This is a genomic window from Sphingomonas sp. Leaf37, from assembly GCF_920939475.1.
Classification (GTDB): Bacteria; Pseudomonadota; Alphaproteobacteria; order Sphingomonadales; family Sphingomonadaceae; genus Sphingomonas.
In genome coordinates, this window is record NZ_CAKLAX010000002.1 from 619118 (window position 1) to 849803 (window position 230686).

The window sequence follows — 230686 nt, forward strand, 5'->3', positions numbered from 1 at the left end:
GTCAGCACGATCACACCACGCCCGACATCGACCGCGGCGATGGCAGCGGCGATATCGGCGCGCCGCTCCTCCATGTCGTCGTCGGGACCTATCGCGATCGTCGCCACACGGTCCTGCGGGCCGACGACGTGGACCATCGCGGTCACAAATTCTTCGGCGAGCCGCCCGTGCGTCACCAGAACGAGGCCAATCATCTCAGATACGTTACTCATGTGCTGGCCGGCGGCCCCTCGAGCGAGTCCTGCGGTGCGGCCTCCAGGTCGCGATGCGTGATGGTGGGCGAAAAACCTGCCGCGCGCAACCGGGCAGCGAGGTGCTCGGCGACATGGACCGACCGATGTCTCCCTCCGGTACATCCGATCGCGACGCTCAAGTAGGATTTACCCTCGGCTCGATAGCGGGGAATCAGCAGTTCGAGCAGTGCACCAATCTGTTCCATAGCCAGTGGATAGGCGGGGTCTTCGGCGACATACCCCGCCACCTTCGGGTCCAGCCCGGTCCCGGGCCGCAGTTCGGGGTTCCAGTGCGGGTTGCGCAGGAACCGCATGTCGAACACCAGATCGGCATTGCGTGGCAATCCGCGCGCGAAGCCGAACGACTGGACCGACAGCACGGGCGCGTCGTTGCCGCGATCGGCAAAGGTCGCGCGAACCTGCTGCGCCAAGCTATGGGCGGTAAGATCCGTGGTGTCGATCAGTCGGTTCGCCCAATCGCGCAGCGGCCGCAGCAATTCACGCTCGCGCGCGATCCCGTCGCCCGCCGGCCGGTCGGGGGCCAGCGGATGCCGCCGGCGAGTCTCTGAATAGCGCCGTTCCAGTTCCGATCCCGAACAGTCAAGGAACAGCATGCCGACATCGAGGGCATGAACATCGCGCAGGACGCGAATGCGCTCGACGATCCGCACCGGATCGAAATCCCGCGTCTGCGTGCCAATCCCGATCGCCAGCGGATGACCGTCGTCGGTGTGCCCGGCCGCCAACGGGGCTTCCAGCAGTCGGTCGAGCAAGACCAGCGGCAGGTTGTCGACGACCTCCCAGCCCAAATCTTCCAATGTCTTGAGTACCGTCGATTTACCGGCTCCCGACAGGCCGGTGACGAGCAGGATATCCTTGGTCATGCGGGAGTTGCCTCCGGCTGGCGGAGCGTCCATTCGATCTTGATCGGGGTCGACGCGTGAAAGGCCTCGAAGGCGACCTCACGCACAATTACGCCGGCGATACGCCGCTGGCGTCGCTCAGGCATTCGCATGGGTTCGACGCCAAGTCGTACGATAAGGTTCACCGGTATGTCCTCGACGTGCTCCATCGTCACGATGCCAATGCCGCGCACCTCCATCCGGCCGCGGATCGTGCCGGGCGCGCGTGCCAGCAGGTCCTTGCCCTTACGCACCAGCAGCGTCTGGTCGTCGCTGATCAGCATGGCACCACGGTCGATCAGGCGCAGTGCGAGGTCGGACTTGCCTGTGCCCGATACGCCCTCCAGCAATACGGCGCGTCCGTCGATCGCAATGCTGGTCGCATGCAAGATTTCCGATGACAGAATGGCCATGGCTCCGTTCGATGTTGCCTATCGTTCGTCAGCGAGCGGCAAGCGGACGACAAAACGGGCGCCACTCAACCGATCCTCGCGTGATTCGACGGCGATGTCGCCCTGATGCGCTTCGACGATGGTTCGTGCAATGGCGAGGCCGAGGCCCGAATGCTGTCCGAACTCCTCCCCCTCCGGCCGGATCGACTGGAAGCGTCGGAAAATCGACTCACGCGCTTCGTCCGGCACGCCCGGTCCCTCGTCCTCGATCCGGACCACCAGATCACTTCCATCGCGCACCGCCGCAATCGCGATCAGCCCGCCGTCCGGCGAAAAGGACACGGCGTTATCAATGAGGTTGTCGAACACGCGCTCCAGCCGCGCGCCCTCGCCAAGTGTGATTAGCGCTCCCCCTTGATGATCGAAGCGCAATCGCACGCCACGCTCCACGTCGCGGGCGATCCGCTGGTCGACCAGCGCGCGCAGCATGGCCGCGATATCCAACGGCTCGAACTTGGCGCGGCTCAATTGCGCATCCAGCCGCGAGGCTTCCGAGATATCGGTAATCAATCGATTTAGGCGGTGGACGTCGTCTCTGACTATTTTTAGCAGGCGGGCCTGTAAGTCGGGATCCTTCACCGCGCCCAGCCCCTCGACAGCGGATCGCAGCGAGGCGAGGGGGTTCTTCATTTCGTGCGTGACATCCGCGGCGAACGCCTCGGTCGCGTCGATGCGGACACGCAGCGCCAGGCTCATGTCCGACAGGGCGCGAGCCAGGCTGCCGATCTCATCCCGCCGCGACGGCAGCCGCGGGACCACCACCTCGCGCGCGCGCCCCAGCCGAACCCGCACCGCCGCCCGCGCGAGCCGCCTGAGCGGCCGCACAATCGTCCGGGCGAGGAACAGCGACAACAGCACCGATACGATCGTCACCACCAGCAGGACGAGGCTCAGACGAAATCGCTCGATCCGGACCGTCTGCGTGATGTCGCGCGCATTGACCGTCGTCATGACGATCGGGCCACCCGGCACGGGTGCCGCGGCCGTGACCACCGGCGTCCGATCGGGCGCGCGCCACACACTGGCCGACGCGACTTTCCCACGACGGATCGCCCGGACGTCCGGCCATTCGCGCCCGTCGGCGCGCTCGCGATAGAGGGGAGGGCGGGCGGCACTCACCACCGTATCGATCCCGGCGTCGAGAAACCGCGCGATCGTCTGGTCCCATGCCTGCTTGTCGGGATCGAGCAGGGTCACATTGCGCACGCCGAGATCGCGGCTGTCGGCCACCGTCTGCCCGGCGCCATCGATCAACCGCAATCGCGCACCGGTATCCCGCGCGAGCCGGATCATCAGCGCATTGCGCTGATCCGTCCCGACCATCGCCAGCGCCTCCCCGATCAACCGTGCCTCGCGGCTTGCCTGCGCGACGCGACCGTCGACGATGCGGCTGCGATACGAGTCGAGGTAGAAGAAGCCACCCGCGAGCAGCAGCAATGCGAAGATGTTGACCGCCAGAATACGCCGGGTGAGCGAAATCTGCCCCGACCAGCGCAGCGCGAGATCGCCACCTTCCGGCCGCAGATCACTCCTCGGAGAATCGGTAGCCGGCGCCATACAATGTCTCGATCGCGTCGAAGGTCGGATCGACCTGCCGGAATTTACGGCGCAGACGCTTGATGTGGCTGTCGATGGTGCGATCGTCGACATAGATATCGTCGTGATAGGCGGCATCCATCAGCTGGTTGCGCGTCTTCACGATGCCGGGCCGCTGTGCCAGCGTCTCAAGAATCAGAAACTCGGTGACGGTCAGCGTCACGGGCTCGTTGCCCCACGTCGTCCGATGCCGGGCGGGGTCCATCGACAGGCGTCCGCGGACCAGCGGTCCGGCCCCCGTCGCCGCATCCTCCTCGATCGGGGATGTCGCCAGTTCGGTGCGACGCAGGATCGCCCGGATGCGCGCGATCAGCAGCCGCTGGCTGAAGGGCTTGGCGATATAATCGTCCGCACCCATTGCCAGGCCCAGCGCCTCGTCCAGCTCGTCGTCCTTGCTGGTGAGGAAGATCACCGGGATGTGGCTCTTCTCGCGGAGACGGCGGAGCAGTTCCAGTCCGTCCATCCGCGGCATCTTGATGTCGAAGATGGCGAGATCCGGCGGATTGTCGGTCAGCGCCTTCAATGCGGTCTCGCCATCCGAATAGACGCGGGTCAGGAACCCCTCTGTCTGGAGGGCGATCGACACCGACGTCAGGATATTGCGGTCGTCGTCGACCAGCGCGATCGTCGCCGTCATGCGGAAAGGAACCTCGGGGCCATCGACCCGCGGTACGGCAAAGCGCGACCGCGCTCAACCACATGCCGCCGACCCGTGAACGGACGGACGGCCGCGTGCCGTTTGACCGCCTGCCACGCGCCGCTTATGCGAAGCGCATAGACCAGCACGCGCACAGCCCCTCCCCAGGATGCGCGCGCAGGTGGCGACGAATGGGAGGATGATTGTGAACGAGCGCATTCCGCACGCGGGCCTTGCCGCGCAGGGTATCGAGACCCGTGCCGATATTCATTGGAACCTGGTGACGGCGCGCCTGATCGAAACGTCGGTGGCACGCAGCGAAGGTCGACTGAGTGCCGACGGCCCGCTGGTCGTCGAAACCGGACGCCACACCGGCCGCTCGGCGCAGGACAAGTTCATCGTACGCGATGCGGAGACGGAGACCAGCGTCTGGTGGGGCAAATCGAACAAGGGCATGACACCGGCCCATTTCGCAGCACTCAAGGCGGATTTCTTCGCCGCATTGCGTGAAAAGGAGCATTTGTTCGTTCAGGACCTGTACGGCGGATCGCAGCCCGAGAACCGTGTCCGCGTCCGCGTCGTCAATGAGCTCGCATGGCACAATCTGTTCATCCGCACGATGCTCGTCCGTCCGCAGGAGCATGAGCTGAAGCAGTTCGAAGCGGAATATACGATCATCGACCTGCCGAGCTTTCGCGCCGATCCGGCCCGGCACGGCACCCGCAGCGAAACGGTGATTGCGGTGAACTTCACCGAAAAGCTGATCCTGATCGGCGGCACGAAATACGCCGGCGAAATGAAGAAGTCGGTGTTCGGTCTGCTCAACTATCTGCTGCCGACGAGCGGCGTGATGCCGATGCATTGCTCCGCCAATATGGGCGCCGACGGATCGACCGCGGTGTTCTTCGGCCTTTCCGGCACCGGCAAGACCACGCTGAGCGCCGATGCCAGCCGCACGCTGATCGGCGACGACGAGCATGGCTGGTCGGACACGGCCGTCTTCAATTTCGAGGGCGGCTGCTACGCCAAGATGATCCGCCTGTCGCGCGATGCCGAGCCGGAGATCTTCGCGACCACCAAGCGGTTCGGCACCGTGCTGGAAAACGTGGTGATGGATCCGATCACGCGTCAGCTCGACCTCGACGACAACAGCCTCGCCGAGAACAGTCGCGGGGCCTATCCGATCGATTTCATTCCGAACGCGTCCGCCGACAATATGGGCGGGGTACCGAAGAACATCGTGATGTTGACCGCGGACGCCTATGGCATCCTGCCACCGATCGCGAAGCTGACGCCGGATCAGGCGATGTACCATTTCCTGTCCGGCTATACCGCGCGGGTCGCCGGTACGGAGATCGGCGTCACCGAACCGGATGCGACGTTTTCGACCTGCTTTGGGGCACCGTTCATGCCGCGGCACCCGTCGGTATACGGCAATCTGCTGAAAGAGCGGATCGCAAGGGGCGAAGTCGATTGCTGGCTGGTCAACACCGGCTGGACCGGCGGCAAATACGGGGTCGGCCATCGCATGCCGATCAAGGCGACCCGTGCCTTGCTCAACGCCGCGCTCGACGGCAGCCTGAAGGATGCCGAATTCCGGGTCGATCCGAACTTCGGTTTCGCCGTGCCGGTCGCGGTGCCGGGCGTCGACGCGACGATCCTCGACCCGCGCGGGACATGGGCGAACCCGGCGGAATATGACGCCGCCGCGGCCAAGCTGATCGATCTGTTCGTGGAAAACTTCGCGCAATTCGCCGAGCACGTCGACGAAGGCGTTCGCCAGTCCGCTCCTCGCGTGAAAGCACCGGAACCCGCCTGACCGATGGGGGGGGGTGGGCAATCGAAGGCTCGCCCCCTTCACCCCCGGATCGGGTCCGGGGGGCATGCCCTCACCACGAGACGACAAGGCGCTTCGGGCTATTCGCTATGCCGCCTGGTGAACACCGGACCAGGTCCGGGGTAACGGTGTGTTCAAGGCGATACTCCTGCCGCTTTCGCCGCGCTCCGAGCGACCTAGCGTTCGACGAGCCCCGTCGCCGGCATCGGCCCATCGCCGCGTTGAAAGAATTGTTCGACGATGTCGCGCGCCAGCCGGGCAGGCTTCAGCGTTTCTGCGTCGAGGCAGCACCAGCTCGACTTCACCTCGGCAAGTACGTCTTCGCCGCGGCGGATCACCGTTTCGTAGAAGGCGCGTGCGCCCTGAACCTTTTCGAGCAGCACGGTGGCGATCACGTCGTCGCCGAGAAAGGTCGGCTTGCGATAGGTGATCTCGTGCTTCAGCGCGACCCAGAGGTGCGCGGCCACCGCTTCGGCCGGTGCCAGCTTCTGCCAATGGCTGACGACCGCATCCTGCACCCACTTCAGATAGCTCGCGTTGTTGACGTGGCCCATGAAGTCGATGTCGGTCGGATCGATGCCGATCGGGTAAAGGTGGGGAATGCTCTGCGTCACCCGTCTTATATAGCAGATCAGCGGTGAACTGACAGCTACCAAGCGGCGGGCGCGACGAATTAAACGTCGAGCGGCTCGACGATGACGAGGCCGCCGCGCACCTCGGCGATACGGACGCGCGTGCCGGCCGCGGCGGGGGTGCCGCGCGCGGGCCAGGAACCGTCGCCGATGTGGACGCGGCCGCCGTCGGCGTCGATTGGCACCTCTACCACCACCGTCTGGCCGATCATCCGCGCGGCACGATCGTTCAGTTGCGGATCGCTGCTGGCGACCGGGAAATCCACGTACCAGCGCTTGCCGATCAGCACCGTGACCACGCTCCAGACCGCGAAGGCGGCGATCTGCGCCTCTAGCGGCAGCGGCAGCGCGAGGGTGGCGACGCCGACGATGCCCGCGGCGATCGCGAGGAAGATCGCGAAGACGCCGGGGATGAGCAATTCGGCGAGCCCGAGCAGCAGCGCGGCAATCAGCCATGCACCGCCGGCGCCGCCGATCGAATCGAGGGTCATTGCCTGGGCAGTTCGAACGGCCCGCGCTTCGGTTCGGGTTTGGGCGATGCCTGGGTGGACGAAAGCGCTTCCTTGGCGAGTTCGCCGATCCCGCCGAGCGTCCCCATCAGCTGCGTCGCTTCGACCGGGAACAGGATCGTCTTGGCATTGGGGCTGGTGGCGAATTTGCCGATCGCCTCGACGTATTTCTGGGCGACGAAATAGTTGATCGCCTGCGTGCCGCCCTGTTCGATCGCCTCGGAGACGACGCGGGTCGCCTTGGCCTCCGCCTCGGCGGCGCGTTCGCGGGCCTCGGAGTCCCGGTAGGCCGATTCCTTGCGGCCTTCCGATTCGAGAATGCGGGCCTGTTTCTGGCCCTCGGCGCGGAGGATTTCCGAGGCGCGGGTGCCTTCGGCTTCGAGGATGTTGGCGCGCTTTTCGCGTTCGGCCTTCATCTGGCGGCCCATCGCGGTGACGATATCGGCGGGCGGGCGGATGTCCTTGATCTCGACGCGGGTGATCTTGACGCCCCATGGCACCGTCGCGTGATCGACCACGGACAGCAGGCGCGCGTTGATCTCGTCGCGCTTCGACAGCGTCTCGTCTAGGTCCATCGAACCCATCACCGTGCGCAGGTTGGTCGTCGTCAGCTGGAGCAGCGCGACGTACAGGTCCGACACCTCATAGGCCGCCTTTGGCGCATCGAGCACCTGAAAGAAGACGACGCCGTCGGTCGAGACGATCGCATTGTCCTTGGTGATGATCTCCTGACCGGGGATCTCGATCACCTGCTCCATCATGTTCACCTTGCGACCGACGCGATAGAAAAAGGCGGGGTAGAAGTTGAAGCCGGGGCTGGCGGTGTTGGTGTAGCGGCCGAAATGTTCGATCGTATATTGATAGCCCTGGCGGACGATCTTGATGCTGGTGAAGAGATAGAAGAGCACGAGGACCAGTGCGAACGCGGCGATCGATAAACCCATGACATCCCTCCCGGCGGTGCGACTCCCGCGCGCCGTGGTGCGTTGATAGCACAGTCGCGAGCTCTACAAAGGTCACCATGCAGCGTATCCTCTTCGGCAATCATCCGACGCAGATGCCGGCGATCGCGCGGTACATCGATCATGCGCGATACGAGGCGAGCTTCGCGCTGCTGGATGCGGTGGATGTCGCGCGGTTCGATCTGGTCGTTCCGCTGCGGGTGGAGCAGATCGAGGCGGCGCGGCCGGCGGTGGCGCGGGGGCGGGCGGTGCTGCCGACGCCCGAGCTGGTGGCGCTGTGCGACGACAAGCTGGCGCTGAACCTCTGGCTGATCGAGCGGGGATTCGGCGACGTGGTACCGGAGCTGCTGGGGCGGGAGCCGGGCGTCTATCCCTATATCCGCAAGAAGCGGCGGGGGGATTTCGGGATCGGGTGCCGGATGATCCACGGTCCCGGCGAGGACGACGGGAGCGACGATCCCGACGTGTTCCGCCAGCGCGCGGTTCCGGGGGCGCACGAATATGTGCTGCACCTGCTGCGGATCGGCGGGGGTATCCGCTTCCATGTCGGCTATCGCTACGACATGGGGCAGCCGCTGGGGGTGCGCGGGGAGGTCGATCGGCCGGCGAGCATCGAGCCGGTCGATCCGGGCGACGCGCTTGGCGCGTGTGCCGATATCCTCGACGCCATGGGCTATGAGGGGACGTGCTGCTTCAACTACAAGCTGGAGGATGGCGCCTTGCGCCTGTTGGAGGTGAACCCGCGGTTCGGCGGGTCGCTGGTCGGCGTCGTCACCGATTACGTGAGCGCCCATCTCGCCGCCCTCTAGCGCGAATGCCGCACTGCGGTTACATGGCCCGCCACTTCTCCCCTCCCGCGAGGAACGGCATCTTGAACATCCGGCTCGGCCTCACCTTCGACGACGTGCTGCTCGTACCGGCTGAGTCGGACATCCTGCCGAGCACCGCCGACACGCGGACGCAGTTGACGCGCGGCATCGCGCTCAACATCCCGATCCTGTCGTCGGCGATGGACACGGTGACCGAGGCGGACATGGCGATCGTCATGGCCCAGCTAGGCGGCATCGGCGTGCTCCACCGCAACCTGTCGATCGAGGAACAGGTGGCGGCGGTGCGACAGGTCAAGCGGTTCGAATCGGGGATGGTGGTCAACCCGATCACGATCGCGCCGACCGCGACGCTGGCCGAGGCGCAGGCGCTGATGGCGCATCACAAGATCAGCGGCATTCCGGTGGTGGAGCGCGACGGCAAGCTGGTCGGCATCCTCACCAACCGCGACGTGCGCTTCGCGGGCAATCCGAAGCAGCCGGTCGCCGAGCTGATGACGCACGAGAACCTCGCCACCGTCACCACCGACGTCGGGCAGGAGGAAGCGCGCGTGCTGCTGCACCAGCGGCGGATCGAGAAGCTGCTGGTGGTGGACGAGGCGTATCGCTGCGTCGGGCTGATCACGGTGAAGGATATCGAGAAGGCGGTGACCTATCCGACCGCGACCAAGGATGCGGCGGGACGGTTGCGGGTCGCGTCGGCGACGACGGTCGGCGACAAGGGGTTCGAGCGGACCGAGGCGCTGGTCGACGCCGAATGCGACCTGATCGTGATCGACACCGCGCACGGCCACAATCGCGACGTCGCGCGCGCGGTCGAGCGGGTGAAGAAGCTCAGCAATTCGGTGCAGGTGGTGGCGGGCAACGTCGCGACCGGCGCGGCGACGCGTGCGTTGATCGATGCGGGTGCTGACGGGATCAAGGTCGGCATCGGGCCGGGGTCGATCTGCACCACGCGCGTCGTCGCGGGCGTCGGCGTGCCGCAGCTGACCGCGGTGATGGATTGCGCGGAGGCAGCCGCCAAGCATGGCGTGCCGATCATTGCCGATGGCGGGCTGCGTACGTCGGGCGACCTCGCCAAGGCGTTGGCGGCGGGGGCATCGACGTGCATGGTCGGATCGCTGCTCGCCGGCACCGAAGAGGCGCCGGGCGAGACGTTCCTGTACCAGGGGCGGGCATACAAGTCGTACCGCGGAATGGGGTCGGTCGGCGCCATGGGACGCGGATCGGCGGATCGGTATTTCCAGGGCGATATCAAGGACCAGATGAAGCTGGTGCCCGAGGGTATCGAGGGGCAGGTCGCCTATAAGGGACCGGCCCGGGACGTGATCCACCAGCTCGTCGGCGGCATCAAGGCGGCGATGGGCTATACCGGATCGGCGACGATCCCCGATCTCCAAAAGCGGGCCGAGTTCGTCCAGATCACCGGTGCGGGGCTGAAGGAAAGCCACGTGCACGACGTGACGATCACGCGGGAAGCGCCGAATTATCCGACGCGCTGATCCGGACACGCGCTGCCGCCTTGCGTCCGTGCATGCCGGGCCAGTCGAAGCCCATTGAGCCTCACGCCCTGCGCAGCGCCCGGGGCGAACGATCGAATTGGATCAACTGCATGTCGTCGTCCGCCCAGTGACCCCCGCCGCCCGCACACAGGCCGCCATCGAATTGCTAGATGAGGTGATCGCCGCCGCACGGGGCGGCGGTGCCGCAGCGGATACCCTGATATCCCGCTATTTCGCCACGCGCCGCTATGCCGGGTCGAAGGATCGCCGCGCGGTGCGCGAGCTGGTCTACGCTGCGATCCGACGAGCCGGCGAGGTGCCGGCATCGGGACGCGCGGCGATGCTGGCGGTTGCGATGGATGATGAGGCCGTCGCAGTGACGTTCGATGGCTCGACGCACGGACCGGCGCCGATCGACGCTGGCGAACAGGCGGCGGCGAGCGGGATCATGCCGGGCTGGCTGGCCGATGCACTGGCGGAATCCGGCGTATCGACGCAGCAGCAGGCGGCGTTGATCGCGCGCGCGCCGCTGGACGTGCGGATCAATCGGCTGACCGCCGATGCGGCGGCCATCGATCAGCTTGGCGGCGAGCCGATCGCCGGACTGCCGGATGCGATGCGGCTGCCCAGCGGGACGAACGTCGATGCGCTGGGCGGTCGGATCGAGGTGCAGGATGCCGGTAGCCAGATCGTCAGTCTGGCGGCGCGTGCGCAGCCCGGGCAGGCGGTGGTGGACCTGTGCGCGGGTGGCGGCGGCAAGACGCTGGCGCTCGCCGCGGCGATGGCGAACGAAGGACGCATACTGGCGACCGATATCGATCGCGGGCGGCTGTCGCGATTGGCTCCGCGGGCCGCGAAGGCGGGCGTGACGATCGTCGAAACCCGGTTGCTCGATCCGAACCGGGAGGTCGAGGCGCTGACCGATTGGTCCGATACCGCGGATTGCGTGCTGATCGATGCGCCGTGTTCGGGCACTGGCACGTGGCGACGCAACCCCGAGGCACGCTGGCGGCTGACGCCGGACCGGCTGGGCAAATTCACCAGCCAGCAGCGGCATGTGATGGAGGTCGGCGCGAGCCTCGTCCGGCCGGGCGGCACGCTGGTCTATATCGTCTGTTCGCTGCTGGACGCCGAGGGTGCAGGGCAGGTCGAGGCATTCCTCGACGATCATCCGGGATGGGCCGCAGAGCCGCTCGATCTCCCGGCGGGCGCAGCACGTGGGAAGGGACTACGGCTCGATCCGGCGAGCGACAACACCGACGGCTTTTTTGTCGCACGGCTGGTCCGCCCCTGCTAATCTCGGGCACAATGCCCCGAGTGGAGACCTTCATGCGCGTTACGTCCGTCGCCCTTGCCGCTGCGTTGACCCTGGTGTGCGTCTCGACATCGCTGAGCGGCCAGCGCCCCGACGACCAGATCGACGCGCGTTCGCTGCAATTGCTGGCCGAAGGTCGTGCGGCGCGCACCGCCGGCAATCTCGACGGGGCGACCGACCTGATCGAAACCGCGCTGGCGGTCGATCCGCGCAATCGTCAGGCGTTCATCGTCCTCGCGGAAGTCGCTGAAACGCGGGGCCTGCCGGGCAAGGCGATCCGCCTGTACCGCGAGGCGCTGACGCTGGAGCCGAACGACATCGCCGCGTTACGCGGGCAGGGCGAGGCGCTGGTGGCCAAGGGGGCGGTAGCGGTCGCGCGGGGCAACCTCGCCAAGATCAAGACCCTGTGCAAGGGCGCCTGCCCGGAGGCGAACCAGCTGGCCGCAGTGATCGCCAAGGGACCTCCGCTGACCACGGCGCAGGTCGAGACCAAAGCGCCGGAGGCCAAGCCGGTCGCCGCTCAGAACTGATGGCGGCTGCACTCCTTTCCTAGAGGGAGGGGCGTGATACTTCCCTCGCCAGCTCGACGAACTCCGCCACGCTGACCGTTTCGGCGCGCCGGGTCGCTTCGACCCCGATCCGCTCCAGCGCGTCGAGAGCACCGGGAACGCCCTTCAGACTTTGGCGAAGCATCTTGCGGCGTTGACCGAAGGCGGCGGCGGTGAGGCGTTCCAGCACCTTCACGTCCACGCCGGCCGGTGCCTCCACGGGTACGAGGTGGACGACGGCGGACATCACCTTCGGCGGCGGGGTGAAGGCGGACCGGTGAACCGGCATCGCAACGCGGGCGGACGAACGCCACTGGCTGAGGACGGCAAGCCGGCCATAGGCGTCGTCGTTCGCGGCAGCGACGATGCGGTCGGCAACCTCTTTCTGGAACATCAAGGTGCAGGATTGCCACCACGGCTGCCACGCCGCGGTGAGCCAGCCGACGAGCAGGGCGGTGCCGACATTGTAGGGCAGGTTCGAAACGATGTGCGGCCGCCCTTCGAACAGCGACGGCGCATCCACGTCCAGCGCATCCCCCTCGATCACGCGGAGCTTTCCCGGCCAGGCTTCGCCGAGTTCGGCAAGCGCGGGGATGCAGCGGCGGTCGCGTTCGATCGCGGTAACCCGCGCACCGGCGGCCAGCAGCGCCCGTGTCAGGCCGCCCGGTCCCGGACCGACCTCCAGCACCTCGGCATCCCGCAGATCGCCGGGCACCGCAGCGATGCGGGCGAGCAGCTGTCCATCGAACAGGAAGTTCTGGCCCAGCGCCTTGCTGGCGTTGAGGCCATATTTGGCGATCACCTCGCGCAGCGGCGGCAGCTTGCCGCCCACAGGTGCCTCGCTCATGCCGCTGCGCGGCGATCCGCCGCCTGTCCTGCCATGGCGATGGCGGCGATCATCGCGCCGGGATGCGCCTGATCGCGGCCGGCGATGCCGAACGCGGTGCCATGATCGGGGGACGTCCGCACGATCGGCAGACCGAGCGTCACGTTGACGCCTTCGTCGAAATGCAGCGTCTTGATCGGCACCAGCGCCTGATCGTGATAGCAGCACAGCACGACATCATAGCCGGTGCGAGCGCGGGCGTGGAACAGCGTATCGGCAGCGAAGGGTCCGGTGGCGTCGATGCCCTCGGCCCGCAGCCGGGCGATCGCGGGTGCGAGCAGGTCGATCTCTTCACGACCGATCGCGCCGCCTTCCCCGGCATGCGGGTTGATCCCGGCAAAGGCGAGCCGCGGTGTGGCGATGCCGAAGTCGCGGGTCAGCCCGGCCGCAGCCGCCCGACCCTTTGCGACAATCAGATCCACCGACAGCAGCGAGGTCACCTGCGCCAGCGGCACATGAACCGTGATCGGCACGACCCGCAGCGAAGGCCCGGCGAGCATCATCACCGCATCGTCGCCGGCGACGCCGCAGCGTTCGGCAACGAATTCGGTCTGGCCGGGATGATTGAAGCCGATGCCGTAAAGCTGCGCCTTCGACACGGGGCCGGTCACCAGCGCGCGGGCATCGGCATTGCGGACGAGCGCGATGGAGCGCTCCAGCGCCTCGAACGCCGCACGGGCACCGGCGATGCTCGGCTCGCCCGGCGTTACCGGTCCGGCATCGGCGACGGCAAGCACCGGCAGCGCCCGATCGAATACCGCCGGTGCATCATCGATCGTGTCGATCGCCTCCACCGGACCGCTCCACACGCGCGCGATCGCCGCCGGATCGCCGATCGCGGCGAACGGAGGCAGGCTACGCAGCGAACGCACCGCCCAGCTTTTCCCGATGATCTCCGGCCCGACCCCGGCGGGATCGCCCATCGCGATGGCGAGGGGGGCCGCAGAGGGAGCGGACGTCATCATGTCAGCGATACTCGATCACCGCATCGCGTCGCAGATCGCGCAGCTTGCTTTGCGCACGCAGGTTTACGCGTTGCTGTTCGAGCTGCCCCTGAATCTGCGCTGCACCCGGTACGACGGACTGCTGCGGATCGTCGCGACCGCATAGAACGAGGGCGCGAACACCTTCGGCGGGTGAACCGAACGGGGGCGTCGCCTGCCCGACCTGAAGCTTGACCATGATGTCCTGCAACGGCGCGGGCAGGTCGCGAATACGGATCGAATCGTTGTCGACCACCTCGGCGTTGATCGTCGCCGCGACCTTTTCGACCGTGCCGCAACCCTGGATCGACTGAACCGTCTTGGCGAAAACAGCGGCGCGCGACTGGGCCTGCGCCTGCGTCGTGCCGGCCGGGAACGAGACGGTCAGCTGCTTCAGGCTCAGCTTGGCGTCGCGCGGGTCCGCCGCGCCGATCGTGCGCTTGTCGGTGAGGTACAGGATCGAGAAGCCGCCCGGCGTCTCGACCGGCCCTGCGACCTGACCGACCTGCATCTGCTGCGTCGCATCGGCCAGCGACTGCGGCAGCGTCACGAGGCGAATCCAGCCCAGATCGCCGCCGACGCCCTTGGTCGACGCTTCGGAATAGTTGCGTGCGAACAGCTCGAACGGCTGCTGCGCCTTCTGGATTTCGGCGATGATCTGCTTGGCCTTGGCGAACACCTCGGCACGGTTGCCGTCGTTCGCGCTCAGATAGATTTCGCGGAGATTGTATTCCTCGGTGCCGCGCGATGCCTCGATACGCTTGCGAATCGCCTCGACCTCTTCGTCACCGACGTTGACGAACGGTTCGATCTTGCGACGCAGATAGCGGTTCCACGCCAGTTCGCCCTCAATCGCCCGGCGCAACGAGCGTTCGGACGATCCCGCCTTGCGCAGTGCCTCGCGAAACTGCGGCTGGGTCATGTTGAACCGCTTCGCCAGACCCGCCTCGCTCTGGTCGAGTTCCGCCGCGGTCACGGTGACCTCGGACGTTTTCGCTTCCTGGATCTGGAGCGTTTCATCGATCAGCTGGCGCAGGATCTGCAGCTTGAATTCGTCGACCTGTTCGGGCGCGGGGCCGCGGCCACCGTTGTTGAAGACGGTGAGCGCCAGTCGCTGGTCGACGTCGGTACCGGTGATGACCGTGTCGTTGACGATCGCGGTCGGCTTGCGGACGTTGGGATCCAGCTTGCCGAAGATCTGCAGATTGGCCGGGATGTTGAGGTTCGTTTCCGGCACCTGGCTGTCCTGCACCGTCTGCGCGACCGCGCCGGTGCCTAACGCCGCCAGCGCGACCCAACCCAAGGTGCGGCCGATCCGCGCGGCCCGTCGATTGTTGTGCGTCACGTTGTTCCGTTACCCCAAAGCTCGGCTGCGCACGACGGCGCAGCTCCTTGTCCCGGTCTTGCCCCGATCCAGCTGAACTGCGGCTTAGCGGCCGAGATTGGTCAACGCCAGCGTCAACAGGAAGCTGTTGCCGGAGCGGGCGTCGCCGGTATCCTGATAATCGCGTCGCCATGTCGCGCCCAGACGCAGACAATCGTCCTCATATTGCACGCCCAGCCGATGACGAATGGGGTCGAAGCCGTCCGAGAACGACTGCGGATCTTCGCGCCGGTCGGTCAGGTCGACGATGGCGGACCCGAATACGGACCAGAACCGCGCGAATTGCACGCGACCGGCGACGCGTGCTTCCTCGCGGTCCTGCAAATCCTCGATCGCGGGCACGATATTGCGGTTGAGCCGCAGATATCCGGCCAGCACGTAGGTCGATCGAGATCCGATCGTCGCATCGACCTCGTTACGCCGAACTGCGAAACCATCCTTGTCGAGGCGATAGCGGTGCGTGAACGACACGAAATCGCGGACACGCACGGTCGTGCGGCCGACGTAATCCGAAAACCGGTCGCTCAGGCCGGTGCCGTCCGGCAGGATCGTCGGTCGCGTCGACAAGCGATAGCTCTGCCCGATCACCGTATTGACGGTGATGCCCGGCAACGCGACGGCCCATTCGGCGCCATAGGTGGCGCGGCTGCTGTCCTCGAAGCGATCGTAGCCGGCGAAGCGATTGAGCGCGAACAGGTTCGAGTCCTCCAGATCGACGGCGCGCGCATCCTCGTTCGGCACGTCGAGGTTCGCCACCTTCGGGGATGCGACGATCTGCAGCCGCGGGGTCAGCCGCTGCGTCCCGCCGAGGAATTCGCCCACGAACGGCCATTTGACGTCGACCGCCAGCGCGCCGATCGCACGGGTCTGGAACCCGTCGACGCCGCGATAACTCACGACGTTCGTCAGCAGCGAATCATTGGTGTTGTAGGCGTCGGCGCGGGCGTAGGCGGTCAGCGTCACCTCCTGACCCCAGTTGGTCAGCCTGCGCAGATCCCATTGCCCGGCGACGAAGGCACGCTGCGTATCCTGCCCTTGCGTCCGGGTGATCGCCAGCGTGTTGGCCTGCAATTGCAGCTTGCCGCCACCGAGGTCGATCCGCTTGCGGAAGTCCAGCTCGGGCAAGGCGATCGGCTGCGACCCTTGCGGGTCGTTGACCCGCAGCGTCTGCACGTACCAGCCGGTCAGCGCAAAATAGGTGTTCGGGTCGATCCGCTCCAGCGATGCCGTGGTTCGCAGCCGGTCGTCGCGCGATATGTCGTACCGGCGCAGGAACGTGCGATCCGTGGTCAGCCGCGCCGACCCCGCAATGCTCCAGTACGGCGACAGCTGATACCGGGCGACGCCATCCAGATAGCCCCGGAACGCCCGTTTCGTATCGGTCGGCGTGCTGGTGTTGAGATCGTCGCTGCGGCGGCTTTCGGTCGCATAGGCCGTGACGCGGAAGGCGCCATGCGTCCCTAGCGCATCATATTGCGCCTGCATCATCGGCAGGACTTCGGTGAAGACGTGCGGCGTCAGTATCAGCCCCTTGTTGGGGGCGAGACGGAAATAATAGGGTGTGACGAACTCGAGCCCGTTGACGCGATCGAGCTGAAAATCGGGCGTCAGGAACCCGCTTTCAGATCCCCCACCGACCGGCATCGAGAAGGCTGGCAGCGGCAGGGCGGGCAGGCCGAACAGGTGGAAGCGACCACCGCCGAAGAACACGCGCTCGCGATCCGGCCGGTATGTGATGCGGATCGCCGTGATCTTCCACGACGGCTCCTTCGGACATCCCTCGGACGTGGTGACCGCGCAGGGCGTGTAGGCGGCCTTGTCGAGCTGCATCGTTCCGTCGGGCAGCCGCGTACCCCGTGCCGCCGCCATGCGGCCGCCCTGTTCGAGGACGACGAGCATATTGTCGACCATACCGTCCTTCAGCGAATCGGTCAGCTCGATCGAATCGCCATAGGCGATGTCGCCCTGCGGATTGGTGATCGCGATGTTGCCGGTGGCGACGACCTTGCCGGTCTTGCGGTTCCACACGACCCGGTCCGCGCGCAGGCGATCGCCCTGCCGGAACATCCGGACCTCGGTCAGGGCCGTGACGACGTCGGAGTTGGTGTCGTATTCGAGGCTGCCCGCGCTGAACTGCACCTGATCGTCGGCGGCGGGTGCGGTGATCGCCGGATCGCTGGCCGGAGGCGGCGCGACGCCGCGGTCCTGCAGATCCTGCGGCGATGGCGCGATCGCCGGCGTGGCGGTCGCCGCCGCCGGAGCGGTGGCGAGAGCCGCGGCTAGGGCACAACCGGCGAGAAGGTCGAAACGCAACACGATGATCCGGACACCCTTTGGCGTGACCGGCGCCGCCCTGAACGACGCCTCGCCCGTGCCTATCGCATCACCGGGGCATCGCTGCAATCGTTGTGCTTCCCGCTCGCCGACCCTAGATCAAGCGCCTGTTTTCAGTGCCAGGAAGTTGCCTTTCATGCAGATCGCGTTTTCCCCCACCGTCACTGCCGCCCCCGCGATCCTCGCGCTGCCGGTGGAAAAGGATATCGCCGGACGCGCCGGTTGGCCGGGCCTCGGCGACGGGCATCAGGTCATCGCCAGCGCGGCGGCGGCGGCGGCGCGCTTCGAGGGCGAGGCAGGCGCGATCGTCGACCTGTTCCTGGCGGAGGGCGATGCGACCCGTCGCGTGCTGTTGCTGGGCGTCGGCGCGGGTGGCGAGGCGGATTGGGAAAAGGCGGGCGGTGCGCTCGTCGCGAAGCTTCTGACCTCCGGCGCGACCGACGTGACGGTCGACCTGTCCGCAGCCGCGCCCACGGCCAAGGCTGCCGCGCGCTTCGCCGGCGGCGCCGCGCAGCGTGCTTGGCGCTACGATCATTATCGCACGCGGCTGAAGGACAAGCAGAAGCCGACACTCGCCACGCTCACGGTCGCGGGTGCGCCGGACGGTACGGATGCCGCATGGGCGGCACAGGATGCTCTGACGAAGGGGCTCGAACTCACCCGTAATCTGGTCGCTGCGCCGCCGAACATCCTGTATCCTGAAAGCTTCGTCGAGCAGGTTCGCAAGGACGTCGAGGGACTTGGGCTCGAGATCATCGTCGTCGACGAGGCGGAGATGGCGGAGCACGGCATGGGCGCGCTGCTCGGCGTCAGCCAGGGTTCGGTGCGCGAGGCCCGCATCCTTGCGTTGAAGTGGAACGGCGCAGGGGAAGGCGACCCCTCGCTGGCGCTGGTCGGCAAGGGCGTCACCTTCGACAGCGGCGGCATTTCGCTGAAGCCGGGTGCCGGCATGGAAGACATGAAGTGGGATATGGGCGGCGCGGGTGCCGTCGCCGGCACGATGAAGGCACTCGCCGCGCGCAAGGCGAAGATCAACGTCGTCGGTGTAATGGGTCTGGTCGAGAACATGCCGGACGCCAACGCGCAGCGGCCCGGTGACGTGGTGACGTCGATGTCGGGCCAGACCATCGAGATCCTCAATACCGATGCCGAGGGGCGACTGGTGCTGGCCGATGCCATCACGTGGACGCAGAAGACGTTCCGGCCGAAGACGATCATCGATCTCGCCACGCTGACGGGTGCGATGATCGTCAGCCTCGGCAACGAATATGGCGGATTGTTCGCGAACGACGATGCGCTGGCGGACAAGCTGCTGGCCGCCGGCATCGCGACCGGCGACAAGCTGTGGCGCTTCCCGCTGTCGGACACATACGACAAGCTGATCGATTCGCCGATCGCCGACATGAAGAACGTCGGGCCGCGCGGCGCAGGATCGATCACCGCGGCGCAGTTCATCCAGCGTTACGTCGACAGCGGGGTGCAATGGGCCCACCTCGACATCGCCGGCATGGTGTGGAGCGACAAGCCCGGTACGACCTATGACAAGGGCGCGACGGGCTATGGCGTCAAGCTGCTCGACCGGGTGATCGCCGACAATTTCGAACGCTGAGCGAACACTGGAGCGGGTGGCGGGCGTGGGATAGGATCGGGCGATGCAGGTCGATTTCTATCATCTCACCGCCACCCCGCTCGACCGCGCCCTGCCGCAGATCGCGGCGAAGGTCGTGGAATCAGGCGCCCGGCTGCTGATCGTCAGTGCCCGAGACGACCAGCGCGCGGACCTCGACCGGCTGCTGTGGACGTATCGCGCCGACAGCTTCCTGCCGCATGGCCAGATCGGCATGGGCGACGACACGCTGCAGCCGATCCTGATCGCGGCCGACGTGAACGCGGCGAATGCGGCTCGCCATATCGCCCTCGTCGATGGCGAATGGCGGGATGACGCGCTCGATTTCGACCGGGCATTTCATTTCTTCGAGGACGCTCACATCCAGCCGGCTCGCAAGGCGTGGCGCGATTTGAACGGACGCGAGGGTGTCGAGCGGCGTTACTGGAAGCAGAACGACGCCGGCCGCTGGGAACAGGCGGCGTGACCTCGCGCGCCTGACCCGTCATCCCGGCGAACGCCGGGACCCCATGGATGCACAGGTTGCGAGGTTGAGCGTCATCGCTGCCTGATTGCTTCCCATTGATCCCTCCGTTCGCCGGGATGACGGCGGGGGCGGACGGTGCGCCGCGGGCCGCCACCATCCGAACCGGTTGCAAACCGGACCACCCCCGACTAGGGCGGCGCCACTTCGAGAATTGCAACAAACCACAGGAGCCCGTGACCATCATGGCCGCGAACCGTACCTTTTCGATCATCAAGCCCGATGCCACCCGCCGCAACCTGACCGGTGCGGTCACCAAGATGCTCGAGGAAGCCGGCCTGCGCGTCGTCGCCTCCAAGCGCATCCAGATGACCCGTGAGCAGGCCGAGGGCTTCTACGACGTGCACCGCGAGCGTCCGTTCTTCAACGACCTCGTCACGTTCATGATCTCCGGTCCGGTCGTCGTGCAGGTTCTGGAAGGCGAGAACGCGATGCAGCGTAATCGCGACATCATGGGCGCGACCAACCCGGCGAACGCCGAGCCCGGCACGATCCGCAAGGAGCTGGCCGAATCGATCGAGGCGAACACCGTCCACGGTTCGGATTCGGACGAGAATGCCGAGATCGAGATCGCCTATTTCTTCCAGCCGAACGAAATCGTCGGCTGATGACCCGGTGGCGGCTGCGGCGTGCGTCCAGCGAGGATGCGCCCGCGGTCGCGCTGGTCGCGGGTGCGAGTTTCCTCGGCACCTTCGCCGGCATATTGGACGGCGCTGACATCGTCGCGCACGTCATGAGGAACAGCTCGGCCGCGAAATTCGCCGCCTGGAGCGATGCCCCTGACAGCATCGTGACGATCGCCGAGCATCCCGACGGCGGCGCGCCGGTCGGCTACACGCTGATGACCATGCCCGATTTCCCGATCGCGACGGGCAGGGACGATATCGAGCTTCGCCGCATCTACACGCTCACGATCGCGCAAGGCACAGGCCTCGGCACCCGGTTGATGACGCAGGCGATTGATGACGCGCGCGCGCTCGGCAAGACGCGGCTGCTGCTCGGCGTTCTCGGAAGGAATACGCATGCGAGGCGGTTCTACGAACGGCGCGGCTTCACGGTCGCGGGACGGCGTCAGTATCAGGTCGGTAATATGCTGTGCGACGACGTCATCTACGCCATGTCGATCTGAAGATCGGGGGCGACGCCGTATCTGACATCGCCCCGTCGACACATCAGCGTGCGGGTGCGAACACCCCGTCGTCGTCCATGACGTGCAGGACGCCGTCCGCAATCGCGAAATAGGCGCCGCGCAGCTTCAGCTTGCCCGCAGCCTCCCGCTCCGTGATGAACGGGAAGGTGCGCAGGTTGGCAAGGCTGACGCGTACCGCCTCATGTTCCATTTCGCGCTTCGCATCCGGGCCGTCGCCGAACTTCGCCTTCACGCGCTCGCTCGCGTCGTCGAGCAGTCCGACCCAGTCGGAGATAAAGCCGCCATGACCGGGTTCGGCGTCCTTGAAGCCGCCGGACAGTGCCGCTGCACAGCCGCCGCACGATCCGTGACCCATCACCACGACCTCCGGCACCTCCAGCTGCGTCACCGCGAACTCGATCGCCGCCGACACACCGTGATAGCCCTGCGTCGTCTCGAACGGCGGCACCAGATTGGCGACGTTGCGCACCGCGAAGATCTCGCCCGGCGCGACATCGAAGATTTGCATGGGATCGACGCGGCTGTCGGAACAGGCGATCACCATGACCTTGGGGCTCTGGCCCCGTCCAAGCTCTTCCCAGCGCTCGCGCTGTTCTACCCACGCCTGCTCGCGAAACCGGCCATAGCCCTCGATCATGTCGCTGAAGTCGGTCATTCTGCCTCCGTAATATGTCCTGTCGTCGGCTATAACGCGCTAAAATGCCGGTTGTCCCACGGCTCGGTCACCCAGCCACAAAGCTTTACAATGGCGCAAAATGCCCATGTGATCGCGCTGCGCCACAAAGGTTGTTCGGGACCGGGTTGATCGCTATCTCGCGGTCATGAACGAGATGACGCCCCTCGCCAAAGCCCCGCTTTCCGGGCCCGAACCCCGTCTGCGCAAGCCCGACTGGATCCGCGTGAAAGCGCCGACCAGCGCCGGCTTTGCCGCGACGCGCGAGCTGATGCGGTCGAAGAGCCTGACGACCGTCTGCGAAGAGGCGGCCTGTCCGAACATCGGCGAATGCTGGTCCAAGAAGCATGCGACCGTCATGATCCTGGGCGACACCTGCACCCGCGCCTGCGCCTTCTGCAACGTCAAGACCGGGATGCCGCGCGCGGTCGACCCGATGGAACCGAACAACGTCGCCGACGCCGCGGCACAGATGGGGCTGGAGCATATCGTCGTCACCTCGGTCGATCGCGACGATCTGCCGGATGGCGGGGCAAAGCAGTTCGTGAAGGTGATCGAGGCGATCCGCCGGTCCAACCCGCGGACGACGATCGAAATCCTGACGCCGGACTTCCGCAACAAGCACGAGGCGGCGGTCGAGGCGATCGTGGCGGCGCGGCCGGACGTCTACAATCACAATCTCGAAACCGTGCCGCGGCTGTATCCGACGATCCGGCCCGGCGCGCGCTACTACGCATCGATCCGGCTGCTGGAGAGCGTCAAGAAGCTCGACCCGTCGATCTTCACCAAGTCCGGTGTGATGCTCGGGCTCGGCGAACAGCGGCTCGAGGTGCATCAGGTGATGGACGACATGCGCTCGGCCGACATCGATTTCCTGACGATGGGTCAGTACCTTCAGCCGACGCCGCGCCATGCCCGGGTCGAGGAATTCGTCACGCCCAAGGCGTTCGACAGCTATGCCGCGATTGCGCGCGCCAAGGGGTTCCTGCTGGTTGCATCGTCGCCGCTGACCCGGTCGAGCTATCATGCCGGGGACGATTTCGCGAAGATGCGCGCGAACCGCGAGGCGAAGTTGGCTGCACGTGCCTAAGCACAGCGAGACACGCCATCTGCCCTACACGCCGGAGCAGATGTTTGACATGGTGGCTGACGTGAAGCGCTATCCGGAGTTTCTGCCCTGGGTCAGCGCGATGCGCGTCCGGCAGGATAGCGACACCGCGACGCTTGCGGACATGATCGTCGGGTTCAAGGGGCTGCGCGAAACCTTCACGTCGAAGGTGGAGAAGACGCGGCCCGAGCACATCCACGTCGAATATATAGATGGACCGCTGAAATACCTGCACAACGACTGGCGCTTCCGTGCCGAGGAGGGCGGCTGCGCGGTCGATTTCACGGTCGATTTCCAGTTCAAGAACCGGATGTTCGAAATGCTGGCGGGGCAGGTGTTCGGGGTCGCGCTGCGCCGGATGATCGGCGCGTTCGAGGATCGCGCGAAGGTGCTTTACGGCAGCAGCAATTCCAGCGCGACCAGCGCCGCCTGAAGGCGGATGCCGCCGCGACCCAGGTCGCCGAACATCTTGCGATCGGCGTGAACGTCGCTGGGATCGCCACCCTTTTCCGCGCGCGCGAATACGACGGTGCCGACCGGCTTCTTCTCCGATCCGCCACCCGGCCCGGCGATACCCGTAATCGCCACGGCGACGTCGGCGCCGCTGTTGGCGAGCGCACCCTGCGCCATGCTCCACGCCACCGCGATCGACACCGCGCCGAACGTCTCCAGCACGTCGGAATTGACCCTCAGCAGCTTCATCTTGGCTTCGTTCGAATAAGTGACGAAGCCGGCACCGAACACATCCGATGACCCGGGGATTTCGGTGATCGCCGAAGCGACGAGTCCGCCGGTGCAGCTTTCGGCGAGCGCGATCGTCCGGCCCGCTGCGCGGTTCGCCTCCACCACGCGTTCCGCGGCGGCGAGCAGCTCCGCAGGCAGCAACGTGTCCGTCATCGCCCGGCCTCCGTGCAGAGCGGCAGGTCGGGAACGTTGATCGCCTTCCCCTTCGCCTTCTCCGCCTTGAAATAGCGCAATGTGGTGACGATCACCCCCGCGGTGTTGGCCGGGGGCAGGGGGGCAAGCTGCGTCACGAACCGGTCGATCGTGCCGCAATCGGCGGGGTTGATCCGGCCGACCAGCACGGGTGCCAGCGCCGCCGTCAGCAGCGGCCGAGCGAATTCGGATTGCAGCAGCGAATCGATCATCGGATCGGACAGCTTGACGATCGCCGCACGGGCGTTCGGCCAGGCGCGATCCGCCGCCTGTCGATATCGATCGAGGAAGTCGCTGTCCGTCCGCCGCACCAGACTGTTCGCGGGCAGGCGGCTGGAACAGACGATCCCGGTTTGCTGGATGATGTCGGGCAAGGCGACGAGCGCCATCGCCTCCGCCTCGGGCGTGGTGATGCAGCGTGTCTGCGCCTCGGCCTGCGAGGCGGACAGGAGCGCGACGATGGCGAGAGCCGCCCTCATCGCGGCAGGCTCACGGTTGCCATAGCCTGTGCCGCGATGCCTTCGCCCCGGCCGGTGAAGCCCAGTCGTTCGGTGGTGGTCGCCTTGATGCTCACCCGATCCTCGCCGAGCCCGAGCAGTGCGGCGATCCGCGCCTGCATCGCTGCCCGGTGCGGCCCGATCTTGGGGGCTTCGCAGATCAATGTCAGGTCGACAAAATCGATCCGCCCGCCCTTGTCGGCGATCAGCTTTGCGGCATGTTGCAGGAATTGAGCCGAGTCCGCACCCTTCCACTGTGGATCGCTGGGTGGGAAATGCGTGCCGATATCGCCCGCTGCAATCGTGCCGAGCAAGGCGTCGGTCAGCGCGTGAAGGCCGACGTCGGCGTCGCTGTGACCCGACAATCCCTTGTCGTGCGGGATCAGCACCCCGCCGAGCCACAATTCCTCGCCAGCCTCCAGCCGGTGAACGTCGAAGCCGGACGCGCTCCGCGTCTCCCATGCCACCCTGGCGTTCGCCGCGGCAAAATCCTCTGGATGCGTGACCTTATCGAGCATGATGTCGCCCTGCACCAAAGCGATGCTCCCGCCAAGTCGTCGTACCATCTGCGCGTCGTCCGTCGCATCCTCGCCTGCGGGCCAGTCCCGGTGGGCGGCACGCAGCGCCTCGACGCGGAAACCCTGCGGCGTCTGCACGCGGGACAGACCGTCGCGGGGTACGACCACGCCGTCCCGCACCAGCGTATCCGCCACCGCGAGAACCGGCATTGCGCCGTCGTGGCTATCGAGTGCGGACAGCACCCGATCGATCGCATCCGCCGGTACGAATGGCCGGGCAGCATCGTGGATGAGGACGCGGTCCGCCTCGATCGCGGCGAGTCCCAACGCCACCGACGTGCGCCGCGACGCGCCGCCGGTCACCGTTCGTACCGGCCCCAGCGCCGCTGCCGCCAGATCCCCGGCATCCGCAGCTATCACCACCAAGACCTCGTCCACCGCCGGATGCCCCACGAAGGCGGCATAGGCGTGCGCGATCAGCGGCTTGCCGGCCACCTTCGCATATTGTTTGGGAATCGCGCCGCCCGCGCGCGAGCCGCTGCCCGCCGCGACGATCAGCGCCACCGTGCGTGGTCGATCCGTCATCGCCGTCGCCTAGCGCACCCACGTCCGCCTTGCCAGAGCGGCCTCGAGACGGTAGATGTTGCCCAATTTTCAGGCAGATCATGGCTCACCTTACGCCCATCCAGATCGGTCCCGTGCGGATCGACAGCCCCGTCGTGCTGGCGCCGATGACCGGCGTCACCGACATGCCGTTCCGGACGCTCGTCCGGCGCTACGGCTCGGGCCTCAACGTCACCGAGATGATCGCGAGCCAGGCGGCGATCCGCGAAACGCGGCAATCGATCCAGAAGGCAGCATGGCACCTATCCGAGGAGCCGGTATCGATGCAGCTCGTCGGCTGCACGCCCTACGAGATGGCGGAAGCGGCAAAGCTTGCCGAGGATCGTGGTGCGGCGATCATCGACATCAATATGGGCTGCCCGGTGCGGAAGGTGACCAACGGCGATGCAGGGTCGGCACTGATGCGCGATTTGAAGCTCGCAGCCCAGTTGGTCGACAGCGTGGTCAAGGCGGTGAAGGCGCCGGTGACGCTCAAGATGCGGATGGGCTGGGATCTCGACAGCCTCAATGCCCCGGAACTCTCCCGCATCGCGCAGGACCTCGGCGTCCGGCTGATCACGGTTCACGGCCGGACCCGCAACCAGATGTACAAGGGGTCGGCCGACTGGCGCTTCATCCGCACCGTGAAGGACGCGGTGACGATCCCGGTGATCGCGAACGGCGATATCTGCACGATCGACGATGCGATCGCGGCTCTCGACCAATCGGGAGCGGACGGCATCATGATAGGCCGCGGTGCCTATGGGCGGCCATGGGTGCTGGGTCAGGTGATGGAGTATCTGGAGAACGGCACCCGCCGGCCCGATCCATCGCTCGACGAACAATATCGCGTCATCATCGAACATTACGACGCGATGCTCGATCATTATGGCGACATCACCGGCGTCAACATGGCGCGCAAGCACATCGGCTGGTACACCAAGGGCCTCAACGGCTCCGCGGAATTCCGCAACGCCGTGAACCAGCAGCCCGACGCGAAGACGGTCAAGCGCATGCTCGCCGACTTCTACGCACCGTTCCGCGACCAGCCACCCGTCCAGCAGGCTGCCTGACGGCATCATGGCCGGTCGTCCGGGGTTTGCCGAGCTGTTCGCCGCGCTCCCCGTGGCCGTCTTGATCGTCGATCCCGACGACCGGATAGCGCACGCCAATGCGCTCGCAGAACAGTTGCTCAACCTGTCCGAACGCGTGATGCGCGGCCAGCCCATCGCGGCGATCCTGCCGCCGCCCGCCGCCGGGGACCGACGCGAAGGGCAGGGGATGGCCTTTTACGATACCGAGATCGCGACCCCTCACGGCCCCCGCATCAGGGTGGATTTCGTCGAGGCGGCAGTCGCCGATCATGCCGGGTGGCGGGCGATCACATTGCATCCCGCTGCCAGTACCCGCGGGCTTGGCCCGAGCGCACGTGGGGCGAGCGCGCGCGCGGCGAGCGGCGCGGCGGCGATGCTGGCGCACGAAATCAAGAACCCGCTGTCTGGCATCCGCGGCGCTGCGCAGTTGCTCGGTGCGGGCGAACTGACGACGCTGATCGTCACCGAGGTCGACCGGATCGCGGCACTGATCGACCGGATGCAGGATTTCAGCGACACCCGCCCGCTGGAGATCGCGGCGGAAAACATCTATCCGCTGATCGGCCACGCCCGCCGGCTCGCGCTCGCCGGCTTCGCGCGCGGCGTCGCGATCGACGAGCGGTTCGACCCGTCGCTCCCCCCGGCGGCGATCAATCGCGACGCATTGTTGCAAATCCTCATAAACCTGTTGAAGAACGCCCACGAAGCGTCTCGTCTGGAACGCAAACCTCGGATCGTCATCACCACCGCCTACCGCCATGGCATGTCCGTCGCGGCGGCGGCCGGCAGGCCGAGGGTGCCTCTGCCGATCGAGATCTGCGTGCTCGACAACGGCCCGGGCGCGCCCGCCGATATCGCCGACAACCTGTTCGATCCATTCGTCTCCGGACGCCCGGAGGGGCAGGGGCTCGGCCTCGCGCTGGTCGACAAGCTGATGCGAGATATGGGCGGCATCGTTCAGTATGCGCGCGAAGGAAGCCCAGAGATGACGACGCTCCGCCTGCTGCTGCCGAGGGCGGCGTCATGACGCGCATCCTGGTCGTCGACGACGACGCCGCGATCCGCACCGTCGTCGCGCAGGCTCTGCGTCGTGCCGGCCATGAAGTGCAGACCGCCGAGACGCTCGCGCAACTCGACCGCATTCTGGCGACGCGCGTGCCTGACGTACTGGTGACGGACGTCATCCTGCCCGATGGCGACGGCATCGAACGGGTCAAGGAAATCGGCCAACGTCTGCCGCAACTACCGATCATCATTCTGTCCGCACAGAACACGCTGACCACGGCGGTGCGCGCAGCGGAGGTCGGCGCCTATGAATATCTGCCGAAGCCCTTCGACCTCGACGATCTGACCCGTGCCGTCACCGGTGCCCTGGCGCGGGGCGCGGTGATGCCGCAGCCGGAGGCGGGAGAGGACCCCACATTGCCGCTGATCGGCCGATCGCCGGCAATGCAGGACGTCTACCGCATCATCGCCCGCGTATTGTCCAACGATCTCACCGTGCTGATCTCCGGCGAATCGGGGACGGGCAAGGAATTGGTCGCCCGTGCGATCCACGATCTCGGCGCGCGCCGCGCAGCCCCGTTCGTCGCCATCAACATGGCGGCGATCCCGCGCGAGCTGATCGAGGCAGAGCTGTTCGGCCACGAACGCGGTGCCTTTACCGGAGCCGCGGTCCGCAACGCCGGCCGTTTCGAACAGGCGGCGGGCGGGACGTTGTTCCTCGACGAGATCGGCGACATGCCGATGGAGGCGCAGACGCGCTTGCTCCGGGTCCTGCAATCGGGCGAGTTCACCACCGTCGGCGGCGCACGCACGATGCGCGCGGACGTTCGCGTCGTCGCCGCCACTAACCGGGACCTGACCCAGCAGGTCGCCTCCGGCCAGTTTCGCGAGGATCTGTTCTACCGCCTCAACGTCGTGCCGGTCACCCTGCCAGCGCTCCGGGACAGGCGGCAGGACATTCCGCTGCTCGCCCGCCATTTCCTGGAAAACGCGGCAGCGCAGGGGCTTCCCCGCCGGCAGCTCGGCGAACAGGCGCAGGCAGCCCTGACGGCACACGACTGGCCCGGCAATGTCCGCGAACTGGAAAACCTCATGCGCCGGCTCGCGGTCCTCGCCCGCGACGAACTGATCGATGCGCCGACGATTCGCGACCTGCTCGGCGCTCCCGGCACACTCGCCGAGGCTGCCGATCCGGGCATCGCCGAGGCTGTGCGCTACCTCGTCGAACGCATCGCCCGCGAACGACCCGACGCGCTGGACGACGGAACGTTGTACGATCGCGTCATCGGCGAGGTGGAACGGCCGTTGATCGAAACCATGCTGGCGCGACATGCCGGCAACCAGCTTCGCGCCGCGCGGGCGCTGGGGCTCAATCGCAATACGTTACGCAAACGCCTCGATACGCTGGGGATCAACGCTCGCGGGGAGGAATAGACCGTCATTCGCCGTCATGCCGTCATCGGCACGTGGTGCCGTCACGATCCGGCTGACTGTCACCACAAACCATCGCCAAACTGAATTATGTGGTTTCCGTGCAACAATCCACGTTGTACGGAGGCCGGGATGGACGCGGCCCTTACGCCCGATCTGATGGACGAGACGCCGGTTCGCCGGTTGCGCATCACGCCCGCCGTCGAGGGGCTGGTGCTGGCGCTGGCCATCGCGATCGCGACTGCGACCTATTTCATCATTGCCGGCAGCAGCACTCCGCAGACGCCACTGTCTCCGCCGACGATCGCATTGTTGCTGGTCGCCAATCTGGTGCCGGGCATCGCCTTGCTGATGCTGCTGGGCCGCCGGATCGCCCGTAAGCGGGCAGCCGCGTCTCTCGTCGGTGGTGAGGGCGTGCTGCACGTTCGGCTGGTCGCCATCTTCTCGATCATCGCGGCGGTTCCGGCGCTGCTCGTCACCATCTTCGCGTCGCTCCTGTTCCAGATCGGCGTCGAATTCTGGTCGTCCGACCGGGCGAGTGGCATGCTCGAGAATGCGCGCACGCTCGTAGGCCAAAATTACCAGCGCGAGGTGGATCGGGTCGTTGCGCAGGTGCAGGCGATGAGTGGCGACCTGTCCGCGGAGTTGAAGACCCACGCGGTCGACAGTCCGTTCTTTCAGCAACTCCTGCTGGTGCAGACCTATCGCCGCGAACAGTCCGAAGGCATGATCATTCGCCGGGGCGAGACCGATCCCCTGATCGTGCTCAACCCCTATGATCGGCCGCTTCAGAACCTCGTTACGCCCGCGATCGAGAAGGCGCTGGATGGCGGCCAGCCGTTCGTTATAGTGCGCAGCGACGACCGGATCGGCGCCGTCGTGCCGATCGACTACGGCAAGGGCGCCTATCTGTATTCGGCCCGGATCTTCGATCCACAACTCGCCAGCCAGATTCGCCGTGGCGATGCGATCGTGCGGGATTACCAGACGCTGCAAAGCCGATCGCGCGCGTTGCAGCTCAAGTTCAACGCAGCGCTGCTTCTGGTTTCGCTGCTGATCGTGGGGATCGCCGTCTGGGCCGCGCTTGCGGTCGCCGACCGTCTCGTGCGCCCCGTGGCGGAACTGGTTGGCGCGGCGCGCAAGGTCGCGACGGGCGACCTCACTGCGCGCGTCGCCGACCCGCGCCGCAAGGATGAGGTCGGAACGCTGGCCAACGCCTTTAACCAGATGACCGGTCGGCTACAGGAGCAGAACAACGCACTGGTCACCGCCAACGATCAGCTCGACAGCCGCCGGGCGCTGATCGAGGCGGTGATGGCCGGCGTGTCCGCCGGCGTACTGGCGACGGCGGACGACGGCACCATCCGGATCGCCAATCGATCGGCCACGGAATTGATCGGGATGGGTGCCGATGGCCTCGTCGGACGGCCGCTTGCCAGCGTGTCGCCCGAACTGTCTGCGCTCGTCGAGGGGCGGGAGCGCGAGGCGATCGTTCAGGTCATTCGCAACGGCGAGACCAAGACGTTGGCGGTACGTATCGCGCGAACCGACTCCGGCCCCATCCTCACCTTCGACGACATCACCCAGCAATTGCTCGACCAGCGCCGCGCCGCATGGTCCGACGTAGCACGGCGGATCGCACATGAGATCAAGAACCCGCTGACTCCGATCCAGCTTGCCGCCGAACGCCTCCAGCGCCGCTACGGCAGCAAGATCGATGCCGAGGATACGACCTTTGCGCGCCTGACGGACACCATCGTGCGACAGGTCGGCGACCTTCGCCGGATGGTCGATGAATTCTCGTCGTTCGCCCGCATGCCTAAGCCGGTGTTCCGCGAGGAATCGCTGGTCGACATTGCCCGTCAGGCCATGTTCCTGCACGAGGTCGCGCATCCCGCCATTCACTTCGAACTCGATCACGGCAGCCCCGCGCCATCGCTGGTCTGCGACCGCAGGCAGCTGGGGCAGGCCTTCACGAACATCGTCAAGAACGCTGTGGAAGCCATTGAGAGCAAAGGCGACGATGGTGGCTCCGTTCTCATCGCGGTCGGCGCCGACGGCGACGTCGTCACCGTAGAGGTGGCGGACACGGGGATCGGCCTGCCGCCGGAACGCGACCGGATCGTCGAACCCTATATGACCACGCGCGCGAGGGGGACCGGACTTGGTCTCGCCATCGTCAAGAAGATCGTCGAGGAGCATCATGGCACCATGACCTTCGCCGATCGCGAGGGCGGTGGCACCATCGTTCGCATCACCTTCGATGCGGCGGCGCTGGCCGCCCTCGATCAGGGCGCAGATGCGCTCGAACCTACCAAAGACGGCCAACTCGCCGCACTCACACGCAATCGGAATTAGACCATGGCGCTCGACATCCTCGTCGTCGACGACGAACACGACATCCGCGAACTCGTCGCCGGCGTCCTCGAAGACGAAGGCTACGAGACGCGTACCGCCGCGGACAGCGATGCGACGCTGGAGGCGATCGCGACGCGGCGGCCGTCGCTGGTGCTGCTCGACGTCTGGCTGCAGGGATCGCGGCTCGACGGACTCGAATTGCTCGACGAGATCAAGCGCCGCGACCCTTCGCTGCCGGTGCTGGTCATATCCGGCCACGGCAACCTCGACACGGCGGTGGCGGCAATCCGCCGGGGTGCGTCCGATTTCATCGAAAAGCCGTTCGAGGCGGAGCGTCTGCTGTTGCTCGTCGAAAGGGCGACGGAGACGGAACGGCTACGCCGCGAAGTGGCGAGCCTGCGCGTCTCGGCCGGTCGCGAGAGCGATCTCACCGGAAGCTCCGGGGCGATCAACGGCGTGCGCGCGACGTTGAAACGTGTTGCCGCTACCGGCAGCCGTGTCCTGATCATGGGCCCGGCCGGTGTCGGGAAGGAGGTTGCCGCGCGGCTGCTGCATGGCTGGAGCAACCGGGCGCAGGCGCCGTTCGTCATCGTCAGCGCGGCGCGGATGACGCCCGAACGCGTCGAGGAGGAATTGTTCGGTGTGGAGGAGGGGGGCGACCTCGTCCGCCCCGGCCTGCTCGAACAGGCGCACGGTGGTACGCTGTTCCTCGACGAGATCGCTGACATGCCGGTGGCGACACAGGCGCGGATATTGCGCGTGCTCACCGACCAGAGCTTCAGCCGGATCGGCGGCACCCGTATCGTCAAGGTCGACGTCCGCGTCGTATCCGCGACATCGCGGGATCTGGCGCATGAGATTACGGAGGGGCGTTTTCGCGAAGACCTGTACTACCGCCTCAACGTCGTGCCCGTGCTGATCCCGGCGCTGTCGGAACGGCGCGAGGATATCCCGGCGCTGGTCGAACATTTCATGGCGCATTATGCTGCCGAGCGGCGCGTTCCCACGCCGGAGATCGCCGCGGACGCGATGGTTGCGCTCCAATCCTACGACTGGCCGGGGAACGTCCGTCAGTTGCGCAACGTGGTCGAGCGGACCATCATTCTCGCCCCGGGCGACCGGATCGGCCGGATCGACCTCGATCTGTTGCCGGCCGAAGTGCTGGGCGATCAAGGCGATATCGGCAGCGGCGGGGGCGGGGCGATCATGGGGGCGCCGCTGCGCGAGGCCCGCGAGACGTTCGAACGCGAATATCTCCGCGTCCAGATCCGGCGCTTTTCCGGCAACATCAGCCGCACCGCTAGCTTTATCGGCATGGAGCGATCGGCACTGCATCGGAAACTGAAGTTGCTGGGCATCACCGACATGCGCGAGGATTGAGCGCTGGACGTTTGCACCCATCGTTCATAGATGTGCATCGCCGAACGATCAGGTCGGCATCCGACGCCGGGAAACGGCGCACTAGCGGGCTAACGGCTCGCCAATAATACGAAAGGCTCATCATGGCCGACAAGCAAGGGTCTCTCCAGGACCTGTTCCTCAACGCTCTCCGCCGCTCCAAGACCCCGGTCACCATGTTTTTGGTGAAGGGCGTCAAGCTGCAGGGCATCGTCACCTGGTTCGACAATTTCTCGGTGCTATTGCGCCGCGACGGCCAGTCGCAGCTGATCTACAAGCACGCCATTTCGACGATCATGCCATCGGGCCCGATGGATGTCGCCGCTATCGTCGATTCGGTCGGTGAAGCGCAGCGCAAGCAGCCGTTGCTGCAGGAAATCTTTTTGAACGCCGTGCGCAAATCCGAGGACTCGGTAACGATGTTCCTGATCAACGGGGTCATGCTGCAGGGTCATATCGCCGGCTTCGACCTGTTCTGCATGCTGCTCCAGCGCGAAGGCATGGCGCAGCTCGTATACAAGCACGCCGTATCGACCATTCAGCCTGCCCGTGCGTTGAACCTCGCCGACGAGGGCGAGACGGAAGAATAAGCGATGAGCACGGGTTTCAACCGCGATCGTGACGAGTTTGCCCGGGGCGGGCGAGCGCTGATCGTCCTGCCGGATCAGGGCGATGCGCATCGTGATGCCGATGCCCGGCTCGACGAAACGGCTGGCCTTGCCGCAGCGATCGGGCTGGTCGTGACGGACAAGGTCGCGGTGCGGGTGCGTGCGCCCAAGCCGGCGACCCTGATCGGCAGCGGACAGGTGGAGCAACTCGCGGTGCAGGTGCGGCAGGACGAAGCGGATCTCGTCGTGTTCGACGCCAGCCTGACGCCGGTGCAGCAGCGCAATCTGGAAACCGCCCTCGAAGCCAAGGTGATCGATCGCACGGGTCTGATCCTCGAAATCTTCGGCGAACGCGCGGCGACCGCCGAAGGGCGATTGCAGGTCGAGTTGGCGCATCTGGATTATCAGGGCGGACGGCTGGTACGCAGCTGGACCCACCTCGAACGCCAGCGGGGCGGCTTCGGCTTTCTTGGCGGCCCAGGCGAAACACAGATCGAGGCCGACCGCAGACTGATCAGGGATCGTATGGCGCGCCTGCGTCGCGAACTGGAGCAGGTCAGCCGCACGCGCGGATTGCATCGCGAGCGGCGGCAGCGCGCACCATGGCCGGTGATCGCGCTGGTCGGCTACACCAATGCAGGCAAATCGACGCTGTTCAACCGGCTGACGGGCGCGGACGTGATGGCGGAAAACCTGCTTTTCGCGACGCTCGATCCGACACTGCGCCAGATTTCACTGCCCGGCATCGACAAGGCGATCCTGTCCGACACGGTTGGCTTCGTATCCGACCTGCCGACACAACTGGTCGCTGCATTCAAGGCGACGCTGGAAGAAGTGGTGTCCGCGGACCTGCTCATTCATGTCCGCGATATCGCACATCCCGATACCGAAGCGCAGCGATCGGACGTCGAAGCGGTGCTGTCGGAAATCGGTGTGTCGGAGATGACACCGCGGTTCGAGGCGTGGAACAAGCTCGACCTGCTCGATACCGAACGCCATGACGTCATGCTTGCCGAAGCCGATCGGCGGGACGACGTGGTGGCGTTGTCGGCGTTGAGCGGGGAAGGGGTGGGCGCCCTGATCGAACAGGTTGCCGCGAAGTTGACCGCTGCACATCGCCGCTACTGGATCACGCTGGAAGCCGGCGACGGAGCGGGCGCGGCATGGCTGCATGCACATGGCGAAGTCCTCGGCCAGATCAGCGAGGGACTTGAGACGCAGTATGAAGTGCGTCTCGCCGAACGGGACTATGAACGCTTTCAGCAGCGGTGAACCAGCGGGTCAGCCCCGCTTCACCTGCTGCCAAAGCGCTTCCTGTTCATCGAGCGCCATCGCCGGAAAGGCATCGCCGGCGGCTTCTTCCATCGCGCGGAAGCGACGTTCAAACTTGGCGTTGCCGGCACGTAACGCGGCTTCGGGATCGATGCCCAGATGGCGGGCCCAGTTTACCACGGCAAAGAGAAGATCGCCGACCTCTTCATGGATCTCGTCTGCGGATGCTGCGACGACCTCATCAATCTCCTCGTGTACCTTCGCTCGGGGACCATCCGTGTCGGGCCAGTCAAACCCGACGCGCGCGGCACGTTTCTGCAATTTGACTGCGCGCATCAGCGCAGGCAGGCCGGCAGCGACACCAGCCAGAGCACTCGTATCGTCCTTTCCGGCCCGCTCGGCAGCCTTCAGTTCCTCCCAGCCGGGACTGGCCGTCGCGGCGCCGAAGATGTGCGGATGCCGGCGTTCCATCTTGTCGCTGATCGACCCAACGACGTCGGCCAGCGTAAACGCGCCAGCTTCTTCGGCAATACGGCTGTGGAAAACGACCTGAAGCAGCAGATCGCCCAGTTCATCCTTCAGGTCGTCGGCGTCGTTGCGCATGATCGCGTCGGCCACTTCATAGGCTTCCTCGATCGTATAGGGAGCGATCGTCGCCCAGGTTTGCGCCGCGTCCCATTCGCAACCGCGCTGTGGATCGCGCAGTCGAGCCATGATCGCGACCAGACGTTCGATCATGAAAACTCCCCTCCGGCCGGCCCATCGATCAGATCGATAATATACATTATGTAAAGTCTTGATGGTAATGCGGTTCGAGGATCAGCGTGTTGCCCTCGACCCGCCACGACTTCAGCTTCGACAGAAAATTCATGCCGAGCACGTCGGTATCGCCGAACGCCGGTGACACCACGACGCCAAGATCCCGTGCGGCGATATCACCCAGCCGCAACTCCCGCACGGTCGCGGTCTGCGCATTGATCTGACCGTTGGCGGTGTTGAGCACCATCGGGATCAAGCTCTCGCGAACGTCGAGCGCCGCAGCCTGCGCGGTTCGGGTCGATAGCGCCGTCACCGTCGCCCCGCTATCCACCAGCATCCGCCTGGAAACGCCATCCAGCGTCACGCGCGCCCAGAAATGTCCGTCCGGCGCCATGCGGATGCGTGTTTCCTTGCCGACGACGTTCTGATCCTCCAGCTTCAACAGCCGGGCGACACGCTGGATGTACGGATCGAACTGTTCGCGTTGGCTTACGACCAGCAACAGCAAGCCGGCGATGATCGCCCAGCTCGCCAGCGAGAACAGCACCCGGAGAATCGGCACACGGCGAGCGATCAGCGCCGAGACCGGCAGCAGAAGCAGCAACAGATAGAGCAGCGCATGGCCGCCCACATCAGGGATCATGGCGTGAATTCCAGTCCATCGTAGCCTGGTTCGACGCCCGGCGGCAGATCCGCCACCAGCGTCGCGTAATCCATACTGTGATCCATGTGTACGAACACTGACCGGCCGGGACGCAGCTGCCCGATCCAGTCGAGGACGGTCGGCACGTCAGGGTGGGTCGGGTGGGGCGCATAGCGCAATGCATCGACGATCCAGACGTCCAGCCCGGTATACAGGTCGCGCATCGCCGGGGTCAGCGCATGAAAATCGGTCGCATAACCGACGGCGGCACCCGCCACCGAAAACCGCAGACCAGCCGAGGTTATGCGTCCGTGCGGCTGATCGACGACGTCGATCGTGATCCCGCCGATGACCAGCCGGTCGGGTAGACATGCCGCATCCACAGTCGGCGGATACCCCTGCCGACCGGCAAAGACGTAGGTGAACCGCTCCTTCAGCGCGTCGAGCGTCGCCCGCCTCGCGAAGCCGGGGACCGGACGGCCAAGGGCGTGGAAAATCTGGCGGACGTCGTCGATGCCGTGACAGTGATCTGCGTGATCGTGGGTCCAGATGATCGCGTCGACCGCGGCCACGTCAGCGGCCAGCAACTGTTCGCGCATGTCAGGGCCGGTATCGATCAGGATGCGCGTGCCGTCATGCTCGACCAGCAACGATGCGCGCGTCCGACGGTTGCGCGGCTCCGCGGGGTCACAGACGCCCCAGTCATTGCCGATCCGCGGCACGCCGGACGATGTGCCGGAGCCGAGAATGCGGACCTTCACCGTGCCGTATCTCGCGCCGCGGTCTTGGACGCTTTGTCGAACAAGGTGAAGAAGTTATACCTGGTCTTTGCAGCGAGTTGCTCGATCGACTCGCCCCGTAGATCGGCGAGGAAGGCAGCGGTGTCGGCGACGAAAGCCGGTTCCCCCTGTTTGCCGCGGTTTGGCACCGGCGCAAGGAATGGCGCATCCGTTTCGATCAACAGGCGATCGATCGGCAATCGCGCCGCGGTATCCTGCAGATCACGTGCGTTCCTGAACGATACGATGCCCGAGATGGAGATGTAGAACCCCAGCGCAAGGGCGGCATCGGCGAAGGCACCACTGGCAGTGAAGCAATGGATTACCCCTTTGTAGGCCCCCTGCTCCATTTCATCGCGCAGGATCGCCAACGTATCGTCTTCCGCATCGCGCGTGTGAACGATCAGCGGTAGTCCGGTTTCGCGGCAGGCAGCGATATGGGTACGGAAACTTGCCTGCTGGCGCGCCCGGTCCGAATGATCGTAATAATAATCGAGGCCGGACTCGCCGATCCCGACGACCCGCGGGTGCGCGGCCCGTTCGACGAGCTTGGCCTTGTCGACATCCTGGTGCTGGTCCGCCTCGTGCGGGTGAATACCGATCGAGGCCCAGACGTCGGGTTCACGCTCCGCCGTGGCCACCACCGCGTCCCATTCGCTCTCGCGGGTCGAGATGTTGAGCATGGCCCCCACCCCACGGGCTCGTGCGCGCGCAAGCACGTCGGCCTGCTGTTCGAACACACCCTTGTAGTTCAGGTGGCAGTGGCTGTCGGCGAACATCACGCCTCCACCACCGCCGGCATGTCGAGCCGCGGGAACACGGGCGACGGCGGAGCGATGACGAAACCGGATGCTGCCTGACGGGCATACCAGTCGTCATCGTCGATCGCGGCGTGATCGCGTTCCTGTGCACCGATCTGGTCGAGAACCTTGGCCGCCGAATCCGGCACCACCGGGATAATCGCAATCGCCAGCATACGGATTGCGCGAACAAGCGTGTTCAGCACTGCGTTCATCCGGTCGGGATCGGTCTTGCGCAACGCCCATGGCGCCTGCGCATCGATATACTGGTTGCAGGCGAAGACGCCGCGCATCCAGGCCTCGATCCCCTGATTGAGCATCAGGTCTCCGAACGCCGATTTGAAGCCGGCGCAGGCGACGACGATCTCCTCGATCAGCATGGCGTCGGCGGGGTCGGACCTGCCGCCCTCCGGAAATGCCCCGCCCAGATTTTTGGCGATGAACGACAGGGTCCGCTGTGCCAGATTGCCGAAGCTGTTGGCGAGTTCGGCGTTGACGCGCGTCACGATCGCCTCGGCCGAATAGCTGCCGTCCTGTCCGAAGCTGACGTCGCGGAGCAGGAAATAGCGTACCGCGTCGACGCCGAATGCGTCGGTCAATTCGTCAGGGCTGACGACATTGCCGACCGACTTCGACATCTTCTCGCCGCGATGGAGCACGAAACCGTGTGCGAACACCTGCTTCGGCAGCGGCAGGTTCGCCGACATCAGGAACGCCGGCCAGTAGACCGTGTGGAACCGGGTGATGTCCTTGCCGATCAGGTGCAGATCAGCCGGCCAGAAACGCGCCATCGCTTCCGCATCGTCGGGATAGCCCGCGCCGGTGAGGTAATTGGTGAGCGCGTCGACCCAGACGTACATGACATGGCCGGGGCTGTCCGGCACCGGAACACCCCAATCGAAACTGGTGCGCGAGACCGACAGGTCGGACAGTCCTCCCTCGACGAAGCGCATCACCTCGTTCCGGCGCGTCTCGGGTCGGATGAAGTCGGGGTTGGCGGCGTATAGATCGAGGAGCGGCTGCTGGTATTTCGACAGGCGGAAGAACCACGTTTCCTCCGCAGTCCATTCCACCGGCGTTCCCTGCGGCGAAAGGCGCTGCCCCCCTTCCCCGTCGACCAGTTCCTTTTCGTCGTAGAAGGCTTCGTCGCGAACCGAATACCAGCCCTCGTACCGATCGAGATACAGGTCGCCCTTGTCGCGCATCGCCTGCCATATGGCTTGACTGGCGGCGTAATGCGCCGGCTCCACGGTGCGGATGAAACGATCATACGAGATGTTGAGTGTGTCGGCCATTCCACTGAAATGGGCGGACATTTCGTCGGCGAATTCGCGTACATCGATCCCGCGGGTACGAGCCGTCTGCGCCATCTTCAGCCCGTGCTCGTCGGTGCCGGTCTGGAAGCGTACTTCACGGCCCGCCTGCCGCTGAAAACGCGCGATCGCGTCGGCGGCGATCATCTCATAGGCGTGGCCGATATGCGGGCGCCCGTTCGGGTAGTGGATCGCGGTCGTGATGTAATAAGGATCGGCCATGGCCGCGTCCTAGTCGATCGATCCCGCGAGGTGAAGCGGGGTCAGCGCAGCGTCGCGACGATCGCCGCCATCTCGAACACCGTCGCCTGCGCATCGAGCGACAGGCCCAGCGCCGCACCGGCGAGATCGCGCGCGGCGACCTGCGCATCCAGCGCTGCCTTCAGCCGTGGGCCGGAACGGGTGCGCGCCTCTCGCGCGATCATCGCAGGCACGCGGTCGAGGAAGACTTCGTAGCGCGCGACATTGCCCTTCCCCGCGAGCGCCCTGGCCAATGCTGCGCGGCGGGCGTTTATCGGGTCTCCGTCGCTCGCGATGCCGGTGATGGCGCTGTCGAGTCCGTCGATGTCGAGCCCGGCGTAACGGATCGCACGCCCGGGGGCGCCCTCCCCGGTCCGGACGAGCGCTGCGACCTCATGGTCGTCGGCATCCGGCAGCGCACCGCGCAAGGCCCTCGCCATGTCGCCGTCGTCGAGCGTGGCGAAGCGCAGGACGCGGCAGCGCGAGCGGATCGTCGGCAGCAGCCGGCCCGGTGCATGACTGACGAGCAGGAAGATCGTGCCGACGGGCGGCTCCTCCAGATTCTTGAGCAGCGCGTTGGCGCCGTTACGCTCAAGATCGTCGGCCGCGTCGATGATGACGACGCGGCGCGCGCCCATCGACGGGGTCGTTGCGAACATCGGCTGCAGCGAGCGGACCTGCGCGATCGTGATGCTGCGGGCGAGGTCCTGATCCGGCTTTTCAGCGTCTTTGGGCAGACGCTGGAGAATGCGCAGGTCGGGGTGCGATCCGGCGTCGACCAGCGACCGCGTGGGGTGGCTATCCGGTACGACGAGAGCGGGTGCGGTGACGCCGGTGGCGCTCGCCTCGGCAAGCATGCGCAGGGCGGCGGTATGCGCGAAGCTCGCTTTGCCGACGCCCTGCGGGCCGACGAGCAACCAGGCGTGATGCAATGCGCCGCTGCGCAGGGCGGCGATGAAGGCTGCCTGCGCATCGGCCTGACCAAACAATTCGGTCATGGGACAGCGTGCAAGAACAAGTCGGACTTGTCCGCTGGCATCACCCGAAGAGCGAGGTCAGCCCGGCCCATGCGCGCCCGAAGAAGCCGGCTTCACCGACATCCTCGGCGGCGACGAGCGGCAGGCGCTGTTCGGGCATCTCTGGCGATTTCACGACCAGATCGGCGATATGCTGACCCGCCTTGATCGGAGCGCGGATCGGACCTTCGTAGACGACCTTTGCGCTCATCTGGGGCACCGCACCGGCAGGAAGCGTGACGGTCAACTGCTTCGGCGCGACGAGGCCGACGCTGCCGGAGCTCCCCATCTGCACCTCGGCGGTCGACACCTGCTTGCCCTGCGCCACGACCGGCTTCGCCTGCCATGCGCGGAAGCCCCAATCCATGAAGCGCACCGATTCCTCGGCGCGGCCGCCGGACGAGGTCAGGCCGGCGACGACCATGACGAGGCGGCGGTTGTTCTGCTCCGCCGATCCGGTGAAGCCGTAGCCGGCCTCTTCGGTATGGCCGGTCTTCAGCCCGTCGGCACCGGCGACGCGGCCCAGCAGCGGATCGCGATTCGCCTGCGTGATGTCGGCACCGGCGCCCAGCGTCTTGCCCCAGGTGAAGCTGCGCAGCGAGTAGAAGCGCTTGTAGAGATCCGGGAAGTCCTTGATCGTCGCGGTTGCCAGATGCGCCAGATCGCGCGCGGTGACGTAAGTGACGCCATTGTCGGGCCAGCCGTTCGATGTGCCGAAGTGGCTGTTGGTCAGCCCCAGCTTCTTTGCCTGCTGGTTCATCCGGTCGGTAAAGGTCTGTTCGGTACCCGAAATTCCTTCCGCCAGCACGACGCAGGCGTCGTTGCCCGACAGCGTGACGATGCCCTTCAGCAGGTTTTCGACGCTCACGTTCTCACCGGTCGACAGGAACATCGTCGATCCGGCCTGCGGACCGTGCCAGCGCTGCCACGTCTCGGGCCGGACGGTGAAATTCTGGTCGAGCTTCAGTTCGCCCTTCCTGATCATGTCGAACGCGACATAGACGGTCATCATCTTCGCCATGGATGCCGGTGGCATCCGGCGATCGGCATCGCGCTGGTACAGCACCGCGCCCGAGGACAGGTCCTCCATGTACGCGATCGGCGCGGTGCCCTGAAACTGCGGAGCCGCGGCAACGGAAGGCATCGCAAGCGCGACGATGGCAAGCGGAGCGGCAATCAGCGTTTTCATGACGGCGTCTTTGACTTTCCGGAACTTGGAACGGGAATGGATGACGGCATAGCGGCAGTCCGTCGCTGCGTCAGCCCTCTACGGCATCCGCGAGCAAACCGACCGACAGCGCATAGAAATTGGAGCAATTGTAATCGAGGATGACGCGGTAATTGCTGGTCAGCAAATAAGCGGTAGTCCCGGGGCCGTCAGGTTCGATCAGCGTCGCTTGCACGGTGTCGGCGGGCCATCCCCTGCCCTGTGGCACCAGCCCCATGCTCCGCCATTCCGCCATCGTCCGCCAGCGGCTGTGCCGCTCGAACACGCGCGGGCAGCGGGGCGACACGAGCCGGTTGGTCAGGGCCGAACGGTTCAGGCCGGCGGGAACGCTGACCGCGATGCCCCACGGCTGACCCGGTCGCCAGCCGGCGTTGGCGAAGTAATTGCCGATCGATGCCAGCGTATCGGCCGGGCTGGTCCAGATGTCGGCGCGGCCGTCGCCGTCGCCATCGCGCGCCAGCCGGAGGTAGACCGAGGGCAAAAATTGAGGGTTACCGGTCGCCCCCGCCCAACTGCCGACCAGACGTTCGCGCGGGATGCCGCGATCGAGGATCTTGAGGCCGGCGATAAATTCACCGGCAAACAGGCTGCGACGGCGGCCCTCGTAGGCAAGACTGGCGAGGCTGCGGAGCAGATCGAAATTGCCAGTGTAGGCGCCGTAGTTGGTCTCATGCCCCCAGATAGCGACCATGATCGATTCGGGCACGCCGGTTTCCCGCTCGACCCGCGACAGACGTGCGCGCTGCGCCTGATAGGTCGCGCGTCCGCGGCCGATCCGTGCGGCGTCGACATGGCTCGCCTTGTACGGCGCGAAAGGGGGTGTCGCGGTGCTGCCGGGATTGCCGGGCTGTGCGCGATCGAGCTGAATCGTGCGTTCGCTGAGCGTCAGCGTCGGGAACACCGCGTCGATCGTCCGCTGCGTTACGCCTTCTGCCTGCGCCTGCTGACGTAGGGTCGCAAGATAGGCCTGAAAACCCGATTCGTCCTGCGCCGCGGCCGGACCGGCGGACGCCAGTGTCAATGTCGTCGCGAGAATGCCGGCCTTCAGCCCGCGTGTCAGTCGTTGCCCCCACATGCCATCGTTGGTGCCACAGGGCGGCCGCGGCGTGAACCTCTTATCGTCGCGGGGCTTGCACGGGCAGCCGCGGTGCGACTATTCGGAGCCGACCACGGAGAGATGGCCGAGTGGTTTAAGGCAGCGGTCTTGAAAACCGCCGTAGGTGGAAGCCTACCGTGGGTTCGAATCCCACTCTCTCCGCCAATTACCAGCGCGGAACGGCTAGCGGTTGAGTTCGACGAGCCGTTCGAACACATCGAGCGGGATCGGTTGCTTGAACTGGCAACCGGCGACGTAATCGTCCGCCCATTTGACGTCGGCGGCGATGGAGCCGGCGTGCGGCAAGGTCAGCCAGATCGTGCTGTCCTTGGTCAGCGCCGAATAGGTTTGCAGACGCGCGCCGTGGACCGAGATGTCGACGACCTTGCAGAGCGTTCGCACGCCCTTGCCGATATGCGCATCCAACGAAACCGGCGCACGCTGTGAGCGGCGCCGGCCGTTGATATCTGCTGGTTCGAATTCCGCGGCGAACATGTCCAACGCCTATCGGGCGATGGTTAAGGCCGCGTAAACGAAACGGATCATCCCTTGCGCAGGGTAAGACCGCCACCGAAACGCTTGTTGAAGCGCGCCACCTGGCCACCGGCATCCAGCATCGTGCCACGGCCGCCGGTCCATGCCGGATGCGCGAGCGGATCGATGTCGAGCGTCATCGTGTCGCCTTCCTTGCCCCAGGTGGAGCGAGTCTCGAACACGGTCCCGTCGGTCATCTGGACCTTGATCATGTGGTAGTCGGGATGGGTTTCTTTCTTCACGTCTGCATGCTCCGGATGCGGCTGGTTCCGACCAGCCTGGAAAGGAAAGGCCGCCTAGCGACCGTTGACGACATTGTCAAAGTTGAGAGCTTCGCGTGACGCCTTTACGCCTTGGGCGGATCGGCAATCATCGCGGTAAAATTGGCCTGAGCAACGACTTGCCCGTCGATCTTCGCAATGCCTTCGAACTTGCAGACGCTGGCGCGTTTCTGGACGAACGTGGCCTCGAGCCGCAGCAGAACGCCGGGCTCGACGGGCTTGCGGAATTTCGCGCCGTCGATCGCCATGAAATAGACGAGTTTGCCGGAGCCGGCGAGGCCTAGGCTTTCGACTGCGAGGATACCTGCCGCCTGCGCCAGCGCCTCGACGATCAGCACGCCCGGCATGATCGGCCGACCGGGAAAATGTCCCTGGAAAAAGCTTTCGTTGATCGTCACCGCCTTGATCGCCGCGATCGACCGGTCGAGAACGAGTTCCTCGACGCGGTCGACCAGCAGCATCGGGTAGCGATGCGGCAGTGCGGCCATGACCCGCCCGATATCAAGCGGGCCCATGGTCACCGGTGTGTCTTCGCTCACCCGATCCGCGCCTTAGCGACCCTGCGGCGTGGCGCGCGGGGTGGTGGCGGGGGCGGCAGCCGCCGGTGCAGTGCCGGCTGCCGGTGCCGGAGCGCCGGCCTGCTGACGACGGGCGGCATTCGCATATACGAGCTGGCGGTACTGCTGGAGCAGCTCGACGGTCTGCTGCTGCGGCTGCCAGTTGGCAGGCGGTGCGATCGGCACAGACGGCGTGGTGCGATCGATCTCGGCGATGATGTCGCGCGTGATGTCGGTCGCGGGCGGCGCGAACTGGATCGCGTTCGGCGCGAGCACGATGCTGATCTTCTTTGCGTTCACCACCGCGCGCAGGGCGGGATCGTACTTTGCGGTGATCTGCTCGAGCGCATAGGCCTGCGCCTTGATCGCGGGCCCCTGCGCGGCTTCGATGCCGGGCTGCGCCTTCTGCTGGGCGGCGCGAACCTGATTGCCGATCGCGTTGTTCGGCGCTTCGGCCGCAGCGGCTTCGGCCTGACTGACCTGACCGTCCTTGTTGGTATCGAGCAGCGTGCGCAGCTGCGTGTTCAGCGCGGTCTGTGCGGCAGCGGCCTGATCGAGCTGTGCCTTGTAGGTCGTCGAGATCTGCTGGTTCGCGGCATCGAACGCCTTGGCGCTGAAGATCGCCGCATCGGCCTGCGCCGTGGCGATCCCTGCCGTCTGGGCCGAAGCCGAGCCGGCGAGCAGCGCGACGGAAGCGCCGGCGAGCATCGCCGCGCAAGTCTTGGTCATGGTCTTCATTAGAACTGCGTCCCTACGTTGAAGGTAATGAGCTTGGGATCGTCGCCCTTCTGGGTGACGAGCGCCTTGGCGAGATCGATACGAAGCGGACCGAACGGCGAATTCCAGTTGACGCCGACGCCGACGCTGATGCGCGGTGTGGCACGGGAGCCGTAATAGGTTTCCTGGAATGCGGGAGTCGAGGTCTGATAGATCGTGTTGGTCGAGCTGCCCGAGCACGCTCCACCGCCCACCGCCGCATAGCCGATGGCGCAGGTCGTGATCGCGCCCGCATTGGTCGTATCGGCCGACGACACCAGATACAGCTGGCGGCCCGCGCTATCGAGAACCGGCGTGGTGAGCGGCAGGACGGTGACGTTGCCGTTCGCATCGGTGATCGTCGGGAACGTCGCCGTTGGCTGCGGTCGCGTCAGGCTGAACAGGCTGCCCGCCTGCACGTAGATCGACGGACGCAGGCCCAGTTCGCGCGCACCGGCGCCGAGCGGGATCTCGAGCTCGGCACGAACCAGGTAATAAGCGTTGCCACCCAGCGCGTCGTCGACGATCTGATCGCGATCGGTGACGGCGATCTGCTTGCCGTTGGCGTCGGTGGTGAACGACGCACGCTGCACGCGCGGACCGATGCCGCGGATGTCGAAGCCGCGGAACTGCGGTTCGCCAAGATAGAAACGATCGGTGATACGCACCGAGTCGACGCCAAGACCACGGCTCTTTTCGAGCGACTTGATATAGCCGCCCTCACCGACGATCGAGCCGATGAAGCCGCTGCCGACGTTCCAGAACTTCGATCCTTCGAGCCGGGTACGGATGTACTTCACGTCACCGCCGAGACCGGCGAAATCCTGACTGAAGCTGAGACGCTGGCCCGCGGTCGGGCGCAGGCGGCTGTTGAGGCTGTCGTAAATGAGTGAATAGCCGATCGACGACGTCCAGCGATTGCCGATCGCCTCGCACAGGTAACGCCCCGCCCTCAACCGGTCGCACTGCCCGTTGGTATAATAGGTGGATTCGTCCAGCCCGACCTGATCGTAGGACAGGCCGTAGCGCCCGGCGAGCGACCAATATTCGGTCAGCGGTACGCCGGTACGAACCTGGAAGCCGGTCGACACCTGCGAATAGGTGGTCTGGCGATCCTGACCGACATAGTTGAACGAGTTGAAGTCGCGGCGGAACACGTCGACGCCGATCGCGACGTTCTTGTCGAAAAGATACGGCTCGGTGAAGCCCAGCTCGATCGACTTCGAATAGGATGAATAGTTGACGCCGGCGCGCAGCACCTGCCCCTTACCGCGGAAGTTGTTCTGCGTGATGTTCGCCTGAACGATGAAACGTTCGAGGCTGGAATAGCCGACGGAGAGCTGCAACTCGCCGGTCGATTTCTCTTCGAGATTGGTTTCGAGGATGATGCGATCGGGCGCGGAACCGGGGTTCTGCTTGATCTCCATCTTGTCCTGGAAGAAGCCCAGCGAGTTGATGCGGTCCTGCGAGCGCTTGACCTGGAAGCTGTTGAACGCGTCGCCTTCGGCGAGGCGGATTTCCCGGCGGACGACCTTGTCCTGCGTCTGGGTGTTACCGTTAATATCGATGCGCTCGATATAGGTGCGCTGCGCCTGCCCGATGTGGAAGTTCATCCCCATCGTCAGCGTTTCGGGATCGCGCTGGAAGTCCGGCGATACGTCGGTGAACGCATAGCCGAACAGACCGGCCGATTCGCTCAGCTGATCGACCGAATCCTCGACCAGCTTGGCGTTGTACCATTCGCCCTTTTTGATCGGCAGCGATGCGGCGAGCTTCTTATTGTCGAAATCGCGGATCTCGCTGTCGACGCTGACGTCGCCGAACTTGTAGCGCTTACCCTCTTCGACGACATAGGTGATGATGAAGTCGCGCTTGTCCGGCGTCAGTTCGGCAACGGCGCTGGTGACGCGGAAGTCGGCATAGCCCTGCGTCAGATAATATTGGCGCAGCTTCTGCTGATCGTAGTTCAGGCGATCCTGATCGTAGGACGTGCTCGACGACAGCAGCCGGAACCAGCGCGATTCCTTCGTCGCCATCTCGCCCCGCAGCTTGCCGTCCTCGAACACCTCGTTGCCGATGATGTTGATCTGGCGAACCTTGGATTTGGGCCCTTCGGTAATCTCGAACACCACGTCGACGCGGTTCTGGTCGAGGCTGACCATCTTGGGACTGATGACGGCGGCAAAGCGGCCCTGGCGGCGGTACAGTTCGATGATCCGCGACACGTCCTGACGGACGGCGGTGCGCGTGAAGATCTGCCGCGGCGCGAGCTTGATCTCCTTGGTGATCTTGTCGCTCTTGAGCGCCTTGTTCCCTTCGAGGATCACGCGGTTGATGATCGGGTTCTCGCGGATACGCAGCACGATATCCCCGGTCTCGACGCCCGAAATCGAGAAATCGACGAACAGGTCCGAGGCCTGAAGATCCTTCAGCGCCTGATCGAGCGTTTCCGCAGTGTACGGAATGCCGACACGCAACTTCGTGTAGGACAGAACCGTCTCCGGCTCGATACGCTGCGATCCCTCGACGCGCAGCGTCTTGATCGTGCGAACCGGCGCGGGCGTAGCGGATTGGCCAGCGGCGGGCGCAGGCGCGACGACGGGCTGGGACGCAGAGGCGGGCGCCGGTGCGGTCTGGGCCATGACGGGCACGCCCGACAGCATGGTGCCGGCGAGCAGCGCGGCGCCCCTGGCCACGAACATGGAACTCTTCATCGCTGTCACTCAACCCACCCCAAATACGTCAGGATACTCATATGCACCGGAAGACGCAGAAAACTGCCCTGCCCCAACCCGGTCAGCCGATCAACCCGGCGAGGCGCTGCCACAGGCCCACGGCGCTCAAATCATTGAAGGTCACGACCAGCATCAGCGTCAGCACCATCGCAAGTCCGCCGCGGAACGCCCATTCCTGTACCCGGGGTTCGAGGGGGCGGCGGCGGATCGCCTCGATCGCATAGAAGAACAAATGGCCGCCATCCAGCATCGGTACTGGCAGCAGGTTGATGAACCCCAGATTGATCGACAGCATCGCGACCAGCCAGACGAAGGCGGAGATACCAAGTGCCATCTGTTCGCCGGAAATCTTGGCGATACGGATCGGTCCGCCGAGTTCGTCGATCGAGCGACGGCCGCTGATGATCTGGCCCAGTGTTTCCAGCGTACCGCTGATGATCTCTCCCGTCATCCGCACACCGGCAAGGGGGGCGGCGAGCAGGCCGACCGGTTCCAGCACGGGATCGCCGCTGCCGATACCGATCCTGCCGATGCGATATTCGTTCCCGAAGCGATCGCGCTGGCGGACCACGCCGATAGCCAGCGGACGGTCGACCTCGCTGCCCGCGCGATCGATGCGCACGGTCGCCTGCGCGCCCGGACGGATCAGCGCATAGCGGGCGACGTCCGAAAAGGTCTCGATCTCGCGGCCGTCGATCGCGACGATCCGGTCACCGGGGCGCAGCCCGGCTTTCGCACCCGGACCACCCTCGATCACCGTTCCGACGACGGCAGGCGTACGATCGACGCCATAAGTGTGGGCGAAGCCAGCCAGAATGAGGACGGCGAGGATCAGGTTGATCGCCGGCCCGGCGGCGACGATGATCGCGCGCTGCCAGAGCGGCTTGGCCTGAAACGTCTGTTCGCGCTCCGCGGCGGGCAACGACAGCCACGCCGCGTCCGGCTGGCTGGCGGGGTTCATGTCCCCCGCGAAGCGGACGTAACCGCCGAGCGGCAGCCAGCCGAACTTCCAGCGGGTGCCGCGGCGATCGGTGACGCCCGCGATCTCCCGCCCGAAGCCGATCGAAAACGCCTCCGCCTTAACCCCGAACAGGCGGCCGGCCAGATAATGGCCCATCTCGTGGATAAAGACGAGCGGACCGATCGCGCAGAGGAACGCGAGGACGGCCATCAGAACGCCGGGGGACTGGATCAAGCTTGGCAATCCTTCACGCGTGGACCTTTACACGCCCCTGAGCACGTCCCTGTACACTCTCGTCCGCCATTCGTCGCGCCTCGCCGTCGATGGCGAGGACCGCCTCCAGCGTATTGGGAGCCGGCGGATCGTACCGCTCCAGCGTATCGGCGACGATTGCGGCAATTTCGAGGAAGCCGATGCGCCGTGCAAGGAACGCTGCGACGGCCACCTCGTTGGCCGCATTGAGGATCGCCGGCCGCGCGCCACCCGCCTCCAGCGCGGCGCGGGCGAGCACCAGTGCGGGAAAGCGAACGGGATCGCAGGCTTCGAAATCGAGGCGGCCGATTTTGACCAGATCCAGCGGCTCCATCGGTGTCGCCATCCGCTCGGGCCAAGCCAGCGTGTGGGCGATCGGCACGCGCATATCGGACGGGCCGAGCTGGGCCAACATCGATCCGTCGACGTAATCGACCATCGAATGGATCACCGACTGGCGGTGCAGCACCACCTCGATCTGATCGTTGGCGACGGGAAACAGCCGGGCGGCCTCGATCAGTTCCAGGCCCTTGTTCATCATCGTCGCACTGTCGATGCTGATCTTAGCGCCCATCGACCAGTTGGGGTGTGCGACCGCCTGTTCGACGGTGACGTCCGCCATCCGCTCCAGCGACCAGTCGCGGAACGGCCCGCCGCTGGCCGTTAGGATGATGCGCCGGACGCCCTCGGGACGCGCGAAGTCGAAGCATTGGTAGATGGCGTTGTGTTCGCTGTCCGCGGGTAGGAGCGTCGCGCCAGAGCGGGCAGCCGCGGCGAGGATCACCTCGCCTGCGGAGACCAAGGGTTCCTTGTTGGCGATGACGACGGTGCCGCCGTGTTCGATCGCCGCCATCACCGGCCTGAGGCCGGCGCAACCGACGATCGCGCCCATCGTCCAGTCCGCGCCCGCAGCGGCGTCGCAGATCGCCTGCGCGCCCCCGGCTGCCTGCGTCGACGTACCGTCAAGGGCATCGCGCAATGCGGGCAGGCAGGATTCGTCGGCGACCACCGCGATCTCCGCGCGGGTGCGGATCGCGGCGGCGGCGAGATTGGCGACATCGCAATTGGCAGTGAGCGCCCGTACCTTGAGGCGGTCCGGCTCCCGCTCGACGAGGTCGAGAGTCGAAGTGCCGACCGAGCCGGTCGCGCCCAGGATGGTGACGGTCTTCATGTCAAAACGCCAGCGGCACGACGACGAGCAGCGCAGCCAGCGGCATCACCGGCACCACACCATCGAGCCGGTCGAGTACGCCACCGTGGCCCGGGATGACGCTGCCCGAATCCTTGACCCCGGCGCGACGCTTGAGCCAGCTTTCGTATAAATCACCGCCCTGTGCGAGGATCGCTAGCAAGGGGCTGGCGATGATGAAACGCAACGGCAGCAGGTAGAAGGCATGCATCAGCAAGGCGACAATTGTAGCAAGGGCGATACCGCCGATCAGCCCGGCCCATGTCTTGTTGGGACTGATCGTCGGGGCGAGCTTGGGCCCGCCGATCGCGCGGCCGGCAAAATAGGCGCCGATATCGGTCGCCCAGACGAGGCTCAGCGCCCAGAGCGCGTTGCGGATGCCGTCGGGCTCATGGCGGATCAATAGCAGGGCATAGACCGGCAGACCGCAATAGAGGACGCCAAGGCCCAGTTGCGGGCGGCGGGTGACGATCGTCAGGAAGAAGAACGCACCGACCAGCAGGCCGAGTGCGAAGAAGTTGGGGCCGGCGGCGATCGGGCACATGATCGCCAGCGGCACGAACAGGACATATTGGCCGAGCCGCTTCGTTTTCGGCTCGGCAAGATGCAACTCGCTCCATTCCGCCATCATGAAGACGCCAGCGACGACCGCGAGCAACCAGAACGGAAAGCCGCCGAAGGCGAGCGCGACGAGCGCCAGCGCGACCATGCCGAGGCCGGCCAGCGTGCGCGTCGCAAGCTCCGACCGGCGCGGGGCCTGAGGCGTGTCGCTCACAAGCCGCCGTAACGCCGCTGGCGCTGACCGAACGCCGCAATCGCATCCGCCAGCGTATCGCCCGTGAAATCGGGCCAGAGCGTGTCGATGAACAGCAATTCGGCATAGGCCGCCTGCCACAGCAGGAAATTGGACAGCCGCTGTTCGCCCGACGAGCGGATGACGAGATCAAGCGGTGGCAGATCGGCGGTGTCGAGCTCCGCCTCGATATGCTCCGGCGTGATCGCTGCGGGATCGATCTCGCCGGCAGCGGCGCGGGCGGCGAGGCGCTGCGTCGCGGCGACCAGTTCGGCCTGCGAGCCATAGTTGAGTGCGATCACGAGGATCGGTCCCGTGTTGCCCGCAGTCTTCGCCACCGCATCGTCGACCAGCGCGACGAGATCGGGGGCGAAGCGGCGGTAGTCGCCGATCACGCGAAGGCGAACGTTCTCCGCCACCAGTTCGGCGAGGTCGCTGCGGATGAACAGCCGCAGCAGGCCCATCAGCGCGCCGACCTCATCCTCGGGACGTCGCCAGTTCTCGCTGGAAAAGGCATAGAGTGTCAGCGCCTCGACCCCGAGGGCACGGGCAGCACGGGTGACGCGGCGAACCGCCTCGACCCCGGCCTTGTGCCCGGCGACGCGCGGCAGCATCCGCGCCTTCGCCCAGCGGCCGTTGCCGTCCATGATGATGGCGACATGCCGGGGAACCAGCGCGGATTGCGGTACCGCGGAAAGGATCGGTGCGGAGCTCATAGTCCAGCATCCCGAGGAGTGGCGGGCCGCCCATGCCCCCGGCATGAGCCAAACAGCATGCGCTGCCTTCCCGTCACTTGCCGAGAATTTCCTTTTCCTTCGCCGCGGCGGCCGCGTCGAGCTCGGCGATGGTGGCGTCGGTCAGCTTCTGCACCTCGGTTTCGTGGCGCTTGCGCTCGTCCTCGGCGATGATGCCCTTCTTTTCGTCGGTCTTCAGGCTGTCCATGCCGTCGCGGCGGACGTTGCGCACCGCGATACGCGACGCCTCAGCGTATTTGCCGGCGAGCTTGGCGAGTTCCTTGCGGCGCTCCTCGGTCAGATCGGGGATGGGCAGGCGCAGCGTCTGGCCGTCGTTGATCGGGTTGAGGCCGAGACCGGCCGAACGGATCGCCTTTTCGACGGGGCCGACGTTCGACTTGTCCCAGACCTGCACCGACAGCATGCGCGGTTCGGGCACCGAGACGGTCGCGACCTGGGTCAGCGGCATGTGGCTACCATAGACTTCGACCGTCACCGGGTCGAGCAATGCGGTCGAGGCGCGGCCGGTGCGCAGGCCGTTGAGGTCGTGCTTCAGCGATTCGACGGCGCCGGCCATGCGGCGTTCGAGGTCGGCCTTGTCATAGGCTGCCATGATCTACTCCTGTTCGTTCTGGACGATCGTCGAGACGCCATCACCGCCGAGGACTGCGGCGAAATTGCCGTGTTCGCGGATGTTGAAGACGACGATCGGGATGTTGTTGTCTCGGCACAATGCGATTGCGCTGGCGTCCATGACCTTGAGGTCGTCGGACAGCACCCGCGAATAGCTGACGGTGTCGTAGCGGGTCGCGGTCGGCACCTTCTTCGGATCGGCATCGTAGACGCCGTCGACCGAGGTACCCTTGAACAGCGCATCGCACTTCATCTCGGCAGCGCGGAGCGCGGCACCGGAATCGGTGGTGAAGAACGGGCTGCCGACGCCGGCGGCGAAGATCACGACGCGACCCTTTTCGAGGTGGCGTTCGGCGCGGCGGCGGATGAAGGGTTCGCACACCGACTGCATCGGGATCGCGGATTGCACACGGGTGTCAACGCCGATCTGTTCGAGCGCGTTCTGCACCGCGAGCGCGTTCATGACGGTCGCGAGCATTCCCATGTAATCGGCGGTGGCGCGTTCGATGCCCTTGGCGGCGGCGGACAGGCCGCGGAAGATATTGCCGCCCCCGACGACGATGCACAGCTCGTAACCCTGTCCGCGAACGTCAGCGATTTCCTGCGCAACGCGGGCGGTGACGGTGGGATCGATCGCGAGACCGCCCTCCCCCATCAGCACTTCGCCGGAGAGTTTGAGCAGGATACGTTTGAAGCGGGGGCCGGAAGTCATGGGGTCCTGACGATAAGGGAAAGCGGCGCGGACCTTAGGCGGGGTGCGCAGGAGGGGCAACCTCGGCTGGGCGCGTTGCGTAAGGTGCATAGGAATTTGTTGGCGAGTGCATGAGAGGTGCATCGGGAGGAATGCATTCGACCCCACACATGCGTCACCCCGGACTCGTTCCGGGGTCCACCTGCCGGCCAAGGGAAAAGCTGGAGGCTCCTGCGATTCCGGTGCCGCCCGGTGGACCCCGGAACGAGTCCGGGGTGACGGAGGACGTGAGGAAAGCGGTCGCCCGCCCTCCCCTAGCATTACTTCTGCGCGACGCCCGAAGCGGCAGCGACTTCAGCGGCGAAGTCCGACGCTTCCTTCTCGATGCCTTCGCCGAGCTGGAAGCGGACATAGTCGACCAGCTTGATCTCCGTGCCGGCGTCCTTGGCGGCCTTGGCCACCACGTCGCTGATCTTGGTCTTGCCGTCCATCACGAACAGCTGGCTGACCAGCGCATGCTCCTTGCGGTACTTGGCAATGCTGCCTTCGACCATCTTGGCGATGATGTCGGCGGGCTTGCCCGATTCGCCCGCCTTTTCGGTGGCGATAGCGCGCTCGCGCTCGATCTCGCCCTCGTCGAGGTCGTTCTCGTTCAGCGCCTTCGGGAAGGCGGCGGCGATGTGCATCGCCAGCTGTTTGCCAAGACCCTGGAGCACCTCGTCCGAAGCCTCCGATTCGAGCGCGACGAGCACGCCGATCTTGCCGAGGCCGGGCGATGCCTGGTTGTGGACATAGGACACAACCGCGCCCTTGCTCACTTCGAGGCGCCTGGCGCGGCGCAGCGACTGGTTCTCACCGATCGTCGCGATGTTGTTGGTCAGCACTTCCGACACGGTCGTGCCCGACGGCATCGCCTCGGCCTTCAGCGCCTCGACATCGCCACCGGTGGCGAGTGCGATCTGCGTGACTTCGCGGACGAACTGCTGGAACTGGTCGTTCTTGGCGACGAAGTCGGTTTCCGAATTCACCTCGACCGCGGCACCCTTGGTGCCGCCCGTGGCGACGCCGACGAGGCCCTCGGCTGCGGTACGGCTGGACTTCTTCTGTGCGGCGGCGAGGCCCTTGGTGCGCAACCAGTCCAGCGCGGCGTCCATATCGCCGGCGGTCTCGTTCAGCGCCTTCTTGCAATCCATCATGCCCGCGCCGCTCTTCTCGCGCAGGTCCTTGACCATCGCTGCGGTAACTTCAGCCATGTGCGTAATCCTTATACTCGAATGTGGTTGCGGGCGAGGCAAGGCATCGCCCTACCCCGCCCGCATGACGTTTCAACGACGGGCGTTACGCGTCGATCTGGCGCTCGGTCTCGGTGCCGGCGCCTTCGACGGTCGTGGCGGCCTCCGCTTCCGGCTCGGCAACCTTGGCTTCCGGCTCGGCGGGCGCCTGCACGTCTTCCGGCTGCGCCGCGGGGGTCGGCACGGTCAGCGCCTCCTCGGTCGGGGCGACATCCTGCGCGCCCAGATCGACGCCGCGGCGCGACTGCTGCTCCTGATTGCCACGGGTCGCCGCGATGGCGATCGCTTCGCAATACAGGCGGATGGCACGGCTGGCGTCGTCGTTCGCGGGAACCGGGAAGGCGATGCCGTCGGGCGACACGTTCGAATCGAGGATCGCGACGACGGGAATGCCGAGCGTGTTGGCTTCCTTGATCGCCAGCTCTTCCTTGTTCGCATCGATCACGAACATGACGTCGGGCACGCCGCCCATGTCACGGATGCCGCCCAGCGAAAGCTCCAGCTTCTCCTTCTTGCGGGTGAGCTGCAGCACTTCTTTCTTGGTCAGGCCGTGCGTATCGCCCGAGAGCTGCTCCTCAAGCGACTTCAGCTGGCTGATCGACTTGGAGATCGTCTTCCAGTTGGTGAGCATGCCGCCCAGCCAGCGGTGGTTGACGAAATGCTGGCCCGAACGGCGCGCCGCATCGGCGACGGCATCCTGCGCCTGGCGCTTGGTGCCGACGAACAGGACCTTGCCACCACCGGCGACCGACGACGAGACGAACTCGAGCGCGCGCGCGAAGAGGGGAACGGTCTGCGACAGGTCGAGGATGTGGACGCCGTTACGATCGCCGAAGATGTAAGGCTTCATCTTCGGATTCCAGCGATGCGTCTGGTGGCCGAAGTGCGCACCAGTCTCGATGAGCTGCTGCATGGTGACGACGGGTGCCGCCATAGGATAATTCCTTCCGGTTGAGCCTCTGGGAAGCGGATGACGTCAGCGTTGCGGCCGACGCACCGGGCTATGATGCCTCCCATGCGGGGTTGAGGGGGGCGCCACTAGTCGATCGGACAGCAAGATGCAAGATACACGTTCCCACTTGACACTTGGAACGTAGGTGGAACATAAAGCGACCAGACAGTGGACATGAATGCTCCGATCCCGGTTAAGACCCTGCAAAGTGTCCGAAACGGAAGAATCTGGTTCAGCCATGGAACTTGCTGACAAATCACTGGTTTAGCGAGTTATCCACAGGTTGCTCGCAGACCTGACCGGGAGTTGGTTCGATGGTTGCAGTGCTTGGTATTGTCGTGTTCGCAGGTGCGTTTCTCACGGCCGTTGGCGTCATCGCTGCGACGGTTGCGCCGCAATGGCGGCGGATCGTCAGCTTGGCGTCGGGCAATGTGGAACCGGCCTTTGCACCCTTGTCTCAGCTTGCTTCGGCAGAGCGCCGGATAGCCGTCAGGCGCTGGGCTTCCGCGCCGCTTCCCGCTGGCGTCAACCCGTTGCGCGTAGCCGCCTGACGCGCGTGTAGCTCGCGATGCTGAACGGGATCGTCAGCAGATAGCATACGCAGATCACACTGAGCGTGTGCCATGGGGCGGAGACCAGAGCGGCCCCAAGCAGAACAACCCCCGCAATTGCCTCGAAGCGCACCGTGCGGCGTAGCTTCAACGACGTCCATGAGAAGGTAGCGACGCTCGATACCATGAGCATGGCGACGAGCGCGACCCAGGGGGCAACGAGCCACGGCGATGCAAATATCGGCTGATCTGTCCAAAACCAGAAGTACATAGGCAGCATGGCGAGACCTGCACCGGCGGGCGCGGGCACCCCGGTCAGGAACCCTGCGGATTTGTGGGGCTGGTCCGTTTCGTCGATCTTGGCGTTGAAGCGCGCTAGCCTGAGTGCGCAGAACACGGCAAGAATAAGGGCGCTGATCCAGCCGAGCCGTGGCAATGCCGCAAGCGACCAAAGATAGAGGATCAGGGCCGGCGCGACGCCAAAGGAAATGGCATCGGACAGGGAATCGAGTTCGGCACCAAAGCGGCTTTCACCATGGAGTAGCCGGGCGATGCGGCCGTCGAGCCCATCCAGTACGCCCGCAACCATGATCATCGCCACTGCACTCTGCCATTCGCCACCAATAGCGAAACGGACGCCGCTGAGGCCGGAACACAGCGCCAATGCGGTGACCGCATTTGGTGCGACGGCGCGAAGCGGCAGACCACGCGGACGGCGCGGCAGACGACGGCGGGGCGGAACAGCCGGGTCGCGCTGGTCCATCACTGGGCAATACCGGTGATCGGCGTGCCGCCGACGCGGCCGATGACGGTTTCACCGGCGATCGAACGCTGGCCGAGCGTCACCTGCGGAATAATGCCATCGGGCAGGAACACGTCGACGCGGCTGCCGAAGCGGATCAAACCGATCCGCTGGCCGGTAGCGACCATGTCGCCTGGCTTGACGAACGGGACGATGCGGCGCGCAACAAGGCCGGCGATCTGGGTGAAGCCGATCCGGCGGCCGTCACGACCTTCCACGACGATGTGCTGGCGTTCGTTCTCATCCGACGCCTTGTCGAGATCGGCGTTGAGGAACTTGCCGCTGATGTAAACAACTTGACGGATCGTGCCTGCGATCGGCGTGCGGTTAATATGAACATCGAACACCGACATGAAGATCGATACGCGGATCAGCGACGCATCCCCCAAGTCGCCGACGAGTTCGCGCGGCACCGGCACCCGTTGGATCATGGTGACCAGCCCATCCGCCGGCGCGATGATGAGGCCTTCGCCAACCGGGGTGGTCCGGATCGGATCGCGGAAGAAAGTGAGCACCCAGACCACAACGGCGAGCAGCGGCCAGAACAGCACCTTCGTAACGATCGTGGCGAGCAGGGTGATGCCCAGCGCGATGGCCGCATATTTGTGACCTTCGGGATGTACCGACGGGAAGCGCCACTTGACGGTCGTGGTGGGCAACGGCGTGTGGGGAGGCTTTTCGAGCGATGGCATATCCATGGGGTGTACCCGTGTCGTTCATGCAACACAACGCTCCGGCGGCTCGGACTATCTCCAATGGTTGATCCCCTGCCCGCTTGTGCCTAGACGCATCGGCAAATTCCCCTCCCATAGGACGTGAAAATGGCCAAGATTCAGGTGAAGAACCCGATCGTCGAGATCGACGGCGACGAGATGACGCGGATCATCTGGGAATGGATCCGCGAGCGCCTGATCAAGCCGTACCTCGACATCGAGCTCGACTATTACGACCTCGGTATCGAGCATCGCGATGCGACTGAAGATCGCGTGACGGTCGAGGCGGCCAAGGCGACGCAGAAGCATGGGGTCGCGGTCAAGTGCGCGACGATCACCCCCGACGAGCAGCGCGTCGAGGAGTTCGGCCTGAAGAAGATGTGGAAGTCGCCGAACGGCACGATCCGCAACATCCTGGGCGGCGTCGTCTTCCGCGAACCGATTGTGATCAAGAACGTCCCCCGCCTGATCCCGGGCTGGACGCACCCGATCGTCGTCGGCCGTCACGCGTTCGGCGACCAGTATAAGGCAACCGATTTCCGCGTACCGGGTCCGGGCAAGCTGCGCCTCGTGTTCGAGGGCGACGACGGCACGCTGATCGACGAGGAGGTGTTCCAGTTCCCCTCGTCGGGCGTCGCGATGGGCATGTACAACCTCGATGATTCGATCCGCGACTTCGCCCGCGCGTCGATGCACTATGGTCTCAATCTTAAGTGGCCGGTGTACCTGTCGACCAAGAACACGATCCTCAAGGCCTATGACGGCCGCTTCAAAGACCTGTTCGCCGAGGTGTTCGAGGCCGAGTTCAAGGACAAGTTCAAGGAAGCGGGCATCGTCTACGAACACCGCCTGATCGACGACATGGTCGCATCGGCGCTGAAGTGGAACGGCGAGTTCGTCTGGGCCTGCAAGAACTACGACGGCGACGTGCAGTCGGATCAGGTCGCACAGGGCTTCGGAAGCCTCGGCCTGATGACCTCGGTGCTGCTAACGCCGGACGGCAAGACGGTCGAGGCCGAGGCGGCGCACGGCACCGTCACGCGCCACTTCCGCCAGCACGAGCAGGGCAAGGCGACGTCGACCAACCCGATCGCGTCGATCTTCGCATGGACCGGCGGCCTGAAGTATCGCGGCAAGTTCGACGAGACGCCCGAAGTGGTGAAATTCGCCGAGACGCTGGAGCGTTGCTGCATCGAGTGCGTCGAGAACGGCCAGATGACCAAGGATCTCGCGATCCTGATCGGTCCGGACCAGCCGTGGATGACCACCGAGCAGTTCTTCGAGGCGGTGCGTGCCAATCTCGAAGGCAAGATGGCGAACTGGGGCTAAAGACCTCTCGCCAGTTCGGAAAAGGGGCTCGGGAGCATCGCTTCCGGGCCCCTTTTTGTTTCGCGCTTGCACAATGGCCCCTGTTCGGTTCAGCTTGGCGCATGGCCGAAGCCGAACCGATCCTTCGCATGGGCGCCGACGAGAGCCGCGCCGTGACCCTGCCCGCCCGGCCGGAGGCGCTGCGGCTCGATCCGGCGGAAACGGCAGTGGTCGTAATAGACATGCAGAACGCCTATGCCACCGAGGGCGGCTATGTGGACCTCGCCGGGTTCGACATCGCCGGATCTGCAGGGGTGATCGACCGGATCACGACGGTGCTCGCCACGGCGCGGGCGGCGGGGATGGCAGTCGTGTTCCTGCAGAACGGCTGGGATCCCGACTATGTCGAGGCGGGTGGGCCGGGTTCGCCCAACTGGCACAAGTCCAACGCACTCAAGACGATGCGCGCGCGGCCCGAACTGGCCGGCAAGTTCCTGGCGCGCGGCGGCTGGGATTACGAGCTGGTCGATGCGTTGCAGCCGCAGCCCAATGATATCCGCGTTCACAAGACACGCTATTCCGCCTTCTTCAATTCGGAGCTCGACAGCGTGTTGCGCAGTCGTGGCATCCGCAACATCGTCTTCGTCGGGATTGCCAGCAACGTGTGTGTCGAATCGACGCTGCGCGACGGCTTCCACCTCGAATATTTCGGGGTGATGCTGGAGGATGCAACGCATCATCTCGGGCCGCCGATCATGCAGGAAGCGACCATCTACAATGTCGAGAAGTTCTTCGGCTGGGTGAGCAACGTCGCGGATTTCTGCGGCAGCTTCGGCCAGCGGCAGACCGGTCCATCGGGGGAATGAACATGCCGTTCGAAGCGATCAATCCGCCGCAATTCCCGACGCCGATCGCGCCCTATTCGGCCGGCGCGAAGGCCGGGAATACGGTCTATGTCTCGGGCGTGCTCGCGCTCGGCGAAGGCGGTGTGGTGCTGCACGTCGGCGATGCGGCAGCGCAGACCCGCGCGGTGCTCGACACGATCCGCATCACGCTGGAGGCGGCGGGCGCGACGATGGCCGACGTGGCGATGAACCACATCTTCCTCAAGGACTTCGCCGATTATGCCGCGTTCAACGCAGTGTATGCCGAGTATTTTCCTGGTGCGAAGCCTGCGCGTTATTGCGTCAAGGCCGATCTGGTGAAGCCCGACTGCCTCGTCGAGATCGCCAGCGTGGCGCATCTCGCCTGATGCCGCAGGCGGCGGGGCTCCATTACGAGGTGCATGGCGACGCAGGTGCGCCGACGGTATTGCTGTCCCCCGGATTGGGCGGATCGGCGAACTATTGGGCTCCGAACATCGCCGCCCTCGCCCAGCGCCACCGCGTCATTGTCTACGACCATCGGGGCACCGGCCGATCCGCGCGCGAGGTGCCGGGCGACCTGACACTGGAGGCGATCGGGCAGGATATGGTCAGGCTGATGGACGCGCTGGACATCCCGAAAACCACCCTCATCGGCCACGCGATCGGCGGCATGGCCGGGCTGGCGATCGCACTGGGGCGGCCGGAGCGGCTGGAACGGCTGGTCGTCATCAACGGCTGGGCCAAGCTCGATCCACATAGCGCACGCTGCTTCGACACGCGGCTGGCATTGCTGCGCGACAGCGGCCCGCGCGCGTTCCTGCATGCACAGCCGCTGTTCCTGTATCCGGCGCAATGGATTTCGGATCATCACGATACGTTGCAGGCGGAGGAGGAGGCGATGCTTGCCCATTTTCCCGGCGCGGAGATGGTGCAGCGACGGATCGCGGCGGCACGACGATTCGATATCGCGAACCGCCTGCCGACGATCCACGTGCCGACGCTGATCGTCGTCAGCGAGGACGATATGCTGGTGCCGCCAGCGCAATCCGAGCGGCTGGCGGCGGACATTCCCGACGCGCAACTGGCGCGGATGGCGACAGGTGGACACGCCTGCAACGTCACCCGCGCCGAGCATTTCAACATGTGGCTGCTCGACTGGCTCGACGGCTGAGACGGGAGATCAGGGCATGCAGGTCGGCGTTTTCGTACCCATCAACAACAATGGCTGGCTGATCAGCGAGAACGCACCGCAGTACAAGCCGAGCTTCGACCTGAACAAGGCGATCGCGCTGAGGGCGGAGGAGCACGGCCTCGATTTCCTGCTGTCGATGATCAAGCTACGCGGGTTCGGAGGCAAGACCGAATTCTGGGAATACGGGCTGGAGAGCTTCACGCTGATGGCGGGCTTGGCGGCGGTGACTGAGCGGATCAAGATCTATGCGACCTGCCCCACTCTGGTGATCCCGCCCGCCTTCGCGGCGCGCATGTGCAACACGATCGATTCGATCAGCCACGGACGGTTCGGCCTCAATCTCATCACCGGATGGCAGCCGCCCGAATATACGCAGATGGGAATGTGGCCTGGCGACGAGCATTTTCGCAATCGATACAAGATGCTGGACGAATATGCCCACATCCTGCGCGAGTTGTGGGCTGAGGGTGTTTCCGACTTCAAGGGCGATTACTACCGGATGGAGGATTGCCGGGTGCGGCCGCAGCCGACCGGTGACATGCGCATCATCTGTGCCGGATCGTCGGACGAGGGCCTCGCGTTTTCGGCGAAATGGGCGGATTATGCCTTTTGCCTTGGCAAGGGCGTAAACACGCCGACCGCGTTCGCCTCGAACAACGCCCGGCTGGCGCAGGCGACGGCGAAGACCGGACGGAACGTGTCGGTATTCGTGCTGGTGATGATCATCGCCGCCGAGACCGACGATGCGGCGATGACGAAATGGCGGCATTACAACGCCGGCGTCGATATCGACGCGATCGCGTGGCTTGCCGATCAGGGGGCAAAGGACACCGTCAACACCAGCACCAACGTGCGCCAGCTCGCCGCGCCCGAAGGCGCGGTGAACATCAACATGGGAACGCTGGTGGGCAGCTATGCCAGTGTCGCACGGATGCTGGACGAGATGGCCGCCGTACCGAACACCGGCGGCGTGTTGCTGACGTTCGACGATTTCCTGCAAGGAGTGGAGGATTTCGGAACACGCATCCAGCCGCTGATGACGAGCCGGCGGGACATCCCGTTATAGATCATGTGGCATCATGGGCCATGTGGCGGGAGACCGACATTCGCCTTTCCCCCGCCGGTATGGGTCGTCGTCAGCGTTGCTGACCCCCATCGCCGTGGTTGCCGTAACCGGCACCGGATTCTTCGGCTTCGTCTGCCGGATTCTGTTCGACGTTCTCGTCTTCCGCCGGTTCGGTCGGGTCGGCCATGATCGTCTCCTGCTGCACCACGCCCCGTGGATCGAGGCTTCAGTCAGAACGGTCGCGACCGACCGGATATCCCCGGCCGGCCGCAAAGATAGGGTCGATCAATGGCTGGCGGTTTCGCCGGCGGCGCGTAGCCCGGCATATTTGCGGGTCAGCGCAGGGATATTCTCGATGACCCAGGCCGCCATACGCTGCTCTTCCGACAACGATTCGCGTAGCAACGCTTGTTGGTTGGTGTACCCGCCGAGGTCGGCGAGCGTCAGCAAGCCGGTATAACTGGCAATCTCGAAATTCTCGAACGCGTAATTGGCGAAGCTGTTCTTGAGGATCTCATCCGGGGCGAAAACGTGCGCGAGCGCGGCCATGTTACCTGACAGGCTGAGGCCCAGGTCCTTGAGCGCCGACGGCCTGGCGTCGAAGCCGGACAGGATTTCATCGATACGACTGATCTGCTGTTCGGTTTCGTTCCGGTGCATGCGCAACTGCTCCGAAACCTCCGGGTAATTGGCGAGGTGATCGAGCTGGCGGTCGATCAACGCAAGCGCCTGATGCTCTACACCGTGCGCGTTCTTGAGGCCGGTGACGAACAGTTCCTGCGCGACGTCCTGATTGGGCGCGGTGGTGGCCATGATCGATGCTCCTGCTGCGTGAGGTTCGCCGACTCAACGGATCGGGTCGCGCAGGGATGCAAGAAAACGTCCTGATTTTCGTTAGTTGACCCGGCGATACACGGTCACGCCGAGGTCACTGGCGATCGGGCGATAATGATCGGCAAGCGCGCGGGCGACGCGCTGCACGGACGGACGGGCCCGATTGCGACGGATGTCGCCGACGGCGATCACCGGTGGCCCGGCGCCGAGGACGCGGGCGACCTCGGCATCCTGATCGACTCCGATCGCACCTGCCTCGCTCGCCTCGACGAGGTGATAGGGGAAGGGATAGCGCGTCGGCAGGCATGATCCGGTGGTGGAATAGAGCGCGGGCGGGGCCTGGAAGACGAACAAGCAACCCTGCCCTCGCGCGCGATCGATCACAGCGGAGAGCCCGGCGAGGCGATGACGGGAATCGGTGCGGTCGCCCCAATGTGGATAGCCGCTGAGCAGCAACAGACCGGCCCCGACTAAACCCGCGACGATCCGCAACGGGCGGCGATCCAGCGCGGCGGCACTGGCGACGGCGAACGGTACGAGCAGCGGCAGCGCGTAATGGTTGAAATAGGGCGGCACCAGCAGCCAGCCGATCGTCGCGGCGATCAGCCAGCCGCACAGAAGCATACGCGTGCGGCCACGCTGCAGCATGGCGCCGCGGATCGCGAGAAGCGCCGGGATGGACAGCACGGCCATGACGCCCACCAGACGGCTCAGGGTCGGATCGTCGGGCGTCATGCGGCGGAGAAAGATGGAGTCGACGTTGGCGAACCACCATGCATCGGCGTGGCCGATCGCGGCGTAGGTCGCATAGGCAATGGCGGTCGGGACCAGCGCTATGGCGACGCAAACGGCGCCGGTGGTGGCTAGGTCGACGATGCTACGACGCCGGTACCATGACGCGGTCAGGATCGTGACGCCGAAGAATACGCCCTCGAACACGATCGTCGGTTTAATCTGAAGCCCGATGCCGGCAAACAGCATCGCCAGCGGCGCGGCGCGGCGTCGGCCGTCGATCGCCTGCGTCGTCAATCCGGCTGCGACGACCATCGCCAGATTGTAGAAGACCGGCGACTGCCCGCCTCGACCGCCGAGCAGTTCGAGCCAGACCAGATAGAGGATACCGGCAGCGAGTGCGCCCGCCGGGGTCGCGATACGACGGGCGAGGCGAGCGATCAGCCCGGCGGTGGCGAACGCGGCGGCAAGTGCGAGCAGGTGACAGGCGACCACCGGATCACCGGGCAGCACGCCGCTGGCGATATAGATCAGGAACAACCCGATCGGCTTGCGGTCCCAGATATCGACGTATGGGACGGCCCCGTCCCACATCCTTTGCGCGACGAGCAGGTACATCTGCTCGTCGACGTCGACCAGCGGGTTGCCGACGTCGGGCAACCGCAGCGCGCATGCGACGAGAAACAGGATCAGCCAGATACGCCGCGGGGTCATGCACGCCCCTCATGCCGCAAGATGGTTAGCGATGCGATAAGATCAGAACAGTTCGCCCTGCGCGCCGGCGGGCGGGCGGAACAGATCCGTGCGAAGGGGTGGCGGCCGGTGAACGAGGCCGTGCTTGCGCGTGGCGATCCGGAAGCGGGTTCGCAGCAGGTCCGCCCATGGCCCCGATCCGCGCATGCGGGTAAAGAATTCCGGGTCGTTGTCCTTGCCGCCTCGGAGGGAGGCGATCGTGGCCATGACCTTGCCGGCGCGATCCGGAAAGTGGGTGTCGAGCCACTCACGGAACAGCGGCGCGACTTCATGCGGCAGGCGGACGGGGATGAAGAAGCAGGCGCGCGCGCCCGCCCCGGCCGCGCGCGCGACGAGATGCTCCAGTTCGTGATCAGTGATCGCCGGGATGATCGGCGCAATAGAGACATAGACGGGAACGCCGGCGTCGGCGAGCGCGCGCACCGCCTTCAGCCGGCGTTCGGGGTGAGGCGCGCGCGGTTCGATGGTGCTGGCGATCTTCGGATCGAGCGAGGTGATCGACATGGCGACGCCGGCGAGGCCTTTCGCCGCCATGTCGGCCAGCAGGTCGATATCGCGCACGACGCGGTCGGATTTGGTGGTGATAGTGAGCGGATGGTCGGTCGCGTGCAGCACCTCGATGATGCTGCGGGTGATCCGCCAGTCGCTTTCGATCGGCTGATAGGGATCGGTATTGGTGCCCAGCGCGATCGGCGCGACGGTGTAGCCGGGCTTTCGCAACTCGGCACGGAGCAGATCGGCGGCTTCCGGCTTGGCGAACAGGCGCGATTCGAAGTCGAGGCCGGGGGAGAGATCGTGGAACGCATGCGTGGGACGCGCGAAGCAGTAGATGCAGCCGTGCTCGCAACCACGATATGGATTGATCGAGCGATCGAAGCCGATGTCGGGCGAGGTGTTGCGACTGATGATCGTGCGAGGATGTTCGACCGTGACGGTGGTGCGCAGGCGTGCCGGGGCGCCATCGACGTCACCGCGCGCGTCCAGCCAGTCGCCGTCCGCCTCCGTCTGCGGCAGGTTGAAGCGGCGGCTATCCGTGTTGACGGTCGCACCGCGGATCGGGCGTTTGGCATGGGCCATTGCGTATCGCTAGGCGGCGATATAGAACATAGCAAGAACTTTGCTGGAAGGACGCAGGCGATGGCACGGATGAACTATCTCGAGCTGCCGGTGGCGGATACGGCGCGGGCGAAGGCCTTCTACGGCGCCGCGTTTGGTTGGGCGTTCAGCGACTTCGGGCCGACCTATGCCGCCACGGTGACGGGCGATACCGACGTGGGATTTCAGGCGGATGACGCACAGAAGACCGCAGCGGCGTTGCCGGTGATCGAGGTCGAGGATGTCGATGCGGCGCTAGCTGCGGTGGAAGCGGCCGGTGGGCAGGTGACGGTCGCTACCTTCGCATTTCCGGGCGGGCGGCGGTTCCACTTCGCCGATCCGGACGGGCACGAACTGGCTGTGATGCAGGTCGCCTGAACTCAGCGCTCCGTCAGGCGGGGCATCAGCTCGACGAAGTTGCAGGGGCGGTGGCGGCTGTCGAGCTGGTCGGCGAGGATGCCGTCCCAGCCGTCCTTCACCGCGCCGGTGGAGCCGGGAAGCGCGAAGATGTAGGTGCCGCGGGCAACGCAGGCGCAGGCGCGGGACTGAACGGTCGACGTGCCGATCTTGGCGTAGCTAAGATAGCGGAACAGTTCGCCGAAGCCGGGGATCATCTTGGTGGCGACGCGCTCGATCGCCTCGGGCGTGACGTCGCGACCGGTGACCCCGGTGCCGCCGGTGGTGATGACGCAATCGACCGTCTCGTCGTCGACCCAGCGGTGAAGCCGGGTGACGATCGCGTCGGTGTCGTCGCGCAGGATGTCGCGGTCCACCAGAACGTGGCCGGCGGTGGTCAGGCGTTCGACCAGCGTGTCGCCGGAGCGATCCTCGGCAAGGCTGCGGGTGTCGCTGACCGTGAGGACGGCGATGTTGACCGGACGGAACGGGAGGCTGGTGTCGATCGGCATGAACTTCGGCTTTCGTACGTCAGGCATCCGGGCAGCGGATGCCGTCTACCCCACGGATCGAAGCTGCGACGCTACCCGGTCGAGCGCGACGTTCGTCACACCGGGGATCGTCTGGATCGCCTCGACCAGCTCCATGTCGAGCAGGAAATCGCGACCGAGCAGAACCACGGCCTCGCCATCGCCGACCGGGATGCGCGCCCTCACCTCGCCGCGGGCGCCGCGGTGCTGGGCGAGCAGTCTGGATAGCGCCTCGAAACCGGCGGCATGCGCGACCTTCGCCTCGATGGTGAAGCGGGCGATCGAGGCGAGCGTCTCGAACGGCTGGATGCGCTTGATCGAGACGCGGGGGGTTTCCTCGCCCGGGCGGCGATCAAGTTCGACGGTGATGAGGCCGCAGCCCGCCGCGCGGGCGGCGTCCTCCAGCTCGGCGGCGACCGAATCGTCGAAGCAGGTCGCGATGAACTGGCCGCTGGCGTCCGACACGGTCGCCATCATGTAGCGCTTGCCGCGCGCCGAGGTGCGCCAGCGCGCATCCTCGACCAGCACCGCCATCGTCGCGCCGGCGCGGGTGCCGTCCTCCGGGATGCGCAATTCGGTGAGCGCGACGTATTGGCGGGCGCCGTGCATCTTGGCGAGATGGGCGTGGCGATCGACCGGGTGGGCGGAGAAGTAGAAGCCGAACGCCTCCTTTTCCTGCTCCATTGCATCGGCCATCGTCCAGCGTGCCGATGCGGGCAGCTTGATCGCGTCGCCGGCGACGTCCTCGGCACCGAACAGGCCGTGCTGGCCGCTGGTCTTGCCCGCGTGCGTGCGGGCGGCGACGGCAAGGATCGTCTCGGCGACCGCGTGGATGCCGGCGCGGTTGGTGTCGAAACAGTCGAACGTGCCGCTGGCGGCGAGCGTTTCGAGCTGGCGCTTGTTGATGAGGCGCGGGTCGACGCGGGTGGCGAGGTCGTCGATGCTCTTGAACGGGCCGTTGGTGGAGCGTTCGACGACGAGGCGTTCCATCGCGCCTTCGCCGACCGATTTCAGCGCGGCGAGGGCGTAGCGGACGGCGAGGCCGTCGGGTGTCTCCTCGACGTCGAATTCAGCGTCCGACTTGTTGATATCAGGGCCGCAGATCGTCACGCCGAGGCGCCGCATGTCGTCGACGAATATGCAGAGCTTGTCAGTCTGCGCCATGTCGTAGCACATAGACGCGGCGTAGAATTCGTGCGGGTGGTGCGCCTTGAGCCACGCGGTCTGGTAGGCGAGCAGTGCGTAGGCGGCGGCGTGGCTCTTGTTGAAGCCGTAGCCGGCGAACTTGTCGATCAAGTCGAACAGCTCGTTGGCCTTCGCCTTCGGGATCTGGTTCACCTTGGCGCAGCCTTCGACGAAGATCGCGCGCTGCGCGTCCATCTCGGCCTTGATCTTCTTGCCCATCGCGCGGCGCAGCAGATCGGCACCGCCGAGCGAGAAGCCCGCCAGGATCTGCGCGGCCTGCATCACCTGTTCCTGGTAGACGAAGATGCCGTACGTCTCGGCGAGGATCGGCTCGAGCGCGGGGTGCGGGTAGACGATCGGCTCCGTCCCCTGCTTGCGGCGGCCGAAGCTCGGGATGTTGTCCATCGGGCCGGGGCGGTAGAGCGATACGAGGGCGATGATGTCGCCGAAGTTGGTCGGGCGAACGGCCGACAGCGTGCGGCGCATGCCTTCCGATTCCAGCTGGAAGACGCCGACGGTGTCGCCCTTCTGGAGCAATTTGTAGACCGCCTCGTCGTCCCACAGCAGCGCATCGAGATCGACGGTGATGCCGCGCTTGGCGAGCAGCTGCACCGCCTTCTTGAGGACCGACAGCGTCTTCAGGCCGAGGAAGTCGAACTTCACCAGCCCTGCGCCCTCGACGTATTTCATGTCGAACTGGGTGACCGGCATGTCCGAGCGGGGATCGCGGTAGAGCGGGACCAGCTGGGCGAGCGGACGGTCGCCGATCACCACGCCGGCGGCGTGCGTCGACGAATGGCGCGGCAGGCCTTCGAGCTTGGTGGCGAGGTCGAGCAGGCGGCGGACCTGATTGTCGTTCGAATATTCCTTGGCGAGCTCCGGCACGCCGTTGAGCGCGCGCTTGAGGTCCCACGGATCGGTCGGGTGGTTGGGCACCAGCTTGGCGAGGCGATCGACCTGGCCGTAGCTCATCTGGAGCACGCGACCGGTGTCCTTGAGCACCGCGCGCGCCTTCAGCTTACCGAAGGTGATGATCTGCGCGACCTGATCGCGGCCGTATTTCTCCTGGACGTAGCGGATCACCTCGCCGCGGCGGGTTTCGCAGAAGTCGATGTCGAAGTCGGGCATCGACACGCGTTCCGGGTTGAGGAAGCGTTCGAACAGCAGGCCGAGCTTCATCGGATCGAGGTCGGTGATCGTCAGCGCCCAGGCGACAACCGATCCTGCGCCCGAGCCACGCCCCGGACCCACCGGAATGTCGTGATCCTTCGCCCATTTGATGAAGTCGCCGACGATCAGGAAATAGCCGGGGAAGCCCATCTGGACGATGACGTCGACCTCGAACGCCAGCCGCTTGCGATAGACGTCGCGCCAGTCCGGATCGTCGGCAGGCTGCGTGCCGAGTTGTTCGATCCGGTCGAGCCGCGCCTCCAGTCCCGCCTCCGCCTCGGAACGCAGCATCGCCGCCTCGCCATCACGATCGCCGGCGAGGCTGGGCAGGATCGGCTTGCGGTACGGCGCCATCACTGCGCAGCGTTGCGCAACCACCAGCGTGTTCTCGATCGCCTCGGGCAAATCGGAGAACAGCTGCTTCATCGTCTCGGCGGGTTTCAGCCACGCGTCGGGACAGGAGCGGATGCGGTCCTCGCTTTCGACATAGGTCGAATGCGCAATGCAGAGCATGGCGTCGTGCGCGTCGAGAAAGGCGCTGTCCGAGAAGCAGCAGGGGTTGGTCGCGACCAGCGGCAGATTGCGGTCGTAGGCGAGATCGATCAGCGCCTGTTCGGCCGCGTCCTCGATCGCATCGCCGCGTCTGGCAAGCTCGATATAGAGCCGGTCGGGGAACAGCGCCTGAAGGCGGTCGATATAGTCGGTCGCGCGGGCTGGCTGGTCCTCGTGGTACAGACGGGCAAGTGCCCCCTCACCGCCCGCCGTCAATGCGATCAGGCCATCGGTGCGCCCTTCGAGCGCGGCGAAATCGACGTGCGCCGGCAGTTCGATCGGGCGATCGAGGTGCGCACGGCTGACGAGCGCGCAAAGGTTGTCGTAGCCGGTCATGTCCTGCGCATAGAGCGCGATCCAGTCGAGCGGTGCGACGACGCCGTCGGGCATGCCGGGCCGGGCGACGCACAGCATCGTGCCGATCACCGGCTGTACGCCGTCTTTCTTCGCGGCATCGGAGAACGCCATCGCCGCATAGAGCCCGTTCCGATCGGTCAGGCCGGCGGCGGGAAAGTGCATCGCCTTCGCCTGCTTGGCGATCGCCTTGGGCTCGATCGCCCCGTCGAGCATCGTGTAGGACGAGAATATGCGGAGCGGCACGAAACCGGAATGGGCCATGGAAGCGCGTTAGCCGACGCCGCGTGATTCGAACAGGCGGCGGGAGGAACCGGCGGTGGATAACTCCGTTGGCCCGGTGAACGGAGACACCTGCCATGACCGACACGCACGCCGCCACCGACCCGTTGAACCCGCCCGCTGTCGGTGCCGGCTGGGGCTGGATACTGGCCTATGGCGTGCTGTCGATCGTGCTGGGCGTGCTGGCGTTCCTCAATCCCTTCGCCGCGACATACGCGGCGACGCTGGTGATCGGGGCATTCTTCATCGCCGCAGGGCTGGTGTCGATCGCGGCGGGGTTCGCCGGCAAGGGGCATGAGGGACGCGGCTATGCGATCGGATTCGGTCTGCTGTCGCTGGTGGTCGGGTTGCTGATGGCGTTCTTTCCGCTGTCGGGAGCGCTCTCGCTGACGTTGATGGTTGCGGTCTGGCTCGGGCTTCGCGGCGCGATGGAGATCGGGCTGGGTGCGCGGTTCCGGCGCGGGCGCGGACTGATGATTGCGCTGGGCGTGGTGAACCTCCTGCTGGCGGTGTACGTGCTGGCGACGCTGCCGTGGTCGGCCCTGACCCTGCCGGGGTTCGTATTGGGCATCAGCTTCGTGTTCGGAGGCGTGGCATCGGTGGCGTCGGCGCTAAACCACAAGACCGGCGCAGCGGCCTTTGCCGCTCCAGCCGTGTAACTCCCTTCATGCTCCGGAACGGGTCTGTTTTATAACAGGGCCTCGATGTCCGCGGCGAGCTGCTCCGGCTTCGTCGCCGGGGCGTAGCGGTGGACCACCTCGCCGGCGCGGTTCACCAGGAATTTGGTGAAGTTCCACTTGATCGCCTTCGATCCCAGCACGCCCGGCGCGTCACGCTTCAGCCGATCGAATAGCGGGTCGGCCCCTGCCCCGTTGACGTCGACCTTGGCGAACACCGGAAAGGTCACGTTATAGGTCAGCGAACAGAAGCGCGAGATCTCTGCCGCGTCGCCGGGTTCCTGCGCGCCGAACTGGTTGCAGGGGAAGCCCAGCACCTCGAAGCCGCGATCGGAATAGCGGCGGTGGAGCGCCTCCAGCCCCTCATATTGCGGGGTGAAGCCGCATTTGGAGGCGGTGTTGACGATCAGCAGCACCTGCCCGGCATAACGATCGAGCGGCACGGCGCTCCCATCGGCAGACTGCACGGTGAAATTGGTGATCATGCGTGCCTCGCGAGCAGGAAGCACAGGTTCTGGCGAACGCCCGGCCATTCGCGGTCGAGGATCGAGTAGACGACGCTGTCGCGGAGGCGTCCATCGACGATCTGGTGGCCGCGGAGGATGCCGTCGCGTTTGGCACCAAGCCGCTCGATTGCCGTCTGGCTGCGTTGATTCAGCGCGTCGGTGCGGATCTGCACGCATTGGCAGTCCAGCGCCTCGAACGCATGCGTGAGCAGCAGCAGCTTCGCCTCGGTGTTGACGCCCGTGCGCTGCACCGTCTTCGCATAGAAGGTGCCGCCGAGTTCGAGCCGCCGATGACCTTCGCTCATCCGCATGAAGCGGGTCGTGCCGACCACCTGCCCCGCCGAATCGCAAACGGCGAACAGCCGGGCGCGCCCGAACTCCTGCTGCTGAAAGGCGGCGTCGAACCAGCGATCGGCGTCCTTTAGCTGCGACACATTGGCGTAGAAGGTGTCCCAGAGGTTGCCGGCCGCGGCGACGGCGACCAACGCGTCCCGGTCAGCGCGCTCCAGCGGGCGGAGCGTCACGTGAGCGCCGGTGAGCGTCAACGTCTCGCCCCACCGGCTCACGACAACACGCCTTCGTGCAGCCGGACGACGCGGTCCATCTTCTGCGCGAGCCGTTCATTGTGTGTGGCGATCAGCGCCGCAGAACCCTCGCCGCGGACCAGCCGCAGGAATTCGGCGAGCACGATGTCGGCGGTATGTTCGTCGAGGTTGCCGGTCGGTTCGTCCGCCAGCACCAGCGACGGGCGGTTGGCGAGCGCACGGGCGACGGCGACGCGCTGCTGCTCGCCGCCGGACAATTGGCTGGGCCGATGCGTCAGGCGATGGCCGAGGCCAAGCGCGGTCAGCAACGCCGCAGACCGGTCGTCCGCGGTCTTGCGATCGGCACCGTGGACGAGTTGCGGCAGGACGACGTTCTCGGTTGCGTTGAAATCCGGCAACAGGTGATGGAACTGGTAGACGAAGCCGAGGTGATCGCGGCGCATCACGGTGCGGCCATGCGCGTCGAGCTTCGCCGCCTCGGTGCCGGCGATGCGGATCGATCCCTGGAAGCCGCCTTCGAGCAGGCCGACCGCCTGCAACAGCGTGGACTTGCCCGACCCGGAAGGGCCGACCAGCGCGACGATCTCTCCCGGCGCGACCGACAGGTCGACCCCGCGCAGGACATGGATCGTCTCGCCGCCCTGGGTGAAGCTGCGGGTCAGGCCGGTGGTCTGGAGCACCGCGACCTCTTCGACCGGCGCGGGGCCGCGCCGGATCATGCCGCCGGCGCCGTTCGCGTCGAACTCACTCATAACGCAACACCTGTACCGGATCGGTGCTCGCCGCCTTCCACGCCGGGTACAGCGTGGCGAGGAAGCTGAACACCAGCGCCATCAGCGCGATGATGATGATCTCGACCGGGTCGGTCTTCGATGGCAGCTCGGTCAGATAGCGGATCGAGGGGTCCCACAAATTCTGGCCGGTGATCAGCTGGACGAGGTTTACCACCGCCTGTCGATAGAACAGGAAGATGAAGCCCAGTACCAGCCCGGCGAGCGTGCCGAGAGCGCCGATCGTGGTGCCGACCACCATGAAGATGCGCATCAGCCCGCCGCGCGTCGCGCCCATCGTCCGCAGGATCGCGATGTCGCGCGTCTTGGCGCGGACCAGCATGATCAGCGACGAGAGGATGTTGAACACCGCGACGAGGATGATGATCGACAGCACGGTGAACATGGCGACGCGTTCGACCTCCAGCGCCTGGAACAGCTGGGCGTTCATGCTGCGCCAATCGGCGATCACCGCATTGCCGCCGAGCTTGTCGGCGAGCGGCGCAAGAATCGGCCCGACCTTGTCCGCGTCCACCGTCTGCAATTCGATCATGCCGACATTGTCGCCGAGCAGCAGCAATGTCTGCGCATCCTCGATCGGCATGAGGACATAGGCCTTGTCGTAATCGTACAGGCCGATCTCGAAGATCGCACCGACCTTGTAGCTGACGATGCGGGGTACCGTCCCGAACGGCGTCGTCTGCCCCTGCGGGCTGAACAGCGACACCTCGCTGCCGACCTGCGCACCCAGCGCCTCTGCGAGCCGCGAGCCGAGCGCGATCTGGCCGTTGCCGGGACGGATGCCCGACAGCGAGCCCATGATGAGCTTGCCGCCGATCATGCGACGGACGTCGGCGGTGCCGAGACCGCGGACCAGTACCGCCTCGGCACGGCCGTTATAGGTCGCGGCGAGCGGCTGCTCGACCATCGGCACCGCCGACGTGACGCCCGGCGTCCGCCGCGCCTCCGCGACGATGTCGCGCCAGTCGGGCAGCCGGCCACCGACGCCCTGCACCACCGCATGGCCGTTCAGGCCGACGATCTTGTCGAACAGCTCGGCACGGAAGCCGTTCATGACGCTCATGACGATGACCAGCGCGGCGACGCCGAGCATCACCGCGACGAGGCTGATCGAGGCGACGAGGAAGATGAACGCCTCTCCCTTGCCCGGAAGCAGGTAGCGCCGGGCGATCATCCGTTCGTAGGTGGAGAGAAGCATGGGTCGAGGCTCTAGGTGACGCCGGCGGGGGGTGCAACAAATGTTGCGGATTCGACACAGGGTCCAGCCAATCGGTTCACCGGCCGCACATAGGCGGTGACAAAGCCCGCCCGGGTGCCTAGCAAAAACTCATCTGAGACACAGGCAACGGCCGTGGTTCGGGGAATAGCCGATCGGAAGCGCAGCGAAAAACGCGCGCTCCAGGAGGCGACCTAAGGGGGCTGACGGGTTTCTCGTCACGCAGGCGCCCGGATCGGAAACGGTCCGGGCGTTTGCCGTTTCCGGGCTGTGCGCTCACCTCGAAAAAGCGCCGGGCAGAGGGAGGGAGCTTCCAATTCGCGCCCCCTGTCCGGCATCGATGGTTATCGCAGATCAATCCTGAACGGCGTTATAACGGCGGCCAATTCCGTCGAGACTCCCAACCCGCTCAAAAGCTTTTCGACAGGGTCAGGCCATAGGTGCGCGGATCGCCCGGCTGGCCGACGATCAGGCCGGTGCTGCCGCTCTGGGTTGCGAGTACCTCGTAATAGTCGGTGTCGAACGCGTTCCGTAGCCAGCCGAAGACGTTCCAGTCGCCATCCTTGCGATAGCCGACGCGAAAGTTGGTGAGGGCATAGCCGGCGATGTCGGTGTAGCGCGAGCGCGACGGGTTCGACGAGAATTTCGAACGATAGCTGCCGTCCACGCCGGCATAGAGCTGGCCGTCGGTGCCGAACAGCTGAAGCGGCAGGTTATACTCCGCACCGTAGGAAAACGCCCATTTCGAAACGCCGGGCAGGATCTGGCCGGAGATGTCGCAATTGTCCGGGCTTATTCCTGATACGCCAGCTGCCGCGGGCGTCTGCCCCGCGGCCAGCGCCGTGCCGCCCGACAGCTCGGGCGGGCACGGAGCATCGACGAACCGGACGTATTTCGCATCGGTTAAAGCGGCGTTGCCGTAGATGTTGAGCCGCGCGGTCGGACGAAATGCGCTGTCCAGTTCGAACCCGCGGGTACGCACCTTGCCGGCGTTGGCGAGATAGCCGCGCAGGACGCCGACCTGATTGTTCGTCACGGTCGCCTGATAGTCCTCGATCTCCGTCCAGAACGCCGCGAGGTTCACCGTCGCCCGGCGGTCGGCGAACTGGGTCTTCAGGCCGAGCTCGAAATGATTGACCTTCTCCGGGCGGATCGTCGCCGATGAGAGGATCGGGTTGTTGTTGCGATCGAGCGGCAGCCCGGACAGGTTGATCCCGCCCGATTTGTAGCTGCGCGCATAGGTCGCGTAATAATGCACCGTATCGCTGACATCGTAGGCGACGGTGAGGTCGCCCGAGACGTTCCAGTCGTCGAAGTCGGGCTGATAGCTTTGCGGCGCAAGCACGCCGCGCTGGTCGGCGGTCAGATCGCTGCTGCCCGTGCCGGTGGTCACCAGCGAGACGTACGACCCCTCCTTCTTATCGTAATTGACGCGCAGGCCCGGCGAAATCGATAGCTGCTCGGTCGGGTGCCACGTCAGCTTGCCGAACAGCGCCGCCGACGTATTCTTGAACCCGATCGTGTTGCGTGAGGTCAGGCCATTCAGCGTCGACGGGTCCCGGCTGGCGGCGCTGGCCGGATTGAGCAGGAACGCGCTCGCGGCTGGCCCCTGGACCTGCAACCCCTGGGTATCGATCGTCTGGTAGAAATAGAACAGGCCGGCGACGTAATCGAGCGAGCGTACGCCGTTCGATGATATGCGAAGCTCCTGACTCGCCTGGCTTTGCTGCGACGGATTGGCGGAGACGGTGGTGATCGGCAGCCCGATGAAGTCGCGGTCGTTCGACGGGTTCCAGTGCCAGAACCGCCATGCCGAGACCGACGTGAGCGTCGCACCGCCAAGATCGAGATTGCCGACCAGCGACAGTCCGCCGAGTTCCTGCTTCGCACGAAGATCGGTGTCGACGTCGGTTACGCGGTCGAAGGCGTCGGTTGATGGCACGACATAGCCCTGCGCTGCCGCCAGCGCCGCATATTGCCGGGTGACCGGCCGCTGCGTCGCGCCGGTGCGAGCGTAATATTGCACGCAGCAATTGGGGTTCTGGCGGTTATAGTCGCCGTAAAGCGTCCAATCGAGCGTATCGGTCGCTTTCCAGTAGATTTGCGAACGCAGCGACTGGTTGTCCTGGCTGTTCTGCCATTCGTTCTGGCGCGTGTTGTAGATCGTGCCGCGTCGCGTGGTGATCGACGTGGACAGACGGATCGCGACCTTGTCGTCGACCAGCGGGCCGGATACCGATGCCTTGCCCTGAAAGAAGTCGAGGTTGCCACCGGTCAACTCGATCCGCGCTTCCGGCGTGAAGCTCGGCTTGCGAGTGGTGACGTTGATCGCGCCGGCGGTCGTGTTCTTGCCGTAAAGCGTGCCCTGCGGTCCGCGCAGCACCTCGATCCGCTCGGTGTCGGTAAAATCGAACGTCGCCGATGCGATACGGCTGTAATAGACCTGATCGACGTAGATGCCGACGCCTTGCTCAATGCCGTCGTTGGTCAGCCCGAACGGCGCGCCCAATCCGCGGACGTTGGCTGCGGAATTGCGCGGATTGGTCGAGTAGAATTGCAGCGAAGGTTGCAGCTGCGTCAGCCGGTTGACGTTATACGTACCCGTCTCCGCCAACGCGGTGCCCCCGATCACCGACATCGCGATCGGTACACGCTGCACCGATTCGGCACGGCGGCGGGCGGTGACGAGAATGTCGCCGCCCGCATTGCTTGCCGCGGGACCGGTACGGCCGGTCGCCTCCTGCTCATCCGCCACGGGCGCTGCCGCAGTCCCGGCCTGTGGATCGGGCGCTGGTACGTCCGCAGGTGGAACGGCGATCTGGCCGGCCAGCAGAATGGCGAGGGTCAACGACATGGCAAGCTCCCTGAAGGTTCTTTGTCGTCAAACTCTATCGTTTCGGGGGATATTCAAAGATGGAGAAGCTTGGGCGGGACAAAGCCATGCTTCGGCATCAACGGACGGGCCGATTTTTTTTGGTGTGCGCCCCTCTTGAAGCCGCATGACAGCGAACCAGATAGGTACGGCACGGTGCCAATGACGGGCCGTGCACCGGCATCGCACCATTGTGGATGCCGTCGTGCAACTCGCTTCCTGTGGAGGATTTGACATGCGACTCGACCTGACCCCCTATCGCCGCTCGACCATCGGTTTCGACCGGCTGTTCGATATGCTGGAAAGCAACGCCCGCTCGGCTACGGCAGAGAATTATCCCCCCTTCAATCTCGAACGCCTTGCCGAGGATCGTTACCGCATCACGCTCGCGGTGGCCGGTTTCGCGCGCGACGAGATCGAGATCACCGCACAGCAGAACCTGCTGCTGGTCGCTGGCAAGAAAGACGACAAGGCGGCGAATGCCAATTTCCTGCATGTCGGCATCGCCAACCGCAGCTTCGAGCGCCGCTTCGAACTCGCGGACTTCGTGTTCGTCGAGGATGCCCGTCTGAACGACGGTCTGCTCGTCATCGACTTGGTGCGCGAAGTTCCCGAAGCGATGAAGCCGAAGACCATCGCGATCAAGTCTGGCGCGCCGCTGGCCGCAGTCGAAGATGCGAACACGCACGACGAAAAGGCCCGCGCGGCCTAAGCCGACTGCATCGTTCTGTCGGCCTGCCGCCCCCCCTTGGGAGCCGGCAGGCCGATGTATCATCCGTCGAGCAGTTCGGCTGTCGGTACGTGAAGATCGACCTCGACCCCGGTTGCCGGGTACCGGCGGCTGACGCGGCCCCTGCCCAGCCCTCGGTCGATCAATCGCGATCCGAACCCGGTACGTGCCGGCGCCGTGCAAACCGGGCCGTCGCGTTCACGCCAGAACAGCGCCAGTTCGCCATCATGGATACGCCAGTCGAGAGTCACGTGCCCGTCCGACACCGACAGCGCGCCGTATTTCGCCGCGTTCGTGGCGAGTTCGTGCAGCATCAGCGACAGGCCCAGGACCGCGCGGGGTCCCAGCGTTACCGGTGGCCCGTGCAGCGTGAAACGATCGCCAGGATCGTGTGGCGCGAGTACGGTGGCTGCAACGACGCGCAGGTCGGCCGCCGCCCAGTTCGATGCCAGCAACACGTCGTGCGCATGACCCATCGCCGCCACGCGTTCCATCAGCGCAGCCACCGCGCCCCGGTCCGGAACGTCGCGCAGCGTCTGGAGCACCAGCGATTGCATCATCGCAACCGTGTTCTTGAGCCGGTGCCCGAGTTCGTGGTTCAGCACCTCCGCCTGGATGCGCGCGCGGACGCTTGCCGTCGTTTCCATCACCGTATCGATCATGCCGACGATGGTGCCGTCGGACAGGCGTAGCGGCGAATAGCTGAAGGTGAAGAAGGCTTCTTCGGCGGCCCCGTTCCGGTTGATGGTCAGGGGAAAATCCGAGATGAACGTACTCTGCCCCGCATAGGCTCGCCGGGCGATCGGCGCGATCGTGTCCCACGCCTCCGCCCAGATGCGATCGAACCCCTGCCCCAGACAGGCGTGTTTGTTGCCCAGCAGCGGACGAAAGGCATCGTTGTAGATCGTCGTGAACTGCGGTCCCCAGACGATCGCCGCGGGAAAGTCCGATGCCAGGATCGTGCCCACCGTCGTCTTGAGCTCGACAGGCCAGTCCGCTGCCGCGCCCAGCGGCGTCGCTGCCCAGTCAAGGCTGCGGACGCGCTCGATCATCTCCCCGTCCCCGCACAGGAACGGCAGAGAATTCTCGCATTGATTCAGATCAAGTTTCCGCCCCACTTCAGCAAGTTACTGCCTGATCGCGCAACCTGCCAGTGTTTCTTGGCCCGTTCTGTTCAGGAACCGCCAAGCGTCACGCTGCGTATGCTCTGCCGCCGTCCGACTCACCGGGCGGGCTTGAGGAACATCCCGATGTTCAGATCCTGTCTCTTTGCCGCCGCCGCCCTGACCCTGTCTGCCGGATCGCCCGTTTTTGCGCAGTCCGCCAGTGACGACGCGCGCTTCGCCGCCGCCCAGCAGCGGTTCGATGCCGAGCTTGCCCGCTATCGAGCGGAGTTCGATCGGTATCGCGCCGGCCGGGGGAACGCCGGGTCGGGCGGATATCGCACCGCACCGCTCCCGGGCAATTACGACGAACCGCGCGTCGCCGACCCCCGCTATCAGGACGAGGATTACTCTGCCGAAGACGACCGGTACGAAAACGGATACGATCCATCCCGTTATTACCGTTCGGGTTCGAACTATCGCGAACGTACGCTGAGCGCGGACGAACGCGTCTATGCCGGCAACGACGGCCGTTATTATTGCAAGCGGAACGACGGCACGACCGGACTGATCGCCGGCGGCGCAGCCGGCGGAATCCTCGGCAACGTCATCGACGGCGGACGCAGCCGCACGGTCGGCACGTTGCTGGGTGGTGCGGTGGGTGCGCTTGCCGGGCGTTCGATCGAGCAGAACCAGTCGCAGGTTCGCTGTCGCTGAATGTCCTTGGGGTCGGGCGGGCGATCAGCGCCGCTCGACCGCCATCAGCGTTTCGCCGACATATTTCTCGGCTGCCGGTTCGAACAGCGTGCTTGGCGTAAAGGCCTTGTCGGTCAATGTCGGTTCGCCGAGCCCGTCGAGCTTGAACGTGCCGAGCTTCTCCTCACGCGGCGGCTTTCCGTCCCGTTCGACGGTGACGGCGTCGACGTAGATCTCGCCGTGCCGCGTGTAGAGGATATGCGGAGCGATCGTCACCGATCCCCGGTTGTAGGTGGCGGTCACGGCAAGCTGGCGGACGATCGCTTCGAACATCGTCGGCACCGGCCCGGTCGGCGCTGCCGTCGCGGCTTGGGTCTGGGTCATCGCGATTACCCTATACGGTCGTGCTGCATCGCAGCAATAGTGCATTCGTATACGTAAGACTCACTGGCTCCGTCGCAAGGTGACGTTTCGTGAAAAGGATGCGCCGCGATCCGGCGCCGGAGTGTCAGATACCCTCCGGCGTGGGTCACGCTATTTCGCCGCGGTCTGACTCCCTGCGGCCGGCCCCATCAGCTTTTGTGCGAAGTACGTCATCTGCAGCGCCTGCAACCGCGCGCCCTGTTCGATGTCGGCATCGCCCGAATGGCCGCCGGCGGTGTCCTCGTAGAACAGATACGGCAGGTTATATTCCTTCAGCCGCGCGGCGAACTTGCGCGCGTGCTGCGGGCCGACGCGGTCGTCCTTGGTCGTCGTCCAGATGTACGGCTCCGGATAGGCGACGCCCTTCTTGATGTTCTGGTAGGGCGAGATCGTCTGGAGAAACGCCTTCTCCTCCGGCACCGTCACCGAACCATATTCGTCGACCCAGGACGCGCCCGCGGCGATCTGTTCGTAGCGGATCATGTCGAGCAGCGGCACCTGGATCGTCACGGCCTTCCACAGGTCGGGATGCTGGTTGAACTCGACGCCCATCAGCAGGCCGCCGTTCGACCCGCCATAGATGCCGAGCGTCTGCGGGCTGGTCAGCTTGCGGCTGAACAGGTCCTTCGCGACGCTGGCGAAATCGTCGTAGATCACCTGCCGCTTGGTCTTGCGACCGGCGTCATGCCACTTCGGCCCGAACTCGCCGCCGCCGCGGATATTGGCGAGGACGAAGCTGCCGCCGCGCTCCAGCCACAGCTTGCCGGTCGAGGCGTTGTAGCTGGGCAGCATCGGCAGCTCGAACCCGCCGTATGCCGTCATGATCGTCGGCGTCGTGCCGTCCAGCGCCACGCCCTTTTTGTGGACGATGAAATACGGCACCTTGGTGCCGTCGGTCGAGGTCGCCTCATGCTGCTCGACGACCAGATTGGCGGCATCGAACTTGGCGGGCAGCGTCTTGACCGGCGTGGCGGCGGTGGCCGCCGCGGCATCGAGCGGCAGCAAGGTCGTCGGCGTCAGGAAGCCGGTGACGGTCAGATAGGCATGGTCGCTCTTGTCGTCGGCGCTGGCGACGCCGAGCGACGCATTGTCGGGCAGCGCCACCGGCTTCGACGTCCAGCCGCTCTTGCCCGGCGTGTAGATCGCCGCACGACCACGCACGTTGTCGTTGTAGATCAGCACGACGTTGTTCTTCGTCGTCACCACCTCGTCGACCGACTGGCGCGGCGTCGGCGAGAACACCAGCACCGGCTTGATCGCATTGGCCTGCACCTCGGCGACCGGCGCGGACGCCAGCGCGCCGGCCGGGATCGCACCCCAGGGATCGCTGGTCTGGAACAGCACCTGCCCAGCGACCATGCCGGCGGGCGAGGTGCGCGCCGGGATATCGAGCTTCTTGGTGCCCTGCGGCGTCCAGACATGCGTCTCGCCACCGAAGAAGGTCGTACGCCGCTGGATCGCGACCAGCCTGTTGCCCTGTCCGTCGGTGATCACGCCGGCATAGGTGCCGAGCTGGTCGGTCGGTTGCCCGCGGAAGATTTCCTGCGCCTGCTCCAGCGGCTGGCCGCGCTTCACCATCTTGACCACGAACGGGTAGCTCGACGCGGTCATCGTCCCCTGCCCCCAGTCGCGGCTGACCAGCAAAGTATCCTTGTCGAGCCACGACGCACCCTGCTTCGACTTGGACAGCGCAAAGCCATTGGCGACGAACTGCCCGGTCTGGAGATCGAACTCGCGATAGCTGATCGCATCCTCGCCGCCCTCGGACAGCGCGACCAGACACAGCCGTTCGTCGGGCTGGAGGCAGGACGCGCCCTTCCACACCCACTTCTTGCCCTCGGCCTGCGACAGCGCGTCGAGGTCGAGCACCGTCGTCCATTGCGGCTGCGCGGCGGCGTAACCCGCCTCCGTCGTCCACCGCCAGATGCCCTGCGGATGATCGGCGTCGCGCCAGAAGTTGTAGATGCGGCCGAACAACTGGTTCGGCATCGGGATGCGATCCTTAGCCGACGCGATCGCCAGCGCCTCGGCATAGAAGGTCTTGTAGCGCGGATCGTTCTGCAACCGCGGCAGCGTCTTGGCATTCTCCGCCTCGACCCAGGCAAGCGGCTTCGCGCCGTCCTTGTCCTCGAGCCAGATGTACGGATCGGTCGCGGTGGTGGTATCGGTCATCGGCTTCACTTGGGCGAGCGCAGGGGCCGCGGCAAGAAGGGTAGAGGCGAGCAGCAGGCTACGGAGGATCATCGGTTGCGTAACTCCCATGGATGCGGCGGTTCTGCCGACCAAAGCGTTGCCGCGCAATCCGCTACGCTTCCGACGAGAGAACGATGACCGACGGCTTGGCTCTGCCCCGCCGCTATGTCGCGATCGGCGCGATCTCCGCCGGCACCGCGCTCGTGATCATCGACGGCGGCATCGCGACCGTGGCGCTCCCGACGATCGCGCGCGACCTGCACGTCGGCAACAGCGCGGTGGTGGCGGTCGTGACCGTCTACCAGCTCATCCTTGCGATGATGATCCTGCCCTTCGCCGGGCTGGGCGACAAGTTCGGCCTCAAGCGCACCTACCAGTTCGGCCAGCTCGTCTTCACCGTCGCGACGATGCTCTGCTTCTTCGCCAAGAGCCTGCCGTTCCTGCTCGTCGTTCGCGCCGCGCAGGCGCTCGGCGCGGCGGCGGCGTTGAGCGTGTCGTCGGCGCTGATCCGCTCGATCTATCCCTCGACGCAACTGGGCCGAGGCCTCGGCATCAATTCGGTGGTGGTGTCGAGTTCGGCCGCCCTCGCCCCGACGCTCGGCGGCCTCGTCCTCGGCGTCGCGCCCTGGCCCTGGGTGTTCGCCAGCGCCGTGCCTTTCGCGATCCTCAGCCTGGTGCTCGGCCGCGCCCTCCCCGCGCCGCAGCCGCGCGACGAGAAGTTCGACGTGCTCGGCGCAGTGATGTGCGCCAGTATGATCGGCCTCGTCATCTCCGGCGCGGAGAGCGCGGTGCACGGCGACAGCCCGGTGGTGTCGGCGGCGATCGTCGCAGTCGGCGCCGGCATCGGCTGGTTCTTCATTCGCCGCGAACGGCACGAGGCGAAGCCGATCCTGCCCATCGACCTGCTCGCCAAGCCGGTCATCGCACTATCGGCCGTCGGTGCCTACACCGCCTTCACCGCATCGATGACGCTGCTGCTGTCGACGCCGTTCCGCCTGACCCACGGCTATGGCTTCACCCCGGCGGAGGTCGGCGCGGCGATCGCGCCCTGGCCGCTCACCAATATGATTGTTGCGCCGCTGGCCGGCTGGCTGTCGGACCGGGTGCCGGCGGGCATCCTCGGCGGCATCGGCATGGCCGTATCGATCGCCGCGCTGCTGCTGATCGCGACGCTGCCGCCGGACGCAGCCTATTTCGATATCGCGTGGCGCATGGCGCTGTGCGGCTCCGGCTTCGGCCTGTTCCTGCCACCCAACGCCCGCCTCATCATCGGCTCCGCCCCCCGCGAGCGCGCCGCAGCGGCAGGCGGCCTCGTCGGCACGGTCCGGCTGGTCGGCCAAACCACGGGCGCGACCTTGGTAGCGGCACTACTGGCGGCGGGCGTTGGCGGCGGCATGACCCCGCCACTCGTCGCCGCCGGCCTAGCGCTGGTAGCGGGCCTGTGCAGCCTCGCCCGCCTGCGCCCCTCGATCCGCAACCCCCGCAGCGACGAAGCGGAAGACGAACAGCCGGGCACGCAGGTCTCGAGATAGAAGAAAGTTGGTTCACGCGGAGGCGCGGAGACGCGGAGGTGTCCCGCCTGCCGCGCCAGCGGCCCTCATCCATCAACCGTTCGGCAAATCCGACGCTCGGATCATCAGGATAAAGCTGCCGCGGGCGAGCCCCCTCCGCGCCTCCGCGCGAACAATCCTTCTAAAACACCGTCTTGGCCTCAGCCTCCCCCATCATCCGCTGCCGGACCAACGGAATCGCCGGCCCGCCGTAACTCAGGAACTGATCGTGGAACGCCTTCCAAGCCTTCCGCCCGCCACGGCTCGCCACCCAGTCGTCGCGCAGCTTGCGGATCAGCAGCTTGCCCATCGTATAGTTCAGATACGCCGGATCGTACGTCCCCCGCGCCGCCTGCTGCCGCGAATTGCCCTCGTCCTGATAGCATTGCTCGCGGAACATCGTCAGGCTCTGCGCCTGCGTCATCCCCCGCGCATGCAGCCCGATCGCCGACAGGAAGCGGCAATCGCGCAGCAGCGCATTGCTGATCTGCCCGATATGCGTCTCGGCATCGCCCTTGTTCAGGCCCGCCTCCCACATCATCTCCTCGGCATAATGCGCCCAGCCCTCGGCAAAGGCATACCCCACGAAGATCCGCCCAAACATCGACTTCGACCGGTTGGCATGCAGGAACTGGAGGAAATGCCCCGGCATCACCTCGTGCACCGACGTGAACAGCAGATCCTTCTTCCCCGGTACGAAGGCATCGCGCGTCTTCTGGTCCCACGCCGGATCGGGCGGAGAGATATAATAGACCGACGGGATGTTCTTCTCATACGGCCCGGCGGGATCGATATAGGCCGAATTCTGCCGGTTGTACGGCGGGCTTTCCTCGACCTTCGCCTCCTCGGTGCCGGGGATCGTGACGAGGTCGTTCTTTTCAACGAACGCGCGCAGCACCGGGATCTGGCGCCGCGCCTCCGCCACCGGACCATCGGCCGCCTTGTCGGCGTTCATCTTGTCGATGCATTCGGGGATCGTCTTGCCCCTGGCGAACAGCTTGCACGCGGCCGCCAGCGCATCCTGATTGCGCTTCAGGTCCGCGCGGCCTGCCGCCTCCAGCGTATCGAGCGAGGTGTCGACCCCTTCCGTCGCCCGCACCATCCGCTGGAATCGATCCGCGCCCAGCGCGAAATCGTCCGTCGCCGTGGCACGCTGGCCGTTCAGCCACGTGCCGAGGTCACGCATCGCGTCACTGGCCGCCGTGGCGGCCTGCGTCAGCTGATCCTGCATCGCGGGATCGGCGACATCGGCGAACGCCTTCCGGGCATCACCGACGTAATAATCCGCGAACCCGTTGAAACCCGCCACGCCGTAATCGATGAACGATCGCGGCATCGGCGTCTTCAGATTGGCGCGGATGTTCCCCGCCGCCGCCGGCACGCGTTGCAGAAAGGCGATCAGCGCCTTCATCCGCGTCGGCGCATCGGCATAGGGTCGCGCGATATAGACGTTGGGGTCGAGCCCGCCGCCGACATAATAAGCCGGATTGCTGTGCGGCTGGTCGGCATCGTCGAGCCAGAACAGCTTCCCCTCGGCGACGCGGATCAGATAATCCCGCTCGAACGCCTCGTCCGGCGTGAGGTCGGCGTCGCCGAAGGCACGGGCGCGATCGATCGCCTGATGCAGGAATTCCGACTGCCGCTTCAGCCCCGCCGCACTCCAGTCGGGCAACTGCCCGTCGAAGTCGTGCCGCCCCTGATAGACCGCATTGGCCGGATCGAGCTTGAACCAGCTCTCGACGAAAGCGTCCCGGAACTGCGCCCAGTTGCTCGGCTTCGCGGGGGTCGCCGCCGGTGCCGCCGCATTCTGGTCGGACGCCGCCGGCTTGCTCGGCGAACAGCCCGATACGGCGATGGCCAGCAGCGATGCCGCCAGGATGATACGCATGTCCTACTCCTCGATTCGCGCTTTGCACCGATGCTGACAGCCGCGCCGCCGGAATGCCACCCCGTGAGGAACGGCCATCCGCCGCCATCGTTGACCGCCGGCAAACGCCTGAAAGGACTTCGCATCATGCCTTACGTCAAAACCCGCGACGGCACCGACATCTACGTCAAGGATTGGGGATCGGGCCGTCCGGTGATCCTGCTGCACGGCTGGCCGCTGTCCGCCGACAGTTGGGACCCGCAGATGATGGCGCTGGCCGATGCGGGCTTCCGCGCCATCGCCTACGACCGGCGCGGGTTCGGGCGGTCGGGCCAGCCGTGGAGCGGATATGACTACGACACGCTGGCGGACGATCTCGCCGACGTCATGGCCGCCACGGGCGCGGAGAACGATGCCGCGGTGATCGGCTTTTCGATGGGCGGCGGCGAGGTCGCGCGCTACATGAGCCGGCACGGCGGCAAGGGCGTGATCGCCGCCGGGCTGGTCGCTTCCGTCGTCCCCTACATGCTGAAAACCGAGGACAATCCGCACGGTACGCCGGAAGAGAAGCTGGCCGAGATCGGCGCCAGCATCCAGAAGGATCGCGCGCATTTCTTCCGCGACACCTTCTTCAAGCAGTTCTTCGGCGTCGGCGTCATCAGCCACCCGGTCAGCGACGACGTGCTCGACTGGGCAACCGCGACGGCGATGCAGGCGGGCCTCAAGCCGACGCTCGCCTGTGCGCAGGCGTTCGGCCACACCGACTTCCGTCCCGACCTGTCCGCGTTTCGCGTGCCGACCCTCATCATCCACGGCACGGCGGATGCGACGGTGCCGATCGACGCCGCCGGCCGCGCCGCATCGGTCGGCATCGCGAACAGCCAGCTGGTCGAATATGACGGCGCGCCGCACGGCCTGTTCGCCACCCACGGCGACCGCCTGACCAGCGACCTGCTCACCTTCCTCGGTCGATAGGCAAAGGCGGCTGGCATCTTGCCGGCCGCCTGACTAGTCAATGCCACGGGTGCCGCCAGAGCATCCGTGGTTCCTAGCCGAGGGTGCGTGATGACCGATCCAGAAATCTATCCGATCAGCGGCGATTGGACCAACGCCAGCCTCAACCCCAAGCTGTACGAAGAACTGTACGAGGCCGCGGCGAGCAATCCCGGCAGCTTCTGGCTCGATCAGGCGACCAAGCGGCTCGACTGGATCAAGGAACCGACGATCGCCGGCGACTGGTCGTTCGCCAAGGCCGATTTCCACATCAAATGGTTTGCCGACGGCAAGCTCAACGTCGCCGCCAACTGCCTCGACCGGCACCTCGCCAAGCACGGCGACACCGTCGCGATCATCTGGGAACCCGACGAGCCCGGCGAGGATGCGCGCCACATCACCTATCGCGAACTCCACGCCGAGGTCTGCCGCTTCGCCAACGTCCTGAAGGCGCAGGGCGTCGCCAAGGGCGACCGCGTCACGCTCTACATGCCGATGATCCCGGAGGCGGCCTATGCCGCGCTCGCCTGCGCCCGGATCGGCGCGATCCATTCGGTGGTGTTCGGCGGCTTCTCGGCGGACGCGCTCGCAGGCCGGATCGAGGATTGCGGATCCAAAATCGTCATCACCGCCGACGAAGGCCGCCGCGGCGGCAAGCGCATCAAGCTCAAGGCGTGCGTCGACGAGGCCGCCACCCGCGCGCCCGGCCTCGAGAAGGTCATCGTCGTGAAAGCCACCGGCGCGGACGTGCCGATGGGCGCACGCGACATCTGGTATCACGAAGCCGCCGCCGCGGTCGGCACCGACTGCGCGCCAGAACCGATGGCGGCGGAGGACCCGCTGTTCATCCTCTACACCAGCGGATCGACCGGCAAGCCGAAGGGCGTGCTGCACACCTCGGCCGGCTATCTGCTCTGGGCCGACTACACCTTCAAGATCGCCTTCGACTATAAGCCGGGCCAGGTGTTCTGGTGCGCCGCCGACATCGGCTGGGTGACGGGGCACACCTACATTCTCTACGGCCCGCTTTCGAACGGCGCGACGACGCTCATGTTCGAAGGGCTGCCGACCTGGCCCGACGCCAGCCGCATCTGGCAGGTGGTCGACCGGCACAAGGTCCACACGCTCTTCACCGCACCCACGGCGCTCCGCGCGCTGATGAAGGAGGGCGACGATTACGTCCGCAAGACCGACCGATCCTCGCTGAAGCTGTTGGGCTCGGTCGGCGAACCGATCAACCCGGAGGCATGGCGCTGGTATCACGACGTCGTCGGCGGCGGGCGTGCGCCGATCGTCGATGCGTGGTGGCAGACCGAAACCGGCGGCATCATGATCGCCCCCCTGCCCGGCGCGGTGCCGATGAAGCCCGGCTCCGCATCGAAACCGCTACCCGGCGTCCAACCGCAGCTGGTCGACGACAAGGGCACGCCGCTGATGGGTGCTGCGCAGGGCAACCTCGTCATCACGCAAAGCTGGCCGGGCCAGATGCGCGGCGTCTGGGGCGATGAGGACCGGTTCTTCCAGACCTATTTCACCACGTACGAAGGCAAATACACCACCGGCGACGGCTGCCGCCGCGACGCCGACGGCTATTACTGGATCACCGGGCGGACTGACGACGTCATCAACGTCTCAGGCCATCGCATGGGCACCGCCGAGGTCGAAAGCGCGCTGGTGCTGCACGAGGCGGTGGCGGAAGCCGCGGTCGTCGGCATGCCGCACGACGTCAAGGGCCAGGGCATCTACGCCTATGTCACCCTCAACGCCGGCCGCGACGGCGACGAGGATTTGCGCAAGGCGCTGGTCGCCTGGGTCCGCCAGGAGATCGGCCCGATCGCCACCCCCGACAAACTCCAGTTCGCCCCCGCGCTGCCCAAGACCCGGTCAGGCAAGATCATGCGCCGCATCCTCCGCAAGATCGCCGAGGGCGACACGTCGAGCCTTGGCGACACCTCCACCCTCGCCGACCCGGCCGTGGTCGACGATCTGGTCGCGAACAGGGTAGCCTAGCCCTCTCCTCCTCCCCTCCCTGCAAGGGAGGGGTCGGGGGTGGGTGGATGCCTGACGATACGGCGCCGCAAGCCATCGGTCGTACATATCGCCAAGACGCCACCCACCCCCAGCCCCTCCCTTCCAGGGAGGGGAGCTACTGCACCCCCTCATCTACATCCGGCTCCTCGTCCGCCGACACCCCCTGCTCCAACGCAGCCTCATCCCGCGCCAGCCCCTCCGCATCCTCCGCGAAAATCCCGAACCGCGCCGCCACATCCGGCGCGAACCGCAGCAGGTCCGGCCGCAGCTTCAGCAGGCTGACGTCCTTCGCCTTCCCCTCCATCATCACGTCGAACACCAGCCCTTCCGCCATCCGCATGAAGGTCGCGAATTCGAACGGGTTGGTGAAGTCGGCATGCCCCGTCCAGATCGGCGGGCGCAGCACCGTCTTGACGCGCGCATTGGCCTTGACCGGCGCCTTGGTCACTTCGCCCTTCTTGGTCACCTTCCCGCTCGCGCGATCCTTGGCGGTGACCTTCTGCTTGATCTCCCGCATCTCCGTCCGCGGCGACGAAAAGTGAATTTTCGGTCGCACGCCATCCGGCCACGTCCCGAGAAACCGCTTCAGCGTCGCCCGCATGTCGAGCCCCTCCGGATTGAGACACCAGAAATGCTGATAGTCGAAGATCAGCCGCACCCCCGTCCGCTCGTGCAGCCACAAGGCATCCGCGGCGGAAAAGCGGATATCGTCATTCTCCAGCACCAGCCGCCGCCGGACATGCTCGGGGCAGGCGTTCCACCCCTCGATCCACCGTGCCCGGCTCGCCTCGTGATCGCCGTAGACGCCGCCGACGTGCGTCACCATCACTGCCTCGTCGTCCAGCTCCATCCGGTCGAGCATTTCGGCTTGGCTCGACAGGTCCCAGATGCTCTTGGCGGTCAGGTCGGAATCGGGGCTGTTGAGCAGCACATATTGCGACGGATGGAACGACAAACGGACGTCGTATTCACGCGCTTTCGCCCCGAATGCCCGTAATTCGGCATCACTTTCGGCCACCATTCGATGAAATTGGGGCATATTCGGGTGCGTTGCGTACGGCGCTAGGTCCGACGACAGCCGGTACATGTTCAGATCGTGCGCCTTCAGATGGTCGAGAACCCGGTCGACCTCCTCCAGCGAGCATTTCAGATGCGGGCCTTTCTGCCAGCGTCGGGTGTCGTTGCTCTTGAGGCCGGGCTTGCCCATCACCTTGACGGGAAAGCCTAATCTGAGCGGTCGTGCGGCATCGGTCATGTCGCTATCAACGACCGCGACCACCACCGGTTGCCCGCTCCGGCCACGGCGGTTAGGCAGGTCCACAACGGTTAAACGGGGGAGACGCGCGTTGGGCATCGCAAGCAGGATCGGCTGGATCGTCCTCGCCCTGATCGGCGCCGGAGCGCTCGCCGTCATCGCCACCGCGCGCGGCGAAGCGGTGAACGCGGTGTGGATCGTCGTCGCCGCGGTCTCGGTCTACCTGATCGCCTATCGCTTCTACTCGCTCTACCTTGCCAAGGTGGTGGTCGGGCTCGATCCCTCGCGGCCGACGCCGGCGGTGCGTCACCCCGATGGCCTCGATTTCGTGCCGACCGATCGGCGGGTGCTGTTCGGGCATCACTTCGCCGCGATCGCCGGCGCGGGGCCGCTGGTCGGCCCGGTGCTCGCCGCGCAGATGGGCTATCTGCCGGGGATGCTGTGGATTCTGGCGGGCGTCGTGCTGGCGGGCGCGGTGCAGGACTTCATGGTGCTGTTCCTGTCGATGCGGCGCGACGGGCGGTCGCTCGGCGAGCTGATTCGGATGGAAATGGGCGCGGTGCCGGGGACGATTGCGCTGTTCGGCGCGTTCATGATCATGGTCATCATCCTCGCGGTGCTGGCGTTGATCGTGGTGCGGGCGCTGGCGGACAGCCCGTGGGGGATGTTCACCGTCGCCGCGACGATCCCGCTGGCGCTGCTGATGGGCGTCTACACGCGCTGGATCAGGCCGGGCCGGATCGGCGAGGTGTCGCTGCTCGGCCTCGTCGGGCTGATACTCGCGATCGTCTACGGACAGGATATCGCGGCGTCGGCGACATGGGCGCCGTGGTTCACCTATACGCCGGTGCAGCTCTGCTGGATCCTGATCGGCTATGGCGCGATCGCGTCGCTGCTGCCGGTGTGGCTGCTGCTCGCGCCGCGCGATTACCTGTCGACCTTCCTCAAGATCGGCGCGATCGCAGCATTGGCGATCGGCATCGTCGTGGTGGCGCCACCGATGCGCATGCCGGCACTGACCCAGTTCATCGACGGCAGCGGACCGGTGTGGTCCGGGTCGCTGTTCCCGTTCCTGTTCATCACCATCGCCTGCGGTGCCGTTTCCGGCTTCCACGCGCTGATCGCCAGCGGAACCACCCCCAAGCTGATCGCGAGCGAGGGCGATGCGCGCTTCATCGGCTATGGCGCGATGCTGATGGAAAGCTTCGTCGCGATCATGGCGCTGGTCGGCGCGTCGATCATCGATCCGGGCGTCTATTTCGCGATGAACAGCCCGGCGGCGGTGGTCGGCACCGACGCCGCCAGCGCCGCGGTCGCAGTGACCGCGATGGGCTTTCCGATCAGCGCGGAGACGATCGCATCGACCGCGCGGGATGTCGGCGAAACGACGATCATCAGCCGCGCAGGCGGCGCGCCGACATTGGCGGTCGGCATGGCGCACATCTTCAGCAACCTCATCGGCGGACGCGCGATGATGGCCTTCTGGTATCATTTCGCGATCCTGTTCGAGGCTTTGTTCATCCTGACCGCCGTCGATGCCGGCACCCGTGCGGGACGGTTCATGCTGCAGGACCTGATCGGGCTGGCGGTGCCGAGCTTCCGCAATTCGACGTCGTTCGTGCCGGGGCTGATCGGCACCGGGTTATGCGTCACGGCGTGGGGGTTCTTCCTGTATCAGGGCGTCACCGATCCGCTGGGCGGCGTGAACACGCTGTGGCCGCTGTTCGGCATATCGAACCAGATGCTTGCGGCGGTCGCGCTGGTGCTGGCGACGGTGGTGCTGTTCCGGATGAAGCGCGAACGCTACGCCTGGGTGACGATCCTGCCCGCGACATGGCTGGTTCTGTGTACCGTCACCGCCAGCCTGATGAAGCTGTTCTCCGCCGATCCCCGCGTCGGCTTCCTCGCGCACGCCAGCCGCTTCTCCGAAGCCGCCGCGCGCGGCGAGGTGCTCGCCCCCGCCAAGTCGCTCGCCGAGATGAGCCGAGTAGTAATGAACGACCGCATCGACGCCGCGCTGTGCGCGCTGTTCCTGGCGGTGGTGGTGTCGATCATCGGCTACGGTATTCGCACCTGCCTGATCGCGCGGCGCCTGGATGCGCCGAGCACCAGCGAAGCTCCTGCCCATGCGGTGGCGGCGGAATGAGCGCCGCAGGGCTATGGCGAGGGCTTGCCGATGCGGGCCGGTTGATGGTCGGCGTCCCGTCCTACCGCACCTATGTCGAGCATATGGCGGCCACGCATCCCGACCGGCCGGTGATGACGGAGGCGGCGTTCTTCCGTGACCGTCAGGAGGCACGATACGGCGGGCGCAATGGCGGCAAATGCTGCTGACGGATCGCCGCCCCCCAACTCTTCACCCCAACAGAACGAACGTCACCGCGCAGATCGACAGCGCCGCACCGCTGGCGGCGCAGAGCATCCCGAAACCACATTGGCACAAGGTCGGCTGATACCGGTCCATGACACCTCTCCTCTGCCGTTCTGACGACGGCAATACGAAGGCTAACACAGCCCGGATCGGTTGCAATAGCCAAGGTTAGCTGCGGTGCAGCGCCTCCTGCGCGTCGACCGCGGCAAGCATCCGGCCGAGCATGTCCTCGAGTTGCGCCTGTTCCCCGACGCTGAGCACGCCGAACACATCGTCGATCAGCGCCTGCCGCATCGGCTCGGTCTCACCGATCACGCGGCGGCCGGAATCGGTGATCGACACCTGCTTCACCCGTCGATCGCGCGTGTCGGGGGTGCGGACCACCAACCCGTCGCGTTCCAGCCCGTCGATCGCCTCGGTCACCGTTCGCGGCGCATTGTCGAAGAATTCGGCGATGTCCGCCGCGCGCGCCGGTCCTCGCTTGGCGAGGAACAGCAGCAGCTTGGTGCGCGCCAGCGACGCGCCCTGATCGGCCATGCGGCGGTTCATCAGACGATGCATGCGCAGGAACAGGCTGAACAGGCTGGATGCGAGGGGTTCGGATGCTGACATATGTGAGGACCCTCATTAAATGGTCTTGCACTATGCTGCAAGTGCGAGCATCTAAGGCTCGCATTCCTGACCCATAAAGATGAAGCGCATGGCCGAACACGAGCAACAGCCGGATGACAGCAGCGAATCGCACGACCAGAGCGCGGAGGACGCCCCCGCCAGGCCGTCGCCGCTCAAAAGTCCGAAAGTCCGCATCATCCTGCTGCTGGTGCTCGCCGCGGCGGTGATCGGCGGCGTGCTGTGGTATGTTCGCTACCAGAGCGTCGGCAAGTTCATGCAGGGCACCGACGACGCCTATATCCAGGCGGACGCGGTCACGATCTCGCCCAAGGTGTCCGGCTATGTCGACAAGGTGTTCGTCGCCGACAACCAGCAGGTGAAGGCCGGCGATCCCCTGCTGCGGATCGACGCGCGCGACTATCGCGCGCAGGCCGCGCAGGTCGAGGCGCAGATCGACGTCGCCCGCGCCAATGCCGAGGGCGTCCGCGCACAGATCCGCGAGCAACAGGCGGCGATCGACAAGGCGCGATCGGACCTTGCCGCCGCACGCAGCGACGCCGCCTTCGCGCATGCCGAGGTCGTCCGCTACCAGCCGCTCGCCGCGTCGGGCGCCGAAACGCGCGAGAAGCTGTCGCAACTGATCAATCAGGCGCGTCAGGCCGACGCACAGGTCGCCGCCGCCAACGCAGCCCTGGTCAGCGCCACCCGTCGCGTCGGGACGTTGCAGGCGCAGGTCCAGCAGGCGCAGGCGCAGGGTCAGGCGAGTCGCGCCCAGCTGGAGGCCGCCAACGTCAACGTCGGCGCCACGATCATCCGCGCCAGCATCGACGGCCGTGTCGGCGACAAGACGGTGCGGATCGGCCAGTTCGTCCAGGCCGGTACGCGGCTGATGTCCGTCGTCCCCGTGCAGCAATTGTACGTAGAGGCGAACTTCAAGGAGACGCAGCTCGGCCTGATGCGTGTCGGCCAGCCGGTGACGCTGGAAGTCGACGCGCTGCCCGGCGTCGAGATCCGCGGCCATGTCGAGAGTGTGTCGCCCGGCACCGGTGCGCAATTCTCGCTGCTGCCGCCACAGAATGCGACCGGCAATTTCACCAAGATCGTCCAGCGCATTCCGGTCCGCATCGCGATCGACGCCGGTCAGGAAACCCGCCAGCTGCTGGTGCCGGGCATGTCGGCGGACGTCACGGTCGATACCCGCTCCGCCAAGGGCACCGTCCAGCGCATCAAGGACGAGCAGGAACGGCATAACGAGCGGCGCGCGCGATGAGCAGCGCCGCCGCTCCGGCCGGGCGCGCGCTCGCCAGCGGGGGTGCCGGCACGCCTGAAAAGGCGGATCTCGGCGCGTGGCTGGCGGTGGCGGCGGGCAGCCTCGGCGCGCTGATGGCGACGCTTGACATCTCGATCGTCAACTCGGCGTTGCCGGTGATCCAGGGCGAGATTGGAGCCAGCGGCACCGAAGGCACGTGGATCGCGACCTCCTATCTGGTCGCCGAGATCATCATCATTCCGCTGGCCGCGTGGCTGGAGCGGGTGCTGGGCCTGCGCACCTTCCTGCTCATCGCCTCGGTCCTGTTCACCGCTTTCTCGGTGGTGTGTGGCCTCTCGACCTCGCTGACGATGATGATCGTCGGGCGCGCAGGCCAGGGCATCACCGGCGGCGCGCTGATCCCGACCGCGATGACGATCATCGCGACCCGGTTGCCACGCTCGCAGCAGCCGATCGGCACCGCCCTGTTCGGCGTCACCGCCATCCTCGGTCCGGTGCTCGGCCCCCTGATCGGCGGCTACCTGACCGAAAACGTCAGCTGGCATTACGCCTTCTTCCTCAACATCCCCGTCGGCGTGCTCCTGCTCGTGCTGCTGCTGGTCGGCCTGCCGCATCAAAAGGCCCACCTCGGCGAATTGCTGAAGGCCGACTGGCTCGGCATCGCCGGTCTGGCGCTCGGCCTCGGCGGACTGACCGTGGTGCTCGAAGAGGGGCAACGCGAACAATGGTTCCAGTCGGCGCTGATCATCAAGCTCACCGCGCTTACCGTGTTAGGGCTGGTGATGCTGTTCGCCGGGCAGTTCATCTCGCAGAAGCCGGTGGTGAAGCTGCGGCTGCTGCTCGACCGCCAGTTCGGCAGCGTCGCGACGATGGGCCTGGTGCTCGGCATGGTGCTGTACGGCAGCAGCTACGTCATTCCGCAGTTCCTGGCGGCGATTGCCGACTATAACGCTCTGCAATCAGGCAAGGTGGTGCTGCTCAGCGGCATCCCAAGCCTGTTGATGATGCCGCTGGTGCCGATCATGATTCGCCGCCTCGACATCCGGCTCGCGGTGGCGACCGGGTTGTTGCTGATGGCGCTGAGCTGTTACCTCGACACGACGCTGACCGCGGACTCGGTGGGCAGCGCCTTCACCGACTCGCAGCTGCTGCGCGGCGTCGGCACCATCTTGGGTTTCGTCTTCCTCAATCAGGCCGCGATTGCTTCGGTTCGTCCGGAGGAAGCGGGCGACGCTGCCGGTCTGTTCAGCGCCGCGCGCAACATCGGCGGGTCGTTCGCGCTCGCCGGCATCGCGACCTTGCAGGACCAGCGCAGCTACCTGCACAGCCGCCGCATCGACGAGACGCTGAACGCCAATTCGGTCGCCCTGCAGGATTACCTCGCGGGGACGGCCCGGTCGCTCGGCGATGCCGCCACAGCGATCCAGTCGCTGGGTGGCACGATCCAGCGCGAGGCGCTGGTGATGACCTACAACGACCTGTTCTGGCTGCTATCGGTCGGCATCTGCTGTGTCGTGCCGCTGGTCCTGTTCCTCCGCCCGCTGCCGCATGGCAAAGTCGCGGCGATGCATTGAGGCGATGATGCGTACCCTCCCCCTTCTTGCCCTCGCTCTGACGCTGGGTGCCTGCACCGTCGGACCGAACTACGCCGGCCCGCCGAAGACGCTGTCCGACACGTCGGGCAGTACCGGATTCAGGCGGGGTGGCCAGAGCGCCAGCCCCGCTGCGCCCGCTATCGCCGCATGGTGGACGCAGCTCAACGATGCGACGCTGACCGATCTCGAACGCCGCGCACTTGCGGCAAACCCCAATATCGCGGTCGCGCAGGCCCGGCTGCGGCAGGCGCGTGCGTCGCTTCGACTGGAGCGCGCCAATCAGGCACCCAACGCCAACGTTTCGGCGACCTATCTCCACGCCCGCGTTCCCGGAATCGATCTCGGCGATGCGACCGGCGGCGGTGCGGGGGGTGGAAGCGGCAGCGATACCGGCGCCAGTGCGGTCGATGTCTACAACCTCGGTTTCGACGCCAGCTGGGAAGTCGACCTGTTCGGCGGTCGCCGCCGCTCGGTCGAGGCGGCACGGGCGCAGGCACAGGCGGCGGAGGCGAACGTCGCCGATGCGCAGGTCAGCCTGACCGCCGATGTGGCACAGGCCTATGTCAATCTGCGCGACCGGCAGCGGCGTATCGTGTTGGCGCAGCAATCGGCGCGGATGCAGCAGCAGATGCTCGCGCTCACGCGGCAGCGGTTCGATCGCGGTGCCGCCTCCGCGCTCGACGTCGAGCGGCTGAGCGGGCAGGTCGAGGCGACCAATGGCCAGATCGTGCCGTTGCAGGCCGAGCTCGAAAGCTACCTCAACGCGCTCGCGGTGCTGACCGGGCAGGAGCCGGGCGCACTCGATGCGATGCTGACGCAGCCCGCACCGGTGCCGCTGCCGCCGGCGCAGGTCGCGGTCGGCGACGCCACCGCCTTGCTGCAACGCCGCCCCGATATCCGCGCCGCCGAACGCCAGCTGGCGCAACGCACGGCGCAGATCGGCATCGCCGATGCGGCGCGCTTCCCGCGGCTCAATATCCTGGGGCTGATCGGCCTCGGCGGCACTCAGCTGTCGGACATCAGCCCGGACAAGCTGCTCGGCATCGCCGCGCCGATGCTGCAATGGAATGTGCTCGACTTCGGCCGCAACCGTGCGCGCATCAATCAGGCCGAGGGGCAGCGTGACGAAGCGGAGGCGCAATATCGCGGTGCCGTGCTGACGGCATTGCGCGACGCCGAGGATTCGCTGTCGCGCTTCGGCCATCGGCGGGAAACGGTCGCCAGCCTGATGCGCAGCAAGGCGAGCGCAGACCGTGCGGCCGACCTGATGCAGCAACGCTTCCGCGCCGGCACTGCGACGCTGATCGATACGCTCGACGCCGAACGCAGCCGCGTGGCGGCGGATCAGAACCTGTCCGCCGGCGTCGCCAGCCTGACCGGCGATTTCGTATCGCTGCAAAAGGCATTGGGTTTGGGCTGGACCGACCCGGCGGCATAAAATCTATCCTGATCAGCGTGATACCGACAGCGACTGTTGCCTGACCGGGCGTCGGGGGCCTAAGGGTCGGTCATGATCCCCGTCGAAACGCCGACCGCGATCCCGGTGGACGATCCGCATGGGTCCGTACCGCAGCGATATCTGTCCTTGCTGGCCGATGTCGCCGAACGACTGCTGTCGGCGGGCAGCCCGGCGGCGATGGTCGACGAGCTGTTCGCGCTGATCCGCCGCGAACTCCGGCTCGACATCTTCTTCAACTATCGGCTGGAAGACGATCGGCTGGTCCTCGAAGCGCATGGCGGCATGACCGCGGCGGAGGCGCGCGACGGCGCCGAACTGCGGCTCGGTCAGGCGGTCTGTGGTTGCGTGGCACGGGATCGGCGACCGATTCATGCGACAGACGTGCAATCGTCGGACGACCCCCTGCACGCATTCGTCAAGAACCTGGGGCTGGACGCCTATGTCTGCACGCCGTTGCTGCACGGCGACCGGCTGCTGGGTACGCTCGGTTTCGGGCGGCGCTGGGCAAATTGTTTCACCGCCGACGAGATCAGCTTCCTGCACACCGTCTGTCACTACGTCGCGCTCGCGAAGTATCGGTTGCAGACGGAGGCGGAACTGCGTGACGGGGTCGAGGCCCGCGAACGATTGCTCGCCGAACTGAATCATCGCGTCCGCAATGCATTGCAGGTGGCGGTCGGGCTGGTGGCGGTCGAACTCGCCGATGCGGACGAGGACGCGCGGGCACCGCTGGCACGCGCCGTCGATCGCCTGCAAGTGCTCGCGCTCGCGCATCGTCCGCTCTACGCCGGCGAAACCCCCGACGCGATCGATCTGGGCAAATTGCTGACCGGGGTGGTTGAAGGGCGCGGCGACGGTGTCGCGCTTGGCCGGATCCATGCGGCACCGCCGGTTCCGGTCGAGATGGCGACCGCGCTGGCATTGCTGATCCACACGTTACTCGACGGTCGCAAAGCCGACGATCCCGTCGCGATCGCGATAGCCGTCGACGCGGGCCGCTTGCATGTCACGTTCGCCAATCTGGCACCGCGGGACGATCGGCAGGGTGCTGCCGCCCGCATGAAGACGGCGTTGCTGCGGCAGTTGCGCGGGACGATCGCGGTCGGCACCGAAGGCACAACGCTCAGCATTCCACTGGATCACCGATGATGGAAGCCATCCCGCGCTCGCTCAAACTGCTCGTCGTCGAGGACGAGGCGCTGGTCGCGATGCTGGTGGAGGACGCGCTGACGCTGCACGGTCATCGGGTCGTCGGCATTGCGGATACGCTGGCCTCCGCGCTGGAGACGGCGGATCGCGAGTGTCCCGATATGGCTCTATGCGACGTGAAGCTGGCCCTGGGCGACAATGGCATCGCCGTCGCGCAGGCACTTGCCGGGCGGGGCATTCCCAGCATCTTCCTCAGCGGCAATTGTCCGGCTGGTGCGGGCCACCCCCTGATCCTCGGCTGTATCGCCAAGCCGTTCCATAACGCCACGCTGGGCGATGCCGTGAACGCCGCTTATGCGATCACCCGCGGCGAAACGCCGGCACGGATGCCGTCGATGCTGACGCTCTACTGATGCCGCGTCAGCGGACCAGATAGGGGAACGACACCGAAAATCCGCTCGACGGATTCAATGCACCACGCGGCCTGAACCGTAGATGCGTGACGTTGGCCTCGGACGTCCGGTTGCCCGCGACCGGCGCATAGGCCCATGTCGCGCCGTTGTCGGTGGAAAAATCGACATCGTCGGTCGTGCTGCCGGGCGTATAATTGAACGCGATGCCGGATGACGGCTGGCCATCCGCAAAGCCGATCACGGGGGCGTTCGTCCCGTCGCCGTCCAGCGCGACGCTGGTCCGGTTCGGAACCTTGTAGATCAACACGACGCCTTCCAGCGGCACGAGATCGGGATTGTCCACCCGCAGCGTCGTCCGCCCCTTGGCGCCGGGAAAGTCCAGCGGCGCCGCCGTGCCCTTCACCGGGTCCCACGTCGTGACGGACGTCAGCGCCATCGTCATCGTCACCGCCTGAACGTCGAGCGTGACGGTGATCACGCTTTTGACCGGCACCGGCGGCGTCTCGTACCCGCCGATACAGATCAGCGCGGAGATACCTCGGCAGATCCGCCAGTCCCACGTGATCGTGATGACGTCCTTGTACTGGCCGACCGGTGGCTGCGCACCGCTCGGTATGGTCAGGTACAGCGGCATCGTCCCGTTGTTCGCGCCCAGCAGGCCCAACGCGTTGATCACGTTGTTCTGCATGTATTCGGTCGTCTTGTCCTGCGTCAGCGCGACCGTACCGCCGGGATCGGCCGCGGCGGTGTAGGCGATATCCGTCGACGCCCCCTTCAGCTTCAACCCGTTCAGGCTGGAAAAGGTCGCGCGGACCGAATTGCTGCCAAGGATCACCAGCAGGCTCGCATCGCAGGTCAGGCCGGCGGACCCGACGATCGCAGGCACCTTGCCGGCCTGCACCGCTGCGGGCGAATAGGGCCCCGCATTCCTGGTCGCGGCGGCACTCGCATTGCACAGCGCCGCCGCTGCCGGCGTGGCGCAACAGGCCGCCGCCATCGCCGCGAACAGACCGATCCAACGAAAACGCGACATCAAACCCCCGGCGCCGATCATCTGTCGCCGACATGCGGATCGGCCGGTAAACGACCTGTTACGAAATCGAATTGGATGTTTTTCCGGCCGCCCGGCGACGGCTGTCCGACGATCCGCCGGATGAAATGGTCGGGGCGACAGGATTCGAACCTGCGACCCCCACACCCCCAGTGTGATGCGCTACCAGGCTGCGCTACGCCCCGACCGACGGGACCGATCGCCACAAGGCCGTCGATCCCGGAGCGGGGCCTGTAGGCGGGTCGGTGCGGCGATGCAAGCCGCCTTTGCGCGACACACCCGCCACCGCAACCTCGCCACGTCCCGCCGTTGCGCAGAACCCCAAGCGATGCTAGCGCGCGGCGCTTCAGGTGCGGGGGGATTTCTCCTGCCGATCAGCCATGCACGGATCAGATGTTCATCTCCCCAGCTTATGCCCAGACCGCCGGCGGCGCCGCTGAATCCGGCGGGTTCGCCTCGCTCATCAGCTTCGCACCGCTGCTGCTCATCTTCATCGTCTTCTATTTCCTGATGATTCGCCCGCAGCAGACCCGCATGAAGGCGTTGCAGGCCGCCGTCGCCGCGGTGAAGAAGGGTGACAGCGTCGTCACCGCCGGCGGCATCATCGGCCGCGTGACCAGGGTCGAGGACACGATCGTCGAGGTAGAGGTCGCCCCCAACACCCGCATCCGCGTGGTCAAGGCGACCATCGCCGAGGTGACCGGCCTCAACTCGAAGCCGGCGAACGACTGATGCTCGACTTCCCGCGTTGGAAGGTGGTGTCGATCTGGGCCGTGCTGGCGTTGCTGTGCGCGCTGGCGATCCCGACGTTCCTGCCTGAATCGACCACGGCCAACTGGCCGTTCGCGCCGCGCGTCAACAAGGGCCTCGACCTTGCCGGCGGCAGCTACCTGATGCTGGAAGCGGATACGCAGGATCTCGCGAACACGCGGATCGAGGCGTTGCGCGAACAGATCCAGGGCACGATGCGCAACGGCACGCCGCGGATCCAGATCGGCGACATTTCGACGCGCAACAACCAGATCAGCTTCATGCTGCGCGATCCCAGCCAGGTCGACGCGGCCCGCGAACGCCTGCTCGGTATCACCGGCGGCGGCGCAGGCATGACCGGCCAGCGCGAATGGGACATCCAGGTCGTCGATTCGAGCCGTTTCGTGCTCAGCCCGACGCAGGCCGGGATGAACGAGGCGATCAAGACCGCGATGGAGGACGCGACCGACGTCGTCCGCCGCCGCATCGACGAACTCGGCACCCGCGAACCGACCATCGTCCGCCAGGGCGACAACCGCATCCTCGTACAGGTGCCGGGCCTCGGGAATCCGCAGGCGTTGAAGGACCTGCTGGGCAAGACCGCACGCCTCGAATTCAAGCTCGTCGATACGACCGCCAACGATCCGGCGCAGCTCGCCAAGGGCATCGCGCCGATCGGCAGCCAGGTGCTCCCCTATCCCGGCAACCCGTCGGGCATTCCGTTCATCGCGGTCAAGCGCTCGGTCATCATCTCGGGCGACCAGCTCGCTGATTCGCGTCAGGCGTTCGACCAGCAGACCAACCAGCCGAACGTCCAGATCACGTTCAACGCGGTCGGCGGCAACCGCTTCGCCCGCGTGACGCAGCAGAACACCGGCAAGCCGTTCGCGATGATCGTCGACAACAAGGTGATCTCCGCACCGAACATCAACGAACCGATCCTCGGCGGCAATGCGGTCATCAACGGTGGCTTCACCGTCGAAAGCGCCAACGAACTCGCCATCGCGCTGCGTTCGGGCAAGTTGCCCGTCGCCCTCAAGGTCATCGAGGAATCGACCGTCGGACCCGATCTCGGCGCCGATTCGATCCGCGCCGGCATCCTCGCCTGCTCGGTCGCGGTCGCGCTCGTCGTCGTCTTCATGTTCCTGACCTATGGCCGCTTCGGCCTCTATGCGAACCTCGCGGTCGTCATCAACGTGTTCGTCATCCTCGGCGTCCTCGCGATGCTGAAGGGGACGCTGACCCTGCCGGGCATCGCCGGCTTCGTGCTGACGATCGGTACGGCGGTCGACGCCAACGTGCTGATCAACGAACGCATCCGCGAGGAACGCCGTCGTGGGCGATCCGTCGTCCAGGCGGTCGAACTCGGCTACAAGGAAGCCAGCCGCACCATCTTCGAAGCCAACATGACGCATGCCATCTCGGGCATCATCATGTTCATCCTGGGCTCCGGCCCGGTGAAGGGCTTCGCCGTCGTGCTGCTGATCGGCATCGTCACCTCGGTCTTCACCGCCGTCACGTTCACGCGCATGCTCGTCGTGCTGTGGATCCGGCGCGAGAAGCCCAAGACGATCAACATCTGAGGCGAAAGGCCAAGACATGCGCCTCCTGAAAATCGTACCCGATCACACCAACATCGATTTCGTCTCGTTACGCGGCTGGGCGTTCGGGCTGACCCTGCTGCTCAGCATCCTCGCGGTCGGCCTCACCGGCGTGAAGGGCCTGAATTTCGGCGTCGACTTCGCCGGCGGCCTGATGATCGAGGAGAAGTTCCCGACTCCGCCCGATCAGGACAAGGTCCGCACGGTCGTCGACAATCTCGGCGTCGGCGATGCCGCGCTGCAGCAGTTCGGCGATCCGCGCACGCTGGTCATCCGTCTGCCCGTGCAGGACGGTGCCGATGAAGGCGCCACCAACGCCGTGGTCAAGAAAGTGGAGACGGCGCTCGGGCAGGGGTTTCCCGGCGCGACGTTCAGCCGCTATTCGACCGTGTCCAGCAAGGTCTCGGGCGAGCTGATCCGCAATGGCGTACTCGCCGTCGTCCTTGCGGTGCTCGGCATCGGCCTGTTCGCGATCGTCCGCTTCGAATGGCAGTTCGGCGTCTCGACCATCGTCGCGATCGTCCACGATCTGCTGATGACGGTCGGTTTCTTCGCGTTGAGCCAGTTCGAATTCGACCTCAACATCGTCGCGGCGGTCCTCACCATCATCGGCTATTCGATCAACGACAAGATCGTCATCGATGATCGCATCCGCGAGAACATGCGCCGCTATCGCAAGATGGAGATGCGCGAGATCGTCAATCTGTCGGTCAACGAAACGCTGCCCCGCACCGTCATGACCTCGGTCACGATCCTGCTCGCGCTGGTCGCGATGCTGGCGCTCGGCGGCCACGTGCTGCGCGGCTTCACCGCCGCGATGATCCTCGGTATCGTGGTCGGCACCTATTCGTCGATCTACGTGTCGTCGTCGCTGCTCATCACGCTCGGCCTGCGCGCCGAGCCGGACACGACGGAGCGCCCCGATCGCCGCAGCATGGACAACGCCGAGCGGGTCGCCCCGCGGGAGCGTTGATGCGATGCGAATGGAGCGGGAACAGCAGGCCGGCGGACCGATCGTCCGCGGCTTTGCCGGCAGCGGCTTTCGCGTCGATGACGAAACGGTCTATCGCGCGCTGCTGCTGACGCCGGAAACGGCGGCGGAATGGACGCCGCCGCCGCTCGACCTGCTGGACGACTCGGCGTTGCAGCCGCTGATCGATCTGGCTCCCGAATTCATCCTGATCGGTACGGGCGGCACGCTGGTCCGGCCGCCGGTCGGGCTGGTCCGCGCGCTCGAGGATCGCGAGATCGGGGTCGAGGCGATGGATAGCCGCGCCGCTGCCCGCGCCTGGGGTGTGCTGCGCGGTGAAGGCCGGGTCATCGGCGCCGCGCTCTACCCTCTCGACGCCTGACGCTGCCGCGGCGTCCGCCGCCGACCCCGCGCCACCAGGGTGGCGAGATGCGCCACCAGCGCGGCGCGATTGGCTTCCCATGTGAAATCGGTTGCAGCAGCGCGCACGGCGTCCGGCTCGGGCGGATGCGCCAGCACGTCGGCGATGCCAACCGCGATATTGGCGGGGTTGCCGGCGACGATCCGCCCGGCATCGCGCGTCCGCACAACCTCACGCGCGCCGCCGGCATCGGAAATCACGATCGGCGTTCCGCACGCGAGCGCCTCCAGCCACGCATTGGCCAACCCTTCGGATGTCGAGGCCAACGCCATGACGTCTGCCGCACCGATGATCGCCGGCAGGTCAGCATGCGCGATCCCGCCGAGCAGTCGCACGCGATCCGCCACGCCCAGTTCCGCCGCCAGGGCCTTCAACCGGCCGTGCTCCGGCCCCTGACCGGCGATCGCCAGCGTTACCCCGGGCAAAACGGCGATCGCGTGCAGCACCAGGTGATGCCCCTTGCGCGGGATGAGCGCGCCGAGCGACAGCACCAGCGGGCCGTCCACGCCCAGTGCCGCTTTGGCGTTCCTGCGATCGATCGGACGAAAGCGGTCCAGATCGACGCCGGTATGATGAACCCTGACGCGCTCGCCCGGAATCCCGATGCCGGCCATGTCGGCGCGCATCGCCGCACTGACCGCCAGCAGCCCGTCGGCCGCCTGCCCCGCCGCTACGACCTGTGCGGCGGTCGCTCCGCTCGTCCCCCAGTGATGGATGTCGGCGCCCCGCGCCTTGATCGATACGGGCACGCCATAGCGTTCGCCCAGCGCCACCGCCGCGGGGCCATCGGGAAAGAAGAACGACGCATCGATCACGTCGAACGGAAAATCGTGCCGAATCCTGTCCAGCAGCGGCTCCAGCGCGCGCAGAAGATGGTGCGCGTGCCAGCGCCCGCCCACTGCCGGGATACTGGTGAAGCGCGGTCTGTACACGTCGATCCGGCGCCACATCTCGCGTTCCGGTAGCGACAGCTTGTCGGCATGCTGGATCAGCGCCAGCGGCCCCGGTGGCAGGCCGATCGGCGCGACCACCTTCACCTCGACACCGTCCGTCGCCGCCAGTCCGGCTGTCTGCCGCTCGACGAAAATGCCGAAATTTGGTCGCGTCGCGTCCGGGAACAGGGTGGAGAGTGTCAGGACCCGAAGCATAGGGCGCCACGCTAATGCTTCGGGGTTAACGCTTTCCGTCAGATACGCGTCGTGCCTGGATAGGCGAACAACAGGTCGGCGTCGGCGCTGGTCGTGATCGTCTCGGCGCCGGTGACGGTCACGCACTCACCCGCCTTGAAGGCGACGCCCGCGACTGCGCCCGATCCGGTGATCGGCACCAGCCAGCCGGTCTGACCCTCCGCCAGCGCGACGTCGCGCGTTCCGCCGGTCCAGCGCTCCAGCACGAACTTCGGCCCTTCGACCAGAATGTCGCGTCCCGCGCCGGCCGCGCCGGGCGACGTGATGGGCCGATACGGCGTCAGGTGCGACACCGCGACACCGTCATCCAGATGCAATTCGCGATCGCTGCCGTAATCGTACAGGCGATACGTCGTCTCGCTGTTCTGTTGCACTTCGATCAGCGTCAGTCCGGCGCCGATCGCATGGATCGTTCCCGATGGCGCATAATAGAAATCGTCGACCTTGATCGGCACCCAGTCGAGATCGTCCTCGATCGACCCGTCCTGCGCGTCGGCCCGTAACTGCTCCGCCGTCATCGGTGCCTTCGGTCCCAGCGCGATCGTCGAATCGGGTTTGGCCGCCAGGATCGTCCAGCATTCGTCCTTGCCGCGCGGCAGGCCGCGGGCATGTGCCTGCTCGTCGTCGGGATGGACCTGCACGGACAGCTTCTGTCCGGTAAACAGATATTTGATCAGCAGGTCGGGCGTGGTGTCGCCCGGTTCCTGGAACCAGATTTCGCCCACCGGCGCGCCGTCCTTCGGCGCGTCCTCGAACCCGAAGCCCAGATCGTGCCGGCCCCACGGCTTTTCGACGCGATGGGTATGGAGCAACGTAGCGGGCATGCGGGTCCTTTCGTGATCGAAACCAGTGAGCGCAACGTGCGACGGAAGGGATTGTTCGCGAGGCCGCGCTTACGCTAAGAGCCTTAGCCGATGCGTACCCCACAGTCCAAGGCGCTTGCCGCAGCGCTGATCGCCGTCCTCGCGCTTCCCATCGCGGGCTGCGCCCGCAATCGTGCGAAGTCCGACCTGCCCTATGTCGCCCGCGACGTCGGCACGCTCTACTCGACCGCGCGCAAGCGGCTCGATCAGGGGCGCTACAAGGAAGCGGCAGTGCTGTTCGACGAGGTCGAGCGCCAGCACCCCTATTCGGTGTGGGCCCGCCGCGCGCAGCTGATGAGCGCGTTCAGCTATTATCTCAATCGCGACTATACCGAGAGCATCCAGTCGGCGCAGCGCTTCCTGTCCGTCCACCCCGGCAACCGCGATGCGCCTTATGCCTATTACCTCGTCGCGCTCAGCTATTACGAACAGATCCGCGACGTCACCCGCGATCAGAAGATCACGCTGCAGGCGCTGAACGCGCTGGGCGAATTGACGCGCCGCTATCCCAACTCCCGTTACGCGTCCGACGCCCGTTTGAAGATCGACCTCGTCAACGATCACCTCGCCGGCAAGGAGATGGAGATCGGGCGCTTCTACGAAACGCGTGGCCAGTGGCTTGCGGCAACGCTACGCTTCCGCACCGTCATCGACAAATACCAGACGACGACCCACACGCCGGAAGCGTTGATGCGCCTGACGGAGAGCTATCTCGCCGTCGGACTGCCCGACGAGGCGCAGAAGGCGACGGCCGTATTGGGAGCGAACTACCCCGGCAGCGACTGGTATGGTCAGGCCTACAAGCTGATGCAGAAGCATCCGCCGCAGGCCGTGGCCGCCGTCGCGCCCGGGCAGCCGGTTGTCCCGGTCGGGACACCGGGATCGCAGAATATGTCGCTGCCCGGCGAATCCGGCACCACGACTCCCAAGGCGGAAGCACCCGCTCCGCCGACGCCGGTCGCGCCGAGCGGCGGGACGAACGGCGCGCCGGTCCCGACGACGGAAACGCCGACGACGTAAGGGGAAGGAGCCGGAACGTCCGGCTCTTTCTCACTTTCCTGCGGGAACGGAACATTTAAGGATCAACATCGCCGCAACGCACGCTATATCGGCGGCGATGCTGACTGCGCTGTCCATTCGCGATGTGGTACTGATCGAGGCGCTCGATCTGGAATTCCAGTCCGGGCTCGATGTGCTGACCGGCGAAACCGGTGCGGGCAAGTCGATCCTGCTCGATGCCCTCGGCCTGGCGCTCGGCGGTCGCGGCGAAACCGGCCTCGTCCGCCACGGCGCGGCCCAGGCGGTGGTCACCGCCACGTTCGATCCGCCCGCCGGGGCGCTCGCCGCATTGCTCGACGACAATGGCGTGGAGGTCGAACCCGGCGAACCGCTGTTGATCCGCCGCATCGTCAAGGCCGACGGTGGCAGCCGTGGTTTCGTCAACAATCAGCCCGCCGGCGCCGCCCTGCTGCGCGAAATGGCACCCCTGCTCGTAGAAATACATGGCCAGCACGACGACCGCGGCCTCCTCAACCCACGTGGCCATCGGGTTCTGCTCGATGCCTTCGGCAGGGTCGATCCCGATGATACCGCACGCGCCTGGGCAACGTTCCGGGCTGCGGAGGCGAAGCTTGCTGACGCGCGCGCGGAGATCGAGACGGCCGCGCGCGACCGTGAATGGCTGGAGCATGCCGTCGGCGAATTGACCGCTCTGGCCGCCGAACCCGGCGAAGAGGAATCGCTCGCCGATAAACGCCGGGGAATGCAGCGTGCCGAAAAGGTCGCCGACGATCTCGCTGCGATCGATTCGTATCTGGAGGGGTCGGACGGCGGACTCGCCCGATTACGACAGGCGGCGCGCGTTCTCGAACGGATTGCCGGCGATCATGCCGCGCTCGGCGAAGCACTCGCCGCGATCGACCGCGCGGTGATCGAGGCGTCGACGGCCGAGGAACAATTGGTCGAGGCCCGCCGCGATCTCGCGTTCGACCCGCGTGCGCTTGAGGACGACGAAGCGCGACTGTTCGAATTACGCGGCATGGCGCGTAAACATCGCGTGCAACCCGACGAGCTCGCCGCACTCACCGAAGAACTGGGCACGAAGCTGGAGCGGCTTGATGCGGGCGAAGACGGCATCGCCCTGCTCGAAACTGCTGTCGCCGCCGCACGGACGGATTATGACGCTGCTGCCGATATCCTGTCGCAGCGCCGCCATGCCGCCGCCGAACGGCTCGACGCCGCCGTTGCCGGCGAGCTTGCTCCGCTAAAGCTCGACGCCGCGCGGTTCCGCACCGTCGTCGTCACCTCGTCGCAGGACGGCTGGTCGTCGCACGGCAAGGATCGGGTGGAGTTCGAAATCGCGACCAATCCCGGCGCCCCCTTCGCACCACTCGCAAAGGTCGCATCGGGCGGGGAACTGTCCCGCTTCATCCTGGCGCTGAAGGTTGCGCTTGCGGAGGAAGGGGGCGCGGCGACGATGATCTTCGATGAGATAGATCGCGGGGTCGGCGGGGCGGTGGCGAGCGCAATCGGCGAACGCCTTGCGCGGCTCGCCGAACGCACACAGCTGCTGGTCGTTACCCATTCGCCGCAAGTTGCCGCGCGCGGTGCCGAGCATTTCCTGATCGCCAAGAGCCACGACGGCATCGTCACCCGCACCGGGGTTCGAAGCCTCGGCGAGGACGAACGTCGTGAGGAGATCGCACGCATGCTGTCCGGCGCGGTCGTCACCGACGAAGCCCGCGCGCAAGCGAAGCGGTTGCTGGAGACGGCCTGAGCCGCCTCCAAGGCTCAGATCGCGCCGGTGCCGCCGTTTGCGCCGAACACGCTGCCAGTGGTGAAGCTGATCATCGGATCGGCCAGCGTCACGTATAGCCCGGCGAGTTCGACCGGCTGCCCCGCACGGCCGAGCGGCGTATCCTGCCCAAATTCTCCGAGCTTACCCGGCAGTTGCCCTCCGGCGACCTGCAACGGCGTCCACACCGGCCCCGGCGCCACCGCGTTGACACGAATGCCTTGTTTGGCGACCTGTTTCGCCAGTCCCTTGGTGAAGATCAGTATGCCCCCCTTCGTCGTGGCGTAGTCGAGCAGTTCCTCGCCGGGGTCGACCGAATTGACTGACGCGGTGTTAATGATCGCCGCACCCGGCTTCATCAGCGGTAGCGCCGCCTTGGACAGGTGGAACATCGCGTAAAGGTTGGTCTTCATCGTGCGGTCGAATTGATCGGCCGTAATCTCCGCGATCGAGGCCTTGGACTGCTGGTATGCTGCGTTGTTCACCAGAATATCCAGCCCGCCAAGCTCGCGATGGGCGCGTGCGATCAGATCGCGGCAGAACTTTTCGTCGGTCAGATCGCCCGGGATCAGCACCACCTTTCGGCCCTCGGCGCGGAGCAGCTTCGCGACATCCTGAGCGTCGGGTTCTTCGGTAGGGTAGTAATTGATCGCGATGTCCGCACCTTCCCGTGCGAAGGCGATCGCGGCAGCGCGACCGATCCCCGAATCGCCACCTGTAACCAGCGCCTTTCGGCCGGTCAGTCGCCCCGATCCGCGGTAGCTCGCCTCACCGCAGTCCGGCACCGGCCGCATCTCGCGCTGGAGCGCCGGCCACTTCTGGCGCTGTTCGGGAAATGGCTGGCTGGTGTATTTCGTTTGCGGGTCAGATGGCGGTGCGGCTTGCGCGAAAGCGGGACCTGCCGCTGCGGCGACGCCTGCGACGGCGGCACCCTTGAACAGATCGCGGCGATTGGTCTGGTCGGTCATGGCGGAAGCTCCCGGTACGTTCGTGACAGAATCGCGTGCCGACCCGGTTGGTTCATCGCAGGTTCGAAATTAACTCAACCACTTGCCAGAAAGACGCCGGGCGTCGAGGAAGCCGCCCATGCGCGGCAGGGACATGGAATCGCGGATCGCGCTGGCGATGCTGCCGCTGGGCGCCATCATGATGCTCGCGGCGGCGCTCGGCTTCGTCGCCGTCGCAGCGCTCGCCATCGATCTCGCGTGGCGACAGCCGCCGCATGCCGGCCTGTGGCTGTTGTGGTGCCTCGCGGCCCTGACGGTCGCTGCCGTTAACCTGCGCCAGGGCATCGAGACGATGGCGACGTTCGACTGGCATGTCGCCGTCGTTCCGCTGCTGCTGTCGACCGTCATCACCACCATCTGTCCCGCATTCTGGCTGTGACTGCTTGCGAGACGGGCCATCGATCCCCTACCCCGCTGCCATGACCGACCTGCCCGAAACCGCGCAACAGGCCGCCACCGAACTGGAGGCGCTCGCCGCTACGATCGCGCATCACAATCGTGCCTATCACACGCATGATGCGCCGGAGATCGCCGACGCGGCATATGATGCTCTGGTGCGCCGCAATGCCGCGATCGAAGCCGCCTTCCCCGATCTGATCCGCGCCGATACACCCAGTCGTCAGGTCGGCGCCGCGCCTGCCGGGCATCTCTCCAAAGTCGCGCATGCCCGTCCGATGATGAGCCTCGACAACGCGTTCGACGACAATGAGGTGCGGGAATTCGTCGCCCGCGTCCGCCGCTTCCTGCGCCTCGCCGAAGATGAGGCCGTGGCCCTGACTGCAGAAACCAAGATCGACGGATTGTCGTGTTCGCTGCGCTACGAAGCGGGCGTGCTGGTACAGGCGCTCACCCGTGGCGACGGCACGACGGGCGAAGACGTCACAGCCAACGTTCGTACGATCGACGACATTCCGCAGCACCTGCACGGCGACGCACCCGCGGTGTTCGAAATCCGCGGCGAAATCTATATGGCGAAGGCAAATTTCGCCGCCCTCAACAACCGTTTGCTCGCCGAAGCAGTCGATCCCGCCAAAGCGCGCCAATTCGCCAATCCGCGCAACGCCGCCGCAGGCTCGCTTCGACAGAAGGACGCCGGCGTCACCGCAAGCCGCCCGCTCAAATTCTTTGCGCACGGATGGGGAGAAGTGTCCGCACTGCCCGCAGATACACAATCGGGCGTGGTCGATGCGATCCGCAATTGGGGCCTTAAGATCGCCGAGGGCTTCACCCGCGTCGATACGGTCGAACAGGCACTCGCCGCCTACCGCACGATCGAGGCTAGGCGCGCCGACCTGCCCTTCGACATCGACGGCGTCGTCTACAAGGTGGATCGCCTCGACTGGCAGCAGCGGCTCGGACAGGTCGCCAAGTCCCCCCGTTGGGCGATCGCACACAAATTCCCGGCGGAACGCGCGCAGACGATACTCAATGCCATCGATATCCAGGTCGGGCGCACCGGCAAGCTGACCCCCGTCGCGCGACTGGAACCGGTCACCGTCGGGGGGGTCGTCGTCACCAACGCTACGCTGCACAACGCCGACGAAGTCGGGCGGCTGGGCGTGCATCCGGGCGATCGCGTCGTCCTGCAACGCGCGGGCGATGTCATCCCGCAGATCGTAGAGAACCTGTCGCGCGACGACGCGCGCGCGAGTTGGCCGTTTCCGACGCATTGTCCGGAATGCGGATCGACCGCCGAACGCGAACCCGACGAGGTCGATTTTCGCTGCACCGGCGGCCTTATCTGCCCGGCCCAGCGCGTCGAGCGCCTGCGCCACTTCGCCTCCCGCCACGCCCTGGATATCGAGGGTTTGGGGATCACCAACATTGAAAGCTTCTTCCGCGATGGTCTGATCGGCACGCCAGCCGATATCTACCGTCTGACTGAGGACACCCTGCTTGCCCGTGAACGGTGGGCGATGGTGTCCGCCCGCAATCTGATCGCGGCGATCGATGCTAAGCGACGCCCCTCGCTCGATCGCTTCCTGTTCGCGCTGGGTATCCGTCACGTCGGCGAAGTCACCGCGCGCGACCTCGCCCGCCGTTGGACGAGTTGGACCGGACTGATGGAGATGGTCGCGCGCGCCATCGCCGAACGCAACGCCACCCCGCCCGCGATCGGCGAAGCCGACGACAAGCATCGCGCCCGCGTGGCCAAGGCGCTGGCGACGGTGGTCGATACCAAGCAGGTCGGGCCGGAGGTCGCACTGGCGCTCGTCGACTTCTTCGCCGAACCGCACAACCGCGAAGCGGTCGCCGACCTGCTGACGCAGGTCACGCCCGCCGATCTCGTCTGGGAGACCCGCGCCTCGCCGGTCAGCGGCAAGACGCTGGTGTTCACCGGCAAACTCGAAACGCTCAGTCGCGACGAGGCCAAGGCGCAGGCGGAAGCGCTCGGCGCCCGCGTATCCGGCTCGGTATCGGTCAAGACCGACCTCGTGATCGCCGGCACGGATGCCGGTTCGAAACTCAAGAAAGCCGCCGATCTCGGCGTAGAGGTGATCACCGAGTCGCAATGGGCCGAGATCGTGGCGAACTCCGGCTGACCCTGCCACCGTCGAAGGTTCCGTAACGAACCTAAAACCGCTGAAACCGTGGCGTTTTTGCAACGCACAATAAACGAAGATTGCCGTCCCCCGTTCGAGACTCGCCATTGTCACAAACCCGCAATATTCAACCGACATTGGCGGCGGCAACGGCGATGAAACGTGCCGCGGTGTTCGAGCGTGATGCTCAAAGGGGACTAGACCAGATGCGTAACAACCTTTTCTTGGGCGTGGCTGCGGTCGCGCTGATTGTTCCGGCTGCCGCATCGGCACAGGAAACGACCTCGACGATCCGCGGCAGCGTTACCGCAAACGGCGCGCCGGTCGCCGGCGCTACTATCGTAGTCACCAACGTGCCCTCGAACACCCGCGCCGAAACGACCACCGGTGCCGACGGTTCCTTTACCCAGTCCGGCCTCCGCGTTGGTGGCCCTTTCACGGTCGAAGTGACAAGCCCGCAGGGCAACACGACCGTGACGGACATCTTCACCGTCGCACAGCAGCCCTTCGAGCTTCCGGTGGAACTCGCATCGTCGGCTGACTCCGCGGGCGAGGACATCGTCGTGACGGCGCGGTCCATCGCGGGCGCCGGCACGGTCGGCAGCGGCCTTCGTACGGTGCTGACGCAAGCCGACATCCGCAAGGTCGCGTCGGTCAATCGTGACATCCGCGATCTGGAACGTCGCGACCCACTCGCCACGCTCGACCTCTCGAACTCACGCGCCGTCAGCTTCGCCGGCGTCAATCCGCGCTTCAACCGCTTCACCATCAATGGTGTGCAGGTCGGCGACAATTTCGGCCTGAACTCCGATGCGAACCCCACCGGACGTGGTCCCATCCCGTTCGATGCGATCAGCCAGTTCTCGGTTTCGGTAGCGCCGACCGACATTCGTCAGGGCAATTTCCAGGGCGGCGCCATCGACACCGTGTTGCTGTCGGGAACCAACACGTTCCACGGCACCGGATTCTATTCGCAGAGCCGTGACGACATCCAAGGCAAGCGGATCGGCTCCAACGTCTTCGTGACACCCAAGTACAAGTCCGAAACCTATGGCGCGACGCTGTCGGGTCCGCTGATCCCCGATACGTTGTTCTTTATGGTTTCGGGTGAGCGTAACACGGATCCCCGGCCGCTTACGCCCAGCACGATCGGCCAAATCCCCGGCCTCAGCCAGACCCAGGTCGATCAGATCACGGGCATCGCGAAGTCCGTGTACAACTACGACACCGGCGGCGTGGTATCGATCAACAATCAGAAGGACGAAAAGATCGTCGGCCGGATTGATTGGAACATCACCACCGGTCAGCGTCTATCGCTTTCCTACATCAATGCCTACGAATCGAGCACCGTCGCGCAGGGCAGCAGCACGTCGACCGCGACCCCCGGCCTTGGCCTTGCATCGGACTATTATCAGCGCAGCGTCCTGTTGCGCGCGGGCATCGCGCAGCTGAACTCGGACTGGACGGACAACTTCTCGACCGAAGCCCGGTTCATCTACAAGTCGAACGAGGTGGGTTCCAACCCGCTGCTCGGCAACAATTTTGCCCAGTTCACCGTCTGCACCGCACCGACGAGCATCGTTCAGGCGACCGGCAACCTCGTCAATTCGTGCGGCACGGGTAACCCGACCGTCGTGTTCGGACCCGATATCAGCCGTCAGGCGAACGAACTGTTCTTCGATACGTGGGGTGGCTCGTTCGAGGCGCGTTACACCGCTGGCGGCCATGAAGTGAAGGCACTGGCGGAGGTGAACGCCAATCGGACGTTCAATTACTTCCTCCAGCGCGTAAACGGAGCATATTACTTCGACTCGATCGCCGACTTCCAGAACCGTGCCGCATCGCAATTCGACTATTCGAATGCGGTGTCGCTCAACTCCCGCGATGCGGCGGCAGACTTCCGTTACCAACAGTACACGTTCGGCCTTCAGGATACCTGGAGCATCAGCGATGCTCTGACGCTGACCTACGGCGCCCGTTACGACGTATATGCGATGCGCTCGCAGGTTGCGCCTAACGACAGCTTCTTCGCCCGCTACGGCTTCTACAACACCAAGACGTATAAGGGTCTGGACAACTTCCAGCCGCGCATCCAGGCGGAGTGGAAGCCGGTCACCAACCTGCGACTGCGTGCCGGTGCCGCGGTGTTCGGTGGTGGATCGCCCGATATCTATCTGTCGAACAGCTTCTCCAACACTGGCGTACTCACCAACCGCATCTCGACGGTGACCCGTGCTACGGCGGCTGCCGGGGTCACCGCCACCTGCGCGTCGCCGTACAACACGGTCGCGTTGAACGGCGTGTGCACGGCGGCGCTGAATGGCGTCACCGGCACGTCGATCCCCGCATCGGTGAACAACTATCTGGCGACGGCAACGGCTTCGCTTCGCACCGCGCCGACGAATGCGATCGCTCAGGACTTCCGCCTGCCGTCGGTCACCAAGCTGACGTTGTCGGCCGACTACAAGCTGTTCGGCTTCAACGTGGCTGCCAACTATCTGTACACCAAGACCAACGATGCTGTGACTTTCACTGATCTGCGGTCGGTACGGACCGGCACGCTGCCGGATGGCCGTCCGCGCTACAACTTCCTGGCGACGCCGGGCGTTGCCGGACAGACTGCCGACACCAATTCGGACATTCTGCTGTTCAACACCGGCAAGGGCCGCAGCCACATCGCGGTCGTCAGCTTTGACAAGACGTTTGACTGGGGCCTGTCCTTCGGCGGAAGCTACACCTACCAGGATATCAAGGACGTAAGCCCAGCTTCATCGTCGACTGCGACATCCAACTATGCCAACACCGCGATGTCGGACCCGAATAACGCGCCCTATGGTATCTCGGCAGACCAGACCAAGTGGGCGTTCAAGTACAATCTCGGATTCGACCACGCCTTCTTCGGTGACTACAAGACGACGGTCCAGCTGTTCGGCGAGACGCGTGCGGGACGTCCGTTCAGCTACACCATGCAGAGCACCGGCAACCGTTCGCCGGTCTTCGGTACGCTTGGGACGGGCCTCGGAACGAACGGGGACTCGCGCTTCCTGTTCTACGTACCGACCGGCACGACCGATCCGATCATCAGCTATGACACCGCCGATACACAGAATGCCGTGGAAAGTCTGATCAACAGCACGAACCTGAGCAAGTATCGGGGTAAGATTGCACCGCGGAATATCGCCCGTAACCGGGCATTCACCCGCATCGATCTTCACCTGGAGCAAGAGCTTCCCACGTTCCTCGGCAAATCGCGTATTTCGATCTTCGGGGATATCGAAAACCTGCCCAATCTGTTGAACAAGGATTGGGGTGGCCTTCGTCAGCTCGGCTTCCCGCAGTATGCGCCGTTGGTGCAGGTTGCCTGCCTCAGCGTTGCTACGCCGACGGGAACCACGCCCGGTGCCGGCGTCGTCAACACGGCGCCGACGCAGACCTGCGCGCAGTATCGGTATACGTCGTTCCGTACCCCGAACACCGGGGCGGCAAGCGTCGCCAACTCGCTGTACCTGATCCGCATCGGCGCGCGCTTCTCGTTTTAACGGCCGCGTAAAGCCTTAATTGCCGGGCCGCCGCTCCCTCGGGAACGGCGGCCCTTCTTTTTTGCACCCTGCCCCACTGCCGTGTAGAGACCGCGGCGACATGGCGACCCTTCCCGCCCCACCCCGCCCCGCACTCAACGTGCGACCATTCTTCGAGAACAAGAGCCGCGCGTTCTGGACTTTGCAGGCCGTCGGGTGGACCGGCTACCTGCTGCTCCGCGGCGCATCGACGCTGACCAACCTGTCGCTCGACGTCATCATCCCGGTGATCTTCGAAGCGATCGTCGGCTATTGCGTCACGCTGCTGCTCTCGACGCTCTACGGCTATTTCAGAGGTCTGCCGCGCGCGCCGGGGCTCATCCTGACGATTCTCGCCTTCGCCTTCGCCACGCTATTCTCCGCATTTCTCGACGCATTTACCTGGTCACTCATTCAAAACGGTCAGCCGGGGGTTACGATTCCGCGCATGCTGGTGTCATTCTACGTCACCTTCACAGCGCTGTTCGGCTGGTCGGCGCTGTATTTCGGGATCAATTTCTACCTGATCGTCGAGGATCAGATCGACCAGATGCAGCATCTGGAGAATCAGGCGTCGTCGGCACAGCTCGCGATGCTGCGTTATCAGCTGAACCCGCACTTCCTGTTCAACACGCTTAATTCGATCTCGACGCTGGTGTTGCTGAAGCAAACCGAGCGGGCCAACGCCATGCTGAGCCGTCTGTCCTCGTTCCTGCGGTACACTCTCGCGAACGAGCCCACTGCGCATGTGACGGTCGCGCAGGAGGTGGAGACGCTGAAGCTGTATCTGGAGATCGAGAAAATGCGGTTCGAGGAGCGGCTGCGGCCGAAATTCGAGATCGATCAGGCTGCGGAACGTGCACGTTTGCCGTCGCTGCTGCTCCAGCCACTGGTTGAGAATGCGATCAAATATGCGGTCAGCACGCAGGAGGAAGGCGCGGAAATCTGCGTTCGTGTGCGGCTCGCCGGGGATCGCGTGCAGATCGGCGTATCCGACACCGGACCGGGTTTGCAGGACGGGCGTGCGATGCCAAGCCTTTCAACCGGCGTAGGTCTCCCCAATATTAGGGAACGGCTGATCCAGGCATACGGCCCAGATCACCGTTTCGAGACGCGTACCACGCCGGCTGGAGGCTTTTCGGTGGACATCGAAATACCCTTCCAGCTCGACGATCTGAGTAGAGAGGCCGCATGACGATCAGAACCATCCTGGTGGACGACGAACCACTCGCGATCCAAGGGCTGGAGCTAAGGCTTCAAGCGCACGATGATATCGAGATCATCGAAAAATGCTCCAATGGCCGCGAGGCGATCCGGGCAATCAAGACGCATAAGCCCGACCTCGTCTTCCTCGATATCCAGATGCCGGGCTTCGACGGCTTTTCTGTCGTGCAAGGCTTGATGGAGGTGGAGCCTCCGCTGTTCGTCTTCGTCACCGCCTATTCTGATCACGCGCTGCGGGCGTTCGAGGCGCAGGCGGTCGATTATTTGATGAAGCCGGTCGAAGAGTCCCGTCTTGCCGATACGATCGAACGCGTGCGGCAGCGGCTGAGCGAAAAACGTGGCGTCGAAGAGGTCGAGAAGCTGAAGGAGGTTCTCGCCGAGCATGCGCCTGAAGCGGCGGCGGACATGGCGGACGGCGGCGGCGATGCGGTCAGCGCGAATCGCTTCGAGAAGCTCATCAACATCAAGGATCGTGGCCAGATTTTTCGCGTCGACGTCGACACGATCGAGCGGATCGACGCGGCCGGCGATTACATGTGCATCTACACCGGGGACAACACACTGATCCTGCGGGAGACGATGAAGGATCTTGAGAAGCGTCTCGACCCCCGACGTTTCCAGCGCGTTCACCGGTCGACCATCGTCAACCTGGATCTCGTCAAGCAGGTGAAGCCGCACACGAATGGCGAGTGCTTCCTGGTGCTCGATTCGGGCGCGAGCGTTAAGGTCAGCCGCAGTTATCGCGACGTCGTGGCGCGTTTCGTCCACTAATGACGGGGCGGTCCGACGATGGACCGCCCGCTCTTCCGCTACAAGGCGCGTCGCCCGGTGAAGAGCTGGATAAGACCGACGATGATCGCAATCACCAGCAGGATGTGAATCAACCCGCCAGCGATATTGAGGGACACGCCCAGCAGCCAGAGGATCAGCAGGATCACGGCGATCGTCCACAGCATCGAAAATCATCCCTTCCGGTGACGGCGACCGACACGGCCGCCACTGGAAACAAAACGTTACGAACACAAATCGCGTTCCTGCGACCTGAAGAAAACGTCGGGATTAGAGGCGCTTCACGTCAGCTATCGTATGAGTATCGCCGACGCGCGTTCCCGTAGCCAGTCTACCGCGGCATCTTGAATGCCCGGCGCGGCGACCATGACGCCGAATGCGGTAGGATTGGGTTTGTTGTAACGCAGCGGGGCGCCGGTCGCATCGCTGACGCCAGCCCCGGCCTCGCTCGCGATCACCGCAGCGCCGGCGATGTCCCATTCGTTCCCCCAACGGAGCGTGGCGACGAGATCGGCTTCGTCGGCGGCGACCATCGCCATGCGCAGAGCAATGGAATTCGGCTTGTGGACCATCACCAGATGTCGGTCGACCTTCGGTAGGGCATCCGTCGGAACACGCGCGCCGTTTAGCTCGATACGATTGCCAGCCCGCAAGCGGACGCCATTCCGCCAGGCCCCCTGCCCGACCGCAGCGCTCCATCGTTCCCCCCGCGCGGGCGCGTCGAGCACGCCAATGGTAGCCCGACCGTCCTCCACGAGAGCGATCGACACCGCCCAGCCTTCCCTTCCGCGGATATAATCGCGCGTACCGTCGATCGGATCGACCACCCAGACCTGCGCCTGCGCCAGCCGATCCGGACTGTCGACCGTCTCCTCGGACAGCCAGCCCGCGGCCGGCAGCAAGCCCGCCAACCGTGCGCGCAGCATCCGGTCGACATCCAGATCGACTTCGCACACCGGACTGCCCGGCGTCTTTTCCCAGCGCGAGAAATCCGTTCGCCAGCGAGCGAGCGCCATCTGTCCCGCCTCATGCGCGACCTGAGCGACGGCGGCCGTCAGATCGGCGCGGGGATCAGCCACCTGCGACGGTCATGCCATCGATGCGCAACGTCGGCACGTTGGTGCCATACCGGAATTCGAGATCGTTGGCTGGTGTCAGAGCGCGGAACATGTCCTTCAGATTGCCTGCGATCGTGAACTCGGCAACCGGGTCGGCGATCTGTCCACCGACGATGCGGAAGCCCGCTGCGCCGCGGCTATAGTCGCCGGTGACGCCGTTGACGCCCTGCCCGATCAGTTCGGTGACGTACACGCCATCGGCAATATCGGCGATCAAGGTGGCGACCGGCACGTCGCCTGCCTCCATGTAGAGATTGCTGGGCGAAACGCCGGGCGATCCACCGACGCCGCGAGCGGCGTGGCCGGTCGGCTCTAGGCCCAGCTGCCGTGCCGAACCGCTGTCCAGCAACCAGCTCTCCAGCATCCCATTCTCGATCAGCGCCACCGGAGACACCGGCAGGCCCTCGCCGTCGAAGGGACGTGACCGCAGGCCATGGGGCCGGTGCGGATCGTCTCGCACGGTGACGCCGTCCGCGAACACCTGAGTACCCAGTGCGTCGAGCAGGAAGCTGGTCTTGCGTGCGATCGCCTGCCCGGAAATGGAGCCGGTGAGGTGGCCGAGCAACGACGAACCGACACGCGGATCGAGCACGACCGGCATCGGTCCGCTGGCGATCCGGCCCGGATTGATCCGCGCCACCGCACGCTCGCCGGCGCGACGACCGATATCGGCAGCCGATTCAAGATGCGCGCGCTTGCGGGCGGCGTGGTGCGCGTAATCGCGCTCCATGCCATTCGCCGCGTCGCCAGCCAGCACGCTTGCCGACAGGCTGTAGGCGGTAGCGGCATAGGCTCCGGCAAACCCGTGGCTGGTCGCCAGCGCCCAAATCGACCGGGATGCGCTGGCGCCACCACCCTCGCTATTGGTCACGCCGGGCACGGCGCGCGCGGTGTCTTCTGCCTCCAGCGCCAACTCGCGCAGTTCGGCGGGGGTCAGCGTGCCACCGTCATCGAGATCGAGCAGCGGCGGCGCGCCGTTCATCAGACGATCCTGCGGGGCAAGGCCGGACCATTTGTCTTCGGGCGCTTCGCGCGCCATCGCGACGGCCCGCTCGACCAGAACCGAAACGGCGTCATCAGAAAGATCGGAGGTCGAAACGCTGGCGGAACGCCGGCCGACGAAAACACGCAGCCCGAGTTCTTCGCTTTCCGACCGTCCGACATCCTCCAGCGCGCCGAGGCGGACTGAAAGATCAATCGATGCATCGGCGGCAAAGACCGCATCGGCGGCATCCGCTCCGGCGCGTGCGGCAAGGGCTACGATATCGGCTGCGCGATCGCGCGCCTGATCAGGTGTCAGCATGGTTGCGGACTTAGGGATATGGGGGACGCGATGCTAGAGGCTGCGCGCCGCCTTCATGGTCTTGCGAACGCCGTCCGGACCCATCCGGAGGGCGGCGCCTGCGTCCACCACGGCGATCCTCACCCTGCCGACAAACCCACGACGGCGCAGGCAAGGAACATCAGCAGGCCGGCGAAGCGGTTGCTGCGGAAGCGCGCGAGGGCGTTGTCGCCATCATTGGGTATCAGCGTCGCGACTTGCCAGATCAGCTGGGCACCGACCGGCAGCAGGGCCAGTACAGCCAGCGCGTCAGGCCGGACCTGCCAGATGGCGACGCCCCAGAATGCGATCGCAATCGCATAAAACGCGGCAGTGCCGCCTTTGACGTGCGAGCCCATCCGTAATGCGGAGGAGCGCACGCCGATCATGGCGTCGTCCTCGCGATCTTGCAGCGCGTAGATGGTGTCATATCCGATCACCCATGCCACGCAGCCGGCGTACAGCAGCCACATCGGCAGGGAGAGATCGCCTGCGACCTCGCTCCACCCGACCAGCGCCGCCCAGGAGAAGACGAGGCCCAGCCACGCCTGCGGCCACCAGGTGATCCGCTTCATGAAGGGATAGGCAGCGACGGGGGCAAGGCTCGCGACCGCGACAATCGCGGCAATGGCCCGCAGTTGCAGCAGCACGACCAAGCCGGCGAGGCAGAGCAGGAGCAGCCAGACCCAAGCGAGTTTGACGGATATCAGGCCGCTTGGGATTGGCCGCGCACGCGTGCGGGCGACCTGCCCGTCCAGATCGCGATCGACGATGTCGTTGTAGACGCAGCCAGCCCCGCGCATCGCGATGCTGCCGATGAGAATCCAGCAGATCAACGGCCAGTGCGAGACCGCACCACCAGCAAGGGCCACCGCCCAGGCGCCTGGCCAGAACAGCAGCCACCAACCGATCGGACGATCGAGCCGGGCGAGCAACGCGAGGCCGCGCGGTAGTGGCGGCAGACGCCCGACGAGGCCACGATGTTCGCTGTCGGGGACAATCTGGTCGGAACGGGGTTCGGCTAGCATCGTCCGTCTTTGGCGTGTTCGTGGCCATGACGGCAAGGAGGATCGGAAATTGCCTCGCTATCGCCGCGATGTTGCGGCAATCGGATGACGATGATCGGATTATCGGTGGCCGTCGGGCGTTTCGTGGAGGCGCTATTCTGGGCGATCTTGCGCGTGGCGGGGGTCGTTACATTCGCCGTGGTCGGGGTCGCGATGGCGGCGTTGCTGGTGTGGATCATCGCACGGAAGCTATGGGTGCGGCAACGCGATCGGCAGGCGAAGCGCGGAGAGCGCCCATGACCGCAACCCCTGCATGGCCGCCGCAGTCGACCCCGCGCCTGTTCGTCGATCAGCGGCTGGAGGCCGGGCCTCTGCGCATCGAAGGGCCCGCCGCGCATTACCTGGTGTCCGTAATGCGCATGGCGCCGGGCGATCCGGTGAGGCTGTTTGACGACCAGACGGGCGAATGGCTGGCCATTGCGGCTCAGGTCGGCAAGCGCGATCTTAACGTCGACGTGTCGACATGTTTGCGCGCGCGGGAGCCGGTTCCCGACCTATGGCTATGTTCAGCGCCGCTGAAGAAGGGCCGGGTCGACTGGTTGGCCGAGAAGGCGTGCGAGCTGGGCGTCGATCGGCTGGTGCCGGTGCTGACGCAACGGACAATAGTGGATCGGCCCAAGCTCGATCGGTTGCGCAGCCATATGATCGAAGCGGCGGAACAGTGCGCACGTACGGCGTTGCCAGCGCTGGCCGAGCCGGTGAAGCTGGCGGCATTGCTGAGAGATTGGCCGGCCGGGCGGACGCTATTCTTCGCCGACGAAACGGGCGGAGTGCCTGCGCTAAAGGCGATGCGTTCGCGCCCCGGCCCCGCAGCGATCCTGATCGGACCGGAGGGTGGCTTCACATCGGACGAGCGCGAGGCGATTCGCGCGCATCCTCAGGCGGTTGGCGTAGGTCTGGGACCCCGCATCCTGCGCGCCGACACGGCGGCGGCGGCGGCAGTGTCGCTGTGGATGGCGGCGGCGGGCGACTGGTAGGAAGTCTGGCTGGCGTACCCGTTCATCCGCGCGTAAGGGCGCGAACATGACGACCAAGACCGAGACCGTGAAGAACTCGCCGATCATCGAGTCGCGCGAGCAACTCATCGCCAGCTTCGCGCGGGGCGAAAAGCCGCGCGACCGCTGGCGGATCGGAACGGAGCACGAGAAATTCGTCTATCGCACCCGCGATCACGCCGCACCGACCTGGGACGAGGCCGGCGGCATCCGCGACCTTCTCATCGAGCTTCAGCAATATGGCTGGCAAGCCGTTGAGGAAGGAGGAAACCTGATCGCGCTGACCGGCGCGGACGGCAGCGTCAGCCTGGAACCGGCGGGACAGTTCGAACTGTCCGGCGCGCCGCTGGAGAATTTACACCAGACCTGTGCCGAAACAGGCCGGCATCTGGAACAGGTGAAGGCGGCGGGAGAGAAGCTGGGTATCGGTTTCCTCGGCCTCGGCATGTGGCCCGACAAGCGGCGCGACGAGTTGCCGATCATGCCCAAGGGCCGATACGCGATCATGCTGCGGCACATGCCGCGCGTCGGCAGTATGGGCCTCGACATGATGCTGCGGACGTGCACGATCCAGGTCAATCTGGATTATGCGTCGGAAGCAGATATGGCGAAGAAGTTTCGCGTCGGGCTGGCGCTGCAGCCGATGGCGACCGCGCTGTTCGCCAATTCGCCCTTTACGGAGGGCAAGCCGAACGGCTTCCTGTCGTATCGCAGCCATATCTGGTCGGATACAGATCCGGCGCGGACAGGCATGCTGCCGTTCGTTTTCGAGGATGGCTTCGGGTACGAACGCTACGCCGACTACATGCTCGATGTGCCGATGTACTTCGTCTACCGCGATGGGCGCTACATCGATGCGGCCGGGCTCTCGTTCCGCGATTTCCTGCGTGGCGAATTGAGCGTGCTGCCGGGCGAGAAGCCGACGCTGGACGACTGGAACGACCATCTGTCGACCGCCTTTCCGGAAGTGCGTCTGAAGACGTTCCTCGAGATGCGGGGCGCGGATGGTGGGCCGTGGAACAAGATTTGCGCGCTGCCGGCGTTCTGGGTCGGATTGCTGTACGACGACGACGCGCTGAATGCCGCGTGGGATCTGGTGAAGGACTGGAGTATCGAGGATCGCCAGACGTTGCGCGACGCAGTGCCGCGATTGGCGCTGGATGCGCCGTTACCGGGTGGCGGGCGGCTCGGCGATATCGCAGGCCAGGTGCTCGATATCGCGCACGCCGGACTGGCGGCGCGGGCGCGAGGCAATTTCGCCGGCGACAACGAGACGGGCTTCCTCGATCCGCTGCGGGAAGTCGTGCGGTCCGGCAAGGTGCCGGCGCAGGTGTTGCTCGATCGGTACAACGGCGACTGGGCGAGTGACCTCAGCCGGGTGTATGACGAGGCGAGTTTCTGACCTTTCCTCGGCATCCTCCGCGGGTTCCCGTGTGACGGGGAGTTCCTAGCCGAGCCCCAACGCCGCCCTCGCTACCCGCTCCAGTTCCGGGTCCAGCGGTGGCGGTGTCATGTCGACATTCGCTTCCAGCTGGTCGGCCACGGCGGTCAAAGCGTGGATACGGGCGGACTTCTTGTCATTGCCGTTGATCACGACCCATGGCGCGCCGCCGGTGTCGGTGCGCGCGAACATGTCGTGCATCGCCGTCAGATAATCTTCGCGCCGAGACCGGTTACGGTAATCGTCCAGGCCCGTTTTCCAGCGCTTCCAGGGATCGGTCAGGCGATCCTTCAGCCGCTTGTCCTGTTCGGCTTGCGAGACGTGGACGAACAGCTTGACCAGGGTGGTGCCATCCTCGACCAATTCTGCCTCGAACGTGTTGATCGCGTCATACGCGGCGCGCCATTCCTCCTCGGACGCATAGCCCTCCACCCGCTCGACTAGGACGCGACCATACCAGCTCCGGTCGTATATCGTGACGTCGCCGGCTTCGGGCAGGCGCGTGCGGAAGCGCCAGAGGAATTCATGCGCCTTCTCCTCCGCGGTCGGTGCAGAGATCGGATAGACCTCGAAATGGCGCGGATCCCATTGCGCGGTCAGCCGCTGGATGATGCCGCCCTTCCCTGCGGCGTCCCATCCCTCCAGCATCACGACGGCGCGGCGACCATGGATGATGTAGGCGACGAGGATGCGCTCCAGCCGATCCTGCAGCGCGGCAAGGTCGCGCTTGTAATGGCCTTTGTACGCCTTCGTCTTCTCGTAATCGGCAAGCTCGATCATCCGCGTCATCCTATCCTGCATCAGGCACATGAACGCTCCACGTGCCCCGACGGCGCAGGACTAACCAGTAATAACCCGCGGAGACGACGATCTGGACACCGGTCATGATGAGGCCCGGACGCCCCTCCTCCAGATCGAGCCAGCTCGTCCAGACGACGTAGCCCAACGCGATCAGGGTGATGACCGGGGCCAACGGGTAGAACGGCATGCGATAACGGGCATGATCGGTTGCGCCGCTGCGCCGACCCACCATCGCCGCGATCGCGATGCCGGCATAGATCGCGACGAGGCCGGTGCCGCTCAGCACCAGCAACAATGTCAGCGGCAGGAAGCAGCACGCCACTCCCACCCCTCCGACGATCAGCGTGCCGATCCACGGCGAGCCGAAGCGGGGATGGATCTGCGTCATCCAGCGGTCCAGCGGTCGGCCCCAGCTGCCGTCGCGGGCGGTGCCGTAGAAGAAGCGCGAACAGGCGAGGATACAGGCGATGATGGCGTTGACGATGGCAACTACGACACCGATCGCGATCGCATTGGCAAGCCAACCGTCGCCACGCATCCGGGCGATGAGGCCGAACGGATCGTCGGCGGTCAGCAGCGCATGCAGATCAGGCGCACCCATTAGCACCGCGACCGTCGGCACGATCTCGAACAACAGGGTCAGGACGAGGCTGGCGAGGATCGCGCGCGCGATGAGGCGGGACGGTTCGCGCATCTCTTCGCCGAAATAGACCGCGGCGCCATAGCCGTTGAGCGCGAAGATAGCGATCGAGGTGGCAAGGCCGATCGCGGCGGGTGACGAGGGCACCAATGCGGCGGCCTGCGGCATGACCGGGGCGGACAGGAATTCACCGAACGGGCGGACGATATCCGACCAGCCGAGCACGATCACGGCGAGCAGCGCCAACACTTCCCCTAAAAGAAAAAGCCCCGTGACCCAGGCATTGATGCGGATCTGAAGCAATGCGACGAGGGTCGACGCGGCGACCACCGCTACCGCGACAGGAATTTCCGGCAATCCGGGGTAAACGGTCGACAGCACCGCACTGATGCCAAGACCGGCAACGGGCGGGAAGAACAGGTTGTTGAAGACGTTGACCCCCAGCATCACGAACCCGGCGAGCGGCCCCAGCGTCTTGGCGACCGCGACATATTCGCCGCCTGCGACGGGCCATGCACTCGACAGTTCGGCATAGACGAAGGCGGTGGCGACGCAGACGATCCCGGCAAGGATCATCGCCCAGATCGCGCCGGTGCCGGCGACCTGCAACATGCCGGGGATGATGACGAATACGGACGACGCAGGCGTTGCCACCGACAGGGTAAGAAACAGCACGCCCATCACGCCAAGGCTGCGGACGAGCGGCGTCGGCGGTGCCGGTAATAGCTGATCGTCCAACATGTCGCCTGCCCCCTAGCGCGACAGGCGTGTTGGCATGGTTAACGACGAACTGCCAGTCTCGCCGTCGCTGGACAACGCTTTAGCGTTACGTGATCAACGGCGTCGATCGCGAGGGCGATCGGGGGAACTTTGTGATGATGAGGCAAGCCACGCTTCTGGCAGCGACGGTGATCGGCCTGCTGGCAGGACAGACGGCTGCCGCGCAGACGCCGTCTTTCGATCCACGCTCATGGAAGCGCGATGTCGCGGGACCGAAGACACAGGTACTGGTGCTCGGGTCGTCGCACCTCAGCAATCTGAAGGGGTTTAAGCCGGCGTGGATGACCTCCACGCTCGACAAGCTGGCAGCCTACAAGGCGACCGTGGTCACGATCGAGGCGCTGTCGGGCGAACAATGCGACGTGCTGCGCCGCTATGCGACCATATATCTCGGGATGGCGGACCAATATTGCGTCTCCGTCGAGGCGGCGCACAAGGCGACGGGACTGGATCAGGCGACCGCGGTTGCGCAGATGGAGGCAATGCTGGCGACGTGGCCGGCTAATCCGCGGCCCGGGGCGCGGCGGCGGTTGGCGAGTATCATGCTTGCTGCCGGTGAACCCGCATCGGCACTGGTCCAGTGGCTGCGTCTGCCGGAGGCGGAGCGGCGCGAGGGTGACGGGCTGGACGAGGTGCTGGTGAAACGCCTGCGCGATGTCGATGAACTGGCGAACGAGAATTATCAAGTCGGCGCGCGGCTTGCGGCGCGATGCGGTCTGGAGCGCGTCCATGCGGTGGACGATCACACCGCGGACGCGGTTCATAGCGAGGAACCGGGTTTCGGCGTCGCGATCAAGCGCATCTGGTCGGGCCCGAACAAGGCCGTCGCGACGGCGCAGGCCCAGCCATTCGACAATGCCGCGGATATGCTCGCGACTTACCGCATGTCGAACAGCGTCCGCTTCCAGCGCGATTCGATCGAGAGCGATTTCGGCGTATCGATCAAGGACAAGACGCCGGAATATTGGGGCCGCCGCTACGTCGGCTGGTGGGAGGTGCGCAACCTGCGCATGGTCGCCAACATCCGCGCCGCCTTCGCGACCCAGCCCGGCGCGCGGGTGCTGTCGGTCTCCGGATCGTCGCACAAGGCGTATTTCGATGCCTATCTCGACATGATGCACGAAGTGCAACTGGTCGACGCGGAGGCGATCCTTCGCTGATCCGACCGCGGCACCGGGAACACCGGTGCCGCGGTCGATGCGTCAGCCCGCCTTCGGCGCCTCGATCTGCGGCGCGACCCGCAGGTTCAGCTCCTTCAACTGCTTGGGCGTTGCGAAGTTCGGGGCGCCCATCATCAGGTCCTCCGCCTTCTGCGTCATCGGGAAGACGATGACCTCGCGAATGTTGGGCTCGTCGGCCAGCAGCATCACGATGCGGTCGATCCCCGGTGCCGAGCCACCATGTGGCGGCGCGCCGAACTTGAACGCGTTGATCATGCCCGCAAAATTCGTGTCGACATCGGCCTCGGTATAACCGGCGATCTCGAACGCCTTGTACATGATCTCCGGCCGGTGGTTCCGGATCGCACCCGACGACAGCTCCACGCCGTTGCAGACGATGTCATATTGATAGGCGAGGATGTCGAGCGGGTCCTTGGTCTCCAGCGCCTCCATCTCGCCCTGCGGCATCGAGAACGGGTTGTGGCTGAAGTCGACCTTCTTGTTGTCCTCGTCATACTCGAACATCGGGAAATCGACGATCCAGCAGAATTCGAACCGGTTCTGGTCGATCAGCCCGAGCGTCTCGCCGACCCGCGTGCGCGCGAGACCCGCCAGCTTCGCCGCCTGCGATTCCTTGCCCGCCGCGAAGAACAAACCGTCGTCCGGCCCCAGGCCGAGCGCGTCAGCCATCGCCGTCATCTTGTCCTCGCCATGGTTCTTGGCGATCGGACCGCCCCATTCGCCGCCCTTGCGCGTCGCATAGCCGAGGCCCGCGAACCCTTCCGACTGTGCCCAGCCGTTCATGTCGTCGAAGAACTTGCGGCTCTTGTCGGCGGTGCCCGGCGCAGGGATCGCACGCACCACATCGCCCGCCTCGACGATCGATGCGAAGCGGCCGAAGCCCGAACCGACGAAATGCTCGGACACATCGGTAATCAGGATCGGGTTGCGCAGATCGGGCTTGTCGTTGCCATATTTCAGCATCGATTCGCGGTACGGAATGCGCTTGAACGGCAGCGGCGACACGACGCGCCCCTTGCCCTGCCAGTCGGCGAATTCCTCGAACACGCCATGCAGCACCGGCTCGATCGCCTGGAACACGTCTTCCTGCGTGACGTAGCTCATCTCGAAATCGAGCTGGTAGAATTCGCCCGGCGACCGATCCGCGCGCGCATCCTCGTCGCGGAAGCACGGCGCGATCTGGAAATAGCGATCGAAGCCGGCGACCATCAGCAGCTGCTTGAACATCTGCGGCGCCTGCGGCAGCGCGTAGAACTTGCCCGGATGGACCCGCGACGGCACCAGATAGTCGCGCGCGCCCTCGGGCGACGACGCGGTCAGGATCGGCGTCTGGAATTCGGTGAAGCCCTGCCCGATCATCCGCTGGCGGATCGACGAAATCACCTTCGACCGCAGCATGATGTTCTGGTGCAGCCGCTCGCGACGCAGGTCGAGGAAGCGGTAGCGCAGGCGGATATCCTCGGGATATTCCTGATCGCCCGCGACCGGCATCGGCAGCTCCTGCGCATGGCTCTGCACGTTGGCGGCCTGCGCAAAAATCTCGATCGCACCGGTGGCGAGGTTCGGGTTCACCGTCGCCTCCGACCGCGCCTTCACCACGCCATCAATCGTCACCACCGATTCGACGCGCAGCGACTCCAGCGTCGACAACGCCGGCGAATCGCTATCCGCGACGATCTGGGTGATACCGTAATGGTCGCGCAGATCGACGAACAGCACGCCGCCGTGATCGCGCTTGCGATGCACCCAGCCCGACAGGCGAACGGTATCGCCGACGTTGCTCGCGGTGAGCGCGGCGCAGGTGTGGGTACGATAGGCGTGCATGGGCATTCTCTAAAGGCGTCGTCCCAGCGAAGGCTGGGACCTCTGCCCGCAAGCGCACGCCTACGGAAGGAGACCCCAGCCTGAGCTGGGGTGACGGGTGGTTGGTTGGTCTGCGCCCTCCCCCGTCCATCCCCTCTTTGTCAACCCGCGCGCGTATGGCTATGAACGCCGGCATGCATATCCACCCGTTGATTACAGACAGCGCGACCCTCGCCAATCTCTGTGCCCGCCTCGCCGATGCCGACTTCATCACCGTCGATACCGAATTCATGCGCGAGAGCACCTATTACCCCGAACTCTGCCTCATCCAGATCGCCGACGTGAACGAAGCGGCGGCGATCGACCCGATGGCGCCCGGCCTCGACATGACGCCGCTGCTCAACCTGCTGACCGACAACGAGGACGTGCTGAAGGTCGTCCACGCCGGCGGGCAGGACATCGAGATCATTTACAATCTCACCGGCAAGACCCCCCACCCGCTGTTCGACACGCAGGTCGCGGCGATGGCACTCGGCCAAGGCGAACAGATCGGCTATTCCAATCTCGTCGATAGCTGGCTCGGCATCGTCGTCGACAAGGGCGCGCGCTTCACCGACTGGGCGCGCCGGCCGCTGGATGCGCGCCAGATCGAATATGCCATCGGCGACGTCACGCATCTCGCCAGGATTTTCCCGATGATGCTGGAGCGACTGCGCAAGACCGGGCGCGGCGTGTGGCTGGATCAGGAAATGGAGCGGCTCGCCGACCCGGCGAATTACGCCAACGATCCCGATCAGGCGTGGAAACGCGTCCGAATCTCCGGTCGCAAGCCCGACGTGCTCGGCCGCCTGAAGGCGCTAGCCCGCTGGCGCGAGCTGGAGGCGCAGTCGAAGGACCTGCCGCGCGGACGCATCGTCAAGGACGAGACTTTGGGCGACATGGCCGGACATCCGCCGCGCAAGCAGGCCGACCTCGCCAAGGTGCGCGGCCTCTCGGCGACCTGGGCGAACAACGACATCGGCGGTCGCCTGATGCAGGCGCTGGAAGATGCGCCGCCGCTGTCGGCCGACGAACTACCACCGCGTGACGACCGCAAGCCCGGTCTCGGCAAGGACGGCGCGCTGGTCGCCGACCTCCTCAAGCTCCTCCTCAAGATCCGCTCGCGCGACATCGACGTGGCGTCGAAGCTGCTCGCGCGTTCGGACGAACTGGAGGCGCTGGCCGCCGGCGCGCGCACCGGTCTGCCGATGCTGGAGGGCTGGCGGTTCGACCAGTTCGGCCGCGATGCGCTCGATCTGGTCGAGGGTCGACTCGGCTTTGCGGTCAAGGGCGGCAAGCTGAAGATGACGCGAACGGAGGATGCGGCATGACGCGGACGATGGCTTTGCTGCTGCCGGTGCTGGCGGCAGGATGCGCGACGATGCAGCCCCCGCCGCCCCCGCGCGGTCCTTGCGTTGTCGACGAAACGGTCAGGATGCGCTTCGCCGGTATGAAGTTCCGCGAACGGATGCGCCCGGAGATCGAACGCGCGACCAATTCGGCGACCTCGCGCGTGCTGCGCCCCGACGATGCGGCAACGATGGATTTCCGCCCCGACCGGCTCAACATCCTGCTCGACGACGGCAGACAGATCGACGGCCTGCGCTGCGGGTAAGCTCGAAGGTTGATTCACGCGAAGACGCGAAGGCGCGACGTAAAAGACTTGGTCGTTGCCGCGCCAGCGGCTCGCCAAACTACAGAAGGCTGCGCTGTGCCGCACACGCTTCGCGTCTTGGCGTCTTGGCGTCTTCGCGTGAAATAAACATAAAACGCGTGGCATAGAAGAAGGTTGGTTGGCGCGGAGGCGCGGAGAAGAAGAGCGGCACTCGGCCGCGCGCAGCGCCTCAACACGATCGTCGTATCAACTGGCGAGAGATGCGTAACAGCCGCTTACGCGGCATCATGCCCCACTTCTTCTCCGCGCCTCCGCGCCTCCGCGCGAACAAACCTTCTCAAGAACCCGCCACCACCGCAGCCTTACGCTTCAAAGCGCCCGCCAAGGCAGCATGTCGGCGCTCCACCGTCTCGGCATAAAGCGGCCGATCCTGAGCCGACAAAGCCAAAGCGACCTGCCCCGGACGCAACGCCAGCGACGCCCGCTGCAATGGCCCCGCAAGCCCCCCGCTGAAGCGCTGGCCCAACCTTATCGCCAGCCCCCAACGGATCGCCAACGCGATCTGCCCCGCATTGGCGAGCCCCGTCAGCATCGGGTGCGGCACCGTAGTACCGCCCAGGCTGGTGTGCAGCGCCTGCGCCAGCATCGCCCGTTCCGCGATGTCGATCGCGACCCAATTGCCATGCAGCGCCACCTCGAAACCACGCTCGTCGCGGAATTCGGGGTTGGCCCGCCAGCCCGTATCGGCGAGCAGGCAGGCGGCATGGCGGATCCGCACGAGGTGCGGGTCGTCATCCGCGAACAACGGCGCGATCCACGCGGCGAGCAGGTCGCCATGCTCCGGAAAGCGGCCGAGCAGCCGCCCTTCCTCACGCGTCGCGACGATCAACGGGTCCAGCGCGCGCGTCGGCTTATCCAGCGCCGCATAAAGCAGCCCCTCGCGCAGCCCCGAACTGGACGCGATCGCGCTGGCCGAGCCGAGTTCGCGCATCACCACGCCCAGCAGCGCGGTCGCATCCCCCAACTGCCCCGCCCGCGCCGACGACATGCCCGGCACCGCCCGCAACCGCTGCTTCGACAGATGCGCGATGCTGCGCCCCAGCCGGCCGACGGTTTCCGGCGCCAGCGCATAGCCATGGATGATCGGCAGCGGATAATGCGTCAGGCTCATGTCGAGCCGGGCGAGCGCGCGCCACGACCCGCCGACCATATACAGCGGCAGGCCCCTGCCCCGCCCAGCCCAGCCGGCCTCGCGGATCAGGCGGGTGACGTGGCGGTCGAACCCCGGCCCACGCCCCTGCCGCAACGCCGCGATGCGCAGCACGCCGAGTGGGAACGACACCCGATCGGTCACCGTCCCCGCCACCACGCGCACCAATTCAAGGCTGCCACCGCCGAGATCGCCGACGACGCCATCCGCATCGGGAATGCCCGACAGCACGCCGAGGCCGGACGCGGTCGCCTCTTGCTCGCCGGACAACAGCTCGACCGTCAAGCCGAGATCGCTCGCCGCCTCGATCAGCCGATGACCGTTGCTCGCATCGCGCACGGCGGCGGTCGCGACGGTGCGAACCTCCGCCTCCATCTCGCGCGCGACCGCGGCAAAGCGCCGTAATGCCCCGATCGCCAGCGCCATGCTGTCCGAATCGATCGCCCCCGTCGCGGCCAGACTGCGACCGAGGCCCGCCATCACCTTCTCGTTGAACAGCGTCGCCGGGACACGCGGATGCCCCTGATACACGACCAGCCGGACGGAGTTGGAGCCGATATCGACGATGCCCGTGCGTGGGTAGGATGGGGTCAATTCACGCTCCCCGTCACCCCGGACCAGTTCCGGGGTCCACCGGTCCACAAAGGAAGGGCCTGAGCCTCTGGCTCTCCGCCGCGCCGCCCATTGGTCCCCGGAACACGTCCGGGGTGACGGAGGATCTGAGGCACGGGAAAAACCATCATCAGCAGGCTTGTGGCCGGTCCAGCCCCCATCAACAACCCGCTATCGCCGCCGTCGCAGGGCCAGCGTCGGCACCGCATCACTCTCGGCAAGCGCCGCCCCCCGCCCGGACAGCGACGGGTTGGTCATGAAGTACCGGTGCAGGTTGAACGGCTTGTCCCCCGGCACTTCCCGCACGTAACGCCCGTCCGGCTCCAGCTCCCAGCTCTGTTCGCTGTCGATCAGATTGGCGACCATCACCTGGTCGAGCACCTGATCGTGCACCGTCGGGTTCTCGATCGGCAGCATATATTCCACTCGCCGATCGAAATTGCGCGGCATCCAGTCCGCCGACGAGATGAACACCCGCGCATCGTCGTTGGGCAAGGCCGCGCCGTTGCCGAAGCAGAAGATGCGGCTATGCTCCAGAAAGCGCCCGATGATCGACTTCACCCGGATATTCGCCGACATACCCGCGACGCCAGGCCGCAGGCAGCAGATGCCGCGGATGATCAGCTCGATCTGCACCCCCGCCCCGCTCGCCTCGTACAATTTGTCGATGATCGCGGGATCGACGAGGCTGTTCATCTTCGCCCAGACGGCGCCCGCCTTGCCGGCGCGGGCATTGGCGATCTCGACATCGATCAGGTCGAGCAATTTCTGGCGCAGATCGCGCGGGGAGAGGCTCAGCTTGGTGATGTCGGTCGGCTCGACGTAGCCGGTGACGTAGTTGAACATCTGCGCCGCATCGCGGCCCATGCGCGGGTCGGCGGTGAAGAACGACAGATCGGTGTAGATGCGCGCCGTCACCGGATGGTAATTGCCGGTGCCAAAGTGGCAATAGGTGCGGAACTGCCCGCCTTCGCGACGGACCACCATCGATACCTTGGCGTGGGTCTTCCATTCGAGGAAGCCGTAGACGACCTGAACGCCGGCGCGCTCCAGCGCGCTCGCCCAGAGGATGTTCTGCTCCTCGTCGAAGCGCGCGCGCAATTCGACCACCGCGGTCACCGACTTGCCCGCCTCGGCCGCCGCGATCAGCGCATTGATGACCGCGGGCTGCTTGCCCGCGCGATACAGCGTCTGCTTGATCGCGATGACGTCGGGATCAAGTGCCGCCTGCTTCAGGAAGGCGAGAACGACGTCAAACGTCTCATACGGATGGTGGACGACGATGTCCTTCGACCGGATCGCCGCAAAGCAATCCCCGCCGAACTCGCGGATACGCTCGGGGAAGCGCGGCACGAACGGCAGGAACTTGAGGTCCGGCCGGTCCTCGTCGATCACCGCATCCAGATCGCCGATGCTCAGCAGATTGCCGCTCTCGGTGATCGTCGCATCCGCGCCGCCCAGCTCGTCGCGCAGCACCTGCGCCAGCGCATCGGGCATGCCGGTCTCGAGTTCGAGCCGGATAACGCGACCGCGACGGCGACGCTTGATCGCGTTGGCGAAGTAGCGGACGAGGTCCTCCGCTTCCTCGTCGATCTCGATGTCGCTGTCGCGCAGAACGCGGAAGGCGGCGGCGCCGACGAGCGTGTAGCCGGGGAACAACACCGGGGCGAAACGCTTCAGCAGCGCCTCGATCGAAACGTAGCGCGCCGGCTCGCCAGGCAGGCGCACGAAGCGCGGCGCACTCGCCGGGATCATCACCAGTTCGCGCACCGGTTCGCCGTCCGAATCGCGGACGACATCGAACATTACCGACAGCCCCTTGTTGGGAATGAACGGGAACGGATGCGCCGGATCGAGCGCCTGCGGGGTGAGAATCGGGAATATCTGTTCGCGGAAGTGCGTCTCCAGCCACTCCGCGGCCTCGGCATCCACCTCGTCGCGGCGCAGGACGTGCAAGCCGGCTTCGTCGAGCAACGTACGCAGGTCGCCCCACACCGCCTGTTGGCTGGCCATCAGTGCATCAGCCTCGGTCGTGATCGCCGCAAGCTGCTGCCCCGGCGTCAAACCGTCCGACGAACGCCGGTCGACGTCCTTCATCTGCTGGCCCTTTAGACCCGCGACGCGGACCATGAAGAATTCGTCGAGGTTGTTGCCGGAGATCGACAGGAACCGCAGCCGCTCCAGCAACGGATGCGCCGGATTGCACGCCTCTTCCAGCACCCGCCGGTTGAACGCCAGCCACGACAGTTCGCGATTGAAATAGCGATCGTTGACCTCTGGAACGAAGGGATCGTCGTCCGCCGCGGACAGATGCGAAAGGTGAGCTGGGCGTGTCATGTTTACGTCATAGGCAGCAACGGTTGCGGTTGCGTGACGATCCCCGCGGCGGTCAAAACAGTTCGCGCCAGCGGAATGGACAGGCGCTTGTGGCTCTCCAGCACCTCCTGATCCAGCGCATCGACGACACGTTGCACGACGATATGACTGCGCTCGATCCGCGTACTGAGCCACGTCACCAGATCGGGGCGCGCATCAAGGCCGCGGCGCTGGAAGAGATGTTCGAGCAGCGCCGCGATCAGTTCGTCATCGGGCGCGCCGATCGCCGCATGAGGACTGGCCGCCAGACGGGATTTAAGGTCGGGCAACCGCACCCCCCAAGACGGCGGCAACGCATCGGCGACGATGACGAGCGGGCGCCGATCGGCCTGCGCCTGATTCCAGGCATGGAATATCTGCGTTTCGGGCACATTCTCAGCATCATCGATAATGCTGCCTTGGCTCTTGGCGGCGAAGATGCGTGCGAGCAGGCTGCGACCCGACTTCCGCGGGCCGGTGAGTACGGCGGCCATCACGGGCCAGGTCGCCCAATGTTCTAAAGTCTGCGCCGCGCGCAGGTTGGAATTGGTGATGAGGAAGGCGTCGTCCTTTGGGTCCGCCGGCCATCCCAGAGGAAGCGCGAGCTGGTTGGTCATCGACGTTAGCCTACGGGTCTGTCGTCTGTCGGCAGGTTTGGTGGCAGCAATTGCGGTGCCCGGCGGATGCGGAGCGTCTGGCCCGAGCCGGTGACCTGATAGCCGCGCACCTCCAGCGCCGCCCGCAGCGAATCGGGGTCGCCATCGAATGTCACCCGCATCAGAGACAGCCCGCCGAGTGCGAGGCTGGTGGTGGTAGCAGAGCGGACGCCGGCGATACCGCGAACCAGTCCTTCGGTGTTGGCGACGGCGCTGGCGCCCGGCGTATCGAACTGGATAGTCACTGCGATACCGGCACTGGCTGGCGCGGTGTCGCCGACGATCTCCGCCAGCGTCTCCCCACCGCTCTCGTCATCGACGGCGGCAGGATCGACGACCGGTTCGGGTTCCGGCGGCGGCGACAATGTCGGGTCGAAGCCCAGTGCGCCGCTGCGAAGCGCCTGTTGATAAAGCGCATCCATCCGCGTGACGCCGGTGTCGAGCAACTGCGGCAAACCCGCCGCGCTGCCGACCCGCAGCGTGAAACTGCCCACCAGTGTGTTGTCGGGGCCATGTCGCGCCTGGAACACGCCGATGATCGGGCCGCCGGGATAGCTGCGATACAGCCGAACCACCGGGATCAGAATATCCGATGCACCATATTGGTCGATGATCGTCCGCCACCAACCGCGGCCGGGCCGCGCGATCTGACCTGCGTTGAGTAGCAGAGAATCGGCGCCAGTGCCGGACGGGCGAACGTAATCGACCGTACTGTTACCGGTTCGGAAGCGTGCCCACGCCTCCTGCCAGTCATTGCGCTGTTCGAAGACGGTTTCGACACCCGCCGACACCTGCAGCGGCACGACGAGCATCGGGCGAGAACGATCGGAATAGGCGCTGATGCCCAGCACCGACGCCGCCCGACCGCGATCGAACAACACGCCAAGCTTAGCGATATAGCGCGTCGGCCCGATCTGTTCGTTCTCGACGACGATACCCGACACCAACTGATCGAGCGTACCGTCCGACACAAGCCCACCGCCGCCGCCGAGCCGTCGCGACAGCTGAACCCAGGCCTTGCGCTGCGCCAGCCGCCAGCCGCCCAGTCGTGCGGCCTCCGCCGTCTTTGCGGCGACATCGACGCTGACTCCACTCACCTCGAAATCACCCGAACTGTCGATCGGCGCGACCCCGCGGCCGCCCTCGATCTGCGCATACGCGCCCGCGCCGAGAAGCAATGCGGCACCGGCCAGCGAGGAAAACAGGGTACGGTTGCGCATGTCGCCCGCCTTTTGGCGAAGCCGACACGGAAAACCAAGCGGGATGTGCGGCAGGGAGGATGCGCCCCGGCGAAATCATCGACACCGGTCGGGCGTGCTTGAGGTGGGATATAGGTTGTCTGCCACGGCTATTCCCTCCCCATATCCGCGCGCGCCGTGCGCGGTTCGGCATTGCCAGTGTCGCTACAGAACCCTAGCAGGCTGGTCGGATGAGCAATCCGCCCTCCCCCCCGACAGCCTCTGGCGACCAGTCCTACACCTATGCCGATGCCGGCGTGTCGATCGCCGCCGGAAACGCGCTGGTCCGTGCGATCGGGCCTCTGGCGAAGGCGACCCGTCGGCCGGGAGCGGATGCGGAACTGGGCGGCTTCGGCGGCATGTTCGACCTGAAGGCAGCGGGTTTCTCCGATCCGCTGCTGGTCGCCGCGAACGATGGTGTCGGCACCAAGCTGAAGTTGGCGATCGAGTGGGATCGGCATGAAGGCGTTGGCGTCGATCTCGTCGCCATGTGCGTCAACGACCTGATCGTGCAGGGCGCCGAGCCGCTGTTCTTCCTCGATTATTATGCCACCGCCAAGCTCGACAACGCCATCGCCGAGCGTGTCGTGGCATCGATCGCAGAGGGCTGCCGTCAGGCCGGCTGCGCGCTGATCGGCGGCGAAACCGCAGAAATGCCCGGCATGTATGCAGACGGCGACTACGATCTCGCGGGCTTTTGCGTCGGCGCGGTCGAGCGCGACCGGGTGCTGACCGGGCGGGAGATCGGCGCGGGCGACGTCATCCTCGGGCTGGCATCCTCCGGTGTGCATTCGAACGGTTTTTCGCTGGTCCGCCGCCTCGCCGCGGATCGCGGGTGGAAGCTCGACCGGCCAGCATTGTTCGATTCGGACCGGCTGCTGATCGACATCCTCATGGCGCCGACGCGGATCTACGTCGCAAGCCTGCTGCCACTCCTGCGCGAGGGCGCGATCAAGGGGCTGGCGCATATCACCGGCGGCGGATTGCTGGAAAATATCCCCCGCGTGCTGCCGGCCGAGGCGCATGCGGTGGTCGACGCCGACGCGTGGGAGCAGCCGCGGCTGATGGCATTCCTGCAGGCGCAGGGTGCGATCGAGCCGAAAGAAATGGCGCGCACCTTCAACTGCGGGATCGGCATGGCGGTCGTCGTCGCGGCGGATCGCGCGGACGCCGTCGTCACGGCGCTGCGCGCAGCAGGGGAGACGGTGCACGCGATCGGCCGGATCGAGCCGGGACCCCGCGGCTGCACCGTTCGCGGATCGACCGAGACGTGGAGCGCCCGCAAGGACTGGACCGCGACGCATGCGGGCTGAGCCGGCGTGAAGACCGTAGGCATCCTGATCTCGGGCCGCGGATCGAACATGATGGCGCTGGTCGAGGCAGGCATCCCGGTCAGCCTCGTCGCCTCCGACAAGCCGGACGCACCGGGCCTGGCTTGGGCCCGGGAGCGCGGCATCGCAGCGTTCGGGCTGTCGCCCAAGGATATTGGCAAGGCCGCCTATGAGGCGCAGATCGACGCCGCCCTGCGAGAGGCAGGATGCGAGGTGATCGCGCTGGCGGGCTATATGCGGTTGCTGTCGGACGATTTCGTCGCGCGGTGGCGCGGCCGGATCGTCAACATTCACCCGTCACTGCTGCCGAAATACAAGGGCCTCGATACGCATGCGCGGGCCATCGCCGCGGGTGATACCGTCGCAGGATGCTCCGTGCATATCGTCACGGAGGAGCTGGACGGCGGCGCCCTGCTGGGACAAGCCCAAGTGCCGGTGCTCGCCGACGATGGACCCGATACGCTGGCATCGCGCGTTCTCGCCGCCGAGCACCGCCTCTATCCACAGGTGCTGAAGGAGTTCGCCAGCCGATGACCCTCGATTCTCCTGCCGTGTCTCCCGCCCTCACCCGCATCCGTGAGATAGCACTGCTGCTGCCGGAGGTGGAGGAGCGACCTAGTCACGGCCAGCCAACGTTCTTCGTTGAGGACAGGCAGTTCGCACAGGTTCGCGAAAATCATCACGGGGACGGGCTGAACGTCGTCTGCGTGCGCACCAGCGGCACCGACGAACAGGCGATGTTGATCGATTCCGCTCCGGAGATCTATTCTAAGCCGGCCTATCTCGGCCCGTCAGGCTGGGTCGGCGTGGCGCTGGACGGTGATCCCGACTGGGCGTTGATCGAGGATCGCATCTCGCGAAGCTGGGAACTCGCCGCGCCGCGCAGCCTGCTCGAGGCGGGCGGACGATGACCGAGACGAAGGATCAGGCGCATACCCGCCGCCGCTGGGTCACGCTGGCGGAAGTGGTGGCCGTCGCCGGCGTCGTCATCGCCGCGCTGACTCTCTACAGCAACTGGCAGGAGCGTCGGGACGCGGCTGCAGACAAGGCGGTGGAACAGGCCAGCGCATCCCGCGACAAGACGCGTTTCGTATTGCGCGGCGCAGTGGCCGAGGACAAACGATCGATCATGCTGGTGCGCGACGAGGCGCATCCGCTCGGCGACATCCGCGTCACCTTCCCGGCCGCGCTCGGCGTGTCACCGCAGGATTCGGTGACGCAGACGATCGAGGCGGGATGGTTCGACGCCGCGTTGCGCAAGGCCACCGACGGCGGCCCGGACGATCGGACCGGGCGGTTGCCTGTTTTGGTGCGCTATACTTATTTTACCGACGACCGGCCGACGACGCGTCAGGCGATATACGACGTCGTCTGGAAGACCGAGGGGCAGATGTTGCGCGGCCGCAAGGTCGAATTGCTCGACTTTCGTTTGCGGGAAAGCGGCGGCGATCAACGGCGGGTCGATGCCCTGTGGACGAGGGCGCTGCCAAAGGCGCCCTAACGAGCGACCATCCAACGGAAGAAGCGCGGCACCGCACCGCGCCGCGTCATCCACTCGCTGTATTCACGGTAGACGGGATCCAGTCCCAGATGCCGTTCTTCGGTGCGAGCGCGCCAGTAATAGATGCCGCTGACCACACCCATCAGCGCGGTCGCGCGCACCGCATCAATCACGCTGCCGGTCGTCAGGATCGGCAGCGTCGACAACCACCAGAACAGGTTTTTCGACAGATAGGCCGGGTGCCGCGAGAACGCGTAGGGGCCGTGCGTCAGGATACCGCGATGCGTCAGGTTGGAGAATCGCAGCCCGAACGCCACCGTTGCCCATGCGTAGATCGCGGTCAGAACGACCAGCACCGCGCCCCAGGCACTCATCAGCATCGGATGTCCCGCGAACCAGTCGGTCCATTCCTGCGTCCCGGGATGATAGTCGAGCGGCCCGCCCGCCTCCATCAGGATGAACGGCGGATAGCACATCAGCGCCGCGGTCCACGCCGCCGCGAACGGATTGGCACTGCGAATATGCGAATCGAGCGGACGCAGCGTCAGGATGTAACCGACCGTGGCGAAGCCCACGTCGATGACGAACATCAGTGCGATCAGCCATTGCGCCAGCGCCACCGGATCACGCAGTCCGGACAGGTCGGTGCGGATGAAGCCACCGAAGTTGCCCGGCACCACCGCCAGCATGAATGCGAGGAAGAACGCCTTTACCGCCCAGCTGCGCAGATGACCGTGGATCGCCTGGCGATCGACACCGCGTTGCCCGGTCAGCCATGCGCCGAGATGCCACGCGCCGTCGTGCGGCTCCACCAGATGACGATCGAGCCACAGCACATACGGCACCGCGACCAGTGCGACGATCGGCACCGCCCAGCTGAAGCACCACATGGCGAAGGCGAAATTGCCCTCCCAATAGAAGCGGCCGACGCCATAGATGATCGCGATACCGCCCCAGGTGACGTACAGGCCGGCGAGCTTGGTCAGGCTGATGTCGCGGGTTTCGGCGAACGTGCGCTTCACGCTCCAGTCGATACCGGTCGTCGGGCTACGATGAACCTTGTCGACCAGCAGCGACCAGCCGACCATCGGCAGCCCGCTGGCGAGCAGCCCGACCAGCGCCGCATAGGGGCCGTCCATGCCGATCGCCAGACAGGCGACCAGCCACAGGGTCAGACCTGCCATACCGGCGATACCCACGCCGTGACTTACCGCAGAAGAGGGGCGCGGGTCTGCCGCGGAATGCGCGGCCAGCGTGGCATCGTGATACATGCGCGCTCGTCTAGCGCAGGAACGGTAAGCAAGTCGTGAACCATGTGCCGCAAGCCGATCAGACGCTTGCACCGGCATGCGGAGGATTGTAATGGCGCTGACGCACGGCGTGCGCGGGTATAGCACAATGGTAGTGCAGCAGCCTTCCAAGCTGAATACACGGGTTCGATTCCCGTTACCCGCTCCAGCCGCCGCACCTCCTTTCTTCGTCAGTCCTTCGCCGTCCCCGGCTCCGCCATATTGCGATGCTGCTCCGCGAGAATGGCGTTCGGCGTGACGTTGGCGACCGCCGACTGAATTTTGTTCTTCCAGCCCGACACGATCGCCGCCTTGCCCGCCATCAGGGCGTCCCAGCCGTCCTTCGCTACGTCGGCGGGATCCGACTTCTTGGGATCGGTGCCGACATCGGTGTCGAGCATGTCACCCCGCGCAAAGAATTCGGTGTCGACCGGCCCGGGCATCAGGTTGGTCAGCGTGACGCCATCCGCGTCCTTGATCTCGTTCTGGATCGCAGCGACGAAGCTGTCCACGAACGCCTTGGTGCCGTTGTAGACCGCCTGAAATGCGCCGGGAATGTAGCCGGCGATCGATCCGGTCACCAACACCTTGCCGTCGTTGCGGGCGACCATCGGCTTCAGCACCTGCTGGAGCAGATAGACCGTGCCGGTGATGTTGGTGTCGACCACCATGCGCCAGTCGGATACCGACTGGTCGAGAAACGCCCGGCCGAGACCATGGCCGGCGTTGGCGCAGACCAGATCGATCTGCCGTCCGCCGGCCGCAGCCAGCAACGTATCGACGCCCTCGGTCGTCGAGAGATCCGCCTCGACCGCCGTTACGGACGTGCCGAATTGTTCGAAATCGGTCGCTGCCGAATGGATCAGCGCCTCGTTGGCGACGACGACGATGTCGTAGCCGTCCTTCGCGGCGAGCGTCGCGAGTTCGAAGCCGATGCCGGTCGATGCCCCGGTAATGATGGCAAGTTTGTTGGCCATGATGTGATCCTTTAGATGGGATTCGTCCCCCTCCCGTCATGCCGGCGAACGCCGAGATCCGTGGAGGGGGTGAAGCCGATGAAGTGCGCAAACGCCGGTGAAGCGCTCCATGGGTCCCGGCGTTCGCCGGATGACGGTGGGTCGGGTCAGCTCATCGCCATTCCCGGCTTCAGGACGATCTTGGTCACCTCGTTCTGGTGATCCTTGAACATCTTGTAGCCCTTGGGCGCGTCCATCAGCGGCATGCGGTGCGAAATGAGGAACTCGGTATCGATCTTCCCTTCCATGATCGCGTTGAGCAGCCCCGGCATGTAATGCTGGACGTGGGTCTGGCCGGTCTTGAGCGTCAGCCCCTTTTCCATGAACGCGCCCAGCGGGAACTTGTCGACGAATCCGCCGTACACCGCCGGCATCGATACCCGTCCGCCCTTGCGGCAGGCGATGATCGCCTGGCGGATCGAGTGGGGCCGATCGGTGCCGAGGAAGGTCGACGCCTTGATCTGATCGATGACGTTGTCGACGAACAGGCCGTGTGCCTCCAGCCCGACCGCGTCGATCACCGCATCGGGGCCGATCCCGCCGGTCATCTCCATCAGCGCTTCGTAGGTCGCGCTATCCTCGAAGTTTATCGTCTCGGCGCCGAAGCGCTTCGCGAGTTCGAGACGGTGCGGGAAATGATCGATCGCGATGACGCGTTCTGCGCCCATCAGGAACGCCGACTGCACCGCGAACAGACCGACGGGGCCGCAGCCCCAGACCGCAACGGTATCGCCCGGCTCGATCTGCGCATATTCCGCCGCCTGCCAGCCCGTCGGCAGGATGTCGGACAGGAACAGCACCTTGTCATCGTCAACGCCGTCCGGAATGACGATCGGGCCGACGTCGCTGAACGGCACGCGGACATATTCCGCCTGTCCGCCCGCGTAGCCGCCCGTCATGTGGCTGTAGCCGAACAGCCCCGACATTTCGGTACCGTACAGGGTTTGGGCGATGTCCTGATTGTCGGCCGGCAGACCGTTGGGGCAAGCCGAATACTGGTGCTTGCCGCAATGATAGCAGCTGCCACAGGCGATCGTGAACGGGACGACCACGCGCTGGCCCTTCTTCAGGGTCGATTTTGCGCCGACCTCTACCACCTCACCCATGAATTCATGGCCAAGGATGTCGCCGGACTGCATCGTCGGGATATAGCCGTCGTAGAGATGCAGGTCGGAGCCGCAGATCGCGGTCGAGGTGACCTTGATGATGCAGTCGCGGGGATTGACGATCTCCGGGTCGTCGACCGTGTCCATGCGGACGTCGTGCTTTCCGTGCCAGGCGAGTGCTTTCACAGCCCCATCTCCTCATATTGCTTGGGGTTCATCGCCGGTGTCGCGATCTCGCCGGTTTCCATCAGCTGCTTGAACCGGCGCAGGTCGCGACGCGCCTGGATCGCCGGTTCGCGCTGGAACATTTTCGCGATCACCTTGCCGATAACGCCGCCGGGCGGGTCATAGGCGATCGTCACGGTCACCACCGTGCCACGCTCGCCGGCATCACGGAATTCGATGCGACCGGAATTGGCAACGTCGGCGCCGGGTTCGGACGTCCATGCGATGAAGCGATCCGGTTCCTCCTGCGTCACCCGCGCGTCCCATTCGACGGTGGCACCGGCCGGTGCCTTGACCGTCCAGTGCGACACCTTGTCGTCCGTCACCTCGATCGAAACGACGTTCTCCATGAAGTGCGGCAGGTTCGTGAAATCGCGGAAATAGGCGTAGAGCTCGCTCGCTGGCCGGTTGATCGTCACCGATCGCCCGACGACGGAGGAGCCTTGCCCCTCAATCAGCGATTCGGTGACGGTATCGGCAGCGTCGCGGCGTTTGGACGTCGCGGCAGGCGCATCGTCATGTGCGTCGGTCATCCTGATCTCCCTTCGGAAGACCCCCTAACCCGGCGCGAACACGCCCGTTCCAGTCGTTACGCATGTAGATTCAACTAGATAAAGCTAGTTTCGTCCATTCGGCGGCAGAATGGCAACGCTGTGGTGGAGCAAGGCGGCCGATCTGGCCGCGTCCTTCCGGCCATGCCGGAAGGTGGTGGACAGGGCTGGATTCGAACCAGCGTACGCTTGCACGGGCAGATTTACAGTCTGCTGCCTTTAACCACTCGGCCACCTGTCCGGATGCGAGCTCGCCGAAGCGAGGCGGCCTATTGGCGAAGCGAAACGCAGCTGTCAACGCCGCTGCCGCCGAATTGCGGATGCTTGCGCGAACGGCGGACGCCGCCTAGCACCCCGAACGCAATACCGGGGATATTCATGCGTCGTCTGCTGCTTGCCACTGCCGCCATCGTTCTTGCCGCACCCGCCGCGGCGCAGGATCGCGCCGCCATCGCCGCGATCATCGATCAGGGCACCAACCACAGCCAGGTGGTGCAAACCGTCCAGCACCTGACCGATGTGATCGGCCCGCGACTCGCCAATTCGCCCGGCGCGCGCAAGGCGGAAGCGTGGACGGAGGGCAAGTTCCGCGAATGGGGGCTGAAGAACGTGCGCAGGGAGGGCTTCGCCTTCGGTCGCGGCTGGTCGATCGAGCGCGCCAGCGTCCGCATGGTCAGCCCGCGCCCGGTCCAGCTGACGGCGATTCCGGTCGCATGGACGCCGGCGACGAATGGCACGCTGACGGCGCCGGTCGTCGTCGCGCCGATCGCCCGCGAGCGAGACTTCACGAAATACCGCGGCCAGTTGCGCGGCAAGATCGTGATGATCTCGCTCCCCCGCGCTGCCGGCGATGCGACCGAGGCGCCGTTCCGCCGGTTGACCGGCGAGGACATCGGCAAGCTCGACCAGTTCCAGCAGCCCAATTACGATCCCGCGGCGGCCGATCGCCGGATGAAGCGGCTCGATTATGCGAAGAAGCTCGATGCGTTCCTGAAGGAAGAGGGCGCGGTGGCGGTGGCGACGATGTCGTATCGCGACGGCAAGCTGGTGCATGGCGAAGGCTATCTGTTCGGTGTCGGCGACACCGCCTCGCTGCCCGCAGTGCAGATCGCACAGGAGGATTATCTGCGCCTCGCCCGGCTGGCGAAGATCGGTCCCGCACCGACGCTGGAGATCGTCAGCGACGTCCGCTTCGATGACAGCGATGCCAACGCGTACAATGTGATTGCGGAAATCCCCGGCACCGATCCCAAGGCCGGTTACGTCATGGCGGGCGCTCACCTCGACAGCTGGGTCGCGGGCGACGGGGCTGCCGACAATGCCGCCGGGTCGGCGGAGATCATGGAGGCGGCGCGGATCCTGTCCGCCAGCGGTGTTCGGCCGAAGCGCACGATCCGCTTCGTGTTGTGGGGCGCGGAGGAAGAAGGGCTGCTCGGCTCGTCTGCCTACACCCGCGCGCATCTGGCGCGGCGCGGCACCGGGGCACAGCCGGCGGGCGTCGATTTCGGCTTTGCCTATCGCTGGCCGATCGTGCCGTTGCCCGGCCACGGCGAGGTCGCCGCCTATTTCAACATCGACAACGGATCGGGCAAGCTGCGCGGCCTGTATGCTGAGAACAATCCCGCCGTCGTACCGATCTTCCGCGAATGGCTCAGCCCCTTCGCGTCGATGGGCGCGGGCAACGTCGTCGCACGCCAGACCGGCGGCACCGATCACGTCAGCCTGCAACAGATCGGCATTCCCGGCTTCCAGTTCATCCAGGACCCGCTCGATTACGGCAGCCGGGTGCATCACAGTTCGGTCGATACGTTCGATCACCTGAAGCCGGAGGACCTGCGTCAGGGCTCGATCGTGCTCGCCTCGGTCTTGCTCTCCGCCGCCAATGCCGACAAGGCGCTGCCTCGCCCGCCGCTGCCGACGCAGCCGGTGGTCACCGATCCCTTTGCCTATAGCGATACCAATGATGACTGAACCTGCCGCCTCCCTCTGCCTACCGGCCGCCGTCTGATGGCGCGCAAAGGCCATCGCCCGTCGACCGGCACCGCCAACCGCCCCAAATTCTGGGGCCGCCACCCGGTGACGGCGGCGCTCGCCAATCCGAACCGCGTCGTGCGCAAGCTGTGGGGAACGCGCGAGGCGCTGGCGGCGCTCGACATCCCGTCGACGCTGCCGGTCGTCTATGCGGAGGCGCCTGATCTAGGGCGTCTGGTGCCGTCCGACGCACCGCACCAGGGGCTGGTGGCGGAAGTCGAGCCGCTCGACGACATGTGGCTCGCCGACCTGCTGATCGAGGGCAAGGACGATAACCGCCCGCTGGTGGTGCTCGATCAGGTCACCGATCCGCACAACGTCGGCGCGATCCTGCGCTCGGCGGCGGCGTTCGACGCGCTCGGCATCGTCACGCAGGACCGCCACGCACCGCCCGAAAGCGGCACGGTCGCACGTTCGGCATCCGGCGCGCTGGAGACGGTGCCGTGGATTCGCGTCGTCAACCTCGCCCGCGCGCTGGAAGAGATCGCCGAGGCGGGCTTCTGGCGGATTGGCCTCACCGGTCATGCGGACCAGACACTGGCCGAGGCGATGGGCACGCAGCGCATCTGCATCGTGCTCGGCGCGGAAGGCGAAGGCATGCGCCAGAATACCGAGGCACATTGCGACGAACTCGCCAAGCTGCCGATCAGCGGCAAGGTGGAGAGCCTCAACGTCTCCAACGCCGCCGCGATCGCGCTCTACGCGGTGGCGGCACGCTAGCCGCTCACCGCGCGAGCCGATCAATCCTCGCCGGCGATCGTCACCTTCAGGCCGTCGAGCGCCGGCGTCATCTGGATCTGGCACGACAGGCGCGACGTCGCGTTGCGCTCGTCGCTCGAATCGAGCAGATCGTCCTCGTCCGGTCCCATCGCGGGCAGTTTGTCCGCAAAATCCGGGTCGACATGGACGTGGCAGGTGGCGCAGCTGCAGCAGCCACCGCACAGCGCCAGCAGTTCGTCGATACCGGCGTCGCGGATCACCTCCATCACCGACAGGCCGGCTTCGCCCATGATCTCGCGTTCTTCCCCCTCACGCGTCGTGACGATAAGCTTGGACATGATATTCTCCGCTGAAGTCGCCGCCGGCCATGCCGCGCCGTCGCCAAAGGATCAAGCATGGGCCTGAGCGCCGAACAGATCCGCGTGGCGATGGATGCGCTCGCCGCCGCGGAGCCGGGCTTCGCCGCCGGGTTGTCGCGCGTCGGCTATCCACCGCCCCGCATCCGCGAGCGCGGCTATGCGACGCTGCTGCGCACCATCCTTGGCCAGCAGGTCAGCGTCGCTTCGGCCGCCGCGGTGTATCGCAAGCTGGAGACGCTGGTCGGCGAGCCCGGCGATCCGCACACCATCCTCGCCGCCAGCGACGAGACGCTGCGCGCCGCCGGCCTGTCGCGGCAGAAGGCGAGCTACGCCCGCAGCCTCGCCGAAGAGGTGACCAGTGGGCGCCTCGACCTCGACAATCTGCCAGCCGACGACGAGGAGGCGATCGCGCAACTGGTGCGGGTGAAGGGCATCGGTCGCTGGTCCGCCGAAATCTACCTGCTGTTCGCCGAGGGGCGGCAGGACATCTGGCCTGCCGGCGACCTCGCCGTGCAGATCGAGCTCGGCCGGCTGTTGGGCCATGACGAGCGGCCCTCGGAAAAGCTCTGTCGCGCGCTGGCCGAAGCCTGGCGGCCGCATCGTGGAGCGCTCGCGATCTTCACCTGGCACCATTACGGCGCCGGACCGGATGTGGATGCCGCGCCGGTATGAGATTACGCCGCGTCAGCTGACGGCAAGAGCGGCTTAGCCCCGGGCCCTTCTAACTTGGGCCAGGACGATCCGCGCTTTTCCCTTTGCCCCGACCGCTGCCATCCGTCACAGGTCGGTTCATGACGACAGCCACGCCGACGACTGCCGCCCCTCCCAGCCACCCCCATCCCGCATCGCTCAGCGGCAGCCATCGCAGCGTCGCCGTGCCGACCGGCCTGAAGGGCTGGCGGCGGCTGGGCGCGTTCATGGGGCCGGGCTTCCTCGTCGCAGTCGGCTATATGGACCCCGGCAACTGGGCGACCGACATCGCCGGCGGATCGGCGTTCGGCTATACCCTGCTGTCGGTCATCCTGCTGTCGAACCTGATGGCGATCGTGTTGCAGGCGCTGTCCGTCCGTCTGGGCGTCGCCGCCGGGCTCGACCTCGCGCAGGCGTGCCGCGCCTATTATTCCAAACCGGTATCGCTGGTACTCTGGGTGTTGGCGGAAGTCGCGATCATCGCCTGCGACCTTGCCGAGGTGCTCGGCACCGCGATCGCGCTCAAGCTGCTGTTCGGCATGCCGCTGGTCTGGGGCGTTGTGCTGACCGCGCTCGACGTGTTCCTGATCCTCGCGCTGCAACGCTTCGGCTTCCGCAAGATCGAGGCCTTCATCGTCGCGTTGCTCGTCATCATCGCCGGCTGTTTCGCCTACGAACTGTTCCACGCGAAGCCGGACATGGGCGCGCTGATGGCGGGGTTCATCCCCTCCCCCGGCATCGTCACCGATCCGGCCAAATTGTACCTCGCGATCGGCATTCTCGGTGCGACGGTAATGCCGCACAACCTCTACCTCCATTCCTCGATCGTCCAGACCCGCGCCTTCGCTCCCACCGACGAGGGCAAGGCGGAAGCGGCGAAGATGGCGACGCTGGACAGCACGATCGCGCTCGGCCTCGCCTTCTTCATCAACGCCGCGATCCTGATCGTCGCCGCCGCCGTGTTCCATACCGCCGGTCGGACCGAAGTGGCGGAAATCGACGAGGCGTATCGCCTGCTGGCACCGATGATGGGCGTCGGCGCGGCGAGCGTGGTGTTCGGTATCGCGCTGCTCGCCTCGGGACAGAACAGTACGGTCACCGGCACGCTCGCCGGGCAGATCGTGATGGAGGGGTTCCTCAACCTGCGGCTGCCGGTGTGGCTGCGCCGGCTGGTGACGCGATTGCTCGCGATCGTGCCGGCGGTGATCGTCGTCGGCGCATCGGGCGACAGCGGCGCTACGCAGTTGCTGGTGCTCAGTCAGGTGGTGCTCAGCCTGCAACTGCCATTCGCGGTCGTGCCGCTGGTGCTGTTCACCGGTCAAAGCCGGGTGATGGGCCGCTTCGTCAGCCCGTTATGGCTTCGTACCCTTGCCTGGGCCATTGCGGCGATCATCATCGGGCTGAACCTCACCCTGCTGATCGGCATGCTTTAATCCCGATACGGCCTTTAAATGGGTGACATCGGGCGATCGTCGTCGTCTAGTGCGCCTTCCTCTTGCTCCGGACATGCCGTGACAGACAGCCCAGCCGCCGCTCTTCCGACCACGACCCGTAACGAACTTGCTTCCGCCATCGTCGATACCCTCGCCCATCGCATCGGCAAGGATGCGCAGGCCGCCCGCCCGCACGACTGGCTGGCGGCGACGATCTTCACCCTGCGTAACGAGATCATCGAACGCTGGATGGAATCGACCAAGGCGGCGCACGCCGCGGGGGCCAAGCGGGTCTATTACCTCAGCCTCGAATTCCTGATCGGCCGGCTGCTGCGCGATGCATTGTCGAACCTGCGCCACAACGACGAGGTGGCAGAGGCGCTGGCGACGCTGGGCGTGAATCTGGCCGAGATCGAGGAGATCGAACCCGACGCCGCGCTCGGCAACGGTGGTCTAGGCCGGCTGGCGGCGTGCTTCATGGAAAGCCTCGCGAGCCTCGACCTGCCCGCCTACGGCTATGGCATCCGCTACGTGAACGGCATGTTCCGCCAGCGGCTGGACGACGGCTGGCAGATGGAGCTGCCGGAAAACTGGCTGGCGCATGGCAACCCGTGGGAGTTCGAACGCCGCGAGAGCGCCTATTTCATCGGCTTCGGCGGCGAGGTGACGAGCGTCGCGGAGGGCCGGGTCCATTGGTCCCCCGCGGAGGCTGTAGAGGCGGTCGCCTTCGATACGCCGATGGTCGGCTGGCGCGGCAAGCGGGTCAACACGCTGCGGCTGTGGAATGCGCGCGCATTCGATCCGATCAAGCTCGACCAGTTCAATGCCGGCGATTTCGAGGGCGCGCTGGCCGGCCAGACCCGTGCCGAAACGCTGACGCGCGTGCTGTATCCCAACGACAGCACGCCGGCGGGACAGGAACTGCGGCTGCGACAGGAATACTTTTTCTCCTCCGCATCGATCCAGGACATCGTCCGCCGGCATGTCCAGTATTTCGGCGACATCCGGACGCTGAGCGACAAGGCGGCGATCCAGCTCAACGACACCCACCCCGCAGTGGCCGTCGCCGAGCTGATGCGCATCCTCACCGATTTTCACGAACTGTCGTTCGACGAGGCGTGGGACATCACCCGTGCGACCTTCGGCTATACCAACCACACGTTGCTGCCCGAGGCGCTGGAAAGCTGGCCGCTGCCGTTGTTCGAACGGCTGCTGCCGCGGCACATGCAGATCGTCTATGCGATCAACGCCAGACTGCTGCGCGAGGCGGTAAAGGCCGAGGGGATCGACGATCGCGCGATCGCCGCGATCAGCCTGATCGACGAGGGCGGCGAGCGGCGCGTGCGCATGGCGAACCTCGCCTTTGCGGGCAGCCACAGCGTCAATGGCGTCGCGGCGCTGCATACCGAGCTGATGAAGAAGACGGTCTTCGCCGATCTCCACCGCCTCTATCCCGACCGGATCAACAACAAGACCAACGGCATCACGCCGCGCCGCTGGTTGCAGCAATGCAATCCCGGCCTCACCGATCTGCTGACGCAAGCGATCGGCGAGGATTTTCGCGACGACGCGATGAAGCTGACCGCGCTGATTCCTTTTGCCGACGATGCATCATTCCGGGAGCGTTTCGCCGCGGTGAAGCGTTCCAACAAGGTGACGCTCTCGACGTATATCAAGGACAGCATGGGTTTGAGCATCGATCCCGATGCGATCTTCGACGTGCAGATCAAGCGCATCCACGAATACAAGCGCCAGCTGCTCGGCATCGTCGAGGCGGTGGCGCTGTACGACCAGATCCGCAGCCATCCGGAGCGGCAGTGGACGCCGCGCGTGAAGCTGTTCGCGGGCAAGGCGGCATCGAGCTATCATAACGCCAAGCTCATCATCAAACTGGCGAATGACGTGGCCAAGCGGATCAACGCCGATCCCGCGGTCGGCGACCTGCTGAAGGTGGCGTTCGTGCCCAATTACAACGTCAGCATGGCGGAACGGATCATCCCCGCCGCCGATCTATCCGAACAGATCTCGACCGCGGGCATGGAAGCCTCCGGCACCGGCAACATGAAGTTCGCGCTCAACGGTGCGCTGACGATCGGTACGCTCGACGGTGCGAATATCGAGATCAAGGATCACGTCGGTGACGACAACATCTTCATCTTCGGCCTGACCGCGGACGAAGTCGCCGACAAGCGCAACAGCGGTTATCGCGGGCGCGACGTGATCGCCGCATCGCCCGAACTGGCGCAGGCGGTCAATGCGATCGCGTCCGGCGTGTTCTCGCCGGACGATCCCGACCGGTACAAGGGGCTGATGGACGGCCTGTACGACCACGACTGGTTCATGCTCACCGCCGATTTCGATGCTTATGCCGCCGCGCAACGCGACGTCGATGCCAAGTGGAACGACCCGGCGGCATGGGGCCGATCGGCCGTGCTCAACGTCGCCAACATGGGCTGGTTCTCGTCCGATCGGACGATCGGCGAATATGCAAAACAGATTTGGGGGGTCATGTGAAACCACCGCGTGGCGCCATTGCCGCCCTGCTCGACGGGCGCCACGACGATCCGTTCTCGCTGCTCGGCGTGTTCGCGGGTCCGGGCGGTACCTTCGCGCGCGCCTGGATACCGGGTGCCGAGACGGCAGAGGCGCACGACCTCGTCGGCACGTCGCTGGGCATGCTGACGCGCGTTGGTATCGACGATCTGTTCGAAGGGGTCATCGCGGGATCACCGCAACCAGTGCGTTACAAGGCGCAGGGTTATGGCGCGGAATGGTGGGTGGCCGACCCCTACAGCTTCGGACCCGTGCTCGGGCCGACCGACGATTATCTGATTGCGGAGGGATCGCACTTCCGCCTCTACGACAAGATGGGCGCGCACCTGATCGACCATCAGGGTGCGTCCGGCATGCATTTCGCGGTGTGGGCGCCGAATGCGCAGCGCGTGTCGGTGGTCGGCGACTTCAACGACTGGAACCACGCCCGCCACGTCATGCGTCGCCGCAGCGACGTCGGCGTTTGGGAAATCTTCCTCCCCGATATCGGCGAGGGTCGCAGCTACAAGTTCGCGATCCACGGCCCGGACGGGCGGTTGCAGCCGCTGAAGGCCGATCCGTTCGCCTTTGCCGCGGAGCTGCGCCCGAAGACCGCTTCCATCACGACCGCGCCGCCCGCGCACGTCTGGGGCGACGATGCGCATCGCGAGACCTGGGCAAAGGTCGATCCGCGCCGGGTGCCGATGAGCATCTACGAAGTGCATGCGGGCAGTTGGGACAAGGACGAGAACGGCTGGTATCTGTCGTGGGATGCGCTCGCCGACCGGCTGATCCCTTACGTCGTCGACATGGGCTTCACGCATATCGAGTTCATGCCGATCAGCGAACACCCCTATGATCCGTCATGGGGATACCAGACGACCGGCCTGTACGCGCCCTCCGCCCGGTTCGGTGATGCCGACGGCTTCGCGCGATTCGTCGATGGAGCGCATCGTGCCGGGGTCGGCGTATTGCTGGACTGGGTACCGGCGCATTTCCCGGTCGACGCGCACGGCCTGAGCCGGTTCGACGGCACGGCATTGTACGAACATGAGGACCCGAAGCTCGGCTTCCATCCCGATTGGAACACGGCGATCTACAATTTCGGTCGGCGCGAGGTGCGCTCGTTCCTCATCAACAACGCGCTGTTCTGGCCGGAGCGCTATCACGTCGATGGCCTGCGCGTCGATGCGGTCGCGTCGATGCTGTATCGCGATTACAGCCGTGAACCGGGCGAGTGGATTCCGAACGAGCAGGGCGGGCGCGAGAATTGGGAGGCAGTGACCTTCCTCCGCGACATGAACCGGGCGGTCTACGGCAAGCAGGACGGCGTGTTCACGGTTGCGGAGGAATCGACCAGCTGGCCCGGCGTATCGATGCCGGCGTTCGAGGAGGGGCCGAAGGAAAGCCTCGGCTTCGGGTTCAAGTGGAACATGGGCTGGATGCACGATACGCTCCAGTATTTCGCGCGCGAACCGGTGCATCGCCGCCATCATCATGGCGAGATCACCTTCGGCTTCGTCTATGCCTTCGATGAGAATTTCGTTCTGCCGCTGAGTCATGACGAGGTCGTGCACGGCAAGGGATCGCTGCTGACAAAGATGGCCGGCGACGACTGGCAGCAATTTGCCAACCTGCGCGCCTATTACGCCTTCATGTGGGGCTATCCCGGCAAGAAGCTGTTGTTCATGGGACAGGAGTTCGCCCAGCGGCAGGAATGGAGCGAGGAACGTGCGCTCGACTGGCACCTCCGCAATTCGGCGGCGCATGAGGGCGTGCGCAAACTCGTTCGCGAGCTCAACCGCGTCTATCGCGACACGCCCGCGTTGCATGCGCGCGATTGCGAGGCGGAGGGGTTCGAGTGGCTGATCGGCGACGATGCGACCAATTCCGTGTTCGCCTGGCTGCGCAAGGCGCCCGGCGAGAAGCCGGTGGCGGTGATCGCCAACCTGACGCCGGTCGCGCGCGCGCCGTATCGCGTGCCGTTGCCGCATGATGGCCGCTGGCGCGAGATCATGAACTCCGATGCCCATGATTATTGGGGATCGGGCCTGGGTAACCTGGGTGGTGTCGAGGCGAAGCAGGGTGCGGCATGGGTCACCCTGCCGCCGCTGGCCACGATCATGCTGGAATATGAAGGCTGAAACGGCCGGTGACGATAACAGGAGGGTGCGAATGGTAGACAGACGAGGGCAGCCGCTGTCGCGCGATGCGATGGCCTATGTGCTGGCGGGCGGCCGCGGCAGCCGATTGATGGAGCTGACCGACACGCGCGCCAAGCCGGCGGTCTATTTCGGCGGCAAGAGCCGGATCATCGATTTTGCGCTGTCGAACGCGATCAATTCGGGCATTCGCCGCATCGGCGTCGCGACGCAGTACAAGGCGCATTCGCTGATCCGCCACCTGCAACGCGGCTGGAACTTCCTGCGGCCGGAACGCAACGAGAGCTTCGACATTCTCCCCGCCTCGCAACGCGTGTCGGAATTCCAATGGTATGAGGGCACCGCCGATGCGGTGTTCCAGAACATCGACATCATCGAGGCGTACGACGTCGAGTATATGGTGATCCTGGCCGGCGATCACATCTACAAGATGGATTACGAAATCATGTTGCAGCAGCACTGCAACAGCGGTGCCGACGTGACCGTCGCCTGTATGGAAGTGCCGCGGATGGAGGCGGTGGCGTTCGGCGTGATGCACGTCGACGAACAGGACCGCATCATCGATTTCGTCGAGAAGCCTGCCGATCCGCCGTCGATCCCCGGCCAGCCCGATACCGCGCTCGCCAGCCTGGGTATCTATGTCTTTCGCACCAAGTTCCTGATCGAGGAACTGCGGCGCGATGCCGATACGCCGGGTTCGGCGCGCGATTTCGGCAAGGACATCATCCCTTATCTGGTCGAGCATGGCCACGCGCAGGCGCATCGTTTTTCCGCGAGTTGCGTGCGGACCAGCGAGGAACCCGCCGCCTACTGGCGCGACGTCGGCACGGTCGATGCTTATTGGGAAGCCAATATCGACCTGACCGATATCATCCCGCAGCTCGACGTCTACGATCACGAATGGCCCCTGTGGACCTATTCGGAGATCACCCCGCCCGCCAAGTTCGTCCATGACGAGGATGGCCGGCGCGGATCGGCGGTGTCCAGTCTGGTATCGGGCAATTGCATTGTGTCGGGATCGTCGATCCAGCGGAGCCTGTTGTCCACCGGGGTGCGCGCGCACAGTTTCTCGTCGCTGGATGAGGCCGTCGTCCTGCCGTATTGCCACATCGGCCGCAACGCGCAGCTGAAGCGCGTGGTGCTCGACCGGGGCGTCGTCATTCCCGACGGTCTGGTCGTCGGTGAGGACCCCGAATTGGACGCCCGCCGGTTCCGCCGGACCGACAAGGGCATCTGCCTGATCACGCAACCGATGATCGACCGTCTGGACCGGTGACCGTGGTGCCGACGCTGAACGTCCTGTCGGTCGCATCGGAGGCTTTCCCGCTCGTCAAGACGGGCGGGTTGGCCGATGTGGTCGGCGCCCTGCCGGATGCGCTTGCGCCGCACGGGGTTGCAACGACGACGCTGATCCCGGGCTATCCGGCGGTCGGCGCGGCCGTGAAGGGTGCGAAGGTCGTCCACCGCTGGGCGGATCTGATGGGGGTGGAGGCGCGATTATTGTCGGCGCGGATCGGCGAGCATCCCCTGCTGGTGCTCGATGCCCCTGCCCTCTTCGCACGTCCGGGCGGACTCTATGGTTACGGCGACGACTGGCAGCGGTTCGCGGCCCTGTCCCGTGCCGCTGCCGATATCGCCTCGGGCACTGCGCCGAAATTGCGATTCGATCTGCTGCACGCGCACGACTGGCAGGCGGCGATGGCGCCCGCCTATCTGCGCTATTCGGATGCGGCGAAGCGCACGCCGAGTGTGGTCACCGTGCACAACATCGCCTTTCAGGGCCGGTTCGATACGACGATCTTCCCCGAACTCGGTCTGCCCGATGCCGCCTACGCGCTGGACGGGGTCGAATATTATGGCGGTGTCGGGTTCCTGAAGGCGGGACTAGAGGCCGCCGATGCGATCACGACGGTCAGCCCGACCTATGCCGCCGAAATTCGCGAAGACCGGTTCGGCATGGGGCTGGAGGGCCTGATCGAAACGCGGCGCGAGCGGGTGCACGGGATCGTCAACGGGATCGACCCGGCGGTGTGGAACCCGGAGAGCGATACTGCCCTGCCCAGCCGCTACACCGCCCGCGCGCTCGGCCGGCGCAAGGCGAACAAGCGCGCAGTCGAAAAGATGTTCGGACTGGATCGCGGCGATGGCCCGATCTTCACCGTCATCAGCCGGCTGACCTGGCAGAAGGGCATGGACGTTCTGGTGCAATGCCTCGACGAGCTAGTCGCGCTCGGCGGGCGGCTCGCGCTGCTGGGGTCGGGCGATGCGCATCTCGAGGCAGCCTTCCTCGCCGCCGCCGCGCGCCATCCGGGGCGCATCGGGGTACGTATCGGTTATGACGAACCGCTGTCGCACCTGTTGCAAGGGGGCGCGGATGCGATCCTGATCCCGTCGCGGTTCGAACCCTGCGGTCTTACCCAGCTCTACGGCCTCGCTTATGGGTGCGTCCCGATCGTGGCACGCACAGGCGGGCTGGCTGACACGGTGATCGACGCCAACGAAGCCGCGCTCGCGGCCGGTGTCGCCACCGGATTCCAGCATGGCGAAACCGGTTATCACACGCTGGCACATGCCATTCGCCGTGCGATCGCCGCCTACGCGCGTCCCGATCTGTGGTGCGGCATCCAGCGTAACGGGATGCGTGCCGATTTCTCATGGGCGGAGAGCGGTCGCCGCTACGCCGAACTCTACAAGAGCCTGACAGGAGCCGCATGACCATCACCGTCGCGACCACGCCCTACACCGACCAGAAGCCGGGAACGTCCGGCCTGCGCAAGAAGGTGAAGGTGTTCCAGCAGCCGAATTATGCCGAGAACTTCATCCAGTCGGTCTTCGACGTCATCGACGGCAAGTCCGGCGCGACGCTGGTCGTCGGCGGCGATGGTCGCTTCCTGAACCGTGAGGTGATCCAGAAGGCGATCCGCATCGCCGCGGCGAATGGTTTTGCGCGCGTGGTGGTGGGGCGCGGCGGCCTGCTGTCGACGCCGGCGGCCAGCAACATGATCCGCATCCGAAAGGCGTTGGGCGGATTGATCCTGTCGGCGAGTCACAACCCCGGCGGTCCGGCCGAGGATTTCGGGATCAAGTACAATATCGCCAACGGTGGCCCTGCGCCCGAACAGATCACCGACGCCCTGTACGCGCGGACGAAGACGATCAACCGCTGGCTGACGGTGGATGCGGCGGATGTCGACCTCGACGCATTGGGCGAGGTCGCGGTCGGCGGCATGACGGTCGAGGTTATCGATCCGGTCGAGGATTATGCAGCGTTGATGGAGACGCTGTTCGATTTTCCTGCCATCCGCGGCGCCGGCCTGACGATGGCGTTCGATGCGATGAACGCGATCACCGGTCCCTATGCAACGGAAATCCTCGAACGGCGGCTCGGCTTTGCGCATGGCACTGTACGCAACGGCACGCCACTGGAGGATTTCGGCGGTCATCACCCCGATCCCAACCTCGTCCACGCGCACGAGTTATACGAGACGATGATGGCACCGGACGCGCCGGATTTCGGCGCGGCATCGGACGGGGACGGCGATCGCAACCTGATCATCGGTCGCCACCGCTTCGTGACGCCGTCCGACAGCCTCGCGATGCTGGCGGCGAACGCGCATCTGGCGCCGGGCTACGCGGGCGGGTTGAAGGGGATCGCGCGGTCGATGCCGACCAGCGCCGCCGCGGATCGCGTCGCGGAAAAGCTCGGGCTGCCGATGTTCGAGACGCCGACCGGATGGAAATTCTTCGGCAATCTGCTCGATGCCGGCATGGCGACGATTTGCGGCGAGGAAAGCGCCGGTACGGGATCAGATCACGTTCGGGAAAAGGACGGTTTGTGGGCGGTGCTGCTGTGGCTCAACATCCTCGCAGCACGCAAGCAATCCGTCGACGCGATCGCGCGCGATCACTGGGCGACCTATGGCCGCAACTATTACGCGCGCCACGATTACGAAGGTGTCGAGAGCGAGCGCGCCGATGCCCTGATGACGGAATTGCGCGGCAAGCTGGCGTCGCTGCCGGGAACGACCCTCGCCGGGCTGACGATCGTCGAAGCGGACGACTTCGCCTACACCGACCCGACAGATGGCTCGGTCAGCCGCAACCAGGGCGTGCGCGTACTGTTCGAGGGCGGTAGCCGCGTGGTGTTCCGCCTGTCGGGCACAGGCACGAGCGGCGCGACCCTGCGCGTCTATCTGGAGCGGTACGAACCGGCGGACGGGCATCTCGATCGCGACACGGGCGAGATACTAAGCGATATCATCGCGGCGGCCGATGAGATTGCCGGCGTGAAGCGGCATACCGGACGCGACGCACCGGACGTCGTGACGTGATCGAGCGGGTGCGGCGGCAGGCGCGCGGATGACCGACGGGCATCCGGGCGTGTACCTGAGCGAACGAGGGGCACGCTTCGCCGTCCGATCGGCGACTCCGGTGACGTTGTGCCTGTTCGGTACGGAAGGCGAGCGGCGCGTCGCGATGGCGGGAGCGGACGGCATCTGGTCGGTCGAGGTTCCGGGGATCGTCGCCGGGCAGGCGTACGGATATCGCGCCGCCGCCGATCCCGCGAAATTGCTGGTCGATCCCCATGCGGTCGAACTCGATCGACCGTTTGCCTATGATGCGCGCCTGCGCGAGCGGGGGGTGGATACGGGCGGACTCGTGCCGCTCGCGATCGTACGGGATAGCCCTCCGACCGGGTCGCTGTCGTCGCCCCTGTTCGCACCCGGCGGCCTGATCTACGAACTCAACGTCCGCGGGTTCACGATGCTGCATCCGGCAGTGCCCGAAGCGCAGCGGGGGACGATTGCGGCACTGGCACACCCCGCGGTGATCGCTCACCTGCGATCGCTGCGCGTGTCGGCGATCGAGCTGATGCCGATCGTGGCATGGATCGACGAGCGGCATTTGCCGCCGCTGGGACTGACCAACGCCTGGGGCTATAATCCGGTCGTGCCGATGGCGATCGATCCGCGGCTCGCGCCGGGCGGCGTAGCCGAATTGCGCGATACGGTGGCGGCGTTGCGTGCCGCGGGGATCGGCGTCATCCTCGACCTCGTCTTCAATCACACCGGCGAAAGCGACGTGCACGGGCCGACGCTGTCGCTGCGTGGTTTCGATGAGGCGCTCTATTACGCACATGCCCACAACGGCACGCTGATCAACGACACGGGCACCGGTAACACGCTCGATTGCAGCCAACCGGAGGTCCGGGCGATGATCCTGGACAGCCTGCGGCATTTCGCGCGCTGTGGCGTCGACGGCTTCCGGTTCGATCTGGCGACCATATTGGCGCGCGGGCCGGGGTTCGACGCGCAGGCACCGATCTTTGCGGAGATTGCGGCCGATCCGTTGCTGGCCAGCCGCGTGATGATCGCCGAGCCGTGGGATATCGGTCCCGGTGGCTACCGACTGGGAGAATTCCCGGCCGACTGGCTGGAATGGAACGACCGCTATCGCGACGATGTGCGTCGATTCTGGAAAGGCGATGGTGCCGCGGGCATGTTTGCGACACGGGTGGCGGGATCGGCCGACGTGTTCGGAAGCGGCGACACCCGTACCGTCAACTTCGTCGCCGCGCATGACGGTTTCACGCTGGCCGACACTGTCGCCTATGCGGAACGGCACAATCAGGCGAACGGCGAGGACAATCGCGACGGCCATGGCGACAACCATAGCTGGAACGATGGGGTCGAGGGGCCGACCGACGACCCGATGGTGATCGTGCACCGCAATGCCGACGTGCGGGCGCTGCTGGCGACGCTGTTCGCCTCGCGCGGCACGATCATGCTCAGCGCGGGAGACGAGTTCGGCCGGACGCAACGGGGCAACAACAATGCCTATGCGCAGGACAATGCGATCGGCTGGGTCGACTGGACGGCGCGCGATCGCGCGCTGGAAGCGTTCGCCTTTGCACTGGCGGACTTTCGTGCGGCGCATGGTCTGACGCGGGTTGCCCCCTACGCCGACGCCGAATGGCGGACGCTGGCCGGCGAAGCGATGGCGGCGACCGACTGGACCGACGCACCGGGCTTCGAACTGCGGCTGCCGCACGACAACGGTAACACCGCCTTGCGGTTCGACCGGCAGATCCGTCGCGTATCGCTGAGCCATGGCATCGTTCTGGAGAGTCGCTGATGTTTCGTGCCATGCTGCTGGCCGTCGCTGGCCTGCTCGTCGCCGCCGCGCCACTATCGCCCGCCCAGCGGTTCGGTGCGCTGTTCCGCGATGTCCAGATGCGCGGGGTGTTCCCCGATTCGAAAACATTTGCCGACGCACAGCCGCGGCGTAGCGATGCCGCTATCCTGGCGGACTATCGGAAATGCGTTTGCAAGGACGATGCCGCGCTGAAGGCGTTCGTGCTCGCCAATTTCACGCTGCCGGTTACGCCTGCCGCGCCCCCGCCGTCGGGCAGATTGACGTTATCCGCACATATCGACGCGCTGTGGCCGCAACTCACGCGGACGCTGCCGAGTGTGCCGGCGGGATCGTCCGCGCTGTCACTGCCCCGCCGCTTCGTGGTTCCCGGCGGACGGTTCCGCGAGATGTATTATTGGGACAGCTGGTTCACGATGCTCGGCCTTCAGGTGTCCGGGCGACAGGATCTGGTCGAGGATATGATCGTCGATTTCGGCAGTCTGATCGACCGGTACGGCCGCATCCCGAACGGCACGCGGAGCTATTACCTCAGCCGGTCGCAACCTCCCTTCTTCTACCTGATCACACAGATGTCGCGCGACGCCGGGACGCTGGCGCAGCGAACCCGATGGCTTCGCGCTGAACACGATTTCTGGATGGCCGGAGCGGAAGGATTGAAGCCCGGCGGCGAACATGCGCGGGTGATCCGGCTGTCGGATGGATCGCTGCTCAACCGGTATTGGGACGACCGCGACGATCCCCGCGACGAAAGCTACCGGGAGGATGCGGTGCTGGTCGCGGCAACACCCGCACGCGATGCACGGACGATGTTTCGGGACCTGCGCGCCGGGGCGGAAAGCGGATGGGATTTCAGCTCGCGCTGGCTGGCCGATGGCCGGACGCTGGCAACGATCCGCACGACCCGGATCGTACCGGTCGATCTCAACAGCCTGATGTTCGGGCTGGAACAAACGATCGCCGACAATTGCCGAACCCTGCGCGATGACGCGTGCGTGCGGCGATACGACACCGCCGCAACGGCCCGTCGACGCGCGATTGACGCGCATCTGTGGCATAGCGCTGGCGGCTATTATGCCGATTACGATCTGGATACCCGGCGCGCGATGGATGGACGTACGGCCGCGATGGCGTTCCCCCTGTTCGCGGGGCTGGCCTCGCCGAAGCGGGCACATGCCACTGCAACCGTGCTGGCATCGCTGATCGGCGAGGGCGGCCTCGGTACGACGGCAAGAACCACCGGACAGCAATGGGATCAACCGAACGGCTGGGCACCCTTGCAATGGATCGCCGTCGAGGGGCTGCGGCGGTATCGCGAGGATGCGCTCGCCACAAGGATCGCGAGCGGCTGGCTCGCCACGGTCGAACGGGAGTACGACGCGAGTGGCAAGCTGCTCGAGAAGTACAATGTCGTACATAAGCTGCCGGGCGGTGGCGGTGAATATCCGTTGCAGGACGGCTTCGGCTGGACCAACGGCGTGACCCGCGCGATGATCGCACAAGGCTTTACCGCCGGCGGACGACGGCATAACATTCGTCATGGTCAATCCGGCGACAGGTAATGCGAACGCGCCCGGACCAGCGATCCGGCGATCCCACGATTTGTCGCCCCGCGACTGGCTGGAGGCGGGGCAATCGCTGCTGCGACGCGGTGGCCTGCGCGCGTTGAAACTGCGGCCGCTCGCCGGCGAACTGCGTGTTTCGACCGGCAGCTTCTATCATCACTTCGGCGACTTCGACGATTATCAGGGACGGCTAGCCGATTATTTCGCCGGCGCGCAGATCGCCGAACTGATCGACGCGATCGGTCGCGCCGAGGCGAACCCGATCGGACGCATCCGCCTGCTGGCGCAGGTGGTGCGTCGGCGCGGCATGTCGCGGCTGTCGATCGCCATGCGCGCATGGGCCGAGAGCGATTCCCGCGCACGCGATGCGGTGCAGCGTCATGACGGACAGGTGATCGGTTTCCTGGTCGGATGCCTGCAGGCGAACGGGTTCGATCGGCACGATGCGATGGTGCGAAGCTATGCGCTGATGACGCTGGGATTGAGCAAGGTCCACGCACCCGAGCTGGATCGCGCGACCTTGATGGAGGAGATGATCGCGCTCCTCTGCTATCCGGGCGACCGAATGACGACCGGAATGGTCGCGGAGGAGAGAGCATGCGGACCGGGATCTACGATTACATCGTCATAGGCGGCGGATCGGCCGGCTGCGTGCTTGCCGGCCGCCTGACGGAAGACCCGGCGGTCAGCGTGTTGCTGGTCGAGGCGGGTGGGCGCAACCGCGAATTGCTGGTACGGATGCCGGCGGGCGTCGGCGAACTGATCAAGGCGAAGAGCAAGCACAATTGGGGCTTCTGGACCGCGCCCGAGCCGCATCTGGATGGGCGAAGGCTGTGGTGGCCGCGCGGACGGGGCCTTGGCGGCAGTTCGGCGATTAACGGCATGATCTATTCGCGGGGCCATCCCCGTGATTACGACCGGTGGCGGCAATCGGGGCTGGCAGGCTGGGGCTGGGACGACGTGCTGCCGTGGTTCCGCAAGCTCGAGGGGCATCACCGGGGCGGCGATCTGCACGGCCAGACCGGACCGCTCAAGGTATCGCCCGGCGAAAGCGACAGCCCGTTCAATGCCGCCTTCATCGAAGCAGGGCGTCAGGCAGGCTATCCCGTCACGGAAGACTTCAACGGTACGCAGCCCGAAGGGTTCGGACCTTACGATCTGACGATCGGCGACGGGCGACGCTGGACCGCGGCGGAGGCGTATCTCGCCCCTGCCCTCCGCCGCCCCAACCTGACGATCGTCACGGATGCGCGCACGACGCGGATCAGGCTGATGGGTGGCCAGGCGGTCGGCATCGATTATGCGGTCGGCCGTGATCTGCGGCAGGCCGACGCACGAATGGAAGTGCTGGTGGCGGCGGGCGCCGTCCAGTCGCCACACCTGCTTCAGCTTTCCGGCATCGGCGACCCGGAGCGACTGCAGGCGGCCGGCGTCGCACCGGTGCACGACCTGGCGGGCGTGGGCGAAAATCTGCAGGATCATCTGGACGTCATCATGAACTGGCGCAGCCGCGGCCTGCGGACGGTGTTCAGCGAGGTGAAGGGGTTGCGCCAGCTGGGTGTGGGATTGCGCTACGCCTTCACCGGCAAGGGCGTCGGGCGGCAGAACTTCCTGGAGGCGGGTGCCTTCATCCCGTCGCGGGAGGGGCTGGAACATGCCGATATCCAGATCCACGCGGTGCTGGCGATTATGCGGGACCATGGCAAGGTGAAGGCGACGGAGGACGGCTTTTCGCTGCATCTGTGCCAGTTGCGGCCCGAAAGCCGCGGACGGATCGGGTTGCAGTCGGACGATCCGTTCGCCGATCCGCTGATCAAACCGAACTATCTGAGCACCGCCGAGGATCGGCGGGTGCTGCGCGAGGCAGTCAAGATCGGTCGTGACGTGGCGGCGCAGGCGGCGCTCGATCCGTATCGGGACGCCGAACTGGCGCCGGGCGAGGATGTGCGCAGCGACGCGCAGATCGACGCCTGGGTCCGGGCGACGGCCGAGACGATCTACCATCCGATCGGTACGTGCCGGATGGGCAGCGATACGGAGGCGGTCGTCGACGGTACGCTGCGGGTGCGTGGGCTGGACGGACTGCGGGTGGTCGATGCGTCGGTGATGCCGTCGCTGATCAGCGGAAACACCAACGCGCCGACGATCATGATTGCGGAGAAAGCGGCGGATATGATTCGTGGAGGAACGATGCAGGTGGCGGCGTAGAGCAAGACCACCCTCTTTCACATCGCCGGCATGCTGGCGGGCATGAGGTTGTGGTCGAGGTGGCTCATGATCCAGATCGATCCGATCAGGACGAGGCCGACGATCAGCACGCCGAACGCCAGCGCCAGCACGTTGTTGGTGTTGTCGGGGCCGCTGGTGACGTGGAGGAAGAAGACGAGGTGGACGCCCATCTGCGCGATCGCCAATGCGATCAGCGCCACGGGGATGCCGGGGCCGTAGATGACACCGCTATGCACCACCGCGAACGAGGCGGCGGTTAGGATCGCGGCGAGGACGAAGCCGGCGACATAGGTCAGCACCTTCGCCTGGATGTCGTCGCCCTGCCCCTCGCCGGGGGCGCGATCGTCGTCGAGTTCGGTCTGGTCGCTCATCCTGCGACTCCCAGCAGATAGACGGTGGTGAACAGCGCCACCCAGATGATGTCGAGCGCATGCCAGAACAGGCTGAAACAGGCGATGCGGCGGACGATCTCTTCGCGGAAGCCCTTGGCCTGCACCTGTGCCATCATCGTCGTCAGCCACAACAGGCCGAGCATGACATGCAGGCCGTGGCACCCGACCAGAGCGAAGAAGGCGGAGAGGAAGGCGCTGCGCTGAGGCCCATGTCCCTCGCCGATCAGCTTCAGGAATTCATAGGCTTCGAGACACAGAAAGCCTGCGCCGAGCAGCGCGGTGACGGCCATCGCGACCTGAAACCAGAAGCGGTTTTTTGCCGCGGTGGCGATCCCGGCCATGCCGCAGGCGAAGCTGGAGGCGAGCAGCAGCGCCGTCTCCGCGCCGACCAACGGCAGCTCGACGATGTCTGCCGCGCTCGGGCCGCCGGCGGTCGCCTTCGCCAGCACGGCGTAAGCGGCGAAGAAGCCGGCGAACATGATGAAGTCGGTGAGCAGGAATATCCAGAAGCCGTAGGCGACGACGATCCGCTTTTGAGCGGGGCCGCGCTCGCTGGGTGGCGTATCACCGCGACCGAGTTTGTGCGGATCGCTGCCTTGGGCGCGCTGGTCGGCGGTGGCGGAGGTCATGCCGGTCGCTCCGCCGGGATGTCGAGCATCTGCGCCTTGGCGTTGCGACGTTCGTCGTCGAGGCGTTTCGCGTCGGCGGCGCTGATCTCGATCTCGTTCTCGTCCCGCCAGGCGAAAACGACGAAGGTCGCCCATGCGCCGAGGAAGCCCAGGATGAACATCCACCAGATGTGCCATACCGCCGCGAAGCCCAAGGCGGTGGTGAAGAAGGCGGTGACGAAACCGGTCGGCGAGTTGCGCGGCATGTGGAAGGCTTCGTACTTGGGGCGTTCGGACAGTTCGCGGTTCTCGCGCGCCTGCGCCTTGATGCCCCAATAGGCCTCCTCGCCCTTCACGTTGGGCAGCACCGCAAAGTTGAACGGCGGCGGCGAGGTGGTGATCCATTCGAGACTGCGGCCGTCCCACGGATCGCCGCTGGTGTCGGCCAGGTCGTGGCGATGCTTGATCGAAACGTAGAACTGCATGACCTGGCAGGCGATCCCGCCGGCGATCATCATCGCCCCGAACGCCGCGACGATCAGCCACGGATGCCAGCCCGGCACGTCATAATGCTGCATCCGCCGGGTCATCCCCATCAGCCCGAGGACGTACAGCGGCATGAAGGCGACGTAGAAGCCGATCACCCACAGCCAGAACGCGGCCTTGCCCCAGCCGTCGTGCAGCTTGAAGCCGAACGCCTTGGGAAACCAGTAATTGTAGGCGGCAAACGCGCCGAACAGCACGCCGCCGATGATGACGTTGTGGAAATGCGCCACCAGGAACAGCGAGTTGTGGAGCACGAAATCGGCGGGCGGCACCGCGAGCAGCACGCCGGTCATGCCGCCGATGACGAAGGTGATCATAAACGCCACCGCCCACATCATCGGCACTTCAAAGCGGATGCGACCGCCGTACATGGTGAACAGCCAGTTGAAGACCTTTACCCCCGTCGGCACCGCGATGATCATCGTGGTGACGCCGAAGAAGCCGTTGACGTCCGCCCCTGCCCCCATCGTGAAGAAGTGATGGAGCCAGACCATGAACGACAGGATGCAGATCACCATCGTGGCGACGATCATTGAGCGGTAGCCGAACAACGGCTTGCCCGAGAAGGTCGACACCACTTCGCTGAAGATGCCGAAGGCGGGGAGGATCAGGATATAGACCTCCGGATGGCCCCACGCCCAGATGAGGTTGACGAACATCATCTGGTTGCCGCCGAGTTCGTTGGTGAAGAAATGGAAGCCGAGGTAGCGGTCGAGCAGCAGCATCGCGAATGTGGCGGTGAGGATCGGGAAGGCGGCGACGATCAGCAGATTGGAGGCGAGCGAGGTCCAGCAGAACATCGGCATGCGGGTATAGCCCATGCCCGGCGCGCGCATCTTGAGGATGGTGGTGACGAGGTTGACGCCGGACAAGAGCGTGCCGACGCCGGATATCTGGAGCGCCCAAAGGTAATAATCGACGCCGACGCCGGGCGAGAAGCGCAGTTCCGACAGCGGCGGATAGGCGAGCCAGCCGGTCTTGGAAAACTCGCCGATGACGAGGCTCATGTTGATGAGCAGCGCGCCGCTGGCGGTGAGCCAGAAGCTGACGTTGTTCAGCGTCGGGAACGCCACGTCGCGGACGCCGAGTTGCAGCGGCACAACGAAGTTCATGATGCCGATCATGAAGGGCATCGCCACGAAGAAGATCATGATCGTGCCGTGCGCCGAGAAGATCTGATCGTAATGCTCGGGTGGCAGATAGCCCGGATTGCCAAAGGCGATCGCCTGCTGGCTGCGCATCATCGCGGCGTCGACGAAGCCGCGGACGAGCATCACGAGGGCGAAGATGCAGTACATGATGCCGATCCGCTTGTGATCGACCGAGGTGATCCATTCCCGCCACAGATAGGGGATGTGGCCGGCGCGCCAGGTCCAGAACAGCACCGCAAGCATGCCGCCACCGACGATAGCGGCGGCGATCAGCGGGATCGGCTGATCCCAGGGGATCGAGTGGAGGGTGAGCTTGCCGAACATCGCGATCAGCTCTCCCGTCCGCCATTGTCGGTTTCGTGGACCGGCGCACCGGCCTGCCGTACCGCCGCGGCGAAGAAGCCGGGAGGGACGCTGCCGTAGGTGAAGGGGGCGATGCTGCCGTGCTGTTTGGCGAGCGCGAGATAGCTGGCCCCGTTCAGCGCTGGCCCCTGCCCTTTCGTGCCGGCGGCCCAAGCGGCGAACTGGCGCGGCGGGACCGCGTCGACGGTGAAGTCCATGTCCGAGAAGCCTTCGCCGCTGTAATGGGCGGACAGGCCGCGGAACCGGCCGGGGCGATCGGCCATCAGGTTGAGCTTCGCCTCCATCCCCGCCATCGCGTAGATCTGGCTGCCGAGCTGCGGCACGAAGAAACTGTTCATGACGGTGGCCGATGTGATCCGGAACTGTACCGGCGTACCGGCGGGGATGACGAGGCGGTTGACGCTGGCGACGCCCTGTTCCGGGTAGACGAACAGCCATTTCCAATCGAGCGCGATTACCTGCACCGTGATCGGTTTCTGGCGGGAGGCGAGCGGGCGCTGCGGATCGAGGTCGTGGCTGGCGACCCAGCCCATGCCGCCGAGGAATATGATGACGAGCAGCGGGACCGACCAGACGAGCAGCTCCAGCTTGCCGGAATAGGACCATTCGGGAAGGTGCTTGGCGCGGGTGTTAGAAGCGCGGAACCACCAGGCGAAGGCGATGGTGGCGAGGATGACCGGCAAGACGATGCCGAGCATCACCGCGAGCGAATTGATCAGGAGAGTCTTCTCGCCGGCGGCGACCGGGCCGGCGGGGTCGAGTAGCGCGGGCGCACAAGCGGTAGTGGCGAGTGCCGCCAGGAACCCTGCTCGCCGAGTTGCCCGGATCAGCATGGACGATGATTCGGCGTGCGTGTCACGAAGCCCCCCTCGCGGACCAGAACGAGCGGTTCGCGAGGAGGGTCCATCGTCGCGGGGTGGATCGAGTGTTGAATATGAGAAAACAGCGTTGCAGGATTTCTGTTTGGTGTCAGACGTTTCGGAAAAAATCGCTGCTGCACCGTGTCGCCGTTTCGGCTTGTCATCTACGTGCAGACTGCCATGCAGAAATCTCCGTGGCGAATGCCGGGGTCCAGTCACATCAGAGCTGGTGACGATGATCATCGCGCCACCGCGAAGCCGGTGCAACCAGGCGACCGCCTTCGCCGGGGATGCGATTCATGGTTGAAAGCGACCCTCCGGGCGCTTGAGACATTCTGGGATAAGCTCGTGCTGGCGACCATCGCGACGTTACAGCAAGCGCCGAAGCCCGTCCTGACCAGCCTTCCGCGCCCGGCGCCACGCCAGCGAACGCTGGTTCAGTGCGGGCAGGTGCTGCGATCCATCTGCGACACCGCGGCCAAGCGCGACGGCGGCCCGGAGCAGATCGATCGCGATGAAGCGATAGGCGGGGCGCTCGGCGACCGCATCGTACCAGACGCCGCCGACTGCGATGTCGAGCAACACGCGCTGAAAGCAATGATCGGCACGGATCGGCCAACCGCGGAGACCTGCCAGACCGGGCAGCTCCACGCGGGTCAGATGGAGCCTATCGGATTCCAGCGCGGCGCGGTCCCCATCCGGTCCCGCGCCGTCCTGCATCAGATGTGGATCGGCTTGCCGGTCACCGCCATCGCGGCTTCCTTCATCGCCTCGGAATGCGTCGGGTGGGCGTGGCAGGTGTAGGCGATGTCTTCCGACGTGGCGCCGAACTCCATCGCCTGCGCCGCCTGCGCGATCATCGTGCCGGCGACACTGGCGATCGCCCAGACGCCGACGACGCGATCGGTCTTGGCGTCGGCGATGATCTTCACGAAGCCGTCGGGCTCGTGATTGGTCTTGGCGCGGCTGTTCGCCATCATCGGGAACTTGCCGACCTTGATCTCGCCCTTCGCTTTCGCAGCTTCCTCGGTCAGACCGACGCCGGCGAATTCGGGCAAGGTGTAGACGACGCTCGGAATGATGTCGTGGTTCACGATGCCGGTCAGGCCCGCGATGTTCTCGGCGACCGCGATGCCTTCGTCCTCGGCCTTGTGCGCGAGCATCAGGCCGGGGGCGACGTCGCCGATCGCCCAGACGCCGGGGACGCTAGTGGCGAACTCATGGTCGATATCGACCTGCCCACGGCCATTGACCGACAGGCCGGCGGCTTCGAGGTTGAGGCCGTCGGTATTGGGACGGCGGCCGATCGCGAGCAGCACGCAATCCGCCTCGATCGTCTGCGCCTCTCCGCCAGCGGCGGGTTCGACGGTCAGCGTCGCGGTGTCACCGGCCACGGTCACGCCGGTGACCTTGGTCGAGAGCCTGAACTCCATGCCCTGCTTCTTGAAGATCTTCTGCGCTTCCTTGCGGACGTCGCCGTCGAAGCCGGGGAGGATCTGGTCGAGATATTCGACCACGGTGACCTTGGCGCCGAGACGACGCCAGACGCTGCCGAGTTCAAGGCCGATGACGCCGCCGCCGATCACGACGAGGTGGTCAGGAACCTTTGGCAGTTCGAGCGCGCCGGTGCTGTCGACGATCACCTTCTGATCGACGGTGACGCCGGGCAGCGGGGTGACCGACGATCCGGTGGCGATGACGATGTTCTTGGCGCGGACGGTTTTGCCGGCGATCTCGACGCTGTCCTTGCCGGTGAAGCTCGCGCGGCCCTTGAGCCATTCGACCTTGTTCTTCTTGAACAGATATTCGATGCCGCCGGTCAGCTGCTTGACCGCGTCGCGGCGCTGCCCGTGCATCGTGTCGAGGTCGAGCTCGACGCCGGTCGCCTTGACGCCCATCTTGGCCATCGCGCCGTTCGCCAGCGCATCGAAATATTCCGATGCGTGCAGCATCGCCTTCGACGGGATGCAGCCGACGTTGAGGCAGGTGCCGCCCAGCGTCTCGCGATCCTCGGCACAGGCGGTCTTCAGGCCGAGCTGCGCGGCGCGGATCGCGGCGACATAGCCGCCAGGGCCGGCGCCGATCACGAGGACGTCATAGTCGTACTGCTGTTCGTCAGCCATGGTCTTCTCCGTTCCCCGGCGGAGGCCGGGGTCCAGTTGCAGGCCGGCATGTAGTGCGCGCCGCGCCTGTTTACATCGGCCTTCCCGAACCGGGCCCCGGCCTCCGCCGGGGTACAGGCCTTCTCAATCAGTGAATTACAGGTCGATCAGGATGCGGGTCGGGTCCTCGATCGCGTTCTTGAGCGCGACGAGGAAGGTCACCGCCTCGCGACCGTCGATCAGCCGGTGGTCGTAGCTGAGCGCGAGGTACATCATCGGGCGGACGACGACCTGGCTGTTCACGACGACCGGACGATCCTCGATTCGATGGAGGCCGAGCACCGCCGACTGCGGCGGGTTGATGATCGGGGTCGACATCAGCGAGCCGAAGACGCCGCCGTTCGAGATGGTGAAGGTGCCGCCCTTCATCTCGTCCATCTTGAGCGTGCCTTCCTTGGCGCGCTTGCCGAAGTCGCCGATGGTCTTCTCGATACCGGCGACCGTCAGGTCCTGCGCGTCGCGGATGACCGGCACGACGAGGCCGCCCGGCGAGGACACCGCGACCGAGATGTCCGCGTAGTCGTGGTAGACGATCTCGTCGCCTTCGATGCTGGCGTTGACCGAGGGGATGTCCTTCAGCGCCATCGTTGCGGCCTTCACGAAGAAGCCCATGAAGCCGAGGCGGACGCCGTGCTTCTTTTCGAACAGGTCCTTGTACTTGGCGCGCGCCTCGATCACCGCGGTCATGTCGACGTCGTTGAACGTCGTCAGCATCGCGGCGGTGTTCTGCGCTTCCTTGAGGCGCTTGGCGATCGTCTGGCGGAGCCGCGTCATCTTGACGCGCTCTTCCTTGCGGCCGCCCGTGGTCGCGGCGGCGGTGGGTGCCGGGGCGGCCGTAGGTGCAGCGGCGGCAGGCTTGGACGCAGCCGCGGCGGCGACGTCTTCCTTGGTGATGCGGCCGTCCTTGCCGGTGCCGGTGATCGACGCGGGGTCGAGACCGTATTCGAGCACGGCGCGTCGGACCGAAGGCGACAGCGCGGCGGGCGAATCGCCGGAAGCTTCCGGCTGGGCGGCAGGCGCGGGTGCAGGATCAGCGGCGGGCGCCGGAGCCGGTGCGGCTGCTGGTGCGGGAGCCGCTGCCGGAGCAGCCGCCGAGCCGTCACCAGCCTCGATCGTCGCGAGCATCGCGCCGACCTGCACGGTATCGCCGACCTGCACCGCATGCTGGCCCATCACGCCGGCGACCGGCGACGGTACCTCGACCGACACCTTGTCGGTTTCCAGGCTGGCGATCGGCTCGTCGACCTTCACGGGATCGCCGGGCTGCTTGAGCCATTCGCCGATGGTGGCTTCGGTGATCGATTCGCCGAGGACCGGTACGGTAACTTCGGTGGCCATCTCTTGCTTCCTTCTCCCCGGGGAGGGGTCTCAATCGGGGACGTGTCTTAGCTGCTGGGGCCCTGGACGGGGCGGGCGGTGGTGGTCGAGCCTTCGCTGCGGGTGCGGCGGATTTCCTCGCGTACGTTGTGGCCGAGCGCGTCGGCGACCAGCGCCCCCTGCTCCGCCGTATGCCGCTTCATCAGGCCGGTCGCCGGCGAGGCGGCGGCCTGACGACCCGCGTAGCGCGGACGCTTCACCGCGCAATTCGCGGCGGTCAGCGATTCCTCGATCAGCGGCTCGACGAAGAACCAGTAACCGTTGTTCTTCGGTTCTTCCTGCGCCCAGACGACATGTTCCAGGTTCGGCATCCGCGCGATCCGGCGGGCGAGTGCGTCGCCGGGGAACGGATAGAGCTGTTCGATGCGGACGATCTGCGTCGTCGTGTCACCCGCGGCGTTGCGTGCCTCGATCAGGTCGTAGGCGACCTTGCCGGTGCACAGCACCAGCCGCTTCGTCTCGGCATCCGCGGCACCGTTGGTGTCCGAGAGGATGCGCTTGAAGTGGCTGTCGCCCTGGAAATCCGCTGCGGCCGATACCGCCAGCTTGTGGCGGAGCAGCGACTTGGGCGTCATCACGATCAATGGCTTGCGGAAGTTGCGGTGCATCTGACGGCGGAGCAGGTGGAAATAGTTCGCCGGCGTGGTGCAGTTCGCGACTTGGATATTGTCCTGTGCGCAGGATTGCAGGAAGCGTTCCGGACGCGCCGAGCTATGCTCCGGCCCCTGCCCTTCGTAGCCGTGGGGCAGCAGCATCACGAGACCGTTGGCGCGAAGCCACTTCGACTCGCCCGACGTGATGAACTGGTCGATCATGATCTGCGCGCCGTTGACGAAATCGCCGAACTGCGCCTCCCACATCACCAGCGTCTTGGGGTCGGCGAGCGCATAGCCGTATTCGAAGCCGAGCACGCCATATTCGGACAGCGGGCTGTCGAGCACTTCGAACCGGCCATGTTCGACCGTCGTCAACGGCACGTATTTGTGCTCGTCGGTCTGGTCGACCCACACCGCGTGGCGCTGAGAGAAGGTGCCGCGGCCGGAGTCCTGACCGGACAGGCGGACGCCATAGCCTTCCGAAAGCAGCGAGCCGAACGCCAGCGCTTCGCCGGTCGCCCAGTCGAAGTTGCTGCCGGTCGTGAACATCTGCCGCTTGGCATCGAGGACGCGGGACAGCGTCTTGTGGATCTGGATGCCTTCCGGCACCGTCGTCAGCGTGCGGCCGAGTGCGTCGAACAGCTTCAACTCGATGCCGGTTTCGACGTTGCGCCGCTCGGTGCCGCCGTCGGTCGGCGCCGACAGGCCTGACCAGCGACCGGCGAACCAGTCCGCCTTGTTGGGCTTGTAGCTCGCGCCGGCCTCGAACTCGCCTTCCAGCAGGGTGGTGAACTGGTTGACCTTCTCGTCCAGCCACGCCTGGTCGATGACGCCTTCCTGGATCAGGCGCTTGGCGTAAATCTCGCTGACGCCGGGGTGCTGGCGAATGACGTTGTACATCAGCGGCTGGGTGAAGCCCGGCTCGTCGCCCTCGTTGTGGCCGAAGCGGCGGTAGCACCACATGTCGATGACGATGTCGCGGTGGAACTTCTGGCGGAATTCGATCGCCATCTTGGTGGCGAAGGTCACCGCCTCGGGATCGTCGCCGTTGACGTGGAAAACCGGGGCCTGCACGCCCTTCGCGACGTCCGACGGGTAAGGCGACGAGCGCGCGAACTGCGGGCTGGTGGTGAAGCCGACCTGATTGTTGATGATGAAGTGGACGCAGCCACCGGTGTTGTAGCCGCGGATGCCGGAGAAGCCGAGGCATTCCCAGACGATCCCCTGCCCCGCGAATGCCGCGTCGCCGTGGATCAGCACCGGCAGCGAGCCGGCATGTTCCTTGAGGTCGTTGGCGATCGTCTGGATCGCGCGGGTCTTGCCGAGCACGACCGGGTCCGCCGCCTCGAGGTGCGAGGGGTTGGCGACCAGCGACATGTGGACCTTGTGACCGTCGAATTCGCGGTCGGTCGAGGTGCCGAGGTGGTATTTCACGTCACCCGAACCGCCGATGTCGTCCGGATTGGCCGAGCCGCCGGCGAATTCGTGGAAAATCACGCGCAGCGGCTTCGCCATGACGTTGGCGAGCACGTTCAGGCGGCCGCGATGGGCCATACCGAACACCATCTCGCGCACGCCGGCCTGTCCGCCGTATTTGATGACGCTTTCGAGCGCCGGGATCATGCTCTCGCCGCCGTCGAGGCCAAAGCGCTTGGTCCCGACATACTTCTTGCCGAGGAACTTCTCCCACTGCTCGGCCTCGATGACCTTGGAGAGGATCGCCTTCTTGCCATCGACGCTGAATTCGATCGCCTTGTCCTTGCCCTCCATGCGGTCCTGGAGGAAGCGGCGCTCCTCGACATCGACGATGTGCATGTATTCGAGGCCGACATTGCCGCAATAATTGCGGCGCAGCGTGTCGACGAGCTCGCGAACGGTCGCCCATTCAAAGCCGAGCGTGCCGCCGAGGTAGACCGGGCGATCGATGTCGGCGTCGGTGAAGCCGTGATATTCGGTGCGCAGGTCCTCCGGCATGTCGCGATGCGACAGGCCGAGCGGATCGAGGTTGGCGGCGAGGTGGCCGCGGACGCGATAGGTGCGGATCAGCAGCTGCGCGCGGATCGCGTCGCCGGCGGCCTTGATGATGTCGTCCTTCGACGGCGCGGGCGCAGCGGCTGCGGCGGGCTTGCCGCCTTTCGCCGGCTTCGGCGCAGGCTCCATCTGGGTGGGATCGAGGCCGGCGGTCAGGTCGTCGGTGGTGGTCAGCGGCCAGCGTTTGTTGGTCCAGCTCGGACCGCCGCTGCCCTGCTCCAGACCTTCGAAGAACCCGCGCCAGCCGAGGTCGACCGACGACTGGTCTGCCTGATACTTGGCGTAGAGCGCTTCGATGTACGCTGGGGACACGCCGGCGGCGATGTCGCTGAAATCCTGACCTTCGTAGCCCATGGTCTTCTTCCTATTTCCCTCTCCCATCGGGAGAGGGAGGGGCCCGCCGCCCGCAGGGCGGTGGGAGGGTGAGGGTCGAAGGGGAAGGCCCACCTGCCCTCACCCTTCCGCGGCTGCGCCGCTCCCTCCCTCTCCCGATGGGAGAGGGATTTTGGTATTAGCCGTTCAACACTTCCAGCAGGGTCGAACCCAGCTCGCTGGGGCTGGCGGCGACCTTGATCCCGGCGGCTTCCATCGCGGCGATCTTGCTTTCCGCATCACCCTTGCCGCCCGACACGATTGCGCCGGCATGGCCCATGCGACGGCCCGGAGGTGCGGTGCGGCCTGCGATGAAGCCGGCCATCGGCTTCTTGCGGCCACGCTTGGCCTCGTCGATCAGGAACTGCGCGGCCTGCTCTTCGGCGTCGCCGCCGATTTCGCCGATCATGATGATCGACTGCGTGGCTTCGTCCGCGAGGAACAGTTCGAGCACGTCGATGAAGTTGGTGCCGTTGACCGGATCGCCGCCGATGCCGACGGCGGTGGTCTGGCCGAGGCCGGCGTTCGAGGTCTGGAACACCGCCTCATAGGTCAGCGTGCCGGAGCGCGAGACGACGCCGACCGAACCCTGCTTGAAGATACTGCCGGGCATGATGCCGATCTTGCACTCGCCGGGCGTCAGCACGCCGGGGCAGTTCGGGCCGATCAGGCGCGACTTGCTGCCCGACAGTGCGCGCTTGACGCGAACCATGTCGAGGACCGGGATGCCTTCGGTAATCGTGACGATCAGCGGGATCTCCGCGTCGATCGCTTCCAGGATCGAATCCGCGGCGAAGGGGGGCGGCACGTAGATAACCGACGCATCGGCGCCGGTTTTCGACTTCGCCTCGGCGACGGTGTTGTAGACTGGCAGGCCGAGATGCTCGGTGCCACCCTTGCCCGGCGTCACGCCGCCGACCATCTGCGTGCCGTATTCCAGCGCCGCCTTGGTATGGAAGCTGCCGGTTTCGCCGGTCATGCCCTGCGTGATGACCTTGGTGTTCTTGTTGACGAGGATGCTCATGGAGGCTCCTGAATGTGGCGCAACCTCCGCCATCGCGGAGGTTCGGCGATATGGTGCAGGGCGGTCGATCAACGCCGCCCTGCAGAATGCGGATTAGTTCAGCGAGCCGTCGATGCCCTTGCAGGCGACCAGCAGTTCCTTCACCGCGTCAACCGAAACGGTGAGATTCGCCTTGGCTTCGTCGTCCAGCGCGATCTCGACGATCTGCTCGACGCCGCCGGCACCGATCACCACCGGCACGCCGACGTACAGGTCGTTCACGCCATACTGGCCGTCGACATAGGCCGCCGCTGGCAGCACGCGCTTCTGGTCGTAGAGGTAGGCTTCCGCCATCGCGATGCCGCTGGTCGCGGGCGCGTAATAGGCCGAGCCGGTCTTGAGCAACGCGACGATCTCGCCGCCACCGCCGCGGGTGCGCTTGACGATCGCGTCGATCTTGTCCTGCGTCGAGCGGCCCATCTTGATGAGGTCGGGGACCGGGATGCCCGACACGGTCGAGTAGCTGATGACCGGGACCATCGTGTCGCCGTGGCCGCCGAGCACGAAGCTGGTCACGTCCTTCACCGACACCTGGAATTCCTCGGCGAGGAAGCGGCTGAAGCGCGCGCTGTCGAGCACGCCCGCCATGCCGACAACCATGTGGTGCGGCAGGCCGGAGAATTCACGCAGCGCCCAGACCATCGCGTCGAGCGGGTTGGTGATGCAGATGACGAAGGCGTCGGGGGCGTTGTTCTTGATGCCCTCGCCGACCGCCTTCATCACCTTGAGGTTGATGCCGAGCAGGTCGTCGCGGCTCATGCCCGGCTTGCGGGCGACACCGGCGGTGACGATGATGACGTCCGCATTGGCGATGTCGGCGTAATCGTTCGAGCCGGTGATCCTCGCGTCGAACCCTTCGACCGGGCCGCATTGCGACAGGTCGAGCGCCTTGCCCTGCGGCACGCCTTCGGCGACGTCGAAGAGGACGATGTCACCCAGATTTTTGAGCGCCGCGAGGTGCGCGAGCGTGCCGCCGATGTTCCCGGCGCCGATCAGCGCGATCTTCTTGCGAGCCATCCAATCCATCTCCGTAAAGGCAGGTCCTGATTGGCCACGCCGACTACGCCTCTTTGCGACGCCCGGCAACCGCTAATCGAGACTGATCAGGACTTTAGTTGATAATGGTTCGCAGATGCAATTAGCTGCTGCCATGGCCTTGCGCGAGGTAGTCTTCGGAGCGCATCTCCTCGAGGCGGCTCACCGTACGTTGGAATTCGAAGCGGCCGTCGCCCTCCGGGTAAAGCGCGTCAGGTTCGGCATCGGCGGCAGCGAGCAGCTTGACCTTGTGTTCGTAGAGCGCATCGATGAGCGCGACGAACCGGGCGGCCTCGTTACGGTTCTCCGGACCCAGCCGCGGGATCCCGACGAGGATGACGGTATGGTAGCGGCGGGCGACCGCGAGGTAATCCGCCGCGCCGCGCGCCTCGCCACACAGCTTCTTGAAGGAGAATACGGCGACGCCCTTCAGGGTCTTGGGCACATGTAACGTGCGTCCCTGTACAACCACATCCTCGGACGGGATCGGCTCGGTGACTTCGTGATCGGTCAGGCGGAAAAAGGCGGCGGACAGGTCGGCGGTCGCCTCCGGACCGTTGGGAACAAGCCAGGTGTTCTGCTGACCGAGCCGGTCGCGGCGATAGTCGATCGGGCCGTTCAGCGTTACCACGTCGAGGCGGCTTTGGATCAGCGCGATGAAGGGCAGGAAATGCTCGCGGTTGAGGCCGTTCTTGTAGAGGTCGGCGGGCGCGCGGTTTGAGGTGGTGACGACGGTCACCGCCGCCTCCAGCAGGCCGGTGAACAGGCGGCTGAGGATCATCGCGTCGGGCGAGTTGGTGACCATCATCTCGTCGAAGGCGATCAGGCGGGTTTCCTCCGCCAGCGCGGCGGCGACGGGGGCGATCGGGTCGCCGGCTTCCTTGCGGCGCTCGATCGCGATGCGGCCGTGCACCTCGATCATGAATTCGGAGAAGTGGACGCGGCGTTTGCGGTCTAGGCGCACGTTGGCGAAGAACAGGTCCATCATCATCGACTTGCCGCGGCCGACGTCGCCGAACATGTAGACGCCGCAGGGGGGCGGTGCGGCGCGGCCGGTCAGGCGGGCGAGAAGGCCGGTTTTCTTCGGGCTTTCGAGTTCGGCTGCGAGCATGTCGAGGCGGATCGCGGCGGCGCGCTGTTCCGGGTCGGTGCGGAGTTCGCCAGCGGCGACGAGCGCGTCATAGGCGTTGAGGACGTTGGTCATTCTGGTGCTCCTGCGAACGCAGGAGCCCGGGATTACCGGCTTCAACGCTCGTGGCTCTGGGCTCCTGCGTGCGCAGGAGCACGGAAATTATTGCAGCGAGGGCGGCGGGGTTGATTTGCGCAGGGTGCCGGTGAAACTGGCGATCGTCGGCCTGTCGTCCTGCACGACCAGACCGCGCAGGAAGAGCATGCGGCTGGTTTCGCGCAGCAGTTCGATGCGCGCCTCCAACGGCACGCCGATCATGCCGCCGCCGATGAACTGCGCCGACAGGTCGAGCGTCACCGCGCCCCCTGCCCCCAAGACGCCGAAGCCACGCGCCGCCGCGAACAGCGCCACGTCCATGAAGCCGAGCAGCGCGCCGCCGTGGACGTTATCGCGCATGTTGGAATGTTCGTGCCGCGGCAGCATCCGGACGCGGGCGATCTCCCCCTCGACGCGGACGTGCAGCGGCTCGATGAAGGCGTTGTACCGCGTGGTGTCGCGGAACTGCCAGCGCTTCCAGCCCGGCAGTTCCGGATCGTCCTCGTAACTGAAGACCGGTAATGGCGTGTCCGTCACCGTCGGTTACAGGATGCGCTCGGCTTCCATCTTCTTGACCTCGGCAATCGCCTTGGCCGGGTTCAGACCCTTGGGACAGGTATTCGCGCAGTTCATGATCGTGTGGCAGCGATACAGGCGGAAGGGATCTTCCAGCTGGTCGAGGCGCTCGCCCGTCATTTCGTCGCGACTGTCGGCGAGCCAGCGATAGGCCTGGAGCAGGATCGCCGGCCCCAGGAACTTGTCGGCGTTCCACCAATAGCTGGGGCAGGACGTCGAGCAGCAGGCACACAGGATGCATTCGTACAGCCCGTCCAGCTTGGCGCGATCCTCAGGCGACTGGAGCCGCTCCTTGCCCGAAGGCGGCGGCGACACCGTCTGCATCCACGGCTTGATCGACGAATATTGCGCGTAGAAGTGCGTGAAATCGGGAACGAGGTCCTTGATCACGTCCATCGCGGGCAACGGCGTGATCTTCACCTCGCCCTTCACGTCCTCGATCGCGGTGGTGCAGGCGAGGCCGTTGCGGCCGTCGATGTTCATCGAGCACGATCCGCAGATGCCCTCGCGGCACGAACGGCGGAAGGTGAGCGAGCTGTCCTGCTCCGCCTTCATCTTGATCAGCGCATCGAGCACCATCGGGCCGCAATCGTCGAGATTGATCTCGAACGTGTCGTAGCGCGGGTTCTCGGCGGTATCGGGGTCGTAGCGATAGACCTTGAAGGTCTTGATGCGCTTGGCGTCACCGGTCGTTTTATGGACCTTGCCCTTTGCCTTGACCTTGCTGTTCTTGGGCAGGGTGAACTCGGCCATCGCCGCTACGCTCCTATTGAATGCTGCGTTGCGGCTATGCCTTTCGGGGGCGCGGCGCAACCCCCGAGAGATAAGGCCGGGATCAGATCACATCAAGAACGAGGCCACGGTCGCGCGCCTCTTCCGCCTCGATATACCAGTTGGATGGCGCCTTGCTCTGCAATTCTTCGAAGGTGACGCCAGAGCCGCGGACGATGTCGCGGAAGCCCTCTTCCTGAATCTTCACCGATTCCTCGATCTCGTGCAGCTTGGCCTTGAGCATCGCCGGCAGTGTCGTCAGGGGGCCGGACAGGTTGATCGTGCTCGTCATCGAACGTTCGTGCAGCATCAGCCGGGTGCCGCGGGTCAGGAACCGCTTTTCGACCGGGAACGCTGACATGAAGGTCGCACCGGCGGAATAGACCGCAACCTTGCCGAGAAACAGTATTTCGCGACCGGAATAATCCCGTAGCAGACGGATATCGGCGCCCATCGCGCGGCCCATTTCGGGATCGCCGCCGAGCGTGGTGATCGACACGACCAGCGGGCCGTCCTGCGGCGCGTCCGCCAGCTGCGTCTTGAAGCGCGCGTACATCATGTCGTCGACCACGCCGTGGAGCTGGATGTGGGGGAACGCGAGCAAGGGATATTTGCTGGCGGTGTTCGCGGAGTTGTTGTCGGTCATGGCGCGGCGAACCCCTGCGGTGCAGCAATGTTCCGATGCGGACGCATGGCTGACGGATTGTCCGGGTGCCGATGTCATCGCAGGGAACCGGCCACGACGCTGAGGCGCTTCACCCGCTCCACCCTGCCGGAGACGATCGCCCATGAAATCAACGCTCAAGCCGCTGTCCGAGCAAGTGATCGTCATTACCGGGGCGAGTTCCGGCATCGGCCTGGAAACTGCGCGGTCGGCCGCGCGCCAAGGGGCCAAGGTGGTGCTCGTCGCACGCGACGGGGAAGCCCTGCAAAGCATCGTCGCAGAAATCACCGCCGCTGGCGGCACCGCGGATTTCCATGCCGCCGATGTCGGCGACCCCGAGGCGGTTCGTGCGGCGGCCAGCCACGCCGTCCAGCGCTTCGGACGGATCGACACCTGGGTGAACAACGCGGGCAGCGCCATCTATGGCAAACTGCTCGACGTTCCGGACGACGAGCACCGCCAGCTGTTTCGCACCAACTATTTCGGGATGGTGCACGGATGCCGCGCCGCGGTGCCGCATATGCGGGATGTCGGCGGCGCGCTGATCACGATCGGCTCGATCGCGTCGGACATGCCGAGCCCGCTGATGGGCGCCTATGCCGCGACGAAGCATGCTGCAAAGGCCTATGTCGACACGCTGCGCATGGAACTGGCGAACGAAGGCGTACCGATCGTCGTCACGCTCGTGAAGCCATCGGGTATCGATACGCCGGTCGCGCAGCATGCCATCAATCATGCCGGCGGCGAGGCTCAGGTGCCGCCCCCGGTATACGACCCGAAGCTGGTTGCCGATGCGATCCTGTTCTGTGCGACGCATCCGAAGCGGGACCTGACGATGGGCGGTGCCGGCCGCGCGCAGGCGCTGTTCGCGGCGCATTTCCCGCATCTGTTCGACCGCCTCGCGCCAAAGGCAGCGGCGAGCTTCGTCGATCCGACGAAAGAACAGCCCGGCCCCGGCAACCTGTTCGCCAGCGCCGCAACCGGTCGCGTGCGTTCGGGCGAGCATCCCGCGGCGCGCACGACCAGCCTCTACACCGCAGCGGCCAAGCATCCCGGCATCACCGCCGCCGTCGCTGCGACCATCGCGGCCGGCGTCGGCGCGTTCGTTTACGGCCATCCATCGCGTGATCCCGACCGGCCGGCGCGTATCGGCAGGCAAGGTGATCGGGCATGAGCGGCGTCGACTGGCGCATGAGCGCGGTGCTCGCCAACGTCGAGCGCGGCGGGAATGAAGTGCCGGAGGTGACGAGCCTGGAGAATGCCGTCCGTGCGTGGCTGGCGCTCGACAATACGTTGCAGAACGACGCGATCCTGCGACCCGAGCATCCGGTGGTGCTGGACGGCGAACGGGTGACCGTATTGGCAGGACAGGCGATCCGGACTTTGGCGGATCGGCTGGGTTGATGGATCCGGCGGGCGCTGAGCGGCCGGTACGCGCGGCCTCGTGGATGATGGCCGACTTCACAGCTCGTCACTGCGAGCGTAGCGAAGCAATCCAAGGTCGGATCAGGACGCCCTGGATTGCTTCGCGACACTCGCAAAGACGGAATCAGCGGGTCAACTCACGCCGCCCGGAACATCTCCGGCGGGAGCGCCATCAGCGATTCCGCGCCGCCTTCGATCTTGCGGCGGAGCGCGCCTGCGTCGGGGCAGATCCGCTCGGCGAAGAAGCGCGCGGTAACCAGCTTGGCGTCGAGGAAGGCGGTGTCGCCCTCGCCTGCCGTCTTCAGCTCGGCCGCGGCCTTGGCCATGCGGAGCCACATCAGGCCGGTCGCGACGATGCCCATCAGGTGCATGTAGGGCACCGCGCCGGCACCGACGTTCTCCGGGTTCTTCATGCCGTTGGCCATAAACCACATCGTCGCGGCCTGAAGCTCGCCCAGCGCCTTCTTCAGCGCGGTTGCGATCGTCGCGGTCGCCTCGACGCCCTCGGCCGCCGCGGTTTCCTCGGCGACGATCTTGAACAGCGCCTGCACCGCACGGCCGCCCTTGGTGGCGAGCTTGCGGCCGACGAGGTCCATCGCCTGCACGCCGTTGGTGCCTTCGTAGATCATCGCGATACGGGCATCGCGGACATACTGCTCCATACCCCATTCGGCGATATAGCCATGGCCGCCATAAACCTGCTGCGCATTGGTCGCGACCTCATAGCCCTTGTCGGTGCCGACGCCCTTGATCACCGGGGTCAGCAGGCCGATCAGGTCGCCGGCCATCTCGCGCTCTTCCTCGGTCGCGCCGTGATGTTCGAGATCGACCTGGAGCGCACCCCAGAGGCAGAGCGCGCGCAGGCCCTCGGTCCACGCCTTGCCCTCCATCAGCATGCGGCGGATGTCGGGGTGGACGAACAGCGTATCCGCCTTTTCGTTCGGCTCCTTCGGTCCGGTCAGCGCGCGGCCCTGACGCCGGTCCTCGGCGTACTGGACGGCGTTCTGGTAGGCGACTTCGGCGATGCCGAGGCCCTGAAGCCCCACGCCGAGACGTGCGGCGTTCATCATGATGAACATCGCGGCGAGGCCCTTCATCTCCTCGCCGACCAGCCAGCCCTTCGCGCCGTCATAGTTCATGACGCAGGTCGAATTGGCGTGGATGCCCATCTTGTGCTCGATCGAGCCGCAGGTGACGGCATTGCGCTCACCCAGCGATCCGTCCTCGTTGACCATCACCTTCGGCACCACGAACAGCGAGATGCCCTTCGAGCTGTCCGGCGCACCCGGCGTCTTGGCCAGCACGAGGTGGATGATGTTGTCCGTGAGGTCGTGCTCGCCGGCCGAGATGAAGATCTTGGTGCCGGTGATCGCGTACGATCCGTCCGCCTGCGGCTCCGCCTTGGTGCGGATCAGGCCGAGATCGGTGCCGCACTGCGGCTCGGTCAGGTTCATCGTGCCGCCCCATTCGCCCGACACCATCTTGGGAACGTACATCGCCTGCTGCTCGGGGCTGCCCTTCGCGACCAGCGCGGCGATTGCGCCATGCGTGAGGCCGGGGTACATCGCGAACGCCATGTTCGACGAGATCATATATTCCTGGAACGCAATCGACACGACGTGCGGCATGCCCTGTCCGCCGTACTCCGGTGCGTTGCCCAGCGTCGCCCAGCCGCTCTCGACATATTGCGCATAGGCTTCCTTGAAGCCGGCGGGCGTGGTGACCCGGCCGTCATCATGGCGCGTGCAGCCTTCCTGATCGCCGGACAGGTTGAGCGGGAACAGCACGTCCGCGACGAAGCGACCGCCCTCTTCCAGCACCGCCTCGACCACGTCGGGGGTCGCGGCGTCAAAACCGGGCAGGTTGCTGTAGTTCTGGAGGTCGACGACATGCTCGAGGATGAAGCGCGTGTCGCGGACGGGGGGCGTATACTGGGGCATCCGTTTATCCTTGCGTGTCAGACGTATGGACGGCTTCGACCACCGTCACGAATTCGTTGAGTTCGGCGATGGCGGCGTCGATGTCCTGCTTCTGTTGTTCGAGCAGCGCGATCCGCGCCCGGCAGCGGTCGATCGACACCTGCCGCTGGATGCGCCGGCCATCGCCGACGTCGTAAAGATCGATCATCTCGCGGATTTCACCGAGCGAAAAGCCGACGCGCTTGCCACGCAGGATCCACGCGAGCCGGGCGCGGTCGCGGTGCGAATAGATGCGCTGCGTGCCACGACGTTCGGGCGCGATCAGCCCTTCGTCCTCGTAGAAGCGCAACGCCCGCGCGGTGACTCCGAACTCGTCGGACAGATCGGAGATGGTGAAATGCTCGCGATCGTGGCGATGCTCGATCAGGGCATAAGCGGGTGACGAGGCCATGCCGGACGAGTTACATCACGTTTACGTCAACGTCAATCTACTCACCCGCGAGGCAGAGCAACTTTCCCGATGGCGCGCGCAGCGTCTCCGCTTCCGATGCGGACGCGCTAAGGTGGTCGACGGTGAGCGCCGCGAGCGAGGCCCGGCCGGTGCACAATCGATCGCAGACGCTCGGCATCTCGGCTGGAAAAACGATGCGATCGCCCTCGAATTGCGCGGTGAAGCGGCACGCGCCGAAGGTGACCGCTACACGGTCGCCGCGGCGTTGCGCCGTGCCGGACGCGGCGCAGCCCTGCCCTTCGCCGTAATCGATCAGCGCGCCGATCCGAAACGTGTCGCCTTGATCCGCTACGACGCAAACGCGATCGGTATCGCGCGCCCACGATCCGGCAAGGCTCGCCTTGGCGGGATCGGTCACCAGCCCCGCCTGTACCGCCGCCGCCTCCAGCCGCACGCCGGGCGTGTCTTGCGCTGCGTGCGGCTGCGATCCACACGCGGCCAGCAGCAGCGCGAGCGCCGGCGCCGCCCTCATCCGATCGCCTGCAACCGGTCGCCGTCGATGCGGCGATAGAAGCAGCTGGTCGCCCCAGTGTGGCAGGCGGGGCCGGCGGGGTCGGCGATCACCCAGATCGCGTCCTGATCGCAGTCGATCCGCATCTCGACGACGCGCAGCACGTTGCCGGAGGTCTCGCCCTTCTTCCACAGGCGCTGGCGGCTGCGCGACCAGAAGGTCGCCTCTTTGCTGGCCTGCGTGGCGGCGAGCGCTTCGGCGTTCATGTGCGCGACCATCAGCAGCGCGCCGGCGCGGGTCGTGACAACGGCGGTGACGAGGCCGGCGGCATCGTATTTGGGATCGAGGACGAGTTCGGTTTCGCGGGGATCGGGCATCGGCAAGGCTCTACAAGGCTGCGAGGCGGGGACCAAGCACCTCATGCCCCCGTGCTCCTGCGCAGGCAGGAGCCCAGAGCCACGAACGGTGCAGCTTGTTACCCTAAGCTCCTGCCTGCGCAGGAGCACAACAACTATCCCGCCGCGCGCAAGCCCTCCGGCTCGTGCGCGTGAACGCGGGCGAGCGCCTCGCCCTCCAGCTTCGCCAGTTCCACCAGCGTCTGGTCGAGCGCGTCGCGTTGCGCTTCCAGTTCGACGATGCGCATCCGCACACGCTCGGCGAGCGCACGCATCTGTTCCAGATGCTGCGGGTCGGCGTCGTACAGGTCGAGGAATTCGGCGATGTCGGTGAGCGAGAAGCCGAGCCGCTTGCCGCGCAGGATCAGCTGCATCCGCGCGATCTCGCGCCGGCGATAGACGCGGGTCGTGCCGATGCGGCACGGCTCGATCAGCCCCTTGTCTTCATAGAAGCGCAGGGTGCGGGGGGTGATGCCGAGCATGTCGGCCACCTCCTGAATTCCCTGCAAATCCCCCCTGTCGTCCCCAAGACCGTTCATGCCCACTCCCCGAATCCGCGGTCTAACGCGCCGCTTTCTGCAACTCCTCCTCGACCAGCTCCTTCTTCGAAAGCTTGCCGATCAGCGTCTTGGGCAGAGTGTCGCGGATTTCGACTTCGCGGGGAAGCTCGATCTTGCTGATCTTGTCGCGCAGGAAATCGCGCAAGCCCGCACCGGTAACGACGCCGGGTTCGTTCAGGACGACGAACGCCTTGGGCGCCTGCCCACGATGCGCGTCGGGCACCCCGATCACCACCGCCTCGACCACCGCGGGATGTTCGTACAGCGCCTCTTCGATCACGCGCGGATAGACGTTGTAGCCGCCGCACAGGATCAGGTCCTTGATCCGGTCGACGATGAACAGATAGCCGTCCGCATCGAGATAGCCAACGTCGCCGGTGCGTAGCGCGCCCTCGGCGAACGCCGCCTCGGTCTCGGCGGGCTTGTGCCAATAGCCCGACATGACCTGCGGGCCGCGGGCGCAGATCTCGCCCTTCTCGCCCGCCGGCATGATCCGCGTCGGGTCCTCGCGGTCGCGGATCTCAATCGTCGTACCGGGGAAGGGCAATCCGGCCGATCCTTCCTTGTTCAGCCCCTCGAACGGGTTGCAGGTAATGATCGGCGAGGCTTCGGACAGGCCGTAGCCCTCGACCAGCTTGGATCCGGTGTTCGCCTCGAACGCATGCCGCACCTCGATTGGCAGCGGCGCGCCGCCCGAGATGCAGACCTTTACCGACGACAGATCGGGCCGCTGGTCCGCGCCCAGATTGGCCAGCACGTTGTAGATCGTCGGCACGGCGGGGAAATAGGTCGGCCGCGTCCGCTTCAACGTCGACAGCAATTGCTTCAATTCGAATCGCGGCAGCAGGATCATCTCCGCCCCCACCAACGTGCCGAAGGTCAGCACATTGGTCAGCGCGAAGACGTGGAACAACGGCAGCACACCGAGCACGCGATCCTGTTCGGCGTTCTCGCCACCGACATGGACCAGCATCGCATCGGTGTTGGCGACGATATTGGCATGGGACAGCATCGCCGCCTTGGGCACGCCGGTGGTGCCGCCGGTATATTGCAGCACCGCGACCTCGTCCGGAGCGACGGGGACCGACGTCGGCTTGCCACCCTTCGCCATCAGGTCGGCAAAGAACAGATGCTGCGGCGTACGCGGTGCCCGGCCGATCTCGCCCCGCTTGACGATCCGGTAGGCGAACTTCTTGAACGTCGGCAGCACGTCCGCGATCGGACAACTGATGACGTGACGGATGCCAGTCTCGCCCGCCACCTTCAAAACGCGCGCCTGGATATCCGCGACATCGGGGGTGACGATGATCTCCGCCCCCGAATCCTCGACCAGATGCGTCAACTCCCGCTCGACGTAGAGCGGATTGACGTTGACGACGATCCCGCCCGCCTTCAGCGTCGCGTAGAACAGGATGGGATAATACGGCGTGTTCGGCAGACACAGCGCGACGCGCGTCCCCTTCACCACCCCCAACGCCTGCAACCCCGCCGCCGCACGATCAACCGCCGCGCCCAGATCGCCCCAGGTCGTGATCCGCCCCATGAAGTCGATCGCCGCACGATCCGGAAAGCGCGCCACCGACCGGTCGAGCATATCGCCGAGCAGCCGCGGGTTGGCTGGCAGCGGCACGCCTTGCTTGATCGCCAGCGGCGCAGCCGCTTCGATGTTGGCGGTTTCGCTCATCAATGCTTCCTCTCGAACTCTACCATCGAGCATATTGTCCGCTCGTGCCACTTGACGTAATGGGAAGGTATCGCACCTATACGGCATACCGCAAGCTCGAATGCCAATCAGAGAGGATATCATGACCAACGTCGTCATCGCCGGTTACGCGCGCTCGCCGTTCCACCTCGCCGGCAAGGGCGCGCTCGCCCGCGTCCGTCCCGACGATCTCGCCGCGCAGACGATCCGCGGGCTGATCGCAAAGACCGGCGTCGATGCCGCGGAGATCGAGGATATCATCCTCGGCTGCGCCTTCCCCGAGGGCGAACAGGGTCTTAACGTCGCGCGGCTGATCGGGTTGCTCGCCGACCTGCCGCTGTCGGTCGGTGGCATGACGGTCAACCGCTTCTGCGGATCGTCGATGAGCGCGATCCACATCGCGATGGGCCAGATCCAGATCGGCGCGGGCGAGGCGTTCATCTGCGCCGGCCTCGAATCGATGAGCCGCATCCCTATGGGCGGCTACAATCCCCTCCCCAACCCGGTGCTCGCGAAGGCGAACCCCGGCGCGTACATGGGGATGGGCGACACGGCGGAGAACGTCGCGACCAAATACCAGATCACCCGCGGCGAGCAGGACGCCTTTGCGGTGAAGAGCCAGCACAAGGCCGCGGCCGCGCGCGCCGACGGTCGCCTGACCGACGAGATCGTGCCGATCACTACCAAGGCGGGCACGGTCAGCGAGGACGGCACGATCCGCTCCGACACCACCGTTGAAGCGCTCGGCGGACTCAAGCCCGCGTTCAGCCTGGAAGGGTCGGTGACCGCCGGCACCTCGTCGCCGCTGACCGATGGCGCGTCTGCGGTGCTGGTGACCTCGGAAGAGTTCGCCAAGAAGCACGGCCTCAAGATCCTCGCCCGTATCGTCGCGGTCGGCGTGTCGGGCATCGAGCCCGAGACGATGGGCCTCGGCCCGATCAGCGCCTCGCAAAAGGCGCTGTCGCGTGCGGGCATCAAGGTCGGCGACCTCGACGTGGTCGAGATCAACGAAGCCTTCGCCAGCCAGGCGATCGCCTGCATCCGCGACCTCGGCCTGAAGGAAGAGACGATCAACCTCGACGGCGGCGCGATCGCGATCGGCCATCCGCTCGGCGCGACCGGTGCGCGGATCGTCGGCAAGGCGGCAGCGCTGCTGGAGCGCGAGGGCGGCCGCTATGCACTGGCGACCCAGTGCATCGGCGGCGGTCAGGGCATCGCCACGGTGCTGGAGCGCGCATAATGGCTGACCAGATCAAGAAAGTCTGCGTGATCGGCGCGGGCGTCATGGGCGCCGGCATCGCCGCTCAGGTCGCCAACGCCGGTATTCCCGTGCTGCTGCTCGACATCGTCCCTCGCGAGGGTGACGACCGCGACGCCGTCGCCAAGGGGGCGGTCGCCAAGATGCTCAAGACCGAACCCGCCCCCTTCATGTCGAAGGGTGCGGCGAAGCTGGTCGAGACCGGCAACATCGACGACCATCTCAATCGCGTCGCCGAATGCGACTGGATCGTCGAGGCGATCGTCGAACGGCTCGACATCAAGCAGGCGCTCTACGCCAAGCTCGAAGCTCTCAAGCGGCCCGGCGCCGCGGTGTCGTCGAACACCTCGACGATCCCGCTCGGCAACCTCGTGGAAGGACGATCGGACCAGTTCAAGGCCGATTTCCTCATCACCCACTTCTTCAATCCGCCGCGCTACATGCGGCTGATCGAAATCGTGCGCGGCGAACACACCGACGCTGGCGTCGCGGGCAAGGTCGAGGATTTCGTCGACCGCTTCATGGGCAAGCGCATCGTCCGCGCCAAGGACACGCCCGGCTTCATCGCCAACCGCATCGGCACCTATTGGCTCGCCGTCGCGATCAACGCGGCGATGGATCAGGGACTGACCGTCGAGGAGGCCGACCAGATCGGCGGCCGTCCGATGGGCGTACCCAAGACCGGCATCTTCGGCCTCGTCGATCTCGTCGGCGTCGACCTGATGCCGCTGCTGTCTAAAAGCCTGTCGTCCACCCTGCCGCAGGGCGACCCCTATTTCGACACGGTGCGCGACATGCCGCTGGTCGACAAGATGATCGCCGAGGGCTTTACGGGGCGCAAGGGTAAGGGCGGCTTCTACCGCTTCGACAAGGCGACCAAGACCAAACTCGCGCTCGACCTGGCCACCGGCGAATACCGCGAGGGGCAGAAGCCCGCCGCACTGCTGCCCAAGGCGGAAAAGGACCTCGCCGCCCTCATCGCCACCCCCGGCAAGGTCGGCGACTATGCCTGGGAAATCCTCGGCAAGACCTTGTCCTACGCGGCGATGCTGGTCGGCGAAGCGGCAGACGATATCGTCGCGATCGATGATGCGATGAAGCTCGGCTATAACTGGAAGTTCGGTCCGTTCGAGCTGCTCGACCGGATCGGTGCCGCCACCTTCGCCGCCCGCCTGCGCGACGAGGGCCGCGAGGTTCCCGCCATCCTCGACACGGCCGGCAACCGCAGCTTCTACCGCGTGGTCGAGGGCAAGCGCCAGTTCCTCACCCTCGCCGGCGACTATCGGGACGTCGTCCGCGGTGACGGCGTGCTGTTGCTGGAGGATATCAAGCTCGCCTCGGAACCGCTCCTCAAGAACGCCTCCGCGGCGCTCTGGGACGTCGGCGACGGCGTCGCGGCGCTCGAGTTCACCACCAAGATGAACGCGCTCGACGGCGAAATCATGGGCCTGATCCAGCAAGCGATCCCGCTGGTGCAGGAACGCTTCAAGGCGCTGGTGATCTACAACGAAGGGTCGAACTTTTCCGCCGGCGCCAACCTCGGCATGGCGATGTTCGCAGTCGCCGCAGGCATGTGGGGCGAGATCGAGAAGCTGATCTCGGGCGGGCAACAGGCGCTGAAGGCGCTGAAATACGCCCCCTTCCCCGTCATCGCCGCGCCCGCCGGCATGGCGCTGGGCGGTGGTTGCGAGGTGCTGCTCCATTCCGACGCGGTGCAGGCGCATGCCGAAACCTATGTCGGGCTGGTCGAATGCGGCGTCGGCCTGCTCCCCGGCTGGGGCGGCAACGGCGAGATGCTCGATCGCATGGCCAAGTCGCCGATGATGCCGCGCGGCCCGATGCCCGCGGTCGCCAAGGCGTTCGAGACGATCTCGACCGCGCAGGTATCCAAGTCGGCGGCGCTGGCGAAGGAGATGATGTTCCTCCGCGCGTCGGACGGCATCACGATGAACCGCGACCGGTTGCTGGCGGACGCCAAGGCCAAGGCGCTGTCGCTGGTCGACGGCTATAAGGCCCCCGAAAAGCCGACCTTCCGCCTGCCCGGCGAAAGCGGCCGCGTCGGCATTGCGGGCGTCGTCGATGGCTTCCGCAAAAAGGGCATGGCCACGGAATATGACGAGGTCGTCTCGGCGCGTCTGGCGAATGTCCTCACCGGCGGCGAGGCCGATCTGGTCGACATCGTGCAGGAGGACGACCTGCTGACGCTGGAACGCGAGGCGTTCATGGAAGCGGTACGCGATCCCCGCACCCAGGCGCGCGTCCAGCAGATGCTGACGACGGGCAAACCACTGCGCAACTGACGCATCCTTCATATTCCTCCCCCGCAAGGGGGAGGTGGCGCCGCAAAGCGGTGACGGAGGGGGAGGTAAGCGACGCACTCTAAAATTGGAGTGCATCGCCCACCTCCCCCTCCACCATTCGGCTGGCGCCGAACGGTCCCCCTCCCCCTCGCGAGGGAAGAATATTAGGCGTCTTGGCACCGATCCACCCCGCGATCGTTACGCCCGCATCACCTCATGCCGCCGCAATGAACGACATGACACTTGACACATCTTGCCAATCCCCTAACCGAGCCGCCAACTGCCGTATACGGCAGGGCGCTCGCCATTAGGTCACCGTTCATCTAACGGCTGCCACAGGTGACGTTCAACGTGACCGTACAGTTACGGCGCGGAGCTGACACGGCTTACCCGATGCCCGCGGCTTTTAGCGGGCGTCACGGAGAGGAGATTACGCTCATGTCCCTGTTGCTGCTCGGTGCGCTGCTTGCCGCCGCTCCCGCTCCCGCCGCCGACCTCGCGATCGGTCGCTGGAAGACCGAGACCAAGAACGGCGTCGTCGAAATCCAGCGCTGCGGCGCATCGATCTGCGGTCGCCTGCTCACCTCCGACCTGCTCCGCCAGCGTCCCGACCTGAAAGACGGCAACAACCAGAACGCGGCGCAGCGTAATCGCCCGCTGAAGGGTCTGTTATTGATCAGCGGCTTTACCGCCGAGTCCGACGCATGGTCCGGTGGCCAGATCTACAATCCCGACGACGGCAAGACCTACAAAGCCAAGGTTACACCGGTCGACGCCAACACGCTGAAGGTCCGCGGCTGTGTCTTCGTGCCACTCTGCAAGACCCAGACCTGGACCCGCGTCCGTTAAAGATTGCCTCCCCAAAACCTACCAGTAAGCTTCAGGAAGACCCATTATGTCGTTGCGTTTCAAGGCTCCCCTCCTCGCCACCGCCGTTCTCGGTTCGTTCGGTGTCGCTACCGTCGCGCACGCGCAGGCCTTCTACCTGCAAGAGCAGTCGGCACGTGGTGCAGGCCGTGCATTTTCGGGTGAAGTCGCCGACACCGGCCCGCAGTCGCTGTGGTGGAACCCCGCCGCGATCGCCGGCATGCAGAACGGCGAAGCCGCGATCAACGCCTCGGTGATCCGTCCGAAGGGCAAGGTCGTCAACAACGGCACGTTGATCCGCCGTCCGGGCGGCCAATTCGCGCCCGTCGGTGGCGACCAGCTGGCCAAGGACCCGATCGACAACGGCATTCTGCCCTCGGGCGCGATCGCCATGCCGTTCGGCCCGGTCGCGATCGGCCTCGCGGTCACGTCGCCCTACAGCTTCACCACCGATTACGATTCGACTAGCTGGACCCGCTACAGCGCGACCCGCACTAAGCTGCAGACGATCGATATCCAGCCGTCGATCGCCATCGCGCTGACCGACTGGCTGCGCGTCGGCGGTGGTGCCAATGTCGAGCACGTCTACGCCAGCCTTGGCAACAACCTGCCGAACCTGTCGGCGGCGCTGCCCGATGGCCGCCAGAAGCTGGAAGGCGACGGCTGGGATCTCGGCTGGACCGCCGGCTTCCAGATGCACAACGACTGGGCGACCGTCGGCGTCAGCTACAAGTCGCGCATCGAGCACACGCTGAAGGGCGACCTGCTGGTCGAGGGGCTCCAGGGCCCGCTCGCCGCGCAGAACCGCACGGTCAACGACGTCGAGGCGAGCTTTTACACGCCCGCACAGGTCATCGTCGGTGCCCGCATCCGCGCCACCCCGGCGCTGACGCTGAACGGGCAGGCGGTTCGCTATAACTGGAGCAAGTTCGACGCGATCCGCCTCGGCGCGCCGCTCAATCAGGCGCTGCCCGAGAACTATCGCGACAGCTACAGCCTCGCCGGCGGCATCGACTATACGATCTCGCCGCAGCTGACGCTCCGCGCCGGCGTCCAGCACGCCACCACGCCGACCCAGAACGGTTTGCGCGATGCGCGCGTGCCCGACGCCAACCGCTGGAACTACGGCGCCGGCGGCACCTTCCAGCTGACGCCGAAGATCGGCATCGATCTCGCTGCGAACTATGTCGACTTCAAGAACACCACGATCGATCGCGTGACGGCGGCCTATGCCGGCACCGCGGTGCAGACGCCGGTCGTCACCAACGGCTACCTGCGCGACGCCAGCGCCGTCGTGATCTCCGCCGGTGCGCATATCGGCTTCTGATCGGCCGAAATCCGGGTTCCGCCTCGAATAGGTGGAACCCGGACCTATCGTCCCGCGTATCTCCCAACAAGCGTTTGCTTTGGGTGGATATCGCACGTTAGAGCACCTCCAGAGCCGGTGAACGCCAGCGACGATCGCCGCGGCGTTTTCAATAGCATCAGGGGGTCTCTTATGAGCCAGAACGAACTACAGGTATCCCGCCGCGGCGTCATCGCGGGCGGGACCGTCGGCGTGGCGGCGACCGCGCTGCCCGCCGAGGCCGCGACCCCGCCGTTGCAGGATCGCGCGGCACCGCCGACGATGCCGGTGACGCTGAAGGTCAACGGCAAGACCAGCCGCCTCGACCTCGACACCCGCACGACCCTGCTCGACGCGTTGCGCGAACATTGGAAGCTGACCGGCACCAAGAAGGGGTGCGACCACGGCCAGTGCGGCGCGTGCACCGTCCTCGTCGACGGTCGCCGGATCAATTCCTGCCTCACCCTCGCGGTGATGCACGACGGCGATGAGATCACCACGATCGAAGGCCTCGGCAAGCCCGACGACCTGCACCCGATGCAGGCCGCCTTCATCAAGCACGACGGCTATCAGTGCGGCTATTGCACCCCCGGCCAGATCTGCTCGGCGGTCGCGGTGCTCGACGAGATCAAGCGCGGCGTCCCCAGCCATGTGCAGGCCGACATCACCGGGGCGGCGCAACCGACCGCGATGGAGATGCGCGAACGGATGAGCGGCAACATCTGCCGTTGCGGCGCCTATTCCAACATCATCGAAGCGATGAGCGACGTCGCGGGGGCAGAAGCATGAAGGCCTTTACCTACGAACGCGCCACCACGCCCGCCGCGGCGGCCGCGGCGGTCGCGGCCAGGCCGGGCGCGAAGTTCATCGCCGGCGGCACCAACCTGCTCGACCTGATGAAGCTGCAGATCGAGGAGCCGGTGCATCTGGTCGACGTCAACCGCCTGAAGCTCGACAAGATCGAGCCGACGTCGGACGGCGGGCTGCGCATCGGCGCGCTGGTGCGCAACACCGACCTCGCCAGCGACGCCCGGGTCCGCCGCGACTATGGCGTGCTCAGCCGCGCGATCGTCGCCGGCGCATCGGGCCAGCTGCGCAACAAGGCGACCACCGCGGGCAACCTGCTCCAGCGCACCCGCTGCCCGTATTTCTACGACACCAACCAGCCGTGCAACAAGCGCAAACCGGGCTCGGGATGCGCTGCGATTGGCGGTTATAGCCGGCAGCTCGGCATCATCGGCACCAGCGATGCGTGCATCGCCACCTATCCCGGCGACATGGCGGTCGCCATGCGCGTGCTCGACGCGACCGTCGAGACGGTTCAGCCCAATGGTCAGACGCGGAAGATCCCGATCGCCGACTTCCATCGGCTGTGGGGCGATACGCCGCACATCGACACGAACCTGAAGCCGGGCGAGCTGATTACCGCTGTGACCCTGCCGAAGCCGGTCGGCGGCACGCATATCTACCATAAGGTGCGCGACCGCGCCTCTTACGCCTATGCACTCGTGTCGGTGGCGGCGATCCTCCAGCCCGACGGCACCGGCCATGTCGCGATCGGCGGCATCGCGCCCAAGCCGTGGCGCGTCGAGGCGGCGGAAGCCGCCCTGCCGCAGGGTGCCAAGGCGACCGCGGCCCGGATGCTCGCCGGCGCAAAACCGACCCAAGACAATGCCTTCAAGGTCCCCCTCGTCGAGCGCACGCTCGCCGCGGTGATGGCCGAAGCGAAAGAAGCAGCATGAAGTTCGACACACCCGCAGGCCGGAACCCGATCGACCAGCTGAAGGTCATCGGCAAGCCGACCGACCGCATCGACGGCAAGTTCAAGACCACCGGCACGGCGCCCTACGCCTACGAACGCCATGACGTCGCACCCAACGCGGCCTATGGCTATGTCGTCGGCGCCGGCATCGCCAAGGGACGCATCGCGAGCATGGACCTCGGCGCGGCGAAGGCTGCGCCGGGCGTGCTGACGATTGTCACCGCCGATACCGCGGGCCCGCTCACCAAAGGCGACTTCAACACCGCCAAGCTGCTCGGCGGTCCGGCGATCGATCATTATCATCAGGCGATCGCACTCGTGGTGGCCGAGACATTCGAACAGGCGCGCGCAGCGGCATCGTTGATCCGCATCGATTATGCCCGCGAGAAAGGTCGCTTCGACCTCGACACGGCGCTCAAGACCGCACCGCTGAAGGGCGACAGCAGCGGCGAGGGCAGCGCCGCCCCCGCGGTCGATCGCGTCGGCAATTTCGAACAGGCCTTCGCCGCCGCGCCGGTCAAGATCGATTCTCTCTACGAAACGCCCGACCAGAGCCATGCGATGATGGAGCCGCATGCCAGCACCGCATCGTGGGCGGGCGACAAGCTGACGCTATGGACGTCCAACCAGATGATCGCCTGGGGCAAGGGCGACGTCGCCAAGACGCTCGGCATCCCCAAGGACAACGTCCGCCTGATCTCGCCCTACATCGGCGGCGGTTTCGGGGGTAAGCTGTTCGTCCGCGCCGATGCGATCCTCGCCGCACTGGGCGCGAAGCAGGCCGGGCGTCCGGTCAAGGTCACGCTCCAGCGCCCGTTGATGATCAACAACGCCACGCACCGTCCGGCGACGCGCCAGCGCATCCGGCTGGCCGCAGGCAAGGACGGCAAGCTCACGGCGATCGCGCACGAAAGCGGTTCGGGCGATCTGCCCGGCGGCGGCCCGGAAACGGCGGTGTCGCAGACCAAGCTGCTCTACGCGGGCGCCAATCGCCTGACCTCGATGCGCCTCGCCGTCCTCGACCTGCCCGAGGGCAATGCGATGCGTGCGCCCGGCGAGGCACCCGGGCTGATGGCGCTCGAGGTCGCGATGGACGAGATGGCGGAAAAGCTGGGGATGGACCCGGTCCAGTTCCGCATCGTCAACGACACGCAGGTCGATCCGGAAAAGCCGGAGCGCAAGTTCTCGCAGCGCCAGCTGGTAGAATGCCTGCGTATGGGTGCGGACAAGTTCAGCTGGTCCCAGCGCAATCCCAAGCCGCGCTCCGTGCGCGACGGTCGCTGGCTCGTCGGCATGGGCGTCGCCTCCGGCTTCCGCAACAACATCACGATGAAGTCCGCCGCCCGCGTCGGGATCGACAGGAAGGGCGTCGTCACCGTCGCCACCGACATGACCGACATCGGCACCGGGAGCTACACGATCATCGCGCAGACCGCCGCCGAAGTCATGGGCGTGCCCCTCGACAAGGTCGTCGTACTGCTCGGCGACAGCTCCTTTCCCGCCGCGGCAGGCTCGGGTGGCCAATGGGGTGCGAACAGCTCGACCGCCGGCGTCTATGCCGCCTGCATGAAACTGCGCGAGGCCGTCGCCCAGAAGCTGGGCTTCAACTCCGCCGACGTCGAATTCGCCGACGGCAAGGTTCGCGCCGGCAACCGCAGCGTAGCGCTGTCCGAAGCCGCGGGCGACAAGGGCCTGTCCGCCGAGGACACGATCGAGTTCGGCGATCTCGCCAAGAAGGAACAGCAATCGACCTTCGCCGGCCATTTCGTCGAGGTCGGCGTCGACGCCTATACCGGCGAGATCCGCGTACGCCGCATGCTCGCGGTCTGTGCGGCGGGGCGCATCCTCAACCCGAAGTCGGCACGAAGTCAGGTGATCGGCGCGATGACGATGGGCGTCGGCGCGGCGCTGATGGAGGAACTCGCGGTCGACAAGCGCTTCGGCTTCTTCGTCAACCACGATCTCGCCAGCTATGAAGTGCCGGTGCACGCCGACATTCCGCATCAGGAGGTGATCTTCCTCGACGAAGTCGATCCGATGTCGTCGCCGATGAAGGCGAAGGGGGTCGGCGAGCTCGGCCTGTGCGGCGTCGGCGCGGCGATCGCCAACGCGATCTATAACGCCAGCGGCGTCCGCATCCGCGAATACCCCATCACGCTCGACAAGATCATCGCCGGCGCAGCGATGGTGGCCTGATATCCAACGGCCACGGTGGGTCGGAAGCGTTAAGCCGCGCGCTTGGTCGCTCGCTGATACGCCCCCTCCACCACGGCTTCGCCGCGGTCCCTCCCCTGCTCAAGCGAGGGAGGACTGGCTCATTCCCCCGGCGAGCCGGGCCGGTGCAGCGAAGCCGGTAAACGGGCAAGATATGCTACGAACTGCTTCGCCTGCTTCGCCTGCTTCGCCTGCTTCGCAGCAATCCCGTCCTAGCGCCCGCGCCCAACCGTCACCTTTGCCACATGCAGCGGATAGTCACGATCGTCCTCGGCCATCCACACCTGCCCACTCGCATCGGTCAGGTAGAAGCGGCAGAAGATGCTGCGCTCATCGACGAAGCGCAGGCACACCCGGTCCGGCGTCACCCGGTAACGTCCGACGGTATCGGGCCGGTCGTAGCTTAATGTATAGCCGTCGCCCGTCGCAGCGAAGCGTTCGACTGGCGGTATGCCGCCCTCGCCTGCCCGGGTCTGGACGCTACCCCGCACCAGTCTGTCCAGGGCATCTCCCCGTATCAGGGTCATGGCGTCCGAACCGCGGATCGGCACCGGAAGGCGCGGCGGTGCCGGATCGGGTGCCGATGGGGAGCAGGCCGCCAGCAGCAGCGGCAGCCAGATCAATGATCGTTTCATGTTCGCTCCGCCCCAGAGGCACGGTCGTTTGCGGCAGGACAGGCCCGCGTACAAGTCCGGCGTTCGCGACGACGCCGATGCAGGAACTTCCCCGGTGGCCATCCGCTTGGACGTGCGCATGACACAACCAAGCATCCTGTGGCTACGCCAGGACCTTCGCCTTCACGATCAGCCTGCACTCGTCGCCGCCGCGCACGAAGGACCGGTCGTGCCGGTCTATGTCCTCGACGACGATGCGCCCGGTGAATGGCGGATCGGCGGAGCGCAACGCTGGTGGCTGCACCACAGCCTGTCCACCCTGGACGCAGCCTTGCGAGCGAAGCACAGCCGGCTGATCCTGCGACGCGGCGATGCGGTATCGATCCTGACGGCACTGATGGAGGAAACCGGTGCTTCCCGCATTCACGCGATCCGTCATTACGAGCCGTGGTGGCGCGATGCGGAGAAAAAACTGGGCGATCGGCTGGAACTGCACGATGGCAACCACCTTGTCCGGCTGGAGGACTTGACCACCGGGAGCGGGACCCCGTTCAAGATGTTCTCGTCATTCTGGAAGGCGCTCCAGTCGCAATTGCCGCCCGCCGATCCCTTTCCCGTCCCGCACGCGATCCCGGCACCGGCGCATTGGCCGATGAGCGACGAGCTTGCGGAATGGACGCTGCTGCCGACCAGACCCGATTGGTCGACCGGCTTCGACAAGGACTGGACGCCCGGCGAAACGGAAGCGCTCGCCAAGGCTAAGGACTGGTCCGACGATGTCGCCGCCTACGACCGCCGCCGCAACCTGCCATCGGAAGAAGGTACGTCTCGCCTGTCGCCGCACCTCCATCACGGGGAGATTTCGCCGCGGGCAATCTATCATGCGCTCGGCGACACCAGGGATGCCGGCGCCTTCCTGCGCGAACTCGCATGGCGGGATTTCACGTCCGGCGTGCTGCTCGCGTTGCCGAAGTACGGCGAGGTCAACGGGCGCCCGAAATACGATGCACTGCCGTGGCGAAAGGATGCCGAGGCGAAACGCGATCTTCAGGCGTGGCAGCAGGGACGCACCGGCTACCCGATCGTCGATGCCGGGATGCGGCAATTGTGGGCGAGCGGGTGGATGCACAATCGCGTCCGCATGATCGCTGCGAGCTTTCTGGTAAAGCACCTGCTGATCGACTGGCGCAAAGGCGAGCGATGGTATTGGGACTGCCTAGTCGATGCGGATTACGGCAACAACGCCGTCAACTGGCAGTGGATCGCCGGTACGGGCGTGGATGCGAACATGTTCGGGCGGATCATGGCGCCACTCAGCCAGTCGGGGAAGTTCGATGCAGCGGACTATATCCGCGAATGGGTGCCGGAACTGCGCGACCTGACGGACGCGACGATCCACGATCCCGACGATAGCGGTGTCCGGCCGAACGACTATCCGGCCAAGCTGATCGGCCATCGCGAGGCGCGCGAGCGGGCGCTGGCAGCCGCGGCGACACTGCGCTGACGCTCAGCCCGCGACGGGCAACCGCCCGGTGACGTCCTCCATCATCTGCTGCGCCATGCCGGAGATACGCATCGGCGCGCCCATGTCGACCGGCGTATTACGCTCTACTTCGGCAAGCCGACGCTGTTCCAGCACCTTGATCCAGCGCAGCGTTGCAGCCTCAGAATGGCGAATCAGCGCTGCGATGCAACGCGGGGTGAGCGACCGCCCTTCCATTTCAGCGAGGTAAAGATGGAGCAATGCCTCCAGCGCCGGCGATCCGATCAGGTCGTCGCCGAATGCATGCTTCGCGGCGCCGATGGTTTGCAGCAGCGTCGTGGCGTGCTGCCGCAGTCGCGCCTCCGCGCACGTGGCCGGCGGATCCGGCTGCGGCTCGCAGGTTGCGATCAGGCGCTTTTCCCCGCAGCCATCGGCAAAGGCGGAGACGTGGTTACACACCCACTGCAGCTGCCCGTCACCGCGAACGTAGCGCTTGGTAATCTGGAATGCATGACCGTGACGCACCAGCCGGTGCAGCAGCATGTCGTTGACCACCTGATCCCCCGGCGCGGTAAATTCGAGCGGCGAACGACCAATCACCTCGATCCGTGGCCGCGCCAGCAATTCCAGATAGGCGTCGTCTGCCGACACGATCCGCCATCGCTCGTCCGTGATGCATTGCGCCACCGGCGCAGATCGAACCGTCATTGCCACTCCCTTGAGAACGGTGCGGCGGGTCGCATTAATCTGTTTTAATTGCAATGGCTTATCTAAGGTTGGCTACATCGTGCCGGCATATCCCCTCGCCCGGAGCGCGATCGTACCTATATCAGGATACGACAGCGGTACGGCCCCATGACAACGATCGGCCCCCGTCCACCGGAGAGGCCATCCACGCACGAAGGTCGTTACGCCCGTCATGAATCTGCATCTCCCAGCCGCTCTGGATCCGCGTCAGCTATTGCGGCCGCGGCGGCGCGGGATCGCATCGGTCAATGCCGAAGTGCGCGATGGGATCGTCCCGGCGGGCGATCGGATTGCACAGACGACCGATGCCGACGGTGGCGCCGCACCCACCCGCAACTATCGCACCGTCGCGCTGATCATCGCCACGGCGATGTTCATGGAGAATTTGGACGCGACGGTGCTCGCCACTGCGCTGCCGACGATGGCACGCGATTTCGGTGTCGCCGCACCGGCGATAAGCATCGCGCTGACATCGTACCTGCTGGCACTGGCGATGTTTATTCCCGCCTCCGGCACGATGGCCGACCGCTTCGGCGCACGGCCGGTGTTTCGCGCAGCGATCGGCGTTTTCGTTGCGGGCAGTCTGGCCTGCGGTCTGGCCCCAAGCCTCGAATGGATGGTAGTCGCGCGGTTCGTACAGGGGATCGGCGGCGCGATGATGATGCCGGTGGGGCGGCTGGTATTGCTGCGATCGGTTGCCAAGCGCGACATGGTGTCGGCGATGTCGTGGCTGATCATGCCAGCGCTGGTCGGCCCGATCCTGGGTCCGCCGCTGGGCGGGTTCATCGTCACATATCTCGACTGGCGCTGGATCTTCTGGCTCAACCTGCCGATCGGGTTGCTGGGCATCGTGCTGGTCGGACGCTTCATCGCCGATATTCGCGAGGAAGCACCGCACGCCTTCGACGCAATCGGCTTTATTCTGTCGGGCGTGGCTCTGGGGTGTCTATTGTTCGGGTTCGAAATGGCAAGCCGCCCGGGCGAGGCGGCGGTGGCGGCGGCGCTTGTCGGCATCGGCGCGCTGTTCGGTCTTGCCTATTGGCGGCATGCGCGACGCGCCGAACACCCGATCCTCGACCTCTCGCTGATGCGGATCGCCACGTTTCGCCTGTCGGTGCTGGGCGGATCGCTGACCCGCATCACACAGGGCGCGCAGCCGTTCTTGCTGCCGCTGATGATGCAGCTCGCCTTTGGCCTGTCGGCGGCGCAGAGCGGGGCGATGACGGTCGCGGGCGCGATCGGATCGTTCGGGATGAAGGGCGTCGCGCGTCGCATCCTGAAACGCTTCGGTTTCCGCAGCAGCCTGATCGTGATGGGGGTGCTCGGGACCGGGGCCTATGCCATCTGCGGCCTGTTCCGCCCGAACTGGCCGCTGCCCGCGGTGTTCGCCGTGCTGGTCCTGTCCGGCTTTCTGATCTCGTTCCAGTTCACCGCCTACAACACGATCGCATACGACGAGATCGGCAAGGACCGGATGAGCGCAGCGACCAGCTTCTATTCGACGTTTCAGCAACTGATGCTGTCGCTGGGCATCTGCGTCGGCGCGACCGCGTTGCACGTGTCGATGCTGTCGCGCGGCGGCGAAGCGGTGGCATTCACTGATTTCACCGTCGCCTTCTGGACCGTCACCGCGATCTCGCTGCTGGCAGTGTTCGTCAACTGGCGGTTCGATCCTCAGGCCGGCGCGGAGTTGAGCGGGCGGAAGAGCTGACGATCATCCCTGCCAGCTGGCGGGATCGATCACGGATTGCAGGAATGCGACGAATGCGCGGACCGCGGGCGGCACGGCGCCGCTGCGCAGGTGGACGGCATAGATGCCGACGTCGGCCGTTCCCTCCCAGTCCGGCAGGACGCGCACCAGCCGGCCGTTACGCAATGCGTCGCCGACATCCCACAGGGATCGCAGTGCGATGCCGACGCCGCCAAGCGCCAGTTCGCGCACCATTTCGCTCGAATTGGTGCGGACGTGGCTGTCGCGTTCGACCTGCACGGCCTTGCCCTGCGCGACCAGCCGCCACGGCATCTGCCCCGCCGCCGCGAGCAACCGGTGATCGCCCAGCGCGGGAACCGACGCCGGATCGCCGTGTGCCGCCAGATAGGAAGGCGCTGCGCACAACACCCGGCGGCTGGTGGCCAGCCGATGCGCCACGACGTTGGACGGCACCTCCGAAGCGATACGGATCGCGCAGTCGACCCGGTCGCCGAGCAGATCGACGAAGCCGTCGCCAAGGTCGAACGTAAGCTCCACCGCCGGGTGTGCGGCGAGAAATGTAGACAGATGTGGCGCGACGTGCAGCCGCCCGAACGACGTGGGCGCCGATACCCGCAGCGGTCCCGCCGGTACGCCACGCGCGCCTGTCACCCGTGCCTCCGCCGCGGTGAGCGCCGACAAGATTCCATCGAGGTCGTCGCGCAGCCGCCCGCCCGCCTCCGTCAGCGCCAGTCGCCGCGTGGTGCGATGGATCAGCGTCACGCCGAGGCGACCTTCCAGCCTTTGCAGTCGTTTGGACACCATTGCTGGCGAGATGCGCAAGGTTCTCGCAGCGGCGGACAGGCTGCCGCTATCGGCCACCGCGACGAACAGGGAGTAATCGGGATCGAACATCATTCGTTCTTCCGGCGATAAGCTGCTTCAACATCTTTGACGCTAGAGCGGGGATGGTGCGGCGTCTATGAACGATGCGATCGCAAAGGACATCGACCCATGGACCGCGCCGGCCTCGACATCGCTCCCGCATTCATCACCTTCATCGAAGAGCGCGCCCTGCCCGGCACCGGTATCGATGCCGACGCATTCTGGTGCGGCGTCGCGGCGATCCTCGACCGGTTCGTGCCCGACAACCACAGCCTGCTTGCCGAACGCGACCGGCTACAGGCCGCGATCGATGCATGGCATCAAGACAATCCTTTCGAAGCAGACGCTTACCAGGCGTTTCTCACGCAGATCGGCTACCTCGTCCACGAACCTGCGCCTTTTGCGGTCGATCCCGCCAATGTCGACGCCGAAATCGCGACGATGGCCGGGCCGCAGCTCGTCGTCCCGATCCTGAACGCCCGCTTCCTGCTCAACGCCGCCAACGCGCGTTGGGGCAGCCTGTACGACGCGCTGTATGGCACCGATGCCTTGCCCGGTAGCGCGACGCGTGGCGGATACGATCCCGGGCGGGGGGCGCAGGTGATCGCTTGGGCCAAGGCGTTTCTCGACGACATCGCGCCACTGTCGAACGGTAGCTGGACCGACTGGACCGGCGGCACGCCCGACCTCGGCGATCCGTCGCAACTGGTCGGCCGCGACGGCGAAACGCTGCTCCTTCGCCACAACGGATTGCATATCGAGCTCGTGATCGATCGCAGTCATCCGATAGGTCGCACCGATCCCGCCGGCATCGCCGACGTCGTGCTGGAATCCGCGCTGACCGCGATCTGCGATCTGGAGGATTCCGTCGCGGCTGTGGATGCGCAGGACAAGGTTGCGGCCTACGACAATTGGCTGGGGCTGATGCGCGGCGACCTGACTGCCAGCTTTGCCAAAGGCGGCGAAACCGTGACGCGGACACTGGCGGCGGATCGCCGCTACACTGCGCCCGACGGAACGACGCTGACGCTGCCGGGTCGCAGCCTGTTGTTCGTACGCAACGTCGGCCATCTGATGACCAACCCCGCGATCCGCCTGCCCGATGGCAGCGAGGCGCCGGAGGGTATCCTCGACGCGATCGTCACGTCGCTGATCGCGCTGCACGACGACGGACATAACAGCCGGACGGGATCGATCTACATCGTCAAGCCCAAGATGCATGGGCCGGACGAAGCCGCCTTCACCGACCGCCTGTTCGACGCAGTCGAGGATCTTCTGGGCTTGCCGCGCTACACGATCAAGGTCGGGCTGATGGACGAGGAACGCCGCACCTCGGCCAACCTCGCCGCCTGTATCCATGCCGTCCGCCACCGGCTGGTGTTCATCAACACCGGCTTTCTCGACCGTACCGGCGACGAGATGCACACGTCGATGCACGCCGGCCCGATGATCCCGAAAGGCGAGATGAAGACGTCCGGCTGGATCGCAGCCTATGAAAACCGCAACGTCCAGATCGGTCTCGCGTGCGGCCTGTCCGGGCGCGCGCAGATCGGCAAGGGCATGTGGGCCGCACCCGACCGGATGGCGGATATGCTCGACCAGAAGATCGGTCATCCGAAGACGGGCGCGAACACCGCCTGGGTCCCCTCGCCCACCGCCGCTACGCTGCACGCGACGCATTATCACCGCGTCGATGTGTTCGACCGCCAGCGCGAGCGGAGCAGGGAGCCGGTCGCGCCGCTCGCCGCGTTGCTGACCATGCCGGTTGCAGAGGCCGGACGGAACTGGTCGGCGGACGAGGTGCGGGCGGAACTCGATAATAATGCACAGGGCATCCTCGGCTATGTGGTCCGCTGGATCGATCAGGGGATCGGCTGTTCGAAGGTGCCGGACATGCATGACGTCGGCCTGATGGAAGATCGCGCGACGCTGCGTATCTCGTCGCAACATATCGCCAACTGGCTGCTGCATGGCGTCGCGACGGAGGCGGAGGTCGATGCCGCCTTCGCGCGCATGGCGGCGAAGGTCGATGCGCAGAACGCCGGCGATCCGCAATATCGACCGATGGGCGGGCGGGAGGGCGATAGCCTCGCCTATCGGGCGGCCCGTGCACTGGTGTTCGACGGGATCGCGCAGCCGAACGGCTATACCGAACCGCTGCTTCACCGCTTCCGCAAGATGCAGAAAGCTGCCCGATAGCGTCCCATACGCCGGCCCGTCCGGCTGCTATTTGCGACCCGCTCCGAAAAGTGCGTTCTTCAGTAGCGGGTGCCCGCCGGAACGCGTCCGGCGTGACGGCAACGTCGCGGCGGCGCGATCGTCAATATGGTGGCGGCTTCCGCTCGCGTTGCGCTCGCGCCGCCTCCGTCCACCACGCCAGATCGTCGGCGAAGCGGGGAAACGCCTTGGCCAGACTCGCCCCGCCGTCGCCTATGGGTTCGCCCTCGACGGATAGCGCCTTGCCGATGCCGCCGACCGCCAGCGTGCTCGAAACCACGACCATTCCCATCTCCGACAGGATACCGTGCCATGCCAGCCCGGCCCGCGCACCGGCGAAGCGGCCTGCGGAGTAACTGGCGATCGCGGCAGGCCGCCAATACCATTCCTCGAGGAAATGGTCGGTCAGGTTCTTGAGACCGGGCTGAACGCTCCAGTTGTATTCGCCCGCAACGAACACGAACGCATCCGCCGCCTTGATCTTGTCGGCAAGCGCTTCCAGCGCGGACGGCGCCTCGCCTTCCGGATATTCCTTATACATCCTGTCGAGCATCGGCAGGTCGAGCGCCTTCGCATCGATCAGTTCGGCCTGCGCACCGCGCGCGGTGAGCTGTCGCACGAGATAATCGGCCAACCGGATGCCCTGGCGATCGGACCGGTAGGATCCGTAGAAGATCAGGATCTTGTCACTCATCCGAAGCCCTTTCGCCGTCACTGCTCCTGCCCGGCGGGGGCAGGAGCACGATCCGCTATCCTATCGATCGTTCAGGCGGCGTCGACCAGGACGATCTCGGCATCTTCCGTCGCGGTAACGCGGATGACGCTCTCGTCCCGGATCGCGGCGCCGTCGCGGGCGTCAATGGCGACGCCGTTGATCTCGATCTTGCCGGTAGCGGGAACCAGATAGGCGTGATGCCCCGCGCCCAGCGTATATTCCGCCGTTTCCCCCGCCTTGATCGTCGCGCCGACGATACGGGCGTCGGTACGGATCGGCAGGGCATCGCCGTCATCGTCGAACCCGCTCGCCAACGTCACGAACTTGCCCGAGCGTTCGCCCTTGGGAAAGGGCTTGGCACCCCACGAAGGTGCGGCGCCCCGCGTCTTGGGTTCGATCCAGATCTGGAAGATCGTGGTTTCCTCCGTTTCGCGATTGTACTCCGAATGACGCACGCCCGATCCGGCGCTCATCACCTGCACGTCCCCCGCCTCGGTACGGCCCATGTTTCCAAGGCTGTCCTGATGCGTGATCGCGCCGGTGCGGACGTAGGTGATGATCTCCATGTCGGCATGCGGGTGCGGCGGAAAGCCGGTTCCGGCGGCGATCCGGTCGTCGTTCCACACGCGGATCGGGCCCCAGCCCATCCGCGAGGGATCGTAGTAATTGGCGAACGAGAAATGATGCTTGGCATCGAGCCAGCCGTGGTTGGCACCGCCGAGGGTGGCGAAGGGGCGACGTTCGATCATGGTCTGTCTCCGTTGTCTGTTGCCCACAAGATGGTCGCGACCGCGACTTGACGAAATAGCAATGATGGCATCACATCATTGCCGGAAATGACACGTCGCCTCCCCGATCTCGAAGCCTGGGCGATTTTCGCCAAGGTCGCCGAACGCGGCTCCTTCGCCGGTGCGGCGCAGGCGCTCGGCTTGTCCAACCCGACGGTGTCGAAAGCGATCGCCCGGCTGGAGGCGCGGCTGGGCCTCGCCCTGCTGTCACGCACGTCACGACGCCTGTCGCTGACCGAGGCGGGTCGCACCATGCTGCAGCGCGCGGCCGGCATATTGCACGCAGGCGAGGCGCTGGAGGATGCTGCGGCCGAACAGTCCGATGTCGCCCGCGGCCTGGTGCGGATCAGCGCGCCGCTGTCGTTCGGCACCGCCTATGTCGGTGCGACCCTGCCGGCGTTCCTGACGGCATATCCCGAGGTGACGCTGGACTTCGCCCTGAGCGACAGGCGCGTCGATCTGGTTGCGGAGGGGTTCGACCTCGCGCTGCGGATCGCGGCGCTGGAGGACAGTTCGCTGCTCGCGCGGCGGCTGTGTACCGTCCGGATCTTGCTGGTCGCGTCGCCCGGATACCTCGACGTCCACGGCCGGCCGACGCATCCGGCGCAGCTGCGCGATCATCATGCGCTGGCCTATACCGGCGGCGCGACGCGGGGACTGTGGCGGTTTCATCATCCACAGTTCGGCGAGGAGACGGTCGAACCGCCGGTGCGCATCTGGACCGACAACGCCGACATGCTCAATCCGGCGCTGCTGGCCGGGCAAGGCATGGCGTTGCAGCCTGAATTTCTCGTCTGGCGCGAGATCCGCGACCGGCGTCTGGAGGTGGCGATGCCGGACTGGACCGTCCCAGCGCTGGGCCTGCACCTCATCACCCCGCCCAGCCCGCTGCGCCCTTTACGCGTACAGGTGGTGATCGATCATCTGGCAAAGACGCTGGCCAAGGCGCCCTGGGCGCTCGGCGCGGAGTGAGATCGCCGGAAACCCGCCTAGCGCCCGCGTCCGCTGCATGGCACACACCACCGTAAACCAGAACAAGGGGTTACGAATGCGCGCCGGTACCTGTCTGATCGCTCTCCTCTTCACCACGACCGCTGCGGCGCAGACGCCAGGCACCGCCTATCACCGTGCGCCCGATGCGATCGCCCGGGCATTGGAAACGCCGCCGACCCCGGGGGTGGCGGTCAGCCCCGATCACAAGACGCTTGCGATCCTCGGTCGCGAGAACCTGCCGTCGATCGCGAATCTGTCGAAACCGATCCTGCGCCTCGGCGGCTATCGCATCGACCCCGCCACCAACGGTCAGGCCGAGGTGCGCGTGCAATGGCTGAACGCGTTGAGCTTCAAGGATGTCGCGAGCGGGAAGACGGTCGCCGTCTCCCTGCCCGCCGCATTGCGCTTCGCTGCGCCGGACTGGTCGCCCGACGGCAGCCATATCGCGTTTTACGCGCAGGAGGCGGACGGCCTGTCGCTGTGGATCGCCACCCGCGACGGCAACGCCCGCAAGATCGCCGGCCGGCTGAACGGCACGTTCGGAACGCCGTTCGAATGGACACCCGACAGCAAGGCGCTGATCGCCTATACCGTGCCCGCCAACCGCGGAGCGGCGCCCGCCGCCAGCAGTACGCCGACCGGTCCGGTCGTTCAGGAAAGTGCCGGCCGCACGTCCGCCGCACGCACCTATGAAGACCTGCTGGGCGATGCGCATGACGAGGCCCTGTTCGACCATTATTTCACCGGGCAGCTCACCCGCATCGCCATCGACGGTACCGCGACACCGATCGGGACGCCGGGTCTCATTACCGACTTCAGCGTGTCGCCCGATGGCCGCTATCTGCTGACGGAGCGGCTGAAACGCCCCTATTCCTATCTGCTGCCGGCCAGCTATTTCCCGACCGAGATCGCCGTCGCCACCATCGACGGACAGCCGGTGAAGACCCTGGTCGATCGCCCGCTCGCCGACGATCTGCCGGTCGATTTCGATGCGACCGTGAAAGGACCACGCGAAGCGGAATGGCGGTCCGACGCGCCTGCGACGCTCGTCTGGGCGGAGGCGCTCGACGGCGGCAATCCGCGTGCGAAGATCGCCTTCCACGACAAGGTGATGATGCAGGCAGCGCCCTTCACCGCCGAACCCGTCGAACTCGCGATGACGCCTGCCCGCTATGGGACGACGATGTGGGGCGACGATGGCTTCGCCATGGTGATCGACCGTGAATGGCGCAGCCGGACCGAGCATCGCCTCGCGGTCTCGCCTGCGAAGCCGGGACAGACACGCCCGCTGCTCACCCGCAATTATCAGGATCAATACGGCGATCCGGGCTTCCCGATGCTGGAAGACAATGCGGCGGGCAAGCCCGTCATGCGCTTCACCCCTGCGCATGATGGCGTCTACATGACCGGCGACGGCGCGACCAAGGCGGGCGCCTTTCCGTTTCTGGCGACGATGCCGCTTGCGGGCGGGGAGGCGAAGCGACTGTGGACCGCCAAGGCGCCGTATTACGAGACGGTCGTCGCCCTGCTCGACGACAAGGCGCAGCGTATCCTGACGCGCCGGGAAAGCGCGAAGCTCGCACCCAATTACATGATCCGCACGGTGAAGGGCGGCAGCGCCAGAGCCGTTACCGCCTTCGCCGATCCCGCACCTGTGTTCGCGGGCGTCACCCAGCGGACGATCACCTACAATCGCGCCGACGGCCTGCCGCTGTCCGCATCGCTCTACACCCCCGCCGGATATGACGTGAAGCGCGATGGGCCGCTGCCAACGCTGCTCTGGGCCTATCCCGCCGAATTCACCGATGCCAAGGTCGCCGGGCAGACGGTGGATCAGGGCAACCGCTTCGTCCGTCCGCGGGGCATCAGCCACCTGTTCCTGCTGACGCAGGGCTATGCGGTCCTCGACAATCCGGCGATGCCGATCATCGGCGAAGGCGGTGCGGAGGCGAACGACACCTACGTCAAGCAGCTTCAGCAGGATGCGCAGGCCGCGGTCGATGCGGTGGTGAAGCTCGGCGTCGGGGACAAGGGCCGGATGGCGGTCGGCGGTCACAGCTACGGCGCCTTCATGACCGCAAACCTGCTCGCCCACACCAACCTGTTCCGCGCCGGCATCGCGCGATCGGGCGCCTATAACCGCACGCTGACGCCGTTCGGCTTCCAGGCGGAACAGCGCACCTATTGGCAGGCGACGCCGACCTATACCGAGATGAGCCCCTTCACCTACGCCGACCGGATCAAGGCACCGATCCTGCTGATCCACGGCGGCGCAGACGACAATAGCGGCACGTTCCCGATCCAGTCGGAACGAATGTACGCGGCGCTGAAGGGCAATGGCGCAACCGTTCGGTACGTGGTGCTCCCCAACGAACCGCATGGCTATCGCGCACTGGAATCGACCGAAGAAACGTTGTGGCAGATGACGGACTGGCTGGACCGGTACGTCAAGCCGAAGGCGACGGTAACGGCGGAGAAATAGGCCCTGCCCTTCATCCTTTCAGGGGATGAGGGGACGCGTCATCGCTCGGGCGGCGACGCGTCCTCAAGGTTGCGCCCGGGGGCGGAAGTGCTCCGCCCCCGGGTAATCAAACCCCGTGATATCCCCGGTACCAGTCGACGAACTTCGGCACGCCCACATCGATCGAGGTCGTCGGTCGATAGCCCAGATCTCCGGCGATGGCATCGATATCCGCCGCCGTCCGCACCACGTCACCCGGCTGGATCGGCAGGTTGCGGCGTATCGCTGACCGACCGGTCGCCGCCTCCAGCAACTCGATCATCCGTCCCAGCGGTTCCGACCGGTTGTTACCGATATTGTAGAGCCGGTGGGTCGCCATACTGCCGCCCGCTTTCTCCCGCCCGTCGTCGGGCGGCGGATTGTCATGCACGGCGAGGACGCCTGCGACGATGTCGTCGATGAAGGTGAAGTCGCGCTCCATCCTGCCGTCGTTGAACACCGGGATCGGTTCACCCGCGAACATCGCCTTGGTGAAGATCCAGATCATCATATCGGGCCGTCCCCACGGACCGTAAACCGTGAAGAACCGCAGGCCGGTCAATGGGATGCGATAAAGGTGCGCATAGCTTTCGCTCATGATCTCGTTCGCACGCTTCGTCGCGGCATACAGCGACACGGGCCGGTCGACGCGATCCTCGACGCGGAACGGAACCGACGTGTTGCCGCCGTACACCGAGGAGGACGAGGCATAGACGCAGTGCTTCACCGCGCGATGACGGGCGAGTTCGAGGATGTTGAGGTGGCCGATCAGGTTCGACTGTCCGTAGACCTCGGGATGCTCGATCGAATACCGCACCCCCGCCTGTGCGCCGAGATGTATGATCCGGTCGAAGTCGTGCACGGCGAGGGTCGTCTTCAGCGCTTCGGCGTCGGCGAAATCGACGTGATGAAAGACGAACCGGTCGCCATGACGAGCGTGCAGGCCGGCCAGCCGGTCGTGCTTCAGCGCAACGTCGTAATACGCATTGAGCGAATCGATCCCGACCACTTCGCCGCCCCGCGCCAGCAACGCCTCCGCGACATGCATGCCGATGAAGCCTGCCGCACCAGTCACCAACGTCTTCGGCATCCGCACTCCTTCGATCGCGATACTGCGGGATGTCCGCCCGCATCAGTTCGACGGTGCGGCATATCGCACTGCCCGGTTAAGCAGACGTGGCCGCGCCTCCGTTTTCGGCGCCCGTCACGTCGCCCGCGGCGAATTGCTCCTTCAGATCGTCACGGGTCGCCTGAATATGCTGCGCCAGCAGGCTTTCCAGCGCCGCCTCGTCCCGGGCAAGCCATCCGTCCAGCAGCGCGCGATGTTCCTGATGCGCCCGCGATTCCCGACCCGCGGGCTGCAGGTGCGCGACGACGTACCGTTCGGCGAGGATCGATAGCCGCTCGACCATATGCGTCGTCAGCAACCTGCCCCCCGGTCGCACCAGTGCGGTGTGGAAATCGCGGTTCCGCTTGGCCACTTCGGCCAGATTGGCGCCTGCCGCCTCATCCAGCCGCTCGAATGCATGAAGAGCCTCGGCCCGCGCACCCTCGTCTGCGACGCGCGCGGCATAGGCCGCCGCGGCCGGCTCGATATTCAGCCGCAGCGCATAGATTTCGTCCGCCTCCCCGGCCGACATCGGCCGGACGAAATAGCCGCGATTGGCATGGCTGACGAGCAATCCCTCCTGCTCCAGGCGGGCCAGCGCCTCGCGCAGCGGGATCTTGCTGACGCCCAGCTGTGCGGCAAGCGCATCCTGCCGGATCGGCGTGTTCGTCGCCAACCGACCGATCACGATCTGCTCGCGCACCACCTCGAACACCTGTTCCGACAATGTGCGTACGACGATGCTGCTCACGCGCTGGCTCTCCTGCAATCCCGTTGCTGCCCGACCAGCGCCGGCGAACGGATCACTTGACCTGAAAGCCTTCCCAGAACGGGTCGCCGCGATCAATCCAGATCGTGTTGAAACCGGTCGCGATCGCCGTACCCTCGATCGACGGGATGATCGCTGGGTGCTCGCCGACCGTGGTGGCAGCCTCGACCCGGCCGATGAAGCGGCTGCCGATATAGCTTTCATGGACGAAGCGGTCGCCGATCCGCAATCGTCCTTGCGCCGCGAGATGCGCGAGCCGGGCCGAAGTACCGGTGCCGCACGGGCTGCGATCGATCGCCTTGTCGCCGTAGAATACGGCATTGCGGCCGTCCGCCCCATCGCTTGCCGGGCGATCGGCCCACAGAACGTGACTGACGCCGCGGATCGTCGGATCGAGCGGGTGCACCGGTTCGAAGACGGCACGGACGGCGGCGCGGATGCGGCCGCTGAGTTCCACGATCCGCGCGGCACCCAGCATGTCGAGGCCGACGTAGCCGCCCTGCGGTTCGACGATCGCATAGTAGTTGCCGCCATAGGCGACATCGATCGTCAGCGGGCCGATCCCTTCGACATCGATCGCGATCCCCGTGGCCGCGACATAGGACGGCACGTTGGTGATCCGCACTGCGGTAACCCGGCCGCCATCGCTGTCATACGCGATATCGATCACACCCGCAGGAACCTCGATCCGCAGGCGGCCGGGCGTCGCCGGCTGGATCAGCCCATGCTCCAGCCCGAACGTCACCATGCCGATCGTACCGTGACCGCACATCGGCAGGCACCCGCTCGTCTCGATGAACAGGATGCCGCAATCGGTGTCGGCCCGGGTGGGCGGATAGAGGAACCCGCCCGACATCATGTCGTGGCCGCGCGGTTCGAAGCACAATCCGGTCCTGATCCAGTCGAAGCGGGCGAGGAAGTCCTGCCGCCGCTCCGACATGGATGCGCCCTTCAGCAGGGGCGCGCCGCCAGCGACCAGCCGGACCGGGTTGCCGGCGGTATGGCCATCGATGCAGAAGAAGGTGTGCCGCATGGCGTGCTACGCCGCTTTGTCTTGCGCGCCGGTATCGCCGAGCGTCGGTCGCGTCGCCGCCGCCTGTTCCACCATCGCGATCACCTCCGCCCGGCGCGCGCCCGTCAGCGGATAACGCGGCGGCAGGACCCGTTCGGACCCGCGACCCATCACCTGCTCGGCCAGCTTGATCGACTGGACCAGATCATGTTCCGCATCGAGGTGAAGCAGCGGCATGAACCAGCGATAGATGTCCATGGCTTTGGCATGATCGCCGCGCTGGAAGGCTGCGACGAGTTCGACCGACTCCCGCGGAAATGCGTTGGTCAGCCCCGACACCCAGCCCTTCGCGCCGAGATACAATCCCTCCAGCGCGACATCGTCGAGGCCGGCGAACAGGACGTAGCGATCACCGAACGCGTTGCGAATATCGGTGAAGCGACGGGTGTCCGGCGCGGACTCCTTCACCGCGACGATGTTATCGACCTCGATCAGCGCCTCCAGCACCTCCCGATCGATCGAGGTTCGATAGGCGGGCGGATTGTTGTAGAGCATGATCGGCAGGCCGACGCCGTTCGCGACGCCCTTGAAATGCGCGACGAGTTCCTGCGCCTTGGGAACGTAGACCATCGGTGGCAACAGCATCAGGCCATCGGCGCCCGCCTTCTCCGCCGCCTGCGCGTAACGGACGGCGCGGCGGGTATCGAATTCGGATACGCCGGTGATGACCGGCACGCGGCCATCCACCACCTCGACGATCGCCGTCAGCACTGCGATCTTCTCGTCGCGCTCCATCGAGTTGTTCTCGCCGACGGTTCCGAGCGCGATCACGCCGGTGACGCCGTCGCGCACCAGATCGTCCACGACACGCTGCGTATCGGCCAGATCGATCGACATATCCTCGCGGATCTGCGTGGTCACCGCGGGAAAAACACCGTTCCAGTCGATCGCCATATCGTCATATCCTGTCATTGCAGCTGTAATATCGTATACGATATTGTACCTCGTCATACAAGGATCGGGAGGACGACGTATGGATAGCGCAAATACTCGTGCCTGAACGATCGACACGCAAAGGAGCAATGTCATGACCGTCGGCGGATCGACCATCGAACGTGAACTCGCCTCGCTCGCGCACTGGCCGCATCGCGCGCAGCCTGTCGGTGCCGCCGAACGGCAGACCCGGCTGGCATCGGCGCGCCGGGCGATGGCGGCGATCGGCATCGACGCGCTGCTGGTGAGCGCGGGTCCCAGCCTGCGCTATTTCACCGGCGTCACATGGTCGCCGACCGAACGGCTGGTCGCCCTGCTGCTGCCCGTGTCCGGCGAACCGATCGTGATCTGCCCCGCGTTCGAGATCGGCTCGCTGGAGGCCGAACTGGTCATCGCCGCCGACATCCGCTTGTGGCAGGAGGATGACGATCCCGCCGCATTGGTGCGCGATGCCACGGCGCCCGGTGCGACACTGGCCCTCGATCCGCTGCTGCCGTTCGCGATGGCCGAGCGACTGCGCATGAACCGCAACGTCGTCGATGGGGGTCCGGTGATCGACGGACTGCGCATGATCAAATCGCCCGCCGAACTGGCGCTGATGCAGCAAGCCAAGGCGATGACGATCGAGGTGCAGCGCCGCGCCGCGCGCATCCTGACGCCCGGCATCCGCGCCAGTACCGTCCGGCGTTTCATCGACGATGCCCACCGCGCGCTCGGCGCCGCCGGATCGACGTTCTGCGCGGTGCAGTTCGGTCGCGCGACCGCCTTCCCCCATGGGCTGCCCGGCGATCAGTCGCTCGAGGAGGATCAGCTCGTTCTGGTCGACACGGGCTGCCTCGTCGACGGCTATCATTCCGATATTACCCGCACCTACGCCTTCGGGCGGGTCGACGACTCCATCCGCACCACCTGGAACCTCGAGCACGAGGCGCAGGCCGCAGCATTCGCGGCGGTCCGCCCGGGCGAAACCTGCGAACGGATCGATGCCGCGGCCCGACAGGTGCTCGAAAGGGCGGGGCTGGGGCCGGGATACCGGCTTCCCGGCCTGCCGCATCGCACCGGCCATGGTATCGGGCTGGCCATCCACGAGCCCGCCTATCTGGTGCGCGGCGACAAAACCGTCCTGCGCCCCGGCATGTGCTTCTCGAACGAACCGATGATCGTCGTTCCCGATCGCTACGGCGTTCGCCTCGAAGACCATTTCCACGTCACGGAAACCGGCGCTGCCTGGTTCACCGAGCCACAGCGAACGATCGATCGTCCATTCGATACGACGGAGTAAGGCTGTTCGGGGCGATCACCAGCCCATGCTGCCGGTTACCCCCTTGAACGGACCGGCGAGATCGGACGTGATCCATCCGCCATAAAAGCCGCCGGGCTGCGGCCGAACCCGTTCGCCGTCCACGGTGCAGCTGTCGAACGGACCCGCATAGAATGCCACGTGATCGCGCAGGATGGCGAAGGGAGGCGTCGGGTCGGCATAGCTCCACCCGACATCGCGGAGCGTCTGCCCGTCGATATCCAGATGCCAGTAGCGCGCCTCGCCTTTCCATTCGCAGAACGATCGCCGCGAGGACGCGCGGAGCAGGCCCGCCGTGATCGCATCCGGCGGGATGTACCAGCTTGGCGGATGGCTCGTCTCGATGGTACGCACGGCGGCGTTGGTATCGGCCACGACGATCCCGCCATGCTCGATACGGATATGCCGGCCACCCGGCTGGGCGATAGCGGGACGCGGATAACGCCAGACGCTCTCCTGTCCGGGGGCGACGGGATCGGGTCTTGGCCTCACGCGCGTGCCTCGCGCCGGAGCAGCCAGCGTTGCAGACGCGGGCGGACGATCAGAAACCGGGAATAGGCGCGCTCCAGCAGACGAAGCACCGGCCTGTACCGCGCGAGCAGACCGATCGGCCGTAGCAACGGAATGGCGCGCCACATCGCCGCGAATGCTGCGGCGCCGGACAGCATTCTGCCGTCCTCCATCGCGTGGAACCGTGCGAGCAATGCGGCGCGATCGGATGGGCAGACCTCCGGCCCGGTCGCATCGACGAACGTGATCCTGCCGCCCCGGTCGAGCCGCCGCATCAGCGCGATCTCGCGCCGGCAAAGCGGACAATTTCCGTCGTGCCAGACGGTCACGCCGCTCATCGCCGCTTCGCCGGATTGTCGTGCCAGATCTTGGTCGCAAGCAGTGTCGCGAAGCCGAGCCAGGCGAAGAACGGCACCCCTGCCGCCGCCGCCGGTCGATCCACCCGCGCGGCGGTCGCGACATAGGCGGCACTGGACGCGACCATCGCCCCCGACGCCGCGGCACTCGATCCCAGTCGCTGCTCGCGGAAGAACAATTGCGTCCAGCCGCCCACCATCGCGGTGTTCAGCAACCATAGCCCTACCGCGGCATTGCGCGCCGTACCGGAGGGCCGTCGCAACAGGCGATAACCGCCGGCCGCCAGACCGGCCTCCAACACCGGCCACACGGCCCCGAACACCGCATCGGGTGGGGTAAACCCGGGCTTGTCGAGGCGGCGATACCAGCGTCGGATATCAGGATGCGACGGATCCGGCGCATTGCGTCGTCCGACGATGGCGCTCGCACCCAGCACGAGGCCGACCGCGCCCGCCGCCAGCAACGGGGACAGCCCGCCCGGCAAGGACGGCGCGCCCTGTCTCGTCGCGACGAGCGCGCGATCCGGGCCGCCTGCCCCGTCATAACGGGACAGGTCGGGCTCCGCTGAGTTGCCGCCGAACACCTTGCCCGCGACACTCCGGAACGCCGGCCGGCTGGACACCGCGAGCGCCGTGTGCAGCAGGCGAATGCCCGTCCGGCTCTGCGGGTTCATCAACCGCGGCGCGATCTTCGGCACACCCTGCGCCTCCTCGACCATCGGCCGCATCGCGCGTTCGTATGCAGCAACCCCGTCAGCGATAGCGTCGCACCGCGCCAGTTCGGCCGCCAACACATAGGCGCCGGTGATCGCCAGCGTCGTGCCGATGCCCGCGATCGGCGTCGCGCACCATGCCGCGTCGCCGGTCAGCACCACCCTGCCCTTCGACCAGTGCGGCATCCGCACCTGCCGCAGCACGTCGAAATAGAAATCGTCGGTCGCATCCATGCCATCCAGCACGCGCGCGGACTGCCAGCCGGCATCGGCGAACCGTTCGCGCAGCCACGCCTTCTGGCGGTCGACATCCCAATCCTGTTCGCCGCCGGCGGGGTGCTGCACGGACAGCATCGCCCGCGTCGTGCCATGACGATCGGGGCGAAGCGAGACGCTGCGCCCGCCTGGTGCATTGTACCATCGCCACAGCCGATCATCGGTCGCCGCATGCGGGATCGTGAAATAGGCGATCGTCAAATCCATCCAGCGCGGCGCATTCTCGCCCGGAAAGATCAGATCGCGTGTCGCAGAACCGACCCCTTCGGCGATGATCACCGCATCATAACGGTCGGTCCTGCCACTGGCGAACGTCACACGCGCCGCCTCGCCATCCTCAGTGATCGCCGCGATGCTGTCGCCGAAACGATAGGTCGCCTGGTCGGCAGCAGGTTCGTAGAGCAGACGGGCGAGATCGCCGCGCAGGATCTCCATCTCTGCGGTCGGTCCGTTCGTCTTCTGATCCGCCGTCAGGAACCGTGCGGCCACGCTGCCGTCATCCTCGACCCATGCCGTCCCCTCCTCGCCGGTTCCCCGATCCAGCGCCGCCTGCTCCAGCCCCATGCGCCGCATGACATCGCGGCCGACACCGCGCACGTCGACGTTCTGACCACCGTCGCGAAAGGCGGGTGTACGTTCCACGACCGTTACGTCGAACCCGGCGCGGCCCAGCCACCATGCCGCGGTGTTGCCGGCGACGCTGGCGCCGGTGATCAGAATACGGCGGGACATGGAAAACGCTCTCCTCTGCCCCGCCCAACGATCGACGCGGCGGAAGGTCGCCTGCCTTCAGGCCTACATGTCGGCGGCAGTCGGGCGCACGATCACCTCGTTGATGTCGACGCCCTCCGGCTGTTCGAGCGCGTAACGGATCGCCCGCGCGATCGCATCCGGCGTCAACGACTTCTGCCGCCACCCCTTCAATGCCGCAGCGACCGCAGGATCGGTGATGTCGTGGCCGAGTTCGGTCGCGACCACGCCGGGCGAGACGAGCGTGGAACGGATTTCGTCATGCTCCTGCCGCAGCCCTTCGGTGATCGCCCGCACCGCATGTTTGGTCGCGCAATAGACCGCCGCAGTCGGCATCACCATGTACGCGGCGACCGAGGCGACGTTGACGACATGGCCGCTGCCCTGTGCGATGAAGCGCGGCAGCACCGCGGCGATGCCGTTGAGCACGCCGTGCACGTTGACGTCGATCATCCGCTTCCATTCGTCCCGCTTCAGCGCGGCGAGCGGAGACAGCGGCATCACGCCGGCATTGTTGACCAGCACGTCGACGCGCCCGAACCGTTCCACCGCCGCCGCGGCAAAGGCATCGAAGTCGCTGCCGTCGGTAACGTCCAGCTCGCGCCACGCGACCATGTCGCCCAGTTCCTCAGCCAGCGCCTGGAGCCGGTCGCCGCGACGCGCACCGATGAACACCCGGGCGCCCGCCGCCGCCAGTTCGCGTACCGTCGCCTCGCCGATGCCGCTCGATGCGCCGGTGACCAGCACGACCTTGTCGATGTTCTGCGTCATGATGCTTCCTTTCCGTTGAAATGTGGTGCCATCCAGATGGCGCCGGCACGGGCGGGAGCGGTAGAGCGATCGTCCGCACTCCTTGCCCGATCCTCCAGAACGAGAGGCGGACGCTTGCGGGAAGGGCCGGCCTGTCCGATCAGGGCGGGCATGGAGAGGATCACCCAGCTCGCCGACGTGATCGACCGTCACGTCAATGGAACGGGCATCTGCACCACCGTCATGCCGCGCCTGTCGCTGATCCGCGCCGATCAGCCGAGCACGCCGACCCCCGCTGTGTACGAGGCGTCGCTTTGCCTGATCGCGCAAGGGTCCAAGCGGGTCTCGATCGGCGATCGCAGCGTGGTCTACGACGCCGCGCACTACCTGCTCGTCTCGGTCGATCTGCCGCTGGTCGGCCACGTCATCGATGCGAGTCCCGACAGGCCCTATCTCTGCTGCAAGATCGACCTCGATCCCGCGATGCTCGCCGATCTGATGGTCAGCGAGGGCGGCGACGTGTCCAGCACCGATCTGCCGGTACTGGCCGTCTATCCCGGCGACCCCGACCTGATCGACGCCGCCTGCCGCCTCGTCCGGCTGCTGGACCGCCCCGAAACGATCGACGCACTCGCGCCGCTGATCGAGCGCGAGATCCTCTACCGGCTGCTCACCGGGCCACACGGACCGATGCTGCGCCACGTCGCGACCGCCGGCAGCCATCTGAACCAGGTTAGCCGCGCCATCGCGGCGATCCGCCGGCGCTTCGATGCACAGATCCGGATCGAGGAGGTGGCGGCCGAAGCCGGCATGAGCCCTTCCTCGCTCCACGCGCATTTCAAGGCGATCACCCATATGACGCCTCTCGAATATCAAAAGCAGTTGCGGTTGCAGGAGGCGCGCCGACTGATGCTGGTCGGCGGGGCGAGCGCCGGAACGGCGGGCTTCGCGGTCGGATACGAAAGTCCGTCGCAGTTCAGCCGCGAATATCGCCGGCTGTTCGGTGCTCCGCCGCGACAGGATATCGCACGGCTGCACACCGTCCCGGCCGCAGGCATGGCGCTCTAGCGCCGGATGAAAAAGGGAACGGTGATCCGGATCGTACAGGCCTTGCGCGCGACGAGGAAAGCCTTGCCCGCGGCGAGCCTGTCGCGGAGAATGCAGGAATGAGTCCTGTCGCCCCTGTCATTCGTCCGTGAGACATCGCCGGTCAGGACAGCCCGCATTGACGCCCGGTCGCATGGCGGCGCGATCCACCGTCCTCACCATACGCCCGCGCTTCTATCGTCCGGGGCGGCTCAGTCCCCTTACCACGCTGGCGATCCGCGGTGTCGCCGTGCTGGTGCTGGTCGGTATCGCGCTGGGCGGACACTGGATCGATCGTGCCGGGCTCAGGGATAACACCGATGGCGCGGTAAGCTTCCTCGACATCGTCTATTTCACCGTGATCACCGTGACGACGGTAGGGTATGGCGACATCGTGCCGGTGAGTGATTCGGCGCGCATGTTCGACACCTTCGTCGTCACGCCGATCCGGATATTTGTGTTCCTGATCTTTCTGGGTAGCGCCTACAGCTTCATGCTGAGGCAAGGATGGGAGCGGTGGCGCATGGGCCTCGTCAGGCATGGGTTGAAGGATCATGTCATCGTCTGCGGGTACGGCCGATCGGGCTCGGCCGCGGTCGGAGAACTGCTGGAGCGTGGCCATGCGTGCGACCGGATCGTCGTGGTGGACGAGGACGCCGGCCGGCTACGCCTGGCGGAAGAATTGGGGGTCGCGACGGTCGAAGGCGATGCGACCCACAACAAGGTACTCGAAATTGCCAAGGTCGATGCAGCCAGCAACGTCATCGTCTGTCCCGGTCGCGACGATACCGCGGTCCTGATCATCCTCACCTGTCGCAGGCTCGCACCCGATGCCGGCATCGCGGTGTCGATCGCCGCGATCGAGAACGAACTGCTTGCCCGCGATGCGGGCGCCAGCATCATCGTCAATCCGGTCAGCTTCGGCGGGCAGTTGCTGGCCCAGTGCACCACAGGTCCGCATGTGGCTGACTACGTCACCGACCTCGTCACGCGGGCCGGTCGGATCGAACTGCGGGAACGTGCCGTACGCGCAGAAGAGGAAGGTCGATCGCCGCGGGATGTCACAGGCAGCCAGATCGTGCGGATATACCGCGGCGACCAGGCGATCGAGGTTGCCCGGACCGGTGACCAGCGCATGCTTGCAGGTGACTGGGTTATCGAGTTGATCGAAAAGCGGCCATAGGTTCAGCTCACGATTGCCGCGTCAATTGCCTTCCGCATCGACCGTGAACACCACCGGCTTGCCCCGCGACATCGGCTCCCAGCCCGCCGACATAGCAGCGCGCACGCACCGCGAAATCGTGGCGTCGTCGAGTTGAAGACGACCGCGCGGCAGGCCCTTCAATAGCCGCTTGGGCGGCGGGAATTCCACCCACGCCTGCCGTTTCGCATCGCGCTGGAAAAGGGCGATCGTCATCCCCTTCCAGCCATCGTCATCCGACTGACGCGGTTCATGCTGGAGGTGCCAATCGTATATGGCGCCATCGACAGTGACGGTGCCGCCGTTGCTTTGGGTCTTTGACATACCGGCGGTCCTAGCATGCCGCGCCGGCCGAAGCACAGGATCGAAGCCGGTCAGGTGTTCGTCTCGGCAGGCACTGTTCCGGTCGCCCATACCGCTACCCGCGATCGGAAACCCGCCGGTCAGAACGAGCACGGTTATCCCGCCCTCACCGCCACCGCCCGATCCGACAGCGGCACGGAAGCCGGGATCAGCGACAGGACATGACCGGCAAGCGGCACCGACCCCAGATTGGCGCTGAACGTCAGCAACGCCCCGCGAAAGGTCACGTCGAGATTCACCGTTCCCGGAGCCTGTCGGACGTCGATGCGCTCGATCTCGCCCCACGACCGCCGGTGACGGCGAACCACACGAAAGTCGAGACCGCCCGGCGTGACGACCAGCGACGGCCTGGCATTGTTCGTCGCCACCGCATACCACCAGGGCAGTCCACGCACGCCCGAGAAGGTCGCGAGGACCGGAACGTCGGCCGCACCCGTCTGGTCTATCGTGATGTTCGCGACGGCGGCGCGCTCGTAACGGCTGCGTGCCGGACGATGGATCAGCCAGCGCCATCCCCTGATCGACGCATAGACGAAGCCGACGAACGCCAGCATCTGAACGATCCACGATATCGTAGCGCGCCGCGTCGGAGCACCGGCAGTCCTCCCGACCTCGCCCACGCCCGCACGACCCGCGGGATCGGAACAGGGGCCAACATAATGCGCGTGGAGCGACGTCGCGGGCAGGATGTGCGGGGCGACCCCGGCGCCATCGATCCGGCTGGTCGTGACGATGGTATAATCGCGATCGCCTCTCTCGATCAGTTCGCGCCGGATCGTCAGCGTCATGCCGCCCCCGCGGCGACACGCAGCTTCAACGAACGCCCCCGACGCCGTCCTGGCCCTGTCGGCGACCCGGCAATCGGCAGGCCATCGAGACATGACGCCATGCGGCAGATCGGCGGCCATACATTCCTCGCCGCCCGCCACCGGAGCCTGTCCGGCCACCTCCACGCGACTCGTCCACACGCCGGCCCGCTGTGCCTGCGCGGTGCCGGACAGAAGGCCCGCACCGATAAGCAGCATTGGAACGCGGGAACGGCAGAACATCGAACGCATGTAGCCGGAGTGCTGCGCACCGTCGACGGTACCGGTCGGCTCGAACGGAGACAGGCGACGCCGTTTTGCGCGCCGCCCACGGGCCACGACGCGGGCGAGACACGATCCCGGACATTCGCGCCCCCGCCGCGCTCGAAACTTCGAACGGTCATCCGTTCTCGCCAAGCAATGCCGACAAAGGCGAACATCCATAATCCAGTCTAGTGATGCGCGGTCGACAGGCGGCTATCGGCGATCGCTCCGCTGGAGATCGTGTCTTGGACGAAGAGAATGAGGCTGCAAGAGGCCGGATCCGCCGCGACGAGCTGCTCGAACTGATCATCGACAGCGCGACCGATTTCGCGATCTACACCACCGATCTGCGCGGCATCGCCACGAGCTGGAACGCCGGCGCAGAGCGGCTCTTCGGGTTCACCGCCGCCGAAATCGTCGGCCATAGCGGCGATGCCATCTTCACGCCCGAAGACAGGGCGCGCGGCATACCGGATGACGAGCGGCGAAACGTCGACGATCATGGACGGGCGCTCGACGAACGATGGCATCAGCGCCGGGATGGCAGCCGTTTCTGGGCGTCGGGACTGTTGATGCCGCTACGTGACGGCACCGGTTACGTGAAGATCGCCCGCGATCGTACGGAGCAGTACGAGGCCGAGCGACGTGAGCGCGAGCAGGACGAACGTTTCAGGCTGCTGGCGACCAGCGTCCCCCAGCTGGTGTTCAAGACCTTCCCCGATGGTGAACGAACCTGGCCCAGTCCGCAGTGGATCGAATTCACCGGTGTGGGTTTCGAAGACAGTCTGGGACAAGGCTGGCTCGAAGCGATCCATCCCGATGATCGGCCCCACACCCGCGCCGCATGGGATGCAGCGACCGCGGCAGGCGAATATTACGTCGAACATCGTGTCTGCCACGCCGGTGGCGAAGAGTATCGCTGGCATCAGACCCGCGCTCACCCCCTGAACAGCTCGTCCAGTCCTGCGGAGTGGATCGGTACGATGACCGATATCCACGACCTGCGCACGTTGAAGGATCGGCAGGAGGTGCTGCTTGCTGAACTGCAGCATCGCACCCGCAATCTGCTCGGCGTCGTACAGGCACTGGCTCGACAGACGATCAAGAAGAGTGATGGTTCGCTGACGGCGTTCATGGACGCCTTCGAGGAGCGTCTCGGTGCATTGAGCCGGGTTCAAAGTGTGTTGGCGGAGCTGAATTACCGCGACGTCTCCCTGCGTGCACTCATCGATGCCGAGCTGGTCGCGCACGGCGATGGCGCGACCCATACCGACAAGATCAGCATCGACGGACCTGACGTGACGCTGCCGCCGACAGCCGCGCAGGCTCTCGCGCTCGGCATCCATGAGCTTGCCACCAATGCCGTCAAATATGGCGCGCTGGCACAGGCCGATGGCAAGCTTGCGGTGACCTGGTCCGTCTCGGCGCAGGGTCGTGATGACGTTGCCGTCATCGACTGGCGGGAGAGCGGCGTGGCGATGCCCGAACATGCGCCGGACAGCCGCAGAGGCTATGGAACGGAGCTGATCACCCGTGCCCTGCCCTACCAGCTCAAGGCCAGGACCGAGCTGAGCTTCGGCTCGGATGGAGTGCATTGCACGATTGCAGTACCGATCAAAGGCAGGCCGGAATGACGAATGAAGCGGTTGCGGGCGTCACGGGACGCCGGGCCCTCGTGGTGGAAGATGAGTATCTGATTGCCTCCGACCTCGCCGAATGGCTGGAGGAACAGGGTGCGGAGGTACTGGGACCGGTGCCGGGTGTCGCTGAAGCCCTTGCGCTGATCGACGCCGGTCCGCTGCCCGATGTCGCAGTGCTTGATGTCACTTTGGGCACCGAACCGGTCTTCCCGGTCGCAGACGCGTTGCAGGCAGCCAGGGTGCCGTTCGTGTTCGCCACCGGCTACGATGCCGCGCTGATCCCGGCCCGCTACGAGAATGCTTGCCGATGCATCAAGCCGCTCGACCGCGCCCGCGTGTTGCGAGCGCTTGCGGCGGTAGGTCACGACCTGCCTACGCCAGACCAGAATGACACAGCGATGTGAGCTGGATCATCCGTGCCATCCGGAAGCGGCTTACCGGCAACGACATCCCACCTCTAGAATGCTCTGCGCGTATTGGCGGTTAGTCATGGTTCACGACTGTCGCGCATCCCCTCAGCACATCTCGCGAAAGGCCTCGGTAAATGCCGCCGTCTGCATCGGCTTCCTCAGGATGATGCTGGATGCCGAAAGTGGTTTGCAGGCATCCGGGGTTGCGGTGACGTAGATCACTGGCCCGATCCCCAAAGCGGCATGGATCGACGCGACGGCCTCAGGCCCTGTTCCCTCGAGCAATTGAACGTCCGAGGTTATCAGGTCGGGCGGACGGGCCATCGCTGCCGCTACGGCCGCCTCCTGGGTGGCGGCGATGTCCCATGATGTAGCCCCGGCATCCTCCACCAATGTCTCGATCAGCAACGCGATGAGCGGCTCGTCTTCTATGATCAGGACGTGGCACATAACCTGGATTAGTTTCCGGGGAGGTAGCAGTTTGAACAGTCTGCACCGATCGAAGTTCCCGCGCGACGCGAGCAAGCGGCGTCAAGCATCAGGCAGCGAGACGATCCCGATCCACCTGCAGGGGACCGATCAATCCGCGAGATGACTGCTCATGGCCGATCGATCCACCGCATTGCCGACATGCTGGCCCGACGACCTCGCCCTAGAACAGACGCTTGAGAAGACCGGCGTTGGTCTTGCCGAGTTCGACCACCGAATCGCCGCGACCGGAGATGATCGCTTTCGCCATATAAAGCGTGAAGCCCTTCATTTGCTCGAGCGTGATCTTGGGCGGCATGGACAATTCGGTTCGCGCGGTCACCGCATCGAGCAGTGCCGGCCCTGGATGCGCGAGCACTTCGCGCACGCCCGCCTCGACCTCGCCCGGATCGGTGATCCGCACGCCGTGCAGCCCGATCGCACGCGCCATCGCTGCGAAATCGGGATTGTCCAACGTGACTCCCGTCTCGATCAGGCCCGCGGCCTTCATCTCCATTTCGACGAAGCCCAGCGTGCCATTGTTGAAGACGACGATCTTCACCGGCAACCCGAGTTGTCGCAGCGTCAACAGCTCGCCCATCAGCATCGCCAGCCCACCGTCGCCGGACAAGGTGACGACCTGCCGCCGGGGAAAGGCCGATTGCACGCCGATCGCCTGCGGCAGCGCATTGGCCATCGACCCATGGTTGAACGATCCGATCAGCCGCCGCCGTCCGTTCATCTTGAGATAGCGCGCCGCCCAGATCGTCGGCGTGCCGACATCACAGGCGAAGACCGCGTCGTCGTCCGCCAGCGTACTGACGACGTGCGCGACATGCTGCGGGTGGATCACGCCGCTCCCCGGCGTGCCGTCCGCCAGTTCGTCGAGTCCTTTGCGGGCCTCGGCGTAATTCTCGCGCGCGGATCGCAAAAACGCACCGTCGCCGTTCGCCGTGAGTCGCGGGATCAGCGCCTTCAGCGTCGCCCCGACATCGCCGACCAACCCGATATCGATCGCCGTCCGCCGCCCGAGATTCTCCGGTATCAGATCGATTTGTGCGACCTTCGCCCCCGTCGGATAGAATTGCCGATAGGGAAAATCGGTGCCGAGCATGAGTAGCACGTCGCACGCCATCATCGCATCGTAGCCGCTCGAAAACCCGATCAGCCCCGTCATGCCGACATCATAGGGATTGTCGTATTCGACGAATTCCTTGCCGCCCAGCGCATGGACGACCGGCGCCTGAAGCAGCTCCGCGACCTTCACAAGTTCGGCATGCGCCGTCCGGCATCCGCGCCCCGCCAGGATCGTGACCTTCGCGCCGTTCAGCAGCGCCGCCAGCGCTGCCACGTCCGCGTCCGCAGGAACCGTCGTCGATGGCGGCGGCAGCAACGCGCCGGCGGATCGGGCCAGCGTGCCCGTGGTCGAACGTAACGCGACATCGCCGGGCATTGCGACGACGGAGACGCCGCGCCGTCCGACCGCCGCGCGGATCGCGGTTTCCAGTGTGCGCGGCATCTGGTCGGCGTCGGCGATCGTCTCGCAATAGACGCTGCATTCGCGAAATAGCGCCTCGGGCCGCGTTTCCTGAAAATAGTTCGATCCGATCTCGCCGCTCGGCACCTGCGCGGCGATCGCAAGCACCGGCACGCGCGTCCGGTTGCAATCGTACAGCCCGTTGATGAGGTGCATGTTGCCGGGCCCGCACGACCCGGCGCACACCGCGAGCCGCCCGGTCAGTTGCGCCTCTGCCCCCGCCGCAAAGGCAGCCGCCTCCTCGTTGCGCATGTGGACCCATTCGATCTTGCCCTGCCGTCGCAAGCTGTCCGTCAGGCCGTTCAGGCTGTCGCCCACCACGCCATAGATCCGTTCGACACCGGCAAGGTGGAGCGTCTCGGCAAACAGGTCGGCGATGATGCTCTTCGACATAAACGGCTCCAGACATTGCAGAACGCTTCTCTCGCCCGCGCGACGCCCAAAACACAAGCGCGTTGCGCGCCTGTCGGATTGCACCTCGCACAATCGGCTTCGACGGCTGCGCCTACCGACGGTCCGCTTTGATCGCGTAGCCGACGTCGAACACCTGCAGACGACCTGGAAGCCGACGTTCGCGGGTCACTTCGCAGCCGTAGGAAACAAGCGCTCGTTCGTCGCGGCCTCCCCGCCCATCCGTCGGTCAGGATCGGTCCGCAGATCGGCTGGCATCATGCTCCGCAGGGACGACGAACCTCTCGCCGGGAGACCAGGGGGAAAACCTGTGCATGATCTGCTGAAACAGGTCCGAGGCGAGATGATCGACAAGCCACGCCTTCAGATGTGGAAGCGGCCGCGCGTCGAACCATTCGCGATCGACGGCGGCGAACTGCCTCACGAACGGCATTATTGCGGCATCGGCCAGGCCCGCCCTGCTACCGCTGATCTGCCCGGCAGTAGCTATCCGGCCCTCGAGTTCTTCCAGAAACGAGAGGCCGAGGTCGCGATGCACGGCCGGCTCGGCGCCATGACGATCGGGATATTTGTATCGGTCGAGGTGGTGCTTGAACATGCCATCGTTGCTGGCGACCAGCGCCGGGTCGTCGCGCGCAAGCCAGTCTTCCGGGTCCCGCACGTCGAGCGCCCAACGCATGATCGAGAGGCTTTCGTCGATCGTTCTCCCATCGGCCGTCTGAAGTACCGGCACGGTGCCCTTTGGCGAGATCGCGAGCATCTCGTCAGGCTTGTCGGAGAGACGGACCTCGCGATGGTGGTAACGCACCCCGCTCACGGCCAGTGCCAATCGGGCGCGCATCGCATAGGGGCAACGGCGGAAGCTGTAGAGGACGTGGTCGGCCATTATCCTCCTATGTTCGGCGCGGCGGTCGTTTGAAAGCGCGGCGTCGGCGGCCACATAGATTCAGTTACTTCCGCTATGTCAGCGCCGCCCCGCCGGACCGCCTGACAGCGTTCCAGCTCGACCGATCGCCCCGCTCGATCGACAGCGCACGCAGCCGCGCCGTCGCATCCACCTCCATCAGGCGCTGATACGCACGCACCCCCGGCGTAGAGCGCCGCCGCGCCTGCCGCATCTCGCCCCGGTAAAATACGCATAGCCGGCATGGAGCAGCCAGCGCTCGTCGCTTTTCCGGACCGCGACGCCGGTATGCCCCCAGGTATGGCCGGGCAGCGGGACCATCAGGATCTCGGGCGGTAATCTCTCCAGATCGCGCACCGCGTCGAAGCCGAACCAGGCCTCGCCGCTCGCGCCATAGCGCCGCCAATGCCGCACCGCGTCGAATTGCCGCGGTCGCCAGCGATTGCGCGCGACGATGCCGGCGCGCGGTCCGGTCGCATCGTCATATTCGCGCGCCATGACGTGGATCGTCGCGTTCGGGAAATCCTCCAGTCCGCCGGCATGGTCGAAGTCGAGGTGCGTCGCGACAATATGGCGGACGTCGTCTGCGCGATAGCCGAGCGCCTCGACCTGGCGGATCGCCGTTTCGCGTTCGTGCAACCGGATGTTGAGCATCGCACGCCACGGCAGCGTGATCTGCGGATCGGGCCGACGGTGCGGATGCGCCACGTCGCGCAGGCCATAGCCGGTGTCGACGAGCACTAGGCCATGCGCATCAGACGATCCGGCCGAGCGGCCCGACGCTGCGCCCGTCGAACAGCGCGCCGCCCAGCGGACAATCGGTCCCGCAATTGAGGTGATGGATGCGCGTAGGACTATTTTTTGTACTGATGCTGGCGAGCGCGACGCTCGGCACGTTGGTGTGGAATCGTCGCCCGACATTATCGCCCGACGCGGCGCTGGATGTCGACCATGTGCCGATGACGCTCGCCCCCTTTACGCGACCGGCATTTTTGGGATCGATGTAGCGGCTCGCGGTTCAACAGGCTGGCAAGCGGCAACCACCGGTGCATAGCAATTGGCATCGGGATCCCACCGACAATTGCGTCAGCGTCTTTTCGTAGCCGGATGAACATACTGACCTCCGCAACGATAATACTTTCAAGCCACCATAGTGTCGGGACGAGCCATACCACGGCAAATCCCTAATGTCGCAGGTTGCGATCACTCGCCGTCGATCGTGTTGGCTCGAGGTAATCTCGCATTTCCTCAATCGGCTTGCGATAGAGATTTGCCCTCTGGCTCGTGGTGAGGGTGCGGATCGGCCAACTTTGCCAAGGATCACCTTCAGCGTCCTGTTCTGCGCCGTCAGGGCGCAGCCCGTCCGTTATGCCACCGACTGGATCGTCGTCCGATGGCTGATACGAGGTGGAGCCGTCACACCCGCCATGTCCAATACAGCGCAAGGGGATATGATATATGAATACAAATCAGCGTGTTAGCTAATTTATTGGCTGGGGCGGCAGGATTCGAACCTGCGAATGGCGGCACCAAAAGCCGCTGCCTTACCACTTGGCGACGCCCCAACGGAGGCGGCCTTATAGCCGGGTCGGCGGGCGTGAAAAGCCCTGCCGTCGCCAGTTTCGCGAAGGCCGCCGCAAAATGTCAGCCTAGACGCTGGACCCAACCGTGCGCATCGGCGGCCCGCCCGCGCTGGATCGCCGACAGCGCATCGAGCATGCGTTGGGTGAGCTGGCCGGTGCCGCCGCTGCCGATGGTGAAGCGGCCTGTCGGGCTGGCCACTTCGCCGATGGGCGTCACTACGGCGGCGGTACCGCAGGCGAAGGCCTCGGTCAGGTGGCCGCTGGCGGCGTCGGCGCGCCACTGGTCGATGCCGTAGAGTTCCTCGCGGACCTCGATCCCCTGATCGCGCGCGATGCGGATGATCGAATCGCGAGTGATGCCGGGCAGGATCGTGCCGGTGAGCGGCGGGGTGACCATCGATCCGTCCTCGAAGACGAAGAAGACGTTCATGCCGCCCAGTTCCTCGACCCAGCGGCGCTCGACAGCGTCGAGGAAGACGACCTGGTCGCAACCCTGTCGGATCGCCTCGGACTGGGCGAGCAGGCTCGCGGCATAATTGCCGCCGCATTTCGCCTCGCCGGTGCCGCCGGGTGCGGCGCGGGTGTAATCCTGGCTGACCCAGATGGACACCGCGCGCGCACCGCCCTTCCAATAGGCGCCGACGGATGATGCGATTACCATGTAGAGGTATTCTGACGAGGGCTTGACGCCAAGGAACGCCTCGCTCGCGAACATGAATGGGCGCAGGTACAGCGCACCGCCGTCGACATCGGGGAACCAGTCGCGTTCGGTGCGGACGAGCTGGCGGCACGATTCGAGGAACAGTGCCTCTGGCAGTTCGGGCATCGCCAGTCGGCGTGCGCTGTTGTTGAAGCGGCGCGCGTTGGCGTCAGGACGGAACAGCGCCATCGTGCCGTCGTCGAGACGATAGGCCTTCAGCCCCTCGAATATCTCCTGCGCGTAATGCAGAACGGCGGTCGATGGGTCGACCGTGATCGGCGCCCGGGCGGTGATCACCGCATCGTGCCAACCCTGCTGCTCGTTATAGCGAACGACGGCCATATGATCCGTGAAGACACGTCCGAAACCCGGATCGACGAGCCGTGCGGCCCGCTCGTTGGCGTCGACCGGGGTCGCGCTGGGGTCGAAGCGAAAAGCGGCCGGGCCGGTGGTTTCGCCGGGCGTCAAAGCGGTGTTCATCGCATTCTCTCAGGCTTCAGGGGTTGCGGACGCGTACGGTGGGTGTCTAAACCGGTCAACATGGCTGCCACAGCTCCCACCGCTTCCGCCCAGTTCCTCCGCGAGCCCGAACTCCGTCGCGGCATGGAGCTTTTGTATTTTGGCCATAGCCATCTCACCCGCTCCGTCGATCAGGGGCTCGCGGCACAGGGATTGGGCCGCGCACACCATCGTGCACTGTATTTCATCGCCCGCAAACCCGACCTGACAGTCAGCGAGTTGCTGGCGTTGCTGGCGATCACCAAACAGTCGCTTGGGCGCGTACTCAACGAACTGACCGACCGCAAGCTGGTGGACACCCGTCCCGGTGAGCGCGACCGACGCCAGCGTCTGCTTCGGCTGACCGAAGATGGCATGGCGATGGAAAACGATCTGTTCGAATCGGTCCGGGTCAAGATGTCGCAGGCGTACCAAGCCGCCGGCCAGGATGCGGTATCGGGCTATTGGGCGGTGCTGGAGGGCATGATCCCCGAGGTCGACCGCGCGCAGGTCGAGGGGCTGCGGTCGTAGGGACCGGCCCCGTTTGATCAAGCGATATCGGCTGCGGGGATCGTCCTCAGACGATCCGGGCGGCAGCAGCCATTTCCCGGTTGCGGGCGGCCGAGGCCGCGAGCGTTTCGGTCAGCAGGCGAACGAGCGCATCGTCGGCATCGAGCACGTCAAGGCCCTGCCGCGTCGATCCGCCCGGACTTGCGACGCGATCGGCGAGCACGGCCGGAGTGACTGCCGCGTCCGACGCCATGATCGCCGCCCCTTCCAGCGTCGCCAGTGCAAGCCGCGCCGCCTGATCTGATCGCAACCCCAGCGCCGCCCCCGCCTGCGCCAGCGCATCGGCGAACCGAAACACGAAGCCGGGACCACATCCGGCCAATGCGGTAACATCGTCGAACTGCGCCTCGTCGGCGATCCATTCGACCAGCCCGAGCGGCGCCATCCAGCGGTCCAGTTCGTCGCGCGTCGCATCGTCGGTCGCCGAGGCATGCAGCGCCACCACCCCCTTGCCGATCGCGACCGGCAGGTTGGGCATCGCCCGCACGACCACGGCAGCGTCGCACAGCGAGGCAAGCGTCGCCACCTCCACTCCGGCGAGAATCGATACCAACAGACGTGGCGCGTGGCCGGCCAGCGGACCACCATGCAAAGCGGACAGCTGCTGCGGCTTCAATCCCAGGAGGATGGCGTCGTATGTCGCCTCACCCGCGTCCGGCACCGACGAAACGACACGAACGCCCTCAGGCATCGTGCGTCCGCTGGGACTGACCACCGTCACATCGGCCGGTGCAAGCCCGGCTTCCAGCCAGCGACGCAGCATGGCGCCGCCCATATTGCCGGCGCCGATCATCAGCAATCGCATCGAATCAAGCCTCGCCCTGCGTCTCGATCAGCGCCGCGGCAAGTGCTTCGCGTGGCGACTTGCCGCCCCAGAGCACGAACTGGAATACGGGGTAAAAGCGTTCGCATTCCTCGATCGCCGATTCGACGAGCAATTCGGTCGCGCCGAGCGACATCGTGCCCTCATCCTCGCCATCGATCATCGCCGCGTGGCGGTACAGCAGCACGCCTGACGACGACCAGAGTTCGAAATGGCCAATCCACAGTTGCTCGTTAACCAGCCCGATCGCTTCGTAAACGCCGCCGCGACGATCGTCGGTGACCTTGATATCCGGAAACGCCAGGAACTGGAGGACGCTGTCGTCCTCGCGCCACAATGCGCGCAATTCGTAGGTCGTCCAGCTGCCCTTGACCGTCGCGACGATCTCATCGTCATGGCGTTCGAATTCCCAGCCATGCGCGGCATAATAAGCCTCGAGCATGTCGATGGGGGCGGCGGGTTCCTGATCGTGTTCTGCGTGGTCGAGCATCGTTACGCCTCTTATCGCACGACAAGGCTGCCGGGGCAAAAAGCCGCCGGCAACCCCGTCGTGGACAAGGCTGTCGATAAACCTGTGGAAAACTGTGTCAGGCGGTAGGAACCGGGTCGCCGACGGGGGTCGGCGCGGGGGCCGACGTAGCCGACCGGGCTTCGAGTGCATCGAGGCGCGCCCTGAGGGCATCATTCTCGTCGCGGGCGGCGACCGCCATCGCCTTCACCACTTCGAACTCGTCGCGGCTGACGAAGTCGAGGCCACCGATCCATTCGCGTGCACGCGACCGGGCGCCGGCCTCGGCTTCGCGGCCGACCCCGGCAAGCGTGCCGGCGGCGCCGTTCACGAGCTTCACGATATCGTCGAACATGCGATTGTCGGACTGCATAAAAACTATTCCCGGCGTGGAGGTGCGTCAGAGCATCTGGGACGTGTGCGCCGCGGGCACAAGGGTTTCCGCATCGGGGTTCAGTTGCCCGATCCGCCATGTCAGCACGCCGGCAAAACTGATCCACACCAGATACGGGACCATGAGCCACGCCGCGAGCGGACGGATGCGGCCGAACAGGACCGTCGTGACGATCGACAGCACCAGCATCGCGACGATGACGAGCAAAGCGCTTCCGACCTGATGCATCCCGAAGAACAGTGGCGTCCAGGCAAGATTGAGGGCGAACTGGATCGCGAACAGGCCCAGCGCCGGTCCCCGTCCCCTCGCCCCGCGCGCATGCAGGATGACGGCGACGGCAAGGCCCAGCAGGATGTAAAGCGTCGTCCACGCGATCGGGAACACGATACCCGGCGGCGTCACCGCGGGTTTCTGCAGCGCCATGTACCAGCCGTTCTCGCTGCCCGACGGCACCGCACGCCCAGACGCGAAGCCCAGCAACAGGATCAACGGCACGGTCACAACGGCCCACCGCAGGAACGACATGCGCAACTGGCTTTTCGACGCGATGCCGCTCACCCTATGCTCCTCGACTGCTCACGATGCTGCATTGCCGCGCCACGCAGCCTTCGTAAAGCATCCGCAATGGTTATCGTTCCGTATGCGGTCCGGTTCGGGACGCCGCGACAAGATATTCCACATTGCCTTCCGGCCCGGTGATCGGGCTCTCGACAACGCCGGCGACGATCCAGCCGGCTTCAACCAGCCACGCTACCGTCGCATCGCAGACCCGTTGGCGGATAGCGGGATCGCGGACGACGCCCCCTTTCCCGACCTCTTCGCGCCCCGCCTCGAATTGCGGCTTGATGAGTGCCATCAGCCGAGCGCCGGGGCCGGCAAAGGTCATCGGCCGCTCCAGCACCTTGGACAGTCCGATGAAGCTGGCATCGCAGACGATCACATCGACCGGTTGCGTGATGTGCGCCGCGGTCAATATGCGCGCGCTGGTCTGTTCGTGGACGATGACGCGCGGGTCCTGCCGCAGCTTCCACGCAAGCTGGTTGGTGCCGCTGTCTA

Annotated in this window: 212 protein-coding genes, 5 tRNA genes and 1 pseudogene (2 of these 218 cut by a window edge); 95 read left to right on the forward strand and 123 right to left on the reverse strand. The window is 65.6% G+C overall.

Annotated features, from left to right (window positions below; genetic code table 11):
- The 5 genes in view from LRA87_RS08360 to LRA87_RS08380 are tightly spaced (at most 18 nt apart) and all read right to left on the reverse strand, a layout consistent with a single transcriptional unit that may run on beyond the window.
- Positions 1–194, reverse strand: partial view of a PTS sugar transporter subunit IIA gene (locus LRA87_RS08360; RefSeq protein WP_230631198.1) — the start only. 214 nt of this gene lie to the left of the window's left edge; 194 of the gene's 408 nt are visible here — the first part of the coding sequence; its start codon is at positions 192–194; its stop codon lies off the left edge, out of view.
- 14 nt (positions 195–208) lie between these two features.
- The gene (gene rapZ / locus LRA87_RS08365) at positions 209–1117 is read right to left on the reverse strand and encodes an RNase adapter RapZ (protein ID WP_230630905.1); all 909 of its coding nucleotides are present in this window, start codon (positions 1115–1117) and stop codon (positions 209–211) included.
- Positions 1114–1548, reverse strand: coding sequence for an HPr kinase/phosphorylase (locus LRA87_RS08370; RefSeq protein WP_230630906.1), 435 nt, complete (start codon positions 1546–1548; stop codon positions 1114–1116). The genes rapZ and LRA87_RS08370 overlap by 4 nt, the downstream gene beginning before the upstream one ends.
- An 18-nt stretch (positions 1549–1566) precedes the next feature.
- The gene (locus LRA87_RS08375; protein WP_230630907.1) at positions 1567–3144 is read right to left on the reverse strand and encodes a sensor histidine kinase; all 1578 of its coding nucleotides are present in this window, start codon (positions 3142–3144) and stop codon (positions 1567–1569) included.
- A complete protein-coding gene (locus LRA87_RS08380) occupies positions 3113–3820 on the reverse strand; it encodes a response regulator transcription factor (RefSeq protein ID WP_230630908.1) in 708 nt (235 codons plus the stop codon). The genes LRA87_RS08375 and LRA87_RS08380 overlap by 32 nt, the downstream gene beginning before the upstream one ends.
- Positions 3821–4019: 199 nt before the next feature.
- On the opposite strand from LRA87_RS08380, the gene LRA87_RS08385 reads away from it, so the two are divergent.
- On the forward strand, positions 4020–5639 hold the full coding sequence (locus LRA87_RS08385) for a phosphoenolpyruvate carboxykinase (RefSeq protein WP_230630909.1): 1620 nt from the start codon (positions 4020–4022) through the stop codon (positions 5637–5639).
- A gap of 194 nt (positions 5640–5833) precedes the next feature.
- On the opposite strand, the gene LRA87_RS08390 is transcribed toward LRA87_RS08385, so the two are convergent.
- Genes LRA87_RS08390 through LRA87_RS08400 form a run of 3 tightly spaced genes read right to left on the reverse strand, consistent with a single transcriptional unit; the run spans position 5834 to position 7742 of the window.
- Positions 5834–6271 carry an acyl-CoA thioesterase gene (locus tag LRA87_RS08390; protein WP_230630910.1) on the reverse strand — a complete coding sequence of 146 codons (438 nt, stop codon included), beginning with the start codon at positions 6269–6271 and terminating at the stop codon, positions 5834–5836.
- Between the two features lie 59 nt (positions 6272–6330).
- A complete protein-coding gene (locus LRA87_RS08395; protein ID WP_230630911.1) occupies positions 6331–6780 on the reverse strand; it encodes an NfeD family protein in 450 nt (149 codons plus the stop codon).
- Complete coding sequence (locus LRA87_RS08400; RefSeq protein WP_230630912.1) at positions 6777–7742, reverse strand: SPFH domain-containing protein; 966 nt, start codon at positions 7740–7742, stop codon at positions 6777–6779. The genes LRA87_RS08395 and LRA87_RS08400 overlap by 4 nt, the downstream gene beginning before the upstream one ends.
- 77 nt (positions 7743–7819) lie before the next feature.
- Here LRA87_RS08400 and LRA87_RS08405 point away from each other — a divergent pair, with 77 nt between their 5' ends.
- The 4 genes from LRA87_RS08405 (at position 7820) to LRA87_RS08420 (ending at position 11934) form a co-directional block, all read left to right on the forward strand.
- Positions 7820–8569 carry a hypothetical protein gene (locus tag LRA87_RS08405; protein WP_230630913.1) on the forward strand — a complete coding sequence of 250 codons (750 nt, stop codon included), beginning with the start codon at positions 7820–7822 and terminating at the stop codon, positions 8567–8569.
- Between the two features lie 62 nt (positions 8570–8631).
- Positions 8632–10089 carry an IMP dehydrogenase gene (guaB, locus tag LRA87_RS08410; RefSeq protein WP_230630914.1) on the forward strand — a complete coding sequence of 486 codons (1458 nt, stop codon included), beginning with the start codon at positions 8632–8634 and terminating at the stop codon, positions 10087–10089.
- 127 nt (positions 10090–10216) lie between these two features.
- On the forward strand, positions 10217–11386 hold the full coding sequence (locus LRA87_RS08415; protein ID WP_230631200.1) for an RsmB/NOP family class I SAM-dependent RNA methyltransferase: 1170 nt from the start codon (positions 10217–10219) through the stop codon (positions 11384–11386).
- 32 nt (positions 11387–11418) lie between these two features.
- Positions 11419–11934 carry a tetratricopeptide repeat protein gene (locus tag LRA87_RS08420; protein ID WP_230630915.1) on the forward strand — a complete coding sequence of 172 codons (516 nt, stop codon included), beginning with the start codon at positions 11419–11421 and terminating at the stop codon, positions 11932–11934.
- Between the two features lie 19 nt (positions 11935–11953).
- Here LRA87_RS08420 and rsmA read toward each other — a convergent pair whose 3' ends face one another.
- From rsmA to LRA87_RS08440, 4 genes are all read right to left on the reverse strand, one after another.
- Entirely contained in the window at positions 11954–12799 is an 846-nt protein-coding gene (gene rsmA / locus LRA87_RS08425; protein ID WP_230630916.1) for a 16S rRNA (adenine(1518)-N(6)/adenine(1519)-N(6))-dimethyltransferase RsmA, read from the reverse strand.
- Positions 12796–13803, reverse strand: a complete 1008-nt coding sequence (gene pdxA / locus LRA87_RS08430) for a 4-hydroxythreonine-4-phosphate dehydrogenase PdxA (RefSeq protein ID WP_230630917.1) — start codon at positions 13801–13803, stop codon at positions 12796–12798. The genes rsmA and pdxA overlap by 4 nt, the downstream gene beginning before the upstream one ends.
- A gap of 1 nt (position 13804) precedes the next feature.
- Positions 13805–15166: a peptidylprolyl isomerase gene (locus LRA87_RS08435; protein ID WP_230630918.1), complete on the reverse strand. Its 1362-nt coding sequence runs from the start codon at positions 15164–15166 to the stop codon at positions 13805–13807.
- Between the two features lie 84 nt (positions 15167–15250).
- Complete coding sequence (locus tag LRA87_RS08440) at positions 15251–17521, reverse strand: LPS-assembly protein LptD (RefSeq protein WP_230630919.1); 2271 nt, start codon at positions 17519–17521, stop codon at positions 15251–15253.
- A gap of 154 nt (positions 17522–17675) precedes the next feature.
- Here LRA87_RS08440 and LRA87_RS08445 point away from each other — a divergent pair, with 154 nt between their 5' ends.
- From LRA87_RS08445 to LRA87_RS08460, 4 genes are all read left to right on the forward strand, one after another.
- Positions 17676–19148, forward strand: a complete 1473-nt coding sequence (locus tag LRA87_RS08445) for a leucyl aminopeptidase (protein ID WP_230630920.1) — start codon at positions 17676–17678, stop codon at positions 19146–19148.
- A 43-nt stretch (positions 19149–19191) separates the two neighbouring features.
- A complete protein-coding gene (locus LRA87_RS08450) occupies positions 19192–19632 on the forward strand; it encodes a DNA polymerase III subunit chi (RefSeq protein WP_230630921.1) in 441 nt (146 codons plus the stop codon).
- A gap of 242 nt (positions 19633–19874) precedes the next feature.
- Positions 19875–20297: a nucleoside-diphosphate kinase gene (gene ndk, locus LRA87_RS08455; RefSeq protein ID WP_230631201.1), complete on the forward strand. Its 423-nt coding sequence runs from the start codon at positions 19875–19877 to the stop codon at positions 20295–20297.
- Positions 20297–20818, forward strand: a complete 522-nt coding sequence (locus tag LRA87_RS08460; RefSeq protein WP_230630922.1) for a GNAT family N-acetyltransferase — start codon at positions 20297–20299, stop codon at positions 20816–20818. Before ndk ends, LRA87_RS08460 begins: the two co-directional genes overlap by 1 nt.
- Positions 20819–20861: 43 nt before the next feature.
- On the opposite strand, the gene LRA87_RS08465 is transcribed toward LRA87_RS08460, so the two are convergent.
- Complete coding sequence (locus LRA87_RS08465; RefSeq protein WP_230630923.1) at positions 20862–21494, reverse strand: carbonic anhydrase; 633 nt, start codon at positions 21492–21494, stop codon at positions 20862–20864.
- A gap of 166 nt (positions 21495–21660) precedes the next feature.
- Between LRA87_RS08465 and lipA the strand changes: the two genes are divergently transcribed.
- Both lipA and LRA87_RS08475 read left to right on the forward strand, forming a co-directional pair.
- A complete protein-coding gene (lipA, locus tag LRA87_RS08470; RefSeq protein ID WP_230630924.1) occupies positions 21661–22602 on the forward strand; it encodes a lipoyl synthase in 942 nt (313 codons plus the stop codon).
- Positions 22595–23053 (forward strand): type II toxin-antitoxin system RatA family toxin, encoded by a 459-nt coding sequence (locus tag LRA87_RS08475; protein ID WP_230630925.1) that lies wholly within the window; start codon positions 22595–22597, stop codon positions 23051–23053. Before lipA ends, LRA87_RS08475 begins: the two co-directional genes overlap by 8 nt.
- Here LRA87_RS08475 and LRA87_RS08480 read toward each other — a convergent pair.
- The 3 genes from LRA87_RS08480 to LRA87_RS08490 are packed head-to-tail and all read right to left on the reverse strand — an operon-like array spanning position 23014 to position 25156.
- Complete coding sequence (locus LRA87_RS08480) at positions 23014–23517, reverse strand: CinA family protein (protein WP_230630926.1); 504 nt, start codon at positions 23515–23517, stop codon at positions 23014–23016. The two genes, LRA87_RS08475 and LRA87_RS08480, sit on opposite strands and share 40 nt — an antisense overlap.
- Complete coding sequence (locus LRA87_RS08485; RefSeq protein ID WP_230630927.1) at positions 23514–24035, reverse strand: hypothetical protein; 522 nt, start codon at positions 24033–24035, stop codon at positions 23514–23516. The genes LRA87_RS08480 and LRA87_RS08485 overlap by 4 nt, the downstream gene beginning before the upstream one ends.
- Positions 24032–25156: a bifunctional 2-C-methyl-D-erythritol 4-phosphate cytidylyltransferase/2-C-methyl-D-erythritol 2,4-cyclodiphosphate synthase gene (locus tag LRA87_RS08490; RefSeq protein WP_230630928.1), complete on the reverse strand. Its 1125-nt coding sequence runs from the start codon at positions 25154–25156 to the stop codon at positions 24032–24034. Before LRA87_RS08490 ends, LRA87_RS08485 begins: the two co-directional genes overlap by 4 nt.
- Positions 25157–25236: 80 nt before the next feature.
- On the opposite strand from LRA87_RS08490, the gene dusB reads away from it, so the two are divergent.
- The 7 genes from dusB to hflX all read left to right on the forward strand — a co-directional run bounded on the left by dusB (position 25237) and on the right by hflX (position 34340).
- Positions 25237–26247, forward strand: coding sequence for a tRNA dihydrouridine synthase DusB (gene dusB, locus LRA87_RS08495; protein WP_230630929.1), 1011 nt, complete (start codon positions 25237–25239; stop codon positions 26245–26247).
- Positions 26248–26254: 7 nt separating this feature from the next.
- Complete coding sequence (locus LRA87_RS08500) at positions 26255–27295, forward strand: two-component system sensor histidine kinase NtrB (protein WP_230630930.1); 1041 nt, start codon at positions 26255–26257, stop codon at positions 27293–27295.
- Positions 27292–28707 (forward strand): nitrogen regulation protein NR(I), encoded by a 1416-nt coding sequence (gene ntrC / locus LRA87_RS08505; protein WP_230630931.1) that lies wholly within the window; start codon positions 27292–27294, stop codon positions 28705–28707. The genes LRA87_RS08500 and ntrC overlap by 4 nt, the downstream gene beginning before the upstream one ends.
- Before the next feature lie 129 nt (positions 28708–28836).
- Positions 28837–31062 carry a sensor histidine kinase gene (locus tag LRA87_RS08510; protein ID WP_230630932.1) on the forward strand — a complete coding sequence of 742 codons (2226 nt, stop codon included), beginning with the start codon at positions 28837–28839 and terminating at the stop codon, positions 31060–31062.
- Between the two features lie 3 nt (positions 31063–31065).
- Positions 31066–32442 carry a nitrogen assimilation response regulator NtrX gene (gene ntrX / locus LRA87_RS08515; RefSeq protein ID WP_230630933.1) on the forward strand — a complete coding sequence of 459 codons (1377 nt, stop codon included), beginning with the start codon at positions 31066–31068 and terminating at the stop codon, positions 32440–32442.
- 122 nt (positions 32443–32564) lie between these two features.
- The gene (hfq, locus tag LRA87_RS08520; RefSeq protein WP_230630934.1) at positions 32565–33050 is read left to right on the forward strand and encodes an RNA chaperone Hfq; all 486 of its coding nucleotides are present in this window, start codon (positions 32565–32567) and stop codon (positions 33048–33050) included.
- A gap of 3 nt (positions 33051–33053) precedes the next feature.
- Positions 33054–34340, forward strand: a complete 1287-nt coding sequence (gene hflX / locus LRA87_RS08525) for a GTPase HflX (protein ID WP_230630935.1) — start codon at positions 33054–33056, stop codon at positions 34338–34340.
- 9 nt (positions 34341–34349) lie between these two features.
- On the opposite strand, the gene mazG is transcribed toward hflX, so the two are convergent.
- From mazG to LRA87_RS08565, 8 genes are all read right to left on the reverse strand, one after another.
- A complete protein-coding gene (gene mazG / locus LRA87_RS08530) occupies positions 34350–35078 on the reverse strand; it encodes a nucleoside triphosphate pyrophosphohydrolase (protein ID WP_230630936.1) in 729 nt (242 codons plus the stop codon).
- Positions 35079–35124: 46 nt separating this feature from the next.
- A complete protein-coding gene (locus LRA87_RS08535; RefSeq protein WP_230630937.1) occupies positions 35125–35742 on the reverse strand; it encodes a retropepsin-like aspartic protease family protein in 618 nt (205 codons plus the stop codon).
- Positions 35739–36503, reverse strand: a complete 765-nt coding sequence (locus tag LRA87_RS08540; protein WP_230630938.1) for an MBL fold metallo-hydrolase — start codon at positions 36501–36503, stop codon at positions 35739–35741. The genes LRA87_RS08535 and LRA87_RS08540 overlap by 4 nt, the downstream gene beginning before the upstream one ends.
- Positions 36500–37300 (reverse strand): TatD family hydrolase, encoded by an 801-nt coding sequence (locus LRA87_RS08545; RefSeq protein WP_230630939.1) that lies wholly within the window; start codon positions 37298–37300, stop codon positions 36500–36502. Before LRA87_RS08545 ends, LRA87_RS08540 begins: the two co-directional genes overlap by 4 nt.
- Positions 37300–38856 (reverse strand): methionine--tRNA ligase, encoded by a 1557-nt coding sequence (gene metG / locus LRA87_RS08550; protein WP_230630940.1) that lies wholly within the window; start codon positions 38854–38856, stop codon positions 37300–37302. Before metG ends, LRA87_RS08545 begins: the two co-directional genes overlap by 1 nt.
- Positions 38857–38897: 41 nt before the next feature.
- A complete protein-coding gene (locus LRA87_RS08555; protein WP_230630941.1) occupies positions 38898–39872 on the reverse strand; it encodes a DNA polymerase III subunit delta' in 975 nt (324 codons plus the stop codon).
- 40 nt (positions 39873–39912) lie between these two features.
- The gene (locus LRA87_RS08560; RefSeq protein ID WP_230630942.1) at positions 39913–41079 is read right to left on the reverse strand and encodes a D-alanyl-D-alanine carboxypeptidase family protein; all 1167 of its coding nucleotides are present in this window, start codon (positions 41077–41079) and stop codon (positions 39913–39915) included.
- 70 nt (positions 41080–41149) lie between these two features.
- Positions 41150–42193, reverse strand: coding sequence for a lytic murein transglycosylase (locus tag LRA87_RS08565; protein ID WP_230630943.1), 1044 nt, complete (start codon positions 42191–42193; stop codon positions 41150–41152).
- Between the two features lie 96 nt (positions 42194–42289).
- On the opposite strand from LRA87_RS08565, the gene LRA87_RS08570 reads away from it, so the two are divergent.
- A tRNA-Ser gene (locus LRA87_RS08570) sits at positions 42290–42379 on the forward strand.
- A gap of 18 nt (positions 42380–42397) precedes the next feature.
- On the opposite strand, the gene LRA87_RS08575 is transcribed toward LRA87_RS08570, so the two are convergent.
- The 15 genes from LRA87_RS08575 to LRA87_RS08645 all read right to left on the reverse strand — a co-directional run bounded on the left by LRA87_RS08575 (position 42398) and on the right by LRA87_RS08645 (position 56619).
- A complete protein-coding gene (locus LRA87_RS08575; protein WP_230630944.1) occupies positions 42398–42709 on the reverse strand; it encodes a PilZ domain-containing protein in 312 nt (103 codons plus the stop codon).
- 47 nt (positions 42710–42756) lie between these two features.
- Positions 42757–42990 (reverse strand): 50S ribosomal protein L31, encoded by a 234-nt coding sequence (gene rpmE, locus LRA87_RS08580; RefSeq protein ID WP_230630945.1) that lies wholly within the window; start codon positions 42988–42990, stop codon positions 42757–42759.
- Positions 42991–43094: 104 nt separating this feature from the next.
- Entirely contained in the window at positions 43095–43544 is a 450-nt protein-coding gene (fabZ, locus tag LRA87_RS08585; protein WP_230631203.1) for a 3-hydroxyacyl-ACP dehydratase FabZ, read from the reverse strand.
- Positions 43545–43580: 36 nt separating this feature from the next.
- Positions 43581–44324, reverse strand: a complete 744-nt coding sequence (locus LRA87_RS08590; RefSeq protein ID WP_230630946.1) for an OmpH family outer membrane protein — start codon at positions 44322–44324, stop codon at positions 43581–43583.
- Positions 44324–47044, reverse strand: a complete 2721-nt coding sequence (gene bamA, locus LRA87_RS08595) for an outer membrane protein assembly factor BamA (RefSeq protein WP_443024853.1) — start codon at positions 47042–47044, stop codon at positions 44324–44326. Before bamA ends, LRA87_RS08590 begins: the two co-directional genes overlap by 1 nt.
- Positions 47045–47138: 94 nt before the next feature.
- Positions 47139–48272, reverse strand: coding sequence for an RIP metalloprotease RseP (gene rseP, locus LRA87_RS08600; RefSeq protein WP_230630948.1), 1134 nt, complete (start codon positions 48270–48272; stop codon positions 47139–47141).
- Between the two features lie 13 nt (positions 48273–48285).
- Positions 48286–49461, reverse strand: coding sequence for a 1-deoxy-D-xylulose-5-phosphate reductoisomerase (dxr, locus tag LRA87_RS08605; protein WP_230630949.1), 1176 nt, complete (start codon positions 49459–49461; stop codon positions 48286–48288).
- 1 nt (position 49462) lies between these two features.
- Entirely contained in the window at positions 49463–50254 is a 792-nt protein-coding gene (locus LRA87_RS08610) for a phosphatidate cytidylyltransferase (protein ID WP_268934844.1), read from the reverse strand.
- Positions 50251–50988 carry an isoprenyl transferase gene (locus LRA87_RS08615; protein ID WP_230630950.1) on the reverse strand — a complete coding sequence of 246 codons (738 nt, stop codon included), beginning with the start codon at positions 50986–50988 and terminating at the stop codon, positions 50251–50253. The genes LRA87_RS08610 and LRA87_RS08615 overlap by 4 nt, the downstream gene beginning before the upstream one ends.
- 73 nt (positions 50989–51061) lie before the next feature.
- On the reverse strand, positions 51062–51619 hold the full coding sequence (gene frr / locus LRA87_RS08620) for a ribosome recycling factor (protein WP_230630951.1): 558 nt from the start codon (positions 51617–51619) through the stop codon (positions 51062–51064).
- A 3-nt stretch (positions 51620–51622) separates the two neighbouring features.
- Positions 51623–52351, reverse strand: coding sequence for a UMP kinase (gene pyrH / locus LRA87_RS08625; RefSeq protein WP_230630952.1), 729 nt, complete (start codon positions 52349–52351; stop codon positions 51623–51625).
- A gap of 299 nt (positions 52352–52650) precedes the next feature.
- Positions 52651–53583 (reverse strand): translation elongation factor Ts, encoded by a 933-nt coding sequence (tsf, locus tag LRA87_RS08630; protein ID WP_230630953.1) that lies wholly within the window; start codon positions 53581–53583, stop codon positions 52651–52653.
- Positions 53584–53668: 85 nt separating this feature from the next.
- Positions 53669–54556, reverse strand: coding sequence for a 30S ribosomal protein S2 (rpsB, locus tag LRA87_RS08635; protein WP_230630954.1), 888 nt, complete (start codon positions 54554–54556; stop codon positions 53669–53671).
- A 543-nt stretch (positions 54557–55099) separates the two neighbouring features.
- Positions 55100–55888, reverse strand: a complete 789-nt coding sequence (locus LRA87_RS08640) for a CDP-alcohol phosphatidyltransferase family protein (RefSeq protein WP_230630955.1) — start codon at positions 55886–55888, stop codon at positions 55100–55102.
- Positions 55888–56619 (reverse strand): phosphatidylserine decarboxylase, encoded by a 732-nt coding sequence (locus LRA87_RS08645; protein ID WP_230631207.1) that lies wholly within the window; start codon positions 56617–56619, stop codon positions 55888–55890. The genes LRA87_RS08640 and LRA87_RS08645 overlap by 1 nt, the downstream gene beginning before the upstream one ends.
- 129 nt (positions 56620–56748) lie before the next feature.
- Between LRA87_RS08645 and LRA87_RS08650 the strand changes: the two genes are divergently transcribed.
- From LRA87_RS08650 to rutA, 5 genes are all read left to right on the forward strand, one after another.
- The gene (locus tag LRA87_RS08650) at positions 56749–57969 is read left to right on the forward strand and encodes an NADP-dependent isocitrate dehydrogenase (protein WP_230630956.1); all 1221 of its coding nucleotides are present in this window, start codon (positions 56749–56751) and stop codon (positions 57967–57969) included.
- Between the two features lie 101 nt (positions 57970–58070).
- Positions 58071–58814, forward strand: coding sequence for a pyrimidine utilization protein B (rutB, locus tag LRA87_RS08655; RefSeq protein ID WP_230630957.1), 744 nt, complete (start codon positions 58071–58073; stop codon positions 58812–58814).
- A 2-nt stretch (positions 58815–58816) separates the two neighbouring features.
- The gene (rutC, locus tag LRA87_RS08660; protein ID WP_230630958.1) at positions 58817–59200 is read left to right on the forward strand and encodes a pyrimidine utilization protein C; all 384 of its coding nucleotides are present in this window, start codon (positions 58817–58819) and stop codon (positions 59198–59200) included.
- Positions 59200–59985: a pyrimidine utilization protein D gene (gene rutD / locus LRA87_RS08665; protein ID WP_230630959.1), complete on the forward strand. Its 786-nt coding sequence runs from the start codon at positions 59200–59202 to the stop codon at positions 59983–59985. Before rutC ends, rutD begins: the two co-directional genes overlap by 1 nt.
- 16 nt (positions 59986–60001) lie before the next feature.
- A complete protein-coding gene (rutA, locus tag LRA87_RS08670) occupies positions 60002–61072 on the forward strand; it encodes a pyrimidine utilization protein A (protein ID WP_230630960.1) in 1071 nt (356 codons plus the stop codon).
- 285 nt (positions 61073–61357) lie between these two features.
- Here the strand turns inward: rutA and LRA87_RS08675 are convergent, their stop codons facing one another.
- From LRA87_RS08675 to LRA87_RS08685, 3 genes are all read right to left on the reverse strand, one after another.
- The gene (locus LRA87_RS08675; RefSeq protein WP_230630961.1) at positions 61358–61885 is read right to left on the reverse strand and encodes a ferritin-like domain-containing protein; all 528 of its coding nucleotides are present in this window, start codon (positions 61883–61885) and stop codon (positions 61358–61360) included.
- Positions 61886–61966: 81 nt separating this feature from the next.
- The gene (locus LRA87_RS08680) at positions 61967–63352 is read right to left on the reverse strand and encodes an ArnT family glycosyltransferase (RefSeq protein ID WP_230630962.1); all 1386 of its coding nucleotides are present in this window, start codon (positions 63350–63352) and stop codon (positions 61967–61969) included.
- 42 nt (positions 63353–63394) lie between these two features.
- A complete protein-coding gene (locus tag LRA87_RS08685; RefSeq protein WP_230630963.1) occupies positions 63395–64468 on the reverse strand; it encodes a PA0069 family radical SAM protein in 1074 nt (357 codons plus the stop codon).
- Positions 64469–64528: 60 nt separating this feature from the next.
- On the opposite strand from LRA87_RS08685, the gene LRA87_RS08690 reads away from it, so the two are divergent.
- A complete protein-coding gene (locus tag LRA87_RS08690; protein ID WP_230630964.1) occupies positions 64529–64864 on the forward strand; it encodes a VOC family protein in 336 nt (111 codons plus the stop codon).
- A 2-nt stretch (positions 64865–64866) separates the two neighbouring features.
- Here LRA87_RS08690 and moaB read toward each other — a convergent pair whose 3' ends face one another.
- A complete protein-coding gene (gene moaB, locus LRA87_RS08695) occupies positions 64867–65394 on the reverse strand; it encodes a molybdenum cofactor biosynthesis protein B (RefSeq protein WP_230631209.1) in 528 nt (175 codons plus the stop codon).
- Between the two features lie 45 nt (positions 65395–65439).
- Entirely contained in the window at positions 65440–68937 is a 3498-nt protein-coding gene (dnaE, locus tag LRA87_RS08700) for a DNA polymerase III subunit alpha (RefSeq protein ID WP_230630965.1), read from the reverse strand.
- Positions 68938–69032: 95 nt separating this feature from the next.
- Between dnaE and LRA87_RS08705 the strand changes: the two genes are divergently transcribed.
- Positions 69033–69614: an HdeD family acid-resistance protein gene (locus LRA87_RS08705; RefSeq protein ID WP_230630966.1), complete on the forward strand. Its 582-nt coding sequence runs from the start codon at positions 69033–69035 to the stop codon at positions 69612–69614.
- A gap of 29 nt (positions 69615–69643) precedes the next feature.
- Here LRA87_RS08705 and LRA87_RS08710 read toward each other — a convergent pair whose 3' ends face one another.
- From LRA87_RS08710 to LRA87_RS08730, 5 genes are all read right to left on the reverse strand, one after another.
- Positions 69644–70117, reverse strand: coding sequence for a glutathione peroxidase (locus LRA87_RS08710; protein WP_230630967.1), 474 nt, complete (start codon positions 70115–70117; stop codon positions 69644–69646).
- Positions 70114–70704, reverse strand: coding sequence for a GNAT family N-acetyltransferase (locus LRA87_RS08715; RefSeq protein ID WP_230630968.1), 591 nt, complete (start codon positions 70702–70704; stop codon positions 70114–70116). Before LRA87_RS08715 ends, LRA87_RS08710 begins: the two co-directional genes overlap by 4 nt.
- Positions 70701–71402, reverse strand: coding sequence for an ABC transporter ATP-binding protein (locus LRA87_RS08720; RefSeq protein ID WP_230631211.1), 702 nt, complete (start codon positions 71400–71402; stop codon positions 70701–70703). The genes LRA87_RS08715 and LRA87_RS08720 overlap by 4 nt, the downstream gene beginning before the upstream one ends.
- Positions 71403–71427: 25 nt before the next feature.
- The gene (locus LRA87_RS08725; protein ID WP_230630969.1) at positions 71428–72672 is read right to left on the reverse strand and encodes a lipoprotein-releasing ABC transporter permease subunit; all 1245 of its coding nucleotides are present in this window, start codon (positions 72670–72672) and stop codon (positions 71428–71430) included.
- A gap of 427 nt (positions 72673–73099) precedes the next feature.
- Positions 73100–75544, reverse strand: a complete 2445-nt coding sequence (locus LRA87_RS08730; protein ID WP_230630970.1) for a TonB-dependent receptor — start codon at positions 75542–75544, stop codon at positions 73100–73102.
- Positions 75545–75797: 253 nt separating this feature from the next.
- Here LRA87_RS08730 and LRA87_RS08735 point away from each other — a divergent pair, with 253 nt between their 5' ends.
- Positions 75798–76274, forward strand: coding sequence for an Hsp20 family protein (locus LRA87_RS08735; RefSeq protein ID WP_230630971.1), 477 nt, complete (start codon positions 75798–75800; stop codon positions 76272–76274).
- A gap of 59 nt (positions 76275–76333) precedes the next feature.
- Here the strand turns inward: LRA87_RS08735 and LRA87_RS08740 are convergent, their stop codons facing one another.
- On the reverse strand, positions 76334–77344 hold the full coding sequence (locus LRA87_RS08740; RefSeq protein WP_230630972.1) for a sensor histidine kinase: 1011 nt from the start codon (positions 77342–77344) through the stop codon (positions 76334–76336).
- Between the two features lie 198 nt (positions 77345–77542).
- On the opposite strand from LRA87_RS08740, the gene LRA87_RS08745 reads away from it, so the two are divergent.
- The gene (locus tag LRA87_RS08745; RefSeq protein ID WP_230630973.1) at positions 77543–78112 is read left to right on the forward strand and encodes a glycine zipper 2TM domain-containing protein; all 570 of its coding nucleotides are present in this window, start codon (positions 77543–77545) and stop codon (positions 78110–78112) included.
- Positions 78113–78136: 24 nt separating this feature from the next.
- Here the strand turns inward: LRA87_RS08745 and LRA87_RS08750 are convergent, their stop codons facing one another.
- A complete protein-coding gene (locus LRA87_RS08750) occupies positions 78137–78475 on the reverse strand; it encodes a WYL domain-containing protein (RefSeq protein WP_230630974.1) in 339 nt (112 codons plus the stop codon).
- Between the two features lie 150 nt (positions 78476–78625).
- The gene (locus LRA87_RS08755; RefSeq protein ID WP_230630975.1) at positions 78626–80758 is read right to left on the reverse strand and encodes a prolyl oligopeptidase family serine peptidase; all 2133 of its coding nucleotides are present in this window, start codon (positions 80756–80758) and stop codon (positions 78626–78628) included.
- A gap of 83 nt (positions 80759–80841) precedes the next feature.
- Here LRA87_RS08755 and LRA87_RS08760 point away from each other — a divergent pair, with 83 nt between their 5' ends.
- On the forward strand, positions 80842–82239 hold the full coding sequence (locus tag LRA87_RS08760) for an MFS transporter (RefSeq protein ID WP_230630976.1): 1398 nt from the start codon (positions 80842–80844) through the stop codon (positions 82237–82239).
- A 160-nt stretch (positions 82240–82399) separates the two neighbouring features.
- On the opposite strand, the gene LRA87_RS08765 is transcribed toward LRA87_RS08760, so the two are convergent.
- Complete coding sequence (locus LRA87_RS08765; RefSeq protein WP_230630977.1) at positions 82400–84145, reverse strand: DUF885 domain-containing protein; 1746 nt, start codon at positions 84143–84145, stop codon at positions 82400–82402.
- Positions 84146–84271: 126 nt separating this feature from the next.
- Between LRA87_RS08765 and LRA87_RS08770 the strand changes: the two genes are divergently transcribed.
- Together LRA87_RS08770 and acs are read left to right on the forward strand one after the other, a co-directional pair.
- Positions 84272–85099, forward strand: a complete 828-nt coding sequence (locus tag LRA87_RS08770; protein WP_230630978.1) for an alpha/beta fold hydrolase — start codon at positions 84272–84274, stop codon at positions 85097–85099.
- A 90-nt stretch (positions 85100–85189) separates the two neighbouring features.
- Complete coding sequence (gene acs, locus LRA87_RS08775; RefSeq protein WP_230630979.1) at positions 85190–87127, forward strand: acetate--CoA ligase; 1938 nt, start codon at positions 85190–85192, stop codon at positions 87125–87127.
- 136 nt (positions 87128–87263) lie between these two features.
- Here acs and uvsE read toward each other — a convergent pair whose 3' ends face one another.
- On the reverse strand, positions 87264–88403 hold the full coding sequence (gene uvsE, locus LRA87_RS08780; RefSeq protein WP_230630980.1) for a UV DNA damage repair endonuclease UvsE: 1140 nt from the start codon (positions 88401–88403) through the stop codon (positions 87264–87266).
- A gap of 97 nt (positions 88404–88500) precedes the next feature.
- On the opposite strand from uvsE, the gene LRA87_RS08785 reads away from it, so the two are divergent.
- A complete protein-coding gene (locus LRA87_RS08785; RefSeq protein WP_230631213.1) occupies positions 88501–90549 on the forward strand; it encodes a carbon starvation CstA family protein in 2049 nt (682 codons plus the stop codon).
- Positions 90546–90737, forward strand: a complete 192-nt coding sequence (locus tag LRA87_RS08790; protein WP_230630981.1) for a YbdD/YjiX family protein — start codon at positions 90546–90548, stop codon at positions 90735–90737. The genes LRA87_RS08785 and LRA87_RS08790 overlap by 4 nt, the downstream gene beginning before the upstream one ends.
- A gap of 205 nt (positions 90738–90942) precedes the next feature.
- Here LRA87_RS08790 and LRA87_RS08795 read toward each other — a convergent pair whose 3' ends face one another.
- Positions 90943–91386 carry a MarR family winged helix-turn-helix transcriptional regulator gene (locus LRA87_RS08795; protein ID WP_230630982.1) on the reverse strand — a complete coding sequence of 148 codons (444 nt, stop codon included), beginning with the start codon at positions 91384–91386 and terminating at the stop codon, positions 90943–90945.
- 88 nt (positions 91387–91474) lie between these two features.
- Here LRA87_RS08795 and LRA87_RS08800 point away from each other — a divergent pair, with 88 nt between their 5' ends.
- The 5 genes from LRA87_RS08800 to LRA87_RS08820 all read left to right on the forward strand — a co-directional run bounded on the left by LRA87_RS08800 (position 91475) and on the right by LRA87_RS08820 (position 97272).
- A complete protein-coding gene (locus LRA87_RS08800) occupies positions 91475–92656 on the forward strand; it encodes an HlyD family secretion protein (protein WP_230630983.1) in 1182 nt (393 codons plus the stop codon).
- Positions 92653–94230: an MDR family MFS transporter gene (locus tag LRA87_RS08805; RefSeq protein ID WP_230630984.1), complete on the forward strand. Its 1578-nt coding sequence runs from the start codon at positions 92653–92655 to the stop codon at positions 94228–94230. The genes LRA87_RS08800 and LRA87_RS08805 overlap by 4 nt, the downstream gene beginning before the upstream one ends.
- Before the next feature lie 7 nt (positions 94231–94237).
- A complete protein-coding gene (locus tag LRA87_RS08810) occupies positions 94238–95689 on the forward strand; it encodes an efflux transporter outer membrane subunit (protein WP_230631215.1) in 1452 nt (483 codons plus the stop codon).
- A 72-nt stretch (positions 95690–95761) separates the two neighbouring features.
- Positions 95762–96859, forward strand: coding sequence for a GAF domain-containing protein (locus LRA87_RS08815; RefSeq protein WP_230630985.1), 1098 nt, complete (start codon positions 95762–95764; stop codon positions 96857–96859).
- Positions 96856–97272 carry a response regulator gene (locus LRA87_RS08820; protein ID WP_230630986.1) on the forward strand — a complete coding sequence of 139 codons (417 nt, stop codon included), beginning with the start codon at positions 96856–96858 and terminating at the stop codon, positions 97270–97272. Before LRA87_RS08815 ends, LRA87_RS08820 begins: the two co-directional genes overlap by 4 nt.
- A 7-nt stretch (positions 97273–97279) precedes the next feature.
- On the opposite strand, the gene LRA87_RS08825 is transcribed toward LRA87_RS08820, so the two are convergent.
- Both LRA87_RS08825 and LRA87_RS08830 read right to left on the reverse strand, forming a co-directional pair.
- Positions 97280–98305: a spore coat protein U domain-containing protein gene (locus LRA87_RS08825; RefSeq protein WP_230630987.1), complete on the reverse strand. Its 1026-nt coding sequence runs from the start codon at positions 98303–98305 to the stop codon at positions 97280–97282.
- A 126-nt stretch (positions 98306–98431) separates the two neighbouring features.
- Positions 98432–98508, reverse strand: a tRNA-Pro gene (locus tag LRA87_RS08830).
- A 208-nt stretch (positions 98509–98716) separates the two neighbouring features.
- On the opposite strand from LRA87_RS08830, the gene yajC reads away from it, so the two are divergent.
- The 4 genes from yajC to LRA87_RS08850 are packed head-to-tail and all read left to right on the forward strand — an operon-like array spanning position 98717 to position 102026.
- Positions 98717–99055: a preprotein translocase subunit YajC gene (gene yajC / locus LRA87_RS08835; RefSeq protein ID WP_230630988.1), complete on the forward strand. Its 339-nt coding sequence runs from the start codon at positions 98717–98719 to the stop codon at positions 99053–99055.
- Positions 99055–100656 (forward strand): protein translocase subunit SecD, encoded by a 1602-nt coding sequence (gene secD, locus LRA87_RS08840; RefSeq protein ID WP_230630989.1) that lies wholly within the window; start codon positions 99055–99057, stop codon positions 100654–100656. The genes yajC and secD overlap by 1 nt, the downstream gene beginning before the upstream one ends.
- A gap of 16 nt (positions 100657–100672) precedes the next feature.
- Positions 100673–101647, forward strand: coding sequence for a protein translocase subunit SecF (secF, locus tag LRA87_RS08845; protein WP_230630990.1), 975 nt, complete (start codon positions 100673–100675; stop codon positions 101645–101647).
- A gap of 4 nt (positions 101648–101651) precedes the next feature.
- Positions 101652–102026, forward strand: a complete 375-nt coding sequence (locus LRA87_RS08850) for an Mth938-like domain-containing protein (RefSeq protein ID WP_230630991.1) — start codon at positions 101652–101654, stop codon at positions 102024–102026.
- Here the strand turns inward: LRA87_RS08850 and LRA87_RS08855 are convergent.
- On the reverse strand, positions 102008–103213 hold the full coding sequence (locus LRA87_RS08855) for a glycosyltransferase (RefSeq protein WP_230630992.1): 1206 nt from the start codon (positions 103211–103213) through the stop codon (positions 102008–102010). The genes LRA87_RS08850 and LRA87_RS08855 overlap by 19 nt on opposite strands.
- A gap of 38 nt (positions 103214–103251) precedes the next feature.
- Positions 103252–104076: a class I mannose-6-phosphate isomerase gene (locus tag LRA87_RS08860; RefSeq protein ID WP_230630993.1), complete on the reverse strand. Its 825-nt coding sequence runs from the start codon at positions 104074–104076 to the stop codon at positions 103252–103254.
- 90 nt (positions 104077–104166) lie between these two features.
- Here LRA87_RS08860 and LRA87_RS08865 point away from each other — a divergent pair, with 90 nt between their 5' ends.
- Together LRA87_RS08865 and recN are read left to right on the forward strand one after the other, a co-directional pair.
- The gene (locus tag LRA87_RS08865) at positions 104167–105135 is read left to right on the forward strand and encodes an outer membrane protein assembly factor BamD (protein WP_230630994.1); all 969 of its coding nucleotides are present in this window, start codon (positions 104167–104169) and stop codon (positions 105133–105135) included.
- Positions 105136–105232: 97 nt separating this feature from the next.
- The gene (recN, locus tag LRA87_RS08870; RefSeq protein WP_230630995.1) at positions 105233–106891 is read left to right on the forward strand and encodes a DNA repair protein RecN; all 1659 of its coding nucleotides are present in this window, start codon (positions 105233–105235) and stop codon (positions 106889–106891) included.
- A 14-nt stretch (positions 106892–106905) separates the two neighbouring features.
- Here the strand turns inward: recN and LRA87_RS08875 are convergent, their stop codons facing one another.
- Positions 106906–107877: an SDR family oxidoreductase gene (locus LRA87_RS08875; protein ID WP_230630996.1), complete on the reverse strand. Its 972-nt coding sequence runs from the start codon at positions 107875–107877 to the stop codon at positions 106906–106908.
- 118 nt (positions 107878–107995) lie between these two features.
- On the opposite strand from LRA87_RS08875, the gene LRA87_RS08880 reads away from it, so the two are divergent.
- The 5 genes from LRA87_RS08880 to LRA87_RS08900 all read left to right on the forward strand — a co-directional run bounded on the left by LRA87_RS08880 (position 107996) and on the right by LRA87_RS08900 (position 116011).
- A complete protein-coding gene (locus LRA87_RS08880; protein ID WP_230630997.1) occupies positions 107996–108295 on the forward strand; it encodes a hypothetical protein in 300 nt (99 codons plus the stop codon).
- A gap of 40 nt (positions 108296–108335) precedes the next feature.
- Positions 108336–110459: an NAD-dependent DNA ligase LigA gene (gene ligA, locus LRA87_RS08885; protein ID WP_230630998.1), complete on the forward strand. Its 2124-nt coding sequence runs from the start codon at positions 108336–108338 to the stop codon at positions 110457–110459.
- 206 nt (positions 110460–110665) lie between these two features.
- Positions 110666–113998, forward strand: coding sequence for a TonB-dependent receptor (locus LRA87_RS08890; RefSeq protein ID WP_230630999.1), 3333 nt, complete (start codon positions 110666–110668; stop codon positions 113996–113998).
- A 100-nt stretch (positions 113999–114098) separates the two neighbouring features.
- Positions 114099–115211 (forward strand): sensor histidine kinase, encoded by a 1113-nt coding sequence (locus LRA87_RS08895; RefSeq protein ID WP_230631000.1) that lies wholly within the window; start codon positions 114099–114101, stop codon positions 115209–115211.
- Positions 115208–116011, forward strand: coding sequence for a LytR/AlgR family response regulator transcription factor (locus LRA87_RS08900; RefSeq protein WP_230631001.1), 804 nt, complete (start codon positions 115208–115210; stop codon positions 116009–116011). The genes LRA87_RS08895 and LRA87_RS08900 overlap by 4 nt, the downstream gene beginning before the upstream one ends.
- Positions 116012–116049: 38 nt before the next feature.
- On the opposite strand, the gene LRA87_RS08905 is transcribed toward LRA87_RS08900, so the two are convergent.
- The 4 genes from LRA87_RS08905 to ubiA form a co-directional block, all read right to left on the reverse strand.
- Positions 116050–116196, reverse strand: coding sequence for a lmo0937 family membrane protein (locus LRA87_RS08905; protein WP_230631002.1), 147 nt, complete (start codon positions 116194–116196; stop codon positions 116050–116052).
- 123 nt (positions 116197–116319) lie between these two features.
- A complete protein-coding gene (locus LRA87_RS08910; RefSeq protein WP_230631003.1) occupies positions 116320–117108 on the reverse strand; it encodes a 3'(2'),5'-bisphosphate nucleotidase CysQ in 789 nt (262 codons plus the stop codon).
- A complete protein-coding gene (locus tag LRA87_RS08915; RefSeq protein ID WP_230631004.1) occupies positions 117101–118450 on the reverse strand; it encodes a TldD/PmbA family protein in 1350 nt (449 codons plus the stop codon). The genes LRA87_RS08910 and LRA87_RS08915 overlap by 8 nt, the downstream gene beginning before the upstream one ends.
- Before the next feature lie 119 nt (positions 118451–118569).
- Entirely contained in the window at positions 118570–119496 is a 927-nt protein-coding gene (ubiA, locus tag LRA87_RS08920) for a 4-hydroxybenzoate octaprenyltransferase (RefSeq protein ID WP_230631005.1), read from the reverse strand.
- A 90-nt stretch (positions 119497–119586) separates the two neighbouring features.
- Between ubiA and LRA87_RS08925 the strand changes: the two genes are divergently transcribed.
- The 3 genes from LRA87_RS08925 to LRA87_RS08935 are packed head-to-tail and all read left to right on the forward strand — an operon-like array spanning position 119587 to position 121932.
- Positions 119587–119775: a hypothetical protein gene (locus tag LRA87_RS08925; RefSeq protein WP_230631006.1), complete on the forward strand. Its 189-nt coding sequence runs from the start codon at positions 119587–119589 to the stop codon at positions 119773–119775.
- The gene (locus tag LRA87_RS08930) at positions 119772–120512 is read left to right on the forward strand and encodes a 16S rRNA (uracil(1498)-N(3))-methyltransferase (protein WP_230631007.1); all 741 of its coding nucleotides are present in this window, start codon (positions 119772–119774) and stop codon (positions 120510–120512) included. Before LRA87_RS08925 ends, LRA87_RS08930 begins: the two co-directional genes overlap by 4 nt.
- A 46-nt stretch (positions 120513–120558) precedes the next feature.
- Positions 120559–121932: a glutamate--cysteine ligase gene (locus LRA87_RS08935; protein ID WP_230631008.1), complete on the forward strand. Its 1374-nt coding sequence runs from the start codon at positions 120559–120561 to the stop codon at positions 121930–121932.
- A gap of 45 nt (positions 121933–121977) precedes the next feature.
- Here the strand turns inward: LRA87_RS08935 and LRA87_RS08940 are convergent, their stop codons facing one another.
- Positions 121978–122751, reverse strand: coding sequence for a polyphosphate kinase 2 family protein (locus tag LRA87_RS08940; protein ID WP_230631009.1), 774 nt, complete (start codon positions 122749–122751; stop codon positions 121978–121980).
- A 10-nt stretch (positions 122752–122761) separates the two neighbouring features.
- Positions 122762–124153 (reverse strand): APC family permease, encoded by a 1392-nt coding sequence (locus tag LRA87_RS08945; RefSeq protein WP_230631010.1) that lies wholly within the window; start codon positions 124151–124153, stop codon positions 122762–122764.
- Positions 124154–124287: 134 nt separating this feature from the next.
- Between LRA87_RS08945 and LRA87_RS08950 the strand changes: the two genes are divergently transcribed.
- Positions 124288–125352 (forward strand): DUF5694 domain-containing protein, encoded by a 1065-nt coding sequence (locus LRA87_RS08950; RefSeq protein WP_230631011.1) that lies wholly within the window; start codon positions 124288–124290, stop codon positions 125350–125352.
- Between the two features lie 42 nt (positions 125353–125394).
- On the opposite strand, the gene aspS is transcribed toward LRA87_RS08950, so the two are convergent.
- Positions 125395–127197 carry an aspartate--tRNA ligase gene (aspS, locus tag LRA87_RS08955; RefSeq protein WP_230631012.1) on the reverse strand — a complete coding sequence of 601 codons (1803 nt, stop codon included), beginning with the start codon at positions 127195–127197 and terminating at the stop codon, positions 125395–125397.
- A 173-nt stretch (positions 127198–127370) separates the two neighbouring features.
- On the opposite strand from aspS, the gene rnd reads away from it, so the two are divergent.
- Both rnd and LRA87_RS08965 read left to right on the forward strand, forming a co-directional pair.
- Positions 127371–128546 carry a ribonuclease D gene (gene rnd, locus LRA87_RS08960; RefSeq protein ID WP_230631013.1) on the forward strand — a complete coding sequence of 392 codons (1176 nt, stop codon included), beginning with the start codon at positions 127371–127373 and terminating at the stop codon, positions 128544–128546.
- The gene (locus LRA87_RS08965; protein ID WP_230631014.1) at positions 128543–128830 is read left to right on the forward strand and encodes an I78 family peptidase inhibitor; all 288 of its coding nucleotides are present in this window, start codon (positions 128543–128545) and stop codon (positions 128828–128830) included. Before rnd ends, LRA87_RS08965 begins: the two co-directional genes overlap by 4 nt.
- Before the next feature lie 337 nt (positions 128831–129167).
- Here the strand turns inward: LRA87_RS08965 and LRA87_RS08970 are convergent, their stop codons facing one another.
- From LRA87_RS08970 to LRA87_RS08985, 4 genes are all read right to left on the reverse strand, one after another.
- Positions 129168–130634 carry a Ppx/GppA phosphatase family protein gene (locus tag LRA87_RS08970; RefSeq protein ID WP_230631015.1) on the reverse strand — a complete coding sequence of 489 codons (1467 nt, stop codon included), beginning with the start codon at positions 130632–130634 and terminating at the stop codon, positions 129168–129170.
- Between the two features lie 189 nt (positions 130635–130823).
- Positions 130824–132989 (reverse strand): RNA degradosome polyphosphate kinase, encoded by a 2166-nt coding sequence (locus LRA87_RS08975; RefSeq protein ID WP_230631016.1) that lies wholly within the window; start codon positions 132987–132989, stop codon positions 130824–130826.
- A 2-nt stretch (positions 132990–132991) separates the two neighbouring features.
- The gene (locus tag LRA87_RS08980; protein WP_230631017.1) at positions 132992–133624 is read right to left on the reverse strand and encodes an HdaA/DnaA family protein; all 633 of its coding nucleotides are present in this window, start codon (positions 133622–133624) and stop codon (positions 132992–132994) included.
- Positions 133625–133629: 5 nt separating this feature from the next.
- A complete protein-coding gene (locus LRA87_RS08985) occupies positions 133630–134883 on the reverse strand; it encodes a heavy-metal-associated domain-containing protein (protein ID WP_230631018.1) in 1254 nt (417 codons plus the stop codon).
- 209 nt (positions 134884–135092) lie between these two features.
- Here LRA87_RS08985 and purM point away from each other — a divergent pair, with 209 nt between their 5' ends.
- From purM to LRA87_RS09005, 4 genes are read left to right on the forward strand one after another with little or no spacing between them, the layout of a single operon-like run.
- Positions 135093–136214 carry a phosphoribosylformylglycinamidine cyclo-ligase gene (purM, locus tag LRA87_RS08990; protein WP_230631019.1) on the forward strand — a complete coding sequence of 374 codons (1122 nt, stop codon included), beginning with the start codon at positions 135093–135095 and terminating at the stop codon, positions 136212–136214.
- A gap of 48 nt (positions 136215–136262) precedes the next feature.
- Positions 136263–136766, forward strand: a complete 504-nt coding sequence (gene purN / locus LRA87_RS08995; protein WP_230631217.1) for a phosphoribosylglycinamide formyltransferase — start codon at positions 136263–136265, stop codon at positions 136764–136766.
- Positions 136763–137143, forward strand: coding sequence for an MmcQ/YjbR family DNA-binding protein (locus tag LRA87_RS09000; protein WP_230631020.1), 381 nt, complete (start codon positions 136763–136765; stop codon positions 137141–137143). Before purN ends, LRA87_RS09000 begins: the two co-directional genes overlap by 4 nt.
- Entirely contained in the window at positions 137140–137733 is a 594-nt protein-coding gene (locus LRA87_RS09005) for a hypothetical protein (protein ID WP_230631021.1), read from the forward strand. Before LRA87_RS09000 ends, LRA87_RS09005 begins: the two co-directional genes overlap by 4 nt.
- Here the strand turns inward: LRA87_RS09005 and LRA87_RS09010 are convergent.
- On the reverse strand, positions 137730–139004 hold the full coding sequence (locus LRA87_RS09010) for a methyltransferase family protein (protein ID WP_230631022.1): 1275 nt from the start codon (positions 139002–139004) through the stop codon (positions 137730–137732). The genes LRA87_RS09005 and LRA87_RS09010 overlap by 4 nt on opposite strands.
- A 113-nt stretch (positions 139005–139117) precedes the next feature.
- Between LRA87_RS09010 and LRA87_RS09015 the strand changes: the two genes are divergently transcribed.
- Positions 139118–139191, forward strand: a tRNA-Gly gene (locus LRA87_RS09015).
- Between the two features lie 22 nt (positions 139192–139213).
- On the opposite strand, the gene LRA87_RS09020 is transcribed toward LRA87_RS09015, so the two are convergent.
- From LRA87_RS09020 to LRA87_RS09035, 4 genes are all read right to left on the reverse strand, one after another.
- On the reverse strand, positions 139214–139999 hold the full coding sequence (locus tag LRA87_RS09020) for an SDR family NAD(P)-dependent oxidoreductase (protein ID WP_230631023.1): 786 nt from the start codon (positions 139997–139999) through the stop codon (positions 139214–139216).
- Positions 140000–140145: 146 nt separating this feature from the next.
- The gene (locus LRA87_RS09025) at positions 140146–141330 is read right to left on the reverse strand and encodes a zinc-dependent alcohol dehydrogenase (protein ID WP_230631024.1); all 1185 of its coding nucleotides are present in this window, start codon (positions 141328–141330) and stop codon (positions 140146–140148) included.
- On the reverse strand, positions 141327–141902 hold the full coding sequence (locus LRA87_RS09030) for an SRPBCC family protein (protein WP_230631025.1): 576 nt from the start codon (positions 141900–141902) through the stop codon (positions 141327–141329). Before LRA87_RS09030 ends, LRA87_RS09025 begins: the two co-directional genes overlap by 4 nt.
- A 173-nt stretch (positions 141903–142075) precedes the next feature.
- A tRNA-Tyr gene (locus LRA87_RS09035) sits at positions 142076–142161 on the reverse strand.
- A gap of 137 nt (positions 142162–142298) precedes the next feature.
- Between LRA87_RS09035 and LRA87_RS09040 the strand changes: the two genes are divergently transcribed.
- Together LRA87_RS09040 and rlmB are read left to right on the forward strand one after the other, a co-directional pair.
- Entirely contained in the window at positions 142299–143891 is a 1593-nt protein-coding gene (locus tag LRA87_RS09040; RefSeq protein WP_230631026.1) for a M20/M25/M40 family metallo-hydrolase, read from the forward strand.
- A 36-nt stretch (positions 143892–143927) separates the two neighbouring features.
- Positions 143928–144671, forward strand: a complete 744-nt coding sequence (rlmB, locus tag LRA87_RS09045) for a 23S rRNA (guanosine(2251)-2'-O)-methyltransferase RlmB (RefSeq protein WP_230631027.1) — start codon at positions 143928–143930, stop codon at positions 144669–144671.
- A gap of 20 nt (positions 144672–144691) precedes the next feature.
- Here the strand turns inward: rlmB and LRA87_RS09050 are convergent, their stop codons facing one another.
- Positions 144692–145009 carry a 2Fe-2S iron-sulfur cluster-binding protein gene (locus LRA87_RS09050; protein ID WP_230631028.1) on the reverse strand — a complete coding sequence of 106 codons (318 nt, stop codon included), beginning with the start codon at positions 145007–145009 and terminating at the stop codon, positions 144692–144694.
- Between the two features lie 57 nt (positions 145010–145066).
- Between LRA87_RS09050 and LRA87_RS09055 the strand changes: the two genes are divergently transcribed.
- The 11 genes from LRA87_RS09055 (at position 145067) to LRA87_RS09105 (ending at position 161773) form a co-directional block, all read left to right on the forward strand.
- Entirely contained in the window at positions 145067–145702 is a 636-nt protein-coding gene (locus LRA87_RS09055; RefSeq protein ID WP_230631029.1) for a DNA-3-methyladenine glycosylase family protein, read from the forward strand.
- A gap of 119 nt (positions 145703–145821) precedes the next feature.
- Positions 145822–147153: an Nramp family divalent metal transporter gene (locus LRA87_RS09060; protein WP_230631030.1), complete on the forward strand. Its 1332-nt coding sequence runs from the start codon at positions 145822–145824 to the stop codon at positions 147151–147153.
- Between the two features lie 78 nt (positions 147154–147231).
- Positions 147232–149667, forward strand: coding sequence for a glycogen/starch/alpha-glucan phosphorylase (locus tag LRA87_RS09065; RefSeq protein WP_230631031.1), 2436 nt, complete (start codon positions 147232–147234; stop codon positions 149665–149667).
- On the forward strand, positions 149664–151829 hold the full coding sequence (gene glgB, locus LRA87_RS09070; RefSeq protein WP_230631032.1) for a 1,4-alpha-glucan branching protein GlgB: 2166 nt from the start codon (positions 149664–149666) through the stop codon (positions 151827–151829). The genes LRA87_RS09065 and glgB overlap by 4 nt, the downstream gene beginning before the upstream one ends.
- Before the next feature lie 31 nt (positions 151830–151860).
- Positions 151861–153123, forward strand: coding sequence for a glucose-1-phosphate adenylyltransferase (gene glgC, locus LRA87_RS09075; protein WP_230631033.1), 1263 nt, complete (start codon positions 151861–151863; stop codon positions 153121–153123).
- A 5-nt stretch (positions 153124–153128) separates the two neighbouring features.
- Positions 153129–154562 carry a glycogen synthase GlgA gene (glgA, locus tag LRA87_RS09080; protein ID WP_230631219.1) on the forward strand — a complete coding sequence of 478 codons (1434 nt, stop codon included), beginning with the start codon at positions 153129–153131 and terminating at the stop codon, positions 154560–154562.
- Complete coding sequence (locus LRA87_RS09085; RefSeq protein ID WP_230631034.1) at positions 154559–156178, forward strand: alpha-D-glucose phosphate-specific phosphoglucomutase; 1620 nt, start codon at positions 154559–154561, stop codon at positions 156176–156178. Before glgA ends, LRA87_RS09085 begins: the two co-directional genes overlap by 4 nt.
- Positions 156179–156206: 28 nt before the next feature.
- Positions 156207–157982: a glycogen debranching protein GlgX gene (gene glgX / locus LRA87_RS09090; protein WP_230631035.1), complete on the forward strand. Its 1776-nt coding sequence runs from the start codon at positions 156207–156209 to the stop codon at positions 157980–157982.
- Positions 157982–159562 (forward strand): alpha,alpha-trehalase TreA, encoded by a 1581-nt coding sequence (gene treA / locus LRA87_RS09095; RefSeq protein WP_230631036.1) that lies wholly within the window; start codon positions 157982–157984, stop codon positions 159560–159562. Before glgX ends, treA begins: the two co-directional genes overlap by 1 nt.
- Positions 159563–159602: 40 nt before the next feature.
- Positions 159603–160196, forward strand: coding sequence for a TetR/AcrR family transcriptional regulator (locus tag LRA87_RS09100; protein ID WP_230631037.1), 594 nt, complete (start codon positions 159603–159605; stop codon positions 160194–160196).
- A complete protein-coding gene (locus LRA87_RS09105; protein WP_230631038.1) occupies positions 160163–161773 on the forward strand; it encodes a choline dehydrogenase in 1611 nt (536 codons plus the stop codon). The genes LRA87_RS09100 and LRA87_RS09105 overlap by 34 nt, the downstream gene beginning before the upstream one ends.
- A gap of 17 nt (positions 161774–161790) precedes the next feature.
- Here LRA87_RS09105 and cyoD read toward each other — a convergent pair whose 3' ends face one another.
- From cyoD to LRA87_RS09175, 14 genes are all read right to left on the reverse strand, one after another.
- Positions 161791–162165 carry a cytochrome o ubiquinol oxidase subunit IV gene (gene cyoD, locus LRA87_RS09110; RefSeq protein ID WP_230631039.1) on the reverse strand — a complete coding sequence of 125 codons (375 nt, stop codon included), beginning with the start codon at positions 162163–162165 and terminating at the stop codon, positions 161791–161793.
- Positions 162162–162815 (reverse strand): cytochrome (ubi)quinol oxidase subunit III, encoded by a 654-nt coding sequence (locus LRA87_RS09115; RefSeq protein WP_230631040.1) that lies wholly within the window; start codon positions 162813–162815, stop codon positions 162162–162164. Before LRA87_RS09115 ends, cyoD begins: the two co-directional genes overlap by 4 nt.
- Positions 162812–164815, reverse strand: a complete 2004-nt coding sequence (cyoB, locus tag LRA87_RS09120; protein ID WP_230631041.1) for a cytochrome o ubiquinol oxidase subunit I — start codon at positions 164813–164815, stop codon at positions 162812–162814. The genes LRA87_RS09115 and cyoB overlap by 4 nt, the downstream gene beginning before the upstream one ends.
- Before the next feature lie 5 nt (positions 164816–164820).
- Positions 164821–165687 (reverse strand): ubiquinol oxidase subunit II, encoded by an 867-nt coding sequence (gene cyoA / locus LRA87_RS09125; protein ID WP_230631042.1) that lies wholly within the window; start codon positions 165685–165687, stop codon positions 164821–164823.
- 396 nt (positions 165688–166083) lie between these two features.
- Positions 166084–166434: a GCN5-related N-acetyltransferase gene (locus LRA87_RS09130; RefSeq protein WP_230631043.1), complete on the reverse strand. Its 351-nt coding sequence runs from the start codon at positions 166432–166434 to the stop codon at positions 166084–166086.
- Positions 166434–167837 (reverse strand): dihydrolipoyl dehydrogenase, encoded by a 1404-nt coding sequence (gene lpdA / locus LRA87_RS09135; RefSeq protein WP_230631044.1) that lies wholly within the window; start codon positions 167835–167837, stop codon positions 166434–166436. The genes LRA87_RS09130 and lpdA overlap by 1 nt, the downstream gene beginning before the upstream one ends.
- 135 nt (positions 167838–167972) lie before the next feature.
- Entirely contained in the window at positions 167973–169214 is a 1242-nt protein-coding gene (odhB, locus tag LRA87_RS09140) for a 2-oxoglutarate dehydrogenase complex dihydrolipoyllysine-residue succinyltransferase (protein ID WP_230631045.1), read from the reverse strand.
- Positions 169215–169261: 47 nt separating this feature from the next.
- Positions 169262–172234 carry a 2-oxoglutarate dehydrogenase E1 component gene (locus LRA87_RS09145; RefSeq protein WP_230631046.1) on the reverse strand — a complete coding sequence of 991 codons (2973 nt, stop codon included), beginning with the start codon at positions 172232–172234 and terminating at the stop codon, positions 169262–169264.
- 157 nt (positions 172235–172391) lie between these two features.
- Complete coding sequence (gene sucD, locus LRA87_RS09150; protein WP_230631047.1) at positions 172392–173276, reverse strand: succinate--CoA ligase subunit alpha; 885 nt, start codon at positions 173274–173276, stop codon at positions 172392–172394.
- 93 nt (positions 173277–173369) lie between these two features.
- Positions 173370–174332: a malate dehydrogenase gene (gene mdh / locus LRA87_RS09155; protein ID WP_230631048.1), complete on the reverse strand. Its 963-nt coding sequence runs from the start codon at positions 174330–174332 to the stop codon at positions 173370–173372.
- A 121-nt stretch (positions 174333–174453) separates the two neighbouring features.
- Positions 174454–175554 (reverse strand): cell division protein ZapE, encoded by a 1101-nt coding sequence (gene zapE, locus LRA87_RS09160; RefSeq protein WP_230631049.1) that lies wholly within the window; start codon positions 175552–175554, stop codon positions 174454–174456.
- Between the two features lie 87 nt (positions 175555–175641).
- Positions 175642–176112, reverse strand: coding sequence for a PaaI family thioesterase (locus tag LRA87_RS09165; protein WP_230631050.1), 471 nt, complete (start codon positions 176110–176112; stop codon positions 175642–175644).
- A gap of 6 nt (positions 176113–176118) precedes the next feature.
- Complete coding sequence (locus LRA87_RS09170) at positions 176119–176904, reverse strand: succinate dehydrogenase iron-sulfur subunit (protein WP_230631051.1); 786 nt, start codon at positions 176902–176904, stop codon at positions 176119–176121.
- 82 nt (positions 176905–176986) lie between these two features.
- Positions 176987–177568, reverse strand: a complete 582-nt coding sequence (locus LRA87_RS09175) for an ATP-dependent Clp protease proteolytic subunit (protein WP_230631052.1) — start codon at positions 177566–177568, stop codon at positions 176987–176989.
- Between the two features lie 142 nt (positions 177569–177710).
- On the opposite strand from LRA87_RS09175, the gene LRA87_RS09180 reads away from it, so the two are divergent.
- Complete coding sequence (locus LRA87_RS09180) at positions 177711–178760, forward strand: SDR family oxidoreductase (protein WP_230631053.1); 1050 nt, start codon at positions 177711–177713, stop codon at positions 178758–178760.
- Entirely contained in the window at positions 178757–178990 is a 234-nt protein-coding gene (locus tag LRA87_RS09185; protein WP_230631054.1) for a hypothetical protein, read from the forward strand. The genes LRA87_RS09180 and LRA87_RS09185 overlap by 4 nt, the downstream gene beginning before the upstream one ends.
- Before the next feature lie 158 nt (positions 178991–179148).
- Here LRA87_RS09185 and LRA87_RS09190 read toward each other — a convergent pair whose 3' ends face one another.
- The 6 genes from LRA87_RS09190 to LRA87_RS09215 form a co-directional block, all read right to left on the reverse strand.
- A complete protein-coding gene (locus tag LRA87_RS09190; RefSeq protein WP_230631055.1) occupies positions 179149–180951 on the reverse strand; it encodes an acyl-CoA dehydrogenase C-terminal domain-containing protein in 1803 nt (600 codons plus the stop codon).
- A 4-nt stretch (positions 180952–180955) separates the two neighbouring features.
- Complete coding sequence (locus LRA87_RS09195) at positions 180956–181381, reverse strand: MerR family transcriptional regulator (RefSeq protein ID WP_230631056.1); 426 nt, start codon at positions 181379–181381, stop codon at positions 180956–180958.
- Between the two features lie 37 nt (positions 181382–181418).
- On the reverse strand, positions 181419–181913 hold the full coding sequence (locus tag LRA87_RS09200; protein ID WP_230631057.1) for a hypothetical protein: 495 nt from the start codon (positions 181911–181913) through the stop codon (positions 181419–181421).
- Positions 181910–182269, reverse strand: coding sequence for a phosphoribosyl-AMP cyclohydrolase (gene hisI / locus LRA87_RS09205; protein WP_230631058.1), 360 nt, complete (start codon positions 182267–182269; stop codon positions 181910–181912). The genes LRA87_RS09200 and hisI overlap by 4 nt, the downstream gene beginning before the upstream one ends.
- Positions 182270–182403: 134 nt before the next feature.
- Complete coding sequence (locus LRA87_RS09210) at positions 182404–182826, reverse strand: MerR family transcriptional regulator (RefSeq protein ID WP_230631059.1); 423 nt, start codon at positions 182824–182826, stop codon at positions 182404–182406.
- Positions 182827–182848: 22 nt separating this feature from the next.
- Positions 182849–184531: a long-chain-fatty-acid--CoA ligase gene (locus LRA87_RS09215; RefSeq protein ID WP_230631060.1), complete on the reverse strand. Its 1683-nt coding sequence runs from the start codon at positions 184529–184531 to the stop codon at positions 182849–182851.
- Between the two features lie 121 nt (positions 184532–184652).
- Between LRA87_RS09215 and LRA87_RS09220 the strand changes: the two genes are divergently transcribed.
- From LRA87_RS09220 to paoC, 7 genes are all read left to right on the forward strand, one after another.
- A complete protein-coding gene (locus LRA87_RS09220) occupies positions 184653–185789 on the forward strand; it encodes a thiolase family protein (RefSeq protein ID WP_230631061.1) in 1137 nt (378 codons plus the stop codon).
- Positions 185789–188107, forward strand: a complete 2319-nt coding sequence (locus LRA87_RS09225; RefSeq protein WP_230631062.1) for a 3-hydroxyacyl-CoA dehydrogenase/enoyl-CoA hydratase family protein — start codon at positions 185789–185791, stop codon at positions 188105–188107. Before LRA87_RS09220 ends, LRA87_RS09225 begins: the two co-directional genes overlap by 1 nt.
- A 438-nt stretch (positions 188108–188545) precedes the next feature.
- Positions 188546–188956: a DUF2147 domain-containing protein gene (locus LRA87_RS09230; protein WP_230631063.1), complete on the forward strand. Its 411-nt coding sequence runs from the start codon at positions 188546–188548 to the stop codon at positions 188954–188956.
- Between the two features lie 46 nt (positions 188957–189002).
- The gene (locus LRA87_RS09235; RefSeq protein WP_230631064.1) at positions 189003–190301 is read left to right on the forward strand and encodes an OmpP1/FadL family transporter; all 1299 of its coding nucleotides are present in this window, start codon (positions 189003–189005) and stop codon (positions 190299–190301) included.
- A gap of 171 nt (positions 190302–190472) precedes the next feature.
- Positions 190473–191108, forward strand: a complete 636-nt coding sequence (gene paoA / locus LRA87_RS09240) for an aldehyde dehydrogenase iron-sulfur subunit PaoA (protein WP_230631065.1) — start codon at positions 190473–190475, stop codon at positions 191106–191108.
- Positions 191105–192061, forward strand: coding sequence for an FAD binding domain-containing protein (locus tag LRA87_RS09245; RefSeq protein ID WP_230631066.1), 957 nt, complete (start codon positions 191105–191107; stop codon positions 192059–192061). The genes paoA and LRA87_RS09245 overlap by 4 nt, the downstream gene beginning before the upstream one ends.
- Complete coding sequence (paoC, locus tag LRA87_RS09250) at positions 192058–194277, forward strand: aldehyde oxidoreductase molybdenum-binding subunit PaoC (RefSeq protein ID WP_230631067.1); 2220 nt, start codon at positions 192058–192060, stop codon at positions 194275–194277. Before LRA87_RS09245 ends, paoC begins: the two co-directional genes overlap by 4 nt.
- Positions 194278–194507: 230 nt before the next feature.
- Here paoC and LRA87_RS09255 read toward each other — a convergent pair whose 3' ends face one another.
- Positions 194508–194930: a hypothetical protein gene (locus LRA87_RS09255; RefSeq protein WP_230631068.1), complete on the reverse strand. Its 423-nt coding sequence runs from the start codon at positions 194928–194930 to the stop codon at positions 194508–194510.
- 118 nt (positions 194931–195048) lie between these two features.
- On the opposite strand from LRA87_RS09255, the gene LRA87_RS09260 reads away from it, so the two are divergent.
- Positions 195049–196413 carry a cryptochrome/photolyase family protein gene (locus LRA87_RS09260; RefSeq protein ID WP_230631069.1) on the forward strand — a complete coding sequence of 455 codons (1365 nt, stop codon included), beginning with the start codon at positions 195049–195051 and terminating at the stop codon, positions 196411–196413.
- Between the two features lie 3 nt (positions 196414–196416).
- Here the strand turns inward: LRA87_RS09260 and LRA87_RS09265 are convergent, their stop codons facing one another.
- A complete protein-coding gene (locus LRA87_RS09265; RefSeq protein ID WP_230631070.1) occupies positions 196417–197100 on the reverse strand; it encodes a PAS domain-containing protein in 684 nt (227 codons plus the stop codon).
- Between the two features lie 211 nt (positions 197101–197311).
- Between LRA87_RS09265 and LRA87_RS09270 the strand changes: the two genes are divergently transcribed.
- A complete protein-coding gene (locus LRA87_RS09270; protein ID WP_230631071.1) occupies positions 197312–198850 on the forward strand; it encodes an MDR family MFS transporter in 1539 nt (512 codons plus the stop codon).
- Positions 198851–198853: 3 nt separating this feature from the next.
- On the opposite strand, the gene LRA87_RS09275 is transcribed toward LRA87_RS09270, so the two are convergent.
- On the reverse strand, positions 198854–199747 hold the full coding sequence (locus LRA87_RS09275; RefSeq protein WP_230631072.1) for a LysR family transcriptional regulator: 894 nt from the start codon (positions 199745–199747) through the stop codon (positions 198854–198856).
- A gap of 96 nt (positions 199748–199843) precedes the next feature.
- Here LRA87_RS09275 and LRA87_RS09280 point away from each other — a divergent pair, with 96 nt between their 5' ends.
- Positions 199844–201913 (forward strand): malate synthase G, encoded by a 2070-nt coding sequence (locus tag LRA87_RS09280; RefSeq protein WP_230631073.1) that lies wholly within the window; start codon positions 199844–199846, stop codon positions 201911–201913.
- Between the two features lie 121 nt (positions 201914–202034).
- On the opposite strand, the gene LRA87_RS09285 is transcribed toward LRA87_RS09280, so the two are convergent.
- The gene (locus tag LRA87_RS09285; RefSeq protein ID WP_230631074.1) at positions 202035–202625 is read right to left on the reverse strand and encodes an NADPH-dependent FMN reductase; all 591 of its coding nucleotides are present in this window, start codon (positions 202623–202625) and stop codon (positions 202035–202037) included.
- A 71-nt stretch (positions 202626–202696) separates the two neighbouring features.
- Positions 202697–203395, reverse strand: a complete 699-nt coding sequence (locus tag LRA87_RS09290; RefSeq protein ID WP_230631075.1) for a pirin family protein — start codon at positions 203393–203395, stop codon at positions 202697–202699.
- A gap of 87 nt (positions 203396–203482) precedes the next feature.
- Between LRA87_RS09290 and LRA87_RS09295 the strand changes: the two genes are divergently transcribed.
- Positions 203483–204406, forward strand: coding sequence for a LysR family transcriptional regulator (locus tag LRA87_RS09295; protein ID WP_230631076.1), 924 nt, complete (start codon positions 203483–203485; stop codon positions 204404–204406).
- 37 nt (positions 204407–204443) lie between these two features.
- The gene (locus LRA87_RS09300) at positions 204444–206909 is read left to right on the forward strand and encodes a S9 family peptidase (protein ID WP_230631077.1); all 2466 of its coding nucleotides are present in this window, start codon (positions 204444–204446) and stop codon (positions 206907–206909) included.
- 106 nt (positions 206910–207015) lie between these two features.
- Here the strand turns inward: LRA87_RS09300 and LRA87_RS09305 are convergent, their stop codons facing one another.
- The 4 genes from LRA87_RS09305 to LRA87_RS09320 all read right to left on the reverse strand — a co-directional run bounded on the left by LRA87_RS09305 (position 207016) and on the right by LRA87_RS09320 (position 210770).
- Positions 207016–208017, reverse strand: coding sequence for an NAD-dependent epimerase/dehydratase family protein (locus LRA87_RS09305; RefSeq protein WP_230631078.1), 1002 nt, complete (start codon positions 208015–208017; stop codon positions 207016–207018).
- A gap of 76 nt (positions 208018–208093) precedes the next feature.
- Positions 208094–208786, reverse strand: a complete 693-nt coding sequence (locus tag LRA87_RS09310) for a GntR family transcriptional regulator (RefSeq protein ID WP_230631079.1) — start codon at positions 208784–208786, stop codon at positions 208094–208096.
- Positions 208787–208838: 52 nt separating this feature from the next.
- Positions 208839–209837 (reverse strand): 4-hydroxyproline epimerase, encoded by a 999-nt coding sequence (locus LRA87_RS09315; RefSeq protein ID WP_230631080.1) that lies wholly within the window; start codon positions 209835–209837, stop codon positions 208839–208841.
- Positions 209838–209843: 6 nt separating this feature from the next.
- Positions 209844–210770 carry a dihydrodipicolinate synthase family protein gene (locus LRA87_RS09320; RefSeq protein ID WP_230631221.1) on the reverse strand — a complete coding sequence of 309 codons (927 nt, stop codon included), beginning with the start codon at positions 210768–210770 and terminating at the stop codon, positions 209844–209846.
- Between the two features lie 133 nt (positions 210771–210903).
- Here LRA87_RS09320 and LRA87_RS09325 point away from each other — a divergent pair, with 133 nt between their 5' ends.
- A complete protein-coding gene (locus tag LRA87_RS09325) occupies positions 210904–212091 on the forward strand; it encodes a M24 family metallopeptidase (RefSeq protein WP_230631081.1) in 1188 nt (395 codons plus the stop codon).
- Between the two features lie 15 nt (positions 212092–212106).
- Here LRA87_RS09325 and LRA87_RS09330 read toward each other — a convergent pair whose 3' ends face one another.
- The 4 genes from LRA87_RS09330 to LRA87_RS09345 all read right to left on the reverse strand — a co-directional run bounded on the left by LRA87_RS09330 (position 212107) and on the right by LRA87_RS09345 (position 215485).
- Positions 212107–212601, reverse strand: a complete 495-nt coding sequence (locus tag LRA87_RS09330) for a DUF427 domain-containing protein (protein ID WP_230631082.1) — start codon at positions 212599–212601, stop codon at positions 212107–212109.
- Positions 212598–212957 carry a thiol-disulfide oxidoreductase DCC family protein gene (locus LRA87_RS09335; protein WP_230631083.1) on the reverse strand — a complete coding sequence of 120 codons (360 nt, stop codon included), beginning with the start codon at positions 212955–212957 and terminating at the stop codon, positions 212598–212600. Before LRA87_RS09335 ends, LRA87_RS09330 begins: the two co-directional genes overlap by 4 nt.
- Positions 212954–214696, reverse strand: a complete 1743-nt coding sequence (locus tag LRA87_RS09340) for a tryptophan-rich sensory protein (RefSeq protein ID WP_230631084.1) — start codon at positions 214694–214696, stop codon at positions 212954–212956. The genes LRA87_RS09335 and LRA87_RS09340 overlap by 4 nt, the downstream gene beginning before the upstream one ends.
- 63 nt (positions 214697–214759) lie before the next feature.
- Complete coding sequence (locus LRA87_RS09345; protein ID WP_230631085.1) at positions 214760–215485, reverse strand: SDR family oxidoreductase; 726 nt, start codon at positions 215483–215485, stop codon at positions 214760–214762.
- A 150-nt stretch (positions 215486–215635) separates the two neighbouring features.
- Between LRA87_RS09345 and LRA87_RS09350 the strand changes: the two genes are divergently transcribed.
- Positions 215636–216532: an AraC family transcriptional regulator gene (locus LRA87_RS09350; RefSeq protein ID WP_230631086.1), complete on the forward strand. Its 897-nt coding sequence runs from the start codon at positions 215636–215638 to the stop codon at positions 216530–216532.
- A 172-nt stretch (positions 216533–216704) separates the two neighbouring features.
- Complete coding sequence (locus LRA87_RS09355; RefSeq protein WP_230631087.1) at positions 216705–217733, forward strand: potassium channel family protein; 1029 nt, start codon at positions 216705–216707, stop codon at positions 217731–217733.
- Between the two features lie 21 nt (positions 217734–217754).
- Here the strand turns inward: LRA87_RS09355 and LRA87_RS09360 are convergent, their stop codons facing one another.
- Both LRA87_RS09360 and LRA87_RS09365 read right to left on the reverse strand, forming a co-directional pair.
- Complete coding sequence (locus LRA87_RS09360) at positions 217755–218075, reverse strand: hypothetical protein (RefSeq protein ID WP_230631088.1); 321 nt, start codon at positions 218073–218075, stop codon at positions 217755–217757.
- Between the two features lie 134 nt (positions 218076–218209).
- Complete coding sequence (locus LRA87_RS09365) at positions 218210–219163, reverse strand: hypothetical protein (protein ID WP_230631089.1); 954 nt, start codon at positions 219161–219163, stop codon at positions 218210–218212.
- A gap of 215 nt (positions 219164–219378) precedes the next feature.
- Here LRA87_RS09365 and LRA87_RS09370 point away from each other — a divergent pair.
- From LRA87_RS09370 to LRA87_RS09380, 3 genes and pseudogenes are all read left to right on the forward strand, one after another.
- A pseudogene (locus LRA87_RS09370) lies at positions 219379–219771 on the forward strand (PAS domain S-box protein); the annotation flags it as partial.
- A 12-nt stretch (positions 219772–219783) separates the two neighbouring features.
- A complete protein-coding gene (locus LRA87_RS09375; protein WP_230631223.1) occupies positions 219784–220818 on the forward strand; it encodes a sensor histidine kinase in 1035 nt (344 codons plus the stop codon).
- Positions 220815–221228: a response regulator gene (locus LRA87_RS09380; RefSeq protein ID WP_230631090.1), complete on the forward strand. Its 414-nt coding sequence runs from the start codon at positions 220815–220817 to the stop codon at positions 221226–221228. The genes LRA87_RS09375 and LRA87_RS09380 overlap by 4 nt, the downstream gene beginning before the upstream one ends.
- A 111-nt stretch (positions 221229–221339) precedes the next feature.
- Here the strand turns inward: LRA87_RS09380 and LRA87_RS09385 are convergent, their stop codons facing one another.
- The 4 genes from LRA87_RS09385 to LRA87_RS09400 form a co-directional block, all read right to left on the reverse strand.
- On the reverse strand, positions 221340–221684 hold the full coding sequence (locus tag LRA87_RS09385; protein ID WP_230631091.1) for a response regulator: 345 nt from the start codon (positions 221682–221684) through the stop codon (positions 221340–221342).
- Between the two features lie 202 nt (positions 221685–221886).
- A complete protein-coding gene (gene poxB, locus LRA87_RS09390) occupies positions 221887–223632 on the reverse strand; it encodes a ubiquinone-dependent pyruvate dehydrogenase (RefSeq protein ID WP_230631092.1) in 1746 nt (581 codons plus the stop codon).
- A gap of 247 nt (positions 223633–223879) precedes the next feature.
- The gene (locus LRA87_RS09395; protein WP_230631093.1) at positions 223880–224536 is read right to left on the reverse strand and encodes a glutathione S-transferase; all 657 of its coding nucleotides are present in this window, start codon (positions 224534–224536) and stop codon (positions 223880–223882) included.
- Between the two features lie 177 nt (positions 224537–224713).
- Positions 224714–225295, reverse strand: coding sequence for an MBL fold metallo-hydrolase (locus tag LRA87_RS09400; RefSeq protein ID WP_230631094.1), 582 nt, complete (start codon positions 225293–225295; stop codon positions 224714–224716).
- Positions 225296–225423: 128 nt separating this feature from the next.
- Here LRA87_RS09400 and LRA87_RS09405 point away from each other — a divergent pair, with 128 nt between their 5' ends.
- Positions 225424–225561, forward strand: coding sequence for a hypothetical protein (locus LRA87_RS09405; protein WP_230631095.1), 138 nt, complete (start codon positions 225424–225426; stop codon positions 225559–225561).
- A 483-nt stretch (positions 225562–226044) separates the two neighbouring features.
- Here the strand turns inward: LRA87_RS09405 and LRA87_RS09410 are convergent.
- Positions 226045–226119, reverse strand: a tRNA-Gln gene (locus LRA87_RS09410).
- 79 nt (positions 226120–226198) lie between these two features.
- The gene (locus tag LRA87_RS09415; RefSeq protein ID WP_230631096.1) at positions 226199–227317 is read right to left on the reverse strand and encodes a branched-chain amino acid aminotransferase; all 1119 of its coding nucleotides are present in this window, start codon (positions 227315–227317) and stop codon (positions 226199–226201) included.
- A 60-nt stretch (positions 227318–227377) separates the two neighbouring features.
- On the opposite strand from LRA87_RS09415, the gene LRA87_RS09420 reads away from it, so the two are divergent.
- A complete protein-coding gene (locus LRA87_RS09420) occupies positions 227378–227866 on the forward strand; it encodes a MarR family transcriptional regulator (RefSeq protein WP_230631097.1) in 489 nt (162 codons plus the stop codon).
- Positions 227867–227912: 46 nt separating this feature from the next.
- On the opposite strand, the gene LRA87_RS09425 is transcribed toward LRA87_RS09420, so the two are convergent.
- From LRA87_RS09425 to LRA87_RS09445, 5 genes are all read right to left on the reverse strand, one after another.
- On the reverse strand, positions 227913–228710 hold the full coding sequence (locus LRA87_RS09425) for a pyrroline-5-carboxylate reductase family protein (RefSeq protein WP_230631098.1): 798 nt from the start codon (positions 228708–228710) through the stop codon (positions 227913–227915).
- 4 nt (positions 228711–228714) lie between these two features.
- Positions 228715–229218, reverse strand: a complete 504-nt coding sequence (locus LRA87_RS09430) for a YbjN domain-containing protein (protein WP_230631099.1) — start codon at positions 229216–229218, stop codon at positions 228715–228717.
- A 97-nt stretch (positions 229219–229315) separates the two neighbouring features.
- Positions 229316–229609, reverse strand: a complete 294-nt coding sequence (locus LRA87_RS09435) for an accessory factor UbiK family protein (protein ID WP_230631100.1) — start codon at positions 229607–229609, stop codon at positions 229316–229318.
- Between the two features lie 27 nt (positions 229610–229636).
- Positions 229637–230155: a TspO/MBR family protein gene (locus LRA87_RS09440; protein WP_230631225.1), complete on the reverse strand. Its 519-nt coding sequence runs from the start codon at positions 230153–230155 to the stop codon at positions 229637–229639.
- Between the two features lie 103 nt (positions 230156–230258).
- Positions 230259–230686: the 3' portion of a TlyA family RNA methyltransferase gene (locus LRA87_RS09445; protein ID WP_230631101.1), read on the reverse strand. Its footprint extends 325 nt past the window's final position; 428 of the gene's 753 nt are visible here — the last part of the coding sequence; the start codon falls outside the window, past its right edge; the stop codon is at positions 230259–230261.

Bases quoted from the DNA above. Each gene is read 5' to 3' on its own strand.
- rapZ (WP_230630905.1), bottom strand. From the start codon at position 1,117: ATGACCAAGGATATCCTGCTCGTCACCGGCCTGTCGGGAGCCGGTAAA.
- LRA87_RS08370 (WP_230630906.1), bottom strand. From the start codon at position 1,548: ATGGCCATTCTGTCATCGGAAATCTTGCATGCGACCAGCATTGCGATC.
- LRA87_RS08375 (WP_230630907.1), bottom strand. From the start codon at position 3,144: ATGGCGCCGGCTACCGATTCTCCGAGGAGTGATCTGCGGCCGGAAGGT.
- LRA87_RS08380 (WP_230630908.1), bottom strand. From the start codon at position 3,820: ATGACGGCGACGATCGCGCTGGTCGACGACGACCGCAATATCCTGACG.
- LRA87_RS08385 (WP_230630909.1), top strand. From the start codon at position 4,020: ATGATTGTGAACGAGCGCATTCCGCACGCGGGCCTTGCCGCGCAGGGT.
- LRA87_RS08395 (WP_230630911.1), bottom strand. From the start codon at position 6,780: ATGACCCTCGATTCGATCGGCGGCGCCGGCGGTGCATGGCTGATTGCC.
- LRA87_RS08400 (WP_230630912.1), bottom strand. From the start codon at position 7,742: ATGGGTTTATCGATCGCCGCGTTCGCACTGGTCCTCGTGCTCTTCTAT.
- LRA87_RS08405 (WP_230630913.1), top strand. From the start codon at position 7,820: ATGCAGCGTATCCTCTTCGGCAATCATCCGACGCAGATGCCGGCGATC.
- LRA87_RS08420 (WP_230630915.1), top strand. From the start codon at position 11,419: ATGCGCGTTACGTCCGTCGCCCTTGCCGCTGCGTTGACCCTGGTGTGC.
- rsmA (WP_230630916.1), bottom strand. From the start codon at position 12,799: ATGAGCGAGGCACCTGTGGGCGGCAAGCTGCCGCCGCTGCGCGAGGTG.
- pdxA (WP_230630917.1), bottom strand. From the start codon at position 13,803: ATGATGACGTCCGCTCCCTCTGCGGCCCCCCTCGCCATCGCGATGGGC.
- LRA87_RS08445 (WP_230630920.1), top strand. From the start codon at position 17,676: ATGCAGATCGCGTTTTCCCCCACCGTCACTGCCGCCCCCGCGATCCTC.
- LRA87_RS08450 (WP_230630921.1), top strand. From the start codon at position 19,192: ATGCAGGTCGATTTCTATCATCTCACCGCCACCCCGCTCGACCGCGCC.
- ndk (WP_230631201.1), top strand. From the start codon at position 19,875: ATGGCCGCGAACCGTACCTTTTCGATCATCAAGCCCGATGCCACCCGC.
- LRA87_RS08460 (WP_230630922.1), top strand. From the start codon at position 20,297: ATGACCCGGTGGCGGCTGCGGCGTGCGTCCAGCGAGGATGCGCCCGCG.
- LRA87_RS08465 (WP_230630923.1), bottom strand. From the start codon at position 21,494: ATGACCGACTTCAGCGACATGATCGAGGGCTATGGCCGGTTTCGCGAG.
- lipA (WP_230630924.1), top strand. From the start codon at position 21,661: ATGAACGAGATGACGCCCCTCGCCAAAGCCCCGCTTTCCGGGCCCGAA.
- LRA87_RS08480 (WP_230630926.1), bottom strand. From the start codon at position 23,517: ATGACGGACACGTTGCTGCCTGCGGAGCTGCTCGCCGCCGCGGAACGC.
- LRA87_RS08485 (WP_230630927.1), bottom strand. From the start codon at position 24,035: ATGAGGGCGGCTCTCGCCATCGTCGCGCTCCTGTCCGCCTCGCAGGCC.
- LRA87_RS08490 (WP_230630928.1), bottom strand. From the start codon at position 25,156: ATGACGGATCGACCACGCACGGTGGCGCTGATCGTCGCGGCGGGCAGC.
- dusB (WP_230630929.1), top strand. From the start codon at position 25,237: ATGGCTCACCTTACGCCCATCCAGATCGGTCCCGTGCGGATCGACAGC.
- LRA87_RS08500 (WP_230630930.1), top strand. From the start codon at position 26,255: ATGGCCGGTCGTCCGGGGTTTGCCGAGCTGTTCGCCGCGCTCCCCGTG.
- ntrC (WP_230630931.1), top strand. From the start codon at position 27,292: ATGACGCGCATCCTGGTCGTCGACGACGACGCCGCGATCCGCACCGTC.
- LRA87_RS08510 (WP_230630932.1), top strand. From the start codon at position 28,837: ATGGACGCGGCCCTTACGCCCGATCTGATGGACGAGACGCCGGTTCGC.
- ntrX (WP_230630933.1), top strand. From the start codon at position 31,066: ATGGCGCTCGACATCCTCGTCGTCGACGACGAACACGACATCCGCGAA.
- hfq (WP_230630934.1), top strand. From the start codon at position 32,565: ATGGCCGACAAGCAAGGGTCTCTCCAGGACCTGTTCCTCAACGCTCTC.
- hflX (WP_230630935.1), top strand. From the start codon at position 33,054: ATGAGCACGGGTTTCAACCGCGATCGTGACGAGTTTGCCCGGGGCGGG.
- mazG (WP_230630936.1), bottom strand. From the start codon at position 35,078: ATGATCGAACGTCTGGTCGCGATCATGGCTCGACTGCGCGATCCACAG.
- LRA87_RS08535 (WP_230630937.1), bottom strand. From the start codon at position 35,742: ATGATCCCTGATGTGGGCGGCCATGCGCTGCTCTATCTGTTGCTGCTT.
- LRA87_RS08545 (WP_230630939.1), bottom strand. From the start codon at position 37,300: ATGTTCGCCGACAGCCACTGCCACCTGAACTACAAGGGTGTGTTCGAA.
- metG (WP_230630940.1), bottom strand. From the start codon at position 38,856: ATGGCCGATCCTTATTACATCACGACCGCGATCCACTACCCGAACGGG.
- LRA87_RS08555 (WP_230630941.1), bottom strand. From the start codon at position 39,872: ATGACCGAATTGTTTGGTCAGGCCGATGCGCAGGCAGCCTTCATCGCC.
- LRA87_RS08560 (WP_230630942.1), bottom strand. From the start codon at position 41,079: ATGAAAACGCTGATTGCCGCTCCGCTTGCCATCGTCGCGCTTGCGATG.
- LRA87_RS08565 (WP_230630943.1), bottom strand. From the start codon at position 42,193: ATGTGGGGGCAACGACTGACACGCGGGCTGAAGGCCGGCATTCTCGCG.
- LRA87_RS08575 (WP_230630944.1), bottom strand. From the start codon at position 42,709: ATGTTCGCCGCGGAATTCGAACCAGCAGATATCAACGGCCGGCGCCGC.
- fabZ (WP_230631203.1), bottom strand. From the start codon at position 43,544: ATGGGCCCGCTTGATATCGGGCGGGTCATGGCCGCACTGCCGCATCGC.
- LRA87_RS08590 (WP_230630946.1), bottom strand. From the start codon at position 44,324: ATGAAGACCATGACCAAGACTTGCGCGGCGATGCTCGCCGGCGCTTCC.
- bamA (WP_443024853.1), bottom strand. From the start codon at position 47,044: ATGTTCGTGGCCAGGGGCGCCGCGCTGCTCGCCGGCACCATGCTGTCG.
- dxr (WP_230630949.1), bottom strand. From the start codon at position 49,461: ATGAAGACCGTCACCATCCTGGGCGCGACCGGCTCGGTCGGCACTTCG.
- LRA87_RS08615 (WP_230630950.1), bottom strand. From the start codon at position 50,988: ATGAGCTCCGCACCGATCCTTTCCGCGGTACCGCAATCCGCGCTGGTT.
- frr (WP_230630951.1), bottom strand. From the start codon at position 51,619: ATGGCAGCCTATGACAAGGCCGACCTCGAACGCCGCATGGCCGGCGCC.
- pyrH (WP_230630952.1), bottom strand. From the start codon at position 52,351: ATGACTTCCGGCCCCCGCTTCAAACGTATCCTGCTCAAACTCTCCGGC.
- tsf (WP_230630953.1), bottom strand. From the start codon at position 53,583: ATGGCTGAAGTTACCGCAGCGATGGTCAAGGACCTGCGCGAGAAGAGC.
- rpsB (WP_230630954.1), bottom strand. From the start codon at position 54,556: ATGGCGGCACCCGTCGTCACCATGCAGCAGCTCATCGAGACTGGTGCG.
- LRA87_RS08640 (WP_230630955.1), bottom strand. From the start codon at position 55,888: ATGGACCAGCGCGACCCGGCTGTTCCGCCCCGCCGTCGTCTGCCGCGC.
- LRA87_RS08645 (WP_230631207.1), bottom strand. From the start codon at position 56,619: ATGCCATCGCTCGAAAAGCCTCCCCACACGCCGTTGCCCACCACGACC.
- LRA87_RS08650 (WP_230630956.1), top strand. From the start codon at position 56,749: ATGGCCAAGATTCAGGTGAAGAACCCGATCGTCGAGATCGACGGCGAC.
- rutB (WP_230630957.1), top strand. From the start codon at position 58,071: ATGGCCGAAGCCGAACCGATCCTTCGCATGGGCGCCGACGAGAGCCGC.
- rutC (WP_230630958.1), top strand. From the start codon at position 58,817: ATGCCGTTCGAAGCGATCAATCCGCCGCAATTCCCGACGCCGATCGCG.
- rutD (WP_230630959.1), top strand. From the start codon at position 59,200: ATGCCGCAGGCGGCGGGGCTCCATTACGAGGTGCATGGCGACGCAGGT.
- rutA (WP_230630960.1), top strand. From the start codon at position 60,002: ATGCAGGTCGGCGTTTTCGTACCCATCAACAACAATGGCTGGCTGATC.
- LRA87_RS08675 (WP_230630961.1), bottom strand. From the start codon at position 61,885: ATGGCCACCACCGCGCCCAATCAGGACGTCGCGCAGGAACTGTTCGTC.
- LRA87_RS08680 (WP_230630962.1), bottom strand. From the start codon at position 63,352: ATGACCCCGCGGCGTATCTGGCTGATCCTGTTTCTCGTCGCATGCGCG.
- LRA87_RS08685 (WP_230630963.1), bottom strand. From the start codon at position 64,468: ATGGCCCATGCCAAACGCCCGATCCGCGGTGCGACCGTCAACACGGAT.
- LRA87_RS08690 (WP_230630964.1), top strand. From the start codon at position 64,529: ATGGCACGGATGAACTATCTCGAGCTGCCGGTGGCGGATACGGCGCGG.
- moaB (WP_230631209.1), bottom strand. From the start codon at position 65,394: ATGCCGATCGACACCAGCCTCCCGTTCCGTCCGGTCAACATCGCCGTC.
- dnaE (WP_230630965.1), bottom strand. From the start codon at position 68,937: ATGGCCCATTCCGGTTTCGTGCCGCTCCGCATATTCTCGTCCTACACG.
- LRA87_RS08705 (WP_230630966.1), top strand. From the start codon at position 69,033: ATGACCGACACGCACGCCGCCACCGACCCGTTGAACCCGCCCGCTGTC.
- LRA87_RS08710 (WP_230630967.1), bottom strand. From the start codon at position 70,117: ATGATCACCAATTTCACCGTGCAGTCTGCCGATGGGAGCGCCGTGCCG.
- LRA87_RS08720 (WP_230631211.1), bottom strand. From the start codon at position 71,402: ATGATCCGGCGCGGCCCCGCGCCGGTCGAAGAGGTCGCGGTGCTCCAG.
- LRA87_RS08725 (WP_230630969.1), bottom strand. From the start codon at position 72,672: ATGCTTCTCTCCACCTACGAACGGATGATCGCCCGGCGCTACCTGCTT.
- LRA87_RS08730 (WP_230630970.1), bottom strand. From the start codon at position 75,544: ATGTCGTTGACCCTCGCCATTCTGCTGGCCGGCCAGATCGCCGTTCCA.
- LRA87_RS08735 (WP_230630971.1), top strand. From the start codon at position 75,798: ATGCGACTCGACCTGACCCCCTATCGCCGCTCGACCATCGGTTTCGAC.
- LRA87_RS08740 (WP_230630972.1), bottom strand. From the start codon at position 77,344: ATGATCGAGCGCGTCCGCAGCCTTGACTGGGCAGCGACGCCGCTGGGC.
- LRA87_RS08745 (WP_230630973.1), top strand. From the start codon at position 77,543: ATGTTCAGATCCTGTCTCTTTGCCGCCGCCGCCCTGACCCTGTCTGCC.
- LRA87_RS08750 (WP_230630974.1), bottom strand. From the start codon at position 78,475: ATGACCCAGACCCAAGCCGCGACGGCAGCGCCGACCGGGCCGGTGCCG.
- LRA87_RS08755 (WP_230630975.1), bottom strand. From the start codon at position 80,758: ATGATCCTCCGTAGCCTGCTGCTCGCCTCTACCCTTCTTGCCGCGGCC.
- LRA87_RS08760 (WP_230630976.1), top strand. From the start codon at position 80,842: ATGACCGACGGCTTGGCTCTGCCCCGCCGCTATGTCGCGATCGGCGCG.
- LRA87_RS08765 (WP_230630977.1), bottom strand. From the start codon at position 84,145: ATGCGTATCATCCTGGCGGCATCGCTGCTGGCCATCGCCGTATCGGGC.
- LRA87_RS08770 (WP_230630978.1), top strand. From the start codon at position 84,272: ATGCCTTACGTCAAAACCCGCGACGGCACCGACATCTACGTCAAGGAT.
- acs (WP_230630979.1), top strand. From the start codon at position 85,190: ATGACCGATCCAGAAATCTATCCGATCAGCGGCGATTGGACCAACGCC.
- uvsE (WP_230630980.1), bottom strand. From the start codon at position 88,403: ATGACCGATGCCGCACGACCGCTCAGATTAGGCTTTCCCGTCAAGGTG.
- LRA87_RS08790 (WP_230630981.1), top strand. From the start codon at position 90,546: ATGAGCGCCGCAGGGCTATGGCGAGGGCTTGCCGATGCGGGCCGGTTG.
- LRA87_RS08795 (WP_230630982.1), bottom strand. From the start codon at position 91,386: ATGTCAGCATCCGAACCCCTCGCATCCAGCCTGTTCAGCCTGTTCCTG.
- LRA87_RS08800 (WP_230630983.1), top strand. From the start codon at position 91,475: ATGGCCGAACACGAGCAACAGCCGGATGACAGCAGCGAATCGCACGAC.
- LRA87_RS08805 (WP_230630984.1), top strand. From the start codon at position 92,653: ATGAGCAGCGCCGCCGCTCCGGCCGGGCGCGCGCTCGCCAGCGGGGGT.
- LRA87_RS08810 (WP_230631215.1), top strand. From the start codon at position 94,238: ATGCGTACCCTCCCCCTTCTTGCCCTCGCTCTGACGCTGGGTGCCTGC.
- LRA87_RS08815 (WP_230630985.1), top strand. From the start codon at position 95,762: ATGATCCCCGTCGAAACGCCGACCGCGATCCCGGTGGACGATCCGCAT.
- LRA87_RS08820 (WP_230630986.1), top strand. From the start codon at position 96,856: ATGATGGAAGCCATCCCGCGCTCGCTCAAACTGCTCGTCGTCGAGGAC.
- LRA87_RS08825 (WP_230630987.1), bottom strand. From the start codon at position 98,305: ATGTCGCGTTTTCGTTGGATCGGTCTGTTCGCGGCGATGGCGGCGGCC.
- yajC (WP_230630988.1), top strand. From the start codon at position 98,717: ATGTTCATCTCCCCAGCTTATGCCCAGACCGCCGGCGGCGCCGCTGAA.
- secD (WP_230630989.1), top strand. From the start codon at position 99,055: ATGCTCGACTTCCCGCGTTGGAAGGTGGTGTCGATCTGGGCCGTGCTG.
- secF (WP_230630990.1), top strand. From the start codon at position 100,673: ATGCGCCTCCTGAAAATCGTACCCGATCACACCAACATCGATTTCGTC.
- LRA87_RS08850 (WP_230630991.1), top strand. From the start codon at position 101,652: ATGCGAATGGAGCGGGAACAGCAGGCCGGCGGACCGATCGTCCGCGGC.
- LRA87_RS08855 (WP_230630992.1), bottom strand. From the start codon at position 103,213: ATGCTTCGGGTCCTGACACTCTCCACCCTGTTCCCGGACGCGACGCGA.
- LRA87_RS08860 (WP_230630993.1), bottom strand. From the start codon at position 104,076: ATGCCCGCTACGTTGCTCCATACCCATCGCGTCGAAAAGCCGTGGGGC.
- LRA87_RS08865 (WP_230630994.1), top strand. From the start codon at position 104,167: ATGCGTACCCCACAGTCCAAGGCGCTTGCCGCAGCGCTGATCGCCGTC.
- recN (WP_230630995.1), top strand. From the start codon at position 105,233: ATGCTGACTGCGCTGTCCATTCGCGATGTGGTACTGATCGAGGCGCTC.
- LRA87_RS08875 (WP_230630996.1), bottom strand. From the start codon at position 107,877: ATGACCGACCAGACCAATCGCCGCGATCTGTTCAAGGGTGCCGCCGTC.
- LRA87_RS08880 (WP_230630997.1), top strand. From the start codon at position 107,996: ATGCGCGGCAGGGACATGGAATCGCGGATCGCGCTGGCGATGCTGCCG.
- ligA (WP_230630998.1), top strand. From the start codon at position 108,336: ATGACCGACCTGCCCGAAACCGCGCAACAGGCCGCCACCGAACTGGAG.
- LRA87_RS08890 (WP_230630999.1), top strand. From the start codon at position 110,666: ATGCGTAACAACCTTTTCTTGGGCGTGGCTGCGGTCGCGCTGATTGTT.
- LRA87_RS08895 (WP_230631000.1), top strand. From the start codon at position 114,099: ATGGCGACCCTTCCCGCCCCACCCCGCCCCGCACTCAACGTGCGACCA.
- LRA87_RS08900 (WP_230631001.1), top strand. From the start codon at position 115,208: ATGACGATCAGAACCATCCTGGTGGACGACGAACCACTCGCGATCCAA.
- LRA87_RS08905 (WP_230631002.1), bottom strand. From the start codon at position 116,196: ATGCTGTGGACGATCGCCGTGATCCTGCTGATCCTCTGGCTGCTGGGC.
- LRA87_RS08915 (WP_230631004.1), bottom strand. From the start codon at position 118,450: ATGCTGACACCTGATCAGGCGCGCGATCGCGCAGCCGATATCGTAGCC.
- ubiA (WP_230631005.1), bottom strand. From the start codon at position 119,496: ATGCTAGCCGAACCCCGTTCCGACCAGATTGTCCCCGACAGCGAACAT.
- LRA87_RS08925 (WP_230631006.1), top strand. From the start codon at position 119,587: ATGATCGGATTATCGGTGGCCGTCGGGCGTTTCGTGGAGGCGCTATTC.
- LRA87_RS08930 (WP_230631007.1), top strand. From the start codon at position 119,772: ATGACCGCAACCCCTGCATGGCCGCCGCAGTCGACCCCGCGCCTGTTC.
- LRA87_RS08935 (WP_230631008.1), top strand. From the start codon at position 120,559: ATGACGACCAAGACCGAGACCGTGAAGAACTCGCCGATCATCGAGTCG.
- LRA87_RS08940 (WP_230631009.1), bottom strand. From the start codon at position 122,751: ATGATCGAGCTTGCCGATTACGAGAAGACGAAGGCGTACAAAGGCCAT.
- LRA87_RS08945 (WP_230631010.1), bottom strand. From the start codon at position 124,153: ATGTTGGACGATCAGCTATTACCGGCACCGCCGACGCCGCTCGTCCGC.
- LRA87_RS08950 (WP_230631011.1), top strand. From the start codon at position 124,288: ATGATGAGGCAAGCCACGCTTCTGGCAGCGACGGTGATCGGCCTGCTG.
- aspS (WP_230631012.1), bottom strand. From the start codon at position 127,197: ATGCACGCCTATCGTACCCACACCTGCGCCGCGCTCACCGCGAGCAAC.
- rnd (WP_230631013.1), top strand. From the start codon at position 127,371: ATGCATATCCACCCGTTGATTACAGACAGCGCGACCCTCGCCAATCTC.
- LRA87_RS08965 (WP_230631014.1), top strand. From the start codon at position 128,543: ATGACGCGGACGATGGCTTTGCTGCTGCCGGTGCTGGCGGCAGGATGC.
- LRA87_RS08975 (WP_230631016.1), bottom strand. From the start codon at position 132,989: ATGACACGCCCAGCTCACCTTTCGCATCTGTCCGCGGCGGACGACGAT.
- LRA87_RS08980 (WP_230631017.1), bottom strand. From the start codon at position 133,624: ATGACCAACCAGCTCGCGCTTCCTCTGGGATGGCCGGCGGACCCAAAG.
- LRA87_RS08985 (WP_230631018.1), bottom strand. From the start codon at position 134,883: ATGCGCAACCGTACCCTGTTTTCCTCGCTGGCCGGTGCCGCATTGCTT.
- purM (WP_230631019.1), top strand. From the start codon at position 135,093: ATGAGCAATCCGCCCTCCCCCCCGACAGCCTCTGGCGACCAGTCCTAC.
- purN (WP_230631217.1), top strand. From the start codon at position 136,263: ATGATGGCGCTGGTCGAGGCAGGCATCCCGGTCAGCCTCGTCGCCTCC.
- LRA87_RS09000 (WP_230631020.1), top strand. From the start codon at position 136,763: ATGACCCTCGATTCTCCTGCCGTGTCTCCCGCCCTCACCCGCATCCGT.
- LRA87_RS09005 (WP_230631021.1), top strand. From the start codon at position 137,140: ATGACCGAGACGAAGGATCAGGCGCATACCCGCCGCCGCTGGGTCACG.
- LRA87_RS09010 (WP_230631022.1), bottom strand. From the start codon at position 139,004: ATGTATCACGATGCCACGCTGGCCGCGCATTCCGCGGCAGACCCGCGC.
- LRA87_RS09020 (WP_230631023.1), bottom strand. From the start codon at position 139,999: ATGGCCAACAAACTTGCCATCATTACCGGGGCATCGACCGGCATCGGC.
- LRA87_RS09030 (WP_230631025.1), bottom strand. From the start codon at position 141,902: ATGACCGACGCACATGACGATGCGCCTGCCGCGACGTCCAAACGCCGC.
- LRA87_RS09040 (WP_230631026.1), top strand. From the start codon at position 142,299: ATGCGTCGTCTGCTGCTTGCCACTGCCGCCATCGTTCTTGCCGCACCC.
- rlmB (WP_230631027.1), top strand. From the start codon at position 143,928: ATGGCGCGCAAAGGCCATCGCCCGTCGACCGGCACCGCCAACCGCCCC.
- LRA87_RS09050 (WP_230631028.1), bottom strand. From the start codon at position 145,009: ATGTCCAAGCTTATCGTCACGACGCGTGAGGGGGAAGAACGCGAGATC.
- LRA87_RS09055 (WP_230631029.1), top strand. From the start codon at position 145,067: ATGGGCCTGAGCGCCGAACAGATCCGCGTGGCGATGGATGCGCTCGCC.
- LRA87_RS09060 (WP_230631030.1), top strand. From the start codon at position 145,822: ATGACGACAGCCACGCCGACGACTGCCGCCCCTCCCAGCCACCCCCAT.
- glgC (WP_230631033.1), top strand. From the start codon at position 151,861: ATGGTAGACAGACGAGGGCAGCCGCTGTCGCGCGATGCGATGGCCTAT.
- LRA87_RS09085 (WP_230631034.1), top strand. From the start codon at position 154,559: ATGACCATCACCGTCGCGACCACGCCCTACACCGACCAGAAGCCGGGA.
- glgX (WP_230631035.1), top strand. From the start codon at position 156,207: ATGACCGACGGGCATCCGGGCGTGTACCTGAGCGAACGAGGGGCACGC.
- treA (WP_230631036.1), top strand. From the start codon at position 157,982: ATGTTTCGTGCCATGCTGCTGGCCGTCGCTGGCCTGCTCGTCGCCGCC.
- LRA87_RS09105 (WP_230631038.1), top strand. From the start codon at position 160,163: ATGCGGACCGGGATCTACGATTACATCGTCATAGGCGGCGGATCGGCC.
- cyoD (WP_230631039.1), bottom strand. From the start codon at position 162,165: ATGAGCGACCAGACCGAACTCGACGACGATCGCGCCCCCGGCGAGGGG.
- LRA87_RS09115 (WP_230631040.1), bottom strand. From the start codon at position 162,815: ATGACCTCCGCCACCGCCGACCAGCGCGCCCAAGGCAGCGATCCGCAC.
- cyoB (WP_230631041.1), bottom strand. From the start codon at position 164,815: ATGTTCGGCAAGCTCACCCTCCACTCGATCCCCTGGGATCAGCCGATC.
- cyoA (WP_230631042.1), bottom strand. From the start codon at position 165,687: ATGCTGATCCGGGCAACTCGGCGAGCAGGGTTCCTGGCGGCACTCGCC.
- LRA87_RS09130 (WP_230631043.1), bottom strand. From the start codon at position 166,434: ATGCAGGACGGCGCGGGACCGGATGGGGACCGCGCCGCGCTGGAATCC.
- lpdA (WP_230631044.1), bottom strand. From the start codon at position 167,837: ATGGCTGACGAACAGCAGTACGACTATGACGTCCTCGTGATCGGCGCC.
- odhB (WP_230631045.1), bottom strand. From the start codon at position 169,214: ATGGCCACCGAAGTTACCGTACCGGTCCTCGGCGAATCGATCACCGAA.
- LRA87_RS09145 (WP_230631046.1), bottom strand. From the start codon at position 172,234: ATGGGCTACGAAGGTCAGGATTTCAGCGACATCGCCGCCGGCGTGTCC.
- sucD (WP_230631047.1), bottom strand. From the start codon at position 173,276: ATGAGCATCCTCGTCAACAAGAACACCAAGGTCATCACGCAGGGCATG.
- mdh (WP_230631048.1), bottom strand. From the start codon at position 174,332: ATGGCTCGCAAGAAGATCGCGCTGATCGGCGCCGGGAACATCGGCGGC.
- zapE (WP_230631049.1), bottom strand. From the start codon at position 175,554: ATGACCAACGTCCTCAACGCCTATGACGCGCTCGTCGCCGCTGGCGAA.
- LRA87_RS09170 (WP_230631051.1), bottom strand. From the start codon at position 176,904: ATGGCCGAGTTCACCCTGCCCAAGAACAGCAAGGTCAAGGCAAAGGGC.
- LRA87_RS09175 (WP_230631052.1), bottom strand. From the start codon at position 177,568: ATGACCGACAACAACTCCGCGAACACCGCCAGCAAATATCCCTTGCTC.
- LRA87_RS09180 (WP_230631053.1), top strand. From the start codon at position 177,711: ATGAAATCAACGCTCAAGCCGCTGTCCGAGCAAGTGATCGTCATTACC.
- LRA87_RS09185 (WP_230631054.1), top strand. From the start codon at position 178,757: ATGAGCGGCGTCGACTGGCGCATGAGCGCGGTGCTCGCCAACGTCGAG.
- LRA87_RS09190 (WP_230631055.1), bottom strand. From the start codon at position 180,951: ATGCCCCAGTATACGCCCCCCGTCCGCGACACGCGCTTCATCCTCGAG.
- LRA87_RS09195 (WP_230631056.1), bottom strand. From the start codon at position 181,381: ATGGCCTCGTCACCCGCTTATGCCCTGATCGAGCATCGCCACGATCGC.
- LRA87_RS09200 (WP_230631057.1), bottom strand. From the start codon at position 181,913: ATGAGGGCGGCGCCGGCGCTCGCGCTGCTGCTGGCCGCGTGTGGATCG.
- hisI (WP_230631058.1), bottom strand. From the start codon at position 182,269: ATGCCCGATCCCCGCGAAACCGAACTCGTCCTCGATCCCAAATACGAT.
- LRA87_RS09210 (WP_230631059.1), bottom strand. From the start codon at position 182,826: ATGAACGGTCTTGGGGACGACAGGGGGGATTTGCAGGGAATTCAGGAG.
- LRA87_RS09215 (WP_230631060.1), bottom strand. From the start codon at position 184,531: ATGAGCGAAACCGCCAACATCGAAGCGGCTGCGCCGCTGGCGATCAAG.
- LRA87_RS09220 (WP_230631061.1), top strand. From the start codon at position 184,653: ATGACCAACGTCGTCATCGCCGGTTACGCGCGCTCGCCGTTCCACCTC.
- LRA87_RS09225 (WP_230631062.1), top strand. From the start codon at position 185,789: ATGGCTGACCAGATCAAGAAAGTCTGCGTGATCGGCGCGGGCGTCATG.
- LRA87_RS09230 (WP_230631063.1), top strand. From the start codon at position 188,546: ATGTCCCTGTTGCTGCTCGGTGCGCTGCTTGCCGCCGCTCCCGCTCCC.
- LRA87_RS09235 (WP_230631064.1), top strand. From the start codon at position 189,003: ATGTCGTTGCGTTTCAAGGCTCCCCTCCTCGCCACCGCCGTTCTCGGT.
- paoA (WP_230631065.1), top strand. From the start codon at position 190,473: ATGAGCCAGAACGAACTACAGGTATCCCGCCGCGGCGTCATCGCGGGC.
- LRA87_RS09245 (WP_230631066.1), top strand. From the start codon at position 191,105: ATGAAGGCCTTTACCTACGAACGCGCCACCACGCCCGCCGCGGCGGCC.
- paoC (WP_230631067.1), top strand. From the start codon at position 192,058: ATGAAGTTCGACACACCCGCAGGCCGGAACCCGATCGACCAGCTGAAG.
- LRA87_RS09255 (WP_230631068.1), bottom strand. From the start codon at position 194,930: ATGAAACGATCATTGATCTGGCTGCCGCTGCTGCTGGCGGCCTGCTCC.
- LRA87_RS09260 (WP_230631069.1), top strand. From the start codon at position 195,049: ATGACACAACCAAGCATCCTGTGGCTACGCCAGGACCTTCGCCTTCAC.
- LRA87_RS09265 (WP_230631070.1), bottom strand. From the start codon at position 197,100: ATGACGGTTCGATCTGCGCCGGTGGCGCAATGCATCACGGACGAGCGA.
- LRA87_RS09270 (WP_230631071.1), top strand. From the start codon at position 197,312: ATGAATCTGCATCTCCCAGCCGCTCTGGATCCGCGTCAGCTATTGCGG.
- LRA87_RS09275 (WP_230631072.1), bottom strand. From the start codon at position 199,747: ATGATGTTCGATCCCGATTACTCCCTGTTCGTCGCGGTGGCCGATAGC.
- LRA87_RS09280 (WP_230631073.1), top strand. From the start codon at position 199,844: ATGGACCGCGCCGGCCTCGACATCGCTCCCGCATTCATCACCTTCATC.
- LRA87_RS09285 (WP_230631074.1), bottom strand. From the start codon at position 202,625: ATGAGTGACAAGATCCTGATCTTCTACGGATCCTACCGGTCCGATCGC.
- LRA87_RS09290 (WP_230631075.1), bottom strand. From the start codon at position 203,395: ATGATCGAACGTCGCCCCTTCGCCACCCTCGGCGGTGCCAACCACGGC.
- LRA87_RS09295 (WP_230631076.1), top strand. From the start codon at position 203,483: ATGACACGTCGCCTCCCCGATCTCGAAGCCTGGGCGATTTTCGCCAAG.
- LRA87_RS09300 (WP_230631077.1), top strand. From the start codon at position 204,444: ATGGCACACACCACCGTAAACCAGAACAAGGGGTTACGAATGCGCGCC.
- LRA87_RS09305 (WP_230631078.1), bottom strand. From the start codon at position 208,017: ATGCCGAAGACGTTGGTGACTGGTGCGGCAGGCTTCATCGGCATGCAT.
- LRA87_RS09315 (WP_230631080.1), bottom strand. From the start codon at position 209,837: ATGCGGCACACCTTCTTCTGCATCGATGGCCATACCGCCGGCAACCCG.
- LRA87_RS09320 (WP_230631221.1), bottom strand. From the start codon at position 210,770: ATGGCGATCGACTGGAACGGTGTTTTTCCCGCGGTGACCACGCAGATC.
- LRA87_RS09325 (WP_230631081.1), top strand. From the start codon at position 210,904: ATGACCGTCGGCGGATCGACCATCGAACGTGAACTCGCCTCGCTCGCG.
- LRA87_RS09335 (WP_230631083.1), bottom strand. From the start codon at position 212,957: ATGAGCGGCGTGACCGTCTGGCACGACGGAAATTGTCCGCTTTGCCGG.
- LRA87_RS09340 (WP_230631084.1), bottom strand. From the start codon at position 214,696: ATGTCCCGCCGTATTCTGATCACCGGCGCCAGCGTCGCCGGCAACACC.
- LRA87_RS09345 (WP_230631085.1), bottom strand. From the start codon at position 215,485: ATGACGCAGAACATCGACAAGGTCGTGCTGGTCACCGGCGCATCGAGC.
- LRA87_RS09350 (WP_230631086.1), top strand. From the start codon at position 215,636: ATGGAGAGGATCACCCAGCTCGCCGACGTGATCGACCGTCACGTCAAT.
- LRA87_RS09355 (WP_230631087.1), top strand. From the start codon at position 216,705: ATGGCGGCGCGATCCACCGTCCTCACCATACGCCCGCGCTTCTATCGT.
- LRA87_RS09360 (WP_230631088.1), bottom strand. From the start codon at position 218,075: ATGTCAAAGACCCAAAGCAACGGCGGCACCGTCACTGTCGATGGCGCC.
- LRA87_RS09365 (WP_230631089.1), bottom strand. From the start codon at position 219,163: ATGTTCTGCCGTTCCCGCGTTCCAATGCTGCTTATCGGTGCGGGCCTT.
- LRA87_RS09380 (WP_230631090.1), top strand. From the start codon at position 220,815: ATGACGAATGAAGCGGTTGCGGGCGTCACGGGACGCCGGGCCCTCGTG.
- LRA87_RS09385 (WP_230631091.1), bottom strand. From the start codon at position 221,684: ATGTGCCACGTCCTGATCATAGAAGACGAGCCGCTCATCGCGTTGCTG.
- poxB (WP_230631092.1), bottom strand. From the start codon at position 223,632: ATGTCGAAGAGCATCATCGCCGACCTGTTTGCCGAGACGCTCCACCTT.
- LRA87_RS09395 (WP_230631093.1), bottom strand. From the start codon at position 224,536: ATGGCCGACCACGTCCTCTACAGCTTCCGCCGTTGCCCCTATGCGATG.
- LRA87_RS09405 (WP_230631095.1), top strand. From the start codon at position 225,424: ATGCTGGCGAGCGCGACGCTCGGCACGTTGGTGTGGAATCGTCGCCCG.
- LRA87_RS09415 (WP_230631096.1), bottom strand. From the start codon at position 227,317: ATGAACACCGCTTTGACGCCCGGCGAAACCACCGGCCCGGCCGCTTTT.
- LRA87_RS09420 (WP_230631097.1), top strand. From the start codon at position 227,378: ATGGCTGCCACAGCTCCCACCGCTTCCGCCCAGTTCCTCCGCGAGCCC.
- LRA87_RS09425 (WP_230631098.1), bottom strand. From the start codon at position 228,710: ATGCGATTGCTGATGATCGGCGCCGGCAATATGGGCGGCGCCATGCTG.
- LRA87_RS09430 (WP_230631099.1), bottom strand. From the start codon at position 229,218: ATGCTCGACCACGCAGAACACGATCAGGAACCCGCCGCCCCCATCGAC.
- LRA87_RS09435 (WP_230631100.1), bottom strand. From the start codon at position 229,609: ATGCAGTCCGACAATCGCATGTTCGACGATATCGTGAAGCTCGTGAAC.
- LRA87_RS09440 (WP_230631225.1), bottom strand. From the start codon at position 230,155: ATGTCGTTCCTGCGGTGGGCCGTTGTGACCGTGCCGTTGATCCTGTTG.